The organism is Pantoea sp. ICBG 828 (assembly GCF_002928355.1).
Lineage (GTDB): Bacteria > Pseudomonadota > Gammaproteobacteria > Enterobacterales > Enterobacteriaceae > Pantoea > Pantoea dispersa.
This window is the reverse complement of the sequence record NZ_POWN01000002.1, coordinates 114048-344733: the sequence shown is the minus strand read 5'-3', so window position 1 is coordinate 344733 and position 230686 is coordinate 114048. Positions and strand designations below refer to the sequence as shown.

The following is a 230686-nucleotide window of genomic DNA, read 5'->3' as shown; positions in this document are numbered from 1 at the left end:
TGCCCGAGCTGTTCTACACCATCCAGATGATCTACAACCGCACCCAGCAGGTGATCCCGCTGCTGATGGTCGGAGCCGCCTGGTATCTGATCATCACCACCGTGCTGTCGCTGCTGCAGCACAGCGTCGAGCGCTGGCTGGCACGCAGCGTCACGCGTGAACCGCAACCTTCGCGCTGGCGCCAGTGGCGCAACCGCAGCGTGAACCCTGCCGTCAACGAGGAGCTGTCTCATGTCCGAAGCCATTGATTACCGCTATCTGCATACCACCGGCGCCATCAGTATTACCGGCGTCAGCAAGACGTTTGGCCGGCATAAAGCGCTGGATGAGGTGTCGCTTGAGCTGGCTCCCGGTTCGGTAACGGTGATCCTCGGGCCGTCCGGTTCTGGCAAATCGACGCTGCTGCGCACCATCAATCATCTGGAGCGCGTGGATGAAGGCTTTATTCAGATCGATGGCGATTACATCGGCTATCAGCGGCGCGGCGATAAACTCTATGAGCTGAAAGAGAAGGCGATTTTGCGGCAGCGCATCAACGTCGGCTATGTGTTCCAGAACTTCAATCTGTTTCCGCACCTGACGGTGCTGGAAAATCTGATTGAAGCGCCGATTGCCCATCGTCAGCTGTCGCGCCGGGCAGCGATCGATCGCGCCGGTGAGCTGCTGGATGTGGTCGGCCTGCGGCACAAAGCCGATGCCTGGCCGCGGCATCTCTCTGGCGGTCAGCAGCAGCGCATTGCGATTGCGCGTGCGCTGATGCTCAACCCGCGCGTGATGCTGTTTGATGAGCCGACTTCGGCGCTCGACCCGGAACTGGTGGGCGAAGTGCTGGATGTGATTAAAAAACTGGCGCGATCCGGCACCACGCTGGTGATTGTCACGCACGAGATCGGCTTTGCGCGTGAAGTGGCGGATAATGTGGTGTTTATGGTTGACGGGCGCGTGGTTGAGCAGGGCAGCAGCCAGCAGGTGCTGAATCAGCCGCGTCATGAGCGCACCAAACGTTTCCTCGCCAGGGTGCTGTAATGAAGCCGGTGATTATAGTCGCGCTGGCGGGTGCGGTGCTGGCGGCATCCGCGACAGGCGCGCAACAGCTGGACGCCAGTCATAACGAAACGCCGATCACCATGGCGGCCAATCCGCAGGCGATCGCGAAGATCCCCGCCGGATTTCATTTTGTTCACCCCGGCTATTTAACCGTCGCCACTTCAGCCAGTAATTCACCGCCGATTGGTCTTTGGGCGTCCGATAATAAAACGCTGATCGGCAGCGACCCGGACATTGCGCGCCTGCTGGCCGACAGCCTCGGTCTGAAACTCAGGCTGGTGCCGGCGGCGTGGGAGGACTGGCCGCTGGGCATCACGGCAGGGCGCTATGATGTGGCGATGTTTAATATCGCGGTGACCGAGGAGCGCAAGCAGAAGTTTGATTTCGCCACCTATCGCGCGGATAACCATGCCTTTGCGGTGAAAGCGGACAGTAAAATCAGCGCGATTCGTCGCCGGGAAGACGTGGCCGGCAAACGGATTATTGTGGGCTCCGGTACCAATCAGGAGCGAATATTACTGAGCTGGGATGCGAAGAATCGGGCGCAGGGCCTGGCTCCGGTGCAGCCGATTTATCTCAACGATGATGCTTCCGCCACGCTGGCGCTGCTCTCTGGCCGGGCCGATGCGTCATTTGGCCCGCAGGCCATGGCGGCGTGGAAAGTGGCTTCGCGCGGGCAAACCAAAATTGTCGGACACGGGCCGTTTCGCGCCTGGGTAGCGGTCACCACGAAGAAGGGCAATGGCCTGGACGTCGCGCTGCAGCAGGCGATCAACGGCGCTATCGCTGGCGGCCAGTATCACCAGGTGCTGGCAAGATGGGGTGAAGAGGGCGAAGCGGTAGAGATTTCGCAGGTTAATCCGCCGGGCATCGTTTATCAGGAGAATTAGGGCGGGGTGGCAGAGCGGCGAGATGAGTTTTCACCCGTTCAACAACACAGGCAATAGCGGTAACGGCGCAATTCATTGCGCTATGTCGGGATGGGCATGGCGCTTCTGAACATCAGCGCGATAAATCGCGCCGCTACAGGATGTGCGGTTTACAAGTACCGGAATGACACTTCGCACGTAGCGTAGCGGCGCAATTTATTGCGCTATGCCGGGATGGGCATGGCGCTTCTGAACATTCGCGCGATAAATCGCGCCGCTACAGGATGTGCGGTTTAGAAGTACCGAAATGACACTTCGCACGTAGCGTAGCGGCGCAATTTATTGCGCTATGCCGGGATGAGCATGGTGCTTCTGAACATTTGCGCGATAAATCGCGCCGCTACAGGATGTGCGGTTTACAAGCACCGGAATGACACTTCGATCGTACCGTAGCGGCGCAATTTATTGCGCTATGCCGGGATGGGCATGGCGCTTCTGAACATCAGCGCGATAAATCGCGCCGCTACAGGATGTGCGGTATATAAGTACCGGAATGACACTTCGCACGCACCGTAGCAGCGCAATTAGTGCGCTATGCCGGGATGGGCACGGTGCAACTGAACATTTGCGCGATGAGTCGCGCCGCTACAGTATCGTGCAATGTGATGTATTGCGTGAGGACACAGCAATCCGTCCACACGTCATCCCGCCCGGTTTATCCTGCTTTTTTTATCCACTGCAATGCTTCGGCGGCGGGCAGCGGGCGGGCAAAATGGTAACCCTGGAATAAATGGCAGCCCTTATTGCGCAGGTGCTCGAAATACTCCTCGCTCTCAATCCCTTCCGCCAGCACGTTCAGCCCCATCGCGCGCGACAGCTCAATGGTCTTTTGCACCACAATCGCTGCCGATTCGTTTTCAAAAATGTGCATGATCAGGGATTTATCAATCTTAATATCATCAATAGCGAAATCACTCAGCGACTTAAGCGAAGAGTAGCCGACGCCGAAATCGTCGATCGCCCATTTAATCCCTAAATGGCTGAAGTGGTTGATGACATCGCCAATGCGCTGCTGATCGTAAATAAAGGTGGTCTCGGTGATTTCAAACTTCAGCCGTTCGGGACGAATTTTATAGTGGGATAGCGTCAGCAGCGTGTCATGGGTGAAGTCGCGGTGCATCAACTGCAGCGGGCTGATATTGATGGAAAACACCAGCGGGGGCAGCCGCAGCACGCGATCCCACTCAACGATTTGCTGCAGCATGCGCTCCAGCACCCACTTGCCAATATCAATAATCAGCCCGCTTTTTTCGGCTACCGGAATAAACACCTCCGGCGAGATAAAGCCTTTCTCCGGGTGCTTCCAGCGCAGCAGCGCTTCAAAACCGATGAGATTTTTGTCGCCATCGACCTGCGGCTGATAATAGAGCTCCAGCTGCTGGCGCTCAATGGCGGACGCGAGCTCGCGCTTGATAAGATCGGTGGCGGAATAATTGCCGCCATAGGTAAACACGGTCGACAGCAGTGCCGTCACCGGCACTGCACAATTGAAAACGGTAAAAACGGCTTCCTGCGGAATATTCAGATGAAAACGATTATTTTCCCAGATCAGACCGGTGGTGACAAAAAACAGATAACACAGCAGGCACAGCAGCGGAAATATTTTACTCAGATAAAAGGATTGCTGGCGCAACACCAGTGCCGAACCGACGATCAAGGCCACCAGATAGTTATATTCTGAACGCTTGCCGGCAGCGTGGTGATTATCCACCAGCAACAGCACGATGATGGTAAATAATAACGCATGGGTAATGACCGCCAGATGCCGCTCCAGCCGGTCGCTGAAGGCGCCGATGATGATGTAGCCCCCCAGCGCTATACTGGCGATATACAGACAGCCAATGTCATGATGACCGCGACTGAAATTCAGTGTTGCCATAAAGATACCAGCCACGATACTGGCGACGCCGGCAATCAGCAGCGTCAGGCGGAGTTTTTTTTCCGGGCTATCACCCTGCAGAATGAAGGGCAGATTACGGATGCGCGACCAGGCTGAACTCAACAAAGGGTTCATAAACGGTTCCGGGTTTTATTGTCATGACGCGTGAAGGTGTAAACGCCACATAATATATTTAAGCGAGACGACTGTCATAATTGTTTTCAGATTATTTGCCCGTTAAGCGCGGATTTTTATATTTGACATAAGCGGCGTCAAATAGCGCTATTAACGCATTCAGGCTCAATATTTAACGCCGCCAGCGATAAGCGATGCGCTATACCGGCGAAGGCGCGCGCAGCGCGGCCCGATTGTTCCTCGCCAGTGACGTCGCCGCAGAGTAGAATGACCACGCGGCGCGGCGACAGCGTGCCGGACAATAACAGCCGGAACCGCAGCCGGATACGCGTCACCAGGTTGGACTAACCCACTTTCAACATACTGATTGCAATGAAAATTCGTTTCTTATCTGCTAATGAACTCAAGCTGGCCGAGGTGCGTACCATCCTTGAGCCGGTGGGTGTCGAAGTGGTGCCCATTGCGCGCCGTATTGAAGAGATTCAGACCGAAAATGAGGTGGAGCTGGTTCGTGACAAACTGACTAAAGCCTTTTCAATCATTGGCCGCCCGCTGTTTGTCGAGCATACCGGTCTGTATCTGGATGGGCTCAATGGCCTGCCCGCCGGACTGACGCGCATCTTCTGGAGCCGGCTGAACGCTGAACGCTTTACCAAACTGGTGAATGGGCTGGACAGCCCGGGCGTGACCGCCAAAACCGTCCTCGGCTACTGTGACGGGCGCAAAATGTACCAGTTTGAAGGCCAGCTGCGCGGCACCATTGCCCGGGAGCCGGCGGGGCCACGCGAATTTCAGTGGGACTGCGTCTTTATCCCGGAAGGGCACACCCAGACATTCGCTGAAATGGGCGAACTGAAAAACGAAATCTCGATGCGCCGCCTGGCGCTGGATCGCTTTGCCACCTTTCTGAAAACTTCGCGGGGACTGGCATGAAACCGGAACTCAAACGCGCCTACGATGCCGGCAAACTGATTCTGTTCGCCGGTGCGGGCATCTCACGCAATCTCGGACTGCCGGAGTGGCACGAGCTGATTGCGCATCTGGCTAATGAGCTGGGCTACGATCCGAAGATCTTCAATACCTACGGCACCCATTTGTCGCTGGCGGAATATTACAAACAGCGCAAAGGCTCGCTTGGCCCGCTGCGCAGCTGGATGGATCGCGAGTGGCACCGTCCGGATATCGACGTGCGCAGCTCTGAAATCCACACCATGATCACCCAGGGCAATTTCTCGCGTATCTACACCACCAATTACGACCGCTGGCTGGAGATGGCGCATGAAGCGCACAACGTGCCGTACAGCAAGGTCGCTAACGCCGCCGATCTGGTGTCGCTGACTGAAGATAAGCGCCATATTATTAAGCTTCATGGCGATTTTGACGATGATACCTCCATCGTGCTGGATGAGAGCAGCTACTTTGAGCGGCTCTATTTTGACTCGCCGCTGGATATCAAACTGACCCATGATGTCATGGGTAACTCCGTGCTGTTTGTTGGCTACAGTATCAGCGATTTCAATATCCGCCTGCTGTTTTATCGCCTGACCAAGATGTGGGGCCGCACCGGGCTGGCGACCGCACGGCCTAAATCCTACCTGTTCACCAACCGCAATAATCCGGTGGCGAAAGAGGTACTGGGGCAGTGGGGCATTGAAATGATCGTGTCTGAAGAGGACGATCCGCGCAAAGCGCTGGCAACCTTCCTCGAAGAGCTGCTGGCTTAAACGGCGAGCAGAAACCGTTGGCGAAAAAAAGCTGAATGAAATATACTGTATATAAACACAGTAAATGAGGTGCATCATGGCAGTCGAAACCAAATATGTTGTGGTCAGAAAGGGTGAAGAGAAGATGACGTTTGCCAATAAAAAAGACGCAGATGCATGGGACAAGATGCTCGATATGGCCGACGCGTTCACCGACTGGCTGCAGCAACATCAGCCAGCGATGGATGAGGCCCAGGCCGAAGCGCTGGGCATGCTGCTGGCCGAACAGAAAGACGCGGTGCAACACATTCTGCGCACCAGCAAACTGCCGGACGCGGTGAAAGACAGCGGCGAAACCGCTGCTGACGACAGCGATACGGCTGTGCCGGAAAAAGAGAAGAAGGTGCGTGCGGTCAAAGCCGCCTGAGGAACCGCGCGTTCGCTTTATACTGCTGCTGAATCCGGGCCAGCCTCTGTGCTGGCCTGGGAACCGTGCTAAGGATCAGTGCGTGAAAAGAGAGAAGGTGCCTGAGTAGTAACTGACCATCCACGCCACATACACCAGCCAGACCACCATTAACCCTGCCAGACTCAATTTACCTGCCATGTTGCATTCCTCTTGTTATGCGGCGCGTTGCGCCCGTACGCAATAACCTGACAGCACAACGAAGTGGCGATCTTGCGCCAGATCAAATTCCCTCTTTTTTACTGCATCGTCTTAGCGTTTTTAATGGCGACTCAACGCCGCAACAGCGGTTGATGGTTTTCTGATCGGACCTGCCAGGCCATCAAGTTCCCGGATTGTGCGCCGATAGAGTGATTACAGGGATGCAGGTGCACAGGGCGTGATTCTTTTTCAGTAATAAAGTGTCAACACCAGGAGCGCCGACATGGCCACAACCGTATCTAATAAGAAAAAAATGAGCACCCGCACACAAATGCTGCTGACGGGAGCCTTAACCATCACCCTCGGCTTCGCCGTGACTATCGGCGTGCTCAGCTGGCAGTCCAGCAATGAGCAAAAATCGCTGGCGGAAAGTTACTTACAGCAGATTGCGCAGAGTCAGGCGCTGCAAATCCAGCAGGAGCTGAGTTACGCACGCGATGTCGCTCACAACCTTGGCCACAGTCTGATTGCCCTGCCGGCTGCCGGCGTGCAGGACCGCAAAGTGGCCGATAAGCTGCTGGTCTCTGCACTGCGTGATAATCCGGACTATCTCTCTATTTCGGTCATCTTCGAAGAAAACGCGTTTGACGGACGCGATGCTGAGTTTGCCTCTCAGGCTGGCGCGGCACCTAAAGGACGTTACGCCTATTTCGTCGATCGCGACCAGGGCGGCAATTTTGCGCTGCATCCGCTGACCTCAATCTTTACGCCGGGCCAGGGCGATTACTATCTGCTGCCGCAGAAAAGCCAGAAAGATACGCTGATCGAACCTTATAGCTATGCCTATAACGGTGTGCCAACGCTGCTGACCTCAGTGGCCGCGCCAATTATCAGCCAGGGCAAACTGTGGGGCGTGGTGACGTCCGATATCTCACTGGCGTCATTGCAGGAAAAAGTGAACAGCATCAAACCGTGGGAAGGCAGCGGTTACGCCATGCTGCTCTCCAGCGCGGGCAATGTGGTGTCTTATCCGGACAAAAGCCAGACCAGCAAAGCCTGGAAGGGCGACACACATAATTTCAGCAGTACGGTCACCGAACAGCATGACGCTATTCTGGGCGAGGATGCGCTGGTGGCCTGGCGGCCTGTGGTGATCGGTAACAGCGATCAGAAATGGTATCTCGGCGTGGTGGCCCCGGTGAGCAAAGTCATGGAAGCGGCGCACCGTCAGCTGATTAACGCGGTGATTTTAATGGTGATCAGCATCCTGGTGGTGTGCGCACTGCTTGGGCTGGTATTTAGTCGCAAAGTGCTGAAGCCGATTGGCGGTGAGCCACTGACCGCAGCCACCATTGCGCTGGCTGTGGCCGATGGCAAACTGGATAACGCTATCCCGCTGAAAGCGCGCGACAGCAGCAGTCTGTTCTTCGCCTTGCACACCATGCAAAACCAGCTGCGCGAAATTGTCGGGCAGATTCAGGATGCCAGCGCGTCGGTGCGCCAGGGCGCGGGTGAAATCGCCAGCGGCAACCTCAACCTCGCGTCACGTACCGAAGAGCAGGCGGCCGCACTGGAACAAACTGCCGCCAGTATGGAGCAGATTACCGCGACGGTGAAACACAACGCTGCTAACGCGCATCAGGCGACGACGCTGACCGATAACGCCACGCACATCGCCAGCCGCGGTGAGTCACTGGTGGGCCAGGTGGTGCAGACCATGGCGCAAATCGACGACAGCGCGAAGAAAATCGGCGACATCACCGCCATTATCAACAGCATCGCCTTCCAGACCAACATTCTGGCGCTCAACGCCGCGGTTGAAGCGGCGCGTGCCGGGGAACAGGGACGCGGTTTTGCCGTGGTGGCATCGGAAGTGCGTAATCTGGCACAGCGCAGCGCCAATGCGGTGAAGGATATCGCTGCGCTGATTGAAGAGTCCGGGCAGCGCGTCGGCAGCGGTGTGCAGCTGGTGCAGGATGCCGGTAAAACCATGCAGGAGATGACGCAGGCGGTGAACTCGGTGCGCACCATTATCGGCGAGATTGTTACCGCGTCAGACGAGCAGGCGCGCGGCATCAGCCAGGTAACGATAGCGGTGAACGAGATGGATGGCACCACCCAGCAGAACGCCGCGCTGGTCCAGCAGATGTCAGCCGCCGCCAGTTCGCTGGAAGACCAGGCGGCACAGCTGGCGCATACCGTGGGACGTTTTCACCTCAGCTGAGGTCGGTGACAGATCGCCGGCACACGGCGTAAATCAGGACGGTCGCCACGTCAGGCGACCGTCCTATTCCTTTCATCCGTTTCGCCGTGACGGCATCATGCGCAGCAACGTATTGTCTTTAATCAGATAATGATGCACCAGCGCGGCCGCCGCGTGCAGACCAATCAGCCAGTAGCCGTAGGGCGCGAGGGTTTCGTGCCAGTCACTCAGCATATCGGCAAAGTCGGGATCCGGGCTGGCGCTGACCGGCATCGGAATCGCGAAAATCCACCAGTTACGGCCCATGTAAAAGCGCGAAAGGATGCCGAGAATCGGCAGCACGATAAAGAACAGATAAATCGCCAGATGCATCAGATGCGCCAGTCCGGTTTGCCAGTGTGGCGGCTGGGGTTCGATTTTCGGGCTGCGATGGCGAAAACGCAGCACAATGCGTGACAGCATCAGCAACAGTACACAACTGCCGGCGCTGAAATGTCCGACGATCATGGTGTAGCCTTGCCAGGATCCGCGCGTGAATAAGCCGCGAAACTCCATGGTGCAGTAAGCGGTGGCCACCAGTACCAGCGTCAGCCAGTGAATAAAGATTTGCGCAGGGGCATATTTGTTACGCATAGCCAGTCCGAAAATAAGCGGTGTGGGATGCTTAACATAGCGAAAAACGCGCTGAATTAATTCATTTTTTGCCACATCCCGTCCGGCTTACTGTTCGGCTGTCTGCAACAGCTGACGCAGCAGGGCGGCAAGCTGCTGCTGCTGCCGATCGTCCAGCGTGGCCAGCAGCGCGTTCTGCGTTTGCGTATGCACCTGCAGCGCCTGCTCAATCTTCGCCAGCCCGGCCGGCGTCAGCGTCACCAGCGTGCTGCGCTTATCATCGGCATCGGCAACACGCGCAATCAAGCCCTCTTCTTCCAGCCGGTTAAGCCGGTTGGTCATAGCACCGGAGGTGACCAGCAGCGATTTGTAGAGCTGCGTGGGCGACAGCCGGTAAGGTGCGCCAGCACGCCGCAGCGTCGCCAGTACATCAAATTCACCGTCGCGAAAACCAAAGGGCGCCAGTGCCTCAGCGCGCTTTTTCGCCAGATGCTTCATCAGGCGCAGCATGCGGCCAAAAATCGCCATGGAAGAGGCGTCCAGCTCCGGCATGGCGCTGGCCCATTGCGCAACGACAAAATCTACGTGGTCAGTCATGTTAATTCTCATCAGTTCACGGCGGGCAATGTGTCGCTTTGTGCGCACCCGCTATCGTTCTTTCGAAAAGTATCTTAACGTTAAGATACTTTGACGTATGGAGACAGAATGTGAATCGTACCTTACCTGCTATTGGCATGTTTGCTTTACTGGTTTTTGTGGTGGCGCTGAATTTGCGTCCGGTGATGGCGGCCATCGGACCGCTGTTCCTGCAACTGCAGCACGATGCAGGGCTCAGTGCCACGCAGCTGAGCCTGCTGACGACGCTGCCGGTCATTATGATGGGGCTGGCGGCGCTGGCCGGGCCGCTGCTGCTGCGCAGGCTGGGTGAAGCGCGCGGCATTACCGCTGGCCTGATAGTGCTGGTGCTCGCGGGTGGCGCGCGTGGCGTTGATCACAGTGCCACCATGCTAACCGCCAGCGCGCTGCTGGCGGGCTGCGGCATCGGGCTGATTCAGGCGCTGATGCCCGCGCTCATCAAGCGTCACTTCGCCTCGCGTGCCGGTACGCTAATGGCACTGTTCACCACCGGTATTATGGCCGGAGCTGCAGTGGCCGCAGCCAGCGCCGCGCCGCTCGCCAGCCATGCCGGACTGACGATCGCCCTGATGCTGCCGTCGCTACCGGCGCTGATCGCATTGATTCTGTGGCTGCGCCTGCAGCCTGTGACCACGAGAGTAAACACGCCACCGGCCGGCGGCGTACACCGCACGCGGCGCGCCTGGCTGTTGATGCTGTTTTTTGGCATCGGCACCGGTGCTTACACGCTGGTGCTGGCGTGGCTACCGCCATTTTACATGCAACACGGCTGGCTGCCGGCGCACAGTGGCTACGTGCTGGGCGCATTAACCCTGACCGAAGTCGCCGCCGGATTTATGCTCTCCGCACTGATTCATCGCTGCCGCGATCGCCGCTGGCCGCTGCTGCTGGTGCTGGCTTCCATCCTGCTGGGGCTGATCGCACTGCGGTGGCTGGGCGGCGAACGCGCCTGGTTACCGACGCTGCTGCTGGGATTGGGGATTGGTGCGCTGTTTCCGCTATCGCTGATCGTCACGCTTGATCATGCCCGTACGCCGGAAGAAGCCACTGCGCTGCTGTCGTTCGTGCAGGGCGGCGGCTATATACTGGCCGCGCTGATGCCGCTGATGGCCGGCATTGTGCGCGACCGCGCGGCATCACTCGACAGTGCGTGGCAGATCATGGCGGCGGGCGTGCTGCTACTGATGCTGATGGCGCTGCGACTCAAACCCCAGCGATAACGGCAGGAAACCATTGTCAGGCGGGGTGCGCTGATTTATAAACCGTGCAGAGTGAGAGGATCGATAAATCAGGAGCAATGATGTCCCCGCAGGTCGGTGTTGGCGTATTAATTTTCCGCGATGGCAAGCTGTTGCTCGGCCAGCGTAAAGGCAGCCACGGTGCCGGTGACTGGTCGGCGCCGGGCGGCCATCTGGAGTTTGGTGAATCACCGGAAGCCTGTGCGCGGCGGGAAGTGCTGGAAGAGACCGGTTTACAACTGCACAGCGTACACAACGGCGCCTTCGTCAGCGATGTGTTTCCGGCGGTCAACCGGCACTATATTACGCTGCTGATGGTAGCGCCGGACGCCAGCGGTGAGCCGCAACTGCGGGAACCGGATAAGTGCGCAGGCTGGCACTGGTTCGCGCCTGAGGCGCTGCCTGAACCGTTGTTTGCGCCGCTGCAAAGCTGGCTGGCGCGCGACGGTCTGGCGGCACTGCAGGCGCTGACCCAGCGTAAAGATCGCTAACCGTATTGCTTCATCGAAGCTTCGGCATCTTCTCCGGCCGGGATGCGCATCGGTGCGGCGGGATCGGTCGCGGCACGCCACACGGCAGCGGCAACGTCCTGTGCTTTAGTGGTTGGCTGAGGCTGTTGCATGCCGGCGATGATGCCATCAAACATCGGCTGGTAAGGCTCAAGCAAGGTGTTTTCCATGCGCGGCCGGGCGTTTTTGCCAAAGTCGGTGGTGGGTGCCAGCCCGGGCAATACCAGTCTCACCTGAACATTAAAGGGTTGCAGTTCCAGCGCCAGCGACTCGGTAAAGGCGTTGACTGCCGCTTTGCTGCCGGTATAAACCGCCAGCAGCGGCAGGGATTTCAGCGTCACCGTCGAGGTCACATTGATCACCATGCCACTGTTTTTCGCACGGAACTGCGGGATGACCGCCTGCGTCATGGCGATGGTGCCCAGCGTGTTGGTTTCGAACACTTCCCGCACCGAGGACATCGGCGCGCCTTCCAGCGAAGTTAATAAACCGATGCCGGCATTGTTGACCAGCACATCAATCTCTCCTGCTTCAGCCAGCGTTTGCCTGATGCTGGTGGCATCGGTGACATCCAGTGGCAACAGGCGCAGATGGGCGGATTCAGGAAACAGTTCGGCGCGCGGGGTGCGCATGGTGGCGATGACTTTCCAGCCGCGCTCCAGAAACCAGAGCGCGGTAGCATGACCAAAACCAGAAGAGCAGCCGGTGATTAAAATGGTTTTCATGGTTCACTCCTGCATTGCGTTGGGTAAGAGCTCACTATAGAGTGCCACTACCGGACTCACTACAACGTACAGTCCTGGTTTCATTTGCAGGAGTCCATTATGATCGATCCGCTCGCCGAAATGGTGTCACTGTTACAGCCCGGGGCCGCTTATTCCAAACGCGCGCGTGCCAATGGATTATGGCGTGTGCAGCGCAGTGAGACCGGCCAGCCGTTTTACTGCGTGGTGCTGGAGGGGCGCAGCCGGCTGGAAATGAAGGGTCATCCTCCGGTTGCGCTTGAGCAGGGGGATTTTGTCCTGATTCCGGCTGCGTGGGAATTTTGCATGACCAGCGAGCAGCCACCGGCCGCAGATGCGCCTGATTCTGTGCCGGAGATGCTTGCGCCGGGCGAAGTGTGGCTTGGCGATCGGCAGCAGCCAGCCGAGGTTCAGACGCTGATTGGTTACTGCCAGTTTGCCGCACCCGACGCGGGATTGATTGTCTCGTTGCTGCCACAGTTTATTCATGTGCGTGGCGCATCGCGCCTGACCACGCTGGTGCAGCTGGTCAGGGATGAGTGCCGTGCACAGCGTCCGGCACGGCAGATCGTGCTGGAACGTTTGCTGGAATTACTGCTGATCGAGGCGCTGCGCGCAATGCCAGCGGCAAATGCATCGCCTGGCGTGATGCGGGGACTGGCCGATGAGCGGCTGGCCGGGGCGATTCGCGCCATCCACGCCAGGCCAGCCCATGGCTGGACGGTACCCCAGCTGGCGAAACATGCGGCGCTATCGCGCTCGGCGTTTTTCGTGCGTTTTCGCGATGCAGTGGGCATGGCGCCGATGGCGTATCTGCTGACGTGGCGCATGGCGCTGGCGAAAAATCTGCTGCGAAGCAGCCGCCTGTCAGTGGCCGACGTGGCTGAACGGGTGGGTTACCGCTCTGCCAGCGCCTTCAGCATCGCTTTCACTCGCTTCACCGGCCAGACGCCGAGCGGCTTCGCTGGCGCGGAACGGCGCAGCGGCACCGCAGAAGCTGAGCCAGCAATCACCCGGGTAAGTTAACCACGCCCGGAGCGGCCGCCAGCGTAAAACGGGTCGCCATAAAGCGTGCAATGCCGTTCAGTTCAAAAATACCCTGTTAATGCCGGTGCGCATCAATGCGCACCCTACAAAACCGTGCTGTACCCCGTAGGGTTGCCATTTATGGCGACCTAAAACACGTTACAAAACTGTGCCGTTACCGCCAGGGTTGCCATTTATGGTGACGTAAAACACATTACAAAACCGTGCATTACCCTGTAGGGCCACCATTTATGGCGACCAGGGAATACTTGTGTAGCCAACAGACGACTATACAAGAGTCGTTTTAAATCAAAGCATATTTAAAACAAAGAACTACAACTTCATCACAGAGCGATAATTGCTTCAATTTCGATTTTCAGATCGGGGCAAAACAGCTGGCTAATCTGCACCAGTGAACTGGCGGGCAGGTGTTCGCCATAATGCCGGTAAAGCACGTCGCGCAATGCATTTATATCGGTGAATGAGGTGACAAAGATTGTCACTTTTATCAGGTTTTTCAGTGATGTGTTTTCCTGCGCAGCCAGTGTATGTAGCTGCTGAAAAATCACTTCTGCCTGCGCAGCAATATCCGCCTGCTGCGCCGTTGTTGCGAAAGCGGTCAGACCCGAAACATAAAGTGTGTCGCCATGCTTCACGGCGTGCACGTAAGGCGCTTTTACTTCGCCCAGTTCTGGATAGTTTTTACGTACCAACATCTTCTTTTCCTTAAAAGATTTCCCTTCGCATCACGCAAACCTGTTCTGACGACACGATGCGCTGCTCGATTTCCTGCCAGCCATAGCGACGGTAAAACGCCTGCTGATCCGGCGTATACAGCCACAACTCTGACATATCGCGCTGGCGAGCTTCTTCAATTAAACGCAATACCAGAGCAGAGGCCACGCCTTTACCGCGGTGTGCCGCGACAGTCAGTACTTCGCCCATCCAGAACTGGCGTTCATGGATGTCATCAAGCTCGTGAAGAATCGTGCTGGCGGTGGCAAGCACTTCATTTTCTGCATTCAACGCGACCAGCGTAAACGTTTTTGCCGGGTGCGCGTTGCGCATCAGCAGGCGCTGACGAATGGCGCTCCGGTCGCGCCAGTGAGAAAACCCGGACCACTCCTGATGAAGCATAGTTGCCACCGTATCCAGCAACTGCGGACACTGGCTCAGTAAACTGATATTCATTGTTATCCCTCCGCGACAACCCGAGGGATAACACAGCGTGGTGGTAAAGACTACCGTTAATATGCCGCTACAATTTCGCGTTAAGCCGTTTTCACCGTTCAGCCAATCACCGTTTAGCGTTTCGCCACCTGCTCGCCATCCGGGGTTTTGCCATGCCCGGCAGCAGCCAGCTCGGTATTAAAGTGGGAGACCAGCACCGAAAACGTTTCCTCTGCTTTCATGCGGTACAGCTGCTCGGACGGATGAATACAATCGGGTGACATCAGCGACTGCCAGTCTTTCATCTGCAGGATGCGCTGATACTGACGCGCCAGCGGCACCGACTCCGCTTTAGCCAGTGCGTCCAGTTTGGTGACGTAAGGTGCAACGTGCCATTTCTCCGCGCGGCCACAAATCGGGTGCGGCTCCTGTAATATCACCTGCTTACCCTCTTCACGGGCAATAGTAATCAGCTGTGTCATCACCTGGGTATATTTGTCCGGGCTAACCTGGTAATCTTTTTCTATATCGCGGAAATGGAAATGGCGTGCATCGTTGGTGGCAAAATTCAGCAAAATGATTTTTGCCGGCGATTTCTTCATCTCTTCGCGCCAGCTTTTATTATTCTTGTAAAAATATTTGCCATTTAACAGATCCATGGCCTGCGATGAGGACGCGCCTTTATTCACTACGCGGATGCCATCGCCATACTTCTCCTGTAGCCACTGGTTAATCAGAGCAATCTCATTGTCTTTAATATAGATTGCGCGCAATTTGCCATTTTCCTTTATCGCCATGGCACCGCGCGTACTGGAACCGCCATAGGCTTCAATAATAAAGTTATTATCGGGCTTGCCGCTTTCGGCGAATGCGGTATTGCACAGACAGGCTGTGGTAATCAGCAAAGTGACGATGCCAGATAGCGCTCGTTGCATAACAAATTTCCGCCTTTTGATACTCAAGGTTACATGGAGAATCGGTTGTTAACCGTAAGCGAATTACCTTAACAGGGGAGATTGCGGGTCAACAATCCGAAAGCACGGTTGCGGGGTGAAAATTAGGTCAACTCTGAGAAAAAAGCCGCTTGCTGAATAAAAGTTATTTAAATTCAATCAGGTAAAAACCAGCCCTGCCTAATAGCCTCCCTTCAGCCAGAAAATCCCGCATTGACGCCTGCTTAAAACATCACGGTTGCTTCAGGACATAACGCGGTTTGATTAGCGAATTTTCGCACTGCGAGTCGAACCGTTAATCCACAACCTGTTGTAAAAGAGTGGGTTTTCGCTGTTTTTCCGGCAGTTAGCTGCGAATAGGCACTGCCTGACGATAACTTTTACCATCAGAACATTCTGGCTTAAGCTTTATGGCCATTGCACAGTGACATTCTTTACACTATGGCGAAATTCCGAAACGTTTCTAAACATAATGTATACAGATTAATCCGGTGTTAGCATTCTGACTGAATCATTATGATTGCGTTACAACTCATTTCAGGATGTGCAATGTGAAAACAGAATCCTTTTTATCCAGCCGTAATATTGGCCTGGATCTGCTGCGTGCCGGCCTAATTCTGGAAGGGGTGTTATTACACGCCTCACGGAGTTTGCCGGGAGAGAATGGCTGGTATTATGTCGCGCAGCGCGATCCCTCGGAAATATTCACGGCACTGCTGAGCATGGTGCACACCTTCAGGATGGAAGTGTTCTTCTTTCTTTCGGGCATGTTCTCCGCACTGATTATTTTGCGAAAAGGGCAGAAATTCTTTACGGATAATCGCCGTAAGCGCGTCCTGATTCCGCTGATATCAGCCTATCTGTTTATTCCGCCGCTGATGTATTTTATCGCGGGACAGATGAATAACACCCCGCTGAGCCTCGAAGGCTGGCTAAACAGCTATACCATGATGCACCACCTGTGGTTCCTCGTGTCGCTGTCGGTGATGTCGCTGCTGGTACCCGGCGCGTTTTATCAGTGGAGCGCCCGTCAGTTGGGCAAAATGTCGTTGCCACTGCTGATCGCCACACTGGTGATTCTGGGTAACGCCTGCTTCGTGCTGAAGTTCCTGGTGAAAGGCCGCGGTGAATTTGTCGAGCTCATCCCGGTGACCGCACGCTTCCTCGTCTACTACACCGCTGGTTTTGCGTTATACGTCAACCGCGAGAAAATTGCCCGGTACGCCAGCAGTAAACTGATGAATGGCTGGCTGGTGGCAGCGCTGGTGCTGGCGGTGTGGGCCGCCTGCTATGTTGTCGCGCACAACCACATCACCGGTGTGATGAAATATGTGCCGGTGATGCTGGGCAGCGTGCTGTCGGTGATGCTGTCCTACTGGCTGGTATTTAGCTTCGAACGCATCAACGTGAAAGAGAGTCGCATTCTGACGGCAATTGTGGACTCCGCGCTGATTATCTATTTGCTGCACTATCCGGTGGTGATCATTTTCTCATGGCTGCTGGATGTCTGGTTACCGGATAACCTGTCAGTCCTGTATGTCCTGATCGATTTTGCCCTCGGCATTGCGCTGAGCGCGGTGTGTTACGCTATCGTCAAACGTTCACGCTTCGCCTCATTCATGTTTGGCCTCAAGCCGAAAGATAAAAAGGTGGCGGTGCCGGTCGAAGCGCGACTGTAATTGTCATCATGCCCGGCCGCCACTGGCGTGCCGGGTATTATTTCCCGCCATCTGATTTTTGCCATTTCCTGCATTTTTAGTTCCAGATAATTATCTCAGGCCGTTAGCGCAATTCCTAAAGCTTATCGCCGTCATCACAATTCCTTAAGTCAAACTGGACGTTTTAACCTGATCGCGGTAATACTCATTTCAACGGATTTCCAGCCGTAAGCTATTACGACAATATATTTCGCTTCGCTATTTCCCCCGCACTGCGCATTCGCTGTGCGGCATTTGTCTTTTCTCTGGTGAGGAAAATAGTGTGTTTAAATTAAATCCCTTGTTACTGAGCCTGCTTGCTGCGCAGGGCTTAATGCTGCCTGCCTCACCGGTATCGGCGGTGGTATTAAAACCTTTCACCCCCGAACGCAACGACAATAAAGTCGGCGCTTATTGCTTATGTAATGGTTCAACCCAGACGCTAAGCGGTATACCGCGCTTTACCGTTGGAGAAAGTGGCATGAGCAGCGTCACGCTGGGTGAACTACAAAAGGTTGGGCGTATTATTAATGACAATTTAATCGGCGAGCCCCGCCTGCAACTCGGCGCACAAAATTATGCTATTGGTATTCCGGATGAAGAAACAGGCAGTTATCGTGTCTATCAGGTTTATAACAGTGCGGAAATGATTGCGCCGGCGGAAATTAATGGCGCTACGGTAGTGCCAGATTATTATGATGTGAACGATAAGCAATATATTGATGCGCGCGTAGCGACAGTCACTAATGGCCGGTTAAAGATAAATATTGGTCAGCAAGGCGCAGCCGCTAACGCCAGCACCAATCGCTGGTCAATGGCGGCCAAACAGAGTCAGTTATTTGCCAGCAGTAACAACGGCCAGATTAACTGGGACAGCAATAACCGTATCCGCTTTACCGCCGCCACGCCGCCGTACGGTGGCGATCGGCTGGCATTTGATGCCGGAGGCGTGGTGACCTACGCCGGTCTGTTTGATGTCACGCTTAAGGATGGCAGCAGCAACGCGTACTACGTCAGTAATCTCAATGAATTGCGGAACTATAACGACTGGCTGATTGACCAGATTAGCGGCGGCAACCTGAGCCCGGAAAGTTATAACGCTGCGCTGAACCAGGCTTTCAGCCTGCGCGACGGTCGCGTGGTCTACCGCATGAGCACCGGCAATTACGATGATGAAGTGGCTGCCGCACTCGGCGATCAGGTGGTGCTGAGCGCCGATGGCGCGAAAGCCAGTGTGAAAATCAATCGCGGCAAAACGCTGGAAGTGGCCAACAGCGCCAGCGCCGTGATGCGCGCCAGCAACGGTGCAACGGCGATTATCGCCGGAAAACTGGCGACCAGTAACGCGCTCTCATCCGAAGCGGGCGCGCTGGAGCTGATCAGCGGCGCGCGCGGTATCAATAATGGCGTCATCAACAGTGGCTTTTTTAATGCCGCCAATGGGCGCGGCGTGGCAGAAGACTCTCTCGGTTATGCAGGCACGGCGGTGTCGGCGATTTATAACAGCGAGTTCCGTAACAATGGCGTGCTCAATGTGCATATCGGGGATGCGCCGTGGGGCACCGCCGGCTTATTTCTCGGCAGCAGCAGCGCGGTCAACCACGGCAATCTTAACATCGGCATTCACGACGTAGCGAACGGCTCCTCAGCAGCGGCGGTGAGTTTCAGCGGCGAGGGCAGCTTCGTCAACGCGCGCGATGGCACGATTTATCTCGGCCGCACACCGCAAAATCACAAGGGCGACGTCACGCAGGATGTCGCGGTCAGCCTCGGCGGTGGCATCAGCGCCATTTCCGGCCTGCTCGACTCACGTGCCATCAATGATGGTCGTATTGTTATCGGCTCAAAAGTCGAGAACGCCGTTGGCATGCGCATCGAGGCCGGGCCCAATGCGGTGTCACTGAATAACGGTGTTATCGATGTCAACGGTATGGCGCAGGCGCTGCCGCGCGAAAATATCGCCATGCTGGCGATGGATTCCGGCAGCGGCGGCCAGGTGGGCAATCGCGGCACCCTCAATCTGAATGGCTATAACAGCACCGGCCTGAAAGTGATCGCCACGGCGGGCAATCAGGCGCACGCCTTCTCCAGCGGCGCGATCAACGTGGCGGGTGACGCCGACCGCTTTGGCGGCACCAACAATACGGCGGTGTGGGTAACTGGCGAACCGGGCGGTCACGCCAGTGCCGATATCACCGGCCCAATCCGGCTCAGCGGCAAAGCGGGCATCGGGATTCGTGCTGAAGGCCAGGCAACGGTCAACGTTAGCGCCCGCGCGATTCCCACTTCCAGCGGCAGCGACAGCATGCTGGATAGCGGACAGATCAGTTTCTACCGTATCGGTCCGGATGCACGCATTAATTTGCCGGCCAACGGCCGCTACAGCGCCTCCGTGTGGAACGGCACGATTTTTCGCGTCGAGCAGGGAGCGGATTTTGACGGGCGCGGCCTGACTCTGTCGATGAATAGCCCGTTTGCGACCGGTGTGTACGGCAGCGGTGCGGGCACCGACATTGATACCCACGGCGCGACGCTGAACATCGCCAGCTTTGCCAGCGGGCTGACCATCACAGATGGCGCCCGCGCCACCATTGATGCCGCAACGCGTATTCACCTCAACGGGTCTGATGCCCGCGTCGCCATCGCTGACGGTAATCGCTATACGCTGCAGGGTAACGTTGTTAACCCCAATACGCAATTCGATCCCAACACGTTACTGACCAATCAGGCGGCAATCTATGGCAGCGCCAATAACCAGCAGCCGTTTACGGTGATGAATCATGCGCGGCTGGTGAATCGTGGCGCTGTCTCCCTGCGGGGTGAAGGCGTAACGGGTATCTACGCGCAGTATGGCGCCACAGTCGACAACCGCGGCGATATCAACATTTTGCGTAATGGCCGGGCGCTGTTCGCCGATGGCTATCCGGGCGCCGGCGACGGCAAAACCCTGACGGAGATTAACAATAGCGGCACGCTTAATCTCTACAGCGGTCAGAGCACCCAGCAAACCACCACCTTCGGTGCGGTCTCGTATCACCAGCTGGGGCGGATTAACCAGAACGGCACGATTAATCTGTACGGCGATAACGTGGTCGGCGCGAAAGCCTTTGCCGGCGGTCGTATTACGCTGGGCGCGAACAGCCGTGTGGTGTTCCATGACGCACATCAGATCGGCTATCAGGCTTTTGATCCCGGCTCACGCCTGATCGTCAACGGCAGCCCGGTTGATGTCAGCAGTCGTAACTCGACGCTGTATGAAATCCGCAACGGCGCGTGGCTGTACAACCAGGGCTTTGGCAACGTCACGCTGAGCGGCAGGGACAGCACCGGCATCGTGGTCAGCGGGACGGATGCGCTGGTATCCAGCACCGATGTTTATCAGGTCACCGGTAAGGGTGCCACCGTGCTGCGCGCCAGCGATCGCGCGCAGGGGATCATTACCAGCCTTATCGCGCTGAATGGCAAAAACACCCTCGGCGCGCAGGCGACAGGCGATGGCACCGAGGTCTACGCCGCCTCGCTCATCACCGGCACCGGGCGCAACGCCACGGCGTTTGATGTCAGCGGCGACGCGCGCCTGTTTAATCAGCAGCAGGGCGTAGTGGATTTGCGTGGCCGCAACAGTACCGGGGCCCGGGTGCATGATGGCGGTAACTTTATCAACCGCGGCTCGGTTAGCGTCGCCAGCGGCACCGGCGTGGACGTCAGCAGCGGTTATGGCCAGTATGTCCCGCTCGACAGCACCTTACGCGTGAATGACGGCACCGCCGCGCTGCGCGTGGGCTCCGGCGGCGCGATGAAAATTTACGGCGACGGGCAGGGGGCCAGCACGCTGGCGGCTTACGGCAAAGCCGATGGTTTGCTGCTCGACAGCGGTGCGCAGCGCTTTGAAGCCAACGACATCATCATCGGCGCTTACGGCAGCGGCACTGCGCTGAACAATCGCGCCGGCATCAGTGATATTTCGCTGAGTAATGTGCGCTTCGAGGCTAACGGTGGCACCGGCATTCGCTCTGCCACCTCGTTCGATCCGGCGGGTAGCGCGCAGATTCACGTCGGCGCAGGCGGTACCGGCTATCGTTTTGAAAACGCAGATGGATCGACTACGGGCAACGATTTAGTGATTGGGCGCGACTACCGCATTGAAGTCAACGGCAGCGGCACCGGCGTGCGTGCCAACACCCGTGGACGGGTGATCGCTCAGGGCCTGATTGATATCCGCGATGCTGATGGCGGTTCGGCGATTGTCACCCGCAGCGCCAGCCAGGTGATCAACCAGGGCACCATCCGCTCACAAAGCCGCGTCGCACCGCTCATTGATTTGCGCGGCGGCGAGACGGTGTTTATCAACCAGGGCACGCTGGATGCGCCGTACGCCGATCAGGTGGTAGTGGCAGGCGGCGCGACCCGTGATGTGGTGGCACTGCTGGCGGGCAACGTCACGGGTGAAGTGAACACCGGTAACGGCAGCGATACGCTGCTGGTCACGGGCGGCACGCTGGATGGCGGCCTGAGTATGGGCGACGGCAGTGCGAATCAGGCGACGGTGCAGGCTATCAGTCTGAACCAGACCCGTCATATCACCAGCGGCGGCGCGGATAGCACGCTGAATCTTAGCCAGCTCAATGCGCGCGGCGGTTCGTTCCGGCAGGACGACCTCACCAAAGGCACCAACCTCGGCGCGGGCTGGAGCACGCTGAACTTCATCGATACGCAGTGGACGCTGAGCGACAACATTAAACTGGCGCACAGCACCATTAATATCGATGCCGGATCCACACTGTTCGCCGGCGATGGCGTCAACGCGCGGCTGCAGGGGGCCAGCAATGATTCGCTGGTGGTAAATAATGCCGGCACGCTCGACCTGACCAACGGTGGCAATGTGGCGGCAAATACCCTGACCGTCGAAGGTAGTCTGGCCTCCGCGCAGGGCCGTCTGAAACTCAATTCGACAGCCACCCACAGCGACGTGCTGCGTGTTAACGGTAACGCCAGCGGCACCACCTGGGTGGATGACCGCCTGCAGGGCGGCGGGCTGCTGGACAGCAATCGCGACAACGTTATCGCGGCCAGCGAAGGCGTCTCACTGGTGCAGGTGACCGGCAGCGCCAGCGCCGACAGCTTCAGGCTGCGCAATGGCTATGTGGCAGCCGGGCCGTGGCAGTATGGTCTGTACAGCTTTGCACCGGGCAGTAGCGCGGGCGGCAACGTATGGGACTATCGTCTGGCAAACAATTTCATCTGCAGCGATGGCTCGCTGTGCCAGCCGCAGGCGGGCAGTGCGGTTAAGGCGGTGCGTCCGGCGGTTACGCCGCAGGTGCCGTCCTGGATCTCCGCACCGGTCGGGCTGGCGTACTACTCGCTGGCAGTCACTGACGATCTGCATAAGCGTCTCGGCGAACTGCGCCAGCAGCCGGCGGACAACGCAGAGATGTTTATCCGCTACCTTGGGTCGGATTTGCAGTATCGAAGCAATCGCGGCCTGGATGCCTGGGGTTATGATTTCGACCTCAACTACAGCGCCGTACAGCTCGGCGGCAATTTGCTGCGCGCCGATGGCGCTGAAGATAGCGTGCGTGGCGGCGTCGCCTATACGCGCGGCAACACGCGCATTCGCCCGCATGCCGCTGACGGGTACAGCTCCACCAGCTTTGATAGCGATACGTTGTCACTTTATGGCACCTGGCTGCGCAGCAGTGGCTGGTATGTTGATGGCTCGCTGAGCTGGAGCGGCTACCGTGGCGAAACCGACATTGCGCGGCAGAAAGCGGTCGCCAAACCCAAAGGGCACGGCTGGACGGCGTCAGTCGAGTCTGGCTATCCGCTGATGCTGGCGGGGGATGTGCGCCTGGAACCGCAGGCACAGGTTAGCTGGCTGCGTATGAACATGGACAGTTTTACCGATGCTGACGGCGCGCGCGTCTCCTATAACGATTACGATCAAACCATTGGCCGGCTCGGCGCACGCGTGGCGCGCAGCTGGCAGGACAGCAGTCAGAACCAGTACACGCCGTATCTGCGCGCTAACTACTACCGCGGCTGGGGCGGTACGGCGCAGGTCAGGGTCGGCACCAGCGACAGCGACCTGAGCCAGAGCTTCAGCAGCGGCAAATTTGGCCAGATGTGGGACGTCGGCCTCGGCGGCACGGCGACCCTTATCAACAACGTGGCGCTGTATGCCGAGGCGGATTACCGCAAAGAGATTGCCGGCAACGGCGTCAAAGGCTGGCGCTACAATGCCGGGGTGCGCTGGTCGTTTTGATCGCTTAAACGTGCAATTACAGGCGGCGCTGTGATGCGGCGTCGAACAGCATCGCACGTTCGCTGTCGAGCGTGACCGGCAAAATATCACCGGCGCGCGCGCCGGAACGCTGGGTGGTAAACAGCATCAGCGGGTGGCCAAACAGTGAACCGTGAATCAGTTCGGACAAGCCGGTCGGCTCCACCAGCGACACTTTAAGGGGCAGCGCATGCTGCTCACCCGGCTGCGCCAGGCTGATGTTTTCCGGCCGGATGCCGTAAATAACGTCGCGGCCAGCGGCCTGTGCCGCCCAGTGCGTATTCAGGGGCAACTGAGCGCTGTCGCTGATACGCACGCCGCTGGGGGTCATCACGCCGTTGATAAAATTCATCGACGGTGAACCGATAAAACTGGCGACGAACTTATTGGCCGGTGTGTCGTACAGCTCCAGCGGTGTGCCTACCTGCTGAATGACGCCGTGGTTGAGCACCACGATGCGGTCAGCCAGCGTCATGGCCTCAACCTGATCGTGGGTAACATAAACGATGGTGTTGTTCATTTGCTGATGCAGCTTTTTGATCTCCACGCGCATCTGGCCGCGCAGTTGCGCATCGAGGTTGGAAAGCGGCTCATCAAACAGAAACACCTGCGGCTGACGCACAATGGCGCGGCCCATCGCCACGCGCTGCCGTTGTCCACCCGACAGCTCTTTTGGCCGGCGATCAAGCAGGTGTGTCAGGCTGAGAATCTCAGCCGCTCGCCGGACTTTCTCCTCAATCTCAGCACGCGGTCGTTTCTGAATTTCAAGGCTGAAGCCCATGTTGCGCGCGACCGTCAGATGCGGATAGAGCGCATAGCTCTGGAACACCATCGAAATATCGCGGTCTTTCGGCGCCACCTCGTTCATCAGCTGACTGCCGATATGGATATTGCCGCCCGTCGCTAACTCCAGGCCGGCAATGGTGCGCAGCAGGGTGGATTTACCACAGCCGGACGGGCCGACCAGCACCACGAACTCACCATCTTTAATAGTCAGATTGATGTCGCGCAGAACCTCAACGTTGCCATAGCGCTTTTCAATTTGCGCCAGCGTAATTTCAGCCATTATTTACCCCTTAACCGCACCGGCGGTGAGCCCCTGAACCAGATAGCGTTGAATGAAAGCGAAGAACAGACAGGCTGGAATTAACGCCAGCACGGCGGCAGCCATCATTTCGCCCCACGAAACGGCGAATTTGGAGACGAAACTGAGCAGCCCGACCGGAAAGGTCATAACTTCGTTTTTGTTGATTAACATCAGTGAGAACAGCAACTCACTCCACGCGGCGGTGAAAACAAAGCCGAGCGTCGCTGCCATGCCGGGCAGCGTCAGCGGCATCAGCACGCGGTACAGCGCCTGAAAGCGGGTGCAGCCTTCCAGCATGGCGGACTCTTCGAGATCTTTCGGGATGGCATCAAAAAATGACTGCATCAGGAAGGTGGCGAACGGGACATTGAAGGCGCTGTAAATCAGAATCAGCCCCAGCAGACTATTCGTCAGTCCCAGCGGGGCCATCACCCGGTAAATCGGCGCAATGATCATCACCAGCGGAAACATCTGCGTAAACAGCAGCAGGGCCGCCATCACCATCTTGCCGCGAAACTGAAAGCGGGAAAAGGCATAGCCGGCGCCCGCAGCAATCAAGGTGGTCAGCGCGGCAGTGCTGCAGGAGACAATGAGACTGTTAATAAAAAACGTCGGGAAATCACTGTCGGTCAATACCTTCGCAAAGTGGCTCAGGGTGAAACCGCCAGGTAACAGCGTCACGCCCTGACTGAACAGTAACCTGTCCGGCGTGACGGCAATTTTAATGATCCAGTACAACGGAAACAGCGCAAACAGCAAATAGGCGGCGATGCTGAGACGATGACCGATCAACGGTAACAGGCGCATGTGGACTCCTTACTTGAGTAACTGATGGCGGATGCGCAGCAATACCAGCGCATAGCAGGTCATCAGCAGTAACAGACACACCGCCATCGCCGAGGCATAACCAAAATCCAGTTTGCGGTAAGCGGTGGTGAAGATGTAACTGGAAAGAATCGAGGTTGAACCGGCCGGACCGCCGTCGGTCATCACCACGATCAAATCGGCAAAGTTAGCGATCCAGATGGTACGCAGCATCACGGTAATGGCGATCATCGGGGCGAGAAACGGCAGGGTGACCCGGCGAAACTGCTGCCAGCCGCTGGCACCGTCAATGGCTGCTGCTTCATACAAATCTTTGGGAATCGACTGCAGTGCCGCCAGTAAAGTGATGGCAAAAAACGGGATGCCAAACCAGACGTTAGCAATCACCGGCCCCCACATCGCCAGTTGCGGATCGGAAAGAATATTGTAGGGTTCACTGAGAATGCCCACGTCGCTGAGCCACTGTGGCAGCGGACCCACGACCGGGTTGAGCAGCCAGGACCAGGTCAGGCCGGAAAGAAACGCCGGCACCGCCCACGGTAAAAACACCAGCGCCTGCACCCAGCGGCGAAAGCGAAACTCGCGGTTAAGCAGCAGCGCCAGCGCGAGGCCGAAAAAGAACTGCAGCAGCAGTGAGCTCAGCGTCCAGTTAAGGGTATGGCCGAGTGCGCGAAAGAAGCGGCGATCGTCGAGCATCTGCGCAAAGTTCGCCCAGCCAACCCAGCCGCTCTCCAGCGGATTGAGCAGGTTCATGCTCTGAAAAGCGTAAGAAATGCCGATCGCCATTGGCACGAAGATGAACAGGGCGATCAGCAACAGGCCCGGTGACAGATACCACCATGGCTCAGCAAGCCGGGTCCAGCGCCAGCGGCGGCGCGCCGGGCTGGCAGGAAGAGAGATTTCAGGCATCATTTCAGGGCTCCGGTTTACACGAGATTACTGGCTGGCGAGCCAGGCTTTTTGCTCTTTACTCAGATAGCTGGCCCAGTCCTGCACCATATCTTTGGTGTCGTTTTCGCCCAGTAACGTCTCCTGGCTGCTCTCTTTCACGATCACTGAATTGAAATAGCCCCAGCCTTTAAGGTGGGTCGGCATGGTGAGCGGCACATAATTTGGATCGTTCAGCTCCTTAAACCAGCCGGCAAACTGCGGCGTCTGATAGAATGGGTCCTGTTCCGCACCTTTATAGATGGGTAGCGTGCCGACAAACTTCGCCCACGCCAGGTTGTTGGTTTTATTACTGAGGAAGGTAATCAGCGGCCAGGCGACATCGTTTTGTTTACCCTGTTTGAACATCGCCCAGCCGGTATAGCCGATGGTCGGGAAGGCTTTACCGGACGGTCCGACCGGCATGGGCGCCACGGCAAAATCCTCAGCCGCCATGCTATTTTTAATCGCGATCAGCGCGTCCGGATCCTGATCGAGCATCGCGCATTTGCCGGAATAGAAGCCCGAGACAATCTCGTTAAAGCCCCAGTTCACGCTGTCTTTAGGCGCGCCACCTTGCTGATACAAATCGACCAGCAGTTGTGCTCCCTTTATCGCCCCCGGCTGGGTTAAGGTACTGTTGCCGTCTTTATCAAAGAAGGCAGGCGAACCGTTCATCGCCGCCATAAACATCATCCACGCATTGGTTCCCCCGACACCGCCGCGCATGCAGTAGCCGCTGATACCGTTACCTGACTGACTAATACGCTTCGCGTCGCTGGCAAACTCATCCATTGTTTTTGGCGGTTCACTCAGTCCTGCCTGCTTAAACAGCTTTTTATTCCAGAACAGCGCCCGCAGGTAAAAACCGTACGGTACCATGGTGGCTTTGCCGTTCGCGGCACGCGCCATTGCCAGCGTTTTGTCCGTCAGCTGGGCGCTTTCAGGCCAGCTTTTCAGGCGGGGTTCAAGATCTTCCAGCATATTGTTGCTGGCGTATAAGCCTTGCCAGGTATCGGGCATTTCCACCACATCCGGTACCTGTCCGCTTTGTAACATGGTGCCCAGTTTTTCAAATGCCTGACCCCACGGCAGCGAAATCAGCTCAATCTCGGTACCGGGATGCTGCGTCTTGTATTCGTCGAGCATTTTTTGCAGAAGTGCGGTACGTGGCGGGCTGGTAATAACTTCCACCACGGTGAGTTTGGCGGCGAGGCTGCAAAAGGCGCTGCCTAAACCCACGGCGAGTACCAGGGCTTTCAGGGCGAAACGTGTTGTCATGGCTGGTTCTCCGGAGCGTGATTAACGGTGAGTGGCGGCAGCAAGTGCCTGATTCAGATCGGTCCAAAGATCGTCGGTCTCTTCGAGGCCAACAGAGATACGGATCAGGCGCGGCGAGACACCAAAATCCTGGGCTGAATTAAATTCACTGGCCTGATTAATGACCGAAATCGCCGGCATCACCAGGCTCTCGAAACCTCCCCAGCTGACGCCCATATGGAACAGTTGCAGGGCGTTGCAGAATTGCGGTATGTCGACCTGTTCGGTCACGGCAAAGGAAAACAGCCCGCTGTAACCGCGCAGCGTGGACCATTCAGGGGGATTGAGCCCGGGATGGCAAACCGCGCTGACCTGCGGATGATCACGCAGCTTTTCCGCCAGCTGCAGGGCGCTTTGCTGATGTTGCTTCATGCGCAGCGGCAGCGTGCGCAGGCCACGCATCAGCAAAGACGCTTCGTTCGCAGAGAGTTTGCCGCCGAGGAACGGACTAATATGACGGGCAATGTTGTTGATGTGCTGGTGGCTGGCAATCACCAGGCCGGCCACCACATCGCTGTGGCCGCTGATGTACTTCGAGGCGGAGTGCACCACGATGTCGATACCACACAGCAGCGGCTGCTGGAAAATGGGCGAAGCCCAGCTGTTATCAATCAACGTGACGACGCCCGCATCACGCGCCAGCGTGGCAAGCTGCCGCAGGTTCTGTTCACTCATCACCCAGCTGGAGGGACTTTCCAGATAGAGCAGGCTGGCGCCGGGCAGCGCGGCGGCTATCGCCGCTTCATCGTCGCCATCAACAAACTGCGTCGTGATGCCGAAACGCTGACAAAAGCCGCGCAAAAAACGGTAAGTATCGGGATAGACATGATTAACGCAGACCACTTTCGCGCCTGGCTGAACCACACTCAAAATCGCGTTGCTGATGGCGGCCATGCCGCTGGCAAAGGCGAGGCAGGCGTCACCGCCTTCCAGCGCGGCAACTTTATCCTGTAGCGCTTTGACCGTCGGATTATCAACGCGGGAATAGAGCGGCTGGTCGCTCTCACCGCGAAAGCGGGCGATCATGCTGTCGTAATCGCTAAAGGTAAACAGTGAGGACTGATAAATCGGTGGCGTTACGGCGCCCTGTTCGTGGCGCTGGTCGTGGGTCAGCAGTGTCTGTTGCGCAATAGGTTTAGCGTTTGGCATGGATCACGTCCTTCATGTCGCGTTCGGTGATATCAAGAATCTGGTGGCAAAGGGCGCGCGCGGCATGGCTGTCGCGGGCGCGGATGGCGTTAAACAGTTCACGGTGCAGGGGAAACGAGTCTGAAAACAGCGCCTGCTCCGGCGGGGATTCGAAAAAAGCGTGCAGCGTGTCGTAGACGCCGTTAAGCATCTGCAACAGCAGCGGATTGCCGGCGGCGCGGTAAATGCTGGTGTGGAAAGCCCAATCTTCCGGTCCGGCGGAACCGATAGCCAGGTGCACACGCTCCATCTCTTCCAGCCGCCGTTCGATTTCCAGCAGGTCGTCGGCGCTGGCGCGCTGCGCGGCCAGCACGCAGGATTCGGACTCAATGATGCGGCGCACTTCCAGCGCATGAAGCATGTTGGCGGAGTCGTTTTTAAAGCGCAGAGAGAGAAAGCTGTCATGCAGACCGACCTCTGCCTGCAGAAAGGTGCCGCTGCCTTTTTTGCGCACAATGATGCCGAGTGCTTCCCAGCGCTTGAGCGCCTCGCGCACCGTATTACGGCTGACGCCCAGTTTCTCCGCCAGCTCGCGCTCCGGCGGCAGGCGACTGCCCGGCTGCGCGCCGGCATGCGCCATGTAGCGCGTGAGCGCATCAAGAATCAGCGTATCGCTGCGCGTGGGAATGATGGGATGGAGTTCAGCCGGGTCATGCATCGCTTTGCCTTAATTGGTCCAACATCTCTACCAAAGGCTTAGCAACCCGCATGCCAGAATCATGAAGCTTTGATTCAGCAGGAGATTTGATGCCGTAATAAGCGCAGATTATGAGATCTGCTGGTGCAAAACCCGCCAGAGTGCACCGTGGTGTGGCGGTGCGGTGGTCGTCTTTTGATTAACCAGGGTGTGAATTCAGCAGATGCAGTGGCATAGCGGCAACGCTCAGCCAGCAAAACCGTTAGCGATGACGTTAAGGTAAAAGAAGAGCGTTGTGACCGGTTAAATGGGCAGCCGTCATTGCGTGCCCATCTCTTAAAACCGCAATCAGCGGCTAAACGGCATCGATCAGGCCGCCGTCGACGCGGATCACGCTGCCGGTAATGTAGCTGGCGGGCTCACTGGCGAGAAAAGCGGCGGCGGCGCCATATTCGTGTGGCGCGCCGTAGCGGCCCATCGGTATGCTGCGCCGGCTTTGGGCCGCGACGGCAGCGGCGGTGCTGTTTTCGCGCTGCGCCTTCAGCGCATCAAGCTGACTGACGCGCTCAGTATCAATGCGTCCCGGTACCAGGACGTTAACCGTTACACCATCCGCGGCTACCTCGCTTGCCAGCGTTTTCGACCAGCCCAGCAGGCTCATGCGCAGCGCATTGGACAGCGCCAGATTGGGGATAGGCGTAACCACGCCGGACGAGGTGGAAGTGATAATGCGTCCCCAGCCGCGCTGGCGCATGGCCGGCAGCACCTTGTCGCTCAGTTGAATCAGCGCGTCCACCATCACCGCAAACTGCTGTCGCCAGAGTTCACTGCCGGTACCCGCGGCTTTCGCGGGTGGCGGCCCACCTGAATTATTCACCAGAATATCCACTGCGCCCCAGCGCTGGCGAATCGCCTCCAGCACGCTGTCAAAAGTGTCGGGTGCCGCCAGATCCAGCTGGAACGCCTGCGCCTCACCGCCGTCAGCGATAATGCGCTCCACCGTTGCCTGCAACTTGCTGCTATTGCGCCCGGTGACCGCCACGCGCACGCCCTCCTGCGCCAGTGCCAGCGCTATCGCCTGACCCAGACCGCTGCCTGCACCACATACCAGCGCCACGCGCCCTTGTATTTGCAAATCCATCACTGCCTCCTGATTGTATTTTCAGGATCGTAATGTGCAAAAATAGTGCCGGTTATGTGCCTGGTTTACGCATCTGTACCTGATCGAAGGCGAATTGCAGATGCGTTTTCATCAATTCGGCCGCCTGTTGCGGTCGGTTTTCACGCAGCGCGTCGATAATGGCCACGTGCTCTTCGCACCACTCTTTCACCCGCCGTTTGTTTTGGTAGCTGCCAAATTCCAGCAGGCGGCGCAGGCGGTTTTGCTGTTGAATCGCCTGCAGCACAAACAGATTGCCGCTGGCTTCGGCCAGCGATTCATGAAAAGCGGCATCCGTCTCGAAAATGTCGCGCGCCGGTACCTGCGTGAGGTCCGGATGGGTAATCAATCGCAGATGCTGTGCCCGCAGGCGCTTCAGCATCGCACGGTCCGCGCGTAATTGCGGGCTGAGCAGGGCGGCTGGCTCAATCATCAGACGAAATCCATAACTGTTGCGCAGCGCGACTTCCGAGTTAAGCGTTTGCTGAAAACGCCAGCCATGTCCCGCATTGCGCGCGATTAACCCGTCTTCCGACAGCTTGACCAGCGTGCGTGTCAGAATGCCGCGATCAACGTCATAGCGCTGGCTGATTTCTGTCTGGGTGAACGATTCGGGCAGGGCACCGGCTATACGATCGCGTACCAGTAACTCGTACAACGTCTGGTCGCTGCTCTGCGGGGGTTCAATGTCCAGTTGCTGTAACTCGTCTGCCCCTTTTAGCAGAAAAAATCCCTGATTGGGCCGCGCTTCCACTGCGCCCAGTCGGGTCAGTTCTTTAAGTCCTGCCCGCACCGGCGTGCGGGAAACGCCCAGCGCGTCTGCCAGAGGTTGTTCACGTAAGTGCTGACCTGGATCGAATCTTGCTTCATAGATCAGGTCAAGTAGCTGACGTGCAATACGACGGCTGCTGGCGGAGGAGTCAGGCTGCATAGAACGGGATTTCCTGAAATGTATTATTGTCGACTAAAGGTACAATAACATGTTGAGGTAAATGCTGCGATATAAAGCAATACATGCACGATAAGCGTGCAGAGTGCACCAGGAGAAGACGTTTTTTTATCACCATGATTGTATTTTATGAATCATAAAAACCAATTTAAACGTTCACCAGGAGACACAGATGATCAGCAATTCATTTCGCTCTACCGGTCGGTTGCTTGCGCTTGCCACGCTGGCCCTGATGCCCATCATCAGCCAGGCGGCAAGCGATCGCGTTGCCCCAGGCAAACTGACCTACGGCACCGCAGCCACCTTTATGCCGTTCGAGTTTGTGAAAGACGGCAAGCTCACCGGTTTTGATATCGAGCTGATAACCGCGCTGAGTAAGACGCTCAATCTGCAACCCGCAGCCATGCCGATGGAGTTTAAAGGGCTGATCCCGGCACTGCAGGGCAAACGTCTCGACATCATTAACTCAGCGATGTACGTCAACCCGGCGCGTGCGGCGCAGGTGGATTTTGTTCCTTACCTCAAAATCGGCAGTCGCGTTGTGGTGCGTAAAGGCAATCCGGCCGGCATCACCGGGCGCGATCTGTCGTTGTGCGGCAAAAACGTGGCGGTCACCCTTGGCGGTATCGAAGAGAGCCAGGCGCGCGTGGATAACCAGAACTGCCTCGCCGCCAAAAAAGCCGCGATCAATGTCATGACGTTCCCGGCGGCAACGGACTCGGCAGTGGCTGTTGCGCAGGGGCGCGCCGATGCGGAATTCCTTTCAACGCCGGGTACCGTTGCGTTGTTTAGCGAGAAGCCCGGCGTGTTTGAAGCGGCAGGCGCTGAGTTTGAAGCCGATACCCACATCGCTTTTGCAGTCCGTAAAGGCGACAGCGCCACTAAAGCGCAACTGGAGCAGGGACTGCAAAACCTGGTGAAAGACGGCACTTACAAGCAACTGATTGAGAAATGGAACTTCCCGGACTCCGTTGCCATTTTTTAATCCGCTGACCGGAGAAAGCTATGTCGATCGATTTAATGTGGCAGTACTTCCTCTCCCGCGAATTTCTGCAGGGCGCGTGGATGACGCTGCTGATTACTCTGTGCTCGCTGTTGTGCGGCGTAGTGCTGGGACTGGTGCTGGCGCTACTACAGGAAGCGCCATTTCGTGCTGCGAAAGGGCTGGCGTTTTTTTATCTCTGGCTGTTTCGCGGTACGCCGGTGCTGTTCCAGATCATCTTTGTCTACAACGTGTTGCCTGGTTTCGGTCTGCGCTTCTCCGCGTTTACCTGTGCCGTGCTGGCGCTGTCGCTGAATGAGGGCGCCTACATGGCGGAGATATTACGTTCCGGCTTACAGGCGGTAAAAAGCGGCCAGCGCACCGCCGGTATGGCGCTGGGAATGACCCACGCCCAGATCATGCGCAAGATTGTCTTGCCGCAGGCCGCGCGCATCGTGCTGCCACCGATGGGCAATCAGATGATCAGCATGCTGAAGTCCAGCGCGCTGGTGTCGGTGATTGCGGTACAGGAGTTGTTGCTGGTGGCGAACCAGACCGCCAGCGCCAGCTTCCGCTATTTCGAGGCGCTTTGCGCGGCGGGGCTCTATTACCTGCTGCTGACCTCGCTGTTCATGCTGTTTCAGTCGTGGCTGGAGCGCACGCTCGACCCGAAACTGCGGCGTGGAAAATGGCAAAAGGCCCGGGCGCGCCACCGTCGGTTAACCAAAGCGGCGGATACCGCAGGAGATCTGTCATGAACGAGACAAAACCACCGCTGCTGGAGTTGATTGGCATCGACAAGAGCTTTGGCCGTCAGCCGGTATTGAAGAACTGTTCGCTTAGCGTTCAGCGAGGGGAAACGGTAGTGCTGATTGGGCCTTCCGGTTCCGGCAAATCTACGCTGCTGCGCTGCGTCAATCTGTTGTCACCCGCCGATAGCGGCGATGTGTTCTTCACCCGCCAGAATATCAGCCGGGGAGAAGTGCCGCCGCACCAGTTGCGCCAGCGTATTGGCATGGTGTTTCAGAACTACGAGCTGTTTTCCCATCTGACGGCGGCGGAAAACATCATGCTGGCACCGATGACGGTACTCGGCGTCAACCGCATCACGGCACGCAAACAGGCAGAAGCGCTACTGGCGAAGGTGCGTATTCACGACCGGGCCGATCATTTCCCCGACGAATTGTCTGGCGGTCAGCAGCAGCGCGTGGCCATTGCCCGGGCGCTGGCGATGAAGCCAGAACTGATGCTGTACGACGAACCCACGTCAGCGCTCGATCCGGAGATGATCCGTGAAGTGCTTGATGTGATGGCGGAACTGAGCGCCGAAGGCATGACCAGCATGGTCGTCACCCATGAAATGGGATTCGCGCGCCGTGCCGCCAGTCAGATTCTGTTCATGGAAGAGGGCGAAATCCTGGAGCGCGCCAGCGCCAGCGATTTCTTCAACCGCCAGGTTAGCGAACGTGCCCAGCGTTTTCTCGATCAAATCCTACATTAACAGCGGAGCCATAATGACTATTCACACGGTCGACAGCGTGCGCATGAAGCGCGACCTCGCCACGCTGGTTGCCATCAATACAGAAAATCCACCCGGTCAGGAGCGCGAAGCGGCAGAGTGCGTGGCAGGTTGGCTGCGCGAGGCCGGTTTTGACCTGTCGTTCAGTGAATATGCGGCAGGGCGCACCAACGTCATCGCGGTTCTGCACAACGGTGCCGGACCCTGCTTCGCCTTTAATACCCATCTGGATACAGTGCCTGCCGGCAGCGGCTGGCGTAGCGATCCCTTTACCCTTACCGAGCGCGAGGGACGCCTGTACGGTCGTGGTGCCTGCGATGCCAAAGGACCGCTGGTGGCGATGGTTGAAGCGCTGCGCCTGCTGGCTGCCAGTCGCCACCGCTGGTCCGGTACGCTGATGGGGGTATTCACCGCCGATGAAGAGGTCGCCAGTGAGGGCGCGAAGTTTTATGTCCGGCAGGCACCGCCGGCCATCGATTTTGCGGTGATTGGCGAACCCACCGGCAACGCCACGTTTTCTGCCCATAAGGGCAGCCTGCGACCGCGCGTCAGGGTTAAGGGCGTAACGGCGCACTCGGGCACGCCCGAGCTGGGGATCAACGCCATCTATCAGTCCGCCAGGTTACTGGGCCTGATTGAGCAGTCGCATCAGCAGCAGGTGCGCTGTCGCTGCCACGCGCTGGTGGGCAATGCCAGCCTGACGGTGACGCGCATCCACGGGGGGCACGCTGATAACGTGGTGCCGGACAGCTGCGAGCTGCTCCTCGACCGCCGCATGGTGCCCGGTGAGGACGAGCAGGCGGTGAAGGCCGAACTGCAGCTGCTGCTTGACCACGCGAAAGCCACTGCCGGCGTGGAGGCGGACATCATCGCCTGGCAGGCCACCACGGGCGGGGCCACCGAGACCGACAGTAACGAAGCGATTGTGCAGCACAGCCTCGCCGCCTGTCGTCGCCACGGGCAGGCGGAACCGGGCCCGTTTGGTTTTCAGGGGGGATGCGATTTAGTGCATTTTCGTTCGCTCGGGGCGAAAGGCGTGGTGATCGGTCCCGGCAGCCTGGCGGTGGCTCACAAGCCAGATGAGTTCGTGCCTGTTGAAGAATTTATTGCTGCCGCAGCCATCTACCTCGACGTGGCACTGGCGATGCTGCCGCAGGAGTCCGCAACGTGAAAGCAACGCTTTGGCGCGGTCAGCTGCGCTATGACGCAGTCATGCTGCACACCGCGTCCTCGGGCGCAATCAGCGCGCTGGATACGTTGTGGCTGCGGCTGGACGATGGCACGCGCTGCGGCACGGGCGAGGTGCGGCTCAACATTCAGTACCTGCACGGCTGCAGCGCCGATCGGGTGCTGGAAAACATCACCCGCGCCCTGGCAGCCTGGAACTGGGCACTGGCGCCGCAGGCGATGCTGGAGCGTGTGCATGCGGATGGGGCGGGACTGCTGGCGCCGGCGCGCATGCTGTTCGACATGGCGCTGCATGATTTACTGGCGCAGCAGGCCGGCGTGAGCCTTGCGCACTGGCTCGGTGCCGCTGCGGCCAGCCCCGGTTACCCGACCAACCAGACGCTGTTCTGGGGCAGTGAAGCGCAAATGCTGACGCAGGCTGAACAGTACGTTGCACGTGGCTTTACCCAGCTCAAACTGCGTACCGGCGTGGCGGATGTGGCGACCGATCTGGCGCGGTTGCGCGCCCTGCGCGCCCGCTTTAGTGAGGCCATCACGCTGGCGATTGATGTCAACGGTCAGTGGTCACTGGCGCAGGCGCACGCCGCTTTTCCGGCGCTGCAGGCGCTGAATCTCAGCTACGTCGAACAGCCGCTGGCACCGGCTAACGATGCCGCACTGGCGCAACTGAGCGGTTATGGCGTGCCGATCATGCTGGACGAGAGCCTCAATAGCCCGGCAGCTATCGACCAACTGATAGCGGCGAATGGCGCGCTGTGGGGCCATCTCAAGCTGGTGAAGCTGGGCGGCATTGCGCCGACGCTTGCGGCAGCACGGCGCCTGCAGGCGGCCAGCATCCCTTTCATGATAGGTCAGATGAACGAAGGCCATGCGGCAACAGCGGCGGCGCTGCAGGTGTGTCGCGCCATGCAGCCGCGTTTCGCAGAGCTGTACGGTGCCGATGGCCTGATAAACGATGCGGTGAGCGGCCTGCATTATCAGCAGGGCACTGTATTCATCAATGATTTACCCGGCCTGGGCGTGCATTTTGATGCCGCGCGCGCCACTTTTCTCCAGGAGTCTGGTTATGCAACAGCTGAATAATGTTATCCAGGGAAGTGAATCCGCCTTTAGCGCACAGGAGTACGCACAACGCATCCAGCGCACCCGCGAACGTCTCAATGCGGCCGGCGTTGATGTGATGATTGTGACCGGACCAGAAAATATTTTCTGGTTAACCGGTCAGCAAACACCGGGCTATTACACCTTTCAGGCGCTGGTGCTGCCAACAGAAGGGGATCCGGTGTTTGTTATCCGCCAGCTCGAATACTTTAACTTTATCGCCAACACCTTTATCTCAGATGCCGCCATCTATCAGGATGGCGATAACCCGGTTGATTTTCTCGTTGCCCTGCTGCAGCAGCGCGGCTGGCTTAGTAAGCGTGTCGGGCTGGACAAACGCGGCTGGTTTTTGCCGGTAGCCGTGTATGAGGCGTTGCAAAGTCGCATCGGCAGCCTCGCCGATACCGCCGGGGTGATTGAGCCGCTGCGCGCAGTAAAGTCAACGGCGGAAGTGGAAAAGATCGCCCAGGCGGCGCGCTATGTTGACGCCGGCATGCAGGCCGGTATGGCTGCAGTGCGCGCCGGGGCGGATGAAAATGCGCTGGTCGCGGCCATGATGGGAGCCGCCATCGCGGCCGGATCCGAGTATGTCGGGATGGAGCCGCTGGTTTCCAGTGGCCCACGCAGCGGTGTGCCTCACGGAACCTGGCGTCGTCGCGTGTTGCAGGATAATGAGCCGGTCTTTCTGGAGATGGCCGCCGCGCACGATCGCTATCACGCCGCGCTGATGCGCTCGGCATGGCTGGGGCGGCCCCCTGCTATTGCGCTGGAAATGGAGAAAGTGTGTCAGGAGGCGCTCCAGGCGGCACTGGATGCCATTCGGCCGGGCGCAACCTGTGCCGCACCGCACATAGCCTGCCAGCAGGTGATCGATCGCGCGGGCTTCACCGACAACTTTAAAAAACGCACCGGCTACTCCATCGGTGTCTCGTTCGCGCCGGACTGGGGCGAGGGCGGCATTCTCAGCCTCTACAGTGGCGTCAACACCGAACTGCAGCCAGGCATGACCTTCCATATCCCCCCGGCGCTGCGCATCTACGGCGAGTTTACGGTTGGCGTTAGCGAAACCGTGGTGGTGACGGAAACCGGCTATCGCCAGCTCGGTTCGCTGGCTCGCCCATTAACCTGCTTATAAGGAAACCCGATGAAAGACATCAGTGAATGCCGTGAACGCCTGCGCGGTATCTTTAACATTACCGTGACGCCTTTCAGCGCCAGCGGCGACATTGACTTCGGCGCCCTGCGCGAAAATATCGAACGCGTCATCGGCCTTGGCTACGACGGACTGTTAATTGGCGGCACTTATGGCGAATTTCCGGTGATGTCAGTGCCAGAACGCCGTGCACTGTTTCACGCCGTGATGGACTGCGTGCAGGATCGCGTGGCGGTGATGCTGTGCAGCGCCAGCGCAGATCCGCGTGATGCCCGCGAGCTGACGCAGCTGGCCGGTGATCTGGGCGGTTTGCCGATGGTCACCGCGCCTTTTGTCAGCGAAATTACCGACGCGCAAATTCTTGCCTATTTTGCTGAGATGGCACCGCTGTCGAAAACCGGCATTCTGGTTTACAACGCGCCAGGCATTGGTATCACCCTGTCACCGGCACTGCTGGAGCAACTGGCGGCGATACCGGGTGTGGTGGGCATCAAACAGGGCGATCTGAATCCAACCGCCATCGATCAGATTGCCAACCGGCTGCGCGGCAAACTGCGTCTATTTTGTGCCTCCGATCTGGCCTTTGCCGGCCCGATGATGGCCGGATTCGATGGCATCAGTACCACCAACAGCGGCGCGCTGCCGGAGCTCATCCTTGCCTGCTATCGTGCGCTGGAACAGGGCGATGCCGCCACCGCGCGCGATCTGCATCAGCTGTGGTTTGACTATCGTACGCTGGCACGCCAGCACGGCCAGCCGCAGCTGGTGAAAGCGGCAATGGCGCTGCGCGGTTTCAATGGCGGCACGGTGCGCGCACCGCTGCAGCCGATCTCGCCAGACGCGCTGGTTGCGCTGACCAGCGTGATGCAACGGCTGGCCAGCGACGGACGCAGCGGGGTTACGCTGGCGTCACCAGCGCCTGCAGAAAGGCCGTAAACAGCGGGTGCGGTGCATCCGGGCGCGACTGTAGCTCCGGATGCCCCTGTACCCCCTGCCAGAAACGGTGATCGGCCAGCGCAATGCCTTCGATGATGTCATCAGTCTGGGCGATAACCTGCACGCCGCTTGCCAGCAGCGGCGGCAGCAGTTGCGGATTAAAGCGATAGCGATGGTTGTAATGCATCAGGTTAAACGGCTCTGCGGCCGGGTATGGCAGGAGGCCACAGCGATGGCGACCATCGGCAAAAGGAATAAAGCTGTGCACCGCGGCCTGCGGTGCCACTTCTGCCAGCATGGCCTGGCTGAGCTCTGGGTGACGTTGTAACGCAGCCGTGCACATGCTCTGCATGCCGAGGCACAGGCCCAGTGTGGGAATGTTGCGCTGCCGACTGGCATGCGCCACGGCGATTTGACCGCGCACCGCTGCCATCGAGGCACCTCCCGGTAGCAGAATGCCGTGCAATTCGTCGAGTTCGGACAGCTCATCTGACAGTGCGGCGGGAGCGAAAAAGTGAATATCCACATCGAGCGCCAGCGCCCGGGCTGCGGCGTAAAGCGCATCGAGAGTGGCCGGATAGCTGTCACGCTGATCGTGCTCGCGCGCTATCAGACCAATACGCAGCGCGTGGCGGCCGGGGGGCGGTGAAGTCAGGGTATGTTGCAGCAGGGTGTTGCTGTCATCCTGCAGCCGCATTGTCGTCTCACAGGAAAGCGCCTTGAGGCGCTTGCCTGGCAAATGCGCAATGCGCGCTACATCCGCCTGCGCCACGACGATTACGGCTTCGTTCGCAGGCAGCAGGGCTACATCGCTGACTTCGTGCTGCAGTGTATCGCTCCGATACAGTCCGCTGGTGACGCAGTAACCTGCCGCCGCGACATGCTGATGGCTATCGGGGAAATCGCCGGTGAAATCCGGGCGCAGGCTCCATAACGGTAACGCCAGCTGATTGGCATACAGGCTGGCAAGCAGCCCAAAGCGCGCCGGAACGCGGGCATCATCAACAATGAAAATAGGTAACACGGCACTCTTCCTGCTGGGATGGGGTGATTAATTGTATTAGTTGATTCAGGATATACAAAAGAGGATTTATGAATAGTCAGCTACTGGCTCGTCGCATGCAGCGCGTCCGTCCATCCCCTACCGCCGCGATTTCCGATCGGGTGCGTGCGCTGGAAGCCGCCGGCAAGGCGATAATCAACCTCGGCGAGGGAGAACTCGATTTTGCCACGCCGGACAGCATCAGCTATGCCGGTATTGCCGCCATCGTGCAGCAGCAAACCAAATACACCGCCGTTTCCGGTACGCGCGAACTCAAAACAGCGATTGCCGCCAAGTTTGCCCGTGATAACCAACTGCATTTTAGCGCTGAGCAGATCATTGCCGGCAGCGGCGCCAAGCAGCTGATTTTCAACGCACTGCTGGCTACGCTGGATGCTGGCCAGCAGGTGATCATTCCTGCCCCTTATTGGGTTTCCTATCCGGATATGGTGACGCTGGCGGAAGGCGAACCGGTGATCGTGGCCTGTCACGAACAGCACGACTGGAAGCTGCAGCCGCAACAACTGGCTGCCGCGCTGACGCCGGCAACGCGTTGGGTGATTCTGAACTCACCGGGTAACCCGACCGGTGCGGTTTACAGTACGCAGGAGTTACAGGCGCTGGCTGAGGTGCTGACTGATCACCCCCAGGTGTTAATCATGGCGGATGATATTTACGAGCCGTTACGCTACGACGCCACGCCATTCAGCACTTTTGCCGCGGCGGCCCCGCAGCTGGCTGACCGCACGCTGACAGTCAACGGTGTCTCAAAAAGCCATGCCATGACCGGCTGGCGGCTCGGCTATGCTGCCGGTCCGGCATGGTTGATTAACGCGATGCAGATTCTGCAGTCGCAGAGTACCTCTAATCCCAGCAGCATCTCGCAGGCAGCAGCGGTTGTCGCGTTGCAGCAACCGGCCGAATTTCTGGCAGGCTGGCTCGCTACGCTTGATCGGCGACGTCAGCAGGTGCTGACAATGATCGCCACCAGCAACGGCCTCAGCGCCCGGGCGCCGCAGGGAGCATTCTATATTTTTGCCAACTGCCAAAAGTTACTGGGATGCGTGACGCCACAGGGAGAACGACTGGAGGACGATAGCGCGCTAGCCAGCTGGCTGTTGCAGGACGCACAGGTTGCGGTGTTGCATGGATCGGCGTTTGGCATGCCGGGTTATTTACGCATTGCCTACGCGGTTGACGATGCGTTGCTCGAGCAGGCCTGCGCGCGGCTGAAATCTGCGGTGGCAAAACTGCGCTGATGTCCGCCATGAGGGATTGATACGCGATCGGATGCAGGCATGCATCCGCCCGGTCGCCAGCAATGGCGATCCGGTGAGGCAGGTGCGTGGTTTCAGCAACAGTAAAAGTCCGCATGGCGCAACACTGCGGCGTCAGCGCAGATTGCCGTGGCGCTTATCAATATGGCACCGTTTCCTTACCGGGCAGGCCTCATCTCATTCAGCCCGCTTAATCTGGCGTCATGCCGCCATCGCGCGATATTAATGATTTAATGGCCGTTGCTGATTTTCTGTTGTTTATTTGCGTTAGGTAAAGTTGTTTTTATCACTTAATTAAAACTGCGTCATGTTTATTGTTTTTTCTTATTAAGCGGAACTGTCTGATTGTTTAGGTGATATTCTGCGCACAGAAGCTTACAAAACCTTTACAATTAATTTTACTTAAGTCTTTGATGATGGCAAAAATAAGGATATTGCTGGCGCTGTCTATTATTATAGCGTCAGGCCAGATTATCGCTGCCCCTTTGACACCTGGCGACCGCGATTATCTGCAAAACCAACAACAGCAGCGACTGGAACAGGATCAGCAGCAGCGCGATGCACTATGGCATGCTGTGGCACCGCTGAATGCGCCGGACGCCTCCCCGGCGGGCCCCGGCCCCTGTTTTCCGATCCAGCATATCCGTCTGCAGCACGTCACGCTGATATCCGATCGTCAGCAACAGGCGCTGACGGCACCTTATATCAATCGCTGTCTGAATTTGAGTGAAATTAATGCGCTGGTACATGCGGTCTCTGACTGGTATATGCAACGTGGTTACATTACCAGCCGGGCGTTTTTAGCCGAACAGGATCTGTCGCATGGGCAGTTAATTATTCCGGTGCTGGAAGGAAAACTATTCGCTATTCGCCTCGACGGGGCGCAGCCGGCGATGTTAAAGATGGTTTTTCCTCATATTGAAGGAAAAATACTTAACCTGCGCGATATTGAGCAGGGTATGGAGCAAATTAATCGCCTGCGCCGCACCCCGGTACAGATTGAAATTCAGCCTGCGCCGCAGCCCGGTTATTCAGTGGTGAACCTGACGACAGCGGCAGAATTTCCGCTCAGCGCCGCGCTGGGATTTGATAATAGCGGACAAAAAAGCACCGGTGTCGGTCAGTTAACCGCATCGCTGACCGGCAACAACCTGTTAGGGCTGGCGGATCGCTGGTTTATCAGCGGCGGTCGCAGCAGCGCATTCAGCGAGTGGCGTGACGCGCAGAATGTGCAGGCGGGTGTCAGCGTGCCGTATGGCTACGGCCTGCTCGACTACAGCTATAGCTGGAGCAGTTATCACAGTCATTTTGATAACAATGGTTTCACCTGGCTGAGTAACGGCGACAATATTGCGCATCGCCTGAATGGTTCATGGGTGCTGTTTCGCAACGGTGAAATCAAGACCAGTTTGCAGCTCGGCCTGAACCACTACACCAGTCACAACTATCTCAACAATACCCTGTTGCAGAGTAGCAGTCGCAAAATCACCAGTACCCAGATCGGATTCAACCATACGCAAAAGGTGTTCGGTGGCGTGGCAACGCTCAACCCAACCTTTAGCCGCGGTATGCCGTGGTTTGATGCGGAGAGTGATGCCGACAAAAGCGGGGACTTACCGCGGGCGCAGTTTCGCAAGTGGAGCCTGAGCGGCAGCTTTCAGCGACCGGTTTCGGACAGGTTATGGTTGCTCAGCAGCGTATACGGCCAGTGGTCACCGGATCGGTTATACGGCAGCGAACGCCTGACGCTCGGCGGCGAAAGCTCAGTCAGGGGTTTCAAAGAACAATACCTGTCAGGCGACGCGGGTGGCTATTTGCGTAATGAACTGGATTACACCCTGTTCACCTTGCCGTTGGTCGGTGACGTCAGCGCCCTGGCGGCGGTGGACGGCGGCTGGCTGAAGAGCGATGCGCAGAACAGCGAGTCTGTGGGCACGATATGGGGCAGCGCCGTGGGGATCAGCACCCGCAGCCGTTTCTTTTATACCCAATACACGGTCGGTTTTCCGCTCAGTTATCCCGGCTATCTGCAACCGGATCACGTTAGCATTTATGCCCGGGTCGGGCTGGTTTTTTAAGAGGCAATGATTATGGATGATCGTCAACCGGTTTCCCTGTTTCGTCGCGCGCTGAGCTACTTCATTTGTTATCTGGTGGCGGTACAGCCACTGCTGCCGGTTGTGGCCGCGGAAATTACCCCGGTTACGCCGGGCACGCGCATGGATGCCGCGGGTAACGGCGTGCCGGTGGTCAATATCGCCACGCCGAATCAGGCAGGTGTTTCCCATAACCAGTACCAGCAGTACAACGTCGGGCAGCAGGGGCTGATTCTCAATAATGCCAGCGGGCAACTTACTCAGACCCAACTGGGCGGACTGATCCAGAATAACCCTAACCTGCAGGCCGGGCACGAAGCCCGGGCGATCATCAATGAAGTGGTGGGAGCTAATCGTTCGCAGTTGCAGGGCTATACCGAAGTCGCGGGTAAAGCCGCGAATGTGATCGTGGCCAACCCTTACGGCATTACCTGTAAAGGCTGTGGCTTCATTAATACGCCCAACGTGACGCTCACCACCGGAAAACCGCAGCTGGATGCCAGCGGCAATCTCGCCGCGCTGGAAGTCACCAAAGGCGACGTGACGGTTGAGGGCAAAGGGCTGGATGGCAGCCGCGCTGATGCGGTATCGCTCATTGCGCGCGCCACTAAAATTAATGCGGATATTCATGCCAGCGATCTCGCTATCACGGCGGGTGCCAACCGCGTTGCGCAGGACGGCTCGGTTACGCCAATCGCCGGAGAAGGGCCAGTGCCGTCAGTGGCGGTCGATACCGGTGCGCTTGGCGGCATGTACGCTAACCGGATTCATCTGGTGTCGAGCGACAAAGGCGTCGGGGTCAACATCGGCAACCTGCTAGCCAATCAGGGTGATATCACATTAAACGCGAATGGCACCCTGACGCTGGGGAATGCCAGCACCAGCGGCAAGCTGCTCGCGAATGCCCGCGATATGCAGCTGCAGGGGACGCAACAGGCGACCGGTGACGTAACGCTGAACAGCCAGGGCAATGTGCAGCTCCGTAACAATAAACTGACCAGCGGCGGCAATCTGCGCCTGGCGGCAAGCGACCTCACGGCAGATCAAAACAGCACCGTTGCAGCTAACGGTGACATCAGTGTGACGGCGCAGACGCTGATGAATAACGGCCTGATTCAGGCGCAGAAAAACCAGACTATTACGGCAAATACCTTACGCAACCAGGGACGCTTACAGTCGGCAGGCGGGCAAACGCTCAACACCGCATCGCTGGACAATCAGGGATTGATCGGGTCTTCGCGTGCGCTGCATATCAGTGCCACGCAGCAGGCGCTGAATGGCGCAACGGGGACGTTACTCGCCGGTGACAAGCTGGATTTAGCGGGTGGCGATTTCACCCTGAACGGTTCTGTAAGCGGTAAAAACGGCCTGACGCTAAGCAGCACCTCATTGCAAACCGCAGCAGACGCCCGGCTTAGCAGCCAGCGCAACATCAATCTCAGCGCCCGTCAGCAAATACTGCAAGGCGAGATTGCCAGCGGGGGTAGCCTGATGTTGAACGGCGATACCCTCACGCTTGGCAGCACAGGCAGACTGCACGGTGACGGTGACGTCTCACTGACGGCCAGCCAGCAGGCTACGATCGGTGGTCAGCTGGACGGAGATAATGTTCAGCTGAGCGGCGGTGCCTTGCACCTGAGCAAAACCGGAATGCTCACGGCTCAGCAGGACCTTAGCCTGACCAGCGCACAGCAGCAGCTGGATGGACAAAGCCGTGCGGGTGGCAATGTCACTTTACGTGCAGACCGCCTCAACGCACTCAGTGAGGGCAAGCTATCCGCCGGTAATGACATTGCATTACAGGTTAATGATCAAAGCCAGTGGGCTGGCACGCTGATTGCCGGACGCGAGCTGGCTTTCAGTGCAACTGACTTCGTCAATAGCGGTACGCTGGCGGCGAATGGTAATACGCACTTTAGTTTTGATCATCTGACCAACGCGGGTCTGCTGCAATCGCTCGGCCAGCAAACGCTTTCTGGCCGCGTATTAACAAATAACGGTACGGCACAATCTGGCGCCGGGCAGCGGCTGGATGTCGGCCATCTGGATAACAACGGTCTGCTGGGCGCGCAGGGCGACTTAACGCTGAATGTAGATCAGTTTACCGCTGGCGATGACAGTAACACCCTGACAGACGGCGCTCTGCGGGTGCACTCCAGCCAGGCTTACCTCGGTGGAACGCTGAGCGCGAAGCACAACCTCGATTTCCAGACTGAAAAACTGACGACCCGCGCAGGTTCGTTACAGACCAGTGCGCAAAATATTCAGCTCAATGGGCAAAATATTGAGCTGAACGGCACGCTTTCCGCCGACCAGGCGCTGACACTGAATTCGCAACAGTTAAGCAGTGGTGACAATGCGCGCACGCAGGCCAAAAGCGCCATCGCGCTCAACGTTGCCGACCAGGCCGATCTGGCTGGCCAGTGGTTTACACCCGGGCAGCTGACTTTGCAGGCGGGTACGCTCAACAACCGGGCGCAGACCGGCGCGCAGGATCTGACGATTGCCGCGGGCATTATCAATAATGCGGGCACGCTGAGCGCCAATAATCGCCTGGATCTGACCGCTGACTCATTACAGCAGCAGGGCACTCTTAACGCGCTGGGCGCGATGGCGATCCGCAGTGATGCGTGGCGCAACCAGGGGCAAACCTCTGCGCGAACGCTGGATATCAGCGTGAAAAACACGCTCGATAACGCGCCTGCGGGCTCACTGCTGGCCTCAGATGCGTTGACGCTGAACACTTCCGCGCTGAGTAACGCAGGTAACCTCAGTGGACAAACCCTCGAACTTGATACCGAACAACTGACTAACAGTGGGCTGATGCAGGGCAATCAATCGGTCACGCTGCGGAGTAATGCGCTTAATATCCTGCAATCCGGGCAAATTCTGTCAGGCGGTGCGCTGAAAGTGGACGCTGACAGCACACAAAATGCCGGACGTTTGCAGGGCAGCTCGTTGCAACTGCACGGCAATACGCTGAATAACAGCGGTATCGCCCTTGGCAGCAAAGGGCTTGATGTTGCGTTGCAGCAGACGCTGGACAACGCAGGTAGCCTGTTGTCGGACAGCGCCGCTACGCTGCAAAGCCGCGAGCTTAATAACAGTGGCAAGCTGTTGAGTGGTGAACAACTTTCGCTGACAGGCGCGCAGTTGCGTAATCAGGGTCAGATGCAGGGCGATACGCTGGCGATTCAGGCGGACAGTGTAAGCAACAGCGGCAATCTGATCGGTTTAAAATCCCTGGTGTTGCAATTACAGCAGGATCTGACCGATGCCCAGTCGGGCCGGTTACTGACTCAGGGCGCGTTGAACGTGAATGCGCAACGTATCAACCAGCAGGGCAGCTGGCAGGCGAACAGCATTGATGCCCGCGCCAGCCAGATTGATGTCAATGGCAGCATCCAGTCCGCAGCGCGCACCAGCCTTACGGCGACCGGCAATCTGCACACGCTGGCGCAGGGTAATATCGTTTCCAGTGGCCTGGCGGCCATTCAGGCGGCGAGCCTGAACAATGAAGGCAAATGGTCGGCAAAAAATCTGCAGCTGCAGGGCAATTCGCTGCTTAATCAGGGAAGTGCTACAGCAACAGACGAGCTGACGGCTAACCTCAGCGGACAGTTGCAGCAGCTAAAAGGCGCTGCTTTGCTGAGCGCGGGAACCAGCACCCTGAAAGCGGGCTCGATTGATAGTGCCGGTGATATCGAAGCCAAAAATCTGGTGATAAACAGCGGCAACCTGACTAACCGTGGTCAGCTGTATGCCCAGCAGAACCTGAATGGCAACGTTGAACAGGCGATTGCGAATCAGGGCGGGGTTCTGCGCAGCCAGGGTGCTCTGCAACTCAACGCGCAATCTTTACTGAACCAGGGACAGATTCAGGGCGATGGCATTACGACAATAACGCTAAGTGACAGCCTGAATAACACGGGCAGATTGCTTACCGGTGGTCCATTGACGCTGTCGGCACCGACGGTACTGAATAGCGGCCTGGTGCAGGCGCAGGGGCTGGCTTACAGTGGTAACAACCTGGTGAACAGCGGGACGTTTACCGGTCTGGGTGATAGCCAGGTGAATGCCAGCCAGATGACCAATCAGGGACAGCTGCAGGGCGATAATTTACAGGTGCGCGGCGGTGTGTTGCACAACAGCGGTAGCGTATTCGCCAGCCGTGCGCTGGCCCTGACCTTACAGAATGCTGATAACCAGGCAACCGGCAAACTCTATAGCGCAGGCGATCTGACCCTCAATACGCCGATGCTGAATGCGGCTGGCAGCCTGCTGGCGCTGGGCAACATGACCCTGCAACTGGGATCGGGGTTCACGCAGAGCGGCACGCTGGCAGCGGGTAAAGCGCTGAATCTCAGTACGCAAGGCGATCTTACCGTTCTGGGGACGCTGCAGGGCAACAGCCTGCAACTCAGCAGCAATAATTTCATCAATAATGGTCAGCTACGCAGCGGCAGCGGCGCGTTGAACGTCGATGCCAGCAACATGACGCTTAATGATAGCGGAAGCGTCCAGGCCGGCGGAGATATGCGTCTCACCAGTCGCGGCCAGTTAGTGAATTATGGCTTCGTCGGGACAGCAGGGAATTTGCTGATGACAGCAGGCAGCCGGATAGAAAACCGTGCGCTGCTGTATGCCGGGAATAATATGCAACTGCTGGCCAGCAGTATTCAAAATAATCGTGGCGATATCCTGGCGAATAATAGCCTGTGGCTGCAGCGCGATGCGGCGGGTAACGCCAGCGATGAAGTGATCAATACCTCAGGCAATATTGAAACCTCGCTCGGAGATATCACCATCCGTACCGGGCATCTGCTGAATCAGCGTGAGGGGATGAATACCTCTGTAACTTCAGCGTCCGCTACGAATGCCCCCGCCGGATTGGGACAAGCCACCATGAAAGTGAAGCTTGGTCAGCTTGATGACGATGAGATCGGCGTTTATCACGGCATGCATGGTTATCAGACGGGGGGAAGTAATGGTAAAGGAAACGGCCACACCGAATACCGGCCTTACACCACGCTGGCACCGAAACTTAGTACGGCGGTTCGCAAGTTTCTCGTAAGTTCTACCACCGTCACGGCCAGCGCGACTGGCGGTGCAGGTCGAATCGCTGCTAACCGGAATCTGGTAGTGACAGCCGATGCCCTCGACAATCAAGCCAGTAATTTACTCGCCGGTCAGGATATCGTGCTCACCGGCAACAATCTGAATAATCAGTCCTGGGAAAACAGTATTCAAAGCCAGTATCTGGTCTACAAATATGGCAATCCTAATACGGGACGGATTGATACTAACCTTTACGGCGAAGAAGATACTGCACCTTCGATCATTGCTGATTTACGTAACGGGAATTCACATGGTGTGAAATACGAGAGTGGCCTGGGCTCCGAGGTGGTTTATACCCTGCAGGGCGCACCCGTTTATGAAACCAGCCAGACGGGAGAAGGTCTGCGTGCCGTGATTCAGGCTGGCGGCAACGTCAGCGCCCGTTTTACGAATAACCTGAGCAATACGGATACCGTGGCTAACGCTGGCAGCATGGTGCATGCCATTAGCAAACCGGGTATTGCAGGAACTGCGCCACTGCAATCCTTGGGTGGCGTGCAGAACCAGCAGCTTGCCGCCGGGCAAACTATCGCCGTCGGGTCTCCGCAGTGGAAGGATGCGCTGACAGGCGCACTACAACAGATAGGTAATCAGGGCGCGGCGTTAACTGATTATCCACTGCCTGCCGGTAACAACGGCCTGTTTGTCGCCAGTAAAGATCCTGCCAGTCCCTACCTGATTACCACTAACCCACAGCTGGCAGAGGTCGGTAAAACCGACGGCAGCCTGTTTGATGGCCTCAATGCGTTTCTCAGGAACCCGACTTCCGGAGCAGTTCAACAATCGGATCAGGCGGTAACGCAGCCGGCGCTGAGCAGCAGCCCACGAGTCGAAACGGCGGCAATCTATACCGACAAAGATAAATTCCTCGGTTCTGCCTATCTGCTGAATCGTCTGCAGCTTACACCCGATAAGGATTATAAATTCCTCGGTGATGCCGCGTTCGATACCCGCTACGTAAGTAACGCCATATTGAGCCAGACCGGGCATCGCTATGTGGGTGGTACCGGCTCCGATCTGCAGCAGATGCAATACCTGATGGACAGCGCGGCCCGGCAACAGGCGGGCCTGGGCCTGCAACTGGGGGTTAGCCTTTCGCCGGAACAAGTGGCGGCCCTGACCACGAGTATTGTGTGGTGGGAAAAAACCACGGTTAATGGTCAAACCGTGCTGGCTCCGAAACTCTATCTGGCGCCAGGCGACAGTGAGATCGCGGCAGGTAGTGTGATTGCTGGTCAGGCGGTGAAACTGGATGCCGGGGAGATCAATAACGACGGTAGTACTATCAAAGCCGAAACGCTGCTGTCAGCCAGCAGCAATAGCACGCTGAATAACCTGCATGCTGGTTTACTGGCTTCGGGCAGCGATCTGCAACTGAACGCGATTGGCGATATTAATAATATCGGTGCATCGATTTCGGCCGAAACCGTTTCGCTCGCATCGGCGGCGGGAAACATCAATAACGTTACGCAGGCTCAGCAGTGGAGCAGCCTGGCGCTTAAAGGCATCAAAAATGCGCCCGCGTTAAGCTTCAGTGATACCCAGTTAGGGGATGTGGCCAGTATCTCAGCCAGCAAAAATGCCAGCCTCAGCGCGGGTGGCAACATCAATAACACGGGCGCGACGCTGGCTGCCGGCGGTGATTTACAGCTGGGTGCGCGGGGCGATATCAATATCGCCGCCAATGCACTGCATACCGATCGTCTTAATAAAAATGGCAGCGCGGTGGTGACCAGCAGCCAGGACGGTAGCGTAAGCGCGGGTGGCGATCTCACCGCGCGTGCCGGTCACGACCTGAATCTGAGCGGCAGCACGCTGGAGTCAAAAGGCGATACGACGCTGGCCGCTGCAAATGATATCAATCTGAATACGCTGGATAACAGTAGCCATCAGACGCAGGGCAATAGCAAAAACGACAGCATTAACGCTACGCGCAGTACCATCCAGAGCAGCGGAAATTTAGCGTTGAGCGCCGGTCGCGATATTAACTCGCAGGCAGCGCAGCTGATGGCCGATTTAAACGCCTCCCTGAGCGCAGGGCGCGATCTGAACCTGAATGCCCAGCAGAGTCGCGTATACAGCGAGAGCCGGGGCGGCAAAAAAGTGACGATCAACGAGCAGGTTCGTCAAACCGGCAGCGAAATCAGCAGTGGCGGTAATATCGTGCTGGCCGCAGGGAATGACATCAACAGCGCAGCCAGTGAGATTACGGCAAAACAGGATATCGCCGCGCGCGCCGGGCATGATATTAACCTCACTACGGCCACCGAAAGCGATTATAACTATCGCGAAGAGACGAAAACCAAAAAAGGTCTGTTCAGCAAGAAGACCACCCACACCATTCAGGAAGACAGCGCTACGCACGAAAAAGGCACGTTGCTCAGTGGCAACAATATCTCCGTGAGCGCGGGTCACGATCTGCTGGTAAAAGGATCGCAGGTCGCGGGTGATGATAACGTGGCGCTCAGCGCCGGTAACAATGTCGGGATCTCTGCTGCTACCAACACGGAGTCGAGCTGGCGCTTCTCCGAGACGAAAAAAAGCGGCCTGATGGGAACCGGTGGGCTGGGTATCAGCATCGGCAGCAGTAAATCACTCCACGATCTTAAGGAAAAAGGCACGACGCAAAGCCAGAGTGTCAGTACCGTTGGCAGCACCGGCGGGAACGTTTCAATCACCGCAGGCCAGCAGTTGCAGGTGCAGGGGGCGGATTTGATTGCCGGCGGCAACATGGCCCTGAAAGGTGACAGCGTAGCAATCACGCCCGGCCACGATGTACGTACGCGCGACGAACGTTTTGAGCAGCGCACCAGTGGACTGACGCTGGCGCTTTCAGGCGCAGTAGCCGAGGCGGTGAACAGTGCTGTCTCTGCCGCACAGTCCGCCAAAAAAGAGAGCGATGGCCGTCTGGCCGCATTACAGGCAACCAAAGCGGTGCTTTCCGGTGTTCAGGCGAACCAGGCAAGCCAGCTTGCGCAGGCCAATGGCGATCCTAACAATGGTGTTGGCATCAGTATTTCGCTGACCACTCAAAAATCAAAATCTCAGCAGCATCAGGAGTCCGACGCCGTCAGCGGTTCTACGCTGAATGCCGGGAAAAACCTCAGTATTGATGCCACCGGTAAAGGCACTAATGCCAACAGCGGTGATTTGCTGATTGCCGGTAGCCAGCTCAAGGCTGGTGGTGATACGTCACTGCACGCAGCGAACGACATCAACCTGACGGGCGTAGCAAGCACGCAACAAACCAGCGGTAAAAACAGCAGCAGCGGTGGCGGTATCGGGCTAAGTTTCGGCGTGGGCAGTGGCAGCGCAGGACTGAGTATTTTCGCCAGCGTTAACGGGGCGAAAGGCCATGAAAAGGGGAATGGCATCGCCTGGAGCGAAACCACCCTCGACAGCGGCGGTGCTGTCGACATCCGTAGCGGTCGTGACACCACTTTGACTGGCGCGCTGGTTAACGGTAACAGCGTGACTGCTGACATTGGTCGCAACCTGTCTATTACCAGTCTGCAGGATAGCGATAACTATGATTCGAAGCAGATCAGTTTTGGTGCCGGCGGCAGTTTCACTTTTGGCTCAATGACCGGTTCCGGTTATATCAACGCCAGCCAGGATAAAATGCACAGCAATTACGACAGTGTGCTGGAGCAAAGCGGCATTTATGCCGGTCAGGGCGGGTTTGATATTACCGTTGGCAGTCACACCCAGCTCAATGGTGCGGTGATAGCCAGCCAGGCTGACGCGGATAAAAACCATCTTGATACCGGTACGCTGGGCTTCACGGACCTGCATAATCAGGCAGATTATAAAACCCAGCACCAGGGGATTGGCCTCAGTTCGACAGGCAACTTCAGCGGCCAGTTCAAAGGGAACATGGCCACCAGTATGCTGGCGGGCGCAGGCAGCAGTGGCCACGCAGAGGGAACCACGCAGTCAGCCATTGCCCAGGGAACGATAGTGGTGCGCGACCAGGCAAATCAGCAGCAGGATGTTGCTGCACTTAGCCGCGACACCGAGCACGCTAATGACAGCATCAGCCCGATTTTCGACAAAGAGAAGGAGCAGAAACGCCTGCAGACGGCTCAGCTGATCGGTGAAATAGGCAGCCAGGTTGCGGATATCGCCCGGACGCAGGGGCAGATTGAGGCGACGGAAGCAGGTAAGAAGGAACTGGCAAAAAACAACATAAACCAGCCGGATGCCGACGCGCCTGCGGCTAAAAAGAAAGCGTATCAGGAAGCGCTGGAAAACAGCAGTGATTATAAGAAGGCCATGGCACTCTGGGGCACCGGCAGCGATATCCAGAAAGGGATTCAGGCGGCGACTGCGGCGATTCAGGGTTTGGCGGGTGGCAATCTGGCGCAGGCAGCCAGCGGCGCAGCGGCACCGTATCTGGCCGAGCAGATACACAAATATACCGCTGACAATCAGGCCGCAAAAGCGATGGCTCATGCAGTGGTAGGTGCGGTAACATCGTGGGCGGCAGGCAACAGCGCGGCAGCAGGCGCGACCGGTGCGGTCAGCGGAGAGCTGATGGGTCAGTTGATCATGCATTCGATGTATCCGGGTAAACAGGTCAGCGACCTGCAGGAGTCGGATAAGCAGATCATCAGTGCACTGAGTACCCTGGCTGCAGGTCTGGCCGGCGGCGTGACCGGTGGCAGTAGCGCCAGTGCGCTGGCCGGCGCTCAGGCAGGGAAGAATGCGGTTGAGAATAACTGGCTGAGCGTGCAGGAAGCCGACAGAAAGAAACAGCTGGAGACGAAGCGCGACTATCTGAAACAGGAACTGACACCGGCTGAAGCGAAAGAGCTGGCGACGATTAATCAGACAGATAAAGCGCGTGATGAAGCGATAAAAGCGGTCTGTACGGATGGTAATAAAGGTGGTTCAGCCTGTGGTGCGCTGATTGGCCCGGCTCAGGAAGCATTTAATAAATATGGTGAAAATGCGACCTACTCATTGTTGTACAGGGATTTATATCCACAGGATGTGAAAAACCTGGAAAGTGTTTTGCAGGGACTGGATGCAGGCAGTATCAGCCGCGACCAAGCCATAACAGCAATAGCACAGGCGTCCGGTGTGAGCTGGGAAACAGCAGCAGGCCGTTATGATATAGCAATGCAGACTCAGGAACTGGCTGCCGCTCTGGCGGGTGCTTACGGGCTGAAGAGTGTAATTAAGGAACCGACAAAAGAGAGTTCAGCAAAAAAACTATCTCAACCTTCAGCCGGAAGAACGGCAGAGCCAAATAGAAATGCTGCTGATGAGGAAGCTTCAGGGTGGTCACAGTACGATAAATACCGTAATGAAAGCGGAGACTGGAACTGGCCTGCAAAATTAGGTTTTGCCGAAGAACCAGTTAAAACAACGCTTCCTGTAGGCACTCATTTGGATAGGTATGGCAAGACAAATGGTTCTTTCTTGGCACCACAAGGTACGCCCCAGGAACAGCGCGCTTTAGCACCTGGCTCCTTAGCGGATAAGTACCATGAATACGTTGTCATAAAACCGTTGCCTGTTATGCAAGGGAAAATAGCCCCTGCTTTTGGTGAACCTGGCGGAGGTATTCAGATTCTGCCTAATATGCAGGAACGAGTAAATGTACAATGGTTGTTAGACAACAAATATCTTGAGAAGGTTAATTGAAATGCTGTTGAGTATTAATGATCTTCAAAAAAAAATAGATACGCTGGTTTTGATATTAGGTTTTCCGGTTCACTCTGTTAACCTTTGCTCAGCACCTATTGATGATGGAACGCCTTATATTTCATTTGAAAATGGAAAGTATAATTATATCTGTTCCGAGAGAGGATATGAGTTCTCTAGAAAGGTTACAGATTCAACAGATGAGTTACTTTATTGGATTATGTATGATTTTATACATGATGTAGCAGTCGAGTACGAATTAAATAATCGGGTTCCTGGTAAAGATAGTCGGCGTATTTATTTTCCAAAGATTATTGAGCTTATGAACAAAATCAACATCGAATGGGGAATAAAATCTCGAAAACATTTTGAAGAAATTCTTGCTGCCAGTCCTTACGATGATAGCCTCTACTTATAATCTTAACTCAATAAATCCCGGCCTTAGTGCCGGGATTTTAATCCACAGATCAGTTAATTACCCTTCATTCGCCAGCCGGATGAGCAGTTGCCCCGGCCAGGTGATCACCTCGATCTTCTGCCCGGACGTGAAGCCCAGCTGCTCCAGCCAGCGGCCTTTAATGGTGAGCTGCGGCAGCGGGTTCGGCTGGCCCCGGTTAGGCCGGTAGCCGAACCTGTAATCCGCAGGCAGCGGTTGTGGGCGTGCGGGTCTATGACTCATGATGCGTGTCAGCCATGATCAACTACTTCTTAGTTGCTCATGGTCAGCGGGCTGGGGTGCTCCAACACCTCAGTTCCGCGTCTGTTAATTACTCCGTTTTACTAATCGCTGCCGTAACGCCCTGGAAATGCTCACTTGTGGCTTAGTATCGTGCTCAGCCATGATTAACTACCTCGTATAGTTGGTTATGGTTAGCGGGTTGGGGTGTTGGCGCTCCTGAGCTCCGCGTCTGATATCTACTCTGTTTAAACAATCCCATCGTCCAGCATCTCAGCCACAAATTACTGCTTCGTCATTTGCAGTTGCCGGATCGCATCGATCTGCCTTTCCAGCCCTGGCATCCGTTCAATGGTTCGTGTGATACGATCGCGGGCAGCAGGCAACAGCGCGGCAGCAGGTGCGACCGGTGCGGTCAGCGGAGAGCTGATGGGTCAGTTGATCATGCATTCGATGTATCCGGGTAAACAGGTCAGTGACCTGCAGGAGTCGGATAAGCAGATCATCAGTGCACTGAGTACACTGGCTGCAGGTCTGGCAGGCGGCGTGACCGGCGGCAGTAGCGCCAGTGCGCTGGCCGGCGCTCAGGCAGGGAAGAATGCGGTTGAGAATAACTCGCTGGGTGATATAGCGCAGGCGCAGTCTGAAGGTAAAACGCTTGAGCAGAAGGCCGGTGAGTATGTTGAGGCGGAAAACGAGCGCTATAAGAAGGAGAACTGTGCCGGATTAAGCGCGGAAGCCTGCTCGGTGAAAATGTACGACGAGCGGCGTGAATCGCTGAAAGAAACTCTTGCCGCCGGTGCAGATTTTGTGCCGGTGGTGGGTGATATCAAGAGCTTTGCGGAAGCGCAGAGTGCGCTGGATTATCTTGCCGCAGCGTTAGGGTTGATACCGGGCGCAGGGGATGTGGCGGGCAAGGCCATTAAAGCGGCTGAGACAGCGCTGAACAAAGGGGAACTTGCTGAAGCCTCGAAGCTGATCAATAAGGCCAGCGATGAAATCGTTGCTGTATCAGGTAGTAAGGGAAACTGGAGTAAATAACTGAATAATCCCCTGCCAAATAAAACGTATAAAGTTGATGCTAATAAAACGTATGTGACCGATAATAATGGCCGGGTAGCGTCTGTTGAAGCAGATCTGTCATTATTGACAAAAGACCGTAATACATACCAACAGTGCAAAGCTGGTAAATGTGGGGTTGCAGGGGATGAAGGTGGTCACCTGATAGCCAGCATTTTTGGTGGTATGGGTGAGAAGCTTAATATTGTTCCAATGAGTGGTAATCTGAATAAGGGTGCCTGGAAACAAATGGAAAATACGTGGGCTTCTGCCCTGAAAGAGGGTAAGCAGGTGAATGTTAAAATAGATCCCGTTTATTCTGGAACTGGTGGTCGCCCTGAAAGCTTTAACGTTATCTACTCTATCAATGGTGGTCGCCCAATAGAAAAAACCTTTATAAATGCACCGGGAGGGAAATAATGAGAAATGATCAAGAGATTTATAAAGATATCGGTACTGTTTTATATAGTATCGCTCCCGACAAAGCTAAGAAGATCATTATGCGTGCAGAATTGTCACCGGAAAATGATCATTGTGAGTATGAATATGATTATCTTGATGATGATGATAAAACTCAATGGTTAACGGCAGGTGGAAGGGCGAATACAGATATCCTTCATTATCTAGTAGAGCTTCGCAACTACTATATTGAAAACAATCTGACCAATGGCCGCCCTGCGTGGCATGGATGTAAAGTGACTCTGGATGTTGAAAAAATGAAACTAAATATAGACTTCCGCTACGACGATTAGCAATCAATGATCCCGGCTCTCAAGCCGGGATCTTCCTATTTTTAGCCGTCAAATCTACCCATAATGCCCGTTCCCGCGCTTGATCACCGGCAGATCGCCGGTGTAGTTCAGCGCGCCAGGGAACGCCTTAAGTCACTGCTTCATCTTCGGCCTGTTAACGGAGACCACGCCACATTTAGATAACACAAGTACTTATGAACATGGCAAATACTTGTTAGTTCCAGAATTGAAAGTATTTTTTAACCCGCAAAAAAATAATGTAGTTGTGGTTGATAAAACAGGTAATTTTGTCAGTGGATGGAAGCTTGATCCTCAAACGAAAAAGTATGATAACGTTATGGATAACGAGATTTAAGATGAGTCAATCACTTAAGAGCTACATTGACAGTTTTATATCCAAGGACATAACCGCTGGCTGCTTTGTGGACACTTATATGATTAAGTAGAAAACAGAACGTGATAATGAATTACTTGCACAGGATGATGATAATTTAAGTGAGTTACTCTCCAGCGTATTTTGTATTGCTGATATGTATAACCCAGATAATGTTCGTCAAGAATGTGAATTTAATGAAGGTCAACTTTGGTGTGAAATAAATAAGCTAATAGCCGCTTATACAGATAACTAAAAGGAAATCCTGGCCATTGAGCCGGGATTTTTACATTATCACTCAGCTGCTGCCAGCCGGATAATCATCTGTCCCGATTCAGTGATCCCCTCGATCTTCTGCCTGGTCGCAAATCCCAGCTCAGCCATCCAGTGAACGCGGAGGGGGCTGGACGGTCAAAGCCTGTGCTGCAGGTGATCGCGGATAAATCCCACGGTATAACGTCTTGATTTAGTTGTGGGCGTGTCGGCCTCTGGCTTATGATGCGTGCCAGCCATAATCAACTCTTCGTTAATTACTTGTGGTCAGCAGGCTGGGGGTTCGAGCTCCTCAGTTCCGCGCCTGTTAGCTGCTCCGTTTACCCATCACGTTATCCATAATCTCAGAAATAAACTATTGCTTCGTCATTGGCATCTGTCGGATCGCATCGATCTGCCTTTCTGGCCGTGACACCAGTGCAATGGTTCGTGTGATAAGATCACGGGCGGCAGGAACCAGCGCGGCAGCAGGCGCGACCGGTGCGGTCAGCGGAGAGCTGATGGGTCAGTTGATCATGCATTCGATGTATCCTGGTAAACAGATCAGCGACCTGCAGGAGTCGGATAAGCAGATCATCAGTGCACTGATTACGCTGGCTGCAGGTCTGGCAGGCGGCGTGACCGGCGGCTTTAGCGCCAGTGCGCTGGCCGGCGCTCAGGCAGGGAAGAATGCGGTTGAGAATAACTGGCTAAGCGTGCAGGAAGCCGAAAGAAAAGCCATCCTGGAGCGTAAGGAGAAGGCTGGCACTAACACGCCTGACGAGCGGCAGAAGCTGTCCGGTATCAATCAGACCGATAAAACCCGTGACCAGGCTATTCACGATGTATGTACATAGAACAATAGAGGCAGAGCGGCCTGTGGGACGCGGGTCAGGCAGGCTCAGACGGCGCTGGATAAATACGGCGACAGGGTTACTTACTCGCTGATTTACAAAGACCTGTACCCGCAGGACGCTGCAAATCTTGAAAGCGTCCTGAAGAGGCTGGATGCGGGAGGCATCAGCCGTGATCAGGCGATAACGGCGATAGCAAAGCAGTCCGGGCAAAGCTGGGACAGAGTGGCTGAACAATATGATTCAGCCATGCAGGCACAGGCGATTGCTGTTGCGCTGGCGGGCATGAAGGGTATTGAGATAAAACAGCCCTTGACCGTCAGCAAGTCACCGACAGCTAAGACAGACAAGAACCTTAGTTATGTTGATGAACCACCGTTTAACCCCGGCGGTACAGCGGGAGGTGCGCAGTCCTGGTCCACAAAGGGACGTATAAAATACGTAGAGCTTCCGACTCAAGGGAAAATAAGGTTTGTTCCTGATGGCAATTACTCTTCCAGTAATCCGTTACCAGGAGGACCAAATAACGGTTATCTCGATAAGTTTGGTAATGAATGGGTGAAAGGCCCCTCCCGCACCGCAGGGCAAGCCTTCGAATGGGATGTTCAATTATCACCCAAAGGGAAAGCTCAGCCTGGCTGGGCGACAAGAGATGGATCGCACTTGAATGTGTCCCTTGACGGAAAAATCACACATAAATAAGTAAGGCGCGTATTTATGGAAAGTAAAATCGGTTTTTATCAGGAGATAGAAATAACTTCTGGTTGCAAAGATAAAAATAAAAAGTATGTCGGTAAGAAAGGCGGAGTCATGGGAATAAGTGAAGAAGACGGAGTACTGTACGGATACTCAATAAAACTTTACGACGAAGAATATCTTTTATCTTTTGATAAAGATGAAGTGGTTCCGACAGGTAAACAACTCACTCAAGAAGACTTTTACTGATCCAACACAGATCCCGGTTATTGGCCGGGATCTTTTTTTACCCTTTCACACCGCCCGCCATTCGACCTTACCGTTGCGCCATGGCCGCTTCTGCGGTGTGCTGACGGCGGGGATAAACGGCGCTATCTGCTCCTGCTTACGCGACGACAGCTTTTTGCAGGCTTTGCGCAGTTGCGCCACCACCTCCGGCTCAGCAGGAGGCTGCGGTGCTTACTCTTTCGCTGTCAGTATCAGCGCGCCGTTCAGCACCTGCACTTCCAGCCCTGTCAGACCTAAAATCCTCACCGCATCTGACTGTAAGGCGCTGTTCCTGCATCAGCACTCAGCCGCCAACGGATAATCATCCGCCCCGGCGTAGTCATCACCTCGACCTTCTGTCCGGTAGCAAATCCCAATCCGATCAACCAGTGACCTTATAGAGTGATGAAGGATGAAGGTTTGTGCTCCAGGCGAATGCGGATATTTAGATGCGTGCTCAGCAAAGATGTATAACCAGCTTACTCAGACGCGGCAGAAAAACCCGTTGTTCGAGGTAAATTCTGTTCCTGGTTCGGGTGCTATTGACAGCTTTTCAACAGCCCTGTCGGCGCTGAATTATCTGGCTGCGGCAATCGAAATGATTTCGTCTTCAGTCAACGCCGCCGCTTCGTCACTCAAAGCACCGTTCCTCACGCTGCGATTATCAGCCCGCAATCCCTGACGTGCCGATCCACCCCGCAAATTTCCGCTCTCTGCCTGGTAAAGGCGCGCCTGCCTGACTACACCTTAAGCATCCTTGTTATCACTGTCCTTTCCGCTGTTTAAGCGGTTTTCACCCTGCGCCAAGGCATCCTGCCGCGCTGGCACCTTAAGCGGTCAGACATGATTTCTGACCTGATTCGGAGTGAATGATGAAAAGTCGCAACCTGACGCGATCGGCGGTCGCGTTTGCCACATTGAGTTGCCTGTATGTGCCGTTCAACGCTCTGGCGTGGGATAACCTGACGGTATTCGGCGATAGCCTGAGCGATGGCGGTAATGTCAGGCGTTTTACTTATGATGGCGCCCAGCATCCGCTGTATGACGAGATTCTTGCTGCACAGCTCGGACAAACGCTGCAGCCGTCGTCGCGCGGTGGCAGCAACTATGCGCAGGGCGGCGGCGTTACCGTGCCCGCGCTGGATGCCAGCCTCAATACGCAAGACCAGCTGGCTGCTTATCTGCAATCCACCGGCGGACGCGCAGATAGCAACGGACTGTATATTCACTGGGTAGGCGCTAACGATATCGCGGCGGCGGTGACCAATCCGCTTACCGCGCGCGAGACCATCAGCAACAGCGCCAGCGCGGCGGTGTCGCAAATCAAAACCCTGCTGGATGCCGGTGCGGGGGCGGTGATTGTGCCAAACGTGCCGCAGCTTGGCTCCACGCCTTTCATGGTGCAGGCGGTGCTGAGTGTGCTGGGCCCGGCGGCGCAGTCGGCGATGGTCGCGGCGTTTGCCTCGCTGGACAGCCATGCCACGCCCGACGTGGCTGCGCGCCAGCAGGCGGTGCGCGACGCATTCGATCAGGCCGCCGCACAGATATCGACCATCCCGGCGCTGCGTGCCGCGCTGGCGCAGCAGCTGTTTTCGGCCTGGCAGGTGCTCAGCGAGCAGGTGACGGCCCTCTCCGATGGCTATAACCAGCAGGAAGAGGCCGGGCTGGTGGCGCTGAATGGCAACATTGTGCGTGCCGACATCGCCGGCCTGTTCAACGAGGTAATTGCCGATCCGCAACGCTATGGCCTGAGCAACACGCTGGGGATGGCCTGTCCGGTTGGCACCTCTGCCGCCGAATGCACCTCGTCAACGCCCGGTTTCAGCAACGCGCAGGCCTATCTGTTTGCCGACCGGCTGCATCCCAGCCCGGCGGTACATGCCATGATCGCCGACTACATTCAATCGATCCTTGACGCACCCGCGCAGGTGGCGGCGCTGGCACGGGCACCGCTGATGCTGTCGCGGGATATGCAGAACACCCTCGACGGCCATTTACAGCAGCAGCGTCAGCAGCCGGCCAGCGCCGGTCAGGTCAGCGTGTTCGGCGGCTATGCCGGTCAGCATATTGATTATCGCGGCGATAGCCTGCTCAACGGTGACGCCAATACCGGCAGCCTGACGCTGGGATTGGGCTATCAGTTCACGGATAACTGGCAGGCGGGTCTGCTGTTGTCCAGCACCGCGCAGCACCAGCATCCTTCGGCGCACTATGATTACAAGCTGCGCGGCAATTTGCTGGCGCTGTATAGCCAGCTGACGCTGCTGGAGCAGGGCTGGATCAATGCGGATGTGCACTATGCCGATCTCGATTTTGACAGCATCGAACGTCGCATCAATATCGGCCCGGCAACGCGCACCGAACAGGGCAGTAGCAGCGGAAAAATGCTCGGGCTACGGGTGCAAACCGGCTGGGATCTGCCGATAGGCGAACACCTTTCTACCGGTCCGGTTGCCAGCTACGCACTGGATTATGTGCGGGCAGGGGGCTACAGCGAAAACGGCGACAGCAGTACCGCTATGCGCTTTTCCGATCAAACCCTGCATTCGCAAATCGGCGCGCTTGGCTGGCGTATCGACAGCAAACAGTGGCCGGTGAATCCGTGGGCGCAGCTCAGTTATAACCACCAGTTCGGCGATACGCAGAACGCGGTGCGCGCCGGGCTGAAGTCAACGCAGACCGGCTTTGTACGCAGCGTCAGCGCCGGTGATAAAAACTGGCTGGATATGTCGCTGGGGGCCAGCGTGCCGCTGGGTGAAACGGTAAACGCCTTTGCCGGGGTTTCTGCGGTCGGTGGCAACAGCGCCTATCATCAGCTGAGCTGGAATATTGGCCTGAACGCGACATTTTGACGGCGACGCGCCAGTCGAAAATTTTTACTGGCGCGTTATCTCGCGTAAAAAATTAAACTGATGATCGCGGGAAATATTTCGATAATTCAAGCCATTCTTCTTCGTAAGTCAAATTAATCAGAACGTTCGTACCGGCGATTACCACAATTATTCTGCGATAAATCTGTAAAACGTATTTTTGTCGCTTCGCTTTCCTTCCGGAATCATATCGTTATTCTCTCTCGCCACATCACGCCGCTGAAAAGCTCCCGTATAACCTGGCACAGGTCAATATATTAATTTTCAATCACTTATACTGCTGATGCTCTGTCGTATTACGTTAATAATTTATGGGGAACACCATGGCGAATACATCTGGCACCACCAGCACTACCACACCATCTGCCACCGGGACGGTGATTCAATTACATACCATTGACGATTTACGTAAACAGGAACCTGTTTCGATTGGCGAAATTGCGTCGGTGCTGGAATACAGCCGTGGCAGTCGGATGGGCGGCGGCGTGTTTGTCTACGATGCCACCGACAACAGCACGCCCGATGACGGCGGGCTGAATTTCGTGACGTCCGGTAAAAAGCGCTGGAAAAGAGTAGTCCTTGATTACAGCGCGGTCACGGTGGTGGATTTTGGCGCGATAGCCGATGGCACCACCGATTGTATTGATGCGGTGATCCGCATGTTTAAATGGTCGCAGCGTGTATTACCCTCCGCGGGCATTCGCTTTACCGCCGGTGAGTTCAGCCTGTCCGGCTTTGATTTAGCGGAAGTGCTGGGCAGCGACAGAGAGATTAACCGCTTTAAAATTTCCGGCGCGCCGGTCAACTTAGGTTATTTCCCCACCACCACGCTGAAATTTAACTGGGGACCGAAACCGCGCAAAACTCATTTCTTCAGCGTACGCGCACGCTATGTGGAAATTTCCGGCTTTGTGGTGAAAGGCATGAGTTCTGATAGCGGCGAAGACGGCGGCACGGCGTTTAATAATGTCGGCTTCTTTACCAACAGTATTATCGGTGGCCAGTTTCTGCGCGTCAGCAGCATGGAGTTTCGCTATCTCGGCGGGCGGGCGCTGGAACTGATTGATACGCTGGACTGTAAAATCGATCAGTTTTATTCACGTGGCTGTCAGGGCAGTATTGTCTATGCGCGCTGGTCCGATCAGGAAAAAGGCGCCTGGGATCACTCGACCGCGATTGAACTCTCCAACTTTAATTTGCAGCGCAGCACCAGACAGCCGGTGTTCGATCTGCCGCGCTGTACGCAATCGTTTATTCGCAATGGCTGGATCGAGCACTCCGAATTTGCCGGCGATCTCACCAATGGTCAGTGGACCATTGAAGGGCTGGTGATTGAATCGACGCAAAATCCCATGAAAATGGGCTACTGCCGCGCGATGATTATTCAGAAAAGCGTGCACCGCGATAGCGCGGGCTTTGACTTCAGCAAAGAGGGTATTGAGCCATGGACGCTGCTGGCGGAAGGCGATCGTGGCGTGATGGAGATTTCCGATCTTGGCGCGATCATTCAGGGATCGCTGAGTTATGACTTCACCACCTCGCAGCATCACATGGATAACCGTGGCAAAGACGCGAAATGGTTTTACGTCGGCGAATTTAATTTTTCCGACGCTACCTCACAAATTCACGTTCGCATTCTCGGCAGCGCGCAGTATGTTTCCCAGTCGGAAACGCAAACCGATTACAGCTACCGGACACCGGAGGGCGTGGCGCATATTTATCTGCAGGCGCGCAACGACGATAACACCATTGGCAGCTGGCACAGCGAAGGCTCCTCACCCGTAATTAAGGTGCATATTGAGGGCAAAGGCGCACACACCAAACTGTACGTTAAAATTCCGGCCTATACCGGCTTCTCAATTGCGCTGGTGGAAACCAACGGGCGCGATCGCTATCAGTCCGGTCAGTGTTTTATTTTCCGCAAAAGTTTTACCGCCTGCAGTGCGGAAGAAGCCACGGCACTGGATAACCAGCCGGTCGTCGCCTTTGAGCAGCACTGGGTGGGCAATAAAGATGTCGGCTTTGGTTACAACAATAATAAGGAACTGCTGCTGCGTGGGCCGTTTTTTGAACGGCAGGAGCAGGATGCCGTGGGGAAGTGGATCACCCGCCGTTTTCTGAAAGTCCGCGTGAACGGCGTGCCGCGCAGTATTGAATTACTCGATCCGGATAACCCGCGCTAACGCTTCAGGCCAGCAGTATTCCTCTGCTGGCCTGAATAAATCATTTTCCCCAGCGCTGACGTAAATAATCGACTGCCTGCTGCGTCTGCGGCTGATTAAGATAATCTTCGCGAAACAGAATGGTGCCGTCGATGTGCGGCAGTGATTCATTCAGATCGAGCTGTTTTTTCAGCTCGGGAACGCCGCCCTGAACTGTCCAGTCCGGCTCACTTTTCGAGGCTTCACCCACCTTATACAGCGCCACGCCAATGTACAGCCGGGTGTGGGTTGGCTGTACCACATTGGCCCACCAGCGCGCCAGGACGTCATAGCGCGCAGCCTGGCGGGCAAACGGCCAGTAGAGCTGCGGCGCGATGTAATCCAGCAGGCCAAGCTGCACCCAGCGGCGCGTGTCGGCATAGGCTTCATCATAAGCCGCCGCGCCGCGCGTATCGGAGCCGGCGGCATCGTGCGACAGATTACGCCATACACCCGCCGGGCTGACGCCGAACTCAACGGCAGGCTTGAGCTGTTTAATCGTGCGGGAAACCTGCTCGATCAGCAGCTGGGTATTGTGCCGCCGCCAGTCGGCTTTGCTGGCAAAGCCCGCGCCGTACTGGCGAAAGGTGGCGCTGTCATTGAGCGGCGATGTCGTGGTTTCCGTATAGAAATAGTCATCAAACTGAACGCCATCAATGGCGTAGTTTGACACCACTTCCGCCACGATGCTGGTGATCCAGTCGCGTGCCGCCGGAATGCCCGGATCGAGCACGAAGCGGCCGCTGGCGGTGCGGATCCAGTCGCGATGCAGCACAAACACGCTGGCCGGCTGCAGCTGGAGCGTGTTGTTTAACGCCGTCACGGTGGCAGGTTTGGTATTGGTCGACACGCGATAAGGATTAAACCACGCATGCACCTTCATACCGCGTTTGTGCGCCTCGTCGAGGATAAATTGCAGCGGATCGTAACCCGGATCCTGCCCGATGTTGCCGGTCAGGGTATCGGACCATGGCAGGATACGCGAACGCCACAGGGCTGTGCCATCGGGCTTCACCTGGAAAAACACCGTGTTGATCCCCAGGCTGTGCAGCTTATCCAGTTTGGCCGTCAGTGCCTGCTGCTGCTGGCGGATACGCATTGCCGGGCTGGCTGTGACGGAGGATATCGGCGGCCAGTCGAGGCGCGACACCGTGGTGAGCCAGACGCCGCGCACTGGTTCAGCCTGCGCTGCGGGTTTAGCCGGAACAGGAGGTTTGGTCGGCGACGGAAACGGGGTGACCAGCGATTTAGGCGGCTCCGAGGCACAGCTGGCCAGCAACAGCACGGCAGACAGCAGACGGGCGACGCGTTTAATGTGGGTAACAGAGAGGTAACGCGCTGAACAGGCTATGATAAACTCCGTTTCTTGTAGTCCGTTATTCGCAGGCGTTCATTCTCTGATCCTCAGACATAATGTCAATACATTGGCTAAGATGAATGCCGCCGCGGCGCTGTCGCGCGTCCCGCATCTTACAGGAGTTCTCACTATGCAATACGAAGACCTTTATCGCCGCATTGGCCAGATCATTTTCAGCTGTGGCCCCGACGGCGCGCAGGTGCTGGTGGTGCAGGCGGAGCTGTTTGCCGATGAGGAGGGCGGGCAGTTTCAGTTTAACTACCTTGATGAAAACGGCGAACCGGACTGGTTCGAGCCGGACGCGCGCGCGATTGGCGATCTCAGTGCCGCGCTGAAAGACTTTCAGCAATACTTTATCGAACATGAGATGACTGAAGGGCAGCCGGTGTGGACGCACTGCACCGTGACGATTAACGTGGCGGAAGAGTCGATCAGTATTGATGTGCAGTAACGGCGGGCTTCCGTGCCCGTTAAGGCGAGCGTTACGAACGCAGCGCTACCATCTCCTCGCTGTTTTTACGCGCCGCGCGCTTGCGGTGCAATATCTGGCTGGCGACCAGCACCAGCAGCGTTAACAGCCCGGTGGCGATAATTTCGGAACGATGCTGTGCATTGAACAGCATTGACGTCAGTACGCCGACTATGAACACCATGGTGGCCCATGTCAGACCCGGGAACAGCCACATGCGATAGCTGAGCTGCTCGCCGCGCGCCTCGCGCTTTTTCCGCAGCACCAGATGCGAAGCGGCAATGACCAGATAAACCAGCAGCGCAATGGCGCCGGAGCTGGCCAGCAGGAACTCAAACACCGCACTTGGCGCCAGATAGTTGGCGATCACCGCCAGAAATGCTGCGGCGGTAGACATCAGCACTGCGACCCACGGCGTGCCGCTGCGCGTGGTGCGCGAGGCCGCCGCTGGCGCATCCTGACGACGCGACAGGGAATAGAGCATGCGCGACGCGGTATAAAGCGCAGAATTGAGACAGCTGCATACCGCGATCAGCACCACCACATCGACAATCTGCCGGGCATACGGCACGTTCATCATCTCCATCGCCGTCTGGTAAGACCCGGCTTTCATCAGCGACGGCGTATTCCACGGCACCAGCGCCACCACCAGAAAGATCGACAGCAGATAAAACAGCGCAATACGCCAGATCACCGAGTTGGTGGCGTGGGTAATTTGCTTGCGCGGCTCATTGGATTCGGCGGCGGCAATGGTGACGATTTCCGTGCCCATGAAAGAGAACATGGTGGTAAGAATGGCGGCGAGCACGGCACTGATACCGTTAGGCATGAAGCCGTGTGTGTCGTACAGATGTGAAATACCCTGCGTGCTGCTGCCGGGCAGCAGGCCAAACAGCGCCAGGCTGCCGGCACCAAGAAAGGCGACGATAGCTACCACTTTCAGCAGCGCGAACCAGAACTCAAACTCACCGTAGTTTTTCACGCTGAACAGGTTGCTGATGGTCAGGAAGCTGGTGATCGCCAGCGTGTATTCCCACACCGCCACCTGCGGGAACCAGCCGTGCAGAATGGTGCCGGCGGCGTTGGCCTCCAGCGGGATCACCAGTACCCAGAACCACCAGTAAAGCCAGCCGATGGTAAAGCCGGCCCAGCGGCCAAGAGACTTGTCGGCGTAAGTGGAGAAGGAACCGGAGTCCGGTGAGGCGACCGCCATCTCCGCCAGCATGCGCATAATCAGCACCACCAGCGCGCCGGCGGCGATATAGGCCAGCAGCACCGCCGGTCCGGCTTCGGCAATCGCATGGCCGGAACCGACGAACAGCCCGGCGCCAATCACTCCGGCAATCGACAGCATGCGCACATGGCGGGGTTTCAGGCTTTGTGCCAGTACATCGGCATTCTGAGCAGTCATCAATATCTCTCCAGATCGTCTCTATGGCAGGGCAGACCCCGCCTGTTATGCAGGTGAAACTTGCCTGCGCGCGGCAGGCAAGCGATCGGACAATGGGTGGAACGCTAAGGCTGGCTGAGCAGGCTGTCGAGAATATCCAGCGCCTGACGGAACTGGGCATCCGGAATGGTGAGCGGATAGAGGAAGCGGATCACGTTACCCTGCGGGCCACAGGTCAGCAGCAGCAGACCGCGTGCCATCGCCTGTTGCTGCAGCGCCTGCGCCTGCTGCGCACTGGCAAACTCCACGGCTACCATTGAGCCCAGCGCACGCACGTCGGTAATCGACGCGTTAGCGCGGCGCGCGCGGTGCAGCAGTTCGCTCAGCGTCGCGCCCAGTTCGCTTGCGCGCTGGCACAGCTGTTCTTCGTCGATGACATCCAGCACCGCATGCGCGGCGGCAATCGACAGCGGATTGCCGGCGTAGGTACCGCCCAGCCCGCCCGGACCGGGCGCATCCATGATGTCAGCACGACCGCTCACCGCCGACAGCGGCATGCCGCCCGCCAGGCTTTTCGCCATGGTGATGAGATCGGGCTGCACGCTGTAATGTTCCATGGCAAACAGCTTGCCGGTGCGGCCAAATCCACTCTGTACCTCATCGGCAATCAGCAGAATGCCGTGCTCATCGGCCAGCGCGCGCAGCTGCGTAAGAAACTCTGCCGGCGCGATGTGGAAACCGCCTTCGCCCTGCACCGGTTCCAGTACGATGGCGGCCACATCCTGCGGCGCGATGTCGTGGCTGAACAGGTCGTGCAGGCTGGCGATAGCGTCCTCAACGCTGATGCCGGTCACCGCGTTAGGGTAGCGGGCGTGAAACACCGAGGCCGGCATCGGGCCAAAATCGCGCTTGTAAGGGGCCACTTTGCCGGTCATCGCCATGGTCATGAAAGTACGGCCGTGAAAGGCGTTACCGAAGGTGATGATGCCGTGACGACGGGTGGCGGCGCGCGCCACTTTAACCGCATTCTCTACCGCTTCAGCGCCGGTGGTGAAAAAGGCGGTTTTGGCTTTACCGGCAATTGGCACCCGCTGGTTGATGCGTTCCGCCAGCGCCACATAGCTCTCATACGGCGTGACCTGGAATGCGGTATGGGTGAATTTTGCTAACTGATCGGCAATGGCCTGCACGATACGCGGATGACGGTGGCCGGTGTTAAGCACCGCGATGCCGCCGGCGAAATCAATCCAGCTATTGCCCTCAACGTCACGCAGGGTGGCGTTTTCGGCCTGATCGACATACCACTGACAAAGATTACCGGTGCCGCGCGGCAGCGCGTCATCTTTGCGTTGTTGCAACTGGCTGTTTTTACCTTCCATAACCTTTCCTTAGCGATAAGCGTCTTTACAAATCACGACAAACACGCTTATTTATGCCTGCACTGAGCGCGGTTGCCAGAGCCAATTTCACTGAGAAGGATGGAGCCAATTGCGGAGTTTGTACGCCGATCATGTATTGGAACGACTACAGTTTGTCGCGGAAGGCACGCTGCAGCAGCGCCTGCTGCACTGCATGCAGGCGGCGATTGTAGAGGGCATTTTCCCGCGCGGCTCACGCCTGCCGGCGACGCGTGACTTAGCGCGCGAGCTGGCGGTGTCGCGTAATACGGTGCTCAACGTCTATGAAAATCTGGTCGCGCAGGGATATGTCAGCGCGCGCACCGGCAGCGGCACCTGGATTGCAGAAAACCTGCCGGAAGGGTGCCTCAACAGCGCGCCGGCGCTGCCGCTCAGTGAACCCCTGATGAGTAAACCGGCGGTGATTTCAAAACGCGGCGCCACGCTGCTCGGTCACGCCAATGCCTCGCCTTATCAGTGGGGTGCCTTTGTGCCCGGCGCGCCGGATGTGCGTGAGTTTCCGCATAAGTTGTTTAGCCAGATTCAGTCGCGCCTGAATCGCGAACCCGACATCGAGCGGCTGATTTACAGCAGTAACGGCGGATGTCCGCAGCTGCGCCAGGCGCTGGCTGAGTATCTCAGCGTGGCGCGCTCGGTGCGTGCCGACGCCGATCAAATCATCATTACTGAAGGCATTCATCAGGCGGTGGATCTGGTGACGCGCGTGCTGTGCGACGCGGGCGATCCGGTGTGGATCGAGGAGCCAGGCTACTGGGGCACGCGCAACCTGTTACGCATTAACGGGCTAAAAATTCAGGCCAAAGCGGTGGATGAACAGGGCATTATTCCGGAGCTGGCACCGCGCAGCAAAGCGCCGAAGATAATTTTTGTGACACCGTCACACCAGTATCCGCTGGGGGTGCATCTCAGTCTGGAGCGGCGCAGACAGCTGCTCGACCTGGCGCGCAAACACAAAAGCTGGCTGGTGGAAGATGACTATGACAGCGAATTTCGTTTCGCCGGCCAGCCGTTCCCCTCGCTGCAGGGCTTTGAACCGGATGCGCCGGTGATATATATGGGCACCTTCAGTAAAACGCTCTATCCTGCGCTGCGTCTCGGCTATCTGGTGGTGCCAAAAGCGCTGGCGCAGCCGCTGCGCGTGGCGGCGGCCGAACTCTATCGCGGCGGGCATCTGCTGGTGCAGCGTGCGCTGGCGGAATTCATCCAGAAAGGCCACTACATGACGCATATCCGCCGCATGCGCAAACTCTACAGTCAGCGCCGGCGCTTTATGATGACGCTGATTGAGCGCTACCTGGGCGCGGCTTTTATGCCGGTGGTCAATCATGAAGCCGGGCTGCATCTGGTGCTGAATCTGCCTCCGGGCTGCGATGATGTGGCGATTGCAGCGCTGGCGCTGCGACGCGGCGTGAAGGTGCGGCCGCTGTCGCAATACTATATGCATCCGCAGGAGCGACGCGGTCTGCTGCTCGGTTACGCCTGCGTGGATGAGCGCCAGTGTCAGGATGCGTTTGGTGTGCTCAAAGCCTGCCTGGTGGAAGCGGGCATCGCCGGGCGGGGATAGCCCCGGCGTGTGCCTTACGCCCGACCAATGCTGTCCAGTTGTGCAATCACTTCCGGGCTCAGCGTCAGCGCCGCGCTGGCCAGATTTTGCTGCAGATGCTGCGGCGAGGAGGTGCCGGGAATCAGCAGAATATTATCTGAGCGTTGCAACAGCCAGGCGAGCGCCACCTGCAGCGTACTGGCGTTGAGTGTGCTGGCCACCGCGCTGAGTTGTTCCGACTGCAGCGGCGAAAAACCGCCGAGCGGAAAGAACGGCACGTAGGGAATGCCCTGCGCCGCCAGCTGGTCGATCAGCGCCTCATCCTGACGATTGGCGAGGTTATACAGATTCTGTACGCAGGCAATCGGCGTCATCTGCTGTGCCTGCGCCACCTGACTGGCGGTCACGTTGCTCAGGCCAATGTGCCGAATCAGGCCACGCTGCTGCAACTTAATCATCGCCTCAATTTGCGGCTCCAGCGATCCCTCTGCCGGTCCATGAACGCTCAGCATCGAGCGTAAATTGACTACCTCCAGCACGTCGAGCCCCAGATTGCGCAGGTTGTCTTCAACCGCCTGCGTCAGCTCCTCCGGCGTGCTGGCGGGCAGCCAGCCGCCTTTGGCATCACGACGGGCACCCACTTTGGTCACCAGCACCAGATCGTCGGGGTAAGGATAGAGCGCTTTTTTGATCAGCTGATTGGTGATGTGCGGGCCGTAAAAATCACTGGTGTCGATGTGATTGACACCGGCAGCCACGGCATCGCGCAGCACCTGTAGCGCGCGGGCTTCATCTTTTGGCGGGCCAAATACGCCGGGACCGGCCAGCTGCATGGCACCGTAGCCGAGACGGGCAACCCGACGGTCGCCCAGTGTGTAAGTGGTGGTAGCCTGTGACATGTAAACCTCCTTTATCGGTGAGTGTTTAAATTGTAATCACAACGGTGCTGTGCGACTATCCGTGTAAATCAGGACAGACTGTACGGAGTGACGCACAATGGCGCTGGATATGGCGTTGCTGCATGCGGTAGTGGCGGTGGCAAAAGCCGGCGGATTTCGCGAGGCGGCGCGCATGAGCGGCAGCAATCCGTCGCGTTTGAGTGATGCGGTGCGGCGCGCCGAACAGCAACTGGGCGTTCGGCTGTTCAATCGCACCACGCGAACGGTGGTACTGACCGAAGCGGGCCGGGCGCTGATGTCACGGCTGCTGCCCGCCATGAACGAAGTGGATGCGGCGCTGGATGCCCTGAACACGTTCCGTGACACGCCGGGCGGCACGCTACGGCTGAACGTGCCGGTCAGCGCGGCGCGGCTGATATTACCGGCGATTGTGCCGGGATTTTTGCAGCGCTATCCCGACATCCGGCTGGAGATCGTGGCGGAAAGTAATGTGCAGGACATTTTTCGCGACAGCTGCGATGCCGGTATCCGTTACGACGATCATCTGGAACAGGATATGGTGGCGCTGCCGATTGGTCCGCGCGTGCAGCGCTTTGCCGCGGCCGCGGCGCCGGCCTATCTGGCGGCTTACGGTACGCCGCAGCATCCGCGCGACCTGATGCAGCATCGCTGTCTGTATGGTCGTTATGCCACCGGGGTGACGGCCGAATGGGAGTTCAGCCGCGGCGCGGAACGCATCACGCTACAGCCGCAGGGGCCGCTGATTTGCAGCATCGGTGCGGCGATGGAGCTGACGGTGTCAACGGCCATCGCCGGTGCCGGCGTGGTCTATCTGTTTGAGGACTGGCTGAAGCCGGCGCTGGCCAACGGCAGTCTGCAACCGATTCTTGCCGACTGGTGGCTCAGCTTTCCCGGCCTGTGGTTGTATTACAATGACCGCCGGCTGATCCCGGCGCCGCTGCAGGCGTTTCTCAGCTGGATACGCGAACTCAATGCGACGCCGGGTTGACCAGCAGCCCGGAAACCAGCAGCCGAAAGGCCTGCACCGCACGCGGCAGTGCCGCGACCGGCTCATCGGCAGCGGCAATCCACAGCGCGGCATTGAGCGCGGCGCCGTTGACCAGTTGCGCCGCCGCTTCGGTATCGACCGGTTTCACCGTACCTTCCTCAATCAGTTCCGTCAGCATGGCGGCGGTGGTGCGCAGACAGGCGGTCTGATTAGGCCAGCGCGACGGATCGCCCAGCACCGCCGGGCCATCCAGCAGCATGATGCGCTGGACTTCCGGCTCCAGCGACATCTCGATATAGGTAATGGCTTCCGCCAGAAACGCGTGCCAGCGAGTGTGATACTGCTGTCCGGCTGCGCGCATCTGCTCAAGAATCTCACCATCGATCTGATCAATAACCGCCTGCAATAACCCTTTCTTATCGCCAAAATTATGGTACAGCGCACCGCGCGTCAGCCCGGCGGCTGCCGTGAGGTCATCCATTGACGCTTCGCTGTAACCCTTCTGCGCAAACGCGCGTCGTGCGGCGGCAATCAGTTTGCCACGCGTCTCTTCCACCTGGTCTGCCCGTCGTCTGGCTGCCATCGCTGTTCCTTAAATTTTTGCATTGACATACGCCGCGTATGTAAAACATAGTAATACATACGCGGCGTATGTTAAAGCGAAAACGGGCATAGCTAACCCGCTTTCTTCTCTCATCTTCAGGAGTACGATTATGAACAAACGCGATGCTGTTTTTCCAGCGGGCCGTCAGGCGTTGTACAACATCAATAAATACTCTGCGGCGATTCGCTCCGGCGATCTGCTGTTTGTTTCCGGCCAGGTAGGCAGCCGTGATGATGGCACCGCCGAGCCCGATTTTACGCGTCAGGTTAATCAGGCATTTACCAATCTCGCGGCGGTGCTGAAGGCCGCCGGTTGCAGTTTCGATGACGTGGTTGATGTCACTACGTTTCATACCGATCCGGAAGCCCAGTTCGCCACGGTGAACGAAGTACGGCTGCGCTTCTTCGGCGATGAGCCTTATCCCAACTGGACGGCGGTGGGCGTTAACTGGCTGGCGGGCTATGATTTTGAAATCAAGGTAATTGCGCGCATTCCGCAGTGAGCCAGCGTGCGGCGATCAGTCTGTAACCCATAAAAAAAGCCGCTAACCGTTGCCGGTTAGCGGCTTTTTTACTTCACGCCTAATCAGGCGCTCAGCAGTTGATCAGCAGTTTTTTCTACCAGCGCCAGCAGCAGCTTGATGTCTTCCAGCGTGACGGTCGGGTTCAGCAGAGTCAGCTTCAGGCAGGTCACGCCTGCATGCTCGGTCACACCGACGTTAGCGCGGCCAGACTCCAGCAGCGCATCGCCGATACGCTGGTTGAACAGGGCGATCTGCGCGCTGTCGCTCAGCTGGGCTGGACGATAGCGGAACAGCACGCTGGCCAGCTGTGGCTGCATTACCAGCTCCAGACGTGGCTCAGATTCAACGAACTGCGCAACGTCCTGTGCCAGGCTCACACCGTGGTCGATAATCGCGGCGTACTGTTTCTGACCCAGCGCTTCCAGACCCATCCACAGTTTCAGCGCATCGAAACGACGCGTGGTCTGCAGTGATTTGGACACCAGGTTCGGCACGCCTGCTTCTTCATCGAACTCGGAGTTCAGGTAAGCCGCCTGATAACGCATCAGCTCATAGTGACGCGCGTCTTTCAGCAGGAACGCGCCGCAGCTGATGGTCTGGAAGTATTGTTTATGGAAGTCGAGGGTGACGGAATCCACCAGCTCCAGACCATCCAGGTAATGACGATACTTTTCAGACAGCAGCAGCGCACCGCCCCAGGCCGCATCCACGTGCACCCAGATGTTGTGCTCAGCGGCAATGGCTGCGATTTCACGCAGCGGATCGATGGCACCGGCATCGGTAGTACCTGCCGTCGCGACGATCGCCAGGATCTGTTCGCCGTTGGCTTCAGCCTGCGCCAGTTTGGCTTTCAGGTCATTCACGTCCATACGGGCGAACTGATCCGACTTCACCTGCACCACAGACTGATAGCCGTGGCCCAGCAGCGCCATGTTCTTCTGCACGGAGAAGTGGGCGTTTTCTGAGCACAGCACTTTAATCTTGCGCAGATCGCCAGTGATGCCGTGCTGCTGCACGGAATGGCCCTGACGCGCATAGAAAGCGTCACGTGCCAGCATCAGGCCCATCAGGTTGCTCTGCGTACCGCCGCTGGTGAACACGCCCGCATCACCGGCCGGATAGCCAACCTGCGCACGCAGCCACTCAATCAGTTTGATTTCAATAATGGTGGCAGAAGGGCTCTGATCCCACGAATCCATGCTCTGATTAGTGGCGTTGATCAGCACTTCAGCCGCCTGGCTTACCACCAGGCTCGGACAGTGCAGGTGCGCAACGCACTGCGGATGGTGCACCGCCAGACTGTCTTTAAGGAAATATTCAATCGCACGTTCAATCGCGGCCTGGTTGCCCAGGCCGTTTGGATTGAAGTCGAGCGTGATACGCTCGCGCAGTTCGGCAACCGTTTTGCCCTGGTACATCTCAGGCTGTTGCAGCCACTGCACAACCGCGGCGCTGCTCTGGGCAATCGCCTGCTGGTACGCCTCAATGCTCGGGGCCGAGGCGGCCAGAATCGGGTTTACTTCAGACATTTACTCTTCCAGTCAAACAGGTTTGACGCCAGCGCCCAGCAGCGCCTGCTCAAATTTATCCAGGAACACGGCCAGCTCTTCGTTGCTGATCAGCAGTGATGGCAGCAGGCGCAGTACCGCACCGTGACGACCGCCACGCTCCAGAATCAGACCGGCTTCGAAGCATTTTTTCTGCAGCAGTGCAGAGAGTTCGCCGTCGGCCGGGAAGCTGCCCATGTGGTCAGCTGGCTCGTGTGGCTTAACGATTTCGATACCGATCATCATCCCGAGGCCGCGTACGTGACCAATAACCGGGAAGCGTTTCGCCATCGCGTTCAGCTGGGCTTTCAGCCATTCACCCTGTTCTGCCACTTTGCCGGCGATGTTCTGCTCGGTCAGGATCTTCAGCGTCGCCAGACCGGTTGCCATCGCCAGCTGGTTGCCGCGGAAGGTACCGGTGTGGTGGCCAGGTGACCAGGCGTCAAACTGCTTTTTAATACCCAGCACGGCCAGAGGCAGACCGCCACCCACCGCTTTAGACATCACGATGATGTCTGGCTCAATGCCCGCGTGTTCGAAGGCAAAGAACTTACCGGTACGGGCAAAGCCAGCCTGGACTTCGTCAAGGATCAGCAGAATGCCGTGTTCCTGCGTCACTTTGCGGATGCGCTGCAGCCACTCAGCTGGCGCCGGGTTCACGCCGCCTTCACCCTGTACCGCTTCGAGGATCACGGCCGCAGGCTTACGCACGCCGCTTTCAACGTCGTTGATCAGGTTTTCGAAGTAGTAGGTCAGGGCCTTCACGCCAGCTTCGCCGCCGAGGCCCAGCGGGCAACGGTACAGGTGCGGGTAAGGCATGAACTGCACTTCTGGCATCATGCCGTCAACCGCTTCTTTCGGCGACAGGTTGCCGGTCACGGACAGCGCGCCGTGCGTCATCCCGTGGTAACCGCCAGAGAAGCTGATTACGCCGCTGCGGCCGGTGACTTTTTTCGCCAGCTTCAGCGCCGCTTCAACGGCATCAGCACCGGATGGACCGGTGAACTGCAGGCAGTACTCTTTACCCTGACCTGGCAGCAGCGAGAGCAGAGATTCGGAGAACTGATCTTTCAGAGGCGTCGTCAGATCAAGAGTATGTAACGGCAAGCCGCTGGTAATGACATTTTGGATGCTCTGCAGAACATCAGGATGGTTATGACCAAGTGCCAGCGTCCCTGCGCCAGCCAGACAGTCAAGATATTGTTTGTTTTCAACATCCGTAATCCACACGCCATTGGCTTTGGCAATCGCTAAAGGCAACTTGCGCGGGTAACTCCTGACGTTTGATTCAAACTCAGCCTGACGGGCTAAGAATGCGTCGTTGTTTCCGTTGAATGAGTTGGCACCAAAAGTATCAATACGGACTTTATCCGTCATCATATCTCTCCTTCAACCGGGGCTCGAACAGGCTGGCCGATTGACTAGTTGAACAAAAAAGTATCAGTGGCTCAAAAAACGCGGCCAATATAGAGCCTTTTGACGCACATCACAATGATTAATTTTGTTTAGAATTGTTTATTCTTTTCATATAGGAATCAGGACGTTGGACAGAAACTGGCCACTTATTTTAGCGCCGCGATATGAACAGGCGATTAAATAATCGTGTGAATAAAAAGACTTATGCCCGCCAGTGCCAGCCACGGACCAAAGGGCAGCACGTGATACAGCTCGCGTTGCCAGCCTAATCGGGCCAGCAGAACAAACAAAATTGCGCCTGTGCAAGCCAGTAACAGCACAAAGGGTAAAAGCACCCAGCCGAGCCAGGCACCCAGCGCAGCCAGCAGTTTGGCGTCTCCGCCACCGAGGCCGGGGCGCTTTTTTATCAGCTGATAGAGTCCACCCACTAGCCACAGCGCGCTGTATCCCGCAACTGCGCCGAACACCGCGTCATGCAGCGTTCCGGGCAGCCAGTGCAGCGCTTTGAACAGCAGGCCAAGCCACAGCAGTGAAAGGGTGAGAGCGTCCGGCAACAGAAGATGCTCAATGTCGATGAGGGTTAGCGCCAGCAGAATCCAGGCGAGCAACAGGGCGGCAGGCAGGCGGCTATCGGGCGGCAGCAACCAGGCCAGCGCCAGGCTGATCGCGGCGGTGAGCAGCTCCGTCAGCGGGTAGCGCAGGCTCACCGGGTGGTGGCAGTAGCGACAGCGTCCGCGTAACAACAGCCAGCTGAGCAGCGGCAGCATATCGATCGCGCGCAGCGTGGTCTGGCAGTGTGGACAGTGCGAGCGCGGCAGCAGCAGGGTAAGGCCGGGTTGCGGGTTCATTACCTGCTGCGGCAGGCGATAAATGACTACGTTGAGAAAGCTGCCGACACAGAGCGCCAGCAGTGTACCGATCAGCCAGTAGGCGATTTCCATGAGGTTTTCTCCTGCTGTCCATGCAGCGTTGGGTTTTTCTGTCGCCACGAATGGCGATCGTGTAGATCATGGCGCGGTTACCGTGGGGGCGCATTGATGCGTACCGGTGTAAGCGGGGCGATTTTTGCCTGGTTGCACGACGGGTTGGCATAAAGGTGCCGCGTAACCCGTTTGCGCGATAAATCGCGCCGCTACCAGTTCTGTGCGGTTTGACGAAAGGTCGCCATGAATGGCGACCCTACAGGTTTCACAGGGGGCGCATTGATGCGCACCGCGAAATCGCGCCGCTACGGATTTGTGCTGTTTGATGGCAGGTCACCATAAATGGCGACCCTACAAAACTTATAGGGTGCGCATTGATGCGCACCGCGATCTGTCGCCAACCCTGGCCGGTGTGCGAGAGGCACAATACGCCGGTGGAGACGGCGTGGCGAGCAGCAAAGCGGCGTTGCAGCGATTTGCAGCAGGATTTACGAGCGGGTTCCAGAGAACAGAGGAGATATAAGCAGGGATGCGTGAATTTCACGGGCAGGCAATGCCCTAATCGATGCGAATACAGGCAAAAATCCTATCGATGCGCCAGCTGAGGCGGGCAACAATCTAATCAATACGCCAGCGGAGACAGATAATAACCTTATCTATGCGCCAGCGAATTTACTGGCTCTGTTTAAATTGCTGCATGGCTTCCAGCACATTGCTGGTGGCGAGCGACATCACCCATTCGCTGTTGCGAAACACGTCGTAATGGCCGGCGTTATAGCGAAACACATACAGCTCACCGCGGAAACGCAATCCTTTTGTTTTCACGCCAATGTGATGCCGGCGCAGTGCTGCCTGTGAAAGTCTGTCAGTCGCGGTTCTCATTATCATTCTCCTGTCCAGCCTCTGGCGTCACTATCCCAGGGAAGAATAAGCAGCCAACCTTAGGATAACCTTAAGAACAGTATAGTCTCTTAGTTAATGCATTGAAAAATAGCAACTTTAATTGCCGTGTGCCGTCATGCAGACCAATGATGTCTGACCCGATGCTGATTTCCGGCCCCGGCGCGCAATCTTCTACCAATCTTCAACATCACGTAAAAAAGTCAGCGTGCCGCTTTGCCATTTAATGTTCAGTTAAGTTTTCCCCCGTATTTTGGTTTCTTATAGCGATAAAACAGACCTGCTTAAGTTTTATTGCGCGCAGATGACAGCAGCCCTGCGAACGCACTCGTTTAAGTAACGTTTAAACAATAGGTTACAGGGTGTTTCATCAGGTTGTCATGCGCAGCAATAACGCTTGTTTTATTTTTCAGCATGTTTTCAGGCACAACAGTAAGGTTATCTTATGAGTTTCCTTCCGTTTTCGCGCCCGTCATTGGGTGAGGAAGAACTGGCCGCGGTGCAGGCGGTATTTGCATCGGGCTGGATTACCACCGGACCGCAGAATGCTGCGCTGGAGCAGGCGTTTTGCCAGCTCACCGGCAACCAGCACGCCATTGCCGTCAGCTCTGCCACAGCAGGCATGCACGTCACGTTGATGGCGCTGGATATCCAGCCCGGCGACGAGGTGATCACCCCGTCGCTGACCTGGGTTTCCACGCTCAATATCATTACGCTGCTGGGCGCGACGCCGGTGATGATCGATGTGGATCGCGATAACCTGATGGTGAGCGCAGAGCAAATCGAAGCGGCCATCACGCCGCGCACCCGCGCCATCGTGCCGGTTCACTATGCCGGCGCACCGGCGGATATCGACGCCCTTCGCGCCGTCAGCGCGCGCCACAATATCCCACTGATTGAAGATGCCGCCCACGCGGTAGGTTGCTACTACAAAGGCCGGCACGTCGGGCAGCAGGGCACTGCAATCTTTTCGCTGCATGCCATCAAAAACATCACCTGCGCCGAAGGTGGCATCGTGGTGACCGATGATGCGCAGCTGGCCGACCGCCTGCGCAGCCTGAAATTCCACGGCCTCGGCGTCGATGCCTACGATCGCCATACCCATGGCCGCAAACCGCAGGCCGAAGTGATCATGCCCGGTTTTAAATACAACCTGCCAGACATCAACGCCGCGATTGCACTGGTGCAGCTGCAAAAGTTGCCGGCCATCAATGCACGTCGCCAGGCCATCGCGGCGCGCTATTTGCGCGAGCTGGCAGATACGCCGTTGCTGCCGCTGGTGCAGCCGGCGTGGCCGCATCAGCATGCGTGGCATCTGTTTATCATTCGCGTGGACGAAGCGCGCTGCGGTATCAGCCGCGATGCGCTGATGGAACAGTTGAAAATCCATGACATCGGCACCGGCCTGCATTTCCGCGCCGCGCATACGCACAAATATTACCGTGAACGCTATCCGCAGCTCTCGCTGCCGGCCACCGAATGGAACAGTGAACGTATCTGCTCGCTGCCCCTGTTCCCCGACATGCACGATGACGATGTAACGCGTGTGATTGCTGCCTTACGCCACCTTGCGGGAGCCTGAGATGCTGGAAGAAAAACCGATTCGCAAAGTCTCCGTGGTGATCCCGGTGTACAACGAAGAACAGAGCCTGCCGGAGCTGGTGCGCCGTACCGACGCTGCCTGCCGCACGCTCGGTCTTGACTATGAAATCTTACTGGTGGATGACGGCAGCGCCGACCGCTCCGCGCAGATGATCGCCGATGCGGCGGATATGCCGGGCAGTCACGTGGTCGGCGTGCTGCTGAATCGCAACTATGGGCAACACTCGGCGATTATGGCCGGTTTCAGCCATGTTTCCGGTGATGTGATCATTACGCTGGATGCCGATCTGCAAAACCCGCCAGAGGAGATCCCCAACCTGGTCAAAGCCGCGCAGCAGGGCTACGACGTGGTCGGCACCGTGCGTCAGAACCGTCAGGACAGCTGGTTCCGTCGCCGCGCCTCACGCACCATCAACCACCTGATTCAGCGCGTGACCGGCAAAGCGATGGGCGATTATGGCTGCATGCTGCGCGCCTATCGCCGTCACATTGTCGATGCGATGCTCAATTGCCACGAACGCAGCACCTTTATCCCGATTCTGGCGAACACCTTTGCGCGCCGCACCATTGAACTGCCGGTTACGCATGCCGAGCGTGAGTTTGGCGACTCCAAATATAGCTTCATGAAGCTGATCAACCTGATGTATGACCTGGTGACCTGCCTGACCACCACGCCGCTGCGTCTGCTGAGTATTGTCGGCAGCTTAATTGCGCTGGCCGGTTTCGCCTTTTCTCTGATCCTGATTGTGCTGCGCCTGTTCCTCGGTGCCAGCTGGGCCGGTGACGGTGTGTTCATGCTGTTTGCCGTGCTGTTTATTTTTGTCGGCGCGCAGTTTGTCGGCATGGGCCTGCTGGGCGAATACATCGGTCGTATTTATAACGACGTACGCGCCCGTCCGCGCTACTTCATTCAACGTGTTATCCATCCGCAACAAGATGCCCCGTCTGTACAGGAAATTAAGCAATGAAAACTATCGTCTTCGCCTATGCCGAAATGGGCTGTGCAGGCATCACTGCGCTGCTGAACGCAGGCTATGAAATCAGTGCCATCTTCACCCATGCGGACACCTCGCCGGAGAGCCATGCGTTTCCTTCGGTGGCACGCCTCGCGGCTGAGCAGGGCATTCCGGTTTATGCGCCGGAAGATGCTAACCATCCGCTGTGGGTGGATCGCATCCGCACCATGCAGCCGGACTTTATCTTCTCGTTTTATTATCGCGCATTGCTGAGCGACACGATCCTGAACTGCGCGCGGGTCGGCGCGTTTAACCTGCACGGTTCGCTACTGCCTAAATACCGTGGTCGTGCGCCGCTTAACTGGGTGCTGGTCAACGGCGAGACGGAGACTGGCGTAACGCTGCACCGCATGGTGAAACGTGCCGATGCCGGCGACATTGTGGCGCAGCAGCGCGTGGCGATTGACCCGCAGGATAATGCGCTGACGCTGCACCGTAAGCTGGTGGCCTGCGCCGGCCAGCTGCTGGAAGGCGCGCTGCCGCCGATGAAGCGCGGTGAGATTGCCGCCACGCCGCAGAACGACGCGGAAGCGACCGTGGTTGGTCGCCGCACGCCGGAGGATGGCCGCATCAACTGGGAGCTGCCGGCGGCTAAAGTGAATAACCTGGTGCGTGCAGTCACCGATCCCTGGCCTGGTGCGTTTGCGTATGCCGGCACGGTGAAATTCGTGGTGTGGAAAGGGCGGGTTCACCAGGATGCGCCCAGCGCCAAACCGGGCACGGTGCTGTCAGTTGAGCCGTTCCTGATTGCCTGCGGCGAGGGCGCGCTCGAAGTGGTCACCGGGCAGAGCGACAACGGTGTTTACATGAACGGCAGCCAGCTGGCGCAGAGTCTGGGCATGGTGCCGGGTGCGCTGCTCTATTCGCAGCCGGTTGCTGCGGTGAAACGCCGCACGCGGGTGCTGATCCTCGGCGTAAACGGCTTTATCGGCAACCATCTCACCGAACGCCTGCTGCAGGATGATAACTTTGAGGTTTATGGCCTGGATATCGGTTCCGATGCCATCAGCCGTTTCCTGGATGAACCGCGCTTCCACTTCGTCGAAGGGGATATCAGCATCCACTCTGAATGGATTGAGTATCACATCAAGAAATGTGACGTGGTGCTGCCGCTGGTGGCAATCGCCACGCCGATCGAATATACCCGTAATCCACTGCGCGTGTTCGAGCTGGATTTCGAAGAGAACCTGAAGATTATTCGTGACTGCGTGAAGTATAAAAAGCGCATCATTTTCCCGTCGACCTCCGAAGTGTACGGTATGTGCACCGATCAGCATTTCGACGAGGATCACTCCAACCTGGTGGTCGGACCGATCAATAAACAGCGCTGGATCTATTCGGTATCAAAACAGCTGCTGGACCGGGTGCTGTGGGCCTATGGCGAAAAAGAGGGGCTGCGCTTTACGCTGTTCCGTCCGTTTAACTGGATGGGCCCGCGGCTGGATAACCTCAACGCCGCGCGTATCGGCAGTTCTCGCGCCATCACCCAGCTGATCCTTAATCTGGTGGAAGGCTCGCCGATCAAGCTGATCGACGGTGGCGCGCAGAAGCGCTGTTTCACCGATATTCGCGACGGCATCGAAGCGCTGTTCCGCATTATCGAGAACAAGCACAACAACTGCGATGGCCAGATCGTTAACATTGGTAACCCGGAGAACGAAGCCAGTATTAAAGAGCTGGCGGAACACCTGCTGGCCAGCTTTGAGCGCCACCCGCTGCGCGATCGTTTCCCGCCGTTTGCCGGTTTCCGTGAGGTAGAGAGCAGCAGCTATTACGGCAAAGGCTATCAGGACGTGGAGCACCGCAAGCCGTCGATTAAGAATGCCCGCCGACTGCTCGACTGGACGCCAACCGTGGCGATGGATACCACCATCGACAACACGCTGGACTTCTTCCTGCGCACCGTTGAGCTACAGGAAAAGCCATGAAGCGAGTGGGTTTGCGTGTTGATGTCGATACCTGGCGCGGCACGCAACTGGGCGTACCGGCGCTGCTGCAGCAGTTCAGCCTGCATCAGCTGCAGGCCAGCTTCTTCTTCAGCGTCGGGCCGGACAACATGGGGCGCCACCTGTGGCGCCTGATGAAGCCGCGCTTTCTGTGGAAAATGCTGAGATCGCGCGCGGCCTCGCTGTACGGCTGGGATATTTTACTGGCCGGTACCGCCTGGCCGGGCCGCGAAATAGGCAAAGGGCTGGCTTCGATTATTCGCGCCACGGCAGATCATCATGAAGTGGGCTTACATGCCTGGGATCACTTTTCCTGGCAGACCTGGGCTGGCGTGTGGTCGCCACAGCAGCTGAATGCGCAGATTGCGCGCGGTAAAGTGGCGCTGGAAGCCATTTTGGGTGACAGTGTCACCTGCTCTGCAGTGGCAGGCTGGCGCGCCGACAGCCGGGTACTGGATGCCAAGCAGCCGTTTGGCTTTCGCTATAACAGCGACTGTCGCGGCAGCGGGCCGTTCATTCCGCGCCTCAACGATGGCAGCCTCGGCACGGTGCAAATTCCGGTAACCCTGCCAACGTGGGATGAAGTGGTGGGCCAGCAGGTCAGCGCGGAGAGCTTTAACGACTTTATTCTCGCGCAGATGCATGCCGCTAGCGGTACGCCGGTCTATACCATTCACGCAGAGGTCGAAGGCATTGTCGGTTTGCCCGCCTTTGCCGATCTGCTGACGCGCGCGCAGCAGCAAGGCATCCGGTTTTGTCCGCTGAGCGAGCTGCTGCCGGACGATCTCAGTACGCTGCCGCAGGGCCATGTGGTGCGCGGGCACATTGCCGGCCGGGAAGGCTGGCTGGGTTGCCAGAGTTAACATTTTACAGGACCCAAGTATGGAAACACCGATGCGCAGCCGCACCCGCATAGTGCTGCTGATAGCGCTTTTTGCTCTCTACTATCTGATCCCGGTGCCATTCCGTGATCTCTGGCAGCCGGATGAAACCCGCTATGCCGAAATCAGCCGCGAGATGCTGCTGAGCGGTAACTGGGTGGTGCCGCATTTTTTTGATTTGCGCTACTTCGAGAAGCCGATTGCCGGTTACTGGATCAATAATTTTGGCCAGCTGTTATTTGGGCATAATAATTTTGGCGTGCGCGCCGGTGCGATTATCTGTACCACGCTGAGTGCCCTGCTGATCTACTGGCTGGGCAAGCGGATGTTCGCCAGCCGCAAAATAGCGCTCACCGCCAGCGTGATCTTTCTTACCTCGCTGCTGGTTTACGGCATCGGCACTTACGCCGTGCTCGATCCGATTCTGCTGCTGTGGCTGGTGGCGGCAATGTGCAGCTTTTGGTTTGCTGCGCAGGCGCACAGTACCTCACAGCGGCTGATGGGGTATGTGCTGCTCGGCGCGGCCTGTGCCATGGGTTTCATGACCAAGGGCTTTCTGTCGCTGGCGGTGCCGGTGCTGGCGATTGTGCCCTGGGTGCTCTGGCAGCGACGTTTTGGCGAACTGCTGCGCTGGGGCCCGCTTACTGTGCTGGTGGCGGCCGCGATCAGCGCGCCCTGGGCGCTGTCCATTCAGCATCAGGAAGGCGATTTCTGGCACTACTTCTTCTGGGTCGAACATATTCAGCGCTTCGCGGAGAGCGATGCGCAGCACAAAGCCCCGTTCTGGTATTACCTGCCGGTGCTGCTGGCAGGGTGTTTGCCATGGCTCGGCCTGTTGCCGGGCGCGCTGAGCGACGCATGGCGACAGCGTCAACCGCACGCTGCCGCGATCTATTTGCTTAGCTGGGTTGTGCTGCCGCTGCTGTTCTTTAGCATCGCCAAAGGCAAACTGCCGACCTATATCCTGCCGTGCTTTGCGCCGCTGGCGTTGTTAATGGCGCATTATGCGCACGGTAACACCGCGCGCCTGAAACAGGCGTTGGCGGTAAATGGCTGGATTAACCTGCTGTTTGGTCTGGGCGCCACGCTGCTGGTCGTGGTGGTGCTGGCACCCTGGGGACTGGCGCACCATCCGGTGTACGCGCGCGATGAGTTGCTGCGGGTACTGTGCGCTGCGCTGGCGTTTGCCGGCTGGGCGGTGATGGGCTGGTTAAGCCTGAAAACAGATCGCTGGCAACTGGCTGCGCTTTGCCCGCTGGCATTGGCGCTGCTGGTCGGGTTGGCTATCCCGCAAAAGGTGCGTGATAGCAAACAGCCGCAGAGTTTCGTCAGCGCCGTTCGGCCTCAGCTGGCGCAGAGCCGCTATCTGGTGGTGGACAATTCCGGCATCGCTTCTGCGGTCGCATGGGAATTGCGCCGCAGCGATATCACTTTCTTCGATGAAAAAGGTGAGCTGGAGTACGGACTGGGTTATCCCGATGCAAAAACGCGCTACGTCGACGGGGAAGCCTTCGCCGACTGGCTGCGCCTGCATCGCCGAAAAGGTCCGGTGGCACTGGTGCTGCTGCTGAATTCTGACGAAAAGCAAGCGGATGCGCATCTGCCGGTGCCGGACGATGTCTATCAGCAGGGACGGCTGGTCTACTACGGCTACAACGCGACACCATGAATCTGCTGCTGATCCTGCTGGTAAGCCTGCTCAGTTGTGCCGCCCAGCTGTGCCAGAAACAGGCGGCCCACTGCGGCGGGCACCGCCTGTTCGGCTGGCTGGTGCTCAGCCTGCTGCTGCTGGGGACGGCGATGTTGCTGTGGCTGGTGGTGTTGCGCACCGTGCCGGTCAGCGTGGCTTACCCGATGCTGAGCCTGAATTTTGTGCTGGTGGCGGTGGCGGCGCGCGTCATCTGGCGTGAGACCTACACGCGGCGGCAGTGGCTGGGTACGCTGGCGATCGTTGCCGGGGTTGCGCTGATGGGGAGCCATCTGTGAAGGGCTGGCTGCTGGCGCTGGCCAGCGTGCTGCTGGTGTCGCTGGCGCAGCTGCTGCTGCGCACGGCAATGCTCGCGCTGCCACCGCTGGATACATGGACCGCGCTACCGTGGCAGCACGGCCTGATACCGTTAATCGGCGGACTGGCGGCCTACGGCTGCTCAATGCTGTGCTGGCTGCTGGCGCTGCGGCTGCTGCCGCTCAACCGGCTCTATCCGCTGCTCAGTCTGAGCTATGTGCTGGTGTGGCTGGCCGCCATTTCTCTGCCGGCCTTGCATGAAACCTTCCGCTGGAGCAGTCTCGCTGGCGTCGTATTGATTGTCTGCGGCCTGCTGTGCGTGGCGCTGCCGCGCCGTTAACCGTTAATGCTGCTGCCACGGGTGATATTCACCCTGGCGGCGGGCTGGCGCCGTTTCCGGCAAACGCAGCAGGCCGAACAAAGAAATCACTCCCAGCACTGCAATATACAGCGCCAGACCATACCAGTGGCCGTGGGTCATCTGCAGAATTTTCACCGCCACCAGTCCGAGTACGCCGCTGCCGATCAGCGAACCGATCTGCCAGATCACCGCGATACCGCTGCAGCGAATGTGCGTGGGAAAAAGTTCGGGGAACCATGACGCCTGCGGGGCATAACACATGCTGTGGCCCAGCGTCAGCGCCACGATCATCGCCAGTTGCGTGAGCCAGTAGCTGTTGTGCGCCAGCGCGAGAAAAAATGGCACGATCGAGAGCATGATCAGCAGCGTGCCGATCAGATAAACCGGCTTGCGACCGATGCGGTCGGAAAGGGCACCCATGAGCGGGATCGCCAGGACTTCGAGGATCACCGCGACGATCATACTGTTCATCAGAATGCCGGCATCAAGCTGATTAGCCTTACCCCAGGCAAGGATGATGACGGTAAACAGGGCGAAGGCGCAGGCTTCGATCAGTTTCGCTGCCACGCCGTTGACCACCAGCCGCGGATTACCACGCAGCACCTCTTTTAACGGCCTGGATTCTGCCGCTTTGGTTTCACGAATGGCGGCGAAGACCGGCGATTCATCAATGCGCAGGCGAATAAACAGGCCGACAATCACCAGCAGCGCGCTGAGCAGAAAAGGCACGCGCCAGCCCCAGTCCATCATCTGCTCCGCGCTCAGCGCGGCATTAAGCACAGCGAACAGCGCCAGCGGCAGCAGAAACCCGACCGGGGCACCAATCTGCACCCAACTGGCAAAGAAACCGCGCCGGGAAGGCTGCGCATACTCGGCTGTCATTAATACCGCGCCCGCCTGTTCGCCGCCGACGCCAAACCCCTGCAGCAAGCGGATGGCAATCAGTAATACCGGGGCCCAGACGCCAATTTTTTCGTAGGTTGGCAGCAGACCAATGCAGAACGTGCCAAGGCCCACGATCAGGATAGTCGCCACCAGCGCTTTTTTGCGTCCCACTTTGTCGCCGATGTGCCCAAACACCATGCCGCCAATGGGACGTGCGAGGAAGCCAACCGCATAAGTGGCGAAGGCAGCGAGTGTGCTGACCAGCGGATCGTGGCTGGGAAAGAATAGATGGCCAAAGAACAGTACCGCTGCCGTACCGTAAGCGAAAAAGTCGTAATACTCTGCCGCCGTGCCTATCGCCGAGGCGCTGGCGACGCGGCGGATCAATGATTTAGGGTGAGCTTCAGCGGTATCAGATTGAGCAACAGTTGATGAGGCCATGACAAATCCCGAAGAGGTGAAAGAGCGACTACCATACAAGAAGGTTTGTGCAGTTGTTGCGCGATTGATCACAAAGCGTGGCGACTTCTGGCGTAAAGGGGCCGATCTGCTGCGCTTCAATAACCACCTCGCCCAATCTTCATTCATCTTTTTTCGGCTGATGTAAATCCATCAAAATAAACCGGTCAAAAGGCTTGAACTCACAATTTGAAAAGCAGGTTTCAAATATAAATTAACATGAAATAAAAATGCCGATAGCCTGGACGCGCTGCTTTGTTCTGATGCTTTTCCTAACGCATTTTTTACCAGGAGGTATTATGGAAAAAGAACTTTATCTCTCCACCAACACCGCGTCCGGCCCCAACAGCACAACAAAAACCGAACCCTTCGTTAAAATCATCGCGCTGGTGGCGACACTCGGCGGGCTGCTGTTTGGTTACGATACCGGCGTGGTATCGGGTGCGCTGCTCTTCATGCGCAGCGATTTACATCTCACGCCGTTCACTACCGGGCTGGTCACCAGTTCACTGTTGTTCGGCGCTGCCTTTGGCGCACTGCTGGCAGGGCACTTCGCGGATGCCCTCGGGCGCCGCAAAATCATCATCACGCTGGCCTTTATTTTCGCCCTCGGCGCGGTCGGCTCTGCCTTCGCACCTGATGTGGTGACGATGATTGCGTCACGCCTGTTTCTCGGTATTGCCGTCGGCGGGGCGGCTGCCACCGTGCCGGTGTATATCGCGGAAATTGCCCCGGCGAATAAACGCGGTCAACTGGTGACGCTGCAGGAGCTGATGATTGTCTCTGGCCAGCTGCTGGCCTATGTCTCCAATGCGACCTTCAATGAAATCTGGGGTGGCGAACATACCTGGCGCTGGATGCTGGCCATCTCCACCGTACCCGCCGTGCTGTTGTGGATCGGGATGATCTTTATGCCGGAAAGTCCACGCTGGCACGTCATGCGCGGCAACACCGCTGGCGCGCGCAGGGTGCTGGAGAAAACCCGGGCGGCGGAGGATGTAGAGTGGGAGCTGGAGGAGATCGAAGAGACCATCGAAGAGCATCGCCAGCAAGGCAAAGGTCGCCTGCGTGATCTGCGCACGCCATGGTTGCGCAAAGTGTTTTTACTGGGAATTGGCATTGCCGCCATCCAACAGCTGACCGGTGTGAATACCATCATGTACTACGCGCCAACCATGCTCACTGCCACCGGCCTGAGCAACGATGCGGCGTTGTTCGCCACCATCGCCAACGGCGTCATCTCGGTAATCATGACGCTGGTGGGGATCGTGATAATCGGTAAGGTTGGTCGTCGTCCGCTGGTGCTGATAGGGCAGATGGGCTGTACCGCCTGCCTGTTCTTTATCGCCACGGTGTGCCTGCTAATGCCGGAGTATCACGCCGGTGGTGCGGTTAATCTGCTGCGGGCCTACCTGGTACTGGCCGGAATGCTGATGTTTTTATGTTTTCAGCAGGGCGCGCTGTCACCGGTAACCTGGTTGCTGCTGTCGGAAATCTTCCCGGCGCGCATGCGCGGCATTTGCATGGGCGGTGCCGTTTTTGCCTTGTGGATTGCCAACTTCGCCATTTCCATGGCCTTCCCGCTGTTGCTGGCCGCCTTTGGCCTGGCCGGGGCGTTTCTCACCTTTGCGGTGATCGGGATCGGCGGCGCCCTGTTTGTACTGCGTGCTATCCCGGAAACCAAAGGGCGCAGCCTGGAACAGGTCGAACACTATTTCTATGAACTGTATGACGGTAAAGACTAAATGTGAGGGCGCTCAGGCTGATGTAAATCACTCAAAGAAGCCGCAGAGCGGGCAAAAAAGATAACTTACTATCAGGGCATGTCAGTAGCTTGCAGCAAACAGAACCTTACCCAGTGATTATTATCCAGGAAAGATCATGACCTACAAAATAAGCAGTGACCGATTCTGTGTTAACCGTAAAATTGCCCCTCATCTCAGCATGGCGGAATTCTTCGCGCTGGTGGAACAGCTGGGATTAAATAAAGTTGAAATACGCAACGATATGAAAAGCGGCAGCGTGACCGACGGCGCAGGCGGTGAGGAAGTGCGTCGCCTGGCAGCGCAGCATCAGCTTGAGATCGAAACCATCAACGCAGTGTATCCCTTCAATCAGTTAGATGATGCGGTGCTGGAAAAAACGCGCGCGCTGTTAGCCGATGCGCGCGCCACCGGGGCGAAAGCGCTGGTGCTCTGTCCGCTCAATGATGGGACGCCGGTGAGTAATGAGCAAACCGTACAGGCGCTGCAAACCCTGGCGCCGCTGTTTGCCGAATATGGTGTTGCCGGGCTGGTTGAACCGCTCGGTTTTCCGCAGAGTTCACTGCGCTCGGCCGCGCTGGCGCAGCAGCTCATCGCTCAGGCCGGTGTGCCGTTTAACATCGTGCTGGATACCTTCCATCATCACCTGTACGAAGGCGCCGAACAGGATTTCGCCGGTGGCGTAGACGTGAATCACATCGGCCTGGTGCATCTCTCTGGCGTAACGGATGCGCGCCCGACTCATCAACTCACCGACGAAGAGCGCATCATGCTGAGCGCGGATGACCTGCTGAAATCCCGCGAGCAGGTGCAGCGCCTGGAAGAGATGGGCTATCGCGGTGTTTATGCTTTCGAGCCGTTTTCGTCGGTGATGGAGAGCTGGAGCGCTGAGGATATTGCGCGCGAAATCCGCAGCAGCATTGATTATCTCAACCACTAACCAATCCGGCATTTTGCTGAAGGAACCTCGCATGACACTCAATATTGGTGTAATCGGCACTGGCGCTATCGGCCGTGAACACATTCGTCGTTGCAGCCAGGTGCTGCAGCATGCGCGCGTGGTCGCGCTTAATGATATCAATCGCAGCAACTGTGAGCAGGTGATTAGCGAGCTCGGCTTGCGGGCAGAGATTTACGACAACGCGCACGATCTGATCGCCGCGCCGGAGGTGCAGGCCATTCTGGTTACCTCGTGGGGCCCGACGCATGAAGAGTTTGTGCTGGCAGCCATCAAAGCCGGCAAAGCGGTATTCTGCGAGAAGCCACTGGCGGTGACCGCGCAGGGCTGTATGAACATTGTCGAAGCGGAAATAGCCGCGGGCAAAAAGCTGGTGCAGGTGGGTTTTATGCGACCGTACGACAGCGGCTATCGGGCGCTGAAAGCGGTTATCCACGACGGCACCCTGGGTGAGCCGCTGATGCTGCACTGCGCGCACCGCAATCCGGCGGTCGGCGATGCTTATACCACCGATATGGCGATCACCGATACGCTGATCCATGAACTCGACGTGCTGCGCTGGCTGCTGAACGATGATTACGTCAGTGCGCAGGTGATTTACCCACGCAAGACCCGCCACGCGTCATCGCACCTGAAGGATCCGCAGATTGTGCTGCTGGAAACCGCAAAGGGCATCCGCATTGATGTCGAGATCTTCGTGAATTGCGCCTATGGTTACGACATTCAGTGTGAGGTGGTTGGCGAGAGCGGCATTGCCCGCCTGCCTGAACCAATGTCGGTACAGACTCGCCACGCGGCGCAGCTCTCCACCGGCATTCTGACCGACTGGAAAAAGCGTTTTATCGCTGCCTATGACGTTGAGCTGCAGGATTTCATTAACAACGTGCTGTCGGGCAATATGACAGGCCCGTCGGCGTGGGATGGCTATGCCGCCGCTGTGGCGGCCGATGCCTGTGTTGCGGCACAGAACAACGGTGATATTGTCCCGATTACCATGCCGCCACGTCCGGCTTTTTATCGTTAATCCCGCCACATCGCGGCTGGCGCACCCTAACCGGTGCGCCTTTATGTGACATTGTCACCTGTTGACAGCCATCTTCCCGTCAGTCACAGCCCGCGCCTCACATTTGTTAGCGATCCCGTGTATCATCGCCGCCTTTATGTTGTGCAAGGAAAAGTGTGATGACGGAGAGCGTAATGGCGCGCCGCCAGCCCTCGGTATGGTGGGGCGCCATGATCATCTGTGGGACGGTAGTGGGCGCCGGTATGTTTACGTTGCCGATCGTGATGGCCGGGGCGTGGTTTGGCTGGGCGCTGCTGCTACTGGGCATCAGCTGGGGCGCAATGCTGCTCTCCGGGCTGCTGTTTATGCGTGTCAGCCTGCATTATCCGCCAGGCGCAGGCTACGATACGCTGACGCGCGATTTGCTTGGGCGCGGCTGGGCCAGCATCAATGGCCTCAGCATCCTGTTTGTGCTGGGCATTCTCACCTACGCCTATATCTCAGCCAGCGGTCCGGTTTACCAGCACTCGCTGAATCAGCTTGGCGTGCCGCTCTCAACCGCCGGGGCCAAAATCGCGCTGACGTTGTGTGTCGCCGCCGTGGTGTGGCTCGGCACCACCGGCGTTAGTCGTTTGATGACGTTCTGCGTGCTGGCAAAAATCCTGCTATTGATTTTGCTGTTCGGCGGACTGTTAACCCAGGTAGACGTGCCCTCGCTGTTCGCTGCCGCCGCGCCGGGAGACAGCTACTGGCCTTACGCAATGGGCGTGCTGCCGTTCTGTCTGGCCTCTTTTGGCTATCACGGTAACATCACCGGACTCGTGAGTTATTATCAGCGCCGCGAGTCGCCGGTGACACGCGCGCTGGTGCTGGGCACGCTGATGTCGCTGGCGCTCTACCTGTTCTGGATTGTCTGCACCATGGGGAATTTGCCGCGCGCCGCGTTTCCTGACATCGTGCAGCAGGGTGGAGATATTGCCGCACTGATGGCCGCGCTGCGCGATCATCTGCACGTGCGCGCGTTATCGCTGATGATGTCGGTGTTCTCACATTTTGCGGTGATAGCCTCGTTTCTCGGCGTGACGGCAGGCCTGTTTGATTTCATCGCCGACCGCCTCGGCTGGGGGCATTCCCCGCGCGCGCGTCTGCAAACCGCCTGCCTGACATTTTTGCCGCCGCTGCTCGCTTCGCTATGGTGGCCGCATGGCTTCGTCACCGCCATCGGTTTTGCCGGTCTGTTTGCCACGCTGTGGGCGGTGATTATTCCGGCGCTGCTGGCGCGGCGTGCGCAACAGCGCTTTGCCGATCGGCCGCGTACGCCACTGGCGATTGGCCTGGTAATGCTTTTCGGCGCGTTGAATGTGCTGGCATGGACGCTGAGCTGGCTGGGTATGTTACCGCAATTTGCTGCGGCCTGAGTGGCGAGAGCCATGGGGTTCAGAGGTATTCGTAGCGGCGCGATTTATCGCGCTAATCTGGCCACCGCGCCGTTGTAAATTGCGCGTTGAATTGCGCCGCTACCTGGCGCTGGGGCTACGACTGGGTTGAATAATTCACTCTGCTTAAATCAGCGATAAGACCCGGTCCGTTGGGCTGCCAGTTGAGCTGCTGCCGCGTCCAGGCACCGCTGGCACGCAGATCCAGCCTGGCGAAAGCGGTGAACCAGCCGAAATGCTCCGCGGCCTGATCGGCTTTCAGCGAAACGGCAGGAATACCCAGCCCTGCTGACACGGTTTCAGCAATCAGCCGTGAGGCAATACTTTCCTCTGCTACCGCATGATACCGTTTGCCGCGTTCGCCTTGCTCAAGCACTTTTACGTACAGCCCGGCGACGTCATCAACGTGTGCCGCGCACCAGGCGTTTTCACCTCCGCCGATATAAGCTGCCGCGCCTTTCTCCCTGGCAAGAGCGATGTAATAGCTGATTAATCCCTGACGTTCAGTGTTGTGAACCTGAGGTAAACGCACCACACGTAGGTCGATTCCCGATTCAAGGAGCTTAGTGCCTTCCAGCTCCGAGGCGACGCGTGGGTTAGGGTGTGCCGGGTTGAAATTCTGCTCAAGAGCGGGCTGGCCGCTGCCGTCATCACCCATTCCGGTACCAGAAGTGATGAGCAGCGGACGCTGACTGCCCTGCAACACAGAGCCAATCGCGCGAATAACGCGGCGGTCTTTTTCGCAATTATCGACAAAACGACTGAAATCATGATCGAAAGCGGTGTGAATCACCGCATCACATTGGTCAATGCCGGCAATCCATGCCTGGGGATCTTCCAGCGTACCGCGCTGGGCTGTCGCGCCCTTATCGTTTAACTGCTGAGCTGCTTCTTCTGAACGTACAAGACCGGTCACCTGATGGCCGCGAGCCAGCAGGGCCGATACAACGCGTGAGCCGATAAAGCCCGTCGCACCCGTTATAAAAATACGCATAGCCTGTCTCCTGAGTGATTTAGTGCGACAGCGTAAGCGCGGATCTTTTACTATTAAAGTAGTGAAGTTATCAGGGTATAAACATTAACAGGGTGATTTATGACGCTGCTTTCTGAAAATCCGCTGGGTGAGTTTTTAAGGGCACGCCGTCTGGCAATTGACCCGGCTTCGTTTGGTTTTTTGCCCGGCCGCCGCCGTACGCCGGGCCTGCGCCGCGAAGAGGTTGCCCAGCTCGCGAATATCAGCCCGACCTGGTACACCTGGCTTGAGCAGGGCCGCGGGGGAGCGCCCTCGCGTGAGGTACTGAACCGCATTGCTGCCGGACTGCGGCTTACGTCTCCCGAGCGCGATCATCTGTTCATCCTCGCATTTGGGCATCCGCCAGAAAACCGGGTAAGTCGGTCCGACAGCATAACCCCACGGCTGCAACGCGTACTGGAAAGGCTGACGATTCCGGCGATTATTAAAACCGCCACCTGGGATGTGGTGGCATGGAATCATCCGGCGACGGTTGTGCTGAAGGATTACGGGCAACTTCCGCCCGCGCGGCGCAATATTCTGCGCCTGCTGTTTACCGATCAGGAAGCGCGGGGGATGCAAGACGACTGGGAGGGCGTTGCCCGTCTCATCGTCAACGCCTTTCGGGCGGATGCCGCGCGCCTGGGGGCTTCAGAGGAAATTGATCGACTGGTTGAGGAGCTATCCGCTCAAAGCGCTGACTTCGCCCGCCTGTGGCGTAACAACGATGTGGCCGGGCATGGCGAAGGGTTTAAGGTGCTGCATCATCCGCAAATGGGGACGATTGCCCTGGAGTTCTCGACCTTTTCTGTTGAAGGCAGGCCGGATTTAACGATGATGCTCTTTAACCCGGCAACCGATGAAAGCAGAGCGAAAACAGAGCGCTGGATTTCACAGAACTCAGCTCAGCGCGTAGTCTGAGTCAGACAGTTTTTAATGCGTCAGCCAGCACGCTATAGCAATCACACCAGTCGAAAAAAACAGGCTTACCCTGTAATGGGCAGGAGCAACGGAATAGAGATTCTCCTGCCTGATTCAATCGCTTAACGAGGCACCTGTTCAACAAAACGTACTGGTATAAATATACCGTCCGCAGCGCCTTTTTGCTTAATTGCCGCGATAGGTGGAGTAGCCGTACTGGCTGAGCAGCAGTGGAATATGGTAATGCTGCTCGGTATTATCCAGGTTGAACATCACCGGGATTTCCGGGAAGAAGGTCGGCTGACTGTTTTTTTTGTAATAGTCACCGGTTTTAAAAATTACGCGGTAAATCCCGGTCTGCGCCTTCTGGCCCGCCGGGTAAAGCGCTGGAATACGTCCCTGATCGTTGGTGGTGCCCTGCGCCAGTTTCACCCACTCTTCCCCCTGTTTCTTATCCAGCTCGACCTCAATACCTGCGGTCGGTACGCCGGTTTGCAGATTCAGCACATGCACGCTCAGGGGATTTTTCATCTCAGCGGCCAGGCCGCTCACGCTGAAAGCGCAGAGCGCGCCGCCCAGTAAATAATGCTGCAATTTCATCTCATCTTCCTTTTGGTTAATTGGCCGGGAAAGCATAAGACGAAAACAGTGCAGTCGCGCACAATGGGCTGAAATCTGTGAAATTTCCCAGAGCAGAACCGGCAACCGGGCGGCTGCCGGTCAGGGGAACTACTGGTTGCTGATCAGGGTACCTTTCAGGCCGTGTGGTTCGGAACGCAGATACTGTGGCGGCGCTTTGGCCTGCGCACCCAGTTCGGCGGCGGCGTGCCATGGCCAGCGTGGGTCATACAGTACCGCGCGTGCCAGCGCGATCAAATCGGCATCCTGCTCCTGCAGCGCCTGCTCGGCCTGTTTCGGTTCGGTAATCAGCCCCACGCCAATCACCGGAATCGAGACCTGCTGGCGAATCTCGCGAGCGAACGGCAACTGATAACCTGGACCGACGCTGATTTGCTGCTGCGGTGCCAGCCCCCCGCTGGAGACGTGAATATAGGCGCAGCCTGCGGCTTCAAGCTGCTGGCTGAAAACAATCGATTGCTGATTATCCCAGCCGCCCTCGATCCAGTCGGTGGCAGAAAGCCGCACGCCAACCGGGATTTCAGCCGGCAGCGCAGCGCGCAGCGCCTTGAACACCTCAAGCGGGAAACGCAGACGGTTCTCTAATGAGCCGCCATATTCATCGTCACGCTGGTTGCTGAGCGGCGACAGAAACTGGTGCAGCAAATAGCCGTGCGCAGCATGCAGTTCGACCAGCTGAATGCCGATGCGTACCGCGCGCAGAGCGCTATCGACAAAGGCCTGTTTCAGCTGCGCCAGATCCTGTTTGCTGAGTGCGGCCGGCGGACGCTCATCCTGTCCAAACGGCTGCGCAGACGGCGCGACGGTCTGCCAGCCGCCGTGTTCCTCAGAGAGCTGCGCACCGCCTTGCCATGGCGCAGCACAGGACGCTTTGCGCCCGGCGTGACCCAACTGAATGCCAATCGGCAGGGTAGCGTAGCGCCGTACGTCCTGCAGCACGCTGGCCAGCGCGGCTTCTGTCGCGTCGTCCCATAACCCCAGGTCGCCCGGCGTGATACGGCCAATGGCTTCCACTGCCGTCGCCTCGATAATCAGCAGTCCCGCGCCAGAGAGCGCCAGCTGGCCGAGATGAATGCGGTGCCAGGCCGTTGCCTGACCTTCTTCCGCTGAGTATTGGCACATCGGTGCAATCACAATACGATTTTCCAGCGACAACTCGCCAAGCTGCGTCGCGCTAAACAGTAAACTCATGCATACCTCATATCCGCACGTTAATGACTCCCTACAGCATAGGAGCTGCAGCCGGATTTGCAGCAATGCCAGATGTAAGCGGCAATGACACCCATTAATTACAACATACTATTAGTCATTGATGTAATGGTGCCTGATTCGGCTAACGTGCCAGTAAGGCTAACTAGCGCCATTTATTTAAACCAGGGGCTGAGGCTAAACAGAATGCAAGCTAACGCTAAGTGATTCTGGACAGGCGTAAACCCAGCGGCCCAAAATAACTTCTCATGTTAAAGCGGGATCTGATTAAGTATTATCGAATCATCGGCTAATCAAAGGAACTGTGAAATGGATGAAGCACTACTCGCAATGATGCGTTCAAATGGGCGCAACAGGGCCTGGGCAGAATCGATGGTCAATCTTGAAGCCCGTAAGCTGATTGAAACTGCTAACCGTGAAGCCGGGTTTCACATCAGGGATGGACTTACGCGACTCCAGTTTGTGCAGGAAATAAGGGATGTGATTGAAGAGCAGTTCTCGATTGCCCGGCGCGCAAAGTCTGATGAAGAGTGCATGGCCTGCGTAAAAAATCTCAGGGCAGAGACCGAAAATCTTGCAGAGCAGGGGCAAATGCTGCGCAGGAATACTGCGAAACTTTACGCTAAAGTGGAGTTCGTCCGGGAAAATAACAAAATTGTCGGTTATGTGATTTCTGCTGTGAATGTAGTGCTTTCGGGCGCAGAAATAGCTTTAGGAACAACGCTACTGGCTAGCGCTAATCCATTGGGTGTGCTGGCTGGCGCAATACTCGTTGTGGATGGATTCAATGGCCTTAGTAAAGAATTTAGCCATCAGGTACTTCATGATTCTTCATCTGAAGGGTTCGCTGCCAATGCTGCTATGTCTACGGCTGAATTTATGGGTTTTAGTTCTAAAAGTGGATTAGGCGTATATAAATCAATCTCACTTATTGCTAACGCTTACAGCATCTTAGGCTTAATAAGAAAGCCTGGAGCATGGAGGCTATTTCGCTATATGCCCATCGATTATTACAGGAAAGTCAGTACGTTAAGTCGGCCAAAACTAACCATGAAAATTGTTGGATACGGCGTGAAGGCCAAAGTTATTTTTGATCTGATGACAATTACAGATCGCCCTTAATCCCGGAAGTATGTTTTTTATACCGCCAGGCTTTAAAAGCGAGTTTGGCGGGCGTCAAATACCAGATAAAAGGTAACCCTACAATTAACGCAAAAGCCAGAGAGAGAGTGTTATTTTTTGTAGATAAAACAGATGTAAAAATCAGGATTAAAAAAGCAATAATAGTTATCCACTTAGCTACATTGAATCGTTTTGCTAAATCCTGAACCACTTCATCAAGAGTTCCCCCGAAATTTTCCACATTGCTTTTAATTTTCTGGAGATCTTTATGACTGAAGCCGGACTCCAGCAGTGATTCTTCGCTAATTTTCATGGATTTCATCCTTAAAATTCACCATAACATCACCAGTGAGTTTACCCGAAAACAGGCGATAAATCGCCATCTGTGAATCATGTTTCGATGTTAGTTAATTTAACTTTGAAACAGCAGCTTACGTCATTCGTCTGACTTGCTGGTTACTTGTAATCGATTTACCAGAGAAACAGCACGAAACCGGCAGCGATGACCGGCGGCAGCAACACGAACGGCAGTACGGACAATTCTTCACTGAACGCATAGCCGGCTTTGTTAATACCTGTCCACATGTTGATGAATGCGATTACCACCCAGACGGCGATGAAACTTTTCGTGGTTAACTCACTGGGAAAGGGCCCTAAATGCCAGAGCCATCCAAAAGTCAGGAAGATGCCAAATAGCGCAAAGCCACAGATAAGGATGACAACGGTGTGCATTTCCGGCGCTCCTGTTTATATGGTAAAGCGACCGGCGAGCGATCCCGCCAGTCACGACTGTTACCCTTCACACGACGGTGCTTTCGCTGGCGTCAGAAGGTCGGACAATCCAACCCGATGTAGCATTTCGGCGCGCAAACGGTCGATGACCGCAAAGCCGATATTCGCGCCGTCTTCGGACGGATCGTTATGCACACGAAATGGACGCGTACCAAACGGCATACCGACAACATCGGCAATCTGTGCTGCAACGCGCGCGGGATCGGCATCCTCCGGCACTATCCCCGCAAAGGCATTTTGCACAACATCGCCGAATCCGGCATAAGGACCTGCTTCATACTCCGCGACACGCCCGGTGTCGGCAGGACTTCCAGAATGGGCAAAATGGTTGGTCCCTTTGGTAAAGGCTCCCGGCATGATGATTGTCGTCTCAATGCCGAATCGGCTGAGCTCGCGCGCATACTGAACGGCAAGCGTATCCATCGCCGCTTTGGCGGCAAAATAAGGGGCCAGATAGGGCGGTGTGCCGCCGGTCACGCTGGAACTGGAAATCCAGACCAGCAGGCCTTCACGTCGGGAGCGCATATGCGGCAGTATGGCCCGGTTGACGCGCTGCGTTCCCAGTACGTTAACGTCATATTGCTGGGCGAACTGCTCTGGCGTGAAGGCTTCGGCCGGACCGAACATCATGTGGCCAGCATTGTGTACCACCACATCAAGCTTTCCGGCGTCGGATATTACCGTTTCAATGGCAGCATCAACCGATTTATCGCACTGAACATCAAGTTCCAGCGGCCGAAGGTCAATTCCTTCCCGCGTGGAAAGTTCGTTTAACTGGCGGACATTTGCGGCATTACGGCCCGCAATACCCCGCATTGATGCATAAACGGTATGACCAGCACGCGCCAGCGCTTCGGCGGTCAGGCGACCGAAGCCGCTTGAAGATCCGGTCACAAGGATAATCTTCTGAGACATAACAGTACTCCATTGACTCAATCTGCAGTTTGCGGCTCAGACCATTCCGCCATTGGCGCGCAGGATCTGTCCGTTCATCCAGCAGCCCTGTGGTCCGGCGAGGAAAGAAACGACATTAGCGATATCCTCAGGGGTGCCGAGGCGTTCCAGCGGATTCATTTTGGACATGCGCGCGATCAGTTCATCGCTTTTCCCATTGAGGAAGAGGTCGGTCGCAGTCGGACCGGGCGCGACGGCATTGACGGTGATGCTGCGTCCGCGCATCTCTTTGGACATGATGGTTGTCAGTGTTTCGACGGCCGCCTTGGTCGCGGCATAGACGCCATAATTCTCAAGCTTAAGCCCGACAACCGACGTGGAGAAGTTGATGATGCGCCCGCCAGAGCGCAGGCGGTTTGCCGCTTCGCGCAGGGTGTTAAACGTCCCCTTAAGATTGATGTCAATCTGCTTGCTAAAACTCTGATCGTCGGCGCTGGCCAGCGGAGACAACATCATTACGCCGGCATTATTGACGAGCACATCAATACCACCAAACGCAGATTCGGCTAAATCGAACATGCGTTTGACCTGGCTGGCATCAGCAACGTCCGCCTGCGCGGTGATGGCTCTGCCACCGGCGGCTTCGATCTCCTCAACCACGGCGGCAGCAGCCTCTGCGTTGCCGGCATAGTTCACCACGATGGCAAAGCCGTCCGCAGCAAGCTGCCTGGCAATGGCGGCACCAATTCCGCGGGATGCACCGGTTACGATTGCAACTTTCTCTGAAACAGACATAGATATTCTCCCATTTTCGCGCGGTATCGCGCCTGAACACGGAGAAAATCTAGCACTGTATCCTTTCCGGATAATCAGTCATTATCTGGTATCAGAATCCGATAATGACGAACAATGCCATGGACAGAATTGATACGATGCGCGTTTTCACGCGTGTGGTAGCGCGCCGCAGCTTCACAAGGGCGGCGCAAGACCTCGGCCTGCCACGCTCGACCGTAACGGACGCGATTAAGCAACTTGAGTCGCGCCTGGGCATTAAGCTGCTGGAACGCACCACGCGTCACGTCAGCCCGACGCTGGACGGTGAAGCCTACTACAAGCGCTGCGTTTCTATACTGGACGATATCGAGGATGCCGAGGGGGCGTTTGCCGGCGCCCGACCGAAGGGATTGTTGCGTGTCGATGTTCATGGCACGCTGGCAAGACATTTTGTTCTGCCGCATCTTCTTTGTTTTCTCGAAGCTTATCCTGATATCGAAATCTATCTGAGCGAGGGTGACCGGCTGGTCGATCTGGTGCGTGAGGGAATTGATTGTGTCCTGCGTGTCGGAACGCCGCAGGACAGCGATATGATCGCACGGTGCGTCGCCACGCTGGAAGAGGTCACGGTCGCTTCGCCCGGTTACGTCTCCCGGTTCGGGCTTCCGTCGGATCCGGATGAACTGCATTCCGGCCACAGGATGATCGGATTTCGCACCACGGGCAGCAGCGGCATACTCCCTCTGGCATTCAGGGTGGACGGCAAGCGCATCACCACGACGATCAAAACTTCAATTACCGTCAATGCGGCTGATACCTTTGTATCCGTGGCGCGCATGGGACTCGGCATCATCCAGGTGCCGCGTTATCACGTGGAAGATGATCTGAAGACGGGAGCCCTCGTCGAATTGCTCAAAGCCTTTCCACCTGAACCGTCTCCCGTCTCTGTCCTGTATCCGCGCAACCGACAGCTATCACCCAGAGTCAGGGTCTTCATCGAATGGCTAAAAGATCTCTTCCTGCAGCACGACGTGGATAGCCATGCCGGCAAGTGATCTGTGTGAAAATCGAAAACGGTGCAGAGACGGCTGGCGCCGTCACAGATTACACAAATATTGATAGAGCTCCGCGTCCCGCTGATCCGGCGTAAAGCGCGGGCAGCTGTGGCACTGCTGGCTCAGCGTGCGGTAGTGCTGCAGTAAACCAAGTTCACGCAGCATGCGCAGCCAGCCCATCGGGCCATAACACTGCTGCTCATAAATTTTGTCGCGGATGCTTTTCACGTCCACGCGCAGCAGCGTGGCGTTAAGGTCACTGTAATCCGGGTGCTTTTTGGTGCCGCCGACCTGTTTGAACAGGAAATTGCGCTCGTAAAACGCAGCAACCTTCTCTTTGACCTGAATAAAGATGTCATCCACCTGTTCAATGAAAATGGTGTAGATCATGATTTTCAGGTACAGCATAAACACGATGTTTTCACTGTCTGCCTGATAGCGTACCGACAGCGTGCCAAGCTCTACCACTTTGCGCTTTTCCAGCTGCAGGGCGGCCATCTCTTCACGAAAAAGTTTGCTGCACGGCAGACAGTTATTGTGATTGGCGATGACGCTTAGCGTGCCGAGGATATCCTGGCCTTTGCGGGCGAGAAACAGCGTGCTTTCCGGATTCAGCAGCCCTTCGTTATAGAGAAAAATTGAGCGTTTTTCCTTAACGATTCCACTGCGCCGGTACTGTTCGTTGGTCACCTCCATCCCTTTAAGGAAGTCAATCAATCCGCTTGCCGGTGTAATGCTAATGCGCTGATCGATACCATTAAGTATCCTGCACATTCTGTGGGTTCTTTTTGTCAGTACGCCATCAGAGATAGCGCTGCTAATCACTGATTTCCTTGTTAAATGCACTGTAATCCTCAACCAGTCCACATTAAAGTTTCGCTAATATAATAAATATAATTTAATGATTGAATAAATTTTTGTTGCAAATTTAGATCGTCAGAAAAGCGTGGCGGCAGGGGATAAGGCGCGTTACAGGGGAGAAAATACCGGCGGTAACAACCGGAACGACAGCAGGGTTAATGATTAGCGTGATTTAATATTCGTGGCGGGGCCAGCAGCATGGCGCTTGCTGATTTCAACGCCTCGTCGCGACAAAGGATTTTAACTGGTCAATAAACGCTCTCAGCGAGGCCGACATATGGGGATTGTTAACGTAATAGAGATGAAGACCTGAAAACACTGCAGACCACTCGCCCAGTACCTGCCTGAGTTCGCCGCGTTCAATCCAGGGTTGTGCGAACTGATCGCTGATATAGGCCAGCCCGGTTCCTTTCAACGCGGCGTCGAGCACAAAATCCGTTTCGTTGGCGGTGACTATGCTTTCAACATTCACGCTGTGCGCGCCTTCCGGCCCATGAAATTCCCAACGTTGCAGCACCCCGGTATCGGCCCAGCGATAGGTGAGGCATTGATGCTGGCGCAAATCCTGCGGATGTTGTGGCTCGGGATGGCGTGAAAAGTAGTCCGGGGAACCGACCACAATCATCCGCATGTCGGGCGTCAGCCGCACGGCAATCATATCCTGCTGCACGAGTTGTCCCGATCTGATGCCGGCATCGAATCCCTTGCCGACAATGTCTGTCAGGCTGTCATCAATGACCACATCAAGAGAGACATGCGGATAGTTCTCCCTGAATGACGGCAGCATGGGCGCAATCAACATGCGGGCAGCAATACGCGGCAGATTGATGCGAATCCGTCCACGCGGCTCCTCCTGACAGGCACCGACGTCCCTGACGGCCGAGGCGATCTCCGCCATCGCCGGCATCAGGCGATTGAGCAGGGCCTGTCCTGCTTCTGTCGGCGCCACGCTGCGGGTGGTCCGGTTGAGTAACCGGCTACCCAAACGCTCCTCGAGCGCGCGGATGGTATGACTCAGCGCGGAGGGCGACACACCCAGGCGCTGCGCCGCCCGTCTGAAACTGCGTTCCTCCGCGACACACACAAATGCCCGGAGTTCGCTATATTCGCTGCCTTTCATTATTGCTTCCCGGCTCAACAAGCTGTGTCGATTATAGCGTATTGTTATTCATAATCAGAAGCCGGAGACTAACAACACCAACAAAATTAATGACCTGGAAGGGCTTTACGATGACAAAATACATGCGACGCTGGGAAACAGACGCCATCGGGCGCGATAACCTCGAACTGAGAACGGTCGCGATGCCGGTTCCGGGTCCGCAGCAGGTGCTGGTGAAGGTTGAAGCCGTCGCCCTGAATCACCGGGACAAGATGGTAATTGAGAATGGCCGGGGCCTGCCGCTTGCGTTTCCTTTTACACCGGGGTCCGATCTGGCCGGCGTTGTTGTTGGCCGGGGGGAAGGGGTCAGCCGCTTCAGCATCGGTGACCGGGTTATTTCAACGTTTATGTCCGACTGGATCGACGGTGTGCGTCCCGGCGATGCGCGCACGCCGGCCTATAAAACGCTGGGCGGCTATTATCCCGGCGTGCTGGCTGAATATGTGGTTATGCCGGAAGCGTGGCTGGTTACCGCCCCCGCGACGCTTAACCCGATTCAGGCTGCCACATTGCCCTGTGCCGGTCTCACCGCCTGGTTCGCGCTGGTCGAACGTGCCGGCGTGCAGGCTGGCGATATTGTACTGATTCCCAGTACCGGCGGGGTTGCCCTGTTTGGTTTGCAGATTGCCAAAGCGCATGGCGCGCAGGTGATTGTCTCCGGCAGAGCCAGCAATGCCGACCGGGCAAAAGCGCTGGGGGCCGACCATTATGTGGATCGCCACCGTGAAGACTGGATGGAGGAAATTTACCGCATCACCGCCAACCACGGCGCCGATCATATCCTTGAAGTCATCGGTGGCGATCACCTGGGGAAATCCGTGCAGCTGGCGGCGGTCGGTGGGCACATCTGCCAGATCGGCGCGCTTGAGGGCTTTGACTTTAGCTCACCAGCAATGCCGCTGATGATGAAAGACGTGACCCTTCATGGTATCGGCACCGGTAGCCGCCGCGCACTCACGCGCCTGATTCGTGCAGTTGATCGGACCGGCATAAAGCCGGTGATCGACTCGGTGTACGCGTTTTCTGACCTGCCATCAGCGCTGGACCATCTGGACCGGGGGCATTTCGGTAAGGTAGTCATCACGCTGAGCAGCGAGTGAGACGCGCGCTGTTCGCTGGCGATTTATGCAGCATTCACCCGTCGTCCAGCGGCCATCGCCACGCATGACATCATTACCGCCTTTAATCCTGAAAATCCCGTCGCTGATTATGTGCTTAACTTAGCGTTGACACGGCAACAGGGTGAAACATGACGTTTAAAAGGAAAAATGAAGCGGCAATCATTTCAGGTTCCTCGCTGCTGCGCAGTATTTTGCTGTCCGGCGGATTGCTGATATGCGCGATCATTGCGCTCACCCTGTGGACGCTGCGCGAAGACTGGCACGGCGCGGTGCGCCAGACGGAAGAGATGGCGGTCAATCTTTCCCTGTCACAGTCACGTCAGGCGGAAGATACCGTGCTCCAGACCGAACTGGCCCTGCGTGAAGTGCAGCGCGACCTGCAGGCGCAGCCGCTGGAAAAGCTAAACGCCGCCAACCTGAGCCAGATTATGCGCGATCTGCAAAGCCGTCTGCCGCAGCTGCATGGGCTGTTTTACTACGATGAGCAGGGACGCTGGATCGCCACCTCCACGCGCAGCGTGCCAGTGGGCACCAACAACTCTGACCGTGAATATTTCCGCTATCACCGCAACAACAGCCGTGACAGTTTGCACATCGGCCCGGTGATTCGCAGCCGCAGCACTGGCGATCTGGTTATTCCGGTTTCCCTGCGCGTCAGCGATGCCGCGCGTGATTTCAAAGGCATCCTGTTAGCCACCATTAAAGTGGATTATTTCCGCCGTTTTTACAGTTACTACGAGCTGGGGCCACGTGACGTGCTGGTACTGATGCTGGCAGACAGCACGGTGCTCTATGCTCGTCCAATGCCCGACAGCTATATCGGCAAGAGTCTCTCCGCCAGCCATCTGTTCCAGCAGATGCTGGTGAAAGCCGATCGCGGCAGCGGCGAGTGGAACGCGGCGCTGGATGGCCAGGTGCGCATCTTCGGCTTCGCCAGCTCAGAACGCTATCCGCTGGTCGTCGCGGCGGGTTATGACAAGCGCAATCTGTATCTGCGCTGGGTGAAAGGGCGACTACAGGATATTTCCCTGAACGTGGCGCTGCTGGTCGCGATTATCCTGCTTGGACTGTTTGTCATTCGTCAGGCTCGGCATAGCCAGCATTATCAGGAAGCACTGCTCAAACTAAAAAACGACCTCGCCGATGCCAATCACCATCTGGATCAGCTGGCGTTTTTCGATGGGCTGACCGGTCTGGCTAACCGCAGACAGTTTGACCGCTTTTTGCAGAATGCTTTGCATAATCTGCGGGAAAAATCAGCGCCGGTGTCGCTGATTTTGATGGATATTGACTACTTCAAACACTACAACGATCGCTACGGGCACGTCGCAGGCGATCACTGTTTACGCCAGGTGGCCGACGCGCTTAAACGCCTCAAGCTACGGCAGAGCGACATGGTCGCGCGCTATGGCGGCGAGGAGTTTGCCATCATCCTCGCCGGTGCCGATCAGCATGCGGCGCTGAATATTGCGCGTCAGGCAGTACAGGCGATTGCTGACCTGCATCTGCCTCACGCCGCTTCCGCACTGCCCGACGCGCAGGTGACGCTCAGCGCGGGCTGTGCGACCACCTGGCATGACGATCAGGCCGGCAACCTGATCGAACATGCTGATGCGGCGTTGTACCAGGCCAAGCATAGCGGACGCAATCAGGCGCAGGCCTGGCGGGCAGTGAGTGATTAACGGTTAAAACCAGGAATGAAGCGTGAAACATCGACTTCCATAAACTGCGAGCGCTGGAAGTTGTGTTTCAGGTCATACGGCACCGTACAGTCAAAAATGGTTTTACAGGTAATGCCATGGGCGCGAATCGAGTTGCTGAAGGCCGGATCCTGTGAGGGATCGAGCGGGTGACAGCGCACGCCCGGAATAAAGATGGTATCCGCGTCGCCCTGATAACGCGTGGTCATCGCCCAAATCACGTCATTTAAGTCGAACACATCAACATCTTCATCGACCAGGAACACGTGCTTCAGCTCTGAAAAGGCCGAGAAAGCCAGCAGGGCGGCCTGACGCTGGCGTCCCTCATCCTGCGGGCCGCGCTTATTGATTTGCAGCACCGCAACATATTTCCCGGTGCCTGGCGAAGGGCAATGTACATTCTTCACCAGACCCGGTAACGCACGCTCAACCATATCGAGAATGCTGGCTTCGGTCGGGATTCCGGCCAGATTGGTGTGCTCGTCGCTCGGTCCGATGCAGGTTTGCAGGATGGGGTTTTTGCGGTGCGTCACGGCTTTGACTTTAATCACCGGCACTGCCGCCTGCGCTTCACCGGTATAACCCGGGAATTCCGGCATCGCTTTACCGCTATGGGTATGCTGATCTTCCTGTACGCGATAATCCGGCACCAGTTCACCCTCAATCACGATCTCTGCATGGGCAATGGCGCGGGCATCAACGGCGACACCCTTAACCAGCTCAACCGCCCGACCGCGCAAGCCCCCGGCTATCGCCAGCTCATCAAAACCGAGCGGTGTGGTCGGCGGCTCGAAACAGGCACCAATTTCGATGGCCGGATCGACGCCAATACTGATGGTAATCGGCAACGCTTTGCCCGCCTGCTCAGCCTTGATGCGGAACTGATCAAGATGGCGGCCCGGTACAAAGTACATCGAGATCTCATCTTTGCCCTGCACACACAAGCGGTGAATAGTGACGTCATGTTCGCCGGTTTCCGGATCGGCGGCATAACACATCCCCATGGTGAAATAGGGGCCGGCATCTTCAGGCGTGTTGGTTGGCGCGGGCAGCAGGCGGCGGATATCAAAACCGTCGTCCGTGGCGAGGTGCACCACTTCCTGACAAACCGCCTGCTGCTGGCTTATTTCCACCGGCGCAATGGCGTTGTGTACCGATGAACGCAGCAGATGCGCCAGCTTTTCTTTCGGCACTCCTAGCAGGCGCGCCACGCGCTGCCGTGAAGCCAGCAAACCAATTAGTACGCGAAAGTTGTCGTAACCTTTGATGTGATTAAACACCATCGCCGGTCCGGTCTGCGTGGGACGCATCACGGTACCGCCCGCGCCAACGTAACGATAGACACCGGACAGTTCCGCTTCGGGATTCACCGGTTCATCAGTCTCAATATACTCACCATCAAATTGTTTCAGCAGTTCGATGGCAGAGCGCAGATCGTAAACCTCACTGCTGTGCGAAGAGGGAGATGTGTTTGACATAGGCTGTTCCTTAGTTTGAGAGTGTCTGGTCATCACTGGCGGGATGCAAACCCTGCCAGCGCGTGGCGCCAGCAGTGTCGATACCAAGCTGATCCAGCACGCGACCCACGATATGATTTTCCACATCGGCGATTGTGGCCGGATGGTTGTACCAGGCCGGCACAGGCGGAATCAGGCTGACGCCCATGCGTGACAGCGCCAGCATGTTTTCCAGATGAATGGTGTTAAGCGGGGTTTCGCGCGGTACCAGAATCAGTTTGCGCTGCTCTTTCAGGACGACATCAGCGGCGCGGCCAATCAGCCCTTCCGCATACCCGCTGCGGATACCGGCCAGCGTTTTCATGCTGCAGGGAATAATCACCATCCCGTCGGTGACAAATGAGCCCGAAGAGATAGTCGCGGCCTGGTCACCGGCCGGATGAAACACATTGGCCAGCTGTTTGATGTCGTTGAGAGAACAGTTGGTTTCATGTTCCAGCGTCACTTTTCCCCAGCGTGACAAAATGAGATGCGTTTCGATGTGCGGAATGTCCGCCAGCTGCCGCAGTAATCGCAGCGCGAGTGGGGCACCGGTGGCACCGGTTACGCCGACAATAATGCGCATAAGGCCTCCTGTGAAAGGCAAAAATTTTCCGGCGCGTTCCTGCCGTCGCCGTCCTGCTGGCAAAGATAATGCGCTCGCTAATCATGGTCTAATTGGTATTATGGTTTTATTAATAACGAATCCTTATCAGGTGTGGCATGGATTACCGTAAGCTGCGTTCTTTTCTGGCACTCGCCGATACGCTGCATTTCGCGCGGGCGGCGGCAGTGGTCAACCTCACGCAACCGGCATTGTCTCAGCATATTCAGGCACTGGAGCAGCAGTGGGGCGTGAAGTTATTTGCGCGCGACAAGCGTAAGGTGAGTCTGACGCGCGAAGGCGTATTGCTGCTCGGGGAAGTCCAGCAGACGGTGCAGCGTGTGGAGCATCTGCAGGACACGATTAAGCAGGTGGCCGCCGGGCGACGCGGCATGTTACGCATTGGCTATGTGGGCACGTCCATGCTGGAGCCGGCGCTGGTCAAAATTATCCGTGCCTTCAGACGTGATTTTCCCCAGATCGCGCTGCAACCCGTGGAGTACAGCGTCAACCAACAGCTAAGCCTGCTGGAGAGCGGCGATTTGGATATCGGCATCCTGCGCGGGCCGCTGCCGGAACGTCGCCAGATTAGCCGGCAAATTCTGCATCAAACCTCGCTGTGTGCGGTGCTGGCCGACGACCATCCGCTGGCGCAGCAGGCCTGCGTCTCGCTGGCTGATTTGGTAGCGGAGCCGCTGATTTTGCAGGAAGATCCGGAAGGTATCGGGCTGGGTGGCGCGGTGCTTAATCTCTATACCGCCGCCAGGCAGATTCCCGCCAGCGTGCTCCGCGCGCGCGATGTGGCCACAGCCGTTGACCTCGCTGCGCTGGGTCTGGGCGTGACCTTCATCCCCCACGCACCGGAGAGATTTTTGCGGCAGGATGTGGCACTGCTGCCGCTGGCGCAGCAGGATGTCACGACGGCACTCTACCTGTGCTGGAAAACCGGCGCGGCCAACCCGGAGATCCGGCGCTTTGCCGGGTACGCGCAGTCACACTATGGTGATGAACCCGCTGCGTAATCAGCCGGCCATTCCAGCCTCAGCGGCGTTATGGGGATCAATATGGCGAATTGCTATGCCATATCGGCTAAGTTGTGATTCACTGACGTCATCTATTGTCAGATTATGCGTGAGAAGCGCAGTCATGAAGCCAACACTGAATCAGCTAATGAGTTTTTGTACCGTGGCAGAAGTGGGGAATATAGGCCGGGCAGCAGAAAAGCTGAATATTTCGCAGCCACCGCTAAGCAGACAAATAGCCCAGCTCGAACGTGATGTGGGTGCGAAACTTTTTACCCGTAATGCCAAAGGCATGAAACTTACCTTTGCCGGCGAGCAATTTTTAAAAGATGCTTACGCCGTATTAAGAATGATGCAGCAGGCGTGTAATAATGTGCAGGCTGTTTCAGAAGGGCAAATGGGATTGATTAAGCTGGGCGCAACCATGTACGCATCGTACAGTGTGGTGCCGCAACTGGTCATGAAACACAGAATGAATTACCCCAGTATTGATCTGCAATTTCAGGAAATGATCCCGACCGGGTTAAACGCTGCGCTGGAGGATGGGCGGCTGGACGTTGCGATCAGCTTTTCGGAAGTCACCAGCTCCGCGATTAATTCGCTGGTGTTATTGCGTGAACCGTTAATTGTCGCGCTACCTGCGGATCATCCCCAGGCCAATGTTGAAAATTTCACCCTGGAAACGCTGGCCAATGACCCGTTTATCATTGTGCCTCGCCCTATGTCGCCGCTGCTTTATGACAGGATTTTTAATCAGTGCCTGAAAGCCGGTTTTAGTCCACATATTGGCGTTGAGGTTTCGGTCCAGCAAACCATCGTTAATTTCGTCGCTCATGGATTAGGGGTGGCCATCATTCCGGCAAGTATGGCGACGGCGCAGATAAGAGGCATTAATTATCGGAAAATTGCGGACGCAAATACTATCGAAAATATCCTGATGTGGTCTTCTGGTAATAAAAATCCAGCGCTGGAACACTTTGTTAACCAATGCCGTGCCCTCGCAGAGGAGTTAAGCACGGCATCGGACACCCGCATCAGTTCTTAGCAATCACGATTTCGATCAGGCTGGGTTTACCGCTGGCGATAGCCTCCTCGACAGCCGCAGCGATCTGTGAAGCCACCTCAATCTTACGCGTTTTCAGCCCCAGCGCGGTGCCAAGTGCCTGATAATCAATCACCGGATCTACCAAATCCATGGCGATAAAGCGATTGGTTTGCGCCGACGTATAATCTTCTTTAGACCGCATAAAGTGCTTAAGAACATTATATTCAGTATTGTTCATCACAATAAAGGTTACCGGCAATTGCTCATGGGCGGCGGTCCACAGCGACTGAGGCGAATACATTGCCGCACCATCCCCCACAAAACAGACAACAGGGGCTTTGCCCAGTCCGAGGGAATACCCCACAGCAGCGGGCATGCCCCAGCCCAGACCGCCACCGCGCATAAAAGCATATTGATCTGCTCTGTGACTCGACAGCGAGCTACGCAGCGATTTTGAGGTCGCAATGGCCTCGTCAACAATTGTTATATCCGGACCAATAGCGCGCGCGGCCTCAAATGCGGCGATCAATGGCGTGATCTTCGTGGCCGACTGCTGCTCTTGTACCGACTGTAATAAGTTCTCTTTAGTTTGTTCGAACTGTGCTGCCGCAGCCGCGAAACGACGCTGATAATCCGGGCGATTATGCGCGGTAGCCTCTTTCAGCTCAGGTAGCAGCACCGCCAGCGATAATTTAATATCGCCGAGAGTTGAGAGCTCGCTACGATAAGTTCGTCCCAAATCGCCGGCATCAGCTGAGAGCTGGAACACTTTACAATGCTCCGGCACGGCACGCCCCTCGGTGTAGAGGATGGTGATGAGCGATTTACCGCCGAGCGCAAAGATTGCATCGTATTGATCAAGCGCTTTGGCAATGTCCGTCGCCTGAGTAGAGAGATTGCCTCGCCACAGAGGATGCGCGGTGGGATACGGAATCCGATTCGGCCAGGTTGAGCCATAAACGTCAGCGGCCAGCAACTCAGCCAGTGCGACAACTTCCGCAGCCGCGCCGCTTTGATGAATCTCATCGCCGGCAATAATCGCGACCTTGCCAGGGGTGAAGGCGGCTAACTTTTTGGCTAACAGCGGCAGTGAACCTGCGACCGCTTTACGATCAACGTTAGACGGCGCGCCGATGTCAACGGAGCTCATGGCTTCCATCACATCCATCGGTAAAGAGAGGAAAACCGGGCCTTTAGGCGCAGCGTCCGCATCATGAAAAGCACGGCGAACCAGGATTGGCAGCTGGTCAACGCTGGTGACTTCCTTCGACCATTTGGAAAAAATCTTACCCATACTCACTAAATCCCCCAACAGCAGGGGATCGGTGATGCTGTGGCGTAAATCCTGCTGGCCAGCCGTCACCACTAATGGCGTTTGCGAGCAAACCGCATTGTGCAGATTCCCCATGCCGTGTCCCAGACCGCCGGCCGTGTGCAGATTGAGAAAACCAGGCTTCCCGGCAGCCTGCGCGTAACCATCGGCCATCGCAACCGCACTGGCTTCCTGCAAGGCAAGCACATAGTTGATGTTGGGATTTCGGAGCAGGGCATCCATGAACGGTAATTCAGTCGTACCTGGGTTACCGAACACATACTCAACGCCTTCACTCTCTAACACTTCCAGCAGGACATCACCACCGCGGCGTACCGGGGTGTCGTTTAATTTTGCAATGGGTTTATTCATCGTTGTTCACCTCTGACTATCGGTTAATAATCCGCCAGTTTCCGGGCTGAATTTATCTTAGAAGCAGGGTGAGCGTTGATTCCAATACTAAGATTGGCCGGTTTGATACCCTAAAAGGTATGGCAGTGAGATGAAGCAGGCGGCGCGGTACTTTGTCAGGGAACTGGCAAAGGTACCGCGTCATTAAACAGCACCTTTAGGTGGCAGGGCAGTTGAGCAGGCCGCCCACGGGTAAACCAGGCAAATCGTTATTCTTTAGCGTTCTGTTGCCCTACAGCATGTCTTTGGGTTCGTGAACCAATTGTTAAACCAAATGATGCTGAAATCATAAAACCAGGCAGACTACAAATGATCACGAGATTAAGCCCATTTGTGCAGTACCCTTCCTGTGAAACAGGAACGAATTAACGCACAAAAATCCCAGCCTACACGGAGTTATTCTGGCCGTGCATGAATAAATTTCTTGTTATTATTTCCAGCCCACATTCGTACATATAATCTTTATCTGTTATGAAGAAAGGACTGTTTTTATTTAACTGAGATAGCGAGCTCTCCTGCTGTTCTTCAAGGACAAAACCGACGGTAAATTTTGACGCAGTCATCAAGGCGAGCGTCGCATCCTGCTCAGCAATGCCATGGCGCATCAGAACGCCCAATTTTTGCTCGAGTCTACCCGTGTCGTCACCAGGTACATGATAAGCATGCAGACGTGCACCGTCACGATAACAAAGCAGGGCCTGACGAAATGATTTCATGTTGTTTATAAAACATTTTTTTAGATTTTCATCTTCATCAGGCAACGGAAAATCCCTGTGTGACTGCATAGCTTCAACGGCCATAGCCTGTAGCAACATCTCCTTATTTTTGAAATGCCAGTACAAAGCGGGTTGCTCTACAGACGGGGATAAAGGTCAGGATCACAATCAGCATCAGCGTGATAATCAGCGTGTCGCGCATGGGCATACTCCTTTTATTCCGGCATGCTGCCGAGGTGAATTGTCCGGTCGGCCGAGGCAATTGTGGATGAACGGTGAGCGATAATAACCCGCGTGATGCTCAGGCCGCGTATGGCCTCGTTTATTAGCGCTTCGTTATGTTCGTCCAGATGGCTGGTTGCCTCGTCCATGAAAAGAATGGCGGGACGGCGATAGAGTGCGCGAACGATGAAAATGCGCTGACGCTGGCCGCCCGAGAGCCCCTCGCCCAGCTCGCCTGTCAGGGTGTCATAGCCCATCGGCAGGGCCATGATATCGTCATGGATATGGCCAAGGCGGGCGCAGGTATGAAGCCACGCCTCGTCAGGTGAGTCGCTGAAACCGGTCATGTTTTCGCGTAATGACCCGGCAAACAGACGGTCCTCCTGCAGTATGCAGGCCACGGCGCGGCGGTAGTTGTTCACGCCGGCGGAGTGGATATCCCGTCCTCCGGCCAGCACGCAGCCTTCACCCGGCGGGATAAGGCCGCTCAGCACTTTCATGAGTGTGGTTTTTCCGCACCCTGATGGGCCGGTGATGGCCACGCTTTCTCCGGCAGCCACCGTGATATTGAGCCCCCTGAAAATGGCCGGTGACTGTGCATCATGACGAAACATGAGTCCTTTTGCCTCCAGCGCGATGGCGACACCCGCAGGGTACAGGTCTGCAGCGAGGGCGGCCGGCTCGGACTCAGTGTGGGCGATGTCTGCAATACGTTCTCCGTGCAGGGAGAGCATGCCGAGACGCAGAAACATGTCAGTCAGCGACAGTGCCCGGGAGGTGAAAATTTCACGAAATACCCCGAAGGCCACAAACGCCCCGAGTGAGAGCTGATGAGTCATTACGGCCCCAATGCCAAGCCAGAGGATAACCACGTTGTCCAGCGCGTTCGTCAGACCGCTGACCGTACTGAAAAGAATGTCAAAGCGCCGACGGCTGACGGCAGCGTTTGCGGCGTCTACTTCAAGTGTCAGCCAGTTCCGGCGGCGCTGCGATGTCAGACCCTGCGCGCGTAGCGTGGCGATACCCCACAGCGATTCGGTAAAGTGAGAACCGGCCGCCGCGTTTTTTATCAGTTGCTCCTCCGTCAACTGGCGGTAGCGAGGAAAGGCAACCACCCGCATTGTTATGGCGATCAACACAAAGCACGTAACCACACCCCACAGAAGCGGGCCTCCGTAGCCTGCCAGCAGCACGCAAGACCCGAGGAGCATGATGCCGTCAATGACGCAGCCGGTGACATCGTGGACAAAAGTGTCGCGCAGCACGTCCAGCGAGCCGAAACGTGACTGGATGTCGCCTGTACGACGCTGGGCAAACCACGGAAGAGGAAGTCCCAGAAGATGCCGGAGCAGGCCTTCCTTCCACTGAACGTCGGTGAGCGTGTCCGTCACCATCACCGTCCACGCACGGATGAGGTTAAGTCCGGTCTGAAGCAGGATAAGTGCTCCCAGAGACAGGCAGACCAGTTCAAGCAGCCCCCGGTCGGAGGCGGGAACCACGTGATCCAGGGCAATCTGCGTACCCACGGGCAACAGCAGACTGATGCTTTCGATCATCGCGGACAAACAGAAGATTTTGACCAGGGCAGTGCCGAAGCCGCGTATACCGCTCATCAGTTCGGCAGGCCTGACGCGGGGCAGTTTTTTTTTCCGGCAGAAGCCGCGGCCGGGCCAGAGCTCCAGCGCCGCGCCGGTAAAGTTTTCCGACAGCGTTTTCCTGCTGACGTTTAGCCGTCCACGGGCCGGATCGTGGATCACGGCCCGGTCGCCACTGAGGCTGACCAGCACCACAAAATGGCTGAAGCTCCAGTGCAGAATACAGGGCAGCCTCAGGTCCGAAAGCTCATCAAGCTCAAGTGATAAAGCCCGGCCCGCCAGTCCCACCTCCCCGGCAATGGTGTACAGAGTGCTCAGCGTGGCGCCGCGAGACGAGATGCCACCCCGGCTGCGCAGGGCAAACAAATCTGCGTGATGGCCGTGCCAGCCTGCCACCATCGCGATACAGGCCAGCCCGCATTCGGCAGCTTCAGTCTGCAGAATCAGGGGGGCACGCCGGTAAAGTGAGAAATTGAGACGGCGTAATAGCCCTTCAGGTCCGTTACTGTTCACTCACCGCCTCCTGCGTGCTGTCCCGCATGTCATAGAGTGGCGCAAGTACCCACTGCCACAGTTTTCGTTTCTCTAGAAACAGCGTGCATTCCGCGCGCAGCCCGTTTCCGGGCCGGAGGCGGTGTCCCTGCCAGACAAAGTGCGTCACATCAGGCGTGACGGTCAGTCGGTACCAGGTCTCGGATGTGCTGGCGTTTACGGCAGGCGCGCCGGACCAGGATGCCCTTTCATGTAGGGTCGCCGGGGCTGAAGATATCTGCGTGATCCGTCCGGGAAACTGACCAAACTTTTCTGCCGGAAAAGCGTTATACCGTATGTTGACCGGTGAGCCTGCCTTAATGAATGGCACGGCGCTGTCCGGCACCCACATGACCAGTTCCCAGCGGGGAGTTGCGAAAGGAATAACCTGTGCCAGGGCGTCGCCGACGCTGACCGACTGTCCAGATGTCAGGCCGGCGATATCTACCCGCCCGTCCACCGGCGAAGTCACGACCAGCGTTCCCGCCGCGTCGTCCAGGGTTTCCTGGCGAACCAGATCGCTGCGCTGCATCTCCATGCGAAAAATATCGTTATCAAAATCAGCGGCGCGCGTGCGGATGTCGCCCGTCAGAGCCAGCAGCTGCAGAGCGCTCAGCGTCAGCAGGTCGTTCTGCTGCTGATAGTAAAGAGCGGCCTGCTGGGAGAGCTGGTCCCGGTTGATGAGGCCCGCGCGCTGATAGCGGCGATAGCTGTCCATATTCTGCTTCATTTCCTTCAGCCCCTCTTCGGCCTGGTTCAGTACGTCAGCCGAGTGCGACAGCGCCGCCGCATAACTGGCTTTCTGTTGCTCCAGGGTTTCCAGCGTGACGCGTTTGTTTTCACGCAGGTGATTAATGATGCTCTCAACGCTTTTTATCTGGGCCTGCGTATTCTGCCGCTGCTGAAGGCTGACCACGCCGGATCGCGTCGTATGGCTGACGTCAATTTCATAAAGAGGCTGCCCTTTTTTTACCTTGTCACCTGCACTGACCAGACGGCTGATAATAAACCCCTGTCCGGGGGCGGTGACCCGGACTGGGCCGGGCAGGGAGGCCAGCTCCCCGCTAACGGTCACCCGACGGGTATAGCTGCCGATGCAGAGAAACAGTGCAAGCACGATAAAAAAGAGCGCGGTGAGGGCAAGATGCACCCAAGCGGGAAGGCCGCGGGCCAGCAATGCCCGACCATTCCAGAGTCGTGACCGGTGACTGAGCGCCGCTGCACGATAGAGGGAGTCCATGAGTATCCTGAAGAAATAAAAGCCAGTAGTTGTCATAATAAGGCGGCCATAATGGCCGCCTGGAGAGCAGATTCTCTGTAATCAGCGGTTTTTACCACCACCCATCTGACCACTTTTCCCCTTGTTGCTGGATTTACCACTGTTCCCTTTATTATTCCCGGATGCAGAGGACCCGGTATCTGGTGCGTTTAATCCACAGCCCGCGTGAAAGCTAGCCGAGGTAGTTGAGCCACCATGTCCATCTTTAGACGTGGAGAAAGAACCACCAATAGAGCAGCTGCCAATTGAAAACCCACCTGCGACTACATTCATTTCATTCAAAGAAAGTTCACGCATTATTATTTCTCCTAATTACAGTAGCTTGCGAATATAACGTGCTTTTTTCTCATTGAAACAACCCATTGAGAAGATGAATTGGCATAGTGTATGTTTGTTATGCCAAACTTTTTCATGTCTGCCGGAGTGTATGAAAACCATTTCTCAGGGAACTTATATCTATAATCAGATTTTAACTGAGGACAAAAAGATAGCTTATTGTCCACACCAATTTTTCTGTAAAACTCAATATCATCTTTTTGTAACTTTTTAATTTCCCGGAGCGAGAAAAATTCACTCTTTGTTATGTTTCCAGATATTGCAATTTCTCTCTCAGGGCCGTTGATACCACCATGCCATAGAAGGTACGAATCGTTACCCAGATGTTTTTTCTTTCCGGCTGGAAAAATATAGTTAGCACAGGCAGAGGCGCAAACGCTGCGCACATCAACACTGATTCCATTTTTATATATATAATCACCTATCGCTAAAGCGTTCCTGATATCACCGCCAATGCTATTTATAGATATCGTATTGATTGGGGAATTTCTAGCAAGCCTTAGGAATTCAGAATAAGATGTGCCTGTGATTTTTCCATTATAATAAATAACGCTCCCCTTAATGTAGATATCGGGGGGGTCAGAAAGAACGCTGGCATCGGGGAGGTCTATCTCCTCATACGCCACACATGACGAAGAATTAAATATTAAAAAAAACATAGCTAATGAAGTAATTACGAAAGGACCACTTCTAAAAAAAGTTCTCAACTGTCCATGTTTCATTACTTTTAACTCCGTTCACACCCTTGAATGATTCAGAACCCAGTTTCGTAATCCCTGAACATACATCAAAAGCGATAAGAGGAACGCTCTTGTCTTGTGTAATGTAATGCTAACCTAAACTCGTTTTTAGTAAATGTATGTAACTGAATATTTCCTTTGTACAATTTTTTTGAAGAAGAAAGGGGCTTTTGACGATATTTTAAGATTAAAATTTTAAATTCAATCATCTAAAATGATGATGGTCATATCTGGTCGGACATGTAACGGTTGAGGAGTGCCTGAGGATTGTGCTGTTTTAGCCCGTTCGTCACCGGGGATAAGTTTCTTCTTATAAATAATCAATTTTTTCAAATCTATAGACTAATTACCTTGTTTAAATTTTCATTTTACGATAGCTCAATGCCTTAAAGACGAGTTTGATGTTTTAAACCAATCATTTTAATGATAAACAGAAAGCATCATAAGCGCTTTTGATCTTCGAGAATTTTATAGACTATAGAGCGTGCAATACTGAGCTGATGAGAGATATTAGTTGCACCCATACCTCTCTGATGAAGTTCCATAACGGCGTGCCTTTCTAAAGTGCGCTTGCGGCCGAATTTAATACCTTTTAGCTTCGCCTATTGCCTCCCTTCAATTGTACGCTCAAGGATTCTCTTGCGCTCGGCCAGGGTTACAGCTGAAAGAATAGTGATAACCATTTTACTCATTTCCGCATCGGTACTGATACCGTCGTCAATAAACCGAATGGATACACCCCGGGCGTCGAACTCTTTTATCAACTGGATCACGGTCAGAAAGGTGAGATAAGAAAGCGATATACCGACGGACAGGAAGATCAATTGGGCGCACTGGGACTGGTCACTAACGCCGTCGTGTTAGGGAATATTATTTATATGCAGGCAGCCCTGGATCATCTCCGGGCACAGGGGGAAATGCTGAATGATGAAAATATCGCACGCATCTCACCGCTTTGCAACGGGCATATCAATATGCTCGGCCATTATTCCTTCATACAGGCAGAACTGGTGACAAAAGGACATCTGCGGCCATTAAAAGAGGCGTCAGAGGAAGAAAACATTGCTTAACATGAGTTTTCGTTCCACCGAGCGTCAGCCCCCAATAACTGCGTTCATAACCACTTTCAGTCCCGGTGTCTGGGGCGCACCTGATAGCACCACTTAGCACACTGCCAGCATTTCCCAGCGCCAGGGCTTACAGATATTAATTCACAGATGTTGTTGCATCAGGTCGATCATCGCCCCGGCATGGGCATCAACGTGGCGAATATAGCGCATCACCGTTTCCGGCTTCTTCCAGGTGCCTTCCTGCATGATCTGCGCGGTGCTGTACTTATTGCTGGCCATATCAATGGCGGCACCGACCCGGGTGCTATGTCCCGACCAGCCGCGATAGCGATTCTTATTGGGTTGCAAGCCGGTGCCCGGTCCCGCTTCACGCCACGCACGGACGAAAATATCCTCCAGCGCGCGGGTCGAGAGCGGTTTATCGCAGACAATCTGCGCCTGGTTGGCGCGGTGCACCGGGCCAAAAATGAACGCGTCGGGTTCAGCGATCAGCCCGGATGCCACCAGCCACTCGGTCAGCCGTTGTGATGAGAGATCGCCGAGAGCCTTAATTAGTCCTCCGGTCATCACAATGGTTTTGGTCCAGGCGACATCGAGAATGATACGGCCATCGGCCGAGCGCGAAATGTCACGCACCCGCAGGCGGCTCAGTTCACTGATGCGCAACAGCGTGGCGTAAGCCACATGCAAAAATGCCAGATCGCGCTGCTGTTGCAGGCGGTCAGAGCCCGCCCAGCGTTGGTCCAGCGTAAGCAAATCGCGAATGCGAAAGGGGATGGCCTGACCGGCACGTTCACCGGCTATCACCGCGCTGCGATTGATTTTTTTCATGGCCCGGAACACCAGCGGCGAAACATTGGGCGGCACCAGACCGGCGTTACGGTGTAACATGGAAATTAATGCCGCATGAGTCGCGATGGTAGAAGAGGCGCGTCCCGATGCCTGAAGCCACAGCAGGTAATCACGCAGATCGGCAGGCTCCATCGGCAAAAATTGCCGGCCATGTTCAGTCGCCCAGCGGCTGCCGATGCGCATAACGCTCAGCAACTGTCGCCACGTATTGTCAGAAAACGCTTCTTTATCACTAACAAACGCTTTCAGGCGTTCAGCAATATCCTCATCAATACTGTTCATCAGAGCCGGGCTGGCGGTAATACCGGGCAGAGTGTCCGTTTTACTCATTAGTTTATGACGTCGCTACGTGAATTCTGTGCATGTAGCAGGGTCATCACCCGCCAGATTTAACGTAGCGGTGCCGGTTTTTTAGGCACGGCGTGGCGCAGACACACTGCATCATGTTAACCAAAGGTGATGATCCTGCGGATCCTGACTTCATATAATGCAAATTATATGAAGTCAGCCATTCTAACCGCTGAAAATCTGGATGGACAGCGCTAAAGGGGGATGGAAAACGCTGATGGTGAAGTTTTTTCAACTGACAAACGCGCCGTCAGCTGACAGGCTAAGGGTTGCCAGCTCAATGGTTCAGATTAGCGCCTGATTTTGCAGGTTTTTTGCGCAAGCGCGACCTACTTTACTTCAGCGCGAGGCTGGTGCAGGCAACATGAAGTTAGCTCATCTTGCTTTGAAATTTAATCACTTTTCCTCACGCAGGGACTCTGGCATAACTAAGGTCATGTTAAATATTTTCGACAATATGACCACTGCTGAATTTGCAAACCTGTAAACGATTTGGGAAATCCTGCAAAGGAGAGAACAGCGTCAGGTTGCAAGCAGAAATCAGGATGCCCGCTCGCGATGAAAAATGATTTTACCTTTAGTATAAAAAGCACGCGCTTCGATGAGAATTACAATCCCTCCAAAGATACGCGCATTACCACCAATTTTGCCAACCTGGCGCGCGGCAGCAATCGTGAAGAGAATCTGCGCAACGCGCTGATCATGATGAACAACCGTTTCAATTCGCTGGCGAACTGGGACAACCCAAAAGGCGATCGCTATGCGGTTGAACTGGATATCATTTCTGTAGAGATGAATCTGGGTGCTGGCGGCGAGGGTAAAAGCTTTCCGGCGATTGAGATCCTGAAGACGAATATTGTTGATAAAAAAACCAGTGAGCGCATTGAAGGGATCACCGGCAACAACTTCTCTTCATACGTGCGTGATTATGATTTCAGCGTTCTGCTGTCCGAGCATAATAAAGGCCGTTCTGGTTTCAGTATTCCGGATGACTTCGGCGTGCTGCACGGCAATATTTTCCGCCATTTTGTCAACTCAGAGACGTATAAAGCCAACTTCCGCAAAGCGCCGGTCATTTGCCTCAGCGTCTCCAGCAAAAATATTTACCGTCGTACCGGTAATCAGCATCCGGTGCTGGGCATTGAGTATCAGCAAAATGAATCTTCATTGACCGATCTCTATTTTGCCAAAATGGGACTCAGAGCGCGCTATTTCATGCCGGCCAGCAGCGTGGCGCCGTTCGCCTTCTACTTCGCCGGTGATTTGCTCAGTGATTACAGTAACCTGGAGTTGATCAGCACCATCAGTACCATGGAAACCTTCCAGAAGATTTACCGCCCGGAGATTTACAATGCGAACTCACCGGCGGGCATTGAATATCAGCCAGACCTGTATCATCAGGATCACTCGCTGACCAAAATTGTTTACGATCGCGAAGAGCGTACCCGCCTGGCGATTGAGCAGGGTAAATTTACCGAAGAGCAGTTTATTAAGCCTTACCACAGCATTCTGAAACAGTGGTCTGATCATTTCGCTCTTTGATTAACGAATAAATAAGGTTATTGATTAATGAAAACATTATTACCGACGTCAACGGCTGGCAGCTTACCGAAACCCTCCTGGCTGGCGCAGCCGGAAACATTATGGTCGCCGTGGAAATTGCAGGGCGATGAGCTGATTCAGGGCAAACAGGATGCGCTGCGTTTATGTCTGGACGACCAGCAGCAGGCCGGTATTGATATCGTCAGCGACGGCGAGCAAACGCGCCAGCACTTCGTCACCACCTTTATCGAACACCTTAACGGCGTTGACTTTGAAAATCGCAAAACGGTGCGCATCCGTAATCGTTATGATGCCAGCGTACCCGGCGTGGTGGGCGAAGTGAGCCGGCAGAAACCGGTCTTTGTCGATGATGCCAAATACCTGCGTCAGCTGACGCAGCGTCCAATTAAATGGGCGTTGCCTGGCCCGATGACCATGATCGACACGCTGTATGACGATCACTATAAAAGCCGTGAGAAGCTGGCCTGGGAATTCGCTAAAATTCTCAACCAGGAAGCGCGCGAATTAGAAGCCGCTGGCGTTGATATTATTCAGTTTGACGAACCCGCCTTTAACGTCTTTTTCGACGAGGTGAATGACTGGGGCATTGCCGCCTTAGAACGCGCCATCGAAGGGCTTAAATGTGAGACCGCGGTGCATATTTGCTACGGCTACGGCATCAAAGCCAACACCGACTGGAAGAAAACGCTGGGTACCGAGTGGCGCCAGTATGAGGAGATCTTCCCTAAACTGCAGAGTTCCGGTATCGATATCGTTTCGCTGGAGTGTCAGAACTCACGCGTTCCGATGGATTTGATTGAACTGATTCGTGGTAAAAAAGTCATGGTTGGCGCGATTGATGTCGCCACCAACACCATCGAAACACCGGAAGAAGTGGCTGCCACGCTGCGTAAAGCGCTGCAGTTTGTGGATGCCGATAAGCTTTATCCAAGCACCAACTGTGGCATGACGCCACTGTCGCGTCATGTGGCTTACGGCAAGCTGCAGGCATTAAGTGCCGGCGCAGAAATTGTGCGGAAAGAACTGCAGGGCTAACGCGTAACGCCTTATTTGTCTCTGACTCAGTCCGCAGGGTTTAAATACCCTGCGGACTGAGCGTTTGTAATTAACTTCCCTGCCTGACTCGCTGGCCTCGCTAAATAATCCTGTAAAACACCCGGCGGCGACGGTCATAAATCCCCCATTTATACCGGATTCATTCTCTGCCTCTAATCCGGCGGGCAGCCTGAATATCATCGTCTATACTCAGCAACGCGAAGTGATATATGCCGCTGCTTTTCACGCTGCGCTGACGTTAATTCAACCAGCCTGTGTGAACAACAGCCGCATTGACTCATCAGTACACGCTGTTTTCCGTGCTTTCATCCTCAAGGGACTTCCTGGTATGTTGCAATCTCAATCCTCCCGTTTGGGCAGTTTACTGCTGCTGCTGGCGGCACTCATCGGCTTTGCCGTCGCGCTGTATGCCTGGCTCACGCCACTCACCGGTGTCACCGGCACCATTGGCGCGCTGGGCGTCGCTATTGCCAGCGTCGTGCTGGCGCTGCTGACCTTCCTGCTGCGCGCGGCAACCGGCCGTACCGGTCGTATTTTCCTGATAGTCATTACGCTGCTGCTGTTATGCGCGATCGGTTTTGCTGCCGCGCTGCTGCATCAGGGGATCATTACACTGGCAATGGTCATCGGGCTGATGGGTCTGATTATGCTGGCGCGCAACCCGGCGCATCGCGTTCGCCACGCCACTGCACAAGGAGCTAACCGTGCATAATGAAAAATACATTCCGCTGCTCAAAGTCGGCATGACCGCCCTGGCGCTGCTGATGGCACCTGCCACGCTACGCGCCGAAGATAAAGCCGCTGAGGCGTCGATGGGTACGCAGGAGAAACTCAACGTGGATGCGGCCGATCAGCAGGCGCGCGGCACCACGCACGCCACCGATGATGTCTCCAGCGGCAAGCGCGACGGCGAGAAAGTGGCCTCCGCCAGCCAGCCGGCCACGCCGCTGGTGCCCTCCACGGCGACGTGGGACAGTTTTCACGGCCAGCTCAACGCGCAGAAATACAGCCCGCTGAAACAAATCACCGCTGACAACGTCAGCAAGCTGAAAAAAATCTGGGAGTTTCACACCGGTGACGTTTCGGATGGCAAGGGCGACACGCCAGCGACCGTCTGGTCCGCCACGCCAATTTTTGCCAACGATACGCTGTACATCGGTACGCCATTTGATCGGCTGATTGCGCTGGATCCGGGCACCGGCAAGGAGAAGTGGCACTACGATACTAAATCGCCACGTCAGGCGCTGACCCAGCCGGTACTGAAAAATCGAGGCGTCTCTTACTGGCAGGCGAAAAATCCGCAGGCGGGTCAGGCCTGCCAGAAAATCGTTTATATGGGCACCGTTGACGGCAAGCTGTACGCACTGGATGCCGATTCCGGCAAGCCGTGCGAAAACTTTGCAGATAAAGGCGTGCTCAACGTCAACCAGTGGAATACGGTTAACGCTAAATTCCCGCTGTCCCTGCTCCAGCCGCCGACGGTGGTGGGTGATCACCTGATCGTTGGCTGGGCGGGCAAAGACTGGGCTTACGCAGAAGCGCCGCCGGGCACGGTGTTTTCAATCAACGCGCAGACCGGGGCACGTGAATGGACTTTTGACGCCATCCCGGCCAGCATTCGCCCGCGCACCGGTACGGCTAACGTCTGGACCCACATGTCGGCCGACGAAGCGCATGGCCTGGTTTATCTGCCGGTGTCATCACCTTCGCCAAACTACTGGGGCGGCAACCGCGTCGATCCAATTCCGCTCGGCACCTCCACGACTGCGCTGGATGTAAATACCGGCAAAGTGGTGTGGTCGCGACAGTGGGTGCATCATGATGTGTGGGATTACGACATCAACTCAGCACCCACGCTGATGGACATTACCGTGAACGGGAAGCAGATTCCGGCGCTGATTCAGGCCACCAAGCAGGGTTTCCTGTTTGTGGTCAATCGCCTGACCGGTGAAGATGTCTGGCCGATTGAGGAGCGTCCGGTGCCGCAGGGCGATGGTTCAGTGCAGGGCGAGAAACTGTCGCCAACCCAGCCATTCCCGACCAAACCGGCACCGCTGCTGGATCAATCCAAAAAACCGGCGATCTGGAAGCTGGCCGATATTGTTGGCGCCGGTCAGTGCTCACGCCTGTGGGATAAGCTGAGCTATGACGGCATGTACACACCACCAACCACCCAAGGCGAAGGCGCACTGACCTATCCGGACAGCGCGGGCGGCGTGCAATGGGGCGGCGTGGCGTTCGATCCGCAAAAACAGATCGCCATCGTGAATACTTCGCACATCGTGCAATACGTGAAGCTTTACAGCCGCGCCGATTACGACAAGGCCGATAACGGCTCGGGTAACGAGAGTGGTTTCGCCCCGCAGGAAGGCGCGCCTTACGGCCTGCGCCTGATGGTGGCGAATAACTGGCTCGGCATGCCGTGCTGGCAGCCGCCGTTTGGCGAGATCGTGGCGCTGGATATGCACACCGGTGATGTGAAATGGCGTCGTCCGGTCGGCGCGTCGCAGCAGTACGGCTTCTTCATGCCGGAAAGCTGGGGCTCGCCAACCATTGGCGGTCCGGCAGTCACCGCCGGCGGCGTGATCTTTATCGGCGCCTCAATGGATGCCAAAGTACGCGCCTATTCACTGGATAGCGGCGAAGAGCTGTGGTCCGATCAGGTCGAAGCGCCCGCGGTTGCCAACCCCTCGGTGTATGAATACAAAGGCCGGCAGTATGTTGCCTTTGTCGCCGGTGGTAACACCATCCTGAAGGATCAGGTGGGCGATCAGGTGGTGGTTTACGCACTGCCAGAATAACCCAGCGCAGTTAACTAACAGAGTGGGGCCACAGCGCTCCACTTTTTTTATGCCTGTAATAAAAACGGCGGCCATTGGCCGCCAAAACCTCAACAGGTGGTTGCCGTTGAGGAAGCAGTGGTACTGATGAATCTTTAACCTTTTACACCGCCCGCCGTCAGCCCGCTCACCAGCCAGCGCTGTGCCAGTAAAAACACCAGCGTGATGGGAATGGCGGACAACACGGCCGCCGCGGCGAAATCGCCCCACAGATAGTTCTGCGGATTGAGATACTGCTGCATCCCGACCGCGAGGGTATAGCTGTTGACGTCGCGCAGCAGCAGCGAGGCGACCGGTACTTCGGTGACCGCAGCGATAAACGCCAGGATAAACACCACCGCGAGGATCGGCACCGAAAGCGGCAGCAACACCAGACGAAACGCCTGCCACGGCGTGGCACCATCCAGCGCCGCCGCTTCCTCCAGCGAACCATCAATGGTTTCGAAATAGCCCTTAATAGTCCAGACGTGCAGCGCGATGCCGCCCAGATAGGCGAAAATCACGCCGCTGTGGGTATTGAGGCCGAGAAACGGCAGATATTGCCCCAGCCGGTCAAACAGCGCATAGAGCGCCACCAGCGATAGTACCGCCGGGAACATCTGAAAAATCAGCATGCCCTTAAGCAAACTGGCGCGACCGGCGAAGCGCATGCGGGCAAACGCGTAGGCGCAGGTGGTCGAGAGCGCCACAATCCCCAGTGCGCTGATGGCGGCGATCTTCACCGAATTCCACAGCCACAGCAGCACCGGGAAGGGCGGTGGCGTCACGCGACCATCGGCATGAGTAACGCTGAATCCAAGCGCCAGCCGCCAGTGTTCCCAGGAAATCTGTTCCGGGATCAGACTGCCGGTGGCGAAATTGCCGCTGCGCAGCGAGATGGCAATCACCATCAGCAGCGGGAACAGAATTGCCGCGATAAACAGCAGCAGCAGCAGATGCGTCAGCAGCAGACGCAGCTTCTGCGATTTCGGTTGTACCATGGCCATAACGCCTCCTTAATCAAACTTCATGCGTAGCGCTTTCAGGTTAATCACCGCCAGCGCACCGACCAGCAGGAAGATCAGCGTGGCGATGGCTGCCGCCAGGCCGAAGTCCTGACCGCCGCCGCCTTCAAAGGCGATGCGCCAGGTGTAGTTGACCAGCAGATCGGTGTAGCCCGCCGGCGTAGTGGTGCCGAGTCGATCGGGGCCACCATTAGTCAGCAGCTGCACCAGCACGAAGTTGTTGAAGTTAAAAGCAAAGCTGGCGATCATCAGCGGCAGTAGCGGTTTCAGCAGCAGCGGCAGTGTAATCAAAAAGAAATTCTGCAGCGGCCCGGCGCCATCCATCGCGGACGCTTCATACAGATCGTCCGGGATCGCCTTGAGCAAGCCCATGCACAGGATCATCATGTAGGGATAACCCAGCCAGGTATTGACGATCACCAGCATGGCGCGCGCCAGCGTCGGATCGCTGAACCACGCTGGCTTGAAGCCAAACAGCGCATTGAGCATGACGTTGATTTCGCCAAAACTCTGGTTAAACAGCCCCTTAAAAATCAGTATCGAAATGAATGCCGGTACCGCGTAGGGAAGAATCAGCATCACGCGATAGATGGCCTTGCCCCGCAGCGCTTCCCACTGCACCAGACACGCCAGCACCATGCCCACCGCGACCGTCAGCAGCACGGTCAACAGCGAAAACAGCAGCGTCCAGCCAAATATCGCCAGGAACGGTTTCTGAATGCCTTCGTCGGTGAACACGCGGGCAAAGTTTTTCCAGCCTGCGCCAACGGTAAAGCCGGGGCTGAGCTGTTCGCTGGCCCAGCTGCCATCTGCATTGATCTGCTGATAGAACCCCGTGTCCCGGTTGGCCTGATAGCGGGCGCCGTTTTGCTGATTTCTCAGCTGTTCCGGTGCGTCCAGCACGTACAGCGGCCGCGTGCCGGAAAACTGGCGCAGCGAACTCATCACCAGCTCGCGACCGTCCGGCAGTCGGGCAGTTAACTGACTCAGCGCCTGACGGTTTTGGGTGATGGTTTTTAAGCTGGCGCGCGCGGTGGCGGGCAGCGCGGCTGGCGTGAGGCTGAGCTGCTGTTCACCACCCAGCGTAAACGGCGCAGACAGAAAGCTGTTTTCGCCTGTGCTGAGCGCCAGCTGCCAGCGATCGCCCTGCGAATAGAGCGCGAAGTTCATCGCGTCCCCGGCCTGATACTGGCGACTCAGCAGCACCTGCTGCGCGCGCGCCTCACTGAGCTGATTGGTGCTGCTGTAGTTGGTGAAGGCAATGGCGACGGTACAGGCCAGTGGAAACAGGACGAATAGCGCCATGCCGGCCAGTCCCGGATACACATAGCGCCAGGCATAGGCGCGCCGGTTGGTGTAAATCCACAGGCCTGCGGCGCTGACTACCAGCGTGACCAGCGCAAACAGGTATTCACCCTGAGCATACATTAGCACCAGAAGGTAGCCGACCAGCAGACAGCCGATCCCGACCAGCAGGCTGCGCAGCACCAGGCTGTGCCGTCTCTTTTGCGGTATTCCTGACATGATACGGTGTTCCTTAACAGCCAGTGGCGAGCCGACAGCCGTCGGCTCCGTAACAGCATTACTTATTGAGACGCGCCTGCGCATCCTTCAGCGCCGCATCGACGTTTTGACGACCACTCAGCGCATTCAGCGTCGCGGTGCGCATCGCATACCAGAAGGCCGCCATCTGCGGGATGTTAGGCATGATGTCGCCATCGCGCGCATTGTTCATGGTGGCGGCGATGCGCGCGTCTTTCTCCAGCGTTTGCTGGAAAGACTTCAGGGTGACCGCGCCCAGCGGCTTGTCCTTGTTAACCGCGTTGAGACCGGCGTCGGTCAGCAGATAATTTTCCAGAAACTCTTTGGCCAGCTCTTTATTAGGACTGGCCGCGTTGATGCCCGCGCTCAGTACGCCGACAAAGGTTTTGGTCGGCTTGCCGTTCAGCGTCGGTAACAGCGTAACGCCGTAGTTGATGCCGCTTTTATCGATATTGCTCCACGCCCACGGACCGTTGATGGTTATCGCGGTTTGTCCTTTATTGAAGGCCGCTTCGGCAATCGAATAGTCGGTATCGGCATTAAGGATTTTGGCTTTCACCTGATCGACGAGGAACTGCATGCCTGCTTTCGCGCCGGCGTTGTCGACGCCGGTATCTTTCACGTCATAGCCGCTATCGGTCTTTTTGAAAGCATAGGCGCCACCGGCGGCCAGCAGCGGCCAGGTGAAATAGGGTTCCTGCAGGTTAAACATGATGGCGCTCTTGCCTTTGGCGCGCAGCTGCTTATCCAGCGCCGCCATATCTTCCCAGCTTTTCGGTGGGGTGGGCAGCAGATCTTTGTTGTAAATCAGCGACAGCGACTCCACAGAAACCGGATAGCCAATCAGCTTGCCGTTGAAGCGCACCGCATCCCAGGTAAACGGAAACAGTTTTTGCTGGAAGTTTTGATCCGGTGTGACTTCGGCCAGCAGCCCTGACTGGGCATAGCCGCCAAAGCGATCGTGCGCCCAGAAGATGATGTCCGGACCGTCCCCGGTCGCGGCGACCTGCGGATATTTTTCTTCCATTTTGTCAGGATGTTCAACCGTCACGCTGATACCGGTGTCCTGCTCGAATTTTTTGCCTACCTCGGCGAGGCCGTTATAGCCCTTATCACCGTTGATCCAGATGACCAGTTTACCTTCTTCAATTTTGGCCACGGCCGAAGCCGAAAACAGTACGGCCGTAAGGGCGGAAAGGGCCAGAACGCGTGCGCCGGTTTTCATTGTCATAACTCCATCCTGTTAGCGGAAGCGGAAATCATTAGTGGCATCATTGTGCGGCGTTATGGCATTTCCTCATCCTCCTGCGCTCTACGCCCAATGGCACTAAGCCGTGATCGCGCTTGCAAAACAGCGCCTTAATACGCGCTGGCGCACACTATTGACGCGTCAGCTCTGCGTGACAGCTCACAAAATTGCCGTGAACGTCGCGCCGGCGCGGCTGGCGTGCGCGTACTCCTCCTCCCGCCTCATCCCCCAGTAAAAACCCACACGGTGGAGGATGTTGCGCCGTCTGCGCCTGCTCATAGTGGTCGCCGGAGTCTGCCTGCGGTGCTGCAGGCAAGCATGAGCCTGCGAAGAGGAAAGCATCATGGCGAGCGTTGCGTTACACCATGTCACCAAGGCCTGGGGCGATACCGAGGTATCAAAAGACATCAATCTGGAGATCGGCGAAGGGGAATTTGTGGTGTTCGTCGGTCCCTCCGGCTGCGGCAAATCAACGCTGTTACGCATGATCGCTGGCCTGGAAACCATCACCCGCGGCGATCTGCTGATTGGCGGTCAGCGCATGAACGATGTTCCGCCCGCTGAGCGCGGTATCGGCATGGTGTTTCAGTCTTACGCCCTTTATCCACACCTTTCGGTGGCCGAAAACATGTCGTTTGGCCTGAAGCTGGCTGGCGTAAAGCGCGCTGAAATCCAGCAGCGCGTCAATCAGGTTGCGGAGGTGTTACAGCTGGCGCACCTGCTGGAACGGCGGCCCAAAGCCCTATCGGGCGGACAGCGGCAGCGCGTGGCCATCGGGCGCACGCTGGTGGCCGAACCGCGTGTGTTTCTGCTCGACGAGCCATTGTCCAATCTCGATGCCGCGCTGCGCGTACAGATGCGCATTGAAATCTCACGCCTGCACAAGCGCCTGAAGCGCACCATGATTTACGTTACGCACGATCAAATCGAAGCGATGACGCTGGCCGACAAGATCGTGGTGCTGGACGCCGGTCGCATCGCCCAGGTCGGTAAGCCGCTCGAACTCTATCACTATCCCGCTAACCGCTTCGTTGCCGGCTTTATCGGCTCGCCGCGCATGAATTTTCTGCCCGTCAAAGTGACCGCCACCGCCATCGATCAGGTGCAGGTGCGTTTGCCCAACGATCAGCTTGTATGGCTGCCGGTGGAGAGCGCCGGCGTCCAGGTCGGCAGCAACATGTCGCTGGGTATTCGTCCGGAACATCTGCTCTCCAGCGACATCGCCGATGTCACGCTGGAGGGCGAAGTGCAGGTGGTTGAGCAGCTCGGCCACGAGACGCAGATCCATATCCAGATCCCCGCCATTCGTCAGAACCTGGTGTACCGCCAGGAGGACGTGGTGCTGGTAGAAGAGGGCGCCCTGATGGGTATTGGCCTGCCGCCGGAGCGTTGTCACCTGTTCCGCGAGGACGGGAGCGCCTGCCGCAGGCTGCATCAGGAACCCGGTGTTTAGCCCTGCAAAACAATAAAAGCAATGACCTCAGGAGATAGAAAATGTTAACTCTGCGCAAACTTCCCGTCGCGATTGCCATCGCAGCGGGTACGCTCTCCGCTCAAGCCATGGCGGTCGATTTTACGGGTTACGCCCGTTCGGGTATCGGCTGGACCGGCAGCGGCGGCGAGCAACAGTGCTTTCAGGCTACCGGCGCGCAAAGCAAATACCGTCTGGGCAACGAATGTGAAACCTATGCTGAACTGAAACTGGGCCAGGAAGTGTGGAAAGAGGGCGATAAAAGTTTCTATTTCGATACTAACGTCGCCTATTCCGTCTCCCAGCAGAATGACTGGGAAGCGACCTCACCGGCCTTCCGTGAAGCCAACGTGAAAGGAAAAAACCTGATCGATGCGCTGCCGGGTTCCACCATCTGGGCCGGTAAACGCTTTTATCAGCGTCACGATGTTCACATGATCGACTTCTACTACTGGGATATCTCCGGTCCGGGCGCCGGTCTGGAAGATGTCGATCTCGGGTTTGGTAAGCTCTCGTTCGCCGCGACGCGCTCTTCTGAAGCGGGCGGCTCTTACACCTTCTCCAGTGACCAGATCCGTGATTACGCCACCAGTACCGCCAATGACGTTTTTGATGTGCGTCTCGCCGGCATGGAAACTAACCCCAATGGCGTGCTGGAACTGGGTGTCGACTATGGCCGCGCCAACGCGCGTGACGGTTATCGCTTAGATGACGGCGCGTCGAAAGATGGCTGGATGTTCACCGCGGAACACACGCAGAGCATGCTGAAAGGCTACAACAAGTTTGTGCTGCAGTACGCCACTGATGCGCTGACCTCGCAGGGCAAAGGCCTGCCGCAGGGCAGCAACATCAATAACAACGGCAATATGTACCGCATCCTGGATCACGGTGCGATCTCGCTGGCCGATCGCTGGGATCTGATGTACGTGGCGATGTACCAGAACGTCGATCTGGATAACAACCGCGGAACCGAGTGGTACACCGTCGGCGTACGTCCTATGTACAAATGGACGCCCATCATGAGCACCCTGCTGGAAGTAGGCTATGACAACGTCAAGTCACAGCAGGTCAGCGAACGCAACGGTCAGTACAAAATCACCCTGGCGCAGCAGTGGCAGGCTGGCGACAGCATCTGGTCACGTCCGGCGCTGCGCCTGTTCGCCACCTACGCCAAATGGGATGAGAAGTGGGGCTACAGCAAAGACGCCTCCGGCGATATCACTTCGCTGGCCGCGGCGGACAGCAGCGGCAACGGTCTGTTCACCAACAGCCGTGGCGACAACGATGAGTGGACCTTCGGCGCACAGATGGAAATCTGGTGGTAAGGCGCTGCGCAGGTTAAGCAAACACCCGCCGTGCGCCAGACGCACGGCGTTTTCGGACAGCGGCGGCCATTGCCTGGCCTACGCCGCTGCCTGACAGCTTGTTGGGATATCACAATGAAAAAACATCTTATCGCCTTCTGCCTGAGCAGCGCGCTGCTGACCGGCGTCATTATGCCAGTTCAGGCCGACATCAATCTGGTACCGCAGGATCTTTCCGCGGCGCCGTCCATTCCCACCGCGCGGTTGCAGCAGCTCAGCTGGCAGCCGGTGGATGCAACGCGTGCACAAACCATCACGCTGACACAAAGCGCAACGCCGCTGGATGTACGTGGCTTAACAGGGGCCATCGCGGCTTACAGCCTGCCTGCCAATCAGGGCGAGCTGACGGTTACGCTAAGCAGCGAGGTGGTACACAATCAGGTCTTTGCGCCAAATGTGCTGGTACTGGATGAAAACCTGCAGCCGGCCGCGTGGTTTCCGAGCCGCTTCTTTAGCTATCAGCAGCCCGGCGTGATGAGCGCCGATCGGCTGGAAGGGGTGATGAAGCTGACGCCGGTGCCGGGCCAGCAGAAGATCTATTTGCTGGTGTTCACCACCGACCAGGATTTAACCCAGATCACGACGCTGCTGGATCCGGCCAAAGCTTATGCCAAAGGCACCGGCCATGCGGTACCGGATATTCCCGATCCGGTGGCGCGTCACAGTCGCGACGGCAAAATCAAACTGAAAGTAGCAACCAGTTCCGGCTCGTCGATTCTGGTCGGCCCGCTGTTTGGCTCAGCCGCGCCTGCCGCTGTCACCGTTGGCAGCACCCGGCCGGCCATGGCCGCCACGACGGCGCGCGCGCCAGCGCCTGAACCGGCACCGCTGGTGAATGAGACGGAAAGCTATTTCAATCAGAGCATTCGTCAGGCGGTGCAACAGGGCAATATCGATAAAGCGCTGAAGCTGCTGGATGAAGCGGAGCGTCTGGGATCGACATCGGCGCGGCAAACCTTTATCAGCAGTGTTAAAGGCAAGGGGTGAAACTGCCCCGACAGTGCTGAGTTGCCCCACCTGGTGCGCTTCGGCGCACCTTTTTTATGGCACTCCGACCTGCACGCAGCAGGCCGGTTTCGTGCTACTTACGCTGACGCTGGCGTGAATGTACCGCCGTCAGCAACGCATCGATTCTGTCATCCTCCGCTATCGCTTCCAGCGTTACACTGAGTTTACGTCGCCAGTTGGGATACTGATCGACGGTGCCCGGCACGTTGACCGGCAGTGCCATATCCAGCCACTCTTCCGGCTGCAAACCGAGCAGCGCACACTGGCTGCGGGCCAGATAGCGATGGATCGCCTGACTAAGCTGATGACTCATGCGCACGCTGGCCCGCCGGAAGCGGCGGCGCGGCGGCAGGTCACCGCTGCGCAACAGCGTACGCAGCAACGCCTGTTTAGCCAGGCGCCGATCGCGATACAGGCCAGCGAGAATCGCCCGATCGGGGTACAGTCCGAGAGCACTGCCCAGCCGCAAATCGTCACTTTGCCACCAGCCGCGCAGCGTCGGCATATCATGGGTGGTGGTAACGGCCATCGCCTGACGCGGCCACGTCGCTGGCGCGCGGAAGTGGCGCTGCGATTCCTGCTCAAAGTAGAGCACTTTGTAGGAGTACACACCGGCGTCGCGCAGTTTATCAACGATGGCTTCCGGCACGGTGCCCAGATCCTCGCCAATCACCATGCAACGATGGCGCTGGCTCTCCAGTGCCAGAATCGCCAGCAAATCATCCACCGGATAGTGCACATAGGCACCGTGCGCCGCGCTTTCATCCTTCGGTATCCACCATAAACGCAGCAGCGCCATCACATGGTCAATGCGCAGCGCGCCGCAGTCGCGCATGCTGGCGCGCAGCAGGTCGATCCACGGTTCATAGCCGCGCGCGGCCATCACCTGCGGGTCCATCGGCGGCAATCCCCAGTTCTGACCGAGCGGACCGAGGATATCCGGCGGCGCGCCAACACTGGCGTCCAGGCAGTAAAGCTGCCGATCGCGCCAGGTTTCCGCGCCATCCGCCGCCACGCCCACCGCCAGGTCGCGATACAGCCCGATCGCCATCTGCTGCTGCTGACACAGCTGCCAGCAGGCGGCGAATTGCTCTGCCGCCAGCCACTGCAGCCACATGTAGAAACGCACCTCGTCGCTGTGCTCGATGCGGAACGCCAGCACTGCCGCACTGTTCGCCTGCTGCCATTCGGCCGGCCAGTGTTGCCAGCCATAGCCCGTGCCATCCTGGGCGCTGCGCGCCGCGTGCAGCGCATCAAACAGCCCCTGATGCAGCAGGCTGTCGCCCCCGGCACGCACAAACTCCGCAAACGCCTGCGCCTGTCCATCATCTGCCGTGCGCCGGCGAAACTGCTGCCAGGCAAGCCGCAGTCCCTGCAACTTAAGCCGGGTGACGGCAGTGTAATCCACCCATGCGGCGTCACGCGCTGCCCGAATCGCCTGCTGCGTCTCCTCAGCTTGCCACCAGGCCTGCGCCGCGTCGCTGAGGCCAAAATCTGCCACAGCGCCCACGTCGATATAGAGGATGTTGAGCCAACGCCGGGAAGAGGGACTGTAAGGGCTGGCGCTCTCCGGTGCGGCAGGAAACAGCGCGTGCAGCGGATTGAGCCCGACAAACGCGCCGCCGCGCCGCGCGGTTTCAGCGATCATCTGCCGCAGATCGCCGAAATCCCCGATGCCCCAGTTAGCCGCAGAGCGCAGCGTATACAGCTGAATACAGCTGCCCCACAGCGATTCGCCCGCCAGCAGTTCCGCAGGTTCGTAGCAGCGGCGGGGTGCCACTATAATCGGGCAACGGTGACACTGTAACTTCTGAGTCAATGTCAGCTGGTGATAACCGGCGGGCAACGCGGGCAACACCAACGCTTCACCTGGCTGGCAGCGCCCGGACCAGTTTTCGCCGCTTTCGCTCGTCAGCTGCCATTCCGCATCGGCGCTGAGCACCGGTGCCAGACTCAGTGGCTGTCCGACATAAAAAATCACCACCGGCGGCAGCGGTGCGGAGCCGTTCGCAGGGGCCTGCATCAGCGCAGCGAGACGCTGATGGGTAAGAGCAGAAATCTGCTGCGGTTTTCCGTGCGCATCAATATATTCCGCAGCAATAAGCGCGTCAGCACGGCGATCAAGAGCATCTTTGGGTTTCATGGCGTTCCTTAGCGGCTGGCCTGCCAGATACGTTGCTGATAGTCACGAATGGCGCGATCGGCACTGAACATGCCGCAACGCGCGGTATTGAGGATTGCGGCGCGCGTCCAGGCCTCAGGATCGGCCCACAGCGCTTCAACCTGCTGCTGCGCGTTGAGATAGTGGCGAAAATCAGCCAGTACCAGATAAGGATCGCCGCCTTGCGCGCCCAGGCTGTTGACCAGATCGCTGAACGCCGTGCGGTCGCCGTTACTGAAGGTGCCATCTTCCAGCGCGGTCAGCGCGCGATCCAGCTGCGCGTCCTTACTGCGCCAGTTCAATGGCGAGTAACCGGCCTGTTTCAGCGCGCTGACCTGCTCTACGGTATGGCCAAAGATGAAGATATTCTCTTCACCGACCTGCTGCGCGATTTCAACGTTGGCCCCATCCAGCGTACCGATGGTGAGTGCACCGTTCAGCGCCAGCTTCATATTGCCGGTACCGGATGCTTCTTTGCCCGCAGTAGAGATCTGTTCCGAGAGATCGGCGGCCGGGATCAGGCGCTCGGCAACCGACACGTTGTAATCAGGGATAAAGACAATTTTCAGCCGGTCGCCGACGCGCGCATCGTGGTTAATGGTCTCTGCTACTTTATTGATGGCGTAAATGATGTTTTTCGCCAGCGCATAACCCGGCGCCGCTTTGGCACCAAACAGCATCACGCGCGGAGCCAGATTGGCCTGCGGATCGCTGACCAGCGTTTGCCACAGCGCAATCATGTGCAGCAGCATCAGGTGCTGCCGTTTGTATTCGTGCAGCCGCTTGATTTGGACGTCAAACAGCGCATCAGGCTGCACCGCAATGCCGGTTCGGGCGGCGATCCACTCTGTCAGTGCCTGCTTGTTGTGCTGCTTAATGGCGCGATATTCGGCGCGGAAGGCGGCGTCATCGGCGAATGGCGTCAGATCCTGCAGCGCATCGAGATCGTTAAGCCACGGACGCTGCAGCGTTTTGTTGATCAGCGCCGCCAGCGCCGGATTGCACTGGTTGATCCAGCGACGCGGCGTGATGCCGTTGGTGACATTGTGAAACTTCTCCGGCCACAGCGCGTGATACTCGGGGAACAGGTCCTGTACCACCAGCCGCGAGTGCAGCGCCGCCACGCCGTTGACTGCAAAGCTGCCGACCACGCACAGATTTGCCATGCGCAGTTGCTGATCGTGCACCAGCGCCAGTTTTGACCAGATCGCCTGATTACCCGGCCAGCGCGCCTCAACCTGCTGTTTTAGCTGCGCATTGAGCGTATTGATGATCATCAGATGGCGCGGCAGCAGGCTGCGCACCAGGCGCAGGTTCCAGCACTCCAGCGCTTCCGGCATCAGCGTGTGGTTGGTATAGGCGAAGGTGCGCTGGGTAATGCGCCATGCGTCCTGCCAGCTGAGCCGGTGCTCATCCAGCAGCAGGCGCAACAGCTCCGGGATGGCCAGCGTCGGATGCGTATCGTTCAGCTGGATCACTTCATAATCCGCTAACGTTTCGATGGATCGTCCCGCCGCCTGATGACGGCGCAGAATATCCGCCAGCGTACAGGCACACTGGAAATACTGCTGCATCAGACGCAGCTTTTTGCCTGCCTGATGGTTGTCATTCGGGTAGAGCACTTTGGTCAGTTTTTCCGCCTCAATGCCTTGCTGTTCTGCACGCAGAAAATCGCCGTTATTGAAACGCTGGAGATCAAACGGTCGGGCATGCTTTGCCTGCCACAGACGCAAGGGCTGCGTGATGCCGTTGCGGAAACCGACCACCGGCAGATCCCAGGCTTCACCCTGCACAACAAAAGCAGGCTGCCAGTGCGCCACGCCGTCAATGGTGGTCACGCTGCCGCCCAGTCCGACCTGCACGTCAAGCGCCGCGTTGTGGCGAAACCAGGGATAACGATCGCGCTGCCAGTCATCCGGCTGTTCGTGCTGCGCGCCCCCGACAAAATGCTGGCGAAACAGACCGTACTGGTAGTTCAGGCCATAGCCGAGCGCAGGCTGGCCGGTGGTCGCCATCGCATCGAGAAAACAGGCGGCCAGCCGTCCCAGACCGCCGTTGCCCAGTGCCGGATCGGTTTCACGCTCCAGCACGTCACTCAGCGTCACGCCTGCTGCGGCCAGCGTCGCTTTAACGCCGTCGTACCAGCCGAGATTCAGCAGATTGTTGCCGGTCAGCCTGCCCAGCAGAAACTCCATTGACAGATAATTAACGTGGCGCTGTCCGCCAGCGGCCGGCTGCACCGGTATATCCGCCAGCAGTTCGGCCAGCGCGCCGCTCAGCGCGTGCCACCACTGGTCGGGGCTCATTTCCTGCGCATCCGGCAGGCCAAAACGTTGCCACTGGCGCACCAGCGCGGCAGAAAAACGGTCAGGGTCAAATGTGGGCAGTGCCATAGGGAAACTCCAGTCGAATAAATAGGGTTACAGGCAGTGTGACGCTGCCGCCAGGCGGCTACCTCCTCCTGTAAAAAATTCCACGGGGAGGACAGGGAGGGTGGAGAGGCTGAGGTAAATCTGAAAGCGCGGCAGGAGTGTGATAACACTCGCTTTTGTAAAGCGTAACTAATCAGTTCGCTTGCATTCAGTAACCGAATCTCCGAACGTGTATGACTATTAATTACGAAGCGTAAAAAAATGATGCGCTGAACGTTAACGGAGAAGCGTGCGCCCATGTTGATACCCTCAAAACTGAGTCGTCCCGTTCGTCCTGAAAGCACGGTTACCCGCGATCGTCTGCTGCAAAAGCTCAGCGCAGCGGCGAATTACCGGCTGGTGCTGATTGCCAGCCCGGCGGGCTACGGCAAAACCACGCTGGTATCGCAGTGGGCGGCTGATAAAAGCGAGCTGGGCTGGTATTCATTAGACGAGGGCGACAATCAGCCGGAGCGCTTCGCCGATTACCTGATCGCCGCGCTGCAGCAGGCTACCCGCGGCGCATGCAGCCGCAGCGAGACGCTGGCGCAAAAGCGTCAGTACGTGAACCTCAATGCGCTGTTCGCCCAGCTGTTTAATGAGCTGGCCGCGTGGCAGCAGCCGCTGTGGCTGATCATCGATGATTATCATCACATCACCAATCCTGCCGTGCATGAAGCGATGCGCTTTTTCCTGCGCCATCAGCCGGATAACCTGACGCTGGTGGTGCTGTCCCGCAATCTGCCGCAGTTGGGTATTGCTAATCTGCGCGTGCGTGAACAACTACTGAAGCTGGGCAGCCAGCAGCTGGCCTTCACCCATCAGGAGGCGAAACAGTTCTTCGACTGCCGCCTGAGTGCGCCGCTCGCGCCGGATGAGAGCAACCGTCTGTGTGATGATGTAGCAGGTTGGGCGACTGCGTTACAGCTGATCGCACTGTCCACCCGTCAGGGCGCGGCATCGGCGCAGGACTCCGCTCGCCGGCTCTCCGGTATTAATGCCAGCCACCTTTCCGATTATCTGGTCGAGGAAGTGCTGGATAACGTCGATGCCGCCACGCGCCATTTTTTGCTGAAGAGCGCGTTATTGCAGTCGATGAATGATGCGCTGGTCGCCTGCGTGACCGGTGAAGACAACGGGCGCATGCGGCTGGAAGAAATTGAACGTCAGGGGCTGTTTATTCAGCGCATGGATGATTCAGGGCAGTGGTTCAGCTATCACCCGCTGTTCGGCAGCTTTTTGCGTCAGCGCTGCGAATGGGAGCTGGCCAGCGAGCTACCGGCCATTCACCGCGCGGCTGCGCAAAGCTGGATGGCGCAGGGTTTTCCCGGCGAGGCGATTCATCATGCGCTGGCGTCCGGCGATACCGATATGCTGCGCGACGTGCTGCTGCAGCATGCGTGGACGCTGTTCAACCGCAGCGAACTGGCACTGCTGGAGCAGTCGCTGAATGCGCTGCCGTGGCACACGCTGCTGGCCAGTCCGAAACTGGTACTGCTGCAGGCGTGGCTGATGCAGAGCCAGCATCGCTTTTCTGAAGTTAACCGGCTGCTGGCGCGCTTTGAGGAAGGCTGCGACTGCGAAATTGACGACGCGCTGCAGGGCGAATTCAATGCGGTGCGCGCACAGGTGGCCATCAATCACGGCAACGCCGACGAAGCAGAGCGACTGGCACGGCTGGCGCTGGAAACGCTGCCGGAAACGCGTCGCTACAGCCGCATTGTGGCCACCTCAGTGCACGGCGAAGTGATGCATTGCAAAGGTGACCTGACCAACTCGCTGGCGCTGATGCGGCAAACCGAACAGATGGCGCGCCGCGATGAAGCCTGGCACTACGCGCTGTGGAGTTTGATTCAGCAGAGCGAAATCCTGTTCGCGCAGGGCTTTTTACAATCAGCGTGGGAGATTCAGGAAAAAGCGTTTGTGCTGGTAAGTGAACAGCATCTGGCGAACATCCCGCTGCACGAGTTTTTACTGCGCATCCGTGCGCAGCTGATGTGGGCGTGGGGCCGGCTGGATGAGGCCGAACACGCCGCGCGCGCAGGCATCAAAGTCCTGAAAGGCTATCCGCCCCAGCAGCAAATCCAGTGCCTTGGGCTATTGATTCAGTGCTCGCTGGCACGCGGCAATCTGGATAATGCGCGCAGCTATCTCAGCCGGCTGGAAAACCTGATGAATAACGGCGTGCTGCACAGCGACTGGATTGCCAACGCCGACAAAGTGCGGCTGATCTACTGGCAGATGACGGGCGATGCGCAGAGCGCCAGCCACTGGATGCGCCATACCGATAAACCCGCCTTTGCCAACAATCATTTTTTGCAGGGCCAGTGGCGCAATGTGGCGCGGGCGCAGATCCTGCTGGGCAATCTCAGCCAGGCCGAAGTGATCCTCGATGAGCTGAATGAAAATGCGCATGCGCTGCGGCTGATGAGTGATTTAAACCGTAACCTGCTGCTGCTGAATCAAATCTACTGGCAAACCGCGCGCAAAGCGGAGGCGCAGAAGGCGCTGATCGAAGCGCTGAAGCTGGCACGCAGCACCGGCTTCGTCAGCCACTTCGTGATTGAGGGCGAAATGATGGCGCAGCAGCTGCGCCAGTTAATTCAGCTCAATACGCTGAGCGAACTCGATCAGCATCGGGCCCGGCGCATTCTCAGTGAGATCAACAAGTATCACCGGCATAAGTTTGCCCATTTCGATGAGGGCTTCGTCAGCCGGCTGTTGAACCACCCGGATGTGCCGGAGCTGATTCGCACCAGTCCGCTGACCCAGCGCGAATGGCAGGTGCTGGGGTTGATCTACTCCGGCTACAGCAACGATCAGATCGCCGGCGAGCTGGACGTCGCGGCAACCACCATCAAAACCCATATCCGTAATCTGTACCAGAAGCTGGGCGTCACCCATCGCGCCGAAGCGATGCACCAGGCACAGTCAATGCTGAAACTGATGGGCTACGTTTAAGGCAGACGTCGTGTTGCGGTGAATCTCATTACCTCGCAGCACATGTATAACCTGATATGTATTAAGCAGTTCTGGCTCAGCTTTGTGCCGCGAGCTGGCGCGTCAGCCACGCATCCAGTTCGCTTTCCGGCAGCGGGCGCGCATAGAAGTAACCCTGCGCCTGATCGCAGCCGTACTCCGCCAGCGCAGCAACGGTGTCGACATTCTCTACGCCTTCAGCCAGTACGGTGTAATCCAGCTGTTTCAGCATGGTAATGATGCTGCGCGCGATAATCCGCGACGCGGTATCTGAGGCGATTTCGCTGATCAGCGCGCGATCAAGCTTGATCACATCCAGCGGCATCCGTCGCAGGTAGCCGATATTGCTGTAGCCGGTGCCAAAGTCATCCAGCGAGATGCCAAACCCACGCAGCTTCAGCATCTCCAGCCCCTGTAGCGCCGCGGGACTGTTAATAATCTGCTCGGTCTCCAGGCATTCAATGCCCAGCAGCGAGGTCGGCAGGCGGGCCTGCAGCATTTTCATTTCCAGCGCATCGGCAAAACCGGGATCTGAGAAGTCGCGACTGCTGATATTGATGGTCACCGGCAGCTGGAGGGGGCTGTGCTGCAGGCGTTTTAACCTGGCGATCGCCTTGTCGGTCACCCAGCTGGTTAAGGCACTGAGCAGCTCGGTCTGTTCCGCCAGCGGGATAAACAGATCGGGAGCGAGTTCGCCGCGCTGCGGATGCCGCCAGCGCACCAGTGCCTCCAGGCCAACGGGCCGGCCACTGTTCAGGCAGATCTTCGGCTGGAACGCCAGCCACAGGCCCTGATCCTGTTGCAATGCCGCAGCCAGATCGTTCATCAGAAGAAAGTCCTGAGTGCGGCGCTGATCGGCTACCAGGCTGAAGCTCATGGCGGGCACCCGGTTGCCAATCGCCTCATGCAGCGCACTCACCGCCCGGCGCAGCACTTCCTGCGCGCGAAGTTCTGCTGGAATGAAAATGACCTCGCCGGTAAAGCAGGTGAGGGCGACAGAGATGCCCGCGTCCAAATCCGCGCTGATCCCTGCCAGGTTTTCTGCCACCGATGCGGCGGTCAGCGGGCTGTTGTCCATGGTGAGAATCGCAAAACGCCCGGTGGCGACGGTATAAATGATGTCGTCCGCACCGGGCTGCAGGCGCAAAGGCAGTAACGTGGTGACGTGCTTCAGCAGGCTTTCCACCGGCCCCATGCCCATGGAGCGCGCCAGCTCGTAAGCGCGCGGCATATCAATGCAGTCGATCAGGATCAGCCGCTGCGGCGTTCGATCCCCGATGGAGGCCAGCCGCTGCAGGTCGCGAATCAGGCGCTGGCGGTTAGGCAGTGCCGTGACCGGATCGGTGAAGCCGGCACAGTGCCACGCTTCGAGGAATGACATCACCAGATCGGCCAGCAGCTGTAATACCTTCACCTGATCAGCGCTGAACGGGTGTGGCGCGACGTCCGTGACGCACAGCGTGCCCAGCACATAGCCATCGCGATGCCTGAGCGGCACACCGGCGTAAAAGCGGATAAAAGGGGCACCGATGATCAGCGGATGGCGGGCAAAACGCGCATCCAGCAGGGTGTCGGAGATAACTACCGCGCCGTCACTGTCCACGGCGTGGCGGCACAGCGAATCCTCGCGGGATGAGTGCTCCAGCGCAAAATTGTGGGCGGCGCAGATATGCTGATGTTCATCATCCAGAACGGAGACAAAGCTACCTGGAATACCCAGTGCCTGACTGGTCAGCCGGACAAAGTTTTGTAATACGTCGTCACGGCTTTCGTCGCGACTGCGCAGCGCCTTCAATGCCCGTGCGCGGCGATCGTCGTCACCGTTGAAATTCATCAGCATAATTTCCTCCGCGCCGGCCTGGTTCCGGTGCGAAATTTAACAGCAAAAAGTTCAGTATGCGGCCTGCAACACCCTGCCGCTGGCGTGGTTAATAAGCGTAAATATTATAATGGTCTTTCTCATGGTAGGCTTAACACCGGCATCTGTCATTTTTATTTTCTTTAACGAAATTTTTAAGCAGCGACGATTCTGATAATTTATCGTATTATTTTTATCAGTCTGGCAATAACAGGTTACCTGACCTCTCTGCTAACTCTAATTAAGTAGAGCATGCAGGCCATTACTTCCTGAGAATGAAGGCATTATTAATTTCTGGCAGGGATGAGTCGGGTAATAATGCTGGCTTTCTAATAATTAATGAGCAAAATAATAGTATCGCTGCGTATTATTACCCTGATAAAAAACGCACCTGTCGGTATATTTATCATACTGGCTAATGTTATATAAACGTATTGTTCAGTCCGCACTGTCACCGCAAACAGCAGATTTCCCTCTCAAATTATTCCCCGTTAATCAAACTCAGCAGGTGTAACACCGTTTTGGCCGGATGATTACGCCGCCAGGCGAAGGCAATGTCGGTGAACAGCGTATTATTTTCAATGTCACGAAATACCAGCTGTGGATTATTGACGCAGCACAGTGAAGCCGGCACCAGCGCAATCCCGCAGCCTGCGCCCACCATGCCGAGCGAGGAGGTAATCTGCGGTGCCTGCTGAAAGCGACTTGCGGCAAAGCCGGCGCGCAGACAGGCACTGACGATTAATTCGTACAGGCTGGGCGCCACCTCGCGCGGGAAAATAATCAATGATTCTCCGGCCAGCTGCGTCAGCGCAACACTCTGCTGCTGGCTGAGCGCATGGCTGGCCGGCAGCGCCACTTTCATCTCCTCCGTGGCGATCACTTTCAGGTTAAACGCCTTACTGCTTTCACACGGCAGACGAATGAACGCCGCATCCAGCAAACCTTCCCCTAAGTCCTGCATCAGCAGCGCCATGTTCTCTTCCCGGGTGATGAGCTCCATCGCCGGGTAACGCGTTTTAAAGGCGCGAATCAGATCAAACACCGGCGCGCCAAACGCCACCGAGCTGGCAAAACCCAGTGACATCTGGCCGCTCATGCCCCGCGCCACGCCGCGCGCCTTTTCCAGCGCCATATCGGCCAGCTGCACAATCGCTATCGCATCGGGCAGAAACGCGCGGCCCGCATCGGTCAGTTCCACGCCGCGCGTCAGGCGTTTCAGCAGCGGCGTGCCGATCTCGTGCTCCAGCCGCTGGATTTGCTGGCTGAGCGGTGGCTGCGATATGCCCAGCAACTCGGCGGCGCGGGTAAAGTGCTGCGTTTCAGCAACGGCAACGAAATAACGCAGGTGGCGAAGTTCCATATCAAAAACGTCTCGAAGTTGGCAGTTTTCACTATTGGATTCTGTGAGCCATGTAGCCCACCATGATATTAACACGGCTTAACTATCTGATTGTGAGGCAGCAAATGTGTAACTTTGTATCTGATTGTTCATGCGAAGATCAGCTAAAGGCATCCGTCACTCAACTGGGACAGCAATCACCAGAAAAGGTTATCTATCAGACCTCCCTGATGAGTGCGCTGCTCAACGGCGTCTATGACGGTTCAACCACCGTCGCGCAGCTGTTGCAGAAGGGCGATTTTGGCCTCGGCACGTTCAATCAGCTGGATGGTGAACTGGTGGCATTTGACCGGCAGATTTATCAGCTGCGCGCCGATGGCAGCGCCAGCCCGGCACGGCCTGAACAACAAACCCCGTTCGCCGTGATGACCTTCTTCAAACCGGAACATCAGCACCGCTTTGCGCATACCGCCACGCGCGATGACGTCCATCAGGTGATTGATCGCATCATAACTTCCGATAACCATTTCTGCGCGCTGCGCCTGAGCGGTCGCTTTGCCTCAGTGCAGACGCGCACCGTGCCCTGCCAGTGCCGTCCGTATCGCTCTATGCCGGAAGTGCTGGGCAATCAGCCCACCTTCGATTTTCGCCAGCGTGACGGTGAGCTGATTGGATTCCGCACGCCGCAATATATGCAGGGTATTAACGTCGCCGGCTATCACGAGCACTTCATCACCGACGATCGTCAGGGCGGCGGGCATATCCTCGACTATGTGCTGGAGCAGGGCACGCTGACGTTTGGTGCCATCAGCAAGCTGGTGGTCGACCTGCCGCAGGATCGCGAGTTTTTACAGGCCGATCTCAATCCTCAGGATCTCGATGCCGCGATCCGTTCCGTCGAAAGTTAATCGCAGAGGTGATCATGAAACAGCTTAAAACCCAGACGCTGTGGAACAGTGGCGCAGACCTGGTTGTCGCTCAGCTGGAAGCGCAGGGCGTAAACCATATTTTTGGCATTCCCGGTGCCAAAATCGACAAGGTGTTTGATTCGCTGGTAGATTCTTCCATTCAGCTGATTCCGGTGCGTCATGAGGCTAACGCGGCGTTTATGGCCGCGGCAATGGGCCGCCTGACCGGCCACGCCGGCGTAGCGCTGGTGACTTCCGGGCCCGGCTGCTCAAACCTGGTGACCGGCATGGCCACCGCCACCAGCGAAGGCGATCCGGTGGTGGCGATCGGCGGGGCGGTTAAGCGCTCTGACAGTGCCAAACAGGTGCATCAAAGCATGGACACGGTGGCGATGTTTCGCCCGGTGACCAAATTTGCCGTCGAAGTCACTGATGCCTCGGCGCTCGCGGAGTGCGTATCGAACGCGTTTCGCCATGCCGAAAACGGGCGCGGCGGCGCATCGTTCCTCAGTCTGCCGCAGGACATTGTTGACCAGCCGGTGTCAGGCAGCCTGTTACAGCGTTCAGGACACATCACGCTGGGCGCTGCGCCAGACGCGCTGGTGAATGCCGTAAGCCGCGAGATTGCGCGGGCGAAAAATCCGGTGATCCTGCTGGGCCTGATGGCCAGCCAGCCGGAAAACAGCGCGGCGATTCATGAATTGTTAACCAAAAGCCGTATTCCGGTGACCAGCACCTATCAGGCGGCGGGCGCGGTGCGGCAGGATCACTTCTCACGCTTTGCCGGGCGGGTTGGCCTGTTTAACAATCAGGCCGGTGACCGATTGCTCCAGCAGGCGGATTTGATTATCACCATCGGTTACAGCCCGGTCGAGTATGAACCGGCCATGTGGAACCGCAGCAACGCCTTGCTGGTGCACATCGACGTGCTGCCCGCCGAGACCGATAACCACTACCAACCCGACGCTGAACTGGTGGGCGATATCGCCGGGACAGTACGCAAAATCGCCGCGCAAATCACGTCGCCGCTGCAGCTCAGCGACGCTGCCGCCACCATTCTGCAGGATCGTCAGCAACAGCGTCAGCTGCTGGCGATGCAGGGTGCCAGCCTCGATCAGTTCGCCCTGCATCCGCTGCGTATCGTGCGGGCGATGCAGGACATCATTAACAGTGACGTCAGCCTGACGGTCGACATGGGCAGTTTTCATATCTGGATTGCCCGTTACCTCTACAGCTTCCGGGCACGGCAAATCATGATTTCCAACGGGCAGCAAACCATGGGCGTGGCGCTGCCGTGGGCGATTGGCGCCTGGCTGGTCGATCCGTCCCGTAAAGTGGTTTCGGTGTCGGGCGACGGCGGCTTTCTGCAATCCAGCATGGAGCTGGAAACCGCCGTCAGGTTAAAGGCCAATATTCTGCACATCATCTGGGTCGACAATGGCTATAACATGGTGGCGATTCAGGAAGAGAAGAAATACCAGCGCGTCTCCGGTGTGAACTTCGGGCCGGTGGATTTCAAAGCTTACGCGCAGGCGTTTGGTGCCGCTGGATTTTCGGTGAACAGCGCAGCTGAGCTGGAACCCACGTTGCGGCGGGCGATGGAGGTGGAAGGACCGGCCGTGGTGGCCATCCCGGTAGATTACAGCGATAACCCGCTGCTGATGGGGCAGCTGCACCTCAGCCAGCTGCTTTGATCGGCTGTCACCTGAGTCAGTCCGGACCGGCCGTCAACGTCACGGCGGTCCGGAATAATGCGCTATTTAGCGCCAGGCTGGCCGGATGGGGTTAAAAGCTCTGCCAGTCCGCGTCCATTCCGTGACCGGCGGCCACGGGTACAGCAGCCGGACGTTTCAGCGCGGAGACCGTTTTCGGGCGCTCAGCAGGTCGCGCGGACCCGGCCAGTGAAAACTGATTCACCAGGCCGGACAGGGTTTGCGCCTGATCCTGCAATGACGCCGATGCGGCAGAGGCCTCCTCTACCAGCGCCGCATTCTGCTGCGTCACATCATCCATCTGATTGATCGCCAGGTGCACCTGCGAGATGCCGGTGTTTTGCTCTTCCGCAGCCGCCGCAATTTCGCTGACTAAATCATTCACCTGGCGGAACGCGGTTTTCAGTCCGGCCATGTTCTCTTCCACTGCTTCGGCCTGTACCGCACCCGATTCCACCAGGCTGTAAGAGGTATCGATCAGCTGTTTGATCTCTCTGGCCGCCTGGGTCGAACGCTGTGAGAGGTTGCGCACTTCACCCGCGACGACCGCAAAGCCCTTACCGTGTTCACCGGCGCGTGCCGCTTCGACAGCAGCGTTAAGCGCCAGGATATTGGTCTGGAAGGCAATGCCTTCGATCAGCGTGACAATTTCGGTGATTTTTTTCGAGCTGGAGCGGATCTCCGCCATGGTGCTGAGCATATTGCCCAGCGACACCGCGCTGGCGTCTGAAAGTTCTGTCGCGTTACCGGCCAGACGATTGGCCTGGCGGGTATTGTCGGCCGTCTGACGCACGGTTTCGCTCAGTTCCGCCATACTGGCCGCCGTCTGTTCCAGCGAGGCGGCCTGCTGTTCCGTCCGCGAGGAGAGATCTTCGTTGCCGGCGGCGATTTGTGCCGACGCAGAACTGACAGCGTGAGAAGCGGTACTGACCTGCGCCAGCGCGCTGCCAACCCGGTCAAGTAGCTGGTTAAAGGCGCGGGCCATGTTGCCGACTTCGTCTTTTTTGCTGTCATCGGCGGTGACGCTCAGGTCAAGGCTGCTGCCAACGTGATCCATCACCTGCCCAATTGCTTTCAGGCTGTGACGAATGCGCATCAGGGTTAACGCGGTGAGCGTACCCAGTAACAGCAGTGTCAGCGTGACCCCGGCACTCAATCCCCAGAATGTGCGGTGATAGATCTCCTGGTTCACCACGCGCAAGCCGTCACCCAGCGACAAATTAAGCGCCATCTGCTGGCGATAATCATTTTTTAACTGACTGATGGCGCCGCCAATACCGCTTTCGGCTTCCAGCATGCCGAGCGTGACGTCATCCTGATGAGCATGCGAAGCAGCCAGAAACGCCGGCAACCGTGATTCAACCACGCGCAGCGTCGCCAGGCCTTTAATGGTCATCTGCTTATCTTCGTCGCTGGAGATATCATTGGCTAAATAATATTCTGCCAGCGTTTTAATGTCGGCCAGGCGCTGAGCGATTTCTTTCTCGACCGGCGGCATACGCGCATTGTCAGTCTGGCTTTGATGTTTATACAGGGAGAGCGACAGTTTATTGCTGCGATCGATCAGTTCGGACAGATCGCGAATAGAGGGAATCGCATTGACCTGAACATATTCAAAGCGCTCCTGAAAACCGCCTAACAGTCGCACAGAAATAATGCCCGTCACCACCAGTGAAGCTGAGAGTAAAATGAAAGCCAGGGTAAGTCTTTGAGTAATATTCATCATATTGTTACCTGGTAAAAAGTTAAAAGGAATAAAGCGACAACCCACCGTACATCGGCAGGACCTCACAAAAGGTTATTTCAAAAATTATGAATAAATTAACTTTTCAGGATCATTAATTTTGAAGTAATTAAATAACTTTCAAAATGCGTGACGTATTATTTTGCGCTAATTAACTGCTTCTTACGGTGGGCTATCCACTCACGATACTGGGCCGGCGTCATCGCCATCACCTGATGGAAGGCTTTACGAAAGGCGGTATCTTCGCTGTAACCGCACTGCAAGGCGGTCTGACGCACGCTGACGTCGGTGCTGGCCAGAATGGTACAGGCCAGTTCAATGCGGATGCGGGTAATAAACTCTTTTGGCGTCTCCTGCGACAGGGCTTTCATTCTGCGCTGCAGGGTGCGCCCGGTAACGTTGAGTGCGGCTGCCAGTTGCGCGGCATTGATGGCGGGATTTTCCAGGCGGATGATCTCCTGCGCCCGCACCAGAAACGGCGTGCTGCTTTTCCCCGCACCCGGCGAGCCGGGAAGGTGGGTGTGCAGCACAGGGTTATCGGCCAGCGACATCTCCCGGGTGAGATCCGCCACCGCCTTGCCGGCGTTTTTTTCAATGATATACAGGGCCAGCGATATCCATGAAAAACAGCCACCGCTGGTAATGACGCGCTCGTCTTCCTCCAGCGTTTTGCCTTTCGCCAGTCGCGCCTGCGGATAGCGCGCCTGCAGCATATGGCTGACCCACCAGGTGGTGGTAAAGGAACGGTTATTCAGCAAACCCGCCTCGCCAAGGATCACGCCACCGGTGCCCGCAGCAGCAACCCAGACACCCTGCTGATAGAGTTTGTTAAACCAGCCGGCAGCCTGACGGATACTGTCGAGGTTAATCGGTTGCAGGTCGGGCCCCAGCAACATGCCGGGCGCAATCACCACATCAACCGCACCAGTCCCCTGAAATGAGCTGTCGATGTGAATCAGGCGGCCTTCCGTATCCCACACCGGGTCACCGTTGGCGCTGACAATCAGCGTTTCAAAAGCTTTATCGGGAAAGCGTGCGGCGTGCACGGGGGAAGAGGCAATCGCTTTGTTGGTTATCCAGAAAAGGTCGGTCATTCCGGCAACGGCGGACAGTACGCTGCCTTCCAGGGCGAGTATGGCGATACGCATAAGGGGTTTCCTGTGTTCAGATTGTCGTGATTTGCGTGAAAAATGTGACATTTTCCGCCGCTGAAGCTTTGTGGCCTCAATAGCGGACTCTTAGTTTATCTGGCCCTTGCGGTTGTCATCGGAAAAGAAACCGGCAATACGCGGATATCAGACCAGCAGGGAAGCGGAAAGGGCGCGTGGACGAGGCGATAGGATTGGGCAAAGTCGCGGTGTGTGACAGACAACAGGGCGCGTAGCCAGCGCCACTTTCTTCGTGGCGCTGGTGCTGACGTTAGCTGAATCTTTCCGGGCGGAAGGTCGCCAGCATCGGGTGTTTAACGCCGGTGAGTATCTCCTGCGTCAGTATCTCACCGAGGATCAACGCCAGCGTGGCGCCGGAATGGGTGAAGACAACAAAACAGCCAGGAACCTGCTGCAGCTCACCGACCACCGGTTCGCCATCGCCAGGAATCGGCTTGAGACCGATTTTCCAGCTGCTGGCTTTCAGCGGCGCGCCGTCAGCGATCAGGTTACCCGCTTCCGCCATCAGCTGGTTAATGACTGCGGTATCAATGCTGTACTGCCCGTCGGCCTGCGCGACGATGTGCTCTTCATACCAGTCGTGATCGACGGCGATGGTGTTGCCGGGATTAGGCCGGACCGCCGCGCGCGGCGTATTCATTACCACCTGCAGCCGGTGATCGCCGGGCTGGCTGGTCACCAGCATAGAGACCGGAGAACCGTTGGGGATGTGCACGCCGAGCGGGGCAACCACTTCCGGCGTCCACGGGCCACACGCTACCAGTACGCGATCGGCCAGCAGCTCACCGCGTTTTTCGCTGCGAATGCCGCTGGCCCGGCCGTCTTTGGTGATCACGCTGGCTTTACCGGCGTTCTCAACGATCTCTCCGCCCAGCGCGCGCAATGCCTGAACCAGATGCTCAACCAGATGCGGCAGGCTGACCCAGCCTTCACCGGGGTTGGCAATCGCCACCTGACTCAGGCTGGCCGGATTCACCTGCGCATCGACATCACCGACCGTGGCGCGATTGATCAGCTTTGAGTCGTAGCCCTGCGCTTTTTCATAGTGATGACGCGCTTTGGTGCCCGCGTCATCGTCTGCGGCCCAGTAAATCGCGCCATCGAAGCGCAGCCAGTCGAGCTGCGGATTACGGGCAAACAGCGTGCGATAGCGGTCAATGCCCGCCATGCGCAGCGCATGGTAAGGCTGCGAACGCTCGCCCGCGGAGTTGAGCCAGGAGAGGGAGCGGCCGGTGGCGCCGGAGCAGAGTGCCGCTTCCGTCACCAGCGTGACCTGCGCGCCCGCCTGCGCCAGCTGCCAGGCGGTTGAGACGCCGAGGATGCCGCCACCCAGCACGATGACGGTTTTTGCCACGGTTTTGTCAGACATCATTCATTCCTTCTATTAAAAAATGTTCGCCCTTCAGGCAATACGTACGCGATGCTGCCGATGGAGCTGCTCAATTAGCTGTAAAACGCCGAGCGCTTCACGCGCATCAACCGGCGGCGGCCCGCCATGTAACAGCGCGTGAGCTAACAGCTGATAGAAAGCGGGGTAGTGACCACGTTCAATCGGCACCGTTGTGGTTGCCCCGACCGTGCCGGCCCGGGCAGAGTTTTCTGCCGGCGTGACGCCGTACTGGCTATCGCCGGGCGACATGCCAGCCGCCAGTTGCGGCTCCTGATTGTCCAGCCCCCAGTGGGTGAAAGCGCCTTTGCTGCCCAGCAGGTGAAAGCGCGGCGCATTCAGTGCCGCCTGGCCATTCATCCACAGCCGCGAGCGCACGCCGTTGTGGTGCAGCAATGAGACAAAACAGTCCTCGTCGCTGTCCGATTGCGGGCCGGAATGGCGCGCCAGTTCTGCCGTGGCGTGGGCGACCGGGCCAAAGAGCTGGATGGCCTGGTCAATCAGATGGCTGCCGAGATCCAGCAGCAAACCACCGCCCTGTGCCAGCGTGACGCTGTCACGCCAGTTGCCGAATCCCTGCGGTCGCCACCACTCGAAACGCGACTCAAAACTCCTTACGGTGCCGAAGTCTTCCTGGTGCACCAGGCGCTGTAATGTCAGAAAGTCACCGTCCCAGCGTCGGTTATGAAACACGGTGAGCAAGGTATTGGCCTGCTGCGCGGCGGCGATCATCATTTCTGCCGCCTGCACATCTGGTGCGAACGGTTTATCCACTACCAAATGGATCGCGCGTTGGCTGGCCTGCACAGCCTGCTCCGCGTGTTGCGCCGGCGGCGTGGCCAGCACGATGAGATCGATGCCGATCTCGCCGCCATCAATGGCCTTAAGCAGCGCGGGCCAGTCCGGCAGCACGCGCGCCTGGGGGTAACGTTGCTGCGCGGTCGCTACGCGTTGGGCATCGCCAGTGACGATAACGTCGAGACGATAGTCGGCGTTATGGGCAAGCAGCGGTGCATGAAACACGCTGCCGGCGACGCCAAATCCCACCAGCGCCGTGCGGACTGGGCCGCTAACCTGAAGATGTGTCATTACAGCACCTCCGACAGAAAACGCTGCAGGCGCGCGGACTGCGGACGGTCAAAGATTTGTTCCGGCGTGCCGGCTTCCACGATTTCACCTTCATCCATAAACACCACCTGGTCGGCCACGCGCCGGGCGAAGCCCATCTCATGGGTCACGACCACCATGGTCATGCCGCGCTGGCACAAATCGGCCATTAACGTCAGAACGCCTTTCACCAGCTCAGGGTCGAGTGCCGAGGTGGCTTCATCGAACAGCATCACTTCCGGTTCCATCGCCAGCGCGCGCGCTATTGCCACGCGCTGCTGCTGACCTCCGGAGAGATCGCGCGGCCGGTGATCGGCTCGCTGAGCAAGCCCCACCTCGGCCAGCCGCTGACGGGCAATCTCCAGCGCTTCGGCTTTCGGGCGGCCTTTCACTTTCCACGGTGCCAGCGCCACGTTTTCCAGCGCGCTGTGATCGGGAAACAGGTTGAAATGCTGAAACACCATGCCAATTCTCAGCCGCAGCGCATCGGGCTTGTCCTTGAGAACAGAGCGCCCGGCCAGTAAGACATCGCCGTTCTTCGGTTCATGCAGGCGATTGATGCCGCGCAGTAAGGTGGATTTTCCCGATCCCGAGGGACCGATGATGCAGGTGGTGGTGCCCGGTTCGATGCTCAGCGACACATTGCGCAGCACCTCAATCGGGCCGTATGCCAGGGTCAGGTTGCGCAGCTCGAGGCTGGCGCCGTGAAATGCAGATGGCATGGCCATATTAGTGTCCTCGCTCGCTGGTAAGGGAGACCGCCGGAACCACGTTGCGCTTTTGCTGCACTTCATCGAGCTCCTTCAGGCCGCTTTGTGGCGCGGTGGCGCGGCGACGTCCGGTACGGTAGCGGACGTCGATGTAGTTCACGGCGTGGGTGAGCGGCACGGTGATCACCAGATAGAACAGCCCGGCCAGCATCAGGGGTGACAGGTTGCCGCTCAGCACGGCGGCATCCTGACCGACGCGGAACAGCTCACGCTGACCGGTCATCAGACCCAGCAGATAAACCAGCGACGAGTCTTTGATGATTGCGATGAACTGATTGACTATCGCAGGCAACACGCGGCGGATGCCTTGCGGAATGATCACCAGGCGCATCGCCCGGCCATAGCTCATTCCCAGCGCCCGGCAGGCTTCCATCTGCCCCTGTTCCACGCTCTGAATACCGGAGCGGAAAATCTCGCCCATGTAAGCGCTGGCAATCAGGCTCAGGGCAAAAATGCCGAGCGGATACGGCGTCGGACCAAATAGCTGATAGCTGAAACGCGCCAGGCCCTGACCAATCAACAGAATGGTGAGGATGGAAGGCAAGCCGCGAAACAGATCGGTATACAGCCGCGCGGGCACGCGCAGCCAGCGCGAGGGCGAGATGCCCATCAGCGCCAGTATCAGGCCGAATAACGTGCCCAGCACGGTGGCCGCCACGGAGATAATGATGGTGTTCACCAGTCCGGTTGCCAGCAGTTGTGGCAGGACGTCCATCATCGATGGAATATCAAAAAACGTACGGGAAAGAATAGTGATCAGATCCATAGCCGATTCTCGGTTGCGGGTGACGGACATGCGCCGTCACCGGATGCAGTCTCACGCATAACGATGCGCAGGGTTATTGGCCGCCGGGCAGATACTGTTGCGGCATTGGCGAACCCGGGAACCACTTCTGGTACAGCTGTTTCCAGGTCCCATCCTGCATCGCCGCTTTGATGGCTTTATCCAGCGCTGCTTTGAACTCGGGCTTGCCTTTGGCGATGGCGACACCCGCAGGCGCGTCAAATGAAGGGATGTTCGCCGCCGTGACCAGCTTAAAGCGGGTGGCATAATCTTTGGCGGCTTCGTAGTCGAGGAACATGGCATCCAGCGTGCCGTTATTCAGCGCGGACACCGCTGCGTTGTTATCGGGGAAACGCACCAGATCGGTCTGTTTGAAGTGCTGCAGCGCATAGTTCTCCTGCAGCGTGCCCTGAATCACTCCGAGCCGTTTATGCGCCAGGGTTTCTACGTTTTTCACCCCGGAATCGCTGCGAGTCAGCACCGTCAGATAGCCCGCAAGATAGCCGGTGGAGAAATCGACGGTTTTTTCGCGCAGCGGGGTGATGCCAATCGCGGCGACGCCGGCATCATACTGGCCATTTGCCACCGCCGGCAAAATGGCGGAGAAGTCCTGACCGATAAAATCCACCTGATCGATGCCCATGCGATGCGCCACATTTTTGAAGAATTCGACGTCAAAGCCGGTGAAGTTGCCGTTTTTATCGGTGAAGGTGTAGGGCTTCGCGTCGCCGAGGCTGGCAACGCGGAGATGACCGGGTTCGATCAAACCCCAGGGATTACTGTCGCTGGCGGCGTGGGCGCTCCAGCTGGCGGAAACCAGCATTGCCGTGCCGAACAGGGCGGCGGTCAGGTGATTGAAACGTTTGTGCGATGTCATAAGGCTCTTCCGTCTGTGCAGGTGAAACTTCAGAGTTCGCCAAGCCGGTTTATTGTTATTGAGACCGGTCTCAACGCGGGGCAAAATGAAACCGGCTCTGGTTGTGAGACCGGTCTCATTCGGATATACTGATATTAAGCACACGCTATCAGCAGCGTCAATTATGTTGTTATCAACTTGTGATTCGAAATAATTATGACCAATGAAAATGCTCGTTCACGCGGTCCGACCGTTGCCGACGTCGCCCGCGCCGCCAATGTTTCCAAAGCTCAGGCGGCACGCGCGCTGGGCGGGTATGGTTCCGTCAGTGAAGATGTGCAATCGCGGGTGAATCAGGCTGCTGAAGCGCTGGGATACCGACCGAACGAGCTGGCGCGCAGCATGAACACTGGCCGCTCCAATACTATCGGGGTGATTGTCGGCGACATTGAAAACCCGCACTTTGGCCTCGCGCTGCGCGGCATGGCCGACGTCGCGCGCCAGGCGGGCTTTCACCTGCTGCTGAGTAACAGCGATGAAACGCTGGACGAGGAACGGGAAGCCGTGCGCGTGATGCTGGATAAGCGCGTCGATGGCATCATCGTTGCGCCGTGCAGCTCATTGTTTGAGGATAATGAACATCTTCGCCAGGTGCTGGCAGAAGGGCGTTCATTAATGATGTTCGACCGTGCAGTGCAGGGGATGGAGGTGGAGACCATCCAGGCGAACTTTGTCGCAGTGGCCAAACAGGCGACGGAGCTGTTACTGGCGGCCGGACATCAGCGAATTGCTTATCTCTCCAGCATGCGCAGCGCTGCACCGTATTCGCCGGCAATCACGCTCGGCCCCACGCCGGTGGCGCAACGCGTTAGCGGAATGATTGATGCCTACCGGGCCGCAGGTAAGGAACTGGATCCAGCGCTGATTCGGCTTAATGCGCTCAGCGAAGCCATCATTGAACAGATCCTGACTGAACTGCTGGCGCTCGCCGAGCCACCCAGCGCGCTGATTGCCTCCGATAACCTGATTGCGATGGGCATCCTGCGCGGTCTGGCCAAACGCGGCCTGCGCGTACCCGAAGATATCTCTTTTGTGATGTACGACGATTTTCCCTGGACCGAGCTGATGTCACCGCCGCTGACCGTGGTCGCTCAGCCGGTGTATGAAATGGGTCGCGAAGCCGCGCGCCGGTTGATTTGCCACATCCGCCAGCAATCCCCCGGCGCCTTACCCGCGTTTGACAGCTGGATGGTGGTGCGCGGCTCGGTGGGGGAAAATCCGTCGGCCAGGTGATACAATGTGCCGCGGCGGATTTGTGGAATTTCTCCCTGCTTTTTTTGGTCGCCATGAATGGCGCCCCTACAGAAAACGGCGCGGTTTTGTTACTTCATACGCCTCAGAGAAACAGTAAATTGTGCGATGCCTCGCAGGACGCGCATTCATGCACACCGGAGAAACATCAAATTGTGCGATATCCCGTAGGGTGCGCATTCATGCGCACCTGGATAACCCTGCATAGGCGTAATCAAGCAGATTCCCCCGTTTCATTAATTCGCCAGAGTGGGTAAGTTTTTATATCCAGTTCCACCATTAATGAGATAGTTGTAATTACCACGAATAAATCTCAGCGCTTGTCAGCAATTATAAAGCAATTCTCTTTTAATTTGAGTTAGCGCAGCACACCACATCAAATTAAGTGCTATCAAAAGACCATTCTCGTTTTATTCCCTCATCAGGAACTTTCTGATTGTTTAAGTGATATTATGAGCAAGCAGGCTTACAAAACATTTACAATCAATTTCACTTAAGCCTTCTATGATGGCAAATACAGGAAAGTTAATGGCGCTAAGCGTCAGTTTATTTACTGCTTCAGCGCTGGCCGCACCGTTGAATCCCGGCGACCGCAACTATATTCAGAATCAGCAGCAACAGCGACTGCAGCAAGACCAGCAGCAGCGAGACGCGCTTTGGAACGCCGCCGCGCCGCAGGCCACAGCATGCAGCGGGGTTATATTACCAGTCGGGCATTTTAACCGAACAGGATTTATCGACTAATGAGCTGGTTATTCCGGTGCTAGAAAGGAAACGCGACGAAATACGCCTCGATGGCCAGCACCCGTGATCGCTGGCCATGTCGTTTCCCGAACTCGACTGTTTTGCAGCGCGGGCTACATTTCACCTCTCGCAAAGCCGGATCTGGAGTATAGGAACGACGCGCACCGATTCAGGCTCGCGGTGCCGACAGGGTGAATTTGTGATATTCGCCCGGACACCGATCCTTTTACTTAAACATTATCGAGAAGCGCGATCTTAACTTATTGAATAAATTTAACTTTAACTGAAAAATAAGATTAACTTTACTTTTTTGATATATTATTCAGGTATGTAAGCATAAACTTTAACTTAGACAAAGAGGATTCCATGATGAATTTTTCGCTTGATAAAAAATTGAAATCATTTGGGTGCAGATTTGGTGCAATATTATTAGGAGTTAATTTAACGACATTTTCCATCTCTGCTTCGCCGTTAATGGCTATTGAGGTGGCTGAAACAGTATCAAATATAAATCACACCTTCGAAGGAATTAATAGAGTAAAAGCCATTTATAAACCAGCGGAAATAGTCGCTTTAATATCTCCACCGTCCAATGGATACTATAACAACCTTGAAGAAAGTTATATCAGTTACGAGAGCAAAGGGTCTGACTGGTTGAAGAGATTTTATATCGACATGAAAATCCCGGAAAATTTATTTATAAAAGAAATCCCACCTCTTGATGGTAAATCTAAAGATGTGAAATACTTTGCTTACATTATCACAAATTTAGATAAAAATTCCTGTAAAATGCTTCATAGTGAGATTAAATCACTTTTTGACTATGAATATATAAACCCGGGCAAGGAAGTCAATACATTAGAGAAAAGAAAGGGTAAATGTGAAGACAAAAAAGACAACGAAATTGTTGTAATGAAATAAGAAACTGCCTGGATTAAAACCTTCTGAAAATAACTAGCTATATCCAGCAAACAAATCGATAGCGCTACGTGAAATCTGACGAAAGCGCTGAGGGATAAACGGGATGTTTTCGCGTAGCGTTGTCATTGTGGATGAGCTAAAGAGATAGTTGAAGCAACGAGGGCGAAGCTAACCGGGTATTCAGTTGTAGGGTGCGCATTGAGGTACAAACCGGCCACATGGGTAACACTTTAGACCGGGCACATGGGTAACAGTTATAAACGGCATAGCAGAGGAGACTCACTATGCCCTGGACTGAGACTGTTACCATGCAACGCCTTGAATTCATCCTCGCCTGCCAGGCAGGCGGGGAATCCATGACGCAGCTGTGTCACCGCCACGGCATCAGCCGCAAAACCGGCTACAAGTGCTCAGCCGCTTTAACCCCGGCGAGCTCTCCTCGCTTGAAAATCTCTCCCGCGCCCGCCATCTCCAGCCTGATAAAATCGCCCCCGACATCGCCGCGCGCCTTGTTCAGTTCCGCCAGCAGCACCCCGACTGGGGGCCAAAAAAAATCCGCCACTGGTTCCTCAGCAACGGCGCTGACTTCATCGTGCCCGCCGCCAGCACCATCGGCGACCTGCTGAAGGCGGCGGGAATGGTGCAGCCGCGGACGCCGCGTAAGCGAACGCCGGACAACCTGCGCAGTCTCACGACACCCGTGAGGAATAACCACGTCTGGAGCGCTGATTTTAAAGGGCGCTTCCGCCTGAAAGACGGCAGCTGGTGCCGCCCCTTCACGCTCACCGATAACCACAGCCGCTACCTGCTGTCCTGCGAGCCGGGCACGTCGGAGACCACGGTGTTCGTGCGCGGCTGCATGGAAAAGGCCTTCCTGGAAGGCGGGCTGCCCGACGTTATCCGCACCGACAACGGCTCGCCCTTCGTTGCGCCGGGCATCCTCGCGCTGACGCAGCTGAGCGTGTGGCTGATAAAACTGGGGATACAGCCGGAAAGAACCGCGCCGGGCTGTCCGGGGCAGAACGCCCGCCACGAGCGGATGCACCGGTCGCTGAAGGTCGCCATGAGCCATCACGACGTCTTTGGCTCGCTGCCAGAGCAGCAGGCATGGTGCAGCGGATGGCGGAACGAGTTCAATCAGGAAAAGCCGCATGAGGCACACGGGCAGCAGCCGCCCGCAAAAATATGGACGCCTTCACCGCGGAAATGGAACGGAAAAGTGCCGGAGGTGGGTTATCCGGAGGGGGCGAAGCTGTACAAAGTCGGTGAAAAAGGCGACCTGAGGCTGAACGGGCGGACCTTCCTGAGCGCAGCGTTACGGGGCGAGTACGTGCGGTTCCTGGAAGTGGACGACGGCATTGACGTCATCCTCTTCGACAGGCTCATCCTTGCGTATTATGACCGGGCAGAAAAGCGTATTATCCGGATCGACTGACCACAAAAAGTGTTACCTGTGTGCCCGGTCTGATCTGTTACCCATGTGCCCGGTCGTACCTTGATGCGCACCAGGATAACGCCATGGTGTCCATCAAACGGACCGGTAGGATAAGTTTTCACTGTCGCCGTGATGAAATAAGTTGTGGGCCGGGTAAGAGGCGTGAAGGGCGAAACTGAAGGATTGAGATACGTGATCAGATATCTTATTTAACATAATCATGATTATGCGTACTTTAGCCTGAGAGGTAAATCAGTAACATCCGCACACAGCCCCATTTGTTTAATGGCTGCCAATTATGGCGCACTCACCATATTTAAACCCTCGCCGGCAATAACGGAAAACACTTCGTCCAGTTGTAGTTAGTCTTCGCCAGCATCAGTTCTCCCGCCACCGCACCAAAATTAATGCTCCGATGTTCATAAAAGAACTGACGCAAAACTGCAGGTAAAAACTCAGCGCTGTAGCGCAGTAACGTGCTGTGCCAGAATGGTGCCGGCAACGGGCTGTTGCCATGCCGCATCAGCAATTCATTTTCCCAGTCTGAATCCAGAACCTTGTCGCAGAATGACTGGCGCATGGCAATCGCAGACGTGTCAGGTATGCCCGCAAGCAATAACTGGCCAGGCAATGCCACCAAGCGCAGATCCCGGATAACGATTTTTTTCGCAGCAAATTCCTTCCAGATCGTGGTCAGTTGCGCCGCTTTCGCTGGTAAAGGCTCATTGATGTTATACAGCGGTAAAGTCAGAGGCAAAAAAGTAAAATGAAGGCCTTGCACTGGCAAGGTATCGGCAAGCGGATCAGCCTTTGTGAGTCGTTGCAATTCATCAAGCAGACGTAACACCGGTAAGGAAACTGACGGCTTTATCCCTGCGGCAAGCGCCAGCTTTACCGGATCGTAGTAATTCTCTTCACGGATGTTCCCGATGCCTGCATTTTTCGCCCACAGCGCAATGGTGTTCTCGTTTGCAGAACGGTATCGGGTTTGCAGACAGATTGGTTGCATGTCAGACCTTAGGGTATTTGGATGAGCGCTGATAATTAATTATGAAACGTTTTTTAGCAGATACTCCAGCCTGATTGTGGTGCAAACGCGTGATTATCTCATGCCTATTCAACCCCGCTTAAACGATGCGCGATTTGTCTTCGCTCTGACGGATCAAAGCGTTTACAATGCCGGCGAAATTTTTACTGATGAGGATACACAATTGGACACCTGTCCCACACGATTACAATCGGTGCCGATGCTGAGATAGCCTCATCGCTGTCTTAGCCCTGCGTTAAGACGGTGGATGTCCCTCCCCCTTTTTCCTGCGTGCTGTCTGGCCCCGCTGTAATCCATTCTTATAACTCTGCATATTCATTGCCCGGCGGTGATGGAGTGAGGTCTGACATGGACTGGAAAATCTTTTTATTGCGCGTCACGGTCGCGCTGATTCTGGGCGCGCTGATTGGCAGCGAGCGCCAGCTGCGCCAGCGCCTGACCGGGCTGCGCACCAATGCGCTGGTCAGCACCGGTGCCTGTTTGTTTGTGCTGATGACGCAAAGCGTACCGGGAATCGCCGCAGATGCCTCGCGCGTCGCCGCCTATGTGGTTTCCGGCATCGGCTTTCTTGGCGGTGGCGTCATTATGCGCGATGGCCTGAATGTGCGCGGCCTTAACACCGCGGCCACGCTGTGGTGTACCGCGGCGATAGGCGTATTATGCAGCATGGGCTTATTGCTGGAGGCAGGCATCGGTTGCGTGGTTATTCTGTGCGCCAACATCCTGCTGCGCGAGCTGGCACAGGGCATCAATCGGCAGAGCATCATTACTGCGGAAGACGCCAGCCAGTATTACAAAGTACAGATCATCTGTCTGGCGGCCGATGAGGTGCAGGTGCGCAGCCTGATGCTGCACAGCCTCGGAGGCAGCGGCCTGCGGCTGCAATCCCTGCACAGTGAGGATCTGGAACCCTCAAACCGCATGGCGGTGAATGCGGAAGTGCTGGGTAAACCCAGCCTGACCGATCAGCTGGAAAATCTGGTCAGCCGCATCAGCCTGGAAAAAGGCGTCAGCTCGGTCAGATGGCAGGTGTGTGAGCCAGAAACCGATTAATTTATCAAACGCAATGCGGCTGCGCTACCTGCCAAAGCGCAGCCGCAGCGTTGCCGGCAGCACGGTATGCTGGCTGATGGGTTCATCGCTGTTAATCATGGTAGTGAGCAGCGTAAAACACTCCTGCGCCAGGCGCGGCACATCCTGTTCGACGGTATCGATCGGCAGTGTCAGTGAGTCATACAGGTAGTGGTCGTCAAAGCTGGCCACGCGGATGTCGCTGTGCAGCAGGTGATGCTGGCTCATGTAACGCAACACTCCTTCCAGCAGACCGCAGGCGGCGGTAAAAATCGCTTTGGGCGGACGCCCCAGCCGGGCGCACAGCGCGGCAAACATTTCATAACCGCTGCTCGGGTGATAGTTGCCGTGAATAATCCACTCCGGCCGCGGCGTCACACCTGCCCGCTCAAGGCCCTGCATAAAACCGGCCAGACGATCTTTGGTGGGTGACAGACGCGGCTGACCGCCGAGGAAATAAATCTCATCCGGATTGGCGCGCGCCAGCCGTTCCACCAGCTCGGCAGTCGGCGTGACCGAATCGGTCATCACCAACGGCAGCTGCGTGTCATTAACGTAGCGGTCAAACAACACGATCGGCAGCTGGTCGCTCAGTTTGACGTAGTCACTGTCGCTTAACATGCTGGACGCCACAATCAGCCCATCAACCTGACGCGCCACCAGATTATCCACCACCACCCGCTCCTGCCCGGCGTTCTCGTCAGTGCAGGAGATCAGCAGCTGTAAGCCCGCCTCGCGACACAGATTTTCCAGCGCGTGCGAGAACACGGCAAAACCATGGTTGGTGATCTCCGGCACCACTAAACCCAGCGTATGGCTGCGATTATCGCGCAGCGAGCGCGCGTGAATACTGGCCTGGTAGTGATGTTCGCGCGCCAGCGTCAGTACCCGTTCACGCGTCTCTTTCGCCACGCGCAACTCTTTGCCACGGCCATTCAGCACCAGGCTGGCGGTGGCTTTGGACACCCCCGCCAGCGCGGCGATATCCGCTATGGTAACGCGTTTGGTTTTTCTCACGTCAGTGCATCGGTTAAGGAAACAATGACTTATTCTACCATGCACGGCCGCAACGACCAGTAGCGCGCCGTCACTTCTGCGTGTCCGGTCAGGGTTAATTGCGCCGGATGCGCCGGGAAGTAGCGGCTGCTCATCACCCCTTCCCCTTCATTAATGAAAATCTCAACGCTGGAGTGATCGCACAGTAACTGGAGCTGACTCACCGCGCCGCGCCAGTAACGGAACTGCCACTCGCCGTTTGCCAGACTGCGCCGCGCGAGCCGTAGCCCGTCGGCGTGCCACTCCAGCCGTAGCTGGTCGGCGAAATTCAGGGTGATGTCGCCCTGCCCGCTCAGGAGTAATTCCAGCCGCTGCGCATCAATGACCGGCGCATCGGCGGCTGGCCCCTGATAGTGCTGTTCAGCGCTGCGCAGCGCCTGCAGTTCAGTAACCGGACGCTGGAACAGCCGGCCATCACGCATGCCCAGTTCGCGCACGCAGGTCATCTGATGGATCCAGCCATTGGCCACCGTGGGCTGCAGCATCTCCTCGCCATCCGGCACGCCCATCCAGCCCACCAGCAGCCGGCGTCCGTCGGCGGTTAGCGTGGTTTGCGGCGCGTAAAACTCGAAACCGGCGTCAAGCTCATGCAATTCGCCATGGCTAAAGCGGGCGTTAGCGTAATCAAGATCGCCGGAGAGCCACGCGCTGGGATGCGCATTGAGAAAACGATGCTGTTCCCGGGCAAGCCCCTGCGGGCAGCAAATCAGGAAGGTGGTATCGCCGAGGGTGAACATGTCCGGGCATTCCCACATATAACTGGCTGCCGCCAGCCCGTTCAGGCCGCTGCCGGCAATCTCGCCCAGATTGTGCCACTCACGCAGGTCCGCCGAGCGCAGCAGCAATACTTTGCCCTGCTTTTGTTGATCCTGCGCACCCAGCACCATGAACCAGTGTTCGCCATGCCGCCACACTTTCGGGTCGCGCACGTGTCCGGTATAGCCGTCGGGCAGCGCGATCACCGGCCCGAGTTTGTCAAAGCCGCCCTGCGCATTCTGCACCGCCAGACACTGCCACGCGGTGCGCGCGCCATCGGCGAACTTCACGTTGCCGGTATAGATCAGCGTCAGCGCGCCGTTATCATCAACGGCGCTGCCCGAATAGCAGCCGCTGCGGTCATACTCTTCATCCGGCATTAGCGCTATGGGTTCATGCTGCCAGTGCAGCAGATCGGCCGAACTCCAGTGGCCCCAGCATTTATGCTGATGCTGACAGCCCAGCGCATTCCACTGATAAAACAGATGGTAACGCCCGGCGAAGTGGATAAAACCGTTCGGATCGTTAAGCAAGCCCGTGACGGGTGCCAGATGCCAGCCCGGATAATGCGGGTCGCTCAGCGCGCGCGGCTGACCGCGCATCACCGCCTGCAAAATATCGGGTAACAATGAAGAAGCCGTCATTATTCAGCGTCCGTTTTGTATTTGAGCAGATAAGAGATCATAAATGCGCTGCTGAACGCGATCACCATGCCAATCGCATAGTTAAGCAACGAACTGGCCTGCACAATCGCCATGCCCGGCAGACCGGTGAGACCGACAGCCGTCATATACACATGCACCGACACCACCCAGGCCCCGCCCAGCGCGCCGCCGATCAGGCCGGCGATAAAGGGTTTCATAAAGCGCAGGTTGATACCGAAAATCGCCGCCTCAGTAATACCCAGCAGCGCTGAAAAGCCTGACGGCAGCGAAATGGCTTTGATTTTCACATCTTTGGTTTTGAACCACACCGCCAGACAGGCACCGCCCTGCGCCACGTTAGCCATCGCCCAAATCGGCAGCAGGAAGTTGACGCCAATCGCCGGATTGCCCAGCAGCCCGGCTTCAATCGCATGGAAGCTATGGTGCACGCCGGTGATCACGATAACCGAGTAAAGCCCGCCAAACACCAGTCCGGCCAGCCAGCCGGCATGGGTAATCAGCGTGCTGAGGACGAATGAAATACCGTCGCCCAGCATCCGCCCTGCCGGACCAATCACCAGCAGCGCAACGAAGCCGGCGATAATCACCGTCAGGAACGGCGTCAGGATCAGATCCAGCGCGTCCGGAATCACCCGGCGCAGTTGCTTCTCCAGCACGCTCATAAACCACACCGCCAGCAGCACCGGAAACACCGTGCCCTGGTAGCCGATCATCGCCACTTCGATGCCGAAAAAGTTCATGGTATGGAAGCCGGCCGCCACGCCCCAGGCGTTGGTGAGCGCCGGATGCGTCAGGATGCCGCCGAGCGTGGCACCAAGGAACGGGTTACCGCCAAACTCACGTGCGGCGGTAAAGCCAATCAGGATCGGCAGGATAATAAAGGCCGCCGAGCTGCACATATCCAGCATGATATACAGCGCGTTGTCGGGGTTAACCCAGCCGTAGGTTTTAACCATGCCGAGCAGTCCCATCAGCAGGCCAGAGGCCACAATCGCCGGGATGATCGGTACAAAAATGTTCGACAGCAGACGCGCAATGCGCTGGAACGGATTGAGCTTGCGCGCAGCGATATCCGCCGCTTCCGACTTGCTGGTTTCACTGATGCCAGCTTCGCGGATAAACGCGGCATACACTTTATTCACCACGCCGGTGCCAAAAATCACCTGCAGCTGTCCGGCATTGCGAAAACAGCCCTTCACGCCCTCCAGCTTGCCAATCGCAGCGGTGTCGGCTTTGGCGTCATCCACCAGCACCAGGCGCAAACGTGTGGCACAGTGCGCCGCACTGGCGATATTTTCCCGGCCTCCCAGCAGCGGCAGCAGCGACCGGGAAAGAGTAACAAAATCCATAGTAACCTCTGTTTTTGGTTGTTATGCCATCATGCGCTAAGCGGCCCGCACGCGGGCCGTTTCATCAGAACCAGGTTTCCATTTGCACGCCAAAGTTCCACTCGCCGCCGGACTTAAAGCCGGTGCTGCCAAAGGCGTCATCGCTGGCGTAGTTATCCAGACGATGATCCCAGTCCATCCAGCTGGCGAACAGGCGGATTTCCGGACGCTTGAGGAATTCGCCCACATCGCTGGCTTTGAGCGTGGGGGCGACGGTGAGCTTGTAGAAATTGCCGCTGACGGCCTGACGATTGTTATAGCCTTCAGGCCGCAGATCCATGTACTGATATGAGCCTTCATACTGCATCTCAAAGTTCTGCGTAAATTCCTGAATCAGGCGCAGGTTCACGGTGGCCCACTCATAGCTGTCGCCTTTGACATAGCGGTCTTTGCTGCTCTGCGCCAGCAGCGCAGGCGCGATGTGCCAGCCAGCGCCCAGCGGTGTCATGCCGTAGCTGGCGAGCCGCCAGGTATTCGCCTGCGGCAACAGCGCGCCATCGGAACCAATACTCTTCACTTCTGCACCGAGGCCATGACCGTACAGCAGCGCGGTTTTCGCTGAACCCTCACCCAGGCCGTAGAAGCTGTCGTTGTGCAATCCGACCAGGGCGTGCACACCGTCACTGGCGGCATCACTTTTCACGCGGTTGCCGTCAATATCGGTGCGCTGATCGTTATCTTTCGCGCGCATGCCGCTCACCATCAGCTGCAGCGGCCCGACGAAGTTATTCAGCGACAGAATGTAGTTTTGCGCGGTGTTATCGTTATTTTCGATGTCCCCGAAGGTGCGGCCATAAATCGACAGGTTGCTGCGAGCGTCATCGCCCCACTTCATGTCGTAAATACCGGCCCCGGTTCCGGCGAGAAACACCACATCGGAATCGATCCAGTGGATGTCGAAGTTATCGCGGTCGAAACGCTTACCGGCCCACACCGTGGAGTCTTTGAACGCACCGGTGAAGGTCGGTAGCTGCCCCAGTTCGACAAACGCCTGACGCAGGTTGAGATCGCTGCTGGCGGCAGTCCAGTCGTTGTAGGTGCGCTGTCCGTCGGCCAGCATCGCCTTGAAGCGCGTGGTGGCACCGTTGGCCAGCGTTTGTTTATGTTCGAGGTTAAGTTCAACGTAGGTATCCGGCTCATTGCCGAGCCGCCCGACGTGACCGCCGGTCTCACCGGCTGGCGTGACGGTGGGCCCGCCCTGAGTTTTGGCGGCGGAACTGTTCATCAACAGGCCGGAGCGCGCGTAGCCATGAAACTCAAAGCCCTCTGACTCGCTGCTGGCGGCGGGCGCCACAGGCTGAGCGGCGCGCGGTTCGGTCTGTGCGACGGCAACTGGCGTCGGGTTCTGCTGCTGCACCGCAGCCAGCTTTTGCACCTGCTGTTCCGCCGCCTGCGCGCGCTGCTCCGCCACGCTGGCACGCTGTTCAGCCGCGGCCAGTCGTTTTTCCATCGCCGCCAGGCGCGCTTCAATACTGCTCATGTCGTCTGCCGCCCAGGCTGAGCCTGAGCCTAATACGGTACTAAGGGTTATAGCGATTATGCTTTTTTTCACTGTTTTGCATCCCTGAGGCAAGGCTATCATCAGATGTATTTTTTTGCTAAACCGGTTTAGGCACCGCATCATAGCGGTGCCGATTTTTAAAGCGCAATGGATTTTGCTAAACCGATTTAGTGGATGTGAGATACATCGCAAAACAGGGAAAACGGCGGGGTCAGATACTGTGCTGCTGTAGCTGTTGATAGTTGGGTAACGCGGTCATCGCGCCTTTGGCGGTAGTGGCCAGCGCCCCACACACCTGCGCCGTGCGCAGGCAGGCCGCCAGCTGCGCTTCATCCGTCGGCAGACCCCGCTGCGCCAGTTCCCACAGCAGTCCCGCCACGAAGGCATCGCCGGCACCGGTGGTATCCACGCTGATCACCGCACGCGCGGGATAGTGAGTTTGCCGGCCATCAAAATAAGCACGCACGCCAGCACTGCCCTGTGTGACTAACAACAATTTTACGGAGAAGCGCTGCGCCAGCTGCGCGATGCCGCTGTCAATGTCGGCGGTGTCCGTCATAAAGGCCAGTTCTTCCACGGAGAGCTTCACCACATCCGCCCGTTGCAGGGCCGCACTGAGGCATTGCAGCAACTCCGCCGCATCGGACCACAAATCAAGACGGATATTGGGATCGAAGCTGACAAAACCGCCCGCCTCACGCACGCGCCGCATGGCGGTTAACGCCGCCGTGCGCGACGGCTCGGCGAGTAACGCAATCGAACAGCAGTGCAGCCACTCGCCACACTGAAACCGCGGCAAATCGTCTGGCGTGAGAAATAAGTCGGCGCTGGGGCGCACCATGAAGGTGAAGGTGCGCTCGCCCTGCTCATCCAGGGCCACGACCACCGTGGAGGTGCGCTGCTGCATATCTTTGCGCATATGGGAAACATCCACCTTTTCCTGCGCCAGCGTACGACACAAAAACCGACCAAAAGGATCGTCGCCCACCCGTCCGATAAATCCGCTACTGCCCGCCAGCCGGGCGATACCCACTGCCACATTGGCGGGCGCGCCGCCGGGACACTGCAACAAACGGCCTGCGTCATCAGGCAGCAAATCCACTACGGCATCACCCAGACACCAGATACGTTTCATCATGATTCGGTCTCACTTAATCGCTAAAACGGTTTAGCAAAGCAGGCATATTAATCATGAATGCGGGCATTTGTCACCGTGAACAGTCCGACAGGCTTCAGACTTGTCCGTTGCTGGGATCGGTTTCGCCCTGCCGCATGGTCGTCTGCGTATTGACGTCTATGCTTAAAGTTTTCCAAAACCTTATAAAAATCGGTGTCATTGAGATTTCATTTCGCCACTTGTCCGGAGGCAAAGGCATGAGCAACCCACGCGATGAAAAGACGCAGCGGTATTCACCGCAGCAGGAAGAGACAGAGCGAGCCCGGCTGACGGCCGGTGCCGGTTCCGCCGCGCCGGTCCCCGTCACGGTGCCAGTCACGCTGCAGGTGAACGGCGAACCTCAGCAGCTTAACGTGGATACCCGTACCACGCTGCTGGACGCGCTGCGCGAACATTTACACCTGACCGGTACCAAAAAAGGCTGCGATCACGGTCAGTGCGGTGCCTGTACCGTGCTGGTCAATGGCCGGCGCATCAACGCCTGCCTCACTCTCGCGGTGATGCAGCAGGATGCCGAAGTGACCACCATTGAAGGCGTCGGCACGCCTGATGATCTGCACCCGCTGCAGTCCGCCTTTATCCGCCACGACGGCTATCAGTGCGGCTACTGCACGCCGGGGCAAATCTGCTCCTCGCTGGCGGTGCTGCAGGAAATTGCGGCGGGCATTCCCAGCCATGTCACGGGCGATCTGACTGCCGCGCCAGCGCTGAGCGATGACGAAATTCGTGAGCGCATGAGCGGCAACATCTGCCGCTGCGGCGCCTATGCCAACATTCTTGCCGCCATTGAAGAGTACGCCGGAGGCCAGAAAGCATGAGAGCCTTTACCTTTGAACGGGCAGCGACGCCCGCACAGGCTGCCAGCAGCGCGATGCAGCATCCGGGCGCACGCTTTATCGCCGGCGGTACCAATCTGCTCGATCTGATGAAGCTGGAAATTGAAACCCCGTCGCACCTGATTGATGTTAACGGACTGGCGCTGGACAGCATTGAACCCACCGCCGGGGGCGGCTTACGTATCGGTGCGCTGGTGCGCAATACCGATCTGGCGGCAGATGCGCGCATCCGGCGCGATTATGCCGTGCTGACGCGCGCGCTGGTGGCAGGCGCTTCTGGCCAGCTGCGCAATCAGGCCACCACCGCCGGCAACCTGCTGCAGCGCACGCGCTGTCCCTATTTTTACGATGTTAATCAACCCTGTAACAAGCGTCAGCCGGGTACGGGCTGTGCCGCACGCGAGGGATTCAGCCGCCAGCATGCGGTGGTGGGTCTCAGCGAAGCCTGTATTGCCACCCATCCCAGCGATATGGCGGTGGCGATGCGACTGCTGGATGCGGTGATTGAAACCGTCAGCCCTGATGGCAGCCAGCGCGCCATTCCCATCGCTGAATTCTACTGCGCACCGGGCGACACGCCGCATATCGAAACCGTGCTGCAGCCGGGTGAGCTGATCGTCGCGGTCGCCCTGCCTGCACCGCTGGGTGGCACGCACATTTACCGTAAGGTGCGCGATCGCGCTTCGTACGCCTTTGCGCTGGTCTCAGTAGCAGCGGTTATCCTGCCTGAGGGTGGCGGCCGGGTTGCCGTCGGCGGCGTGGCCCATCAGCCGTGGCGCAGCGCGGCGGCGGATGCTGAACTTCCTCACGGGGCGCAGGCGGTCTGCGATGTGCTGTTTGCTGATGCGCGTCCCACTGAAGCCAACCGATACAAATTGTTGCTGGCGCAGCGTACGCTCGCCTCAGCGATCGCGGAAGCGAGGAGCAACGCATGAAATTTGACACACCTGCAACCGCCAATCCTATCGACCAGCAGCGAGTCGTCGGCCAGCCGCTGGCACGCATCGACGGACCGTTAAAAACCACCGGCTCGGCGCATTACGCCTATGAATGGCACACTGAAGCACCGGATGCAGCCTACGGTTATGTGGTCGGCGCGCCAGTTGCCAAAGGCAACATTCTCTCGATTGACACCCACGCCGCGGCGCAGGCACCGGGCGTGCTCGGCATCGTCACCGGAGCAACCGCCGGCAAGCTCAACAAGGCAGAGCGCAACACCGCGACGCTGCTGGCAAATAACAAAATCGAACACTATCACCAGGCTGTGGCGCTGGTGGTGGCGGAGACCTTTGAGCAGGCACGTGCAGCCGCGCAGCTGGTTAAGGTTAACTGCCAGGCTGAAACGGGGGCTTACGATCTCGCAGCTGCTCAGCCTGAGGTGACAACGTCACCCGAAGGTGAGCCGGATAAAACGCTGGGCGACGTCGATGCTGCCCTGCACAGCGCAGCCTTTACGCTGGACGCCACCTACACCACGCCCGATCAAAGCCATATGGCAATGGAACCGCACGCTTCCATGGCGCTGTGGCAGGACGATCACCTGACGGTCTGGACCTCGAATCAGATGATTAACTGGTGCCACACCGACCTGGCGCACACGCTCGACATGCCGATGGAAAAGGTGCGCGTGCTCTCTCCTTACGTCGGCGGTGGCTTTGGCAGCAAACTGTTTCTGCGTAGCGATGCGCTGCTGGCGGCTCTGGGCGCGCGTGCCGTAGGACGCGCGGTGAAAGTGATGGTGCCGCGCCCGATGATCCCCAACAACACTACGCACCGGCCAGCAACGCGGCAGCGCATCCGATTAGCTACCGATGCGCATGGCCATCTCACCGCCATTGCCCATGAAAGCTGGTCCGGTAACCTGCCGGGCGGAACGCCGGAAACTGCGGTGCAGCAGACTGAATTACTCTACGCCGCCGCCAATCGGCTTACCGGGCTGCGCCTCGCCGAACTCGATCTTCCCGAGGGCAACGCGATGCGTGCGCCGGGTGAAGCACCCGGTCTGATGGCGCTGGAGATTGCCATGGATGAAATGGCCGCCATCGCCGGTATCGACCCGGTTGAGTTTCGCATCATCAATGATACACAGGTCGATCCGCTGCATCCGGAGCGCTTCTTTTCACGCCGCCAGCTGGTGCAATGCCTGCGCACCGGCGCCAGCAAATTTGGCTGGGCGGAGCGCTGTGCTAAACCCGGGCAGCGGCGCGAGGGGCGCTGGCTGGTGGGCATGGGCGTGGCAGCCGGTTTCCGTAACAACCTGCTGGCATCCTCTGCCGCGCGCGTGCAGCTGGATGCGCAAGGCACAATCACTGTCGAAACCGACATGACCGATATCGGCACCGGCAGCTATACCATCATCGCCCAGACGGCAGCCGAGATGATGGGCGTGCCGATTGAGCAGGTCAGCGTACGGCTCGGCGATTCGGCGTTTCCTGTCTCGGCGGGTTCGGGTGGCCAGTGGGGAGCCAATACATCCACGGCCGGGGTTTATGCGGCCTGCGTCCGGCTACGCGAGAAGGTTGCCGCACAGTTGGGTCTCGATGCGGAAAGCGCAGAGTTTGCCGATGGGCACATTCACGCCAGCGGGCAGCGCCTGCCGCTCACTGCGGCGGGTCCGCTGATGGCGGAAGAGACCATGGAATTCGGCGATCTGGACAAAACCTTCCAGCAATCCACCTTTGCCGGTCATTTTGTCGAAGTGGCGGTCGATAGCGCCACCGGCGAAGTGCGCGTGCGGCGCATGCTGGCGGTATGTGCCGCGGGGCGCATTCTCAACCCCAAAACCGCGCGCAGTCAGGTGATCGGCGCGATGACCATGGGCCTCGGCGCCGCGCTGATGGAGGAGCTGGCGGTGGACACCCGGCTCGGCTACTTCGTCAATCACGACATGGCAGGCTATGAAGTGCCGGTACACGCCGATGTGCCCGAGCAGGAGGTGATTTTCCTCGATGATACCGATCCGGTCTCTTCGCCGATGAAAGCCAAAGGCGTCGGTGAACTGGGGCTGTGTGGCGTCGGTGCCGCGCTGGTTAATGCGGTCTACAATGCAACCGGCATTCGGGTGAGAGACTATCCGGTGACGCTGGATAAGTTACTTGCCGCGCTGCCCGATCAGCCGTAATGCAGGTCCCCTCCGCCAGGGCATGCTGGCTGGCGGAGGGTGGAAAAGCATAAGTGGCTAAGCCGTCAGGACTGCTCAGTGACAGAATGCGCTAACGCATGACGCCGGCCCTCTGCGGCCAGCGTCACTGCGCTGGTTAATGCTCTCAGCGCCCCGCTTCCTTCGCCAGCCCGCACCAGTGCACCAGCGTTAGCGCAATGGCTTTGGTACAGGCCACCAGATCGGCAATCGGCACATGTTCGTTGGGCTGATGCGACAGCGCCGGATCGCCGGGACCAAAGTTGACCGTCGGCGTCTGGCCCAGCGTGCTGGGCAGGCCAATGTCGCTGTGGGCACCAAAGCCGGCCAGCTGCGGATTCAGTGCCGCGGCGCTGACACCCTGCTGAAAAGCGCTGACAAACGGATGATCGGCCGGGATCTCGGCGCAGTCGGCATCCAGTATCCACTCCACGCGCGCCGGATGCTTTGCCAGATAGGGATCCAGCGCGCACACCTTCGCCACGTGCGCCTCAATCTCCTGTTTTACCTTACCGCCCAGCCCCATCTCATCCTTTTCTGCCGGCAGATACTGCACGTCGATGACGATCTCGGCGCGGCCGGCAATCGACGCCGGATGCTCGCCCACTTTTAGCTGCGTCACGATAATCTGGTTGGGCAGATCCATGAGTGGATGGTTTTTGTCGGGCTGCGTCTGCCAGCGGCGGTTCAGCACATCGAGCCCGTCCAGCATCTGGCGACACAACATTACGGCATCAACCGGACCGCTGCTGTCCCAGCTGTTCGGCGTTAATTCCGCATGGCCGCCGATGCCATCCAGAATGATGCGCGCCCACAAAATGCCGTGGCAAATCGGCGCGATGCGATTGGCCGTTGGCTCCGTCATGATACCGGCATCGGCTTTGAAGCCGCGATCCACCATTGCCAGCGAGCCCATGCCACCGATCTCCTCATCCACTACCGTGGTGAACACCACGTCGCCGGCCAGCTGCACGTTGAGATCCTGCAGCAGCTCCACCGCCATCAGCATGCAGGCCACGCCACCTTTCATATCGACCGCGCCGCGACCATACACCGCCTCGTTGCGGATCTCCGGCACAAATGGATCGCTGTGCCAGTGCTCAGCCGGACCCGGTGGTACCACGTCAATATGGCCGGTAAGCATCAGCGACTTGCCGCCACCGGATCCGCTCAGGGTGCCGCCCAGATTGGGACGGCCTTCGAAGGTGCGGCCTTTATTGGCGCCCGGGCGGCCCTGATACTTCTGGTACAGCGCCGGGCCATCCGGATCCCACAGATCGGTGTCCATGCCCAGCGCCATCAGCCGCTGCTGCAGATAGCGCTGGCAGTCGCGCTCGCCTGGCCCGGCCTCGCGCGGATCGACCTTTACCACCGAGGGAAACGCCAGCAGGTCGCATAATGTCTGCGCGATACGCTGCGCGCTGGCATCGACGTGCGCGCTAATTTTTTCAGTCAGACTCATGTGTTATCTCCGATAGATAAAAAGTCGTTGTGCCATTAACACCATGATTAACAGCATGCCCACCACGCCCAGTTGCCACACGCTGTTCAGCCCCAGCTGCAACATGCAGGTTTTGAGGGTGACCAGCATCAGCGCGGCGGCGAGAACGCCGATGACACTGCCGCGCCCGCCAAAGATCGCCACGCCACCCAGCAGCGCGGCAGTCAGCGATTCCAGCTCAAGATTGACGCCGATTTCCGGGCGGGCGCTGCCGAGCCAGCACAGCGAAATAAAGCCGGCGCAGCCCGCCAGCGCGCCGCTCAGGCAGTAAACCAGCAGCCGCAGGCGATCGACCGGAATGCCCACCAGCCGCGTGGCGTGCTCGTTGAAGCCGCAGGCGTAGATCCATTTGCCCCACGCGCTATTGCTGAGGATCAGCCACGCCAGCAGAAACGCCGGGATGACACAGGTTAAGAAAGGCAACGGAACGGACAGCATGGCCGCCCGGCCCCACTGCGTCAGCAGCGGCGGCACGCCGGCCAGCGCCGCACCGCCGGTTAATGCCAGCGCCAGGCCGGAGAACAGATAAAAACTGCCCAGCGTAACGATCAGCGGCCAGAGGCGTAAGCGCGCCACCAGCAGGCCGTTCAGCGCGCCAGCCAGGCTACCGCTCAGCAGGCAAATCAGCGGCAGCCAGCCGGGCGCAATGCCCTGATCAAGTGCCAGCATGCCGATGACCGCCGAGAGCGAAACGTTACCGCCAACCGACAAATCAATGCCGCCGCCGCCAGTCATCACCACCAGCGACTGCCCAAGCGCCACCAGCGACAGCAGCGTGGCAAACTGCAGGATGGAGGTCAGCGACCATGCCGCCAGCATCTGCGGCAGCACAATCGCGATGGCGCCCAGCAGCAACAGCCACAGCGCCAGCAGCAGCGTCAGATCGGGGGCTTTGCGCCACAGTTTCATGCCAGCCTCCTTAGCGATAACAGCCGCCCACTGGCTGCTTCACTGCTCAGCACCAGCAACAGCACCGCCCCGGTGACCACGGTTTGCCACAGCGAGGGCACGCCAATCAGCAGCAGGCCATTTTGCAGAATGCGCAACAGCAGCACGCCGAGCAGCGTGCCGAGCAGACTGCAGGAGCCGCCGGTAATGCGCGTGCCGCCCAGCACCACCGCGGCAATCGCCTCCAGTGCCAGCGTGCCGCCGACGGTCATCTCCACGTTACGATAGGTGGCGATGTAGCAGGTGGCGGCCAGGCCGCACAGCACGCCGCTGAGGGCAAAGGTCGCAACACGCACCCGGGTCACCGGAATGCCCGCCAGCCGCGCTTTTTCTTCGGAGTTGCCGGCGGCCAGCAGCCATAACCCGTACGGCGTATGGCGCAGCGCCAGCCACACCAGCGCCCAGGCCGCGATAATCAGCCAGGCCATCAGCGGCAGTCCCAGCAGCGGCCGCATCAGCGCATGCGTCAGATCGCCTGGCAGACCGGAAAGCCACTGCCCGCCCAGCAGCACAAACAGCGCCGTGCGCCAGACACCGAACAGCCCCAGCGTGCCAACAATCGCCGGAATGCGGCCAATCACCACTACCAGCGCGGTGATCAGCCCTGCCAGCAGGCCAATAAGCGGTCCGGCCAGCGCCGCCAGCAGCGGGGATTGCAGCATCAGCAGTTGTCCGACGCCCCACGCGGCCACGCCCATCACTACGCCCACCGACACATCGACGCCGCCCATGGCGATCACCAGCGTCATACCCAGCGCGATCAACAGCAGTTCGCTGCTGTTGCGCAGAATGGTCAACAGGTTGTCAGCGGTGGCAAACCACGGTGAAAACCACGTAAAGCAGGCGCCAGCCAGCACGGCGATCGCCAGCAGGACGATTTCCCGCGAAGTCATATGCATCACAGGCCTCGTCAGAATTTGAACTGGTCGACGTTATCTTTGGTGAACACCGCCGGCTTGCCGAGCAGCAGCACACCGGTTTTGCTGTCAAAGGTCACCGGTTGGGCAAAGCCGGGAACGTGATTTTCGGCGGCAAAGGCTTTCCCGTCGATCAGCTGTTTGCCCGCCCACACCGTCAGATAGCCAAGCTTTTCCGGGTCCCACAGCACGGTGTAGCCAAACGCCCCGCTTTTCAGGTAGGCGCGCGCGGTGTTCGGGCTGCAGAAACCGCTGCCGATCACCTTGCCGTTTTTGCCAGCGGTTTCGATGGCCTGCGCCACGCCCGGACAGGTCGTGGACGCCATGGCAATCACCCCTTTCAGATCGGGGTTAGCGGACATCAAATCGGTGGTGATTTGCGCCGCGCGGCTGGCGGAGCCGCCGGCGTACTGAGGTTTGAGCAGCGTAATGTGCGGATATTTGCTTTTCACCCGCTGCTGCATAAAGCCAATCCAGCTGTTGAGGTTGGACGCGGTGGCTTCGCCGGAGACGATGCCAATTTTGCCGCGCTCGCCGACACGTTTGACCATCTCATCGATCACCGTATCGCCCAGGCCCTCATCGGTGGCCTGCGCCACATAGACCGGCCGCCCGCTGTCGGGCGCATCGCTGTCGCTGGTGAACAGATGCACATTACTCGCCTGCGCCTGCGCCATCACCGGCGCAATACTGGAGGCATCCAGCACGCTGATACCAATCGCATTGACCTTCTGCGCAATCAGGTTCTGCACGATCTGCAGCTGATCCATCGGGTTGGTATCTACCGGACCGCTGTAGACAAACTCCACGCCGAGATCGTGCGCGGCGCGCTTGCCGCCCGCCTCCATCGCCTGAAAATAGGGAATACCGATGATTTGCGGCACGAAGGCCACCTTTTGTGCCGCGAAGGCGTAACCCGATACCAGCAGCGACAGCGAACAAACAGCAGTAGCAATGCGATGCATGATGATTTCCCCTGGTGTGAGTGCTTAGGTGTTTTCGAAAATGCGCGCATCAGGATGCGCACCGGTAATGAGTGCAACGATTTCGTCTGGCGTGGTGTCCGCGTGACGGCGCTCGGCGATTTTGCGGCCGCGACGAAACACCACCATGCGATCGGCCACGGCAAACACATCGCTGATGTTGTGGCTGATCAGCACCACGGCGCAGCCGCGTTCCGCCAGGCGGCGCGTCAGCTGCAGGACTTTCTGCGTCTCCGCGACCGCCAGCGCGGCGGTGGGTTCATCCATGATCACCAGCTGCGCGTTGAGATTGAGTGCGCGACAGATTGCCACCGCCTGGCGCTGGCCGCCGGACAGACTGCCGACCGCCGCTTCGGCATCGGAAATGTGCGCATCGAGCTCGGTCAGCAGTTGATCCACCGTTTCATGCATCGCGCGGCGGCGCAGAAAAGGGATGCCGAGCACGCGGCGCTTCAGCTCGCGGCCAAGAAACACGTTCTCGGCGATCGACAGATTCTCTGCCAGCGCCAGCTCCTGATAGATGGTGGCAATACCGTGCTCGGCGGCCTGGCGCGGCGAGGTGAATTTCACCGCCCTGCCGTCTACCCACAGCTCGCCGTCGCTGGCGCTGTACGCGCCGGATAACACTTTGGTAAAGGTCGATTTGCCCGCGCCGTTGTCACCCAGCAGCGCCAGCACTTCACCACGATGGATCGACAGATTGACCTGGCTAAGCGCCGTTAACGCGCCGAAGCGTTTGCCAATGTTGCGCGCTTCGATGAAACAGCTAGTCATGGGCGCTCTCCGGGTAAGCCGCGCTGTGGAAATCGATCTCCCACTGCAGTACGCGGGCGTAAAGCTGCGATAGCTGCGCCTGTTGCGCCGCGCTGAGCGTCAGTGCGCACTGGTCCAGTTCGGTTTTCAGCCACTGCGCCTGCTGATGGAACTCGTCTTCGGCATGCATCTCTACCCAGCGGCGTACGTCAGCGTCCTGCTGCGATTGCGCGCTGACGCGCAGGCACCAGTGGTAATACATCCACTCGGCGCCGAACATCAGGGTGATGATTTCCGCATAGCTGCCCTGCTGCGCGACTTTCAGCATGCCATCGCGGAATGCGCTGACGCCGGGCAGATCGTCCGGATAATCCGCTGACTGAATGCCGCGCCGCGCCAGCACCGCCTCAAACCAGGCGATTTGCGTATCCACCAGCGCATTGAGCACGCCAATCAGCCAGCGCTGCTGACGAATGCCGGGCGCCTTGCTCACCGCCAGCGCAAAAATAGCGATGGCGGTGGCGACGAAGTTACCCTCAAACACCAGATAGCGATTAAACACGCTGGCCGGCAGCCGATCGTGCTCAATATCGACGACAAAGCGGTGCTGCTGCATCGTCTGCCACAGCGCCTGATGCTGCGTCAGCAGCCGATCGCTGAAGCTTTCCATTACGCCTCCTCCAGCGCAGCCTGCGCCACCGCCATGAAGTGCTTCACGCGCGCCAGTTCCACCGGGTTCCACCACACGCCATCAACTTTCAGCGTGCTGGCGACAATCACCCCCTGTGTGCGGCCAAGGATCTGGCAGACGTTGTCCGGCGTTACGCCTGAGCCCACCAGCAGCGGCAAGGCCGTTGCGGCGCGGATTTCGTCGATTTCACTCAGCGTGGCGCTGTCGCCGGTGCGCTGGCCGGTGGCGATCACCGCATCGGCTTCGAAGAAGTCGACGTCACGCGTCAGCTCCTGAATCGAGCGGTCGGCGACAATGGCGTGGCTGCCGTGTTTAACATGGCTATCGGCAAATACGCGGATATGATCGGCCCGCAGTTGATTGCGATAGCGCAGCGCTTTAGCGGCTGCCCCTTCGATAAAACCTTCATTGGCGATATAGGCATTGGCCCACTGGTTAACGCGCACAAAATCCGCCCCGCCGGCTAATGCCGTGGCAATCGCCGGGATTGCCGCATTTGCCAGCACGTTAATTCCCAGCGGTGCAGCAAAACGCTCGCGAATTTTATCGGTGATCACCGCCATAAATGCCGCCGTTTCCGGACCAATATCGTCGGGCTTGGCAAAGGGAATATCGCCATGATTCTCAACGATCAAACCGTGCACGCCGCCAGCGAGATAATTATCCGCATCGCGCAGCGCGCAATCGATAATTTCACTCACCGGTTTGCCACGATATTTAGGCGAGCCGGGAAAGGCATCGCAGTGAATAACACCAATCACCGCCTTACTGCGTGAAAAAATATCTTGTATCGCGTTACTTTTTTCTGCTGATATAGAAGCCATCTCTTTCACCTTATTAACGAGAAAACTATGCGTGTCTATGTTGCAGGCAATATTGTGGTGGATGAAACCTGGTCCATCGATCAACTCCCTGAAAAAGGCGCATCAATCCATGGCAAAAAAATTGCTCAGGATATTGGTGGCAAAGGCGCAAATCAGGCAATCATACTTTCGCGTTGCGGCATCGACACGCGCTTAATTAGCGCCACTGGCGATGATATTAACGGCCAGTGGATCCGCGAACGCATCCGGCACGAGAAATTAACCCTACTGCCGCCTCAGTTTTTGTCTGCTCACAGTGACACCTCAATTATTTTTAATAGCAGCGATGGCGATAATGCCATTATTACTACCACCGCCGCGGCCGACGCGCTGGCAGCCGATATTATCCTGGCTTACTTAGCCGATGCCGCTGCCGGCGATATTCTGCTGCAGCAGGGCAATTTTTCTGCGGATAAAACCCGCCGGTTATTTAGCTGGGCAAAAGCGCACGGCTTAACCACGGTATTTAATCCTTCACCGGTCAATCCGGACTTCGCCGATCTCTGGCCGCTGATTGACATCGCGGTGGTCAATCAACCGGAAGCCGATCTGCTGCAACCCGCCGGCGTTAACACGCTGGTGATTACCCAGGGTGCTGCCGGTGCGCTGCTGATACGCGGCAATCAGCGCGTGTTCTGCCCGGCGATTAACGTCGCGGCCGTCGATACCACCGGCGCCGGTGACACCTTCCTCGCCGTGCTGCTGGCGTCTGCCCTGCTGCGCGGCGTCGCGCCCGACCTGCTGGCGCTGCAGCATGCCAGCGCGGCGGCGGCGATCACCGTCAGTCGCACCGGCACGCTGAACGCGTTTCCCGATGCTGATGAATTACAGCGTATTCTGGCGCAGCGCTAAGCCTGGGCGCAGACGTTCGCGTCTGCGCCTGGCAGTTACTTAAACAGCGAACGGTAGCTGTCGACGTTGGCTTTGGTCACCACCGTGGCCGGAACCAGAATGGTTTTGCTCACGGTTTTACCGGCCGTCAGGCTATTCAGCGCTTTCAGCGCTTCTTCACCCATTTTCTTCGGATCCTGCTGCAGCACGGCGGTAACGTAGCCACCGTCAATGCCGCTGATGGCTTTTGCCGTCAGATCCCAGCCGAATACCTTGATGTCCTTCTGCCGTCCCTGGTTTTCTACTGCGGCAATGGCACCCAGCAGCGCCGGTTCGCCGGTGGCATAGATCGCGGTGAGATCCGGGTTGCCGGTAATCAGGTTTTCGGCGGCGGTCATGGCGTTGTCCTGAATATTCTGGCCATCGACCACATCGGCGACCGTTATCTGGCTGTTGCTTTTAATCGTCTCTTCAAAGCCTTTCTGACGCTGGTTTTGGATGGCCGAATTGAGCGCGCCAACAATTCCCAGTCGCGCTTTGCCGCCCATCTCTTTCGCAACATAATCGACAAAGTATTTACCGAGGATTTTTCCGCCTTCGAGATTATCTACGCCCACCTGCGCGGCCTGCGGACCGGCAGGCAATACGGCATCAATCGCAATCACCGGAATATTCGCCGCTGCGGCTTCTTTTATCGCTGGCATAATACCGTTGACATCGATCGCATCCACCAGAATGCCTTTCACTCCCTGCTGAATATAGTTTTCAATCGCATCGTTTTGCGCCACAGGATTATCGTTGGCGTTATAAATCACCAGCTGTTTACCGCTGGCTTTGGCCGCTTCCTGTGCGCCCTGATTCATCAGGTTAAAAAACAGCGCCTGCTGATTAATCTGGACTAACGCATAAGTGGGTGCGGCGTGAGCCTGAACGCATAATGAACCTGCGGCGAGTAAACCACTCGCAATGAACAGTGAACGCAGTTTTCCGCTGAAAGATGACATCATTGAGTTCCTCGTCGGGAATAATAATAACCAGCGCTTCTCAGCGACGTACCGCTGAGCGTTTTTTTTGGCAGGTAAATATCAGTTCAATGATTCTGAGCACGGCGATAATGCCGTGTTTTGATGCCGCCGGCGTTGTCTTTTTCGGCATCCCATCCACTGGGAGTGCGGGGTGAAAAAAACAATGTCGGGTTGGGAAGTTAATCCCGGTACTGCGGTAAACGCTTTATACAATTCGCCCGACGAATTTTTTTGTCAAGTGTTTATTTCTCCAGCAACGCAATCGGGAAAGCGCTGTATTAGTCGCGCTTAACTGTGTTACAGATAAGCCACCCCGGCAAACATGGCGAAATGGATGAGTACAAAACGCGTGTTGTTATCTGACGTGGCAAAGCTGGCTGGCCTGTCAAAAGCCACGGTGTCACGCTATCTGAATCACAGCATTGTGCTGCCGCAGGACACCGTTGACCGCATTGAAAGCGCGATCCGCACGCTGGACTATCGCGGTAATTCTCTTGCGCGGCGTTTAAGCAAAGGCGGCAGCGAAACCCTGGGCCTGGTGCTGCCGGATATCACTAACCCGTTTTTTGCCGAACTGGCGGATGCCGCCGAAGAAGCGGCGTCGGCACACGGTTACAGTCTGGTGCTGTGCATCACGCGCAACAACCCGGACAAAGAGGCGCAGTTTATCCGCTGGCTGGATACGCGCCAGGTGGATGGCCTGCTGTTCACCACCAACCGGCCGGACAACGGCCTGCTGCGCGACGAGATCCAGCGCCAGCGCCATGTGGTACTGCTGGATGAAGACATTCCCGGCAGTAACGTGCCGAAGGTCTTCGCAGATAACGTGCAGGGTGGCCGCATGGCCACCGAGCAGCTGATCGCCGCCGGGCACACGCAGATTGCTTTTATCGGCGGCCCGGAGCAGCTGATGAGCGTGCGCGAACGCTATCTTGGCTTTTGCACCGCGATGCAGCAGGCCGGTTTAACCGTACCGCCGCAATGGGTGATGTATGGCAACTACGAGCGCGAATTTGGTCAGCAGGCGTTGCAGCACCTGTTCCGCTGCACGCCGCGCCCTAGCGCCGTGTTCGCCGCCAGTGACTATCTGGTGCTGGGACTGCTCGACGGTTTGCGCGCCATCGGCCTGCAGGCACCGGCGGCGCTGTCGCTGGTCGGCTTCGATGACGCCAACTACAGCGATCTGACCCAGCCGCGCATCTCCACCATCCGCCAGCCAGCGCGCCAGCTGGGCCACACGGCGGTGAGCATCATGCTGCGCCTGCTCAACAACGACAGCAGCATCCCGATGGAGACACGTTTACCGGTGGAATGGATTGGTCGCGATTCGGTGGGATTTGTTAGCGATGTCCCAAAATGAGGCAAAACTGCACAATTATGGCGCAAAAAGTGAGCGATTTTTTCCGTTAGCGGTATAGTGAGTAAACCGGTTTACTTGCTGATTACATAACATACGATGTATTACAACAAGTTAGCCGCGAGTGCAGTGCCTGTTATTCAGGCTGGCATGGATGCTGCAATGTCATACCTGGCGAGTAAATATCATTGTAGCGTTTACCCTGTTGCTGTGAATTAAGGGTTTATCTGACAGGTAAACCGGTTTACTAGATTGTAAATCGTGTCAGATAGCCTCTTTTTCCCGACCGGCTAAACATTTCCCACAGGCGTTGATGGGAGTGATCCAATGCAGCAATTACAAGCTCTTCCGGCCCGGGTGGAGATGATTAACATCACCAAAACCTACGGCTCAATTCGTTCTCTGCGCGGCGTCAATCTGCAGCTGGCCCCCGGTGAAGTGCTCGGTCTGGTGGGCGACAACGGTGCCGGCAAATCGACGCTGACCAAAGTGCTGTCCGGCGCTGTGATCCCTACCAGCGGCGCGATCCGCATTGATGGCGAACAGCAGCACTTCAGCAATCCGGCGGATTCGCGCCGTTGCCATATCGAAATGGTTTATCAGGATCTGTCGCTATGCGACACGGTCGATGTGGCCGGTAACCTGTTCATGGGCCGCGAACCGACCAGACGCATCCTCGGCGTGCCGTTTCTCGATCAGGCCACAATGCATGCGCAGGCGCGTGAGATGCTGAAAGGTCTGGGCATCTCGATTCCCGATACTCGTCTGCTGGTGCGTAACCTCTCCGGCGGGCAGCGTCAGGCCATTGCCATCGCCCGTGCCGCCGCGTTCGATCCCAAAGTGCTGATTATGGATGAACCCACTGCCGCGCTGGCGGTAGCGGAAGTCGAGGCGGTGCTGGAGCTGATTCGCCGCGTGTCGGCGCGCGGCGTCAGCGTGATCCTCATCACCCATCGGCTGCAGGATCTGTTCCTGGTGTGCGATCGCATCATGGTGATGTACGAGGGCACTAACGTGGCCGATCGCCGCGTGGCGGACACCAGCCTGAGCGATATCGTCAACCTGATCGTGGGTGAGAAATTTACCGCGCAGTCCGCGGCAGCACACTGAGGTAACAGGATGAGCATCATGAATTTAGGCAGTTCACGCATGATCCAGCACTCTCTGCCGCGCCGCTTGTTGCATAACCATTCGGGTGTGGTGAGCATCGCGCTGTTTTTTGTCTTTTGCTGCGTGGTGTTTTCGCTGATCACCAGCAACTTTCTTACCAGTACCAACTGGCTGAATATCATCCGGCAAAGTGCGCCGCTGCTGATCGTCGCCACCGCGATGACGCTGGTGATTACTACCGGCGGCATCGATTTGTCGGTCGGCTCGACGCTGGCGCTGGTGGGCGCGCTGTCGGCCATTGCGCTCAATAACTGGGGCTTGCCGTGGCCGGTGGTGCTGATTGGCGGGTTGCTGCTCGGCGCGCTGGTGGGCGCCATCAACGGCTTCTTTATCGCCTGGGAAGGGATACCGGCATTTATCGTCACGCTGGCCACGCTGGCGGTAGTGCGCGGCATCGCGCTGCTGGTGACGCAGGGCTATTCGATCCCGGTGCCGGCTGACAGCCTGTTCACCTTAATGGGGCGCGCCTGGGTGCTGGGGCTTCCCATGCCGGCGCTGATCGGCATCGTGGTGCTGCTGGCCGGTCACATTGTGCTTAATCACCTGCGCTTTGGCCGCTACGTCACCGCCATCGGTGCCAACGCGGAAGGTGCACGGCGCAGCGGTATCAATACCAAAGCGGTGACCATGAAAGTGTACATTCTCAGCGGTATGGCGGCGGCGCTGGCTGGCATGATCATCACCGCGCGCCTCGGCAGCGGCTCCTCTAACCAGGGCGAAGGTTTTGAACTGCAGGTGATTGCGGCGGTAGTGCTGGGCAGTACCAGCCTGTTTGGCGGCTTTGGAACCGTGATCGGTACGCTGCTCGGCGCGCTGTCGATTGCCATCATCCAGAACGGCCTGATTTTGTCGCATATCTCGCCGTTTTATACCCAGATCGCCACTGGCACCATCATCCTGCTCGCCATCTGGCTCAACACCCGCATTCTCAACCCGAGCCGCGCGCCCGCCAAAGGATAGCCCATGAAAGGATCAATTTTTCGCCATGCGGATCCGTTGCCGCTCGGCGTCAGCAGCGGTCAGGTAATGACGGTACTCGGTCCGCTGCCGGTGGCGGAGATGGGCGTCACGCTGATGCACGAGCACATTTTACTGGATGCCTCCGGTAAATGGGTGCCGCCCTGCTGCTGTAGCGACCGCCACATTGCTGAAATGCCGGTGCGCATCGAGAACCTCGGCGAGCTGTCGCTCAACCCGCTGATGAGTCGCGACAACTGCCAGCTGTTTGACGTCGATACCGCGATTGACGAGCTGATGAAATACCGCGCGCTGGGCGGCGAAACGGTGATCGATCCGACCAATATCGGCATCGGCCGCGATGGTAAAGCGCTGCAGCGCATCGCCCGTCTCACCGGCCTGAATATTGTGATGGGCACCGGCCTGTATCTGGAGCCGTCGCATCCGGAGTGGGTAAAAACCATCAGCGTGGAACAGCTGACCGACAAGCTGATTTATGACCTCGGTGGACTGCCGGAGAAGCCGGAGGTGCTGGCCGGGCTGATTGGTGAAATCGGCATCTCCAGCCGCTTCACGCCTGATGAAGAGAAATCGCTGCGTGCCGCCGGGCGCGCCAGCGCGGCCACCGGCGTACCGATTCAGGTGCATCTGCCGGGCTGGGAGCGGCTCGGCCATAAGGTGCTGGATATTCTGGCGCAGGAAGGTGCCGATCTGCGCCACACCGTGCTGTGTCACATGAACCCCAGCTTTGCCGACAAAACCTACCAGCGCGAGCTGGCGGATCGCGGCGTGTTCCTCGAATACGACATGATCGGCATGAACTACTACTACGCCGACGAATCGGCGCAGTCACCATCCGATGAGGAGAACGCGCGCGCCATTTGCGCACTGCTCGACGACGGTTATCTGCAGCAGATTTTGCTGTCCCAGGACGTGTTCCTGAAGACCATGCTGACGCGCTACGGCGGTCACGGCTATGGCTACATCCTCAAACATTTTGTGCCGCGCCTGAAACGCCATGGCGTCAGCGGCGAACAACTCGAAACCCTGATGATTACTAATCCGCAACGGGTGTTTGGCGGATAAACGGAGAAGTTGGCATGCAAAAGAACGTCTTGCTGGTCGGTGAATCCTGGACCAGTACCGCAACGCACGTAAAAGGCTTTGATCAGTTTGCTACCGCCACCTGGCACAGCGGTGCGGCGGATTTTCTCGCCGCGCTGCAGGAGAGCGCCTATGCCGTCACGCATATGCCGGCCCACGCCGCCGCCACCGATTTTCCGCAGACGCTGGAGGATTTGCAGCGCTGGGACGTGATTATTCTGTCCGATATCGGTGCCAATACCCTGCTGCTGCATCCGGACACCTGGCTGAAAAGCCGGCGCACGCCCAATCGCCTGGCGCTGATTCACGACTATGTTGCCGCGGGTGGCGCATTGATGATGGTGGGCGGCTATTACAGTTTTCAGGGGATTAACGGCGGCGCACGTTATCGCAACACGCTGGTGGAGAAAGTGCTGCCGGTGCGCTGTCTGGCCTGGGATGACCGTATCGAAACGCCGGAAGGCAGTTACGCCGAGGTGACAACGTCACATAAAGTAATTGCCGATCTTCCCGGCGACTGGCCGTGGCTACTCGGTTACAACGAAGTGGAGATGCAGCCGGAAGGCACGCTGCTGGCCACCGTGGCGGGCACCGGTCATCCGCTGCTGGCGGTGCGCGAATATCAGCAAGGCCGCTCGCTGGTGTGGACCAGTGACATGTCAGCCCACTGGCTGCCGGAAGAGTTCAGCCGCTGGCCGGGCTATCGCCAGCTGTGGATCAACTGCCTCGACTGGCTGACGGAGCGTGACTGATGCCAGCGCGCTCACTGCCTCTGGCGCAGCAGCTGCTGAGCTTTGACACCATCAATCCACCGGGCAATGAGCTCGCCTGTGTGCAATTCCTCGCCGCGTGGCTGCAGGAGCAGGGCTTCGTGGTCGAACTGACGGGGTTTGGCGAGCAGCGCGCCAACCTGATCGCCCGCCTGCCGGGCCAGATGCCGGGCAAACCGCTGGCCTTTACCGGCCATCTGGACACCGTGCCGCTGGGTAATCAGCCATGGCAGTTTGATCCGTTTGGTCACGACATCGCTGGCGACCGGCTGTACGGGCGCGGCGCCAGCGATATGAAAGCGGCGGTAGCGGCGTTTGTGCTGGCCTGCGTGCAGCACAAAGCGGCGATTATGGCCGGGCGCGGTGTGGTGCTGCTGCTGACCGGCGGTGAAGAGACCGGCTGCCACGGTGCGCAGGCGCTGATCGCGGCCGGGCAGTTGCCTGAAGTTGGCGCGCTGATCGTGGGCGAGCCAACCGCCAACCAGCCGGTGATCGGCCACAAAGGCGCGCTGTGGCTGCGCTGCGAAACGCGTGGTAAAACCGCGCACGGAGCCATGCCGGAGCTGGGTATCAACGCCATCTACCTGGCGGCTGATGCGCTGGGTAAAATTCGTCACTTTTCTCCGGGCGCGCCGCATCCGCTGATGAAACAGCCGACGCTGAACGTCGGCCGCATTGAGGGCGGCCTCAACATTAACTCGGTACCGGACCGCGCCGCGTTTGATGTGGATATTCGCAGCGCACCCAACCTGCAACACGCGGTAATTCGCCAGCAGCTGGCAACTTTTCTCGGTGACAGCGTGCACATCAGCACGCTGGTCGATCTGCCGGCGGTGCTGAGCCCGGAGCGGCACCAGTGGATTCAGTCGGTGTACCGTGCCTGCGAAGCCGTGACGCAGCAACCTGCGGAAGCGCGCATCGTGCCCTATTTTACCGATGCCTCGCTGCTGCTGCCGGCGCTCGGCGATCCGCCCTGCATTATTCTCGGTCCCGGTGAGCCGACGCAGGCGCACCAGACTGATGAATACTGCCTGGTGAGCCGTCTGAGCGAGGCTGAGCAGATTTACGGGCAGCTCATTGCTGACTGGATGCGCTGAGTGCCGCTGATGCGCTAAAAACGGATTTTTTCCCTCTGCGCCGCCGGAAACGCGCAGCAGCCTGTTACACTCGTCGGCTATAACAACTTTTTAACGTCAGCGGCGCAGTGTGCTGGCGTTATTACGCAGGATAGTCGCGGTTATGCCCGTCAATTTTGACCTCAACGATCTCTACGCCTTCCGCGCGCTGGTGGAGTACGGCAACTTTCGTCTGGCGGCGGAGTCAATCTGCCTGTCGCAGTCAGCGCTCAGCCGCAGAATTGAGAAGCTGGAAGCGGCGCTCGGCACCCGGCTGTTTGACCGCACCACGCGGCGCGTCACGCTAACGCTGTATGGCCAGAACTTTGCTCAGCGCTCGGAGCAGCTGCTGGATAATGTCGAATCGATGCTGGCCGACGTCGAGCGCGCCAGCCAGGATCGCACCGGCCTGATCACCGTCGCTACCGTGCCCTCGGGCGCTTACTATTTTATGCCGGAGGTGATCCGCCGCTTTCAGGCGCGTTACCCGCGCGTGCGCATCAAGCTGATTGATAGCAGCGTCGGCAACGTGATGGATGCAGTGAGCAGTGGACAGGCCGATTTCGGTATCTGTTTTGCGCGTAATATACCGCCGGAGCTCACCTTTACGCCGCTGGTGGAAGATGTCTACGTCGCCGCCTGTCGCCACGATCATCCGCTGGCGACGCGCCAGCAGCTCAGCTGGCAGGAGTATTTTGCGCAGGATTATGTGGCGCTGGATAAGGTGTCCGGTAACCGCAATCTGCTGGACAGTGCGCTGGCGCATCTTACGCCCGCCCGACAAAGTATCTGCGAAACGCGCCATGTCACGACGCTACTGGGGATGGTAGAAGCGGGCATCGGCATTGCTGCCGTGCCCGCGATGTCGATGCCGGCGAACGGGCATCCGCTGCTGCGCCAGCTGGCGCTGACCGATCCGCAGGTCACCCGTTCGGTAGGACTAATTCGCCGCAGCGGACGTATGCAATCTTACGTCGCTGCGGAGCTGGAAAAGCTGATTATCGAACAGTCTCAGCACGCTTAACGCGCGGTTTGCAACGTCAGCGCGCGGCGGCGATACAGGTACAGCGTCGCCAGCAGCGCGCAAATCGCCGCGAAGCTCATCCAGTAACCCGGTGACGCCTTGTCGCCGGTGTATTCGATCAGCGCGGTAGAGACCACCGGCGTGAAGCCGCCAAACAGCGCGGTTGCCAGGCTGTAGGCCAGCGAGAAACCGGCGACGCGCACTTCTGCCGGCATCACTTCGGTCAGCGCCGGGATCATCGCACCGTTATACAGGCCGTAAATAAACGACAGCCACAGCAGCACGCTCAGCATCATGCTGAAGGTCGGCGTCTGCGCCAGCAGCGTCAGTGCCGGATAGGCAGTCGCCAGCGCCAGCAGCGTCATCGCCAGCAGCACCGGTTTACGCCCAAAGCGGTCCGACAGCGCACCGCCAATTGGCAGCCAGATAAAGTTGGAGATCGCCACCAGCAGCGTCACCAGCAGGCTGTCCGAGGCGCTCAGCATCAGCACCTTTTTGCCAAAGGTAGGCGCATAGACGGTAATGAGGTAGAACGCGGTGGTGGTCATCGCCACCATCAGCATCCCGGCAATCACCACCGGCCAGTTCTGCAAAAGCGTGCTAAATACCTGACGCATATCCAGATGATGACGGCGCGCGCTGAACTCCTGCGTTTCCTCCAGACGGCGACGCAGAATAAAGATAAACGGCACGATCAGGCAGCCAAACAGGAATGGAATACGCCAGCCCCAGGCGCTGATGGCGCTCTGCTCCAGCGCGGCATTGAGCGCGAAGCCCATCGCGGCCGCGACCATGATGGCAACCTGCTGACTGCCGGATTGCCAACTGGTGTAGAAACCTTTGCGCCCTGGCGTGGCAATCTCTGCCAGATAAACCGACACGCCACCCAGTTCAGCCCCGGCCGAGAAGCCCTGCAACAGACGACCAATCAGCACCAGCAGCGGCGCCCACAGGCCAATCGACTGGTACGACGGAATCAGCACGATCAGAAAGGTGCCCGCCGCCATGATCGACAGCGTGACGATCAGCCCTTTGCGCCGGCCAACCTTATCGATATAAGCGCCCAGCACAATCGCGCCAATCGGCCGCATCAGGAAGCCGGCACCGAACACCGCAAAGGTCATCATCAGCGACGCGAATTCACTGCTGGCGGGGAAAAAGGTGTGCGCGATATAGGTGGCATAGAAACCGAACAGAAAGAAATCGAACTGTTCGAGGAAGTTGCCGGAGGTGACGCGGAAAATAGCGCCAACCCGGGCTCGGGTGGTCATCGGTAAGGCAGAGGAATGCATAAGTATCTCCAGTTTGTCCCTGGCGCTGTTATCAATCGCGCCTGCTTCGGAAGACTGGATCAGAACGTTAAGGTTAATAAGCGCAATAAACGCATGGCGTGATGCGTGCGGCGCATTAATCGCTGCCGGCAACGGGCCACCCTCAATATTAACAATGAGTTAACAAAGCCAGCCCCGTTTTTACTCCGCTCAGGCCCGCGGGCACCACAATACAGATTTGTGACCAGCTTCAAGCCGCTCACGGTGAGCCTGGCGCATCACAGGATAAACACATCTCTTTTTTCGCATATGTAGTTGACTTCATCACGTCGCCGCACCACACTGTTTGCTTTCCATTCAGGAGGGATTATGTCGCCGCTAACGCCACTGCAGCTGTTTAAAAACCTTTCCGATGAGACGCGTCTGACGCTGGTGCTGCTGCTGAAAGAACGTCAGGAGCTGTGCGTGTGCGAGCTGTCTGCCATTCTGCAACTGCCGCAGCCGAAGATTTCCCGTCATCTGGCGCTGCTACGCAACAGCGGTTTGCTGAGCGATCGTCGTGACGGCAAGTGGATCCACTATCGCCTTTCGCCACATATGCCGGTGTGGGCAGCGACGGTGATCGAACAGGCATGGCAATGCCAGCGCGATGCGATCCATGCCCTGCTGCTGCCGGTGCAGCGTGACCAGCTGACCACCGATGGCCGGGCGGTGTGTCTGTAAAAAATTTTACCCATACATATTCGATTTACCATATATGAAACGAACACAACCTGACTTTCCGGAGGAAACATGTTACTGGCAGGGACTATTTTCGCCATTACTTTACTGCTGGTGATCTGGCAACCGCGCGGGCTGGGCATTGGCTGGAGTGCCAGCGCCGGCGCGCTTCTGGCGCTACTGACGGGCGTGGTGCATCCCGGCGATATCCCGGCGGTGTGGCAGATTGTCTGGAACGCCACCGCCACCTTTATCGCGGTGATCATCATCAGCCTGCTGCTTGATGAGGCCGGCTTTTTTGCCTGGGCGGCACTGCACGTGGCGCGCTGGGGCGGTGGCAGCGGTAAAAAATTGTTCTCCTTTATTATCCTGCTGGGCGCCGCAGTGGCCGCGCTGTTTGCCAATGACGGAGCCGCGCTGATTCTGACGCCTATCGTGATCGCGATGCTGCTGGCGCTGGGTTTCAGCCGGGGGGCCACGCTGGCGTTTGTCATGGCGGCCGGGTTCATCGCCGATACCGCCAGCCTGCCGCTGGTGGTGTCCAATCTGGTTAACATCGTCTCGGCCGACTATTTCCGGATCGGCTTTGGCGATTACGCCGCTGTGATGGTGCCGGTCACGCTGGCGGCGGTGCTGGCGACATTGCTGATGCTGCACCTGTTTTTCCGCAAAGAGCTACCGCTCAGCTACGATCGCGCCCGGCTGACGTCGCCTGCGGCGGCAATTCGGGATCGAGCTACTTTCCGCGCGGGGTGGCTGGTGCTGCTCTTATTGCTGGCTGGCTTTTTTGCCCTTGAGCCGCTGGGCGTACCGGTGAGTGCCGTGGCCGCCGCAGGCGCACTGATGCTGTGGCTGGTGGCGCGGAGGGGTCAGGTGATTGATACGCGTAAAGTGCTGCGCAGCGCTCCGTGGCAGATTGTGGTGTTTTCGCTCGGCATGTACCTGGTGGTGTATGGTTTGCGCAACGCCGGGCTGACCGTCTGGCTTACCGACTTGCTGAATAGTTTTTCTGCGACCGGCCTGTGGAGCGCAACGTTTGCCACGGGCTTCTTTAGCGCCCTGCTCTCCTCCATCATGAACAATATGCCGACGGTGCTGGTGGGCGCCCTGGCGATTGATGCCAGCACGGCGCAGGGCGTAGTGCGCGAGGCGATGATTTACGCCAACATTATCGGCTGCGATCTGGGTCCGAAAATCACGCCGATTGGCAGTCTGGCAACGCTGCTATGGCTGCACGTACTGGCGCAAAAAGAGATTCGCATCAGCTGGGGCTACTATTTTCGCGTCGGCATCACCCTGACGTTACCGGTGCTGGCCGTGACGCTGGCAGCGCTGGCGCTGCGCCTTTCCCTTTGACCGTTAAGAGACTGACAATGACTAACATTACCATCTATCACAACCCGGACTGCGGCACCTCGCGCAATACGCTGGCACTGATTCGCAACAGCGGCGTCGAGCCCACCATTGTGCTTTATCTGGTTACGCCACCCACGCGTGAAACGTTGCAGCAATTGATCGACGCCATGGGAATTGGCCTGCGCGCGCTGGTGCGTCAAAACACCGACGCCTGGCAGGCGCTGGGGCCCGTACGTGAAACGCTGAGCGATGAGCAACTGCTGGATGCCATGCTGGCGCAGCCGATTCTCATCAACCGCCCGATTGTGGTGACGCCACTGGGAACGCGTCTGTGCCGTCCTTCTGAGCAGGTGCTGGATATCCTGCCCGATGCGCAGCGCGGTCCGTTTATTAAAGAGGATGGTGAGGTAGTGATTGATACGCAGGGCCGGCGCGTCAGTCTTTAGTCGGTCAGAAATCGTCCCGGATAATCTGCTTCAATCGCGTGTACCTGGTCATAACGGCCAAATAGGCGATAGCGATTGCGGGCAATCAGGTTGTAGATCAGATTAGTGAGCCCGTCCGGCAGATAACGCAGAACGCCGCAGGCGCGCCACGGCCAGGGCAGCGAGTGCATAATGCGACAGATAGCCTGCGCGCGCAGCCAGTGCTGCCCATCGCGCAGTAACACGATGGTGCGGATGTTATCGTGCGGTAATCCGGCGCGCTGCAGCAGCTGTTTGCCGCGCTCGCTCTGGATCGCCGCAAAGTGATAATCGCGCGGCAGGCGGTGGCGCAGCAGAAAAAACACCCAGGCATTGCACAGCTTGCATTGTCCATCATAAAGAATGATCGGCTGGCCGGACTCGGGTTGTACGGATGATGACACCTGACCTCCGCATTGCAGATACAAAAAAACCGGTGAGGCGACACGCCCCACCGGTTCTATTATATGTCACTTATCAGAAGCTGACTTTCACGCCCGCCACTGCGCTGGTGTCGCTGTAGCTGTGGTTGCCCAGCTGCTGCGCCACGCCGCCCCACAGATTGACGTTCGCGTTCAGCCGCGCGTCCACGCCCAGCTTCACCTCGGCGGCGTTACGCGTGCCCGCTTGCTGAATGTTGACGCCGTTCAGCGCGGTGCCGAACGCCTTGCTGTTGTGCAGCCAGTTGGCCTCGGCGTACGGCTCGATGGCGCTCTGCGCCTGCGGGTCGAGCAGCGTGCGCAGCGAGGCGCGCACGCCGAGGCGGCTCTGCAGGTTGTCCTCTCCGGTGGCCTGCACGCGGCTGCCGTTCTGCTCTTTCACGTCGTCCGCCTTCACGCCCTGCCAGTTCAGCTGCGCCTGCGGACGCAGCCACAGGCTGGTGCTGTTGCTCAGCGTTGCCACCTGTGCGCGGTAGCCGCCGGCCAGCGACGCGCTGATGCCTTTCGACTTGTACGACTGCTGGCCGATATCATCGCCCTTGACGCTGTTGTTAAACCAGCCGTAGCTCAGTGAGCTGTCGACGAACGCGCCGCTCTGCTCTGCCGCATTCTGCTGCCAGCTGCCGTACACGCCCAGGCTGTAGCCGTTCACCTGGCCACGCGACTGGTAGCCGCTCACCGCCGAGCGCGACTTGCTCTGCGCGTTGCCGTAGCCGGCCATCGCGCCGAGGCGCAGGCTGTCGCTGCCGGTCAGCGTGCCGCTCGCCACGTCGCCGCCCAGCTGGATGGCGTAGCGGTTGGTGTCGGACTTCAGCTGGCCGCTGCTGTCTTTCACCCGGCTGTGGCCGGCGCTGTTGTGCAGCCACAGGCGCGTGCTCTGCTGCCGGCCGCTGGCGTCGGTGTAGAAGGTTTCCGCCGGACGGTCGTCCATGCTGGTGGCAAACAGCGTGTTGGCCGCCGCGAGGTTGGCGCTGTAGCTCGCTGCTTCCGGACGCACGATCATGTTGTGCTGATTTACCGGCGGTTCGACGATCTGGCCGCCCTCACCTTCGCCCGGCGTCACCACCGGATCGGGCTCGCTGCCGTTTTTATCGCTCACCAGATACCAGCCGTGCTGATCCGCGCCCTTCACCAGGCTGTAGTCATAGGCACCGGCGACGATACGCCCTTTCTGACGGAACTCGCCGTTGTTAGCGCCGTCCACCTGAATGATGTTCAGGCCCTGGATGGTCTGCGCGCCGCTGCCGCCGGCGTTGTTGACCACCACGTCGGTGCTGCCGCTGCTGTCGCCGAGGATGTGAAGTTTATCCGTCGCCGAGTTGTCGTCGCCCAGCGCCGCGTTCATCACCAGCGTGCTGTTGTCACCGCTGTAATTGCCGTTGACCGTCAGGGTGCTGAAGCCGGCGCCGTCGTGGGTGAAGTTCAGCGTACTGTTGCTGGCGTTGAGCGTATCGACGCTGCTGTTGCCGGTGATGTTCCACTGGCTGTTGTCGCTGAGCGTCAGCGTATTCAGGCCGGAAGACGCGCCGGTCCACGCCGAGCTGCCGCTCAGGTTGATCTGGCTGTCCTGCGTCTGGCTGCGGTCAATGTCCACGTTGCCTTCGAACAGCGAGTGGTTGCTGCCGTTCAGTACCACTGAGCCGGCGGTTGAACCTTCTGCGGTGTTATAGCCGGTTTTCAGCAGCGTGCTGCCGCTCAGCAGCGAGTTGTCGGCGTCGATTTTCATGCTGGTGCCGGTCAGCACGTTAACGGCGGTGCCGCCGGTGGCGGTGATAGCGGTATTCGCCAGTTTAATATCCGCCAGCGTGGCCTGCGTCGGGGAGAGAATACCTGTAGCATTCTCGCCGGAAACCCTGATATTTGAATTAGTTAATGACAAGGCATTGGTTAAATCAAAAATATAATTATTCTGCAAGCTGATAGCGGCGTTATACCTTTCGGCATCGATACCGCTTTTATTAATAGTGATGTTATTTCCCGTGAATGTGCTGCCATCCTGTACAAGGATGCCATAGCCACCGCCGCGAGCCACTACGGAAACATCGCTCGCATTGGTCGTGGCAGAAAATGCGGTAAGCAGCGCTGATTTACTAGCATCAGTAACAATCTCAACATTCCTGAGATTAGCAATGCTGCCGTACGTGACATAAGCTACATATCCGGCTTCATGCCCCATCTCAATGCGGCTGTCTGTCAGGTTCAGTTCTGTACCGTCTGCGGACGCAGAGATACCTGAGCCGCTGCCAGTGACTGTAATATTAGTGTTAGCGGCAGTAAGCGTTGATTTCCCATCAGCTTTAAGACCATTGGCTCCGCCACCACTGGCAGCTATGGTCGTGTTATCGATATTTAACTGCGAACCCTCACCGCTTACATAGACAGCATCAGCATTTTGGCCGGAGGTCGTGATTTCTGCTCCTGAAACATCAAGATGTGCGCCGCTCGCGGTATATACACCATAAGCATGGTCGCCATTGGTGCTAACCTGCACATTGCTGGCGTTTAAAGCTGAAGCGCTGCCGGCATACAGACCAATCGCGCTGGCTCCGGCGGTTGTGAACGTACTGTTCTCCAGGTTCACTTTAGTACCGGTATTGTTAGCGGTCACGCCATTCGACTGGTCACCGCTGGTTCTCACCCGTACGCCGCTGGCACTGAGCTTGCTGCCGGAACCCGCGGCCAGGCCGTAGGCTTTCATCCCGGTCGTGGTCACGTTGCCGCCCGTCATCGTCAGTTCACTACCTTTGTCAGCGACCATCACAGCATAAGACTGGTCGCCGCTGGTGTTCACCTGCACATCGCTGGCATTGAGTAGGCCGCCAGATCCCGCCACCAGACCGTAGGCCCTGGTACCGTCGGTAGTGACGCTGCCGCCGGTTAAATCGATCAGCGAACCCGCCGCGCGCGAATAAGCACCATACGCGCCGTCGCCGTGAGTGACATAGTCGGTGTCAGTGCTGTTGATGATACCTGCTGAAGAGGCATACGCGGCGTGGGCGGTCTGGCCGGAAGTTTCCACCTTTGTGCCGTTGGTCTTCACAGCGCCGGTCAGGCTGGCCACGACGCCGTAGCCGCCGGTACCGGTAGTGGTCACGTTGCCGCGCGTCATCTCCGCAGAGGCAGCGCCGACGGTGGAAAACACACCGTAGCCGCTGGTGCCGGCATTCAGCACCGTCACGTCGGTGGCGCTTGCCTTGCCGCCATTCTGCACCAGTAGTCCATAAGCTTTGTCACCGGTCGCCTGCAGCGTCTGATTATTCAGTTCAACCGGCTGCGCCGGATCGCTGATGGTGGCACCGTTGGCCGCCAGCGCCGCCGGTGAACCGGCCAGCAGCAGCGCCGAGCCCAGCGCGCCGCCGATCAGTGCTGATTTATTCGCCGCTTTACCGGAGCAGGATGATTTGACTTTGCCGCGCGCCAGTTCCGAGGTGACGACATAACATTGCAGGGCATAATTCCAGATAACGCGATAGCTCTTGTTCATATTCTTTTCCTGATTCAGGTTAAAGCAATCCCTTCCGGCAATAAGCGGAATAAGCGGTTATTAACGGGCAGGCGCGGAATACACAGCCATCACGCTATTTACGGTGATGCGCTGTCTTACCGGCCTTAATTAATCTCTGCCAGAGCGGCTGATGGGAAAATATTCGCAAAATCGCGGAAGGGTGAATATGAGAGCACCGGCATACGGCTGTAGTCGCAGGACTACAAAAAGTAAGTCGCCGCGCTATGTTCCAGATCAATTAATTCTGTGTTAACACGTCAGGTGAGCAGTAAACAAAAGCGGAGAACGCGGGCGGGCATAAAAAAACGGCCCCCGTTGCGGGAGCCGTTGAGCATCAGAAGCTGACCTTCACGCCGGCGATGGCGCTGGTGTCGCTGTAGCTGTGGCTGCTCAGCTGCTGCGCTACGCCGCCCCACAGGTTGACGTTGGCATTCAGCGTGGCATCGACGCCCAGCTTCAGCTCACCGGCGTTGCGCGTGCCGGCCTGATGGATGGTAACGCCGTTCATTGAGGTGCCCAGCGCGCGGGTGTTGTGCACCCAGCTGGCCTCGACGTACGGCTCCACGCTGCGCCCCTGCTCCAGCCCGGAGCGCAGTGAGGCGCGCACGCCGACGTGGCTCTGCAGGTTATTTTCACCGGTGCCGCGTACGCGGGTGCCATTGCCTTCCGTCAGGTCATCGCCCTTCACGCCCTGCCAGTTCAGCATCGCCTGCGGACGCAGCCAGAAGCCGGTCGACTCGGAGAGCGTCGCCACTTCGGCGCTGTAGCCGCCGGCGAGCGACGCCAGGATGCCCTTCGACTTGTAGGACTCCTCGCCGATGTCCTCGCCCTTGATGCTGTTGTCGAACCAGCCGTAGCTCAGCGTGCTGTCGATAAACGCGCCGCTGCGCGCCGCCGCGTTCTGCTGCCAGGTGCCGTAAATGCCCAGGTTGTAGCCGTGCACCTGACCGCGCGACTGATAGCCGCTCACCGCCGAGCGCGATTTGCTCTGCGCGTTGCCGTAGCCGGCCATCGCGCCGAGGCGCAGGCTGTCCGCGCCGTGCAGCGTGCCGGTTGCCAGGTCACCGCCCAGCTGGATGGCGTAGCGGTTGGTGTCGGTTTTCAGCTGGCCGCTGCTGTCTTTCTGATGGTTGTGACCGCCGCTGTTGCGCAGCCACAGGCGGGTGTGCTGCTGCCGGCCGTTCGCGTCCGTGTACTGCGTGACGCCCGGGCGATCGTCCATGCTGGTGGCGAACAGCGTGTTGGCCGCCGCGAGGTTGGCGCTGTAGCTCGCCGCTTCCGGGCGCACGATCATATTGTGCAGCTCCGCCGGCGGCGCGATGATGTCACCGCCGGTGCCTTCGCCCGGTGCGGTCACCGGATCGGTATTAACCGGATCGGTTTCGCTGCCGTTTTTGTCGCTCACCAGATACCAGCCGTGCTGATCCGCGCCTTTTACCAGGTTGTAGTCATAGGCACCGGCGACAATACGCCCTTTCTGACGGAATTCGCCGTTGGTCGCGCCGTCCACCTGAATCAGCTGCAGGCCCTGAATGGTCTGCGCGCCGCTGCCGCCGGCGTTTTTAACCGCGACCTCGGTGTTGCCATTGACGTCGCCCAGCACGTGCAGCCGGTCGGTGGCCGAGGTGTCGCCGCCCAGCGCCGCGTTCATCACCAGCGTGGCATTGTCCGCCGTGTAGTTGCCGTTGACGGTCAGCACCGTGAAGTTCGCGGTATTGTGCGCCACGTTGATCACGCTGTTGTTCGCGGTCAGCGCATCCACGCTGCTGTTGTCCATGATGTTCCACTGGCTGTTGTCGTTCAGCGTCAGCATATTGAGGCCGGATGACGCACCGGTCCACACCGAGCTGCCGCTCAGGTTGATCTGGCTGTCCTGCGTCTGGCTGCGGTCGATGTCCACGTCACCGATGAACAGCGAGTGGTTGCTGCCGTTCAGTACCACTGACCCGGCGGTTGAACCTTCTGCTGTGTTATAGCCGGTTTTCAGCAGCGTGCTGCCGCTCAGCACCGAATTATTAGCGTCGATGTTCATGCTGGTGCCGGTCAGCACGTTGACGGCGGTGCCGCCGGTGGCGGTGACGCGGGTATTGGCGAGTTTAGTGTCCGCCAGCATGGCCTGGCTCTGAGAAAGAATGCCGGTGGCATTTTCGCCTGTAATATTAATATTCGAATCAGCCAGATTAAGGTAATTGATTAGGTCCGGGTTATACACATTCTGGATGTTGAGCGCGGCGTTAAAGCCATCTTTATCGATACCACTTTTATCAATGGTGATATTCTGCCCGGTGAATGTACTTCCATCCTGCACCAGAATTCCGAAACCACCGCTGCGTGCCTGTACAGAAACATTTTCGGCATTGATATCGCCTGAAAATGCTGATAACAGCGCTGAATTGTTTGCATCAGTGACAATATCTACGTTCTTCAGGTTTATAGTACTGTTGTCATAGCTAAACGCTGCATATCCGCCCTGCTGACCGACTTTTATCCGGCTGTCAGAGAGACTCAGCACCGTTCCGGAACCATTGGCGGCCACGCCTGAACCACTGCCGGTAACTTCTATTTCAGAGTTCGACGCATTCAGCGTCGATTTTGGATCTGCAAGCAGGCCATTAGCACCGGCGCCAGTAACCACAAATGTACTGTTGTCCACGTTGAGCACAGAGCCCTCGCCGCTGGCGTAGCCGCCATGTGCATTCCGGCCAGAAGTGCTGACGTGGGCATCTGAGGCGGTCATCGTCCCCGAGCCACCGACGTACAGACCGTGGGCATCCTGCCCGCCGGTCGCAACCTGCACGCCGCTGGCGTTGAGTTTGCCACCGGAAATCGCTGCCAGACCGTAGGCATTGGTACCGCTGGTCGTTACTGCTCCGCCTGCCAGCGTAACTTCTGTCCCGGCCAGGTTAGCAAAAACACCAAAGGACTGGTCGCCATGGGTGACCACATTTACGCCATCCGCAGTCAGGCTGCCGCCGGAACCCGCCACCAAACCATAAGCCTTGGTGCCACTGGTGGTGACGCTGCCGCCTGTGATATCGATCAGCGAACCCGCAGCGCGCGAATAAACACCATAGGCACTGTCGCCGTGCGTTATATAGTCTGCGTTCTGGCTGTTAATGATACCGGCCGAAGAAGCGTAGGCGCCGTAGGCGGTTTTTCCGCTGGTTTCTACACGGGTGCCATCAAGTTTTAATGTGCCGGTCAGGCTGGCGACCACGCCGTAGCCGCCATCGCCCGTGGTTTGCACGCTGCCGCGCGTCATCTCAATCGCAGAAGACGCAAGGGTGGAGAATACACCGTAGCCGTTATTGCCATCATTGAGCACGATGACATCCGTGGCGCTGGCCTGCCCGCCATTCTGCACCAGCAGCCCATAACGATCGTTACCGGTCGCCTGCAGCGTCTGGTTGCTCAGTTCCAGCTTATCCTCAGGGCCGTTTACCATTGCGCCATGAGAAGAGGCCAGCGCCGCCGGTGAACCGGCCAGCAGCAGCGCCGAGCCCAGCGCGCCAATAATCAGTGATGATTTATTTGTCGCTGCACCAGAGCAGGAAGACTTCACTTTGCCGCGCGCCAGTTCCGAGGCCACGACATAACATTGCTGGGCATAATTCCAGATAACACGATAATTTTTGTTCATGCTTTTTCCTGATTCTGATTATGTCGAACCCGGACGGATACGACCTAACGGTTTAAACGGCGGCGATGCGATAAGAATTTTCTCCTCCACCTGATGCCGCAAAATAATTAAAGCTACGGGATTGGGCTGAATTCTAACGTTGAGACAGGTCTTGACCTCTTTAAGACCTATCTCAAAACCAATCGCCAGACAAATAAAAACCATCAGGTTACGCTGTAGGCTGAGGACTACAGGTTTACTCACCTTGAAATTTAAATAATTCAAAAACAATGCATCAGCGCAACCTGAGTGCGCAGAGAATAAACGCCACGTCTCCCTTTGCAACCTGCAATGCAGCGTGGTTAATTCAGCGTTTATTCATTTACCCGAATTACTGCACGTCCGGCTTTTCACCTAAATACAACAACAACGGATAATTTATTTATCAAATAATTCATCTGATGCAGATCTCATAACTTACCCATAACATCAAACATTTAAAGGGTTACGGTAAGTCGCTGTTATTAAAGCGCTAACCTTGCCACCCTCTGTTGCCATGTTAACTTTTTAAAAACTTACGAACCTTTAATCTTCAGCACTTAAGTTTAATAAATTCGCGCCGTTTATCCTTAGTGAATAATCTTTATGCTAAGCAGAAAAGTCGCAGGCGAGATTTTATCGTTGTAAATAAGACAGCCAGTAATCAGCTGTAAGTTATGGACTACATTTAAAAATAAATGCCCATGTACAGAATGATCTTGAGTTGATTAAGATGACATTATATAAGTGTGCTTTTGAACGAGCGTACTCAGTTTAATTAAGAGAAAGGCAGTGCGCATGGCTAACTTTGTTATTGTTGATGATCATCCCATTGTGCGCGTGGCGATAAGACTGGTGCTGGAAAATGCCGGGCATCGTGTTTCAGCAGAGGCTGTTGATGGCGACAATATATTTAGCCTGATCAAAGAGAATGGCGCCGATGCGGCAATTATTGATATAGATCTGCCCGGCATTGATGGTATTGAAGCGGTCAGGAATCTTCGCACCGCGGGCTCATTAATTCCGGTGATTGTCATGAGCGGGAAAAACGCGGAATTTTACGCCTATAAGAGTAAAAAAGCCGGTGCCAATGGTTTTATCAGTAAAAAGAACAATCTGAACGACCTGGTACAAGCCGTTGACGCGATGCTTTCCGGCTATAGTTTTTTCCCGCTGCGCCTGAGTCATCAGGCGGAGAGCGATCAGATGGTGCAGGATAGCGACAAGCTATTGCTGTTATCGCACCGCGAATATGAAGTGTTGCGCTATCTCGGCGAAGGCACCGAGATTGTTAAAATCGCCAGCCGCATGAAACTCAGCAATAAAACGGTCAGCACCTATAAAGCCAGACTGATGGAAAAGTTATCGCTGAAAAATCAAAAGGATTTACTCGATTTCACTCGCCGGAACCAGATTAACTGATGCGACTTTTTTCCCTGTGCACGCTGTGCTGCGCGCTGCTGCTGGTCGCCCCACTGCGCGCGGCGGTGCAGCAGCTTAACTATCAGCCCAACGATTTGCCGACGATGCCCGCGCCGATGCTCAATGACAGCGACTGGCACTGGCTGGGACAAAAGCGCGACAGCGTGATTGGCATCTATGGGCCGGATCGGCCACCGATGTTGCGCACCAATCCTGAGGGAAGAGTGTTTGGCTACATTCCCGATGCGGCTTACGCTGCGCTGCACAGCCTGGGTATCAGTTTTCGCGTCAAACATTACGACACCGCGCCCGAAGCCTTTGCCGCGCTGGCGCGCGAAGAGCTGGATATGATATTTGTGCCGGCCGGTGAAGCGGTCCCGGCGCATGTTAACGACACCATCAGCGTAACCGCGCTGAAAGCCAGTCCGGTTCGGGTGGTGCGCAGCAGCAGTAACCCGCTGGCCGGTCAGGAGTTTTTACCCGGCCCGGCGATAACATCTCCTTACAGCCAGCTGCCGCAGGTCGCGATGGGCACCCTGCCCTATGCCGATGTGCCGGCGGTGGAAGCCTATTACCTGATTGAACGCAACTATCTGAATACGCTAACCATCGATCACATTCTGCCCGATCTCAGTTCGCCGTATCGCTTTGTGGTCAACAGCAAAGAACACGTGCTGGCGCGGGCGATGCGCATTGCATTTGACGCCCTGCAGCGCCACGCGGCCGGTGAGATCATTGCCGCACGCTGGGATATCGCTAATATCACGCGTTTTGTCACCACGCCGCTGGCACTGACGCCCACCGAGCAGGCCTGGCTGCAGACGCACAGCCAAATCAACATGGCGGTCACGGACCTGGTGGCACCGTTCTTTATCAAAAACGCGCAGGGCGAAATCACCGGCATCGTGCCGGAGTTACTCAACCTGATTGAAATGCGCACCGGGCTGAGCTTCAACTTTGTTGAGATCAGCGACAGTCGCGATCTGACCGCGCGGATGAAACGCGGCGATGTGACGATTGCCGCACCGCTGATCTGGAGCCAGCAGCGCAGCCGTGACTTTTTGATGACCACACCGTTTATGTTCACGCCGGAAGTGCTGGTGACCAACACCGCCGCGCAGGATGCACCGCCAAAACGCGCCGCGCTGGTGCGCGAGCAGGATGCCTCCCACTGGTTCCTGAAAAAATATCCTGATGTGTCAGTCGATTATGTTGGCAATCCCAGCCTGGCGATGCAGTGGGTGGCGGATGGGCAAACCGACGCCACCATTAATACGCTGGTGGGCGCGCGCTATCTCTCCGAAGGTCTGTATCCCGGCAAACTTCGCTTAACCGAGCTGAAACCGGCGCAGGAAGCGGCTATCGCCTTTGGCATCAGCCGCAGCGAGCCGGAACTGCAGGACATCATGAACAAAGCGCTGGCAGCGATTCCGGCTGGCATGATGACCGATGTATTAACCCACTGGCAGGCCACGCCCGCCGCGCATTTCGACACCTGGAAGCTGTACCGCAAAGAATTTTATGTCGGCGCGCTGGGCGCAGCCACCATCATCGCCGTCACCTTTGTCTGGGCAGTGTTGCTGATGCGGCAGGTCAAACGCACGCGACGCACCAAAGCGCTGCTGCGCCAGGAAATTCAGCTGCGCGATCGCCTGATCAATGGTCCGCCGCGGCCGTTTTATGTGGCCTCGCTGGATGGGATGATCGTGCACACCAATCCGGCGTTTACCCAGTTTTTCACTCCGGAAGAGCAAACCCATCTGGGCTATTCGCTGTATGACTGTCGCCATCCGCTCTATCACGTATGGCAGCAGATCGACAAAAACATCCAGCCTGGCGACATTCCGGAAGAGGCGGAATTTGTTATCGATGACGGGCGGCAGAAGCGCCATATCCGTCACTGGATGACGTCGTACACCGGCGATGAAGTCGGCAGCGGCGGGCTGATTTGCGGCTGGCAGGACGTCACCGACTACCTGCAATTGCTGGAAGATCTTTCGCTGGCGCGCGAAGCCACTGAGCTGGCCAGCCAGAGCAAAAGCGACTTCCTCGCCACCATGAGCCATGAAATTCGCACGCCGCTCAGCGCGGTGATTGGCTTGCTGGAACTGCAGACGCAGGAAGGCCGCGCCGATACCGAACTAATTCGCGTAGCGCACGAAGCGGCGGTCAGCCTGATGGATATCGTCGGTGATATTCTGGATATGGCGAAAATTGAGTCGGGACGCATGACGCTGCAGCCGCAGTGGGTTAGCCTGCATGCGCTGGTGCGCCCGGTGATCTGTGCCTTCGACGGCCTGGCGCGGCAAAAAGGCATCAACCTGAACCTGATGCTGCCGGTCGGCGATGACGATCTGTTTTGCGATGCCAGTCGCGTACGCCAGGTGCTGTCTAACCTGGTCGGTAACGCCGTCAAGTTCACCGATCAGGGTGAAGTGAAGGTGACGGTGGGTCTGACGCCGCTGGAGAGCCATACCGAGCTGCGGATCCAGGTGGCCGATACCGGACGCGGCATCGATAAAGCGGCGCAAAATGCGCTGTTCCGCCCGTTCGAACAGGCGGGCCTGTCGGATAACGCTGGCACCGGACTGGGCCTGTTTATCTGCCAGGAGATTACCCGCCTGATGGGCGGCAGCATTTCTCTGGAGAGCGAACCCGGCGTCGGCACCGTGCTCAACGTCGCCGTGCCGGTCAGCGTGCGTGATATCGCTACCCCGCTGCCGTCTCCGGTCGCGGAACCGTTGCCCGCTGCGCCGCAGGTCGCGCTGAATGTGCTGATCATTGACGATCATCCGGCCAACCGCCTGCTGATTTCGCGTCAGCTGACGCTGTTAGGTCATAGTTTCCGCGAAGCGAACAACGGTGAAGAAGGCCTGGCGCAGTGGCGGCAGCAGAAGCCGGACGTGATCATTACCGATTGCAATATGCCGGTAATGAACGGTCTGGACATGACGCGCAACATCCGCCGGGAAGATAAACACACCTACATCATCGGTATCACCGCCAACGCGCAGCAGTCCGAGCGCCAGCGCTGCCTCGAAGCGGGCATGAACGAGTGCGTGTTCCGGCCGGTTAAGCTGGCGCAGTTAACCACGATTCTGAGCCAGATTCACAGCGCCAGCACGCTGTCGGTCGGTGATGATTTTTCTGACTGGGTGGATATTGCCGAAATCGAGAAATATATGCCCAACAGCCCCGGCGCGATCGCGGATTTTCTCGACATCGTGATTAATGAAGCACGCACCGATCTGACGCAGGCAATTGACGTGGTGCAAAGCGGCGATCTCGCGGCTGCCGCCAGCCTGTTTCATCGCATCACCGGATCGCTGCGCGTCACCGGCATCCGTCAGCTGACGGAGCAGTGCGAAATGCTGGAAGAGCTGGCGGAAATGCAGGAAGACAGGGAAATTATCCTGCTGCATTTACGGGAAGCGCTAACGCTGGTGGACAGGATGGAAGCCTCGTTGCGTCAGCAAACCACATCCGCCCAGGCCGGCACGCACTGATGCGCGCCGTCAGGCGTTTTTGATCAGCTTATGCAGCAGCGGATGAGTAATCTGCTCAAACATCCCGGCGTTATTAAATGCCCGCGCCGCCAGCATCGCGCCGTGCACGCTGGCCATCAGCGTTTTGGCTTCGTTTTCAGCGCTGTCGCTGAGCTGGAAAACGCCGCTGGCGGCGCCTTTGCTCAGCTGGCGCGCTAACCAGCCGGAGAGATCGCTGAAGTGGCCGCTGACTTCCGTGGCGACATCCGGCGGCAGCGTGGGCATTTCCGCCGCCAGCATCGCGCAGATGCAGAAAGGCGAAGTTCCCTCTTTAATGCAGTGCGCCCAGTAATCGACGTAGGCTTTCACTTCGTTCAGCGGATCGTTGATCTGTTCATCCATCGCCTGCATGCCCGCCTGCGCCTCAGCACGATATTCCTCCACCACCGCTTTCACCAAATCGGCTTTGCCGGGAAAATGGTGGTGGATGCTGGCCTTGCGGATATCCACCTGGGCGGCAATATCGGCATAGCTAAAGCTTTTATAGCCGCCGGCGGTGAGCAGCTGGCGGGTGCAGGCCATGATTTCGCGGGCTTTAGAGGAACGGGCAGTCATAACGCAATCCGGTAGAACAACAGAGATCGGTCAACCTACTGGCAGGCAGGGAAGAAGTCAAGCCAGCGGCCTGGCGTGCAGCGCGCACTTTTTTCATTTTTTCAGCAATATTTTCATCGCTGATTCGTCTACCTCATCACCAACCCTGTTTATCACCGTAATGAGGAACCCCAATGAGAGATTTTGACAGGCATCAGCATCCCCGTGGTCACCGCTTTGTTCATCACCGTATGGCGAAACCGCTGCTGCTCGGCGTGGTGCTGTTTGCTGCCCTTGGCCTGCTGGTGATGTCGCTGTGGAATGCGCTACTGCCGGAACTGACCGGCGTAAAAAGTATTGGCTTCTGGCAGGCGCTGGGACTGCTGGTGCTGTGTCGCATCCTGTTTGGCGGGCTGGGCTTCCATCCCGGTATGTTTGGCATGGCGCGTCGCCGCATGCATGAACGCTGGATGCAGATGACGCCGGAGCAGCGTGAAGCCTTTATGCAGCAGCGGCGCGAGCGGTTTGGCGGCCGTGGTCATCATGGCGGACGCTGTGACTGGCACGATCGCCGCAGCCAGCGTGACGATCCGCGCCCGCCCGCGGACGATGCGCCCGCCAAATCCCCGGATGCAGAGTAAACAGCATGGCGCAGGATTCGCGGCTGCTGGCGGCCCTCAGCGCCTGCCGCACTAAGCTCAGCGCCTTTATTCGCGGCCGCAGCGAGCGGCACGATGAGGCCGAAGATATCCTGCAGGAGATCAGCTGGAAACTGCTGCAGGTGGAACAGCCGGTGGAGAACGTCAGCGCCTGGCTGTTTCGCGCCGCGCGCAACGAGATCACCGATCGATCACGAAAAAAACGCGAGCTCTCGCTGTTTAACGCCGCCGGAGACGAGGATTTTCCCGAGGATGAAATTGCCGAAACGCTGTTTGGCGTGGCGCAGACGCCGGAGGATGAGTATCTGAAGACGCTGCTGTGGGAAGAGCTGGACGATGCGCTCGCGGAACTGCCTGCTGCGCAGCGCGAGGTATTTGAAAAGACCGAGCTGCTCGGCTTCAGCTATCAGGATCTGGCCGCCGAAAGCGGCGACAGCGTGCAGGCGCTGCTGTCGCGCAAACATAAAGCGGTTCTGTTTCTGCGCACCCGGCTGCGCAGCCTGTACGACGAACTCACGGCATGACCAGCGCGACCCGATAGCCAAACGGCCATCGGGTTGTGTGCTTTACCACCAGGCCGCGGTGGGCTGCGGCTGTAACAGATCGACGCCCTCGCCCAGCATCGGCAGACACAGTGCAACCTGATGCTCTGCCGCCAGCTGGACGATTTGGGTAAACGGATCGTCCCAGCGATGAAAAGCTAAATCAAAAGCCGCGTTGTGAATCGGAAACAGCCAGCGCGCGTTGAGGTCCTGAAACGCGCGCAGCGTGTCCTGCGGCAGCATATGAATGTCGGCCCAGCGCGCATCGTAAGCGCCGTTTTCCAGAAACGCCGCATCAAACGGACCGTATTTCCGGCCAATCGCTTTGAAACCGTCGAAGTAACCGGAGTCACCGCCAAAAAACAGGCGGAACTGATCAGAAATCAGCGTCCACGAACACCACAACCGTTTGTTGCTGTCGAACAGGCCGCGTCCGGAAAAGTGCTGCGACGGCGTCGCGACAAAATGGATGCCGCCGATATCCCGCGACTGCCACCAGTCGAGCTGGATGACTTTCTCCGGCGCAACGCCCCACTTAATCAGCAAATCGCCGACGCCGAGCGGTGTGAGAAAGTGCTTCACCCGATCTTTCAGCTGCATGATGGTGTGGTAATCGAGATGATCATAATGGTCGTGCGACAAAATAATGCCTTCGATCGGCGGCAGATCGGCCACGGCAATCGGCGCTGGCTGAAATCGCTTTGGTCCCAGTCGCTTAAAGGGCGAGGCGCGCTCGGCGAACACCGGATCGGTCAGCCAGAACTGGCCATTGAGCTTCAGCAACAGCGAAGAGTGGCCGAGGCGAAAGACGCTGGTGGGCGCGGCCTGTGCCAGCGCGGCGGCCGTGATGGGCTTCACCGGCAGCGCGGCCGGTGGCTGGGTATCTTTCGGTTTATTGAACAGGAAATCCCACAGCATTTTGCGGTAGTCGCCAAAGCTCAGCGACTGACGCGGCTGGACATTGCGAAACTTTTTGCCATCAAACTGAGCGGAGTACGGATACTCCCTGATTGCACCCCGGCAGAGGCTGGAACCCTTCAACATAGCGCGGATACCTCGAAAAAGAGAAAGCTGGCTGGCAGCACCGGTAAACATCTGCGGCTACGTTAACCGTTTTATGCCGCGCGCGTCCTCACATTACGAGCCATCGCACCACCGGTAACGCAGAATTTCGCTGCCGGTGTGGCCTTCTTCTGGCGGATGACAGGGCGGCAGCAGGCAGGTAAAGTAGCGCTTTTGCATGATTTTACGAGGGAAAATGAACACGCTTTTCGTTTACGGCACGCTGCAGCCGGGCCAGTGCAATGCGCATATCCTGGAAAACATCGGCGGTGAGTGGCTGGCAGGGACAGTCGCCGGCACTTACTATGCCAACGGCTGGGGCGCGGCCGCTGATTTTCCCGGCATCGTACTTGATGAGCACGGCGCGCGCGTGCCGGGTTATCTGTTCATCTCGGACCGGCTGGCGCTGCACTGGCCGATGCTGGATGAGTTTGAAGATGGCTACGACCGGGTGCCGGTTGAGGTCACCACGACCGACGGCCAGCAGCGGACGGCGTGGATTTATCAGCTGCAGCCACAGCAGGACGTCGCGCGCTAACCTCGTACCTTGCCTACACTGATCCTCACCAGACTGTGAGGAGAAGCCATGATCACCATTTGTACCGCCTGCGGCACGTCTTATCAGCAGCAGCAACCTGCCCTTACGCAGTGTCGCATTTGTCAGGATGAACGCCAGTTTGTGCCGCCTGGCGGGCAGCAGTGGATCGATCAGTCTGCGCTGCGCGCCTCGCATCAAAACCAGTGGCAACAGCTGGTGCCCGGGCTGCTCAGCCTGCAAACCGTACCGGATTTTGCCATCAACCAGCGCGCCTTTGTGCTGCAAACGCCGCACGGCAATATCCTGTGGGATTGCATCGCGCATCTGGATGACGCCACCGTCACGCTGCTGCGTGCGCTCGGCGGCCTGCACGCCATCGCCATCTCCCATCCCCACTATTACAGCACCATGCAGGACTGGGCCGACGCGTTCGACGCGCCGGTGTATTTGCACGCCAGCGACAGCGAGTGGATCATGCGCGCATCGCCCCGTCTGCAGCCCTGGCACGGCGACAGCTGTGATCTGCTGCCGGGCGTGCGGCTGTTATGTCTGGGCGGCCACTTTGCCGGCGGCACGGTGCTGCACTGGTCGCACGACGGCGGCGTGCTGCTGAGCGGCGATATTTTGCAGGTAACGCCCGGTGCCAGTGCGGTTTCGTTCATGTGGAGCTATCCCAATATGTTACCGCTGGCCGGCGCCACGGTGACAGTCATGCTGCAGCGGTTGCAGGACGTGAAGTTTATGCGCCTGTACGGCGCGTTTGCCGGCCGCGAAATTCTCGCGCGTGCCGATGAGGCGGTGCAGCAGTCGGGCCGCCGCTATCTGGCCTGTCTGCAGCATCCACAGCCGTAGCGCTTACACAGGCGCGCTGGATAAATAACAGGCGATCGCACCGCGCACGGATGTACAGACGTCTGGACGTATACTATAGTCGGTTTCCTGCAAACATAAGGAAACCTGCAAACAATGAAAAAAACATGGCTTACCGCCCTGCTGGCGGCCTCTGTCACCCTGCTCAGCGCCTGTGACAACCACAACGACAACAAAATCAAAGTGGCGATCAATACCGGACCGGATGAGGCGCTGTGGCAGACCGTGAAGCAGGTGGCACACGATAAATATCAGCTCGATGTTGATGTGGTGGCGTTTAACGATTACGTGCAGCCGAACGAAGCGCTGTTCAATAAAGATGTGGATGTCAATGCGTTCCAGAGCCTGCCTTATCTGGAGATGCAGTCCAAAGAGCGCGGGTATAAATTTGCCGTCGTGACCAATACCTTCGTGTTCCCGATTGCCGGTTATTCACGCAAAATTAAGTCACTGCAGGATCTGCCGGATGGCGCTACCGTGACCGTGTCTAACGAAGCGACCACCCTGGGGCGTAGCCTGCTGCTGTTGCAGGCGCAGGGCCTGCTGAAGGTGAAACCCGAAGCCGGTCTGCTGCCGACCACGCTGGACATCACCGACAACCCAAAAAAGCTGAAGATTGTGGAAGTGGATACGCCGCAGCTGGCGCGCACGCTGGACGATCCGCAGGTTTATCTGTCGATCATTAATAATAACTTTGCCGCGCTGGTGAATTTATCCGCCTCGCGTGACGGGATGTTTATGGAAGGCAAAGCGTCGCCATACGTGAATGCGATTGTGGCGCGCGAAGATAATAAAGACAGCCCGAACGTGCAGAAGCTGAAAGAAGCGTTCCAGTCCCAGCCGGTACTGGATAAAGCCAACGAGATTTATAAAGGCGATATTATTAAGGGTTGGTAAGGATTACCTGCCTGTTGATGCAGGCAGGAACAGGATTACCGCACCCATCGTAGCGGCGCAATTTATTGCGCATTCGGGCAGTTGTGCGGTGTTTCACTCAGCGCGATAAATCGCGCCGCTACAATGTGTGCAGGATGGTGGTGCCGAAATACAATCCCGCACGGATCGTAGCGGCGCAATTTATTGCGCATTCCGGCAGTTGTGAGGTGTTTCACTCAGCGCGATAAATCGCGCCGCTACAATGTGTGCAGGATGGTGGTGCCGAAATACAATGCCGCACGGATCGTAGCGGCGCAATTCATTGCGCATTCCGGCAACTATGAAATGTTTAACTTAGCGCGATAAATCGCGCCGCTACATATTGTGCGGTCGGAGGGTACGGATATAATTTTTGGTACAAAGTCTTAGCATCGCTATTTCCTGCATTTTTAATCATCTCGCTATCTGCGCTCCCCCATCCCATTTCTGCCAGTCAGCCCGCTTCTGCTGCTGTCTGAATCGTCTACACTTCAGGTTGAAAAAGCCGCAGCGGTGTAAAAATGGCGTAAAAATTTGGCCGATTGGTATAAAAATCGCGTACAAAAAAACGCCAACCCCTACCGATTACGCCACTGAAACGCTATCTTCGCCAGCATAAAAGTGGGTGATTGCGACACGCAAGTGCGGTTGATGGCGCTCGCCCTTTCTCCCTGAAAAAACAGGAAATGTATGAGTCAATCAGAGAAACAGTCTCTGCCTGCTGGCATGCTGGCCGCCGCCGGCATCGTGTTTGGTGATATCGGTACCAGCCCGCTGTATACCCTGAAAGAATGTCTGTCGATTTTGCCGGACGGCGCGCCGTCGGCGCTGGCGGTGATGGGCTTTCTGTCGCTGATCTTCTGGGCGCTGACGCTCATCGTCACGCTGAAATATGTCTGCTTCGTGATGCGCGCCGACCACGACGGCGAAGGCGGCATTCTCACCCTGATGTCGCTGGCTCGCCGCAACGTTGGCCGCAAAGCCGGTCATATCATCGTGCTGGCCGGTCTGATTGGTGGCGCATTTTTCTACGGTGATGGCGTGATCACCCCGGCCATCTCGGTGCTGTCGGCCATTGAAGGGATTCAGGTGGTCTCGCCCGGGCTGGAAAAATATGTGGTGCCGCTGGCGCTCACCATTCTCGCGCTGCTGTTCATTATTCAGAAACACGGCACGGAAAAGGTCAGCCGGGTGTTTGGCCCGGTGATGTTTGTCTGGTTTGTGGCCATCGGCGCACTTGGCATACGCGGTATTCTGCTCAACCCGGAAGTGCTGCACGCGCTCAGTCCGTCCTATGCGCTGACCTTCCTGCTCAGCCACAAAGCGCTCTCGCTCGCGGCAATGGGCATGGTGGTGCTGGCGGTAACCGGCGCGGAAGCGCTGTATGCCGACATGGGTCACCTGGGCAAAGCACCGATTCGTCTCGCCTGGCTGGTGATCGCCATGCCGGCGCTGATACTGAATTACTTCGGCCAGGGCGCGCTGGTGATCGCCGATGCGCAGGCGCTGAACAATCCGTTCTTTAATCTGGCTCCCGGCTGGGCGCAGATTCCGCTGATTGTGCTGTCAACGCTGGCCACGGTCATCGCGGCGCAGGCGGTGATTTCCGGCGTCTATACCCTGACGCATCAGGCCATTCGCCAGGGCTTTTTACCGCCGATGCGCATCATTTTTACCTCGCATACCGAGTCCGGGCAGATTTACATTCCGGTGGTGAACTGGCTGCTGTTCACCGCCGTGATGCTGATTGTGCTGGCTTTCCGTCAGTCGTCCGCGTTGTCCTCGGCTTACGGCATTGTGGTGACCGGTACCATGGTAATCACCGCCTGCCTCGCGGGCGTGGTGGCACTGCGCAACTGGCGCTGGCCGCTGCCGCTGGCGCTGCTGTTCCTGCTGTGTATGCTGGTGGTCGACGTGCCGCTGTTCATCGCCAACCTGATGAAACTGCTGTCCGGCGGCTGGGTGCCGGTGCTGCTGGCGCTGACCATGATGGGATTGATGCTGATCTGGAGCAGCGAGCGTAACCGCCTGATTCGTCGTCTGAATAACGACCAGGATGGCCTGCTGGCACTGGTAAAATCGCTGGAGAGCAATCCGCCGAACCGCGTCGAGGGCACCGCCATCTTCCTCGCGCGTAAAGAGTTTGAAATTCCCCAGGCGCTGTTGCACAACCTCAAGCATAACCGCGTGCTGCACCGCCGCGTGGTGCTGTTGCATATCCGCACCACTGATACGCCGCGCGTCTATAACCAGCAGCGCATCAGCATTACGCAATTGTCGCCGTCGTTCTGGCAGGTCACTGCCGCTTACGGCTGGCGTGAAGTGCCGTCGATGGCCGAGATTCTGCATCTGTGTGGACTGGAAGGTTTTGGCTGCACGGTGAATGAAGCGTCATTTTTTACCGCGCACGATACGCTGGTGATGAAAAAACGCCGCGGTCTGGCGCGGGTGCGCGGCGGGATTTTTCACTTCTGCCAGCGCAACGCGCTGCGCGCCCATGAGCAATTTCATATTCCGCCCAACCGGGTGATCGAACTGGGCGGCCAGCGCGAATTTTAAGCTGCAGGGCCACGGATGGCTGGATTTGCCCGCATATGACGCACCGACTTTTTTAATGGCAAATGTAAGCAGATGAAAAAATATTAGCGAAACATTACCGGAGTTGTGGCGGAACTTTTCTTAACATCTGATTAGCAATTAAAGCTAAAACGCATAACCTCAAAAGGTGTTTATTAACCCTACCGGCATGATGATTCACCGTGCGCTTTGCCGGAATGTATAAACCAATAAACAACGATCTCAGGATCGGTTAATTCACTTCCGGCTCTGTTGTTATTTTTGAGGAGTAAGACCATGAAAGCGTTAATTAACGATGTGATTTCCATTTTTACGCCGCAAAATGTTAAACCGGTTTTAATTCGCGCCGATTTGACGCACCGCGAATTATCCTCAATCCATCCGGCGGGTGTCACCTCCGTAAGCTGGGCCACGTCAATGGAAGAGTTAACAGACGCCATTGTGAAAAAAGCCCAGGCGGCCGGCGCCGTCGGTTATCATATCACCGACGTTGAATCACATGAGCCGGGCCACGACGGCCAGCATGTGATGGCGGCCACTGCCACGCTGTATCACATCAATGACAAGGTGGCTTACGGCTGATGCCGGGATTAACGCGTTTTTCTGTTTATGGCCTGCCCGTCATTTCTGGCAGGCTTTTTTCATTAAAATAGGCGGCGAGAAAATCGAGAAAAACTTTAATACGCTGCGATTCTGCGGCGCGTTGCGTATACACCGCCCAGATATTGGCTTCCTGATACCACTGCGGTAATACCGCCACCAGCTCGCCCGTCGCCAGATACGGCGCCACATCCCACGCTGAACGCAGCGCAATACCATGCCCCTGCAACGCCCAGTGCAGAATCACCTTGCCGCTATTGGAAGAGTAATGGCTGTTCAGGCGACACAACACCTGCTGCTCGCCATTGGTCAGTGCCCAGTTACCAAATGAATTATCGCGCTCATTAATGATCAGACAGCTGTGATGAATTAACGCATCCAGCGAGGCTGGCATACCGGCGCGGGATAAATACGCCGGCGCGGCACATAAAATGCGCCGGTTAGCAATCAGCCGGCGGGCAATATAGGAAGGATTGAGATCGTCGCCAACGCAGATTTCCACATCCGTGCCGCTCTGTAGCAGGTCGAATGCCCGATCGCTTAGCATCAGTTTAATATTCAGCGACGGATGCTGGTGAATAAATGCCGAAACCGCATCTGACAAATAGTCCTGACCGAAACCAAACGAGCAGCCGACGGTAATTTCCCCGGTCAGCTCGCCGCGCCACTGACGGAAATTATTGAGAAAGCCATCCATTTCCTGCACTACCTGCAACGCGCCCTCCAGCGCTTTTTCACCTTCCGGCGTCAGGCGCATCACGCGGTTAGTGCGGAAAAACAGCCGCGTCTCCAGCTGTTTTTCCAGAATGGCGATGCGTTTACTGATGTAAGACGGTGACTGACCCAGCTCAATCGCCGCGCGGCCGAAACCGTCATGCCGCGCCACGCTGATAAACACGTACAGGTCTTCAATCGACGGCCAACCCTGTAACGGCTTCTGATAACTTTTTCCGGCAAGCAGTATTTTCATAACAGCACATGGTGAGTGAACGCCACGTGGTTATAACACAGATCCCAGGAAGCGCTGAAGCGAGTGCAGAAACCGCTCTGGCACCTCTTCCTGCGGTGAATGGCCGCACGGTAACGCCTCGCCCTGCACCTGCAGCGCCTTGTCCTGCCAGGTGTGCACCACATCATACAGCTGACCGACCGTGCCCTTTTCGCCCCACAGCAGTAACAGCGGGCAGGCAATGCGCCGGTCGCTGTCAGCGGCATCGTGTTGCAAATCGATGCTGGCGGCGGCGCGATAATCTTCACACACCGCGTGGATCATCGCCGGATCCCGATAGCAGCGCAGATAATCTTCGAATATCGCCGGTTCGGTCGCACCCGGCGTTTTCAGCTGGCCATCAATGTGTTTACGCAAAAAGAACGCCGGATCGTGACCAATCATGGTTTCCGGCAGCGGATGCGGCTGAATCAGGAAGAACCACCAGAAATAGCGCGTGGCGAACGCCTGATCGGTCAGCGCGTACATGGTGGCAGTGGGTGCGATATCGACAAACACGCAGCAGCTGACTTTCTCCGGATGATCGAGCGCCAGCCGGTGCCCGACGCGCCCGCCGCGATCGTGGCCGACAAACGCCACGCGCTGCAGGCCGAGCGCGTCGATTAGCTGGCTGATATCCTGCGCCATGCTGCGTTTGGCATACGGCAGATGTTCAGCGTCACTGGCGGGCTTGTCGCTGTCACCGTAGCCGCGCAAATCCGGCAGGATCACCTGATAATGCTGCGCCAGCTGTGGTGCGATTTTACGCCAGGCCAGATGATTTTGCGGATGGCCGTGCAGCATCAGCAAGGGCGTGCCCTTGCCGCCGCTGGCCACGCGCAGCGTTACACCATTATCCAGTGTCACATCCTGCAGGGTAAAACCGGCGATAAACGGCGACGGGCCGCGATCGATAATCTTACTCATGGTTGCTCCCTGGTGCGCTGCAGCCACGGACGCTGCGCAAAGTGCTGCGCTTCAAACTGGCTGATATCCGCTTCATATTGCAGCGTCCAGTCCACCGCACTGCCGCCACCGATCAGCATCTCGCGCTTCAGGGCACTGACCGTAAATTGAATCACTTCATCCGCGAACTGAATGGTTTGCTGCTCCAGCGATACGCTGATGGTGTTGCGCTGCGCATCGGCGGCCACCGCGCTCAGACGCTGATAATCCGCCTCGCTCAGGCTCAGCGTCAGCACGCCGTTACGCTGGCAGTTGTCGTCAAAAATGCCGGCGAAGCTGGTGCCGATAATCGCGCGAATGCCCAGCTGATTCAGCCCCCACACCGCATGTTCGCGGCTGGAGCCGCAGCCAAAATTGGCGCCGACCAGCAAAAACGTCGCGTTCTGCCAGCCCGGCTGATTGAGGATGAAATCAGGGTTTGGTGCACCGTCGGCCAGAAAGCGCAGGTCAAAGAACACGCCGCGGTCCAGCCCCTGCCGGTCAATGCCTTTGAGAAACTGCTTGGGCATAATCACATCGGTATCGATGTTAGCAGCCGGCAGCGGTGCCAGCTTGCCGGTGATGGTAGTGAAAGCTTGCATATTAAACCCCGGATTGCAGATAGTGACGAACATCAACCAGATGGCCCGCCAGCGCAGCGGCGGCGACCATCGCCGGACTCATTAAGTGAGTGCGCGCGCCCGCGCCCTGACGGCCGGCAAAGTTACGATTGGTGCCTGATGCGCAGCGATCGCCCGGTGCCAGCACATCCTCGTTCATCGCCAGACACATCGAACAGCCCGACTGACGCCATTCGAAGCCAGCGTCGATAAAGATGGCCGCCAGCCCTTCCGCCTCCGCCTGCTGCCGTACCTGGGTTGAGCCCGGCACGATGATGCCGCGCACGTGCGGCGCGATTTTGCGGGTGCCAATCACCGCTGCCGCGGCGCGCAAATCTTCAATGCGCCCATTGGTGCAGGAGCCGATAAACGCGTGGGTGATGGCAATGTTGGCCAGCGGCGTGCCGGCTTGCAGCCCCATGTAGTGCAACGCATTTTTCATCGCCTGCTGTTTCACCAGATCGGGTTCGTCAGCCGGATTAGGCACGTGGCCGCTGATGGCGCAGGCCTGTTCCGGGCTGATGCCCCAGGTGACTTTCGGTTCCAGATCGCTGCAATCAATAATCAGTCGCCGGTCAAATACCGCATCATCATCGCTGCGCAACGTGCGCCACTCGGCCAGCGCCTGCTGCCACAATTCGCCCACCGGCATTTGTGGTTTGCCGGCAATATACGCGTAGACCTTGTCATCCGGCGCGATAATCGCCCCGCGCGCACCGGCTTCCACTGCCATGTTACACAGCGTCATACGCCCTTCCATGCTCAGCGCATCGATCGCGCTGCCGGTAAACTCAATCGCATACCCCGTAGCGCCGGATGCGCCAATCTGTTCGATCAACGCCAGCACGATGTCTTTGGCGGCACAGCCAAACGGCAGCTCGCCGGTGACTTCAACGCGCATGGTTTTCAGCGTGCGATAAATCAATGTCTGTGTCGCCAGCAGGTGCTCGATTTCCGAGGTGCCGATGCCGAACCCCAGCGCGCCAAACGCCCCGTAAGTGGTGGTATGGCTGTCGCCGGCGGCAATCACCATCCCCGGCATCACCAGCCCCTGCTCGTGCGCCACCACATGTTCAATGCCCTGTCGCGGGTCAAGCACGTCAAACAGCTCAATGCCAAAGTGTTCCGCATTTTTGCGGAAGTAATCGACCTGCAGCTGGCCGCCTGCGTCGGTCATCGCCGCATCGCGCACCGGCCGCGTCGGGTTCACATGGTCAACGTTGAGTAGAATGGTGGCCGGATGGCGCACGCGCCGCGACCGATCGCGCAGACCGCTAAACGCCTGCGGGCTGGTGTATTCATTGAGGATTGACCGGTCGATATAGAGCAGCACGTGCCCCTCATCGTCCAGGTGACGTACCACATGCTGTTCGATCAGCTTTTCATACAGGGTTTTGCCCGCCATGCTCATGTCCACGCGAAAGTTAAACAAGTCATCAGAGACCTTAGGGTAAACCCATTCGGCGTCAGATCATCAACACGCTCCGTGCAGTGATAGTGCATGATTTGTCATCGCGGCAGCGGATTTAATTTGACCTAAGTCGTGCCCGTGGTTATAAATAATAACCGCGCTCCGTTAGCGGATATATTGTTGCTTTTTCCCGCATTGCTGCTGTATTCCTGCCGTTTATTTCGCCACCCCGCTTTTATGAAAGTTAATTAATTGCCATCAATAGTTAATTAACTAAAAACAAGTTAATCTCTTCGTAACAATCTTTTAATTTGCCAACCGAATTTTTAACGTTCATCTGCAAAGAATAAACAGGACTGGCATGACTCAGACCAAAAAACTTGTGTCCGCGCTTTCGCTGACGGCACTGCTTGTCTCTTCAGCGGTTCACGCTGAGAACGCACCAGAAAAAACCGACGTGCTGCTGATTGGCGGCGGTATCATGAGCGCCTCGCTCGGTACCTGGCTGCAGGAGCTGCAACCGGGCTGGAAACAACTGATGGTTGAGCGTCTCGACGGCGTCGCGCTGGAATCCTCCAACGGCTGGAATAACGCCGGTACTGGCCACTCTGCCAACATGGAGCTGAACTACACGCCAGAGCGTGCAGACGGTTCCATCGATGTGAGCAAGGCGCTGGAAATCAATGAATCGTTCATGATTACCCGCCAGTTCCTGACCAGCCAGGTACAGCGTGGCGTGCTGCACGATCCGCGTTCGTTCATCAACTCCACCCCGCACATGAGCTTTGTCTGGGGCGACAAAAATGTCGAATACCTGACCAAACGCTATGCGGCGCTGCAGAAAACGACCCTGTTCCAGGGCATGAAGTTCTCTACCGATCACAAACAGATCGAGCAGTGGGCACCGCTGGTGATGGAAGGTCGCGATCCGAATCAGAAAGTGGCCGCTACCTGGACGCCGGTGGGTACCGATGTGAACTACGGTGAAATCACCCGTCAGCTGATCGGCAGCCTGCAGAAAGATCAGAACTTCAAGCTGGAAACCTCCTCTGAAGTCACCGATTTCAAACGCAACAGCGACAACTCCTGGCACGTCACCATCAAAGACGTGAAGAGCGGCGCAAACCGTGAAGTGGATGCGAAATACGTATTCATCGGCGCGGGCGGTGCGGCGATCAAGCTGCTGCAAAAAACCGGTATTCCTGAAGCCGATAACTACGGCGGTTTCCCGGTGGGCGGTTCGTTCCTGATGACCGAAAACCCGGAAATCACCAGCCGTCACCTGCAGAAAGTGTATGGTCAGGCTTCCGTAGGCGCACCGCCAATGTCGGTACCGCACATTGATGCCCGTAACCTCGACGGTAAAAAAGTGGTGCTGTTTGGGCCATTCGCCACGTTCTCAACCAAATACCTGAAGAACGGTTCGCTGTTTGATCTGCTGAGTGCCACCACCACCAGTAACTTCATGCCGATGACGCACGTGGGCATCGATAACTTTGACCTGGTGAAATATCTGATTGGTCAGGTGATGCTGAACGATGACGACCGCTTTGCCGCGCTGAAAGAGTACTACCCGAACGCGCGTAAAGAGGACTGGAAACTGATTCAGGCCGGCCAGCGTGTGCAGATCATCAAGAAAGATGCTGAGAAAGGCGGCGTGCTGAAGCTGGGTACCGAAATCGTGACCGATCAGCAGAAAACCGTGGCGGCCCTGCTGGGTGCTTCACCGGGTGCATCTACTGCGGCACCGATCACCCTGAACGTGATGCAGAAGCTGTTCCCGCAGCAGTTCGCGTCACCGGAGTGGCAGCAGAAGATCCGCGCTATCGTGCCAAGCTTCGGCCAGAAGCTGAACGGCAACACCGCGTTGACCCAGCAGGTATGGGATAATACCGCATCCGTGCTGCAGCTGACCAAACCGCCAGTGATTAACATGGACGATCAGCAGTCGGCACCTGCGCAGGCCAAACCGCGCGAAGAGTCCGCGAAGCAGGATATGGCGCTGTAATAGGCCATCGCTGAGTCAATCGAACCGATGCCGGTGCGCGAGCAATCGCCCACCGGCATTTTTTTGTCTGAGGATTGGCTGATTGCTGTGTCAGGCTTCACCAGTGTTACCGCTGTGAGATGCCCTGTGGTTCCGCGTCTCTCCCCACTGACTTTGACGATGCAGCGTGCTAAAATTGAACTTCTGACGGGAGATCAATTATGAGCAGAAATGCATCTCTGAGTATTGCCAGCCAAATCCAGAATTTAGCGAAGGCTAACCATATCACCGCAGAGCGTGACGGTGTCAGCCTGATGGCTGCTGCGATTACTCATCTGGCAGGCGACAGAGTAGAACTGGATTACGTTGAACAATTGCTGGTTAATCTCAAAAGAAAAGGTGTACTGACTAAAGCAGAAACGCTGAAGCTCCAGGGTTCTTATCTGCAGGAAAAACGTGAGCACAAGCAGAACTTCAGCGCATGACGTTTGATCCTTTCAGCGATTTTTCTACTTCTGGCTACCTGAGAAACGCGTTGGGGCTTAAAGATGCGGATGAGGTAAAAAAAGCTGAGCATCTGGCCTTTGAATCGAGCGTCGAAGATGCGCTTCATTTCCTGGCACTTCAACCTGCAATCACTTACAGCACTTTTTTGTCAGTTCATAAAATTCTGTTTTCTGACTTTTATCCCTGGGCGGGTAAAGATCGCAACGAGTTAGTTCCTCATCTTGCTGTTTTTAAAGGCATGCCAGAAGATGCTCATTTTACCATGTTTGAGCAGCCCCACTCGATTCAGCTCGCCGTTGATTATGCTCTGCGCCTTGCCAGCGACTCATCGCGGTTCAGAAAAAAACCGGGTGAGGTTATGGGACAACTGGCTTTTGCCCATCCTTTTCTGGATGGTAATGGTCGAACGTTGCTGTTGCTATTTATGGAAATGACCTACCGTGCTGGCTTTGCCATTGAATGGGCAAGAACCAAAAAAGATGCGTATCTTAGCGCACTCAGCGCTGAGATTCGTGAACCCGCTAAAGGCCATCTGGATAATTATTTACTCCCCTGCGTTGTTGATATTGCCAGTCGAAGCGAATGGCCGGCAATGATTAGTGGCATAAAAGGGTTGGACGGTTTAGATAAAGAAGATATTTACTACGGTGCGGTTGACGATCCAGATATCAAAGCGCTCTATCAGAGCTATACGTCATCTTCCCGATTGCCTCATCCACCAGCAGAGCCAGAATAAATACGGTTCAGTCGCTACAGCGGGTCGCTATTAATAGCGACCCTACGTGATACAATTTAAGGGTGAACGTTCTCCGTAGGGTGCGCATTCATGCGCACCTGGAAAATAATTACGACTTTACGTAATCCGAATAGGCATTTTGCAGCGCGATGTGGTCGGCAATATATTTCGCATCGTGCCACACGCCGTAAATAAACGACGACGCCCGGTTGACCAGATTGGGCAGGCCAAGGAAATAAATACCGCGCTCGGCAGAAATACCGCGCTTGTGGAATGGCAGGCCCTGTTCATCAAACGCATCCACCTGCAGCCAGCTGAAATCAAATTTAAACCCGGTAGCCCAGATAATGGTGCTGATGCCCGCCGCCTGCACGTCCAGCTGCATCAGCGGATTTAACAGGCAGTCCGGATCCGGCAACAGCTCCCACGCCTGCGGCTCGGCCGGTAAATCCAGCCCGTTGCGTTCTATGTACGCATCCGCATCGCGCAGCACCTCGAAATAAGCTCTGTCACCTTCGGCGATATTCTCTGCCAGCCCCGGCGCAAAGCGCAGCACGCCGTTATCCCAGCGCTCGGTGATGCCGACCAGCGTAATGCCCATATGGGCCAGCCGGCGAAAATCCACGGTTTTACCGCCTTCATAGCCGCTGACGGCAAAGGCCACGTGCTGTTTCTTCGGCTTGATTTTCACTTCGTCCCACAGCCCCAGCGCGCCAAGCCACCAGCAGTAATCACGGTCGCGATAGGCGCGTGGCGGGCGGTAGTGCTCGCCGACCGACAGAAACACCTCGCGGCCGGCCTGACGCAACTCCTCGGCAATCTGGGTGCCGGACGCACCCGCACCGACCACCAGCACCGCACCGGGCGCCAGCTGCTGTGGATTTTTGTACGCCGATGAGTGGATCTGCTGCGGCACCGCGCCTTCAGGCACGATGGCCGGGAACGCGGGCTTCTGAAACGGCCCGGTAGCAGCCACCACATTGTCCGCGTCGAATTCTCCCACCGACGTCACCACCCGGAAGCCGCTGCGTCCGGGCAGCCGCGTCACCTGCTGTACTTCAACCCCGGTGCGCACCGGCGCGTTGAGCATCTTTGCGTAATCCTCGAAATACTGCGCCATGCGCTCTTTCGGCGGAAACGCCTCCGGTGAAATGTTATCAAACTTCAGCGAAGGAAAGCGGTCGTGCCACGCCGGGCCGTTTGCCACCAGCGAGTCCCAGCGTTCGGAGCGCCAGCGCTCGGCAATGCGGCTGCGCTCCAGCACCACGTGCGGGATCTGCATCTGCGCCAGATGTTCGCTCATGGCGATACCCGCCTGGCCCGCTCCGACAATCACGGTATTGATTTTTTCTACTGACATAGGTCATCCCCGAATAGTTGGCATGCCACCAGCGCGGCGCAAATATTGCGCCGCTGGCGATTAACACCAGGTTGTCATGTTTAACGGCGGCTTAATGGCACAGCGAAATTAATGCCCGGCCTCAACGTTTAATATTTTTCCCAGCCCGAAAAACTTATTGGCGATAATTAACATCGCGGCGGTCACCACAATATAAATAACCGACAGCGCCGCCAGCGTCGGGTCGGCAAATTCACGCACGTAGTTGTACATCGCCACCGGCAGCGTCTGCGTCGCCTGGGTGGTAATAAACAGCGAGGCGGTAAATTCATTGAAAGAGAGAATCGCCGCGAACAGCCAGCCACCAAACAGGCCCGGCAGAATCAGCGGCACGGTAATGGTCCATACCACGCGCAACGGCGATGCGCCGAGGCTGGCCGCCGCCAGTTCTATCCGCTGCTCAAGATTTTTCAGCGATACATAGACGCTGCGCAGCACGAACGGCAGCACCAGCACCACGTGGCAGAAAATCACCAGCGCGTAGCCGCGTCCCAGATTGAGCTGTGACACCAGCATCAGCAGGCCGAGGCCAATGGTGAAATGCGGAATAAACAGCGGCGACAGCAGAATGCTCTCCAGCACCTGTTTGCAGGGAAAGCGATAGCGCTCGATGGCAATCGCCAGCGTGGCACCGATGACCACCGCCAGCGTTGACGCCCATGCTGTGACAATCAGTCCGGACCAGAAGCCGTGACGAAAATCGTCGTAGCTCAGCGCCCGCTCAAACCAGCGCAGCGACCAGCCTTTCGGCGGGAAGAACAGCACGGAGGTGCTGCTGAACGACGAGATAAACACCACGACGGTGGGCAACATGACAAACGTCAGAATGGCGATCACCAGCAGTTTACCCAGCAGCGCGATCAGTTTGTCGTTGTGAGAACGGGTCATATCAGTGCCCTCCCATGGCGTGCAGGAAGCGCGTCATGCGCTTCAGCGCCAGCAGCAGCAGAATGGTCAGCAGCAGGCCAGCAATGCTCAGCGCTGCGGCAAACGGGAAGTTCATCGAGGAGAAGCCCAGCTGATACACCAGCGTAGCCACGGTACTGACGCGCCCGCCGCCAATCAGTTGGGGCGTCGCGAAAGCGCTGAAGGTCCAGGCAAACGCGGTGGTCAGGCTGGCGATGATGCCGGGAATGGATAGCGGAATGGTCACCGTCAGCAGCGCGCGTACCGGTCCGGCACCAAGGCTGGTGGCGGCTTTTTCGTAGTCCGGATTGATGTGTGACAGCGCCGTCGCCAGCATCAGCACCATGATCGGCATGGTGACATGCACCAGCGCGACCACCACACCGGTCTGGGTAAACATAAACTGGATCGGCTGGCTGATGATGCCCAGCGCCAGCAGCAGGCTATTAAGAAAGCCGCTGTTACCCAGCACGATAATCCACGAATAGGTGCGCACCACTTCCCCCAAAAATAGCGGAGTAATCGCGATGATCAGAATGGTGGATTTGATCCACGCAGTGCGGGTGCGCACCAGCGCATAGGCCAGTGGGTAACTCATCAGCAAACCAAATAAGGCCGTTTTGGCGCTGAGCAGCACGGTATTGAGAAACGCATCGCCGTAGATGCGTTTGAACAGGCCACTGAAATTGGCCAGCGTAAAGCCGCCGACATCCAGCGAGCCGGGGATGTACGCGCGCACGCTGAACTGCATCACCGCAAACATCGCGACGACCAGCCCCATCGCGGTCAGCGTGGCGGGAAGAATGAACCAGGGTAAAAATGTCGGTTTTTTCGTCATGGACGTTACTGCCTGCATAGGTGTTACCGGCTGCGGCGAGGCACCCGCCCCGCCGCAGCACCAGGACAATCAGTGAGACATGATGTTTTCAGAGAACCACTGACGCCACTCGGCGGTTTTCTCCGCGCGCAGTTGCGGATCGGTATTGATGGTGGCATTCCACTGCGCCGGCGTGGTCAGCATGCCTGGCAGCTTTGCCAGCTCCGGATCGATATGCGCGTTGGTCACCGTCGGGCTACCGCGATAGATCTTCGCCACCTGCTGCTGAATTTCCGGTTTCAGCGCGATGTTGATGAACTTGTACGCCAGATCGGCATGTTTGCTGCCTTTATTGATGCCGACGGTATCCACGCCGAGGATCGCGCCCTCTTTCGGTATCGCCAGCTTAATGTTGACCCCTTCCGCAATCATGCTGTAGGCGTTCATTGACAGCATCACCTGCACCGGCGTTTCTCCGGTGGAGATCAGCTGCTGGCTGTTGGCATCATCGGTGTAGAACGATTTGATGTTAGGAATCAGCGCTTTCAGCTTCGCCTGGCCCTGCTGCCAGTGCGCCGCATCGCTGCCGGAGAGTTTGGCGGCCACGGCGATGATGTGGCTCGGATCCCAGTCGGGCAGCGCCAGCGTGCCTTTCAGCTCCGGCTTCCACAGGTCGTTCCAGCTGGTGAAGGTTTCCCCTTTCGGCACCAGATCCGGACGGTAGCCGATGGTGTAGACGTAGCCCCACACGCCAAGGTGATACGGGCTGACTTTCGCCTGCTGCACCAGATTGACCGCGTTAGGGATTTTGCTCATGTCGAGTTTCTCGAACAGGCCGCTGTTGGCATACAGATAGCCGACGTGCGCGGTGGTGAAGGTCACGTCCGTTTCCGGCGAACCGCCCGCCAGTTTGGCTTTGTTGAGGCGATCGATGGTGCCGCCGGTGACGAACTGGACTTCGACGCCGGTCTCTTTGGTGAACTCTTTGGCGATGGTTTGATCGATCAGATCTTTAAAGCTGCCGCCCCAGGTGCTGACAATCAGCTTGTCGGCGGCCATGGCATTCCCTGCGCTCAGAATTCCCGTGGTTAACAACGTTAAGGCACACATCTTACGCAACATATTTTTGTCCCCAGTGAATGAAAAGGCTGTTATCGCTGCTCTGAACCACCGTTGATTCGCCACGGCGCGCTGCGCCAAAACAGTGCGAAAGTGAAAAGCAGGTGTCACAGCGATTCTGCCGCTGGCCGCTGCTGCGGTAAAACAGCCTTTTCCTCGCCGTTGCATCGGAATTTCTGACGCTAAAAAAGTCGCTGCTTTGCAACGGATTTTCTTAAGCCTTAGTGAGGCAGAAGCGAATGGGCGTGAAGGGTCAGGCAGGGGATTATGCTGCTATTCGCTGTCCGGCATGATAAATGCATGGAAACAGGGGTAAATAGAAAAGCCGGCGCGACAAGATCGCGCTGGCGACACCAGGAGAATCTGCATGCTCAGTCGCATCACCCAGCGCCAGCTGGAATACTTCGTCGCGTCCGGCGAAGCCGGCAGCATTATTGGCGCATCCGAACGTATTCACGTATCGTCACCGTCGATCTCGGCCGCCATTACCCACATCGAATCCGAGCTGGGGGTGCAGCTGTTTGTGCGCCACCACGCGCAGGGCGTGTCGCTCACCGCCATTGGCCATCAGGTTTTAAAAGAGGCGAAGCTGATCCTGGAACAGATGTCGAATCTGTATACCATCGCCTCAGAGTCGCTGAACAACGTGCGCGGCCCGCTGCGCGTCGGCTGTCTCGACACGCTGGCCCCGATGCTGACGCCGGAGCTGGTGTTTGGCTTTGGCCGCGCCTTCCCTGGCGTGCGCATCACGCTGGTGGAGGGCAATCATGAACAGCTGCTGAAACAGCTGCGCGCCGCCGATATCGATATCGCGCTGACCTACGATCTGGTGCCGGCCAGCGACATCGCGTTTCAGTCACTAGCGCAGCTGCCGCCGTATGTGATGGTCGGCGAACATCACCCGTTTGCCAGTCAGTCTGCGGTGACCATTCAGGATCTCGCTACGGTGCCGATGGTGCTGCTGGATATGCCGTGGAGCCGTGAATATTTTCTCAGCCTGTTTAGCGAAGCGGGCGTCACGCCCAACATTGTGATGCGCTCCGGCAATATGGAAGTGGTACGCGCGATGGTGGCCAACGGCGTGGGATTTGGCATCGCCAATGTGCGGCCCAAAGCCAATCTGTCGCAGGATGGCAAACGGGTGATCCGCGTGCGCCTTGCCGGCGTGAACCGGCCAATGTTGCTGGGATACGCCACGGTGGCCCACGTGCAGCAGTCGATGGTGGTCAACGCCTTCGCCGAACGCTGCCGCATGTTCATCTCCGATCAATACATTCCCGGCATGGCCGCGCCAAGCTACTTCGACCCGCAGGTGGTGCGCGTCGCCTGACGCGCTCAGTAACCCCGCGCGGGAAACACCTGGTTGAGCACCGGCTCGCCGCGCATCACCCGCTGGATGTTATCAGCCACCTGACGCGCGGCGCTGGCCGGGATCGCCACCGACGCCAGATGCGGGGTGATCAGCACATTCTCCATGCCCCACAGCGCATCGTCGGGCGGCAGCGGCTCGCGGTCGAACACGTCTAATGTGGCGTGGGCGATCTGTCCGCTCTGCAGCGCAGCGGTCAGCGCGGGCTGATCGACAATCGCGCCGCGCGACACGTTGATCAGCGCACAGCCCGGCGGCAACCGCGCCAGGCGCTGCGCATCCAGCAAACCGTGGGTTTCCGGCGTGAGCGGCAGCATCACCACCAGAATGTCGCTGCTGGCCAGAAACGCATCCAGCGCCTGCATACCGCTGACGCAGTGAATGCCGTCCAGCGCTTTGGGCGACCGCGACCAGCCGCGCACGTTAAAGCCCTGACGCGCCAGTTCGCGCGCCGCATACGCACCCAGTTCGCCCAGCCCCAACACGCCCACGCGAATCGACGCCGGCTCGCGCGGATGCAGATAGTGCCAGCGATGTTCACGCTGTGCGCGCTCAAATGCCGGTATGTCACGCGCGTAACGCAGCACGGCAAACAGCACGTAACCGGCCATCATGCGCGCCATATCCGGGTCCGATAGCCGGACGATCGGGATGTCAGGCAGGTCGTCGCGCCCTACCAGCGAGTCGACGCCCGCGCCCAGATTCACCAGCAATTTCAGCTGGCGATACGGGGCAAAAAAACCGCGCGGCGGCTTCCACGCCAGCGCAAACTGCACGCTATCGGCGTCCGCAACCTGATCGGCACGGCAGATAGCGACATCCGGTAACTGCGGTGCCAGCAGCGCCGACCACGCCTCGAAGCTGTCGAACTCGCTGTAAAACACCAGAGTCGTCATGCGCTGGGCTCCTGAAGCAGTGTCGCCAGCGCATCGATAGCCAGTTCATAACCCAGCGCGCCCAGCCCGGCGATCACGCCGGTGGCGGCTTTCGACACCAGCGACTGATGACGAAACGGCTCGCGCTGCCAGATATTGCTCATGTGCGCTTCGATGATCGGGCCATCAAACATCAGCAGCGCATCCAGAATCGGCACCGAGCGATACGACAACCCGGCGGCATTGATGATCAGCCCGTCCGCCTGCTGGCGCGCTTCCTGAATCCAGTCCACCAGCACCCCTTCATGGTTGCTCTGACGAAACTGCAGCCTGAGGCCGTATGCGTCGGCGCGCCGCTGACAGCGCTCGCCGATGCTGGCGAAACTGTCGCTGCCGTAGGTACCGTGGCGATCCATGCCGTACAGATTGGCATTCGGCCCATTGAGAAAGAAAATCTGAGACATTGCGGCTCCGTTACAGGTGCGGGCGCGTCGCGGCCATCGCCGGATGCGCGTCAAAAAGGGCAAACCAGGCGGCGCTCTGCGGATGCGTGGCGCGCCAGTTGAGTTCAGCAAAACGGAAGTCGAGGTAGCCCAACCCGCAGCCGATGGCGATCAACCCGAGATCGTCGGGCGTGCGGCTGAACGCCTCCGCCTGCTGCTCAATGGCCGCCAGCGCAGCCGCCACTTTGGTCAGCTGTGCGTCGCGCCACGCTGACCACTGCTTTTCCAGCGGGCGGGCGCTGGTTTCGTAGCGCGCCAGCAGCGCGGCGTCCAGCAGCCCATCACCCAGCGCCTGCCGCGTGAGGCACAGCCAGCGTGCCTCGCCGTCTGCCGGCAGCAGCTGGCCCGCGGCGCGCTGGTTAAGGTATTCGCAGATCACCCGGCTGTCGTATAAACATAGTCCCTGTTCGGTGCGCAGCGCCGGCACTTTAGCCAGCGGATTAAACGCGGCAATGCGCGCATCGCGCTCGATGGGGTGCGCCGCCGACGCCAGCAGGGTGATCTCCGGCGCCAGACCCAGCAGCCGGGCGCACACCATCACTTTTCGCACGTAAGCCGAGGTAGAAGCGTAATAGAGTTCCATCATGGCGTGGCCTCCGCGTCCGGCTGGAGCAGCACTTTGCCGATATTGGCATTGGCTTCAAGGATACGGTGCGCCTGCGTGGCGGCCGTCAGCGGCAACAGCTGGTGTACCCGCGGCGTGATGCGCCCGGCGGCCAGTAAAGGCAGCAGATGAGCGCGCACGCACTGCGCCAGACGCGCTTTTTCCGCCGCGCTTTTCGGTCGCAGCGTGGAAGAGGTCAGGCTTAAGCCTTTACGCATGATCAGCTGTAAATCGATCTCCACCGTGGCCCGCTGCATAAAGGCGAGGCTGACGTGCCGCCCGCCCGCTGCCAGCACGCTGAGGTTGCGCGCAATGTAGTCGCCGCCGACGTTATCGAGCACCACATCCACGCCGCGTTCCCGGGTCAGCGTTCGAATCACCGCCACAAAATCTTCGCTATGGCGATCGATGGCGCGCCACACGCCCAGCTGCTGCAGCGCGGCGATTTTTTCCGCACCGCCGGCGGTGGCAATCACCCGCGCACCACAGGCTTGGGCGCACTGGATCGCCAGCGTGCCCACCCCGCTGGCCGCGCCGTGAATCAGTACGCTGTCGCCCGGCATCAGACGGCCCAGCTCAAACAGGTTGTGCCAGACGGTAAACGCGGCTTCGGGAAAGCCCGCCGCGTGGCTGAGCGGCAGCGTATCCGGCACCGGCAGGCACAGGTCGGCGCGCGCCACGCAGTATTGTGCATAACCGCCGCCGCTCAGCAGCGCCATCACCGCCATGCCCGGCTGCAGTTCGCTGACGCCGGCACCCAGCGCCACAATCACGCCCGCCGCTTCCAGCCCGAGAATATCGCTGCAGCCTGGCGGCGGTGGCATGCCGTTGCGCTGCAGAATATCGGGCCGGTTAACCCCTGCGCTGACGACGCGCAGCAGCACTTCGCCCGGTCCCGGCTGCGGCACCGGGCGCTGCACCGCAGTCAGCACCTCTGCACCACCCGGCTGTGCGGCGATGATCGCCGTCATGGTTTCCGTTGCCATGCGTTAACCCTGTGCGTCGCTGGCGAAGGCGCAAACGCCCTCGTCATCAAAAGTCAGCCCTACCACGCTGCCGACCGGCCAGCGCGTCAGCGCCTCCAGTCCGGACTGACGGGCAAACAGTGAGGCACTGCCGAGCGCCGGAACATCAAGATGCACGTCAACGTGATCGCCCTGAAACACATGCGTCAGCACCGTGGCGCTGAGCAGCGCCTGCGGACCGAGCGGCGCCAGCTGCACATTTTCCGGACGCACATACACATCCAGCCGATCGCCGACGCTGGCCTGCACCCGTTTGGCCGGCAGGCGCAGCGTGTTGCCGCCCAGCTCCAGCAGCGCGCTGGTGTCACGGCCGGCGTAGCGGCCCGGCAGAATATTCACGTCACCGACGAAGCTGGCGACAAACGGATCCTGCGGGCGGCGATAAATCTCATCCGGCGGCCCAATCTGGCGCACGTGACCGGCCGACATCACTACCACGCGGTCGCTCATGCTCAGCGCTTCGCCCTGATCGTGGGTGACGAAGACCGTGGTCACGCCGAGTTTGCGCTGAATCGCTTTCAGCTCGACCTGCATGGATAAACGCAAATTTTTGTCCAGCGCGGAGAACGGCTCATCCAGCAGCAACACTTTGGGACGAATCACCAGCGCGCGTGCCAGCGCCACGCGCTGCTGCTGCCCGCCGGACAGTTCACGCGGCTTGCGCTGGCCGTAACCCGCCAGCTTCACCAGCGCCAGCGCCTGCCCGACCCGCTCGGCGATTTCCGCTTTCGGCACGCCGCGCATACGCAAGCCGTAGCCGACGTTTTTCTCCACCGTCATGTGCGGAAACAGCGCGTAGTTCTGAAACACGATGCCGATCTCGCGCTGATAGGGCGGGATTTCCGTTACCAGGTCGCCATCGATAAAAATCTCACCGCCGTCGGCTTCGGCAAAGCCGGCCATCAGGTTCAGCAGCGTGGTTTTACCGCAGCCGGACGGGCCGAGCAGCGTAATGAACTCACCTTCATGGATGGTGAGAGAAATTTTATGCAGCGCGATGGCATCACCAAAGCGCTTCAGGACGCCATCCAGCTGCACCGCCACGTTGGCCTTATGCGGTGCCGATGACAGCGGCTGCGGAAACGGGGTTACTTCTGCACTGACCATACAATCTCCGGATTCGGACGGGGTGGCTCGTCGCGGGTTCATTCGCACATCCAGGTCGCCAGCCGGCGTAACAGGCTGTCACAGGCGTCCAGCTGTGCGAGGGTGATAAATTCGTCGGGCTTATGGCCCTGCTCCATACTGCCGGGACCGCACACCACACAGGGGATGCCGGCGGCGGCAAACAGTCCGCCTTCAGTGCCAAACGCCACGGTGCCGAAGCTGTCGCTGCCGCTCAGCCGGGCAATCAGCTGTGCCGCGGCACTGTGCGCGGCGGTATCCAGTCCTGGATAGGCGCTGAGCGGCGAGAAGCGGATGGCGCTGGCGGGCTGCACCGCGCGCATCTGCGGCTCCAGCGTCTGCTGCGCATACGCCACCAGCTCCTCTGCCACCTGCTGCGCATCCTCCTGCGGCAGCGTGCGCACTTCGAAATCAAAACTGCAGGCGTCGGGCACGATGTTCAGCGCGCGTCCGCCGTGGATCACCCCGGTTTGCACGGTGGTAAATGGCGGATCAAAGCGCGCATCCTGTCGTTCCGGCGCCGCCAGACGTTCACCGATGACGGTTAAGCGCTGGATCAGCTTCGCGGCGTATTCAATCGCATTGACGCCCTGCGGCGCGTACGCCGAGTGGCAGGCCGCTCCCTGCACTTCGCAGCGCATTGCCAGCTTGCCTTTGTGGCCCAGCACCGGACGCAGTTCTGTCGGCTCGCCAATCAGGCAGATCGCCGGTCGATCGCTGCGCTGCGCCAGCGCCTCCACCAGCGAGCGCACGCCGAGGCAGCCCACCTCTTCGTCATAAGAGATAGCCAGATGCAGCGGCTGACGCAGCGGCTGGGCGAGAAAATGCGGCACCGCAGCCAGCATGCAGGCGAGGAAGCCTTTCATGTCTGCCGTGCCGCGTCCGTACAGCTTGCCGTCACGTTCGGTGAGCGCAAACGGCGGCACCGTCCACGTCTGGCCATCAACCGGTACCACATCGCTGTGGCCCGATAGCATTACCCCGCCGCTGCCGGCTGGCCCGAGCCGCGCATAGAGATTGGCCTTGCTGCGTTCTGCGTTGTGCATCAGTTCACAGGTCACGCCCAGCCCGCTGAGGTAGCGCCAGCAGAAATCGATCAGCGCCAGGTTGGATTCGCGGCTGGTGGTGTCGAAAGCCACCAGATGTTCGAGCAGGTTACGGCTGGTCAGCATCGCGTCTCCTCTCGCTTATTCATCGCCCGGCACGCCGTAACGGGGTGCCAGCGTGGGATTGAGCGCGCGCGTCAGGTAATCCTGCATCTGCGGCTGATAGGCCAGCCACAGCTGATGAAGTTCCGCGATGGGATCGCCCTCCGTCCAGTCAACGCGCAGATCAACCAGCGGCCACGACGGTTCGCCCACCACTGCCAGCGCCGCCGAATGAACCGGCCCGGCTTCGCCTCCGGCGGCCATCCCGGCCTGCATGGCCGCGATTAACCGTGCGGCCAGTTCGCCCGGCTGCTGCGTAAACGCGCTGACCATCGCCGCAATCACCTCGGGATTCGCCAGCAAATTACCGGCTGCCACGCAGTCGCTGCCGCACAGCGCGTGATTCACCCCCAGCGTGTGCGTTCCGCTGAAGCAGGCACTGCTGCCGTCGGCCGCCAGCACCGTAAGCTGGCGATAATCAAAAAAGTCATCGCTGGCAAGGCCGCTCTGCAGCGCCTGCTGCGCCGTCTCGCCCTGACTCAGCCGATCAAGAATGCGCGGGCCCAGCGCCGGCAGCGTGATGTTCTGCGTTGAAACCGCGCCGACGCCGGCGCGCAGCCACGGACAGCGTGCGCCGACCGCAATACTCGACGAGCTGACCGCAATGCCCAACTGGCCGGTTTGCGCACAGCGTCCAACAATCGATAACGTCATGATGCGGCGCTCCTTATTGCGGCTGCCAGTCGTCGGGGATCACCGCAATCACGTCGATCTCCATCAGCCACTGCGGCTGGCCCAGTCCCGAGATCACCAGACCGGTGGAGATGGGAAACACGCCTTTGAGCCACTTGCCCACCACCTGATACACCGGCTCGCGATAGCGCGGGTCGATGATGTAGGTGGTGGTTTTCACGATGTGCGACAGGTCGCTGCCCGCTTCTTCGAGCAGTTGCTTCACGTTTTTCATCGCCTGCTCGGCCTGCGCTGCCGGATCGCCCAGCCCCACCAGGTTGCCTTCGAAGTCGGTGCCAATCTGACCACGCACGTAAACGGTGTTGCCGGCGCGCACGGCCTGACACAGGTCGTTGTCCAGCGACTGATTAGGATAGGTATCTTTGGTGTTGAATTTGCGGATGCGGGTATGGGTGCTCATGATGCCTGCCAGCGTTTAATTGGTTTCCGCAAGGTATACCGGGCTTAGCGCAGCAGGGAAAACAGCATTAACTGAGGTGTTGCTTTGAAAAATCCGAAGGAGTGCGGCAGGCCTGCTGGCCCGCCGGTGAGTGATTAATGCGCAGCCTTATTTAGCCGCATAAACCGCATCACAAAATGCTTTGCGCGCGCCCAGTTTGGCTGACAGGCGTGCAGCCGCTTCGCGCATCAACACACCTAACTCTTCATCTTTGCGATTCAGCGTCAGACGCGAAACCGGGCCAGTCAGCGCCAGCGCAGCGGTCAGCCGGTCATTTTCGGCGAATACCGGTACGGCAAAGGCCGCGATGTGCGGATCGCGCGCGCCCGAGCTGAATATTGGCAGCGACGGCAGCGCATCGAAGAGATTTTCATTCATGCCCCAGAAACGCAGCACCTTACTGATGGCTGAGTTATCGAGCGGAAAAATTGTCCCCGGCAGGCGCGTATGACGCAGGCCATCAGACGATTCAGCACGAAACAGGCACAGACGCTGGCCGTTATCCAGTACGTACCAGCTGGCGCTCTCGTTGGTCGCCGTTGCCAGTGCCTGCAATTCCGGCTGCACCACGCTGGCCAGATGGAATGATTGCTCATAAAGCTTGCCGAGGTATAACAGACGCGGGCCGAGCGTGTAGACCCCGCTGTCACTGCGCACCACATAGCCCATCCTTTCCAGCGAGTTCATCAGACGATAGACAGTGGTTTTGTGATAGC

At 57.5% G+C, this 230686-nt stretch carries 193 protein-coding genes and 4 pseudogenes (2 of these 197 only partly in view); 99 read left to right on the top strand and 98 right to left on the bottom strand.

From position 1 onward, the window contains the following. The 3 genes in view from C1Y43_RS05985 to C1Y43_RS05975 are tightly spaced (each overlapping or abutting the next) and all read left to right on the top strand, a layout consistent with a single transcriptional unit that may run on beyond the window. Positions 1 to 248 carry the final stretch of an amino acid ABC transporter permease gene (locus C1Y43_RS05985; RefSeq protein ID WP_021509060.1) on the top strand. The gene continues 679 nt to the left of window position 1, outside the view, so 248 of the gene's 927 nt are visible here — the last part of the coding sequence; the start codon falls outside the window, past its left edge; its stop codon occupies positions 246 to 248. After that, entirely contained in the window at positions 232 to 1026 is a 795-nt protein-coding gene (locus C1Y43_RS05980) for an amino acid ABC transporter ATP-binding protein (RefSeq protein WP_021509061.1), read from the top strand. Before C1Y43_RS05985 ends, C1Y43_RS05980 begins: the two co-directional genes overlap by 17 nt. Next, positions 1026 to 1937: an ABC transporter substrate-binding protein gene (locus C1Y43_RS05975; RefSeq protein ID WP_104187424.1), complete on the top strand. Its 912-nt coding sequence runs from the start codon at positions 1026 to 1028 to the stop codon at positions 1935 to 1937. Before C1Y43_RS05980 ends, C1Y43_RS05975 begins: the two co-directional genes overlap by 1 nt. 694 nt (positions 1938 to 2631) lie before the next feature. On the opposite strand, the gene C1Y43_RS05970 is transcribed toward C1Y43_RS05975, so the two are convergent. Then, complete coding sequence (locus C1Y43_RS05970) at positions 2632 to 3990, bottom strand: bifunctional diguanylate cyclase/phosphodiesterase (protein WP_104187423.1); 1359 nt, start codon at positions 3988 to 3990, stop codon at positions 2632 to 2634. A 372-nt stretch (positions 3991 to 4362) separates the two neighbouring features. Here C1Y43_RS05970 and C1Y43_RS05965 point away from each other — a divergent pair, with 372 nt between their 5' ends. The 4 genes from C1Y43_RS05965 (at position 4363) to C1Y43_RS05950 (ending at position 8524) form a co-directional block, all read left to right on the top strand. Then, positions 4363 to 4923: a non-canonical purine NTP pyrophosphatase gene (locus tag C1Y43_RS05965; protein WP_010618047.1), complete on the top strand. Its 561-nt coding sequence runs from the start codon at positions 4363 to 4365 to the stop codon at positions 4921 to 4923. Further along, positions 4920 to 5714, top strand: a complete 795-nt coding sequence (locus C1Y43_RS05960; RefSeq protein ID WP_010618046.1) for an SIR2 family protein — start codon at positions 4920 to 4922, stop codon at positions 5712 to 5714. The genes C1Y43_RS05965 and C1Y43_RS05960 overlap by 4 nt, the downstream gene beginning before the upstream one ends. A gap of 76 nt (positions 5715 to 5790) precedes the next feature. Next, the gene (locus tag C1Y43_RS05955) at positions 5791 to 6120 is read left to right on the top strand and encodes a YebG family protein (RefSeq protein WP_021509064.1); all 330 of its coding nucleotides are present in this window, start codon (positions 5791 to 5793) and stop codon (positions 6118 to 6120) included. Positions 6121 to 6583: 463 nt separating this feature from the next. Beyond that, a complete protein-coding gene (locus tag C1Y43_RS05950; RefSeq protein WP_021509066.1) occupies positions 6584 to 8524 on the top strand; it encodes a methyl-accepting chemotaxis protein in 1941 nt (646 codons plus the stop codon). A gap of 72 nt (positions 8525 to 8596) precedes the next feature. On the opposite strand, the gene cybB is transcribed toward C1Y43_RS05950, so the two are convergent. Both cybB and C1Y43_RS05940 read right to left on the bottom strand, forming a co-directional pair. After that, positions 8597 to 9136: a cytochrome b561 gene (gene cybB, locus C1Y43_RS05945; protein ID WP_031280003.1), complete on the bottom strand. Its 540-nt coding sequence runs from the start codon at positions 9134 to 9136 to the stop codon at positions 8597 to 8599. An 87-nt stretch (positions 9137 to 9223) separates the two neighbouring features. Further along, entirely contained in the window at positions 9224 to 9712 is a 489-nt protein-coding gene (locus C1Y43_RS05940) for a MarR family winged helix-turn-helix transcriptional regulator (protein WP_104187421.1), read from the bottom strand. A 110-nt stretch (positions 9713 to 9822) separates the two neighbouring features. Here C1Y43_RS05940 and C1Y43_RS05935 point away from each other — a divergent pair, with 110 nt between their 5' ends. Further along, positions 9823 to 10971, top strand: coding sequence for a CynX/NimT family MFS transporter (locus tag C1Y43_RS05935; RefSeq protein WP_233209801.1), 1149 nt, complete (start codon positions 9823 to 9825; stop codon positions 10969 to 10971). An 80-nt stretch (positions 10972 to 11051) separates the two neighbouring features. Next, the gene (locus tag C1Y43_RS05930; RefSeq protein WP_199189146.1) at positions 11052 to 11480 is read left to right on the top strand and encodes an NUDIX hydrolase; all 429 of its coding nucleotides are present in this window, start codon (positions 11052 to 11054) and stop codon (positions 11478 to 11480) included. Here C1Y43_RS05930 and C1Y43_RS05925 read toward each other — a convergent pair. Next, complete coding sequence (locus C1Y43_RS05925; RefSeq protein WP_059011255.1) at positions 11477 to 12223, bottom strand: SDR family oxidoreductase; 747 nt, start codon at positions 12221 to 12223, stop codon at positions 11477 to 11479. The genes C1Y43_RS05930 and C1Y43_RS05925 overlap by 4 nt on opposite strands. Before the next feature lie 99 nt (positions 12224 to 12322). On the opposite strand from C1Y43_RS05925, the gene C1Y43_RS05920 reads away from it, so the two are divergent. Continuing rightward, positions 12323 to 13267, top strand: coding sequence for an AraC family transcriptional regulator (locus C1Y43_RS05920; protein ID WP_104187416.1), 945 nt, complete (start codon positions 12323 to 12325; stop codon positions 13265 to 13267). A gap of 344 nt (positions 13268 to 13611) precedes the next feature. Here the strand turns inward: C1Y43_RS05920 and C1Y43_RS05915 are convergent, their stop codons facing one another. The 3 genes from C1Y43_RS05915 to C1Y43_RS05905 form a co-directional block, all read right to left on the bottom strand. Then, on the bottom strand, positions 13612 to 13983 hold the full coding sequence (locus C1Y43_RS05915; protein ID WP_021509073.1) for a RidA family protein: 372 nt from the start codon (positions 13981 to 13983) through the stop codon (positions 13612 to 13614). 10 nt (positions 13984 to 13993) lie between these two features. Continuing rightward, positions 13994 to 14458 carry a GNAT family N-acetyltransferase gene (locus C1Y43_RS05910; protein WP_104187414.1) on the bottom strand — a complete coding sequence of 155 codons (465 nt, stop codon included), beginning with the start codon at positions 14456 to 14458 and terminating at the stop codon, positions 13994 to 13996. 113 nt (positions 14459 to 14571) lie between these two features. Continuing rightward, on the bottom strand, positions 14572 to 15372 hold the full coding sequence (locus C1Y43_RS05905) for an SGNH/GDSL hydrolase family protein (protein WP_071813634.1): 801 nt from the start codon (positions 15370 to 15372) through the stop codon (positions 14572 to 14574). Positions 15373 to 15941: 569 nt separating this feature from the next. Between C1Y43_RS05905 and C1Y43_RS05900 the strand changes: the two genes are divergently transcribed. Together C1Y43_RS05900 and C1Y43_RS05895 are read left to right on the top strand one after the other, a co-directional pair. After that, positions 15942 to 17069 (top strand): acyltransferase family protein, encoded by a 1128-nt coding sequence (locus C1Y43_RS05900; RefSeq protein ID WP_104187412.1) that lies wholly within the window; start codon positions 15942 to 15944, stop codon positions 17067 to 17069. Between the two features lie 301 nt (positions 17070 to 17370). After that, the gene (locus tag C1Y43_RS05895; RefSeq protein WP_104187411.1) at positions 17371 to 23349 is read left to right on the top strand and encodes an autotransporter outer membrane beta-barrel domain-containing protein; all 5979 of its coding nucleotides are present in this window, start codon (positions 17371 to 17373) and stop codon (positions 23347 to 23349) included. 16 nt (positions 23350 to 23365) lie between these two features. On the opposite strand, the gene C1Y43_RS05890 is transcribed toward C1Y43_RS05895, so the two are convergent. From C1Y43_RS05890 to C1Y43_RS05855, 8 genes are all read right to left on the bottom strand, one after another. Beyond that, on the bottom strand, positions 23366 to 24433 hold the full coding sequence (locus C1Y43_RS05890) for an ABC transporter ATP-binding protein (protein WP_104187409.1): 1068 nt from the start codon (positions 24431 to 24433) through the stop codon (positions 23366 to 23368). 3 nt (positions 24434 to 24436) lie between these two features. Continuing rightward, positions 24437 to 25261: a carbohydrate ABC transporter permease gene (locus C1Y43_RS05885; protein ID WP_104187407.1), complete on the bottom strand. Its 825-nt coding sequence runs from the start codon at positions 25259 to 25261 to the stop codon at positions 24437 to 24439. Positions 25262 to 25270: 9 nt separating this feature from the next. Beyond that, a complete protein-coding gene (locus C1Y43_RS05880; protein ID WP_058759118.1) occupies positions 25271 to 26191 on the bottom strand; it encodes a carbohydrate ABC transporter permease in 921 nt (306 codons plus the stop codon). Positions 26192 to 26215: 24 nt separating this feature from the next. Continuing rightward, positions 26216 to 27487, bottom strand: coding sequence for a sugar ABC transporter substrate-binding protein (locus C1Y43_RS05875; protein ID WP_059011244.1), 1272 nt, complete (start codon positions 27485 to 27487; stop codon positions 26216 to 26218). Between the two features lie 21 nt (positions 27488 to 27508). Continuing rightward, entirely contained in the window at positions 27509 to 28675 is a 1167-nt protein-coding gene (locus tag C1Y43_RS05870; protein ID WP_104187406.1) for a PLP-dependent transferase, read from the bottom strand. Beyond that, positions 28662 to 29372 (bottom strand): FadR/GntR family transcriptional regulator, encoded by a 711-nt coding sequence (locus C1Y43_RS05865; protein WP_104187404.1) that lies wholly within the window; start codon positions 29370 to 29372, stop codon positions 28662 to 28664. Before C1Y43_RS05865 ends, C1Y43_RS05870 begins: the two co-directional genes overlap by 14 nt. A gap of 334 nt (positions 29373 to 29706) precedes the next feature. Further along, complete coding sequence (locus C1Y43_RS05860) at positions 29707 to 30492, bottom strand: SDR family oxidoreductase (RefSeq protein WP_104187403.1); 786 nt, start codon at positions 30490 to 30492, stop codon at positions 29707 to 29709. Positions 30493 to 30544: 52 nt separating this feature from the next. After that, complete coding sequence (locus C1Y43_RS05855) at positions 30545 to 31441, bottom strand: GntR family transcriptional regulator (protein ID WP_058775913.1); 897 nt, start codon at positions 31439 to 31441, stop codon at positions 30545 to 30547. Between the two features lie 250 nt (positions 31442 to 31691). On the opposite strand from C1Y43_RS05855, the gene C1Y43_RS05850 reads away from it, so the two are divergent. From C1Y43_RS05850 to C1Y43_RS05820, 7 genes are read left to right on the top strand one after another with little or no spacing between them, the layout of a single operon-like run. Then, complete coding sequence (locus C1Y43_RS05850) at positions 31692 to 32444, top strand: ABC transporter substrate-binding protein (protein WP_369974301.1); 753 nt, start codon at positions 31692 to 31694, stop codon at positions 32442 to 32444. 20 nt (positions 32445 to 32464) lie between these two features. Beyond that, complete coding sequence (locus C1Y43_RS05845) at positions 32465 to 33199, top strand: amino acid ABC transporter permease (RefSeq protein ID WP_058775911.1); 735 nt, start codon at positions 32465 to 32467, stop codon at positions 33197 to 33199. Next, on the top strand, positions 33196 to 33942 hold the full coding sequence (locus C1Y43_RS05840; protein ID WP_058775910.1) for an amino acid ABC transporter ATP-binding protein: 747 nt from the start codon (positions 33196 to 33198) through the stop codon (positions 33940 to 33942). The genes C1Y43_RS05845 and C1Y43_RS05840 overlap by 4 nt, the downstream gene beginning before the upstream one ends. Before the next feature lie 13 nt (positions 33943 to 33955). After that, positions 33956 to 35131, top strand: a complete 1176-nt coding sequence (locus C1Y43_RS05835) for a M20 family metallopeptidase (protein WP_104187401.1) — start codon at positions 33956 to 33958, stop codon at positions 35129 to 35131. Further along, complete coding sequence (locus C1Y43_RS05830; RefSeq protein ID WP_104187400.1) at positions 35128 to 36231, top strand: mandelate racemase/muconate lactonizing enzyme family protein; 1104 nt, start codon at positions 35128 to 35130, stop codon at positions 36229 to 36231. The genes C1Y43_RS05835 and C1Y43_RS05830 overlap by 4 nt, the downstream gene beginning before the upstream one ends. Next, a complete protein-coding gene (locus C1Y43_RS05825; protein ID WP_104187398.1) occupies positions 36215 to 37384 on the top strand; it encodes a Xaa-Pro peptidase family protein in 1170 nt (389 codons plus the stop codon). The genes C1Y43_RS05830 and C1Y43_RS05825 overlap by 17 nt, the downstream gene beginning before the upstream one ends. Positions 37385 to 37393: 9 nt before the next feature. Then, positions 37394 to 38338 (top strand): dihydrodipicolinate synthase family protein, encoded by a 945-nt coding sequence (locus C1Y43_RS05820; RefSeq protein WP_104093320.1) that lies wholly within the window; start codon positions 37394 to 37396, stop codon positions 38336 to 38338. On the opposite strand, the gene C1Y43_RS05815 is transcribed toward C1Y43_RS05820, so the two are convergent. Next, positions 38301 to 39362: a gamma-glutamyl-gamma-aminobutyrate hydrolase family protein gene (locus C1Y43_RS05815; protein WP_104093319.1), complete on the bottom strand. Its 1062-nt coding sequence runs from the start codon at positions 39360 to 39362 to the stop codon at positions 38301 to 38303. The genes C1Y43_RS05820 and C1Y43_RS05815 overlap by 38 nt on opposite strands. A gap of 68 nt (positions 39363 to 39430) precedes the next feature. On the opposite strand from C1Y43_RS05815, the gene C1Y43_RS05810 reads away from it, so the two are divergent. From C1Y43_RS05810 to C1Y43_RS05795, 4 genes are all read left to right on the top strand, one after another. Further along, the gene (locus tag C1Y43_RS05810; RefSeq protein WP_104187396.1) at positions 39431 to 40639 is read left to right on the top strand and encodes a pyridoxal phosphate-dependent aminotransferase; all 1209 of its coding nucleotides are present in this window, start codon (positions 39431 to 39433) and stop codon (positions 40637 to 40639) included. 431 nt (positions 40640 to 41070) lie between these two features. Further along, on the top strand, positions 41071 to 42735 hold the full coding sequence (locus tag C1Y43_RS05805; protein WP_104187394.1) for a ShlB/FhaC/HecB family hemolysin secretion/activation protein: 1665 nt from the start codon (positions 41071 to 41073) through the stop codon (positions 42733 to 42735). Positions 42736 to 42747: 12 nt separating this feature from the next. Beyond that, a complete protein-coding gene (locus tag C1Y43_RS05800; protein WP_158252659.1) occupies positions 42748 to 53523 on the top strand; it encodes a hemagglutinin repeat-containing protein in 10776 nt (3591 codons plus the stop codon). Position 53524: 1 nt separating this feature from the next. Beyond that, the gene (locus tag C1Y43_RS05795; protein WP_104187390.1) at positions 53525 to 53941 is read left to right on the top strand and encodes an Imm63 family immunity protein; all 417 of its coding nucleotides are present in this window, start codon (positions 53525 to 53527) and stop codon (positions 53939 to 53941) included. 57 nt (positions 53942 to 53998) lie between these two features. Here the strand turns inward: C1Y43_RS05795 and C1Y43_RS05790 are convergent, their stop codons facing one another. Beyond that, on the bottom strand, positions 53999 to 54202 hold the full coding sequence (locus C1Y43_RS05790; RefSeq protein ID WP_104187388.1) for a SymE family type I addiction module toxin: 204 nt from the start codon (positions 54200 to 54202) through the stop codon (positions 53999 to 54001). A 372-nt stretch (positions 54203 to 54574) separates the two neighbouring features. Here C1Y43_RS05790 and C1Y43_RS24300 point away from each other — a divergent pair. The 7 genes and pseudogenes from C1Y43_RS24300 to C1Y43_RS05745 form a co-directional block, all read left to right on the top strand. Further along, positions 54575 to 55678, top strand: a pseudogene (locus C1Y43_RS24300) (DNA/RNA non-specific endonuclease); the annotation flags it as partial. Further along, a complete protein-coding gene (locus tag C1Y43_RS05775) occupies positions 55678 to 56010 on the top strand; it encodes a hypothetical protein (protein WP_058775901.1) in 333 nt (110 codons plus the stop codon). The pseudogene C1Y43_RS24300 and the gene C1Y43_RS05775, both read left to right, overlap by 1 nt. A gap of 142 nt (positions 56011 to 56152) precedes the next feature. Further along, on the top strand, positions 56153 to 56365 hold the full coding sequence (locus C1Y43_RS24295) for a colicin D domain-containing protein (RefSeq protein WP_104187384.1): 213 nt from the start codon (positions 56153 to 56155) through the stop codon (positions 56363 to 56365). Between the two features lie 103 nt (positions 56366 to 56468). After that, positions 56469 to 56639 (top strand): annotated as a pseudogene (locus C1Y43_RS24290) (colicin immunity domain-containing protein); the annotation flags it as partial. 517 nt (positions 56640 to 57156) lie between these two features. Continuing rightward, complete coding sequence (locus C1Y43_RS05755; protein ID WP_233209800.1) at positions 57157 to 57492, top strand: VENN motif pre-toxin domain-containing protein; 336 nt, start codon at positions 57157 to 57159, stop codon at positions 57490 to 57492. Positions 57493 to 57714: 222 nt separating this feature from the next. Continuing rightward, positions 57715 to 58191, top strand: coding sequence for a polymorphic toxin type 17 domain-containing protein (locus C1Y43_RS05750; protein ID WP_199189140.1), 477 nt, complete (start codon positions 57715 to 57717; stop codon positions 58189 to 58191). 15 nt (positions 58192 to 58206) lie between these two features. Next, positions 58207 to 58434, top strand: coding sequence for an Imm31 family immunity protein (locus C1Y43_RS05745; protein WP_104187380.1), 228 nt, complete (start codon positions 58207 to 58209; stop codon positions 58432 to 58434). 45 nt (positions 58435 to 58479) lie between these two features. On the opposite strand, the gene C1Y43_RS23910 is transcribed toward C1Y43_RS05745, so the two are convergent. Continuing rightward, entirely contained in the window at positions 58480 to 58617 is a 138-nt protein-coding gene (locus C1Y43_RS23910; RefSeq protein WP_164861077.1) for a hypothetical protein, read from the bottom strand. A 301-nt stretch (positions 58618 to 58918) separates the two neighbouring features. Here C1Y43_RS23910 and C1Y43_RS05735 point away from each other — a divergent pair, with 301 nt between their 5' ends. The 3 genes from C1Y43_RS05735 to C1Y43_RS05725 all read left to right on the top strand — a co-directional run bounded on the left by C1Y43_RS05735 (position 58919) and on the right by C1Y43_RS05725 (position 63505). Further along, positions 58919 to 59134 carry a hypothetical protein gene (locus C1Y43_RS05735; RefSeq protein WP_104187378.1) on the top strand — a complete coding sequence of 72 codons (216 nt, stop codon included), beginning with the start codon at positions 58919 to 58921 and terminating at the stop codon, positions 59132 to 59134. Positions 59135 to 59321: 187 nt separating this feature from the next. Continuing rightward, positions 59322 to 61304, top strand: a complete 1983-nt coding sequence (locus C1Y43_RS05730) for an autotransporter outer membrane beta-barrel domain-containing protein (RefSeq protein WP_104187376.1) — start codon at positions 59322 to 59324, stop codon at positions 61302 to 61304. A 341-nt stretch (positions 61305 to 61645) separates the two neighbouring features. Further along, positions 61646 to 63505 (top strand): hypothetical protein, encoded by a 1860-nt coding sequence (locus C1Y43_RS05725; protein ID WP_104187374.1) that lies wholly within the window; start codon positions 61646 to 61648, stop codon positions 63503 to 63505. 40 nt (positions 63506 to 63545) lie between these two features. Here the strand turns inward: C1Y43_RS05725 and C1Y43_RS05720 are convergent, their stop codons facing one another. Then, positions 63546 to 64838: a glycoside hydrolase family 10 protein gene (locus C1Y43_RS05720; protein WP_104187372.1), complete on the bottom strand. Its 1293-nt coding sequence runs from the start codon at positions 64836 to 64838 to the stop codon at positions 63546 to 63548. Between the two features lie 172 nt (positions 64839 to 65010). Here C1Y43_RS05720 and C1Y43_RS05715 point away from each other — a divergent pair, with 172 nt between their 5' ends. Next, positions 65011 to 65331, top strand: coding sequence for a hypothetical protein (locus C1Y43_RS05715; RefSeq protein ID WP_021312978.1), 321 nt, complete (start codon positions 65011 to 65013; stop codon positions 65329 to 65331). Positions 65332 to 65362: 31 nt separating this feature from the next. Here the strand turns inward: C1Y43_RS05715 and gabP are convergent, their stop codons facing one another. Both gabP and gabT read right to left on the bottom strand, forming a co-directional pair. Next, entirely contained in the window at positions 65363 to 66760 is a 1398-nt protein-coding gene (gene gabP, locus C1Y43_RS05710; RefSeq protein WP_104187370.1) for a GABA permease, read from the bottom strand. Positions 66761 to 66864: 104 nt separating this feature from the next. Beyond that, positions 66865 to 68118, bottom strand: coding sequence for a 4-aminobutyrate--2-oxoglutarate transaminase (gene gabT / locus C1Y43_RS05705; RefSeq protein WP_104187369.1), 1254 nt, complete (start codon positions 68116 to 68118; stop codon positions 66865 to 66867). A gap of 109 nt (positions 68119 to 68227) precedes the next feature. Between gabT and C1Y43_RS05700 the strand changes: the two genes are divergently transcribed. Then, the gene (locus tag C1Y43_RS05700) at positions 68228 to 69721 is read left to right on the top strand and encodes a PLP-dependent aminotransferase family protein (protein ID WP_199189139.1); all 1494 of its coding nucleotides are present in this window, start codon (positions 68228 to 68230) and stop codon (positions 69719 to 69721) included. Positions 69722 to 69735: 14 nt separating this feature from the next. Here C1Y43_RS05700 and C1Y43_RS05695 read toward each other — a convergent pair whose 3' ends face one another. Continuing rightward, complete coding sequence (locus tag C1Y43_RS05695; RefSeq protein ID WP_104187367.1) at positions 69736 to 70599, bottom strand: aldo/keto reductase family oxidoreductase; 864 nt, start codon at positions 70597 to 70599, stop codon at positions 69736 to 69738. Between the two features lie 97 nt (positions 70600 to 70696). Between C1Y43_RS05695 and C1Y43_RS05690 the strand changes: the two genes are divergently transcribed. Then, entirely contained in the window at positions 70697 to 71608 is a 912-nt protein-coding gene (locus C1Y43_RS05690; RefSeq protein ID WP_104187365.1) for a LysR substrate-binding domain-containing protein, read from the top strand. Here C1Y43_RS05690 and C1Y43_RS05685 read toward each other — a convergent pair. After that, positions 71589 to 72191 carry a TetR/AcrR family transcriptional regulator gene (locus tag C1Y43_RS05685; RefSeq protein ID WP_104187363.1) on the bottom strand — a complete coding sequence of 201 codons (603 nt, stop codon included), beginning with the start codon at positions 72189 to 72191 and terminating at the stop codon, positions 71589 to 71591. The genes C1Y43_RS05690 and C1Y43_RS05685 overlap by 20 nt on opposite strands. Positions 72192 to 72321: 130 nt before the next feature. Between C1Y43_RS05685 and C1Y43_RS05680 the strand changes: the two genes are divergently transcribed. Next, positions 72322 to 72714 (top strand): RidA family protein, encoded by a 393-nt coding sequence (locus C1Y43_RS05680; protein ID WP_058770208.1) that lies wholly within the window; start codon positions 72322 to 72324, stop codon positions 72712 to 72714. Positions 72715 to 72797: 83 nt separating this feature from the next. Here the strand turns inward: C1Y43_RS05680 and C1Y43_RS05675 are convergent, their stop codons facing one another. The 4 genes from C1Y43_RS05675 to C1Y43_RS05660 form a co-directional block, all read right to left on the bottom strand. Beyond that, positions 72798 to 74264, bottom strand: coding sequence for an aspartate aminotransferase family protein (locus C1Y43_RS05675; RefSeq protein WP_058770207.1), 1467 nt, complete (start codon positions 74262 to 74264; stop codon positions 72798 to 72800). A gap of 12 nt (positions 74265 to 74276) precedes the next feature. Then, positions 74277 to 75659: a diaminobutyrate--2-oxoglutarate transaminase gene (locus C1Y43_RS05670; RefSeq protein WP_021509096.1), complete on the bottom strand. Its 1383-nt coding sequence runs from the start codon at positions 75657 to 75659 to the stop codon at positions 74277 to 74279. A gap of 215 nt (positions 75660 to 75874) precedes the next feature. After that, a complete protein-coding gene (locus C1Y43_RS05665) occupies positions 75875 to 76639 on the bottom strand; it encodes an A24 family peptidase (RefSeq protein WP_104187362.1) in 765 nt (254 codons plus the stop codon). Between the two features lie 654 nt (positions 76640 to 77293). Next, positions 77294 to 77503, bottom strand: a complete 210-nt coding sequence (locus C1Y43_RS05660; protein ID WP_021509377.1) for a hypothetical protein — start codon at positions 77501 to 77503, stop codon at positions 77294 to 77296. A gap of 463 nt (positions 77504 to 77966) precedes the next feature. On the opposite strand from C1Y43_RS05660, the gene arnB reads away from it, so the two are divergent. From arnB to arnF, 7 genes are read left to right on the top strand one after another with little or no spacing between them, the layout of a single operon-like run. Continuing rightward, entirely contained in the window at positions 77967 to 79103 is a 1137-nt protein-coding gene (gene arnB, locus C1Y43_RS05655) for a UDP-4-amino-4-deoxy-L-arabinose aminotransferase (protein ID WP_104187360.1), read from the top strand. 1 nt (position 79104) lies between these two features. Continuing rightward, positions 79105 to 80091, top strand: a complete 987-nt coding sequence (gene arnC, locus C1Y43_RS05650) for an undecaprenyl-phosphate 4-deoxy-4-formamido-L-arabinose transferase (protein ID WP_021509379.1) — start codon at positions 79105 to 79107, stop codon at positions 80089 to 80091. Further along, on the top strand, positions 80088 to 82067 hold the full coding sequence (gene arnA / locus C1Y43_RS05645; RefSeq protein WP_021509380.1) for a bifunctional UDP-4-amino-4-deoxy-L-arabinose formyltransferase/UDP-glucuronic acid oxidase ArnA: 1980 nt from the start codon (positions 80088 to 80090) through the stop codon (positions 82065 to 82067). The genes arnC and arnA overlap by 4 nt, the downstream gene beginning before the upstream one ends. Continuing rightward, positions 82064 to 82948: a 4-deoxy-4-formamido-L-arabinose-phosphoundecaprenol deformylase gene (gene arnD / locus C1Y43_RS05640; protein WP_104187359.1), complete on the top strand. Its 885-nt coding sequence runs from the start codon at positions 82064 to 82066 to the stop codon at positions 82946 to 82948. Before arnA ends, arnD begins: the two co-directional genes overlap by 4 nt. A 31-nt stretch (positions 82949 to 82979) precedes the next feature. Continuing rightward, positions 82980 to 84635 carry a lipid IV(A) 4-amino-4-deoxy-L-arabinosyltransferase gene (arnT, locus tag C1Y43_RS05635; protein WP_104187777.1) on the top strand — a complete coding sequence of 552 codons (1656 nt, stop codon included), beginning with the start codon at positions 82980 to 82982 and terminating at the stop codon, positions 84633 to 84635. Then, positions 84632 to 84952 (top strand): 4-amino-4-deoxy-L-arabinose-phosphoundecaprenol flippase subunit ArnE, encoded by a 321-nt coding sequence (arnE, locus tag C1Y43_RS05630; RefSeq protein WP_021509383.1) that lies wholly within the window; start codon positions 84632 to 84634, stop codon positions 84950 to 84952. The genes arnT and arnE overlap by 4 nt, the downstream gene beginning before the upstream one ends. Continuing rightward, positions 84949 to 85311 carry a 4-amino-4-deoxy-L-arabinose-phosphoundecaprenol flippase subunit ArnF gene (gene arnF, locus C1Y43_RS05625; protein ID WP_104187357.1) on the top strand — a complete coding sequence of 121 codons (363 nt, stop codon included), beginning with the start codon at positions 84949 to 84951 and terminating at the stop codon, positions 85309 to 85311. Before arnE ends, arnF begins: the two co-directional genes overlap by 4 nt. 3 nt (positions 85312 to 85314) lie before the next feature. On the opposite strand, the gene C1Y43_RS05620 is transcribed toward arnF, so the two are convergent. Next, on the bottom strand, positions 85315 to 86658 hold the full coding sequence (locus C1Y43_RS05620) for an MFS transporter (protein ID WP_233209799.1): 1344 nt from the start codon (positions 86656 to 86658) through the stop codon (positions 85315 to 85317). On the opposite strand from C1Y43_RS05620, the gene C1Y43_RS24070 reads away from it, so the two are divergent. The 5 genes from C1Y43_RS24070 to C1Y43_RS05600 all read left to right on the top strand — a co-directional run bounded on the left by C1Y43_RS24070 (position 86657) and on the right by C1Y43_RS05600 (position 91818). Next, entirely contained in the window at positions 86657 to 86824 is a 168-nt protein-coding gene (locus C1Y43_RS24070) for a hypothetical protein (RefSeq protein ID WP_233209798.1), read from the top strand. The two genes, C1Y43_RS05620 and C1Y43_RS24070, sit on opposite strands and share 2 nt — an antisense overlap. 151 nt (positions 86825 to 86975) lie before the next feature. Further along, positions 86976 to 88421 carry a sugar porter family MFS transporter gene (locus C1Y43_RS05615; RefSeq protein WP_058781499.1) on the top strand — a complete coding sequence of 482 codons (1446 nt, stop codon included), beginning with the start codon at positions 86976 to 86978 and terminating at the stop codon, positions 88419 to 88421. Positions 88422 to 88557: 136 nt separating this feature from the next. Then, positions 88558 to 89379 (top strand): TIM barrel protein, encoded by an 822-nt coding sequence (locus tag C1Y43_RS05610; RefSeq protein ID WP_058781498.1) that lies wholly within the window; start codon positions 88558 to 88560, stop codon positions 89377 to 89379. A 31-nt stretch (positions 89380 to 89410) separates the two neighbouring features. Then, the gene (locus C1Y43_RS05605; RefSeq protein ID WP_104187354.1) at positions 89411 to 90421 is read left to right on the top strand and encodes a Gfo/Idh/MocA family protein; all 1011 of its coding nucleotides are present in this window, start codon (positions 89411 to 89413) and stop codon (positions 90419 to 90421) included. A gap of 158 nt (positions 90422 to 90579) precedes the next feature. Next, positions 90580 to 91818, top strand: coding sequence for an aromatic amino acid transporter (locus tag C1Y43_RS05600; RefSeq protein WP_104187352.1), 1239 nt, complete (start codon positions 90580 to 90582; stop codon positions 91816 to 91818). Between the two features lie 115 nt (positions 91819 to 91933). On the opposite strand, the gene C1Y43_RS05595 is transcribed toward C1Y43_RS05600, so the two are convergent. Next, positions 91934 to 92830, bottom strand: coding sequence for an SDR family oxidoreductase (locus C1Y43_RS05595; RefSeq protein WP_104187350.1), 897 nt, complete (start codon positions 92828 to 92830; stop codon positions 91934 to 91936). A gap of 99 nt (positions 92831 to 92929) precedes the next feature. Here C1Y43_RS05595 and C1Y43_RS05590 point away from each other — a divergent pair, with 99 nt between their 5' ends. Beyond that, the gene (locus C1Y43_RS05590; protein WP_104187348.1) at positions 92930 to 93769 is read left to right on the top strand and encodes a helix-turn-helix transcriptional regulator; all 840 of its coding nucleotides are present in this window, start codon (positions 92930 to 92932) and stop codon (positions 93767 to 93769) included. Positions 93770 to 93955: 186 nt separating this feature from the next. Here C1Y43_RS05590 and uraH read toward each other — a convergent pair whose 3' ends face one another. Continuing rightward, complete coding sequence (gene uraH, locus C1Y43_RS05585; protein WP_104187346.1) at positions 93956 to 94369, bottom strand: hydroxyisourate hydrolase; 414 nt, start codon at positions 94367 to 94369, stop codon at positions 93956 to 93958. Between the two features lie 129 nt (positions 94370 to 94498). Then, complete coding sequence (locus C1Y43_RS05580) at positions 94499 to 95599, bottom strand: NADH:flavin oxidoreductase/NADH oxidase (RefSeq protein WP_104187344.1); 1101 nt, start codon at positions 95597 to 95599, stop codon at positions 94499 to 94501. 327 nt (positions 95600 to 95926) lie between these two features. Between C1Y43_RS05580 and C1Y43_RS05575 the strand changes: the two genes are divergently transcribed. Next, the gene (locus tag C1Y43_RS05575; protein WP_021509394.1) at positions 95927 to 96739 is read left to right on the top strand and encodes a DUF4225 domain-containing protein; all 813 of its coding nucleotides are present in this window, start codon (positions 95927 to 95929) and stop codon (positions 96737 to 96739) included. Here the strand turns inward: C1Y43_RS05575 and C1Y43_RS05570 are convergent. The 4 genes from C1Y43_RS05570 to C1Y43_RS05555 all read right to left on the bottom strand — a co-directional run bounded on the left by C1Y43_RS05570 (position 96723) and on the right by C1Y43_RS05555 (position 99220). Next, positions 96723 to 97052 carry a hypothetical protein gene (locus C1Y43_RS05570; RefSeq protein WP_104187342.1) on the bottom strand — a complete coding sequence of 110 codons (330 nt, stop codon included), beginning with the start codon at positions 97050 to 97052 and terminating at the stop codon, positions 96723 to 96725. The two genes, C1Y43_RS05575 and C1Y43_RS05570, sit on opposite strands and share 17 nt — an antisense overlap. 158 nt (positions 97053 to 97210) lie before the next feature. Then, positions 97211 to 97471 carry a hypothetical protein gene (locus C1Y43_RS05565; RefSeq protein ID WP_104187340.1) on the bottom strand — a complete coding sequence of 87 codons (261 nt, stop codon included), beginning with the start codon at positions 97469 to 97471 and terminating at the stop codon, positions 97211 to 97213. Positions 97472 to 97531: 60 nt separating this feature from the next. After that, the gene (locus tag C1Y43_RS05560) at positions 97532 to 98446 is read right to left on the bottom strand and encodes an SDR family oxidoreductase (RefSeq protein ID WP_104187338.1); all 915 of its coding nucleotides are present in this window, start codon (positions 98444 to 98446) and stop codon (positions 97532 to 97534) included. A 36-nt stretch (positions 98447 to 98482) separates the two neighbouring features. Further along, entirely contained in the window at positions 98483 to 99220 is a 738-nt protein-coding gene (locus C1Y43_RS05555; RefSeq protein ID WP_104187337.1) for an SDR family oxidoreductase, read from the bottom strand. Between the two features lie 119 nt (positions 99221 to 99339). Here C1Y43_RS05555 and C1Y43_RS05550 point away from each other — a divergent pair, with 119 nt between their 5' ends. Continuing rightward, positions 99340 to 100254: a LysR family transcriptional regulator gene (locus C1Y43_RS05550; RefSeq protein WP_104187775.1), complete on the top strand. Its 915-nt coding sequence runs from the start codon at positions 99340 to 99342 to the stop codon at positions 100252 to 100254. Between the two features lie 42 nt (positions 100255 to 100296). On the opposite strand, the gene C1Y43_RS05545 is transcribed toward C1Y43_RS05550, so the two are convergent. Further along, positions 100297 to 101028: a hypothetical protein gene (locus tag C1Y43_RS05545; protein ID WP_146068645.1), complete on the bottom strand. Its 732-nt coding sequence runs from the start codon at positions 101026 to 101028 to the stop codon at positions 100297 to 100299. A 301-nt stretch (positions 101029 to 101329) separates the two neighbouring features. Further along, on the bottom strand, positions 101330 to 102235 hold the full coding sequence (locus C1Y43_RS05540; RefSeq protein WP_104187333.1) for a LysR family transcriptional regulator: 906 nt from the start codon (positions 102233 to 102235) through the stop codon (positions 101330 to 101332). Positions 102236 to 102345: 110 nt separating this feature from the next. On the opposite strand from C1Y43_RS05540, the gene C1Y43_RS05535 reads away from it, so the two are divergent. Both C1Y43_RS05535 and C1Y43_RS05530 read left to right on the top strand, forming a co-directional pair. Beyond that, positions 102346 to 103374, top strand: a complete 1029-nt coding sequence (locus C1Y43_RS05535) for an NAD(P)-dependent alcohol dehydrogenase (RefSeq protein ID WP_104187773.1) — start codon at positions 102346 to 102348, stop codon at positions 103372 to 103374. Between the two features lie 149 nt (positions 103375 to 103523). Beyond that, positions 103524 to 105077 (top strand): sensor domain-containing diguanylate cyclase, encoded by a 1554-nt coding sequence (locus tag C1Y43_RS05530; RefSeq protein WP_058759152.1) that lies wholly within the window; start codon positions 103524 to 103526, stop codon positions 105075 to 105077. On the opposite strand, the gene C1Y43_RS05525 is transcribed toward C1Y43_RS05530, so the two are convergent. Both C1Y43_RS05525 and C1Y43_RS05520 read right to left on the bottom strand, forming a co-directional pair. Beyond that, positions 105074 to 106573 carry a UbiD family decarboxylase gene (locus C1Y43_RS05525; protein ID WP_021509403.1) on the bottom strand — a complete coding sequence of 500 codons (1500 nt, stop codon included), beginning with the start codon at positions 106571 to 106573 and terminating at the stop codon, positions 105074 to 105076. The two genes, C1Y43_RS05530 and C1Y43_RS05525, sit on opposite strands and share 4 nt — an antisense overlap. Before the next feature lie 10 nt (positions 106574 to 106583). Next, complete coding sequence (locus tag C1Y43_RS05520) at positions 106584 to 107177, bottom strand: UbiX family flavin prenyltransferase (RefSeq protein ID WP_104187331.1); 594 nt, start codon at positions 107175 to 107177, stop codon at positions 106584 to 106586. 137 nt (positions 107178 to 107314) lie between these two features. Between C1Y43_RS05520 and C1Y43_RS05515 the strand changes: the two genes are divergently transcribed. Together C1Y43_RS05515 and C1Y43_RS05510 are read left to right on the top strand one after the other, a co-directional pair. Next, on the top strand, positions 107315 to 108217 hold the full coding sequence (locus C1Y43_RS05515) for a LysR family transcriptional regulator (RefSeq protein WP_104187330.1): 903 nt from the start codon (positions 107315 to 107317) through the stop codon (positions 108215 to 108217). 124 nt (positions 108218 to 108341) lie between these two features. Continuing rightward, positions 108342 to 109262 (top strand): LysR family transcriptional regulator, encoded by a 921-nt coding sequence (locus C1Y43_RS05510; RefSeq protein ID WP_104187328.1) that lies wholly within the window; start codon positions 108342 to 108344, stop codon positions 109260 to 109262. On the opposite strand, the gene C1Y43_RS05505 is transcribed toward C1Y43_RS05510, so the two are convergent. The 7 genes and pseudogenes from C1Y43_RS05505 to C1Y43_RS24065 all read right to left on the bottom strand — a co-directional run. Beyond that, complete coding sequence (locus C1Y43_RS05505; protein ID WP_104187326.1) at positions 109252 to 110946, bottom strand: thiamine pyrophosphate-binding protein; 1695 nt, start codon at positions 110944 to 110946, stop codon at positions 109252 to 109254. The genes C1Y43_RS05510 and C1Y43_RS05505 overlap by 11 nt on opposite strands. Before the next feature lie 425 nt (positions 110947 to 111371). Next, the gene (locus C1Y43_RS05500) at positions 111372 to 111800 is read right to left on the bottom strand and encodes a TetR/AcrR family transcriptional regulator C-terminal domain-containing protein (protein ID WP_104187325.1); all 429 of its coding nucleotides are present in this window, start codon (positions 111798 to 111800) and stop codon (positions 111372 to 111374) included. A 116-nt stretch (positions 111801 to 111916) separates the two neighbouring features. After that, complete coding sequence (locus C1Y43_RS05495) at positions 111917 to 114031, bottom strand: peptidase domain-containing ABC transporter (protein WP_233209797.1); 2115 nt, start codon at positions 114029 to 114031, stop codon at positions 111917 to 111919. Beyond that, positions 114021 to 115289 carry an HlyD family secretion protein gene (locus C1Y43_RS05490; protein WP_104187323.1) on the bottom strand — a complete coding sequence of 423 codons (1269 nt, stop codon included), beginning with the start codon at positions 115287 to 115289 and terminating at the stop codon, positions 114021 to 114023. Before C1Y43_RS05490 ends, C1Y43_RS05495 begins: the two co-directional genes overlap by 11 nt. Positions 115290 to 115370: 81 nt before the next feature. Continuing rightward, a complete protein-coding gene (locus tag C1Y43_RS23585) occupies positions 115371 to 115625 on the bottom strand; it encodes a hypothetical protein (RefSeq protein ID WP_141097320.1) in 255 nt (84 codons plus the stop codon). Positions 115626 to 115636: 11 nt separating this feature from the next. After that, a complete protein-coding gene (locus C1Y43_RS23580) occupies positions 115637 to 116386 on the bottom strand; it encodes a hypothetical protein (RefSeq protein ID WP_146068643.1) in 750 nt (249 codons plus the stop codon). 458 nt (positions 116387 to 116844) lie between these two features. Beyond that, positions 116845 to 117177: pseudogene (locus C1Y43_RS24065) on the bottom strand (recombinase family protein); the annotation flags it as partial. Here C1Y43_RS24065 and C1Y43_RS05480 point away from each other — a divergent pair. After that, positions 117175 to 117474, top strand: a pseudogene (locus C1Y43_RS05480) (Tn3 family transposase); the annotation flags it as partial. The pseudogenes C1Y43_RS24065 and C1Y43_RS05480 overlap by 3 nt on opposite strands. A 141-nt stretch (positions 117475 to 117615) precedes the next feature. Here C1Y43_RS05480 and C1Y43_RS05475 read toward each other — a convergent pair. Next, positions 117616 to 118656: a tyrosine-type recombinase/integrase gene (locus tag C1Y43_RS05475; RefSeq protein ID WP_104187321.1), complete on the bottom strand. Its 1041-nt coding sequence runs from the start codon at positions 118654 to 118656 to the stop codon at positions 117616 to 117618. Positions 118657 to 119232: 576 nt separating this feature from the next. Between C1Y43_RS05475 and C1Y43_RS05470 the strand changes: the two genes are divergently transcribed. The 4 genes from C1Y43_RS05470 (at position 119233) to C1Y43_RS05455 (ending at position 124094) form a co-directional block, all read left to right on the top strand. Next, complete coding sequence (locus C1Y43_RS05470; RefSeq protein WP_058759157.1) at positions 119233 to 120216, top strand: DUF1852 domain-containing protein; 984 nt, start codon at positions 119233 to 119235, stop codon at positions 120214 to 120216. 27 nt (positions 120217 to 120243) lie between these two features. Further along, a complete protein-coding gene (locus C1Y43_RS05465) occupies positions 120244 to 121272 on the top strand; it encodes a methionine synthase (RefSeq protein ID WP_021509410.1) in 1029 nt (342 codons plus the stop codon). A gap of 349 nt (positions 121273 to 121621) precedes the next feature. Then, positions 121622 to 122005, top strand: coding sequence for a hypothetical protein (locus C1Y43_RS05460; protein WP_104187319.1), 384 nt, complete (start codon positions 121622 to 121624; stop codon positions 122003 to 122005). A 31-nt stretch (positions 122006 to 122036) separates the two neighbouring features. Further along, entirely contained in the window at positions 122037 to 124094 is a 2058-nt protein-coding gene (locus tag C1Y43_RS05455; RefSeq protein ID WP_168715008.1) for a pyrroloquinoline quinone-dependent dehydrogenase, read from the top strand. Between the two features lie 134 nt (positions 124095 to 124228). On the opposite strand, the gene malG is transcribed toward C1Y43_RS05455, so the two are convergent. From malG to malE, 3 genes are read right to left on the bottom strand one after another with little or no spacing between them, the layout of a single operon-like run. Beyond that, a complete protein-coding gene (malG, locus tag C1Y43_RS05450) occupies positions 124229 to 125119 on the bottom strand; it encodes a maltose ABC transporter permease MalG (protein ID WP_104187316.1) in 891 nt (296 codons plus the stop codon). Positions 125120 to 125128: 9 nt separating this feature from the next. After that, entirely contained in the window at positions 125129 to 126661 is a 1533-nt protein-coding gene (gene malF, locus C1Y43_RS05445; RefSeq protein ID WP_031280088.1) for a maltose ABC transporter permease MalF, read from the bottom strand. A 58-nt stretch (positions 126662 to 126719) separates the two neighbouring features. Then, entirely contained in the window at positions 126720 to 127910 is a 1191-nt protein-coding gene (malE, locus tag C1Y43_RS05440) for a maltose/maltodextrin ABC transporter substrate-binding protein MalE (protein ID WP_166718412.1), read from the bottom strand. A gap of 361 nt (positions 127911 to 128271) precedes the next feature. Here malE and malK point away from each other — a divergent pair, with 361 nt between their 5' ends. The 3 genes from malK (at position 128272) to malM (ending at position 131750) form a co-directional block, all read left to right on the top strand. Continuing rightward, positions 128272 to 129381: a maltose/maltodextrin ABC transporter ATP-binding protein MalK gene (malK, locus tag C1Y43_RS05430; protein WP_058770170.1), complete on the top strand. Its 1110-nt coding sequence runs from the start codon at positions 128272 to 128274 to the stop codon at positions 129379 to 129381. A 41-nt stretch (positions 129382 to 129422) separates the two neighbouring features. Beyond that, on the top strand, positions 129423 to 130724 hold the full coding sequence (locus C1Y43_RS05425) for a maltoporin (protein ID WP_104187313.1): 1302 nt from the start codon (positions 129423 to 129425) through the stop codon (positions 130722 to 130724). Positions 130725 to 130838: 114 nt separating this feature from the next. Beyond that, entirely contained in the window at positions 130839 to 131750 is a 912-nt protein-coding gene (gene malM, locus C1Y43_RS05420; RefSeq protein ID WP_104187312.1) for a maltose operon protein MalM, read from the top strand. Positions 131751 to 131844: 94 nt separating this feature from the next. Here the strand turns inward: malM and malQ are convergent, their stop codons facing one another. Together malQ and malP are read right to left on the bottom strand one after the other, a co-directional pair. Next, complete coding sequence (gene malQ / locus C1Y43_RS05415; protein ID WP_104187310.1) at positions 131845 to 133914, bottom strand: 4-alpha-glucanotransferase; 2070 nt, start codon at positions 133912 to 133914, stop codon at positions 131845 to 131847. Positions 133915 to 133922: 8 nt separating this feature from the next. Then, entirely contained in the window at positions 133923 to 136325 is a 2403-nt protein-coding gene (gene malP / locus C1Y43_RS05410) for a maltodextrin phosphorylase (RefSeq protein ID WP_058781475.1), read from the bottom strand. Between the two features lie 276 nt (positions 136326 to 136601). Between malP and malT the strand changes: the two genes are divergently transcribed. Next, entirely contained in the window at positions 136602 to 139304 is a 2703-nt protein-coding gene (malT, locus tag C1Y43_RS05405) for an HTH-type transcriptional regulator MalT (RefSeq protein WP_104187308.1), read from the top strand. Between the two features lie 76 nt (positions 139305 to 139380). On the opposite strand, the gene C1Y43_RS05400 is transcribed toward malT, so the two are convergent. After that, on the bottom strand, positions 139381 to 141162 hold the full coding sequence (locus C1Y43_RS05400; RefSeq protein ID WP_104187306.1) for a sensor domain-containing phosphodiesterase: 1782 nt from the start codon (positions 141160 to 141162) through the stop codon (positions 139381 to 139383). Between the two features lie 499 nt (positions 141163 to 141661). Continuing rightward, on the bottom strand, positions 141662 to 142543 hold the full coding sequence (locus tag C1Y43_RS05395; RefSeq protein WP_104187304.1) for a LysR family transcriptional regulator: 882 nt from the start codon (positions 142541 to 142543) through the stop codon (positions 141662 to 141664). 104 nt (positions 142544 to 142647) lie between these two features. Here C1Y43_RS05395 and budA point away from each other — a divergent pair, with 104 nt between their 5' ends. Together budA and alsS are read left to right on the top strand one after the other, a co-directional pair. Then, positions 142648 to 143430, top strand: a complete 783-nt coding sequence (budA, locus tag C1Y43_RS05390) for an acetolactate decarboxylase (protein ID WP_104093266.1) — start codon at positions 142648 to 142650, stop codon at positions 143428 to 143430. Positions 143431 to 143444: 14 nt separating this feature from the next. Then, positions 143445 to 145124 carry an acetolactate synthase AlsS gene (alsS, locus tag C1Y43_RS05385; RefSeq protein ID WP_104093265.1) on the top strand — a complete coding sequence of 560 codons (1680 nt, stop codon included), beginning with the start codon at positions 143445 to 143447 and terminating at the stop codon, positions 145122 to 145124. A gap of 91 nt (positions 145125 to 145215) precedes the next feature. Here alsS and C1Y43_RS05380 read toward each other — a convergent pair whose 3' ends face one another. The 7 genes from C1Y43_RS05380 to C1Y43_RS05350 form a co-directional block, all read right to left on the bottom strand. Continuing rightward, positions 145216 to 146865, bottom strand: coding sequence for a methyl-accepting chemotaxis protein (locus tag C1Y43_RS05380; RefSeq protein WP_104187767.1), 1650 nt, complete (start codon positions 146863 to 146865; stop codon positions 145216 to 145218). A 158-nt stretch (positions 146866 to 147023) separates the two neighbouring features. Continuing rightward, the gene (locus C1Y43_RS05375; protein ID WP_104187303.1) at positions 147024 to 148034 is read right to left on the bottom strand and encodes a GlxA family transcriptional regulator; all 1011 of its coding nucleotides are present in this window, start codon (positions 148032 to 148034) and stop codon (positions 147024 to 147026) included. 271 nt (positions 148035 to 148305) lie between these two features. Beyond that, complete coding sequence (locus tag C1Y43_RS05370; RefSeq protein WP_104187301.1) at positions 148306 to 149424, bottom strand: FAD-binding oxidoreductase; 1119 nt, start codon at positions 149422 to 149424, stop codon at positions 148306 to 148308. Positions 149425 to 149457: 33 nt separating this feature from the next. Beyond that, positions 149458 to 150531, bottom strand: coding sequence for a Gfo/Idh/MocA family oxidoreductase (locus C1Y43_RS05365; RefSeq protein WP_104187300.1), 1074 nt, complete (start codon positions 150529 to 150531; stop codon positions 149458 to 149460). After that, on the bottom strand, positions 150531 to 151277 hold the full coding sequence (locus C1Y43_RS05360; RefSeq protein WP_021509433.1) for an amino acid ABC transporter ATP-binding protein: 747 nt from the start codon (positions 151275 to 151277) through the stop codon (positions 150531 to 150533). The genes C1Y43_RS05365 and C1Y43_RS05360 overlap by 1 nt, the downstream gene beginning before the upstream one ends. Position 151278: 1 nt before the next feature. After that, positions 151279 to 152085: an amino acid ABC transporter permease gene (locus C1Y43_RS05355; RefSeq protein WP_021509434.1), complete on the bottom strand. Its 807-nt coding sequence runs from the start codon at positions 152083 to 152085 to the stop codon at positions 151279 to 151281. Positions 152086 to 152158: 73 nt separating this feature from the next. Continuing rightward, on the bottom strand, positions 152159 to 152980 hold the full coding sequence (locus C1Y43_RS05350) for an ABC transporter substrate-binding protein (protein ID WP_058759175.1): 822 nt from the start codon (positions 152978 to 152980) through the stop codon (positions 152159 to 152161). Positions 152981 to 153175: 195 nt separating this feature from the next. Between C1Y43_RS05350 and C1Y43_RS05345 the strand changes: the two genes are divergently transcribed. The 4 genes from C1Y43_RS05345 to C1Y43_RS05330 all read left to right on the top strand — a co-directional run bounded on the left by C1Y43_RS05345 (position 153176) and on the right by C1Y43_RS05330 (position 157370). Continuing rightward, complete coding sequence (locus tag C1Y43_RS05345) at positions 153176 to 154252, top strand: LacI family DNA-binding transcriptional regulator (RefSeq protein ID WP_104187298.1); 1077 nt, start codon at positions 153176 to 153178, stop codon at positions 154250 to 154252. Positions 154253 to 154798: 546 nt separating this feature from the next. Next, positions 154799 to 155014, top strand: coding sequence for a hypothetical protein (locus C1Y43_RS05340; RefSeq protein WP_021509437.1), 216 nt, complete (start codon positions 154799 to 154801; stop codon positions 155012 to 155014). 366 nt (positions 155015 to 155380) lie between these two features. Beyond that, a complete protein-coding gene (locus tag C1Y43_RS05335) occupies positions 155381 to 155935 on the top strand; it encodes a hypothetical protein (protein ID WP_146068642.1) in 555 nt (184 codons plus the stop codon). 367 nt (positions 155936 to 156302) lie between these two features. After that, the gene (locus C1Y43_RS05330; protein WP_146068641.1) at positions 156303 to 157370 is read left to right on the top strand and encodes a DDE-type integrase/transposase/recombinase; all 1068 of its coding nucleotides are present in this window, start codon (positions 156303 to 156305) and stop codon (positions 157368 to 157370) included. A gap of 316 nt (positions 157371 to 157686) precedes the next feature. On the opposite strand, the gene C1Y43_RS05325 is transcribed toward C1Y43_RS05330, so the two are convergent. Next, positions 157687 to 158379: a hypothetical protein gene (locus tag C1Y43_RS05325; RefSeq protein ID WP_104187294.1), complete on the bottom strand. Its 693-nt coding sequence runs from the start codon at positions 158377 to 158379 to the stop codon at positions 157687 to 157689. 387 nt (positions 158380 to 158766) lie between these two features. On the opposite strand from C1Y43_RS05325, the gene C1Y43_RS05320 reads away from it, so the two are divergent. Beyond that, on the top strand, positions 158767 to 159471 hold the full coding sequence (locus tag C1Y43_RS05320) for an MgtC/SapB family protein (protein ID WP_104187292.1): 705 nt from the start codon (positions 158767 to 158769) through the stop codon (positions 159469 to 159471). Between the two features lie 24 nt (positions 159472 to 159495). Here C1Y43_RS05320 and C1Y43_RS05315 read toward each other — a convergent pair whose 3' ends face one another. The 5 genes from C1Y43_RS05315 to C1Y43_RS05295 form a co-directional block, all read right to left on the bottom strand. After that, the gene (locus C1Y43_RS05315) at positions 159496 to 160506 is read right to left on the bottom strand and encodes a substrate-binding domain-containing protein (RefSeq protein ID WP_058770156.1); all 1011 of its coding nucleotides are present in this window, start codon (positions 160504 to 160506) and stop codon (positions 159496 to 159498) included. Between the two features lie 29 nt (positions 160507 to 160535). Further along, a complete protein-coding gene (locus tag C1Y43_RS05310) occupies positions 160536 to 161945 on the bottom strand; it encodes a sucrose-6-phosphate hydrolase (RefSeq protein ID WP_104187290.1) in 1410 nt (469 codons plus the stop codon). Then, on the bottom strand, positions 161945 to 163315 hold the full coding sequence (locus tag C1Y43_RS05305; RefSeq protein ID WP_104187288.1) for a sucrose-specific PTS transporter subunit IIBC: 1371 nt from the start codon (positions 163313 to 163315) through the stop codon (positions 161945 to 161947). Before C1Y43_RS05305 ends, C1Y43_RS05310 begins: the two co-directional genes overlap by 1 nt. Before the next feature lie 64 nt (positions 163316 to 163379). Next, positions 163380 to 164936, bottom strand: coding sequence for a carbohydrate porin (locus C1Y43_RS05300; protein ID WP_168714985.1), 1557 nt, complete (start codon positions 164934 to 164936; stop codon positions 163380 to 163382). A 130-nt stretch (positions 164937 to 165066) separates the two neighbouring features. Then, complete coding sequence (locus tag C1Y43_RS05295; RefSeq protein ID WP_104187285.1) at positions 165067 to 165993, bottom strand: aminoimidazole riboside kinase; 927 nt, start codon at positions 165991 to 165993, stop codon at positions 165067 to 165069. 236 nt (positions 165994 to 166229) lie between these two features. Here C1Y43_RS05295 and paoA point away from each other — a divergent pair, with 236 nt between their 5' ends. The 3 genes from paoA to paoC are packed head-to-tail and all read left to right on the top strand — an operon-like array spanning position 166230 to position 169989. After that, positions 166230 to 166850 (top strand): aldehyde dehydrogenase iron-sulfur subunit PaoA, encoded by a 621-nt coding sequence (gene paoA, locus C1Y43_RS05290; RefSeq protein WP_104187284.1) that lies wholly within the window; start codon positions 166230 to 166232, stop codon positions 166848 to 166850. Beyond that, positions 166847 to 167803 carry a xanthine dehydrogenase family protein subunit M gene (locus C1Y43_RS05285; protein WP_104187282.1) on the top strand — a complete coding sequence of 319 codons (957 nt, stop codon included), beginning with the start codon at positions 166847 to 166849 and terminating at the stop codon, positions 167801 to 167803. Before paoA ends, C1Y43_RS05285 begins: the two co-directional genes overlap by 4 nt. Beyond that, positions 167800 to 169989, top strand: coding sequence for an aldehyde oxidoreductase molybdenum-binding subunit PaoC (gene paoC / locus C1Y43_RS05280; RefSeq protein ID WP_104187281.1), 2190 nt, complete (start codon positions 167800 to 167802; stop codon positions 169987 to 169989). The genes C1Y43_RS05285 and paoC overlap by 4 nt, the downstream gene beginning before the upstream one ends. A 145-nt stretch (positions 169990 to 170134) precedes the next feature. Here paoC and C1Y43_RS05275 read toward each other — a convergent pair whose 3' ends face one another. From C1Y43_RS05275 to C1Y43_RS05245, 7 genes are read right to left on the bottom strand one after another with little or no spacing between them, the layout of a single operon-like run. Next, complete coding sequence (locus tag C1Y43_RS05275; protein ID WP_104187279.1) at positions 170135 to 171469, bottom strand: M20 family metallopeptidase; 1335 nt, start codon at positions 171467 to 171469, stop codon at positions 170135 to 170137. A 3-nt stretch (positions 171470 to 171472) separates the two neighbouring features. Further along, positions 171473 to 172417, bottom strand: coding sequence for an ABC transporter permease (locus C1Y43_RS05270; protein ID WP_021509450.1), 945 nt, complete (start codon positions 172415 to 172417; stop codon positions 171473 to 171475). Then, positions 172414 to 173355 carry an ABC transporter permease gene (locus C1Y43_RS05265; protein WP_031280098.1) on the bottom strand — a complete coding sequence of 314 codons (942 nt, stop codon included), beginning with the start codon at positions 173353 to 173355 and terminating at the stop codon, positions 172414 to 172416. Before C1Y43_RS05265 ends, C1Y43_RS05270 begins: the two co-directional genes overlap by 4 nt. An 11-nt stretch (positions 173356 to 173366) precedes the next feature. Further along, positions 173367 to 174338: an autoinducer 2 ABC transporter substrate-binding protein gene (locus C1Y43_RS05260; RefSeq protein ID WP_058758760.1), complete on the bottom strand. Its 972-nt coding sequence runs from the start codon at positions 174336 to 174338 to the stop codon at positions 173367 to 173369. A gap of 24 nt (positions 174339 to 174362) precedes the next feature. After that, positions 174363 to 175130: an ATP-binding cassette domain-containing protein gene (locus C1Y43_RS05255; protein WP_104187278.1), complete on the bottom strand. Its 768-nt coding sequence runs from the start codon at positions 175128 to 175130 to the stop codon at positions 174363 to 174365. Further along, positions 175123 to 175779: a TenA family protein gene (locus C1Y43_RS05250; RefSeq protein ID WP_104187276.1), complete on the bottom strand. Its 657-nt coding sequence runs from the start codon at positions 175777 to 175779 to the stop codon at positions 175123 to 175125. The genes C1Y43_RS05255 and C1Y43_RS05250 overlap by 8 nt, the downstream gene beginning before the upstream one ends. Next, positions 175779 to 176624, bottom strand: coding sequence for a BtpA/SgcQ family protein (locus tag C1Y43_RS05245; RefSeq protein ID WP_058758763.1), 846 nt, complete (start codon positions 176622 to 176624; stop codon positions 175779 to 175781). Before C1Y43_RS05245 ends, C1Y43_RS05250 begins: the two co-directional genes overlap by 1 nt. A gap of 27 nt (positions 176625 to 176651) precedes the next feature. Here C1Y43_RS05245 and C1Y43_RS05240 point away from each other — a divergent pair, with 27 nt between their 5' ends. After that, the gene (locus tag C1Y43_RS05240; protein ID WP_088517623.1) at positions 176652 to 177515 is read left to right on the top strand and encodes a PfkB family carbohydrate kinase; all 864 of its coding nucleotides are present in this window, start codon (positions 176652 to 176654) and stop codon (positions 177513 to 177515) included. 35 nt (positions 177516 to 177550) lie between these two features. Here the strand turns inward: C1Y43_RS05240 and C1Y43_RS05235 are convergent, their stop codons facing one another. Continuing rightward, on the bottom strand, positions 177551 to 178501 hold the full coding sequence (locus tag C1Y43_RS05235; RefSeq protein ID WP_058758765.1) for a substrate-binding domain-containing protein: 951 nt from the start codon (positions 178499 to 178501) through the stop codon (positions 177551 to 177553). A gap of 340 nt (positions 178502 to 178841) precedes the next feature. On the opposite strand from C1Y43_RS05235, the gene C1Y43_RS05230 reads away from it, so the two are divergent. The 7 genes from C1Y43_RS05230 (at position 178842) to C1Y43_RS05200 (ending at position 186016) form a co-directional block, all read left to right on the top strand. Next, positions 178842 to 179879: a LacI family DNA-binding transcriptional regulator gene (locus C1Y43_RS05230; protein WP_058775032.1), complete on the top strand. Its 1038-nt coding sequence runs from the start codon at positions 178842 to 178844 to the stop codon at positions 179877 to 179879. A 360-nt stretch (positions 179880 to 180239) separates the two neighbouring features. Continuing rightward, positions 180240 to 180986, top strand: coding sequence for an ATP-binding cassette domain-containing protein (locus C1Y43_RS05225; RefSeq protein WP_021509459.1), 747 nt, complete (start codon positions 180240 to 180242; stop codon positions 180984 to 180986). 18 nt (positions 180987 to 181004) lie between these two features. Beyond that, positions 181005 to 182006, top strand: a complete 1002-nt coding sequence (locus C1Y43_RS05220) for an ABC transporter permease (protein WP_166718413.1) — start codon at positions 181005 to 181007, stop codon at positions 182004 to 182006. 3 nt (positions 182007 to 182009) lie between these two features. Continuing rightward, positions 182010 to 183089 carry a phosphotriesterase gene (locus C1Y43_RS05215; protein WP_104187273.1) on the top strand — a complete coding sequence of 360 codons (1080 nt, stop codon included), beginning with the start codon at positions 182010 to 182012 and terminating at the stop codon, positions 183087 to 183089. A gap of 14 nt (positions 183090 to 183103) precedes the next feature. Beyond that, positions 183104 to 183859 carry a glutamine amidotransferase gene (locus C1Y43_RS05210; protein ID WP_104187271.1) on the top strand — a complete coding sequence of 252 codons (756 nt, stop codon included), beginning with the start codon at positions 183104 to 183106 and terminating at the stop codon, positions 183857 to 183859. Then, complete coding sequence (locus C1Y43_RS05205) at positions 183859 to 184974, top strand: M20 family metallopeptidase (RefSeq protein ID WP_104187270.1); 1116 nt, start codon at positions 183859 to 183861, stop codon at positions 184972 to 184974. The genes C1Y43_RS05210 and C1Y43_RS05205 overlap by 1 nt, the downstream gene beginning before the upstream one ends. A gap of 142 nt (positions 184975 to 185116) precedes the next feature. Then, on the top strand, positions 185117 to 186016 hold the full coding sequence (locus tag C1Y43_RS05200; protein WP_104187268.1) for a LysR family transcriptional regulator: 900 nt from the start codon (positions 185117 to 185119) through the stop codon (positions 186014 to 186016). On the opposite strand, the gene C1Y43_RS05195 is transcribed toward C1Y43_RS05200, so the two are convergent. Continuing rightward, positions 186013 to 187308, bottom strand: a complete 1296-nt coding sequence (locus C1Y43_RS05195) for an MFS transporter (RefSeq protein WP_021509465.1) — start codon at positions 187306 to 187308, stop codon at positions 186013 to 186015. The two genes, C1Y43_RS05200 and C1Y43_RS05195, sit on opposite strands and share 4 nt — an antisense overlap. 348 nt (positions 187309 to 187656) lie before the next feature. On the opposite strand from C1Y43_RS05195, the gene C1Y43_RS05190 reads away from it, so the two are divergent. The 3 genes from C1Y43_RS05190 (at position 187657) to arsC (ending at position 189809) form a co-directional block, all read left to right on the top strand. After that, the gene (locus C1Y43_RS05190; RefSeq protein WP_021509466.1) at positions 187657 to 188010 is read left to right on the top strand and encodes a metalloregulator ArsR/SmtB family transcription factor; all 354 of its coding nucleotides are present in this window, start codon (positions 187657 to 187659) and stop codon (positions 188008 to 188010) included. Between the two features lie 69 nt (positions 188011 to 188079). Continuing rightward, positions 188080 to 189363, top strand: a complete 1284-nt coding sequence (locus tag C1Y43_RS05185; protein ID WP_104187266.1) for an arsenic transporter — start codon at positions 188080 to 188082, stop codon at positions 189361 to 189363. A gap of 17 nt (positions 189364 to 189380) precedes the next feature. After that, positions 189381 to 189809, top strand: a complete 429-nt coding sequence (gene arsC, locus C1Y43_RS05180) for an arsenate reductase (glutaredoxin) (protein ID WP_104187264.1) — start codon at positions 189381 to 189383, stop codon at positions 189807 to 189809. Here arsC and C1Y43_RS05175 read toward each other — a convergent pair. The 3 genes from C1Y43_RS05175 to C1Y43_RS05165 form a co-directional block, all read right to left on the bottom strand. Then, positions 189806 to 190231: a thiol-disulfide oxidoreductase DCC family protein gene (locus tag C1Y43_RS05175; protein ID WP_104187262.1), complete on the bottom strand. Its 426-nt coding sequence runs from the start codon at positions 190229 to 190231 to the stop codon at positions 189806 to 189808. The two genes, arsC and C1Y43_RS05175, sit on opposite strands and share 4 nt — an antisense overlap. 73 nt (positions 190232 to 190304) lie before the next feature. Continuing rightward, the gene (locus C1Y43_RS05170) at positions 190305 to 193751 is read right to left on the bottom strand and encodes an autotransporter outer membrane beta-barrel domain-containing protein (protein WP_104187765.1); all 3447 of its coding nucleotides are present in this window, start codon (positions 193749 to 193751) and stop codon (positions 190305 to 190307) included. Between the two features lie 355 nt (positions 193752 to 194106). Then, complete coding sequence (locus C1Y43_RS05165) at positions 194107 to 197412, bottom strand: autotransporter outer membrane beta-barrel domain-containing protein (protein ID WP_104187764.1); 3306 nt, start codon at positions 197410 to 197412, stop codon at positions 194107 to 194109. Positions 197413 to 198228: 816 nt separating this feature from the next. Here C1Y43_RS05165 and C1Y43_RS05160 point away from each other — a divergent pair. Beyond that, the gene (locus tag C1Y43_RS05160; RefSeq protein ID WP_104187261.1) at positions 198229 to 198852 is read left to right on the top strand and encodes a response regulator; all 624 of its coding nucleotides are present in this window, start codon (positions 198229 to 198231) and stop codon (positions 198850 to 198852) included. Beyond that, positions 198852 to 202358 (top strand): response regulator, encoded by a 3507-nt coding sequence (locus C1Y43_RS05155; protein ID WP_104187260.1) that lies wholly within the window; start codon positions 198852 to 198854, stop codon positions 202356 to 202358. The genes C1Y43_RS05160 and C1Y43_RS05155 overlap by 1 nt, the downstream gene beginning before the upstream one ends. Positions 202359 to 202367: 9 nt before the next feature. Here C1Y43_RS05155 and C1Y43_RS05150 read toward each other — a convergent pair whose 3' ends face one another. Beyond that, complete coding sequence (locus tag C1Y43_RS05150; protein ID WP_088517635.1) at positions 202368 to 202952, bottom strand: TetR/AcrR family transcriptional regulator; 585 nt, start codon at positions 202950 to 202952, stop codon at positions 202368 to 202370. Between the two features lie 173 nt (positions 202953 to 203125). Here C1Y43_RS05150 and C1Y43_RS05145 point away from each other — a divergent pair, with 173 nt between their 5' ends. Together C1Y43_RS05145 and C1Y43_RS05140 are read left to right on the top strand one after the other, a co-directional pair. Beyond that, entirely contained in the window at positions 203126 to 203572 is a 447-nt protein-coding gene (locus tag C1Y43_RS05145) for a hypothetical protein (RefSeq protein ID WP_031280103.1), read from the top strand. Positions 203573 to 203577: 5 nt separating this feature from the next. Next, positions 203578 to 204114 (top strand): RNA polymerase sigma factor, encoded by a 537-nt coding sequence (locus C1Y43_RS05140; RefSeq protein WP_088517637.1) that lies wholly within the window; start codon positions 203578 to 203580, stop codon positions 204112 to 204114. 42 nt (positions 204115 to 204156) lie between these two features. Here C1Y43_RS05140 and C1Y43_RS05135 read toward each other — a convergent pair whose 3' ends face one another. Further along, on the bottom strand, positions 204157 to 205176 hold the full coding sequence (locus tag C1Y43_RS05135) for an MBL fold metallo-hydrolase (RefSeq protein ID WP_104187258.1): 1020 nt from the start codon (positions 205174 to 205176) through the stop codon (positions 204157 to 204159). Positions 205177 to 205390: 214 nt separating this feature from the next. On the opposite strand from C1Y43_RS05135, the gene C1Y43_RS05130 reads away from it, so the two are divergent. From C1Y43_RS05130 to C1Y43_RS05110, 5 genes are all read left to right on the top strand, one after another. After that, on the top strand, positions 205391 to 205732 hold the full coding sequence (locus C1Y43_RS05130) for a gamma-glutamylcyclotransferase family protein (RefSeq protein ID WP_058770129.1): 342 nt from the start codon (positions 205391 to 205393) through the stop codon (positions 205730 to 205732). Between the two features lie 48 nt (positions 205733 to 205780). Continuing rightward, positions 205781 to 206584 carry an MBL fold metallo-hydrolase gene (locus C1Y43_RS05125; RefSeq protein WP_104187257.1) on the top strand — a complete coding sequence of 268 codons (804 nt, stop codon included), beginning with the start codon at positions 205781 to 205783 and terminating at the stop codon, positions 206582 to 206584. Between the two features lie 114 nt (positions 206585 to 206698). Further along, the gene (locus C1Y43_RS05120) at positions 206699 to 207499 is read left to right on the top strand and encodes a MetQ/NlpA family ABC transporter substrate-binding protein (RefSeq protein WP_104187255.1); all 801 of its coding nucleotides are present in this window, start codon (positions 206699 to 206701) and stop codon (positions 207497 to 207499) included. Positions 207500 to 208207: 708 nt separating this feature from the next. Further along, positions 208208 to 210076 (top strand): low affinity potassium transporter Kup, encoded by a 1869-nt coding sequence (kup, locus tag C1Y43_RS05115; RefSeq protein ID WP_058770127.1) that lies wholly within the window; start codon positions 208208 to 208210, stop codon positions 210074 to 210076. A gap of 294 nt (positions 210077 to 210370) precedes the next feature. Continuing rightward, complete coding sequence (locus tag C1Y43_RS05110) at positions 210371 to 210676, top strand: DUF1471 domain-containing protein (RefSeq protein WP_021509483.1); 306 nt, start codon at positions 210371 to 210373, stop codon at positions 210674 to 210676. 25 nt (positions 210677 to 210701) lie between these two features. On the opposite strand, the gene C1Y43_RS05105 is transcribed toward C1Y43_RS05110, so the two are convergent. The 4 genes from C1Y43_RS05105 to leuC are packed head-to-tail and all read right to left on the bottom strand — an operon-like array spanning position 210702 to position 214652. Then, complete coding sequence (locus tag C1Y43_RS05105; protein ID WP_021509484.1) at positions 210702 to 211664, bottom strand: LysR family transcriptional regulator; 963 nt, start codon at positions 211662 to 211664, stop codon at positions 210702 to 210704. 30 nt (positions 211665 to 211694) lie between these two features. Then, complete coding sequence (locus tag C1Y43_RS05100) at positions 211695 to 212609, bottom strand: alpha/beta fold hydrolase (protein WP_104187253.1); 915 nt, start codon at positions 212607 to 212609, stop codon at positions 211695 to 211697. Then, the gene (gene leuD, locus C1Y43_RS05095) at positions 212606 to 213229 is read right to left on the bottom strand and encodes a 3-isopropylmalate dehydratase small subunit (protein ID WP_104187252.1); all 624 of its coding nucleotides are present in this window, start codon (positions 213227 to 213229) and stop codon (positions 212606 to 212608) included. Before leuD ends, C1Y43_RS05100 begins: the two co-directional genes overlap by 4 nt. 1 nt (position 213230) lies before the next feature. Continuing rightward, a complete protein-coding gene (gene leuC / locus C1Y43_RS05090; protein WP_104187250.1) occupies positions 213231 to 214652 on the bottom strand; it encodes a 3-isopropylmalate dehydratase large subunit in 1422 nt (473 codons plus the stop codon). Between the two features lie 367 nt (positions 214653 to 215019). On the opposite strand from leuC, the gene mqo reads away from it, so the two are divergent. The 3 genes from mqo (at position 215020) to C1Y43_RS05075 (ending at position 217888) form a co-directional block, all read left to right on the top strand. Continuing rightward, the gene (mqo, locus tag C1Y43_RS05085; RefSeq protein ID WP_021509488.1) at positions 215020 to 216666 is read left to right on the top strand and encodes a malate dehydrogenase (quinone); all 1647 of its coding nucleotides are present in this window, start codon (positions 215020 to 215022) and stop codon (positions 216664 to 216666) included. Between the two features lie 200 nt (positions 216667 to 216866). Further along, a complete protein-coding gene (locus C1Y43_RS05080) occupies positions 216867 to 217130 on the top strand; it encodes a hypothetical protein (RefSeq protein WP_104187249.1) in 264 nt (87 codons plus the stop codon). Further along, positions 217127 to 217888: a Fic family protein gene (locus C1Y43_RS05075; protein WP_104187247.1), complete on the top strand. Its 762-nt coding sequence runs from the start codon at positions 217127 to 217129 to the stop codon at positions 217886 to 217888. The genes C1Y43_RS05080 and C1Y43_RS05075 overlap by 4 nt, the downstream gene beginning before the upstream one ends. A 109-nt stretch (positions 217889 to 217997) precedes the next feature. On the opposite strand, the gene C1Y43_RS05070 is transcribed toward C1Y43_RS05075, so the two are convergent. The 4 genes from C1Y43_RS05070 to C1Y43_RS05055 form a co-directional block, all read right to left on the bottom strand. Beyond that, positions 217998 to 219248, bottom strand: a complete 1251-nt coding sequence (locus tag C1Y43_RS05070) for an NAD(P)/FAD-dependent oxidoreductase (protein ID WP_058775056.1) — start codon at positions 219246 to 219248, stop codon at positions 217998 to 218000. A gap of 108 nt (positions 219249 to 219356) precedes the next feature. Next, positions 219357 to 220175: an ABC transporter permease gene (locus C1Y43_RS05065; protein ID WP_058775057.1), complete on the bottom strand. Its 819-nt coding sequence runs from the start codon at positions 220173 to 220175 to the stop codon at positions 219357 to 219359. Position 220176: 1 nt separating this feature from the next. Further along, a complete protein-coding gene (locus C1Y43_RS05060) occupies positions 220177 to 221031 on the bottom strand; it encodes an ABC transporter permease (RefSeq protein ID WP_021509491.1) in 855 nt (284 codons plus the stop codon). Between the two features lie 69 nt (positions 221032 to 221100). After that, positions 221101 to 222132 (bottom strand): polyamine ABC transporter substrate-binding protein, encoded by a 1032-nt coding sequence (locus tag C1Y43_RS05055; protein ID WP_058758799.1) that lies wholly within the window; start codon positions 222130 to 222132, stop codon positions 221101 to 221103. Between the two features lie 364 nt (positions 222133 to 222496). Between C1Y43_RS05055 and C1Y43_RS05050 the strand changes: the two genes are divergently transcribed. Continuing rightward, on the top strand, positions 222497 to 223459 hold the full coding sequence (locus C1Y43_RS05050; RefSeq protein WP_021509493.1) for a LysR family transcriptional regulator: 963 nt from the start codon (positions 222497 to 222499) through the stop codon (positions 223457 to 223459). Positions 223460 to 223464: 5 nt separating this feature from the next. Here the strand turns inward: C1Y43_RS05050 and C1Y43_RS05045 are convergent, their stop codons facing one another. The 9 genes from C1Y43_RS05045 to C1Y43_RS05005 form a co-directional block, all read right to left on the bottom strand. Continuing rightward, a complete protein-coding gene (locus C1Y43_RS05045) occupies positions 223465 to 224394 on the bottom strand; it encodes a glyoxylate/hydroxypyruvate reductase A (protein WP_168714986.1) in 930 nt (309 codons plus the stop codon). Next, positions 224391 to 224837: a type II 3-dehydroquinate dehydratase gene (locus tag C1Y43_RS05040; RefSeq protein ID WP_104187245.1), complete on the bottom strand. Its 447-nt coding sequence runs from the start codon at positions 224835 to 224837 to the stop codon at positions 224391 to 224393. Before C1Y43_RS05040 ends, C1Y43_RS05045 begins: the two co-directional genes overlap by 4 nt. A 10-nt stretch (positions 224838 to 224847) precedes the next feature. Further along, entirely contained in the window at positions 224848 to 225462 is a 615-nt protein-coding gene (locus tag C1Y43_RS05035; RefSeq protein ID WP_104187244.1) for a glutathione S-transferase N-terminal domain-containing protein, read from the bottom strand. Beyond that, on the bottom strand, positions 225459 to 226466 hold the full coding sequence (locus C1Y43_RS05030; protein ID WP_104187242.1) for an NAD(P)H-quinone oxidoreductase: 1008 nt from the start codon (positions 226464 to 226466) through the stop codon (positions 225459 to 225461). The genes C1Y43_RS05035 and C1Y43_RS05030 overlap by 4 nt, the downstream gene beginning before the upstream one ends. Before the next feature lie 3 nt (positions 226467 to 226469). Next, entirely contained in the window at positions 226470 to 227612 is a 1143-nt protein-coding gene (locus tag C1Y43_RS05025) for an ABC transporter ATP-binding protein (protein ID WP_104187241.1), read from the bottom strand. A 38-nt stretch (positions 227613 to 227650) separates the two neighbouring features. Further along, on the bottom strand, positions 227651 to 228802 hold the full coding sequence (gene argE, locus C1Y43_RS05020) for an acetylornithine deacetylase (RefSeq protein ID WP_104187239.1): 1152 nt from the start codon (positions 228800 to 228802) through the stop codon (positions 227651 to 227653). Positions 228803 to 228817: 15 nt separating this feature from the next. Then, the gene (locus C1Y43_RS05015; protein WP_021509500.1) at positions 228818 to 229492 is read right to left on the bottom strand and encodes a DUF1028 domain-containing protein; all 675 of its coding nucleotides are present in this window, start codon (positions 229490 to 229492) and stop codon (positions 228818 to 228820) included. A 13-nt stretch (positions 229493 to 229505) separates the two neighbouring features. After that, positions 229506 to 229931, bottom strand: a complete 426-nt coding sequence (locus tag C1Y43_RS05010; protein ID WP_021509501.1) for a RidA family protein — start codon at positions 229929 to 229931, stop codon at positions 229506 to 229508. 147 nt (positions 229932 to 230078) lie between these two features. After that, positions 230079 to 230686: the 3' portion of an IclR family transcriptional regulator gene (locus C1Y43_RS05005; RefSeq protein WP_021509502.1), read on the bottom strand. 106 nt of this gene lie beyond the right edge of the window; only the last 608 of its 714 coding nucleotides appear in the window; its start codon lies beyond the right edge, outside the window; it ends in the stop codon at positions 230079 to 230081.

Coding starts and splice junctions, on each gene's coding strand:
- C1Y43_RS05980 (WP_021509061.1), top strand. CDS start 232: ATGTCCGAAGCCATTGATTACCGCTATCTGCATACCACCGGCGCCATC.
- C1Y43_RS05975 (WP_104187424.1), top strand. CDS start 1,026: ATGAAGCCGGTGATTATAGTCGCGCTGGCGGGTGCGGTGCTGGCGGCA.
- C1Y43_RS05970 (WP_104187423.1), bottom strand. CDS start 3,990: ATGAACCCTTTGTTGAGTTCAGCCTGGTCGCGCATCCGTAATCTGCCC.
- C1Y43_RS05965 (WP_010618047.1), top strand. CDS start 4,363: ATGAAAATTCGTTTCTTATCTGCTAATGAACTCAAGCTGGCCGAGGTG.
- C1Y43_RS05960 (WP_010618046.1), top strand. CDS start 4,920: ATGAAACCGGAACTCAAACGCGCCTACGATGCCGGCAAACTGATTCTG.
- C1Y43_RS05955 (WP_021509064.1), top strand. CDS start 5,791: ATGGCAGTCGAAACCAAATATGTTGTGGTCAGAAAGGGTGAAGAGAAG.
- C1Y43_RS05950 (WP_021509066.1), top strand. CDS start 6,584: ATGGCCACAACCGTATCTAATAAGAAAAAAATGAGCACCCGCACACAA.
- cybB (WP_031280003.1), bottom strand. CDS start 9,136: ATGCGTAACAAATATGCCCCTGCGCAAATCTTTATTCACTGGCTGACG.
- C1Y43_RS05940 (WP_104187421.1), bottom strand. CDS start 9,712: ATGACTGACCACGTAGATTTTGTCGTTGCGCAATGGGCCAGCGCCATG.
- C1Y43_RS05930 (WP_199189146.1), top strand. CDS start 11,052: ATGTCCCCGCAGGTCGGTGTTGGCGTATTAATTTTCCGCGATGGCAAG.
- C1Y43_RS05925 (WP_059011255.1), bottom strand. CDS start 12,223: ATGAAAACCATTTTAATCACCGGCTGCTCTTCTGGTTTTGGTCATGCT.
- C1Y43_RS05920 (WP_104187416.1), top strand. CDS start 12,323: ATGATCGATCCGCTCGCCGAAATGGTGTCACTGTTACAGCCCGGGGCC.
- C1Y43_RS05915 (WP_021509073.1), bottom strand. CDS start 13,983: ATGTTGGTACGTAAAAACTATCCAGAACTGGGCGAAGTAAAAGCGCCT.
- C1Y43_RS05910 (WP_104187414.1), bottom strand. CDS start 14,458: ATGAATATCAGTTTACTGAGCCAGTGTCCGCAGTTGCTGGATACGGTG.
- C1Y43_RS05905 (WP_071813634.1), bottom strand. CDS start 15,372: ATGCAACGAGCGCTATCTGGCATCGTCACTTTGCTGATTACCACAGCC.
- C1Y43_RS05890 (WP_104187409.1), bottom strand. CDS start 24,433: ATGGCTGAAATTACGCTGGCGCAAATTGAAAAGCGCTATGGCAACGTT.
- C1Y43_RS05885 (WP_104187407.1), bottom strand. CDS start 25,261: ATGCGCCTGTTACCGTTGATCGGTCATCGTCTCAGCATCGCCGCCTAT.
- C1Y43_RS05880 (WP_058759118.1), bottom strand. CDS start 26,191: ATGATGCCTGAAATCTCTCTTCCTGCCAGCCCGGCGCGCCGCCGCTGG.
- C1Y43_RS05875 (WP_059011244.1), bottom strand. CDS start 27,487: ATGACAACACGTTTCGCCCTGAAAGCCCTGGTACTCGCCGTGGGTTTA.
- C1Y43_RS05870 (WP_104187406.1), bottom strand. CDS start 28,675: ATGCCAAACGCTAAACCTATTGCGCAACAGACACTGCTGACCCACGAC.
- C1Y43_RS05865 (WP_104187404.1), bottom strand. CDS start 29,372: ATGCATGACCCGGCTGAACTCCATCCCATCATTCCCACGCGCAGCGAT.
- C1Y43_RS05860 (WP_104187403.1), bottom strand. CDS start 30,492: ATGGATTTGCAAATACAAGGGCGCGTGGCGCTGGTATGTGGTGCAGGC.
- C1Y43_RS05855 (WP_058775913.1), bottom strand. CDS start 31,441: ATGCAGCCTGACTCCTCCGCCAGCAGCCGTCGTATTGCACGTCAGCTA.
- C1Y43_RS05850 (WP_369974301.1), top strand. CDS start 31,692: ATGCCCATCATCAGCCAGGCGGCAAGCGATCGCGTTGCCCCAGGCAAA.
- C1Y43_RS05845 (WP_058775911.1), top strand. CDS start 32,465: ATGTCGATCGATTTAATGTGGCAGTACTTCCTCTCCCGCGAATTTCTG.
- C1Y43_RS05840 (WP_058775910.1), top strand. CDS start 33,196: ATGAACGAGACAAAACCACCGCTGCTGGAGTTGATTGGCATCGACAAG.
- C1Y43_RS05835 (WP_104187401.1), top strand. CDS start 33,956: ATGACTATTCACACGGTCGACAGCGTGCGCATGAAGCGCGACCTCGCC.
- C1Y43_RS05825 (WP_104187398.1), top strand. CDS start 36,215: ATGCAACAGCTGAATAATGTTATCCAGGGAAGTGAATCCGCCTTTAGC.
- C1Y43_RS05820 (WP_104093320.1), top strand. CDS start 37,394: ATGAAAGACATCAGTGAATGCCGTGAACGCCTGCGCGGTATCTTTAAC.
- C1Y43_RS05810 (WP_104187396.1), top strand. CDS start 39,431: ATGAATAGTCAGCTACTGGCTCGTCGCATGCAGCGCGTCCGTCCATCC.
- C1Y43_RS05805 (WP_104187394.1), top strand. CDS start 41,071: ATGATGGCAAAAATAAGGATATTGCTGGCGCTGTCTATTATTATAGCG.
- C1Y43_RS05800 (WP_158252659.1), top strand. CDS start 42,748: ATGGATGATCGTCAACCGGTTTCCCTGTTTCGTCGCGCGCTGAGCTAC.
- C1Y43_RS05795 (WP_104187390.1), top strand. CDS start 53,525: ATGCTGTTGAGTATTAATGATCTTCAAAAAAAAATAGATACGCTGGTT.
- C1Y43_RS05790 (WP_104187388.1), bottom strand. CDS start 54,202: ATGAGTCATAGACCCGCACGCCCACAACCGCTGCCTGCGGATTACAGG.
- C1Y43_RS05775 (WP_058775901.1), top strand. CDS start 55,678: ATGAGAAATGATCAAGAGATTTATAAAGATATCGGTACTGTTTTATAT.
- C1Y43_RS05755 (WP_233209800.1), top strand. CDS start 57,157: ATGGGTCAGTTGATCATGCATTCGATGTATCCTGGTAAACAGATCAGC.
- C1Y43_RS05745 (WP_104187380.1), top strand. CDS start 58,207: ATGGAAAGTAAAATCGGTTTTTATCAGGAGATAGAAATAACTTCTGGT.
- C1Y43_RS05735 (WP_104187378.1), top strand. CDS start 58,919: ATGTATAACCAGCTTACTCAGACGCGGCAGAAAAACCCGTTGTTCGAG.
- C1Y43_RS05730 (WP_104187376.1), top strand. CDS start 59,322: ATGATGAAAAGTCGCAACCTGACGCGATCGGCGGTCGCGTTTGCCACA.
- C1Y43_RS05725 (WP_104187374.1), top strand. CDS start 61,646: ATGGCGAATACATCTGGCACCACCAGCACTACCACACCATCTGCCACC.
- C1Y43_RS05715 (WP_021312978.1), top strand. CDS start 65,011: ATGCAATACGAAGACCTTTATCGCCGCATTGGCCAGATCATTTTCAGC.
- gabP (WP_104187370.1), bottom strand. CDS start 66,760: ATGACTGCTCAGAATGCCGATGTACTGGCACAAAGCCTGAAACCCCGC.
- gabT (WP_104187369.1), bottom strand. CDS start 68,118: ATGGAAGGTAAAAACAGCCAGTTGCAACAACGCAAAGATGACGCGCTG.
- C1Y43_RS05695 (WP_104187367.1), bottom strand. CDS start 70,599: ATGTCACAGGCTACCACCACTTACACACTGGGCGACCGTCGGGTTGCC.
- C1Y43_RS05690 (WP_104187365.1), top strand. CDS start 70,697: ATGGCGCTGGATATGGCGTTGCTGCATGCGGTAGTGGCGGTGGCAAAA.
- C1Y43_RS05685 (WP_104187363.1), bottom strand. CDS start 72,191: ATGGCAGCCAGACGACGGGCAGACCAGGTGGAAGAGACGCGTGGCAAA.
- C1Y43_RS05680 (WP_058770208.1), top strand. CDS start 72,322: ATGAACAAACGCGATGCTGTTTTTCCAGCGGGCCGTCAGGCGTTGTAC.
- C1Y43_RS05675 (WP_058770207.1), bottom strand. CDS start 74,264: ATGTCTGAAGTAAACCCGATTCTGGCCGCCTCGGCCCCGAGCATTGAG.
- C1Y43_RS05670 (WP_021509096.1), bottom strand. CDS start 75,659: ATGACGGATAAAGTCCGTATTGATACTTTTGGTGCCAACTCATTCAAC.
- C1Y43_RS05665 (WP_104187362.1), bottom strand. CDS start 76,639: ATGGAAATCGCCTACTGGCTGATCGGTACACTGCTGGCGCTCTGTGTC.
- C1Y43_RS05660 (WP_021509377.1), bottom strand. CDS start 77,503: ATGAGAACCGCGACTGACAGACTTTCACAGGCAGCACTGCGCCGGCAT.
- arnB (WP_104187360.1), top strand. CDS start 77,967: ATGAGTTTCCTTCCGTTTTCGCGCCCGTCATTGGGTGAGGAAGAACTG.
- arnC (WP_021509379.1), top strand. CDS start 79,105: ATGCTGGAAGAAAAACCGATTCGCAAAGTCTCCGTGGTGATCCCGGTG.
- arnA (WP_021509380.1), top strand. CDS start 80,088: ATGAAAACTATCGTCTTCGCCTATGCCGAAATGGGCTGTGCAGGCATC.
- arnD (WP_104187359.1), top strand. CDS start 82,064: ATGAAGCGAGTGGGTTTGCGTGTTGATGTCGATACCTGGCGCGGCACG.
- arnT (WP_104187777.1), top strand. CDS start 82,980: ATGCGCAGCCGCACCCGCATAGTGCTGCTGATAGCGCTTTTTGCTCTC.
- arnE (WP_021509383.1), top strand. CDS start 84,632: ATGAATCTGCTGCTGATCCTGCTGGTAAGCCTGCTCAGTTGTGCCGCC.
- C1Y43_RS24070 (WP_233209798.1), top strand. CDS start 86,657: ATGACAAATCCCGAAGAGGTGAAAGAGCGACTACCATACAAGAAGGTT.
- C1Y43_RS05620 (WP_233209799.1), bottom strand. CDS start 86,658: ATGGCCTCATCAACTGTTGCTCAATCTGATACCGCTGAAGCTCACCCT.
- C1Y43_RS05615 (WP_058781499.1), top strand. CDS start 86,976: ATGGAAAAAGAACTTTATCTCTCCACCAACACCGCGTCCGGCCCCAAC.
- C1Y43_RS05610 (WP_058781498.1), top strand. CDS start 88,558: ATGACCTACAAAATAAGCAGTGACCGATTCTGTGTTAACCGTAAAATT.
- C1Y43_RS05605 (WP_104187354.1), top strand. CDS start 89,411: ATGACACTCAATATTGGTGTAATCGGCACTGGCGCTATCGGCCGTGAA.
- C1Y43_RS05600 (WP_104187352.1), top strand. CDS start 90,580: ATGACGGAGAGCGTAATGGCGCGCCGCCAGCCCTCGGTATGGTGGGGC.
- C1Y43_RS05595 (WP_104187350.1), bottom strand. CDS start 92,830: ATGCGTATTTTTATAACGGGTGCGACGGGCTTTATCGGCTCACGCGTT.
- C1Y43_RS05590 (WP_104187348.1), top strand. CDS start 92,930: ATGACGCTGCTTTCTGAAAATCCGCTGGGTGAGTTTTTAAGGGCACGC.
- uraH (WP_104187346.1), bottom strand. CDS start 94,369: ATGAAATTGCAGCATTATTTACTGGGCGGCGCGCTCTGCGCTTTCAGC.
- C1Y43_RS05580 (WP_104187344.1), bottom strand. CDS start 95,599: ATGAGTTTACTGTTTAGCGCGACGCAGCTTGGCGAGTTGTCGCTGGAA.
- C1Y43_RS05575 (WP_021509394.1), top strand. CDS start 95,927: ATGGATGAAGCACTACTCGCAATGATGCGTTCAAATGGGCGCAACAGG.
- C1Y43_RS05570 (WP_104187342.1), bottom strand. CDS start 97,052: ATGAAAATTAGCGAAGAATCACTGCTGGAGTCCGGCTTCAGTCATAAA.
- C1Y43_RS05565 (WP_104187340.1), bottom strand. CDS start 97,471: ATGCACACCGTTGTCATCCTTATCTGTGGCTTTGCGCTATTTGGCATC.
- C1Y43_RS05560 (WP_104187338.1), bottom strand. CDS start 98,446: ATGTCTCAGAAGATTATCCTTGTGACCGGATCTTCAAGCGGCTTCGGT.
- C1Y43_RS05555 (WP_104187337.1), bottom strand. CDS start 99,220: ATGTCTGTTTCAGAGAAAGTTGCAATCGTAACCGGTGCATCCCGCGGA.
- C1Y43_RS05550 (WP_104187775.1), top strand. CDS start 99,340: ATGGACAGAATTGATACGATGCGCGTTTTCACGCGTGTGGTAGCGCGC.
- C1Y43_RS05545 (WP_146068645.1), bottom strand. CDS start 101,028: ATGTGCAGGATACTTAATGGTATCGATCAGCGCATTAGCATTACACCG.
- C1Y43_RS05540 (WP_104187333.1), bottom strand. CDS start 102,235: ATGAAAGGCAGCGAATATAGCGAACTCCGGGCATTTGTGTGTGTCGCG.
- C1Y43_RS05535 (WP_104187773.1), top strand. CDS start 102,346: ATGACAAAATACATGCGACGCTGGGAAACAGACGCCATCGGGCGCGAT.
- C1Y43_RS05530 (WP_058759152.1), top strand. CDS start 103,524: ATGACGTTTAAAAGGAAAAATGAAGCGGCAATCATTTCAGGTTCCTCG.
- C1Y43_RS05525 (WP_021509403.1), bottom strand. CDS start 106,573: ATGTCAAACACATCTCCCTCTTCGCACAGCAGTGAGGTTTACGATCTG.
- C1Y43_RS05520 (WP_104187331.1), bottom strand. CDS start 107,177: ATGCGCATTATTGTCGGCGTAACCGGTGCCACCGGTGCCCCACTCGCG.
- C1Y43_RS05515 (WP_104187330.1), top strand. CDS start 107,315: ATGGATTACCGTAAGCTGCGTTCTTTTCTGGCACTCGCCGATACGCTG.
- C1Y43_RS05510 (WP_104187328.1), top strand. CDS start 108,342: ATGAAGCCAACACTGAATCAGCTAATGAGTTTTTGTACCGTGGCAGAA.
- C1Y43_RS05505 (WP_104187326.1), bottom strand. CDS start 110,946: ATGAATAAACCCATTGCAAAATTAAACGACACCCCGGTACGCCGCGGT.
- C1Y43_RS05500 (WP_104187325.1), bottom strand. CDS start 111,800: ATGTTGCTACAGGCTATGGCCGTTGAAGCTATGCAGTCACACAGGGAT.
- C1Y43_RS05490 (WP_104187323.1), bottom strand. CDS start 115,289: ATGGACTCCCTCTATCGTGCAGCGGCGCTCAGTCACCGGTCACGACTC.
- C1Y43_RS23585 (WP_141097320.1), bottom strand. CDS start 115,625: ATGCGTGAACTTTCTTTGAATGAAATGAATGTAGTCGCAGGTGGGTTT.
- C1Y43_RS23580 (WP_146068643.1), bottom strand. CDS start 116,386: ATGAAACATGGACAGTTGAGAACTTTTTTTAGAAGTGGTCCTTTCGTA.
- C1Y43_RS05475 (WP_104187321.1), bottom strand. CDS start 118,656: ATGAGTAAAACGGACACTCTGCCCGGTATTACCGCCAGCCCGGCTCTG.
- C1Y43_RS05470 (WP_058759157.1), top strand. CDS start 119,233: ATGAAAAATGATTTTACCTTTAGTATAAAAAGCACGCGCTTCGATGAG.
- C1Y43_RS05465 (WP_021509410.1), top strand. CDS start 120,244: ATGAAAACATTATTACCGACGTCAACGGCTGGCAGCTTACCGAAACCC.
- C1Y43_RS05460 (WP_104187319.1), top strand. CDS start 121,622: ATGTTGCAATCTCAATCCTCCCGTTTGGGCAGTTTACTGCTGCTGCTG.
- C1Y43_RS05455 (WP_168715008.1), top strand. CDS start 122,037: ATGACCGCCCTGGCGCTGCTGATGGCACCTGCCACGCTACGCGCCGAA.
- malG (WP_104187316.1), bottom strand. CDS start 125,119: ATGGCCATGGTACAACCGAAATCGCAGAAGCTGCGTCTGCTGCTGACG.
- malF (WP_031280088.1), bottom strand. CDS start 126,661: ATGTCAGGAATACCGCAAAAGAGACGGCACAGCCTGGTGCTGCGCAGC.
- malE (WP_166718412.1), bottom strand. CDS start 127,910: ATGACAATGAAAACCGGCGCACGCGTTCTGGCCCTTTCCGCCCTTACG.
- malK (WP_058770170.1), top strand. CDS start 128,272: ATGGCGAGCGTTGCGTTACACCATGTCACCAAGGCCTGGGGCGATACC.
- C1Y43_RS05425 (WP_104187313.1), top strand. CDS start 129,423: ATGTTAACTCTGCGCAAACTTCCCGTCGCGATTGCCATCGCAGCGGGT.
- malM (WP_104187312.1), top strand. CDS start 130,839: ATGAAAAAACATCTTATCGCCTTCTGCCTGAGCAGCGCGCTGCTGACC.
- malQ (WP_104187310.1), bottom strand. CDS start 133,914: ATGAAACCCAAAGATGCTCTTGATCGCCGTGCTGACGCGCTTATTGCT.
- malP (WP_058781475.1), bottom strand. CDS start 136,325: ATGGCACTGCCCACATTTGACCCTGACCGTTTTTCTGCCGCGCTGGTG.
- malT (WP_104187308.1), top strand. CDS start 136,602: ATGTTGATACCCTCAAAACTGAGTCGTCCCGTTCGTCCTGAAAGCACG.
- C1Y43_RS05400 (WP_104187306.1), bottom strand. CDS start 141,162: ATGCTGATGAATTTCAACGGTGACGACGATCGCCGCGCACGGGCATTG.
- C1Y43_RS05395 (WP_104187304.1), bottom strand. CDS start 142,543: ATGGAACTTCGCCACCTGCGTTATTTCGTTGCCGTTGCTGAAACGCAG.
- budA (WP_104093266.1), top strand. CDS start 142,648: ATGTGTAACTTTGTATCTGATTGTTCATGCGAAGATCAGCTAAAGGCA.
- alsS (WP_104093265.1), top strand. CDS start 143,445: ATGAAACAGCTTAAAACCCAGACGCTGTGGAACAGTGGCGCAGACCTG.
- C1Y43_RS05380 (WP_104187767.1), bottom strand. CDS start 146,865: ATGAATATTACTCAAAGACTTACCCTGGCTTTCATTTTACTCTCAGCT.
- C1Y43_RS05375 (WP_104187303.1), bottom strand. CDS start 148,034: ATGCGTATCGCCATACTCGCCCTGGAAGGCAGCGTACTGTCCGCCGTT.
- C1Y43_RS05370 (WP_104187301.1), bottom strand. CDS start 149,424: ATGTCTGACAAAACCGTGGCAAAAACCGTCATCGTGCTGGGTGGCGGC.
- C1Y43_RS05365 (WP_104187300.1), bottom strand. CDS start 150,531: ATGACACATCTTCAGGTTAGCGGCCCAGTCCGCACGGCGCTGGTGGGA.
- C1Y43_RS05360 (WP_021509433.1), bottom strand. CDS start 151,277: ATGGCCATGCCATCTGCATTTCACGGCGCCAGCCTCGAGCTGCGCAAC.
- C1Y43_RS05355 (WP_021509434.1), bottom strand. CDS start 152,085: ATGGATCTGATCACTATTCTTTCCCGTACGTTTTTTGATATTCCATCG.
- C1Y43_RS05350 (WP_058759175.1), bottom strand. CDS start 152,980: ATGACATCGCACAAACGTTTCAATCACCTGACCGCCGCCCTGTTCGGC.
- C1Y43_RS05345 (WP_104187298.1), top strand. CDS start 153,176: ATGACCAATGAAAATGCTCGTTCACGCGGTCCGACCGTTGCCGACGTC.
- C1Y43_RS05340 (WP_021509437.1), top strand. CDS start 154,799: ATGGCGCTAAGCGTCAGTTTATTTACTGCTTCAGCGCTGGCCGCACCG.
- C1Y43_RS05335 (WP_146068642.1), top strand. CDS start 155,381: ATGATGAATTTTTCGCTTGATAAAAAATTGAAATCATTTGGGTGCAGA.
- C1Y43_RS05325 (WP_104187294.1), bottom strand. CDS start 158,379: ATGCAACCAATCTGTCTGCAAACCCGATACCGTTCTGCAAACGAGAAC.
- C1Y43_RS05320 (WP_104187292.1), top strand. CDS start 158,767: ATGGACTGGAAAATCTTTTTATTGCGCGTCACGGTCGCGCTGATTCTG.
- C1Y43_RS05310 (WP_104187290.1), bottom strand. CDS start 161,945: ATGACGGCTTCTTCATTGTTACCCGATATTTTGCAGGCGGTGATGCGC.
- C1Y43_RS05305 (WP_104187288.1), bottom strand. CDS start 163,315: ATGGATTTTGTTACTCTTTCCCGGTCGCTGCTGCCGCTGCTGGGAGGC.
- C1Y43_RS05300 (WP_168714985.1), bottom strand. CDS start 164,936: ATGATAGCCTTGCCTCAGGGATGCAAAACAGTGAAAAAAAGCATAATC.
- C1Y43_RS05295 (WP_104187285.1), bottom strand. CDS start 165,993: ATGATGAAACGTATCTGGTGTCTGGGTGATGCCGTAGTGGATTTGCTG.
- paoA (WP_104187284.1), top strand. CDS start 166,230: ATGAGCAACCCACGCGATGAAAAGACGCAGCGGTATTCACCGCAGCAG.
- C1Y43_RS05285 (WP_104187282.1), top strand. CDS start 166,847: ATGAGAGCCTTTACCTTTGAACGGGCAGCGACGCCCGCACAGGCTGCC.
- paoC (WP_104187281.1), top strand. CDS start 167,800: ATGAAATTTGACACACCTGCAACCGCCAATCCTATCGACCAGCAGCGA.
- C1Y43_RS05275 (WP_104187279.1), bottom strand. CDS start 171,469: ATGAGTCTGACTGAAAAAATTAGCGCGCACGTCGATGCCAGCGCGCAG.
- C1Y43_RS05270 (WP_021509450.1), bottom strand. CDS start 172,417: ATGAAACTGTGGCGCAAAGCCCCCGATCTGACGCTGCTGCTGGCGCTG.
- C1Y43_RS05265 (WP_031280098.1), bottom strand. CDS start 173,355: ATGCATATGACTTCGCGGGAAATCGTCCTGCTGGCGATCGCCGTGCTG.
- C1Y43_RS05260 (WP_058758760.1), bottom strand. CDS start 174,338: ATGCATCGCATTGCTACTGCTGTTTGTTCGCTGTCGCTGCTGGTATCG.
- C1Y43_RS05255 (WP_104187278.1), bottom strand. CDS start 175,130: ATGACTAGCTGTTTCATCGAAGCGCGCAACATTGGCAAACGCTTCGGC.
- C1Y43_RS05250 (WP_104187276.1), bottom strand. CDS start 175,779: ATGGAAAGCTTCAGCGATCGGCTGCTGACGCAGCATCAGGCGCTGTGG.
- C1Y43_RS05245 (WP_058758763.1), bottom strand. CDS start 176,624: ATGGCTTCTATATCAGCAGAAAAAAGTAACGCGATACAAGATATTTTT.
- C1Y43_RS05240 (WP_088517623.1), top strand. CDS start 176,652: ATGCGTGTCTATGTTGCAGGCAATATTGTGGTGGATGAAACCTGGTCC.
- C1Y43_RS05235 (WP_058758765.1), bottom strand. CDS start 178,501: ATGATGTCATCTTTCAGCGGAAAACTGCGTTCACTGTTCATTGCGAGT.
- C1Y43_RS05230 (WP_058775032.1), top strand. CDS start 178,842: ATGGCGAAATGGATGAGTACAAAACGCGTGTTGTTATCTGACGTGGCA.
- C1Y43_RS05225 (WP_021509459.1), top strand. CDS start 180,240: ATGATTAACATCACCAAAACCTACGGCTCAATTCGTTCTCTGCGCGGC.
- C1Y43_RS05220 (WP_166718413.1), top strand. CDS start 181,005: ATGAATTTAGGCAGTTCACGCATGATCCAGCACTCTCTGCCGCGCCGC.
- C1Y43_RS05215 (WP_104187273.1), top strand. CDS start 182,010: ATGAAAGGATCAATTTTTCGCCATGCGGATCCGTTGCCGCTCGGCGTC.
- C1Y43_RS05210 (WP_104187271.1), top strand. CDS start 183,104: ATGCAAAAGAACGTCTTGCTGGTCGGTGAATCCTGGACCAGTACCGCA.
- C1Y43_RS05205 (WP_104187270.1), top strand. CDS start 183,859: ATGCCAGCGCGCTCACTGCCTCTGGCGCAGCAGCTGCTGAGCTTTGAC.
- C1Y43_RS05200 (WP_104187268.1), top strand. CDS start 185,117: ATGCCCGTCAATTTTGACCTCAACGATCTCTACGCCTTCCGCGCGCTG.
- C1Y43_RS05195 (WP_021509465.1), bottom strand. CDS start 187,308: ATGCATTCCTCTGCCTTACCGATGACCACCCGAGCCCGGGTTGGCGCT.
- C1Y43_RS05190 (WP_021509466.1), top strand. CDS start 187,657: ATGTCGCCGCTAACGCCACTGCAGCTGTTTAAAAACCTTTCCGATGAG.
- C1Y43_RS05185 (WP_104187266.1), top strand. CDS start 188,080: ATGTTACTGGCAGGGACTATTTTCGCCATTACTTTACTGCTGGTGATC.
- arsC (WP_104187264.1), top strand. CDS start 189,381: ATGACTAACATTACCATCTATCACAACCCGGACTGCGGCACCTCGCGC.
- C1Y43_RS05170 (WP_104187765.1), bottom strand. CDS start 193,751: ATGAACAAGAGCTATCGCGTTATCTGGAATTATGCCCTGCAATGTTAT.
- C1Y43_RS05165 (WP_104187764.1), bottom strand. CDS start 197,412: ATGAACAAAAATTATCGTGTTATCTGGAATTATGCCCAGCAATGTTAT.
- C1Y43_RS05160 (WP_104187261.1), top strand. CDS start 198,229: ATGGCTAACTTTGTTATTGTTGATGATCATCCCATTGTGCGCGTGGCG.
- C1Y43_RS05155 (WP_104187260.1), top strand. CDS start 198,852: ATGCGACTTTTTTCCCTGTGCACGCTGTGCTGCGCGCTGCTGCTGGTC.
- C1Y43_RS05150 (WP_088517635.1), bottom strand. CDS start 202,952: ATGACTGCCCGTTCCTCTAAAGCCCGCGAAATCATGGCCTGCACCCGC.
- C1Y43_RS05145 (WP_031280103.1), top strand. CDS start 203,126: ATGAGAGATTTTGACAGGCATCAGCATCCCCGTGGTCACCGCTTTGTT.
- C1Y43_RS05140 (WP_088517637.1), top strand. CDS start 203,578: ATGGCGCAGGATTCGCGGCTGCTGGCGGCCCTCAGCGCCTGCCGCACT.
- C1Y43_RS05135 (WP_104187258.1), bottom strand. CDS start 205,176: ATGTTGAAGGGTTCCAGCCTCTGCCGGGGTGCAATCAGGGAGTATCCG.
- C1Y43_RS05130 (WP_058770129.1), top strand. CDS start 205,391: ATGAACACGCTTTTCGTTTACGGCACGCTGCAGCCGGGCCAGTGCAAT.
- C1Y43_RS05125 (WP_104187257.1), top strand. CDS start 205,781: ATGATCACCATTTGTACCGCCTGCGGCACGTCTTATCAGCAGCAGCAA.
- C1Y43_RS05120 (WP_104187255.1), top strand. CDS start 206,699: ATGAAAAAAACATGGCTTACCGCCCTGCTGGCGGCCTCTGTCACCCTG.
- kup (WP_058770127.1), top strand. CDS start 208,208: ATGAGTCAATCAGAGAAACAGTCTCTGCCTGCTGGCATGCTGGCCGCC.
- C1Y43_RS05110 (WP_021509483.1), top strand. CDS start 210,371: ATGAAAGCGTTAATTAACGATGTGATTTCCATTTTTACGCCGCAAAAT.
- C1Y43_RS05105 (WP_021509484.1), bottom strand. CDS start 211,664: ATGAAAATACTGCTTGCCGGAAAAAGTTATCAGAAGCCGTTACAGGGT.
- C1Y43_RS05100 (WP_104187253.1), bottom strand. CDS start 212,609: ATGAGTAAGATTATCGATCGCGGCCCGTCGCCGTTTATCGCCGGTTTT.
- leuD (WP_104187252.1), bottom strand. CDS start 213,229: ATGCAAGCTTTCACTACCATCACCGGCAAGCTGGCACCGCTGCCGGCT.
- leuC (WP_104187250.1), bottom strand. CDS start 214,652: ATGGCGGGCAAAACCCTGTATGAAAAGCTGATCGAACAGCATGTGGTA.
- mqo (WP_021509488.1), top strand. CDS start 215,020: ATGACTCAGACCAAAAAACTTGTGTCCGCGCTTTCGCTGACGGCACTG.
- C1Y43_RS05080 (WP_104187249.1), top strand. CDS start 216,867: ATGAGCAGAAATGCATCTCTGAGTATTGCCAGCCAAATCCAGAATTTA.
- C1Y43_RS05075 (WP_104187247.1), top strand. CDS start 217,127: ATGACGTTTGATCCTTTCAGCGATTTTTCTACTTCTGGCTACCTGAGA.
- C1Y43_RS05070 (WP_058775056.1), bottom strand. CDS start 219,248: ATGTCAGTAGAAAAAATCAATACCGTGATTGTCGGAGCGGGCCAGGCG.
- C1Y43_RS05065 (WP_058775057.1), bottom strand. CDS start 220,175: ATGACCCGTTCTCACAACGACAAACTGATCGCGCTGCTGGGTAAACTG.
- C1Y43_RS05060 (WP_021509491.1), bottom strand. CDS start 221,031: ATGACGAAAAAACCGACATTTTTACCCTGGTTCATTCTTCCCGCCACG.
- C1Y43_RS05055 (WP_058758799.1), bottom strand. CDS start 222,132: ATGTTGCGTAAGATGTGTGCCTTAACGTTGTTAACCACGGGAATTCTG.
- C1Y43_RS05050 (WP_021509493.1), top strand. CDS start 222,497: ATGCTCAGTCGCATCACCCAGCGCCAGCTGGAATACTTCGTCGCGTCC.
- C1Y43_RS05045 (WP_168714986.1), bottom strand. CDS start 224,394: ATGACGACTCTGGTGTTTTACAGCGAGTTCGACAGCTTCGAGGCGTGG.
- C1Y43_RS05040 (WP_104187245.1), bottom strand. CDS start 224,837: ATGTCTCAGATTTTCTTTCTCAATGGGCCGAATGCCAATCTGTACGGC.
- C1Y43_RS05035 (WP_104187244.1), bottom strand. CDS start 225,462: ATGATGGAACTCTATTACGCTTCTACCTCGGCTTACGTGCGAAAAGTG.
- C1Y43_RS05030 (WP_104187242.1), bottom strand. CDS start 226,466: ATGGCAACGGAAACCATGACGGCGATCATCGCCGCACAGCCGGGTGGT.
- C1Y43_RS05025 (WP_104187241.1), bottom strand. CDS start 227,612: ATGGTCAGTGCAGAAGTAACCCCGTTTCCGCAGCCGCTGTCATCGGCA.
- argE (WP_104187239.1), bottom strand. CDS start 228,802: ATGCTGACCAGCCGTAACCTGCTCGAACATCTGGTGGCTTTCGACACC.
- C1Y43_RS05015 (WP_021509500.1), bottom strand. CDS start 229,492: ATGACGTTATCGATTGTTGGACGCTGTGCGCAAACCGGCCAGTTGGGC.
- C1Y43_RS05010 (WP_021509501.1), bottom strand. CDS start 229,931: ATGAGCACCCATACCCGCATCCGCAAATTCAACACCAAAGATACCTAT.